The organism is Cohaesibacter marisflavi (assembly GCF_963665895.2).
Classification (GTDB): Bacteria; Pseudomonadota; Alphaproteobacteria; order Rhizobiales; family Cohaesibacteraceae; genus Cohaesibacter; species Cohaesibacter marisflavi.
On sequence record NZ_OY762534.1, the window covers coordinates 1,892,599 to 2,123,284 of the forward strand.

Sequence of the window (230,686 nt, forward strand, 5' to 3'; positions counted from 1 at the left end):
CTCGGTATAGACGAAAAGAATTTGATATCCCTGGCTATGGGCGAGATAGGTTACCTCGCTGACGAGCCGCAGGCTGATCGCGCTGCCCCGCAGAGTCTGGCAAATGGCAACATCCTTGATGATGCCCTTTTCGAAGCCTGCACAGGCTACGAGCCGCCCTTCCTGCCTCGCCGTTACGAAAAACTCGATTTGCTTCTCGTAATCAAGGCCGCAACTGGCCAGCAGGTCGACGATTTCCCTTCGGGCCACAGGGTCAGAGGCCGGTTCAACCGTCAAGAATTCCAATCCGTCGCTCACTAGCACATTCCTTTAGCCGTTTGAGCAATCAGAATTTACATTGTCACACCGTCTAAAAGCCTCTCAGCGGCACCATGGCACCCTGATATTAATCGGCTAGGAGAGAGATCGTCGCAGGATTGCGGACAGTGACAATGGATATTCTCATTCCTTGTTGATTGCGGTTTCATCCACCCTCATTGATTGCCGGTTTTTCACTTATGGCCACTTTCGCAGTCACAGTCGCAATCATATTAATCGCCCTTTTTATCCGATATTTCCGTCAAGTCTCTGACCGAGGTCATAATCGCAGCAATTTAGCCAAAAAAACTGTGATTTTGTCGAAGAAATCGGATTGCTTTCCTTTGAGGGCTTTTAAGAGAGTGCCACCCCATGGCTGGCACTCCCCTTGTTTCTGATGCAAATCCCGATCCGTTATCGTTGGGGGACTGGTTTATTATGTCGGACCGGGAGATGCGTCTTAATTGGATACTTCCTCTTCTGCTTCAGCAGAAACCGGTTTTGGTTTCTTGGGCATGAAGCGGCTGACGAAGATAGGGAGCACAAAGCCGATGATCGAGATCGACCACAGGGTGATCGCGAGCGGGCTTGCGAACAGAACCGTCCAGTCACCATCAGAAATGGTAATGGCGCGGCGCAGGTTGCTTTCCATATTGTTGCCCAGCAGCACCCCGAGAATGACCGGAACCAGCGGCACATCAAGCTTGCGGAACAGCCAACCGACGACACCGAAGGCCACCATGATCAGAAGATCGAAGCTGGACCCGGCAATACCGTAGATCCCGACAAAGCTGACCATTGCAACGATCGGCATCAGGATGCGCGGCGGCACAAGCAGCACGCGGATGAAGATACCCACGAACGGAATGTTGAGCAGCAGCAGGATGAAGTTGCCGATGAAGAGCGCAGCAATCAGGCCCCAGACCACATCAGGGTTGTTGGCAAATAGCAACGGCCCCGGCGTGATGTTGAGCGCCAGCAGAACGGCCAGAAGAACAGCGGTCGTGCCAGAGCCGGGAACACCAAGCGCCAGCATTGGAACCAGAGCACCACCGGCAGCAGCATTGTTGCCCGCTTCAGGCGCAGCCACACCACGCGGGTCACCTTTACCGAAGGTGCCATTCTTGTCGAGCAGACGCTTTTCCATGGAATAGGAAATGAAGGACCCCAAAGAGGCTCCGGCGCCAGGCAGAACACCGGCAATGAAGCCGACAATACTGGTGCGGATAATCGAAGGGAAACTGCCCCAAAATGTCTTCATGGTTGGTGTCAGACGACCAAGCTCGACCTTTTTGCCTTCTGCATCTGCATCGCCGTGGCGATTTTCGATGAAGATGAAGACTTCCGAGATCGCAAACAGGCCAACGATGGCAACGAGGAAGTCAATGCCATCATAGAAATGCACGAGACCAAAGGTGAAGCGTGGCACACCGGTCTGGGTATCCACCCCGACCATGGCAAGACCAAGTCCGACCATCGCTGCGAAAGCCGATTTCGCCTGATTGGTGGAAGAAACACCACCCAGCGTGGCGAAGGCCAACGCGAACAGAGCGAAATATTCAGCAGGCCCGAAGGCGAGCGCAATCTTGACCAACTGCGGCGCCAGCAGAACCAGCCCCCAGGTTGCCAGAAACGAACCGATAAAAGACGCAAAACCGGAAAGCGCGAGCGCCTCCCCGCCTCGGCCATTGCGCGCCATGGGGTAGCCATCAAGGCAGGTCATCAAGGCAGGCGCATCACCGGGGATGTTGAGCAGGATGGATGAAATACGACCGCCATACATGGCGCCGTAATAAACGGACGTCAGCAGAATGAGAGACGGTGTAGCACCAAGGCCCAGCGAGAAGGCCAGAGGAATGAGGATCGCGACCCCGTTTGACGGGCCAAGACCGGGCAACGCGCCCATGATGGTTCCCAGAAAACACCCCAGCAGCGCCAGAATGAGGTTCTGAAAGGTCATCGCAATCACAAAACCGTCTGCAAGAGACGAAAAAGTTTCCATAATCCGATCTCCTTAGAAACCAAGCGGGCCCTTGGCCAGCGACAGGCCAAAGAGAAGGTGAAAAATGACATAGATGCCGACGGAGATAGATATACCGACCACCACAGACTGGATAGCGGATGTCCCCAAACGCCAGGTGAGATAGGTGGACGCGACAGCCGTTGCGATCACAAAACCAACAATTGGCAGAAACTCGGCATACAGCACCATCACGACGATGGAGGCGACAAGCTCGACGAACCGCGGAAGCGTCGGCCATTTAGGCGCGGCGTCCGGTTTCAGAATGATTGTCAGGGACGAGATAGCCAAAATGGCAGCGATAATCAGCGGGAAGGCCTTGGGGCCGACAGCATCGGAGAGAAAGCTCTCCTCGATTATCATGGATGAATAGGCAAAGAGCGCGGCCAGCAGGAGCCCAACAGCTCCGAAGATACGATCACTCATGATCATTCCCTCGTTAGACGGAAATTGCGGCGGCCGGTCTCAGCCGCCGCAACCGGGATAGCTTATTATTATTTGATGATGCCGATATCGCGGGAAATCTGCTGGATCTTGGCAACAGATTCACCAACGAACTGCTCGAATTCTGCGCCCTGCAGATCAAGCGGAGCCAGACCGTTGTTCTTCATGACAGTCTTCCACTGCGGGGTATCATAAAGTTCGTCGATCTTGGAAACCCAGAAGTCATAAGCGTCATCGCTCATGCCCTTTGGAGCATAGAAACCGCGCCAGTTGGCACCAATGGCGTCAATGCCCTGCTCTTTCGCGGTTGGGAATGCGGCATAGTCGCCATCAAGGCGTTCCGGAGACAGAACGGCAATCACGCGGATATCACCTGAATCCACGAAGCCTTTTGCTTCGGAAATATCGCCGGAGAATGCCTGAACAGAACCAGCCAGCAGCTGGGTTACCGCTTCACCGCCACCATTGAAGGCAATATATTTGACTTTGCGCACATCGCTGATACCTGCGGCGTTGGCTGCGATCAGAACTTTGAGATGGTCCCAGCCACCAACAGCGGACCCACCAGCAACTGCAATAGAGCTTGGTTTGTCTTTAAGCTGCGTCATCAGTTGGGTTAGGTCTTTGATCGGGCTATCGGCTGCCACTGCAATCACGCCATAGTCTGCGCCAATGGCACCAACCCAGCGGACCTGATCCATGGTGTTGCCCGGATAGGCACCCTGTGCCAGACGGGTTGCTGTTGCCGAAGAGGCAGCCACGATGAGGTTGCTATCGTCACCACGCTTGTTGACCACGGCTGCATAGGCAACGCCACCGCCACCGCCAGCAAGGTTTACCACCTGCATGGTGGAATCGATCAGGCCGAGATCCTGCAAGGATTTGCCAACCTGACGGCAGGTGAAGTCCCAGCCACCACCAGGGTTGGCAGGAGCGATACATTCCGGATTTTCAGGTTCGAACGCTTGCGCTGCGGCAGGTACGAGAGACATTGCTGCGACAGCGAGTGCTGCGCGGACCACTTTGGAAATCATGATTTCTCCTCCACAATTAAGCCAGCCTTATTTTATTTGGCGGGCCATCGCGGGGATAGTAGTCTGCTTGTCTGACAGGAAGCTGTCACAGTGGAATGAATATTGTGATTTCAGTATTATCCTAATTGATAATATAAAAGATCTAAAAAGACAGTCTCGCTCGTTGCGATACCTTGCCTTCACCTTTTCTTTTTCTTTTATTTCAAAAAGGGTTAGATCAGTTTTCAAGAGCAGCTCGACAAATTCTGACCAAGGTAATAAATGGCTTTGAAATTTACCTGATAAGACAGATTTGCTTTATCTGTCAGGAATAGAAGACCGACATTTCTTGCCTGTTCCGGCTTTTTTACTAACCCGACCAACCTGCGAATCGTGCTTCGCTAAAAGCACAGCAGAGAGACAAGCAAGCAAGAGACAAAAAGAGCGGCATTCAATGCCGCTCCCTTATTCTTCGCACTATGATAGCACTTGGCCTGCGCTCTTGTACTATTGCTAGAGGTTGCCAAGCAGATCGTTGACGCGTTCTTCTATACGAGCCAGCGCGTCATCAACGGACTTGTTGCCATTGATGGCGGCTGCCAGTTCTTCACCGACAATATCCTGAAGCGCAAACTGGCGCATCACGCCTTCCGGCAGGGTCTGCCCGATCTTGGCGATCTCGACGATCTTGTCGCGGTGCGGCAGAGCCTTGAATTCAGGCATGTCGAACACGGCTTTCACAGCTGGTAGATGGCCGGTACGAGCCCATTCATAGTCATTGTCTTCAAGGAATTTGAAGAGTTTGCCGATGGCTGCCATCTTGTCTTCATCGCGATCGCCACGCGGAACTGCCCAGCCATGCCCGTCCACATAGGTGGCGTTCTTGGCCGGATAGAATTGCGGCACCGGATAAACGGTGTAGCCACCGGAGAGCGCATTGCCCTCTTCCTTGGACTGGGCATCCAGATCGCCGATCAACCAGGTACCGTTGACCTCAATACCACCTTCACCAGAGGAGAAACCGGAGACTGCTGCCGAATAGTCCATATCGAGCGTGGAAAGGCCTTCGTCGTGGATCTTCTTCATGAATTCCAGCGCCTTCTTGGCTTCAGGACCAGAAAGATCGATCTTGGAAGGATCTTTGAAGAAGTCATAATCCTGCTGCATCATCAGCGTGTAGAAAATGCGCATATAGGCAGCGGTTTCGTTGGCATAGATCTGGACTAGATATGGCTTGCCGGTTTTTTCCTTGAACTGTTTGCCCTGTTCGAAGAATTCATCAACCGAGGTTGGCAGAATCGGTGTGCCATCGGCATTGACGAGACCCGCTTCCTTCATCATGTTGAGGTTGACATGGAACAGCATGGTCCAGTTGTCAAACGGCAGGGCATACATCTTGCCGTCCTTGGTGGCGCCGCCACGGGCAGCGTCGGAAAAGTCTGCCGGATCAATGCCAGCCGATGCAAACAGATCATCAAGCGGCATGAAGAGGCCACGGGTGGAGTAATCGGAAATCGCTGAATAGTGAACCGAGACCACATCGGGCGCTGCGTTGGAAGCGAGCTGAGCGTTGAGCTGATTATAGCCGGGCCATTCCACAGTGGTGACATTGACCTTGATGTCCGGATTTTCCGCTTCGAACTTGTTGACCAGAGACGTGATAATGCCGCATTCGCCAACCGCCTTGGAGACGTCGGTAACAGTGCCATAGTCCGCTTCGCATGCGCCGAAGAAGCGTTGCAGTTCAATCGTCGTGTCGGCCTGTGCCATTGTGGCCATGCCGAGCAAGGCGGCAGAGGCCGTTGCCAATAGAATGGATTTCATTTTTCTCTCCCTATGTTGGGGCCTTCGCCCCTAAAATGACCGGCCTGCCCTCCTATTTCTTCCCTCTTCCAGAAGGCTGCCGATAATGTTAGCCGCCCATAGCTATTTGACGGCTCCTCCCGAAACAGCGGTCACGATATTCCGCTGGAAAAAGATATAGACAATGATGACCGGCAATGAGGCGAACACAGCCTGCGCGGCGAGAAAGCCAAGCCCCTCGGTCTGGGCGAAATTGCGCTGTGAGGATGCGATGCCGATGGTTAGCGTATACATGTCCTTTTTGGTGGCTGAAATCAGCGGCCACCAATAATCGTTCCACGCCAGCAGGAAGGTGAAAATACCAAGCGTTGCCTGTGCTGGCATGGTCAGCGGTAACAGCACCTTCCAGAAAATGCGGAAGCGCGGTGTGTTGTCGAGCAGGGCAGCTTCGTCGATCTCCTTGGGGATGGCGCGGAAAAACTGCGTCATCAGGAACACACCAAAGGCCGAGGACATGCCCGGCAACATCAGGCCAAGATAGCTATTATGCATGTTGAGCCAGCTGAACATCTGGTGGCGGGCGATGATGACCGCCTGCTCCGGCACAGCAAGACCAAACAGCACGATAACAAAGATCGTCTTGCGGAATGGGAATTCCAGCCGCGCAAAGGCATAGCCTGCCAGCGACGATAGGGTGAGCACGCCCACAGTCTGCCCTACCGCAACCACCATGGAATTGAGAAACCAGCGAAAGACCAGACTGGAATGGAACAGATCGGTATAGTTCTTCACGGTATATGGCGCAGAGAACACCGCTTCGGACCCACGCATCAAAAGCGTGTTATCCTTGAAAGACAGCCCCAGCACCCAAAGCGCTGGCGCGATCATGACAATCGCGAAGACGGCAGCGATCCAGAAAAGGGCTCGGTTGGATGTCAGTTTGTCAGGCGAAAAGCTTCTGTTTTTCTTGCTCAGAACAGCCATGGCTCAAGCTTCCCCTTTTCGAGATGTCACCCAATATTGCACCATTGCCGCCAGCAGAATGATGAGGAACAGCACTTCGGAAGCCGCCGTGCCCATGCCGACATCCCAGCGGATGAAGCTGGTATCGAAGATATAAAGAACGATCGGACGCGAAGAGCCTGCCGGTCCGCCGTTGGTCATCAACTGGGCCTGCCCGAACAGCTGGAACTGCATGACGATCTGCACGATGGCCACAAGCACGATGGTGGATTTGATCGAAGGCAGCGTAATCCGCGTCAACACCCGCCAGCGGCTCGCATTGTCGAGCGCTGCGGCTTCATAAAGATCAGATGGTATCTGCTGAAGCGCAGCAAGAAACAGCATCATAGGCAAGCCCAGACACCACCATACGGTTGCCACGCCAACCGAAAAGAGCGACCAGCCCTCGGTGGAAAGAAAGCCAATCTGCTCCCAGCCCATTTTGTCAAACAACAAGGCCAGCAGGCCATCGCCGGGAATGAAGACAAAGCGCCAGATCAGCGTAACGATGGTGACCGACAAGACAGTGGAAGAAAAGAACAACCCGCGCAGCAGCGACGAGGCGCGCGTGGTCTTGTTGAGTGCCAAAGACAGGAACAACCCCAGCGCCACGAGGGTGGGCACAGAAACAAGAACGAAAATGACCGTATTCCAGACTGCCTGTCCAAAAACAGGATCACTGAAGACGCGATAATAGTTTTTCAGGCCAATGAAGCGGGCACCACCGAAAAGGTCGCTCTTGTTGAGCGAAAGCCACATGCCCCAGAAGAGCGGAAAAACAAGCAGACTAAGAAAGACCGTCATATAGGGCAGAATGAACAGAGCGTTTGACCAGCGGGAGCGACGATAGGACTCAGCCATCTTACGCCTCCTCTGCCATATGATAGGCGCGCCCTGTGCCATCAAAGACATGCAGGGCGGAACGATCAAAGTCGAATTTCACCGTTTCCCCAGCCCTGACCGTCGAGCGGCCGCTGTCCTCGACAATCATTTCCAAGCCCGTATCGAGCTTGCCATAGAGCAATGTGCGTTCTCCAAGCCGCTCAACAACGGTAACCGTCAGGTTCAGCCCATCCGCACCGGGTTGGACTACATGTGTGTCTTCGGACCGAACGCCCATGGTTGCGCCATCCAGAGCAAAGCTTGCGGGCAGCGGCACTTGAGTTGCGACCATGCCAGCCCCTTCCACCTCCAGCGTTGCGCCTTTTTGATCAGAGCTTTGCGCGCTGACAATGCCTGTGATCGGCATCATCGACATAGCGGGCGAGCCGACAAATTCAGCAACAAAACGGGTAGCGGGTCGCTGATAGATTTCCATCGGCGTGCCGATCTGCTCGATCTTCTTGTCATGCATGACAACGATCCGGTGAGCCAGCGTCATGGCTTCCACCTGATCGTGTGTCACGAAGATCATGGTCGATCCAAGCCGCTGGTGCAGCTGAGCCAATTCGAGACGAGTGCGGCTTCTCAACGCTGCATCAAGGTTGGATAGCGGTTCATCAAACAGGAACGCTTTGGGCTCCTTGACGATAGCCCGCCCGATAGCCACGCGCTGACGTTGACCGCCAGAGAGTTTGGCAGGCCTGCGATCAAGCAGATGGGCCATCTCCAGCGTTTCGGCGGCGGACTGGACGCGGCTGTCGATCTCGGCCTTGTCAACCTTGAGATTTTCCAGACCAAAGGCCATATTCTGCGCCACGGTCATATGCGGATAGAGGGCATAGGTCTGAAACACCATGGCCACCCCGCGCTTGCCCGGAGGCAATGTATCGATCCGCTCGCCTCCGATATGGATCGTACCCTTGTCGACCGATTCCAGCCCCGCGATCATCCGCAGTAACGTTGACTTGCCACAGCCAGAAGGGCCGAGGAAAACAACAAACTCACCGGCCTCTATGCTCAGGGAAATATCATCGAGCACTGTCAGGGCTCCGTAAGCCTTGGTTACGCTATTGATGTCGATGGTCGCAGACATGGGTCTCTCTTTTCTAGAAACACTTCGATGGATCACAGGGTGGCTTGCAGGCAGCCGGAGCCAAACGCCTCCTCTATTTCAACCGGATCATGCGATAGCTGAGCGGGGCCAGCTTTACCGACAGCTTGCCATCAACAATGCTGGCATCGTCTCCATCGGCAGGGGCGACCGGCTCTTCATCCGGTCCGTTGGTCTTGTCCAGCGCGTAACCGACGATCACCTTGTCCATGGTCACGGACGAATGGGCGAAGCCTTCAAGAGATAGTTCCACATCGAGTGCTTCGCTTTCATGACGGTTGACAAGGAAGAAGCTGAGGCCGCCATCGGCCTCTGTCAGTACGCCAGCTACATCCAGATATGGCACATTGTTGGCAAAGTCCGTTTCATACCCTTCCACGTCGACCGCCAGATCCAGCGCAGTGCCGCGGCCATATTTGGAGGCATAGAGATAAGGATAGAAGGTTGTCTGGCGCCATGCCGGGCCATCTTCGACGGTCATGATCGGGGCGATTACATTGACCAACTGGGCAAGACAACCGACCTTGACCACATCCGAGCGCCGAATGAAGGTGTTGAGAATGCAGCCAACGACGAGAACGTCGGCAAAGTCATAGATGTCTTCCAACAGCGCCGGGGCATGCGGCCAGCCATGTTTGCCTTCTAGAACCGGCTTGTCCTGCTCTGCGGAATGATACCAGACATTCCACTCATCAAAGGAAATATAGACGTCCTTGTTGGAGCGTTTCTTGGCCTTGATGGTTTTGATAACGCTCGAGATCGTCTCGATATAGGTTTCCAGCTCCATGGAGCGGGCGAGGAAATTCTTGGTATTCTGCTCATGATTTTCGAAATACATATGCAGCGAGATATAGTCGACGCTGTCATAGGTGTAATCGAGCACGGTATATTCCCATTCGGGATAGGTGGGCATGTTGGGCGTCGAAGAGCCGCAAACGACCAGCTCGATATCCTTGTCGAAAGCGCGCATGGCCTTCGCGGTTTCAAACGCGGTGCGGCCATATTCGGCGGCAGTTTTCTGGCCTATCTGCCATGGGCCGTCCATTTCGTTGCCAAGGCACCAGAGCTTGACGCCCCAAGGTTCTTCGCGGCCATTCTGGCGCCGCAGGTCTGACCAGTAGGACCCGCCGGGATGGTTCACATATTCAAGGAAGGCCCGGGCTTCATCCAGACCACGCGAACCCAGATTGACCGCCAGCATCATCTCGGTTTCAGCCTTGGCAGCCCAATCGGCGAATTCATGAATGCCGACCTGATTGCTCTCGGCGGTGTGCCAGGCCAGATCGAGTCTTACGGGGCGCTCTTCCTTGGGGCCAATACCATCTTCCCAGTTATAAGCTGAAACGAAGTTGCCACCGGGATAGCGCACGACAGGCACATCCAGTTCTTTCACTAGATCCAGCACATCCTGTCGGAAGCCCTGTTCATCAGCACTGGCGTGGCCGGGCTCATAAATGCCGCTGTAAACAGCACGGCCGAGATGCTCGACAAACGAGCCATACAAGCGAGGATCAATTTTGGCGACGGTAAATTCTTTGTGCGCAGTGACTGATGCACGCATGTTGGCTCCTCCCAATTATATCACGATTTATGATATTATTCAGTAATTATGATACTAACAGAGGGGGCAACATACCGTCAACAGGTTGTTGGGAAGAGAATTAAAACCCAAATTTCTGATATATTACGCAATTTCGGGATTTCATAAACCACTTAATGGCTTATCATCTTGATCTTGCGCCTCGTTTATCCGCATTCTTGATTAACTTCCCATTCACAAACGGCAGCTAAGTCCTTAGTCTAAGCACGATATCCTGATCATAATTGCCAAAACCGCGACCAAAAATATTGAGCCCTCCAGGATTTTTGGCCTCATCCGGCACAGCAATCCGCACCCGGATCGAACGATGATCATCAAGCTCCAGATCAGCCAACGTGATGTCGGACACGCGCATGCCATCGACATAGGTGCCGTCAGCCGTGACGCGGAAACTTTTCAAATGACCATATTGAGAGCCCGCCAGTTTCCACCAGTCAGGCGTATATTTACCGCGCTGATCGCCATAATCCCCTGGTGCCGTCCAGACAGCTACCAGCTTGTCATTGATAGAAATATTGATATCCGATGGCCAGTCATCCGATGTCCCCGGCACTTCAGATGAGAGCTCAAGAACCAGTTCCAGCTCCTTGATCTCCTTGCCGGCAATGCGAGCATTGTTGGGGAACTGGTATCGGACATATCCCTTTGTAAACCATAGCAAACCAGCTTTCATCCGCTCTGGCGAATGAAAGGTATCGGGGCTGTCAAGGAAGCCAATGATGCCCTCACTGGAGCAAAGGCCACAGGGAGCCGTCGTATTGCAGCCGGAATAAAGCCCGACCGGCATAGCCACCTCGATCAGATCCTGATCGGTCTGTTTGGGCTCCTTGAAGGAGAGCACCACCTCATCATAGGCGGTGCGACAGATTTTCTGGCTCCCCTTTTTGGCCTTCTGACTCTCGGTCTCGATGAGCCCTGCTTTTTCAAGGGAGTTCACGTGAGTAGAAGTGGACGATTGGGGCAACCCAAGCACATCGGCTATGTCATTAACATTCATCGGGCCCTGCTTGTTGAGCAGGGTCAGAATGGACAGTCGCGCAGGAGCGGCCAGACTTTTGAGAATGTCTATTCCGTTTTCCGGCGTAATCAGCATATATCGTTTACTCATCCCACTCACCTCACTTTTTCGATATATATCTGATTTCTTGATTTTTTCCAAGCAAAACCGGATAGAATCCCCCATTTGCCGTCCACCCCACGGCCAACTGATGCCATTTCAATGGGTAAAATAGCCTTCCATCGGACTTGATGGAGGTAATTCACATCGATTTATTGAAAACTATTGCCGAGATCGGACCGCAGGCTCTTGAAGTCTTCCAGAGAGCGCATGGTCTTGTCTTCATCAATCGCAGCCAAATCCAGAATGACGGCATTGGCTATGGTCATCGGCACGACGAGGGATTGCGGCTGACCGGCCTCGCCGCGTGAGGCGGCTATATGCACATGGGGAGCGGGATCAATCCGCGCGCCCGAAAGATCCGTCAAAGCCAGCACCCGTGCGCCGCAGCTTTCCGCGATCCGCCGGATATCCAGCAACACGCTGGAGGGTTTGCGGAAACAATTGAGCCAGACCACGTCCCTCTCCGTCAGAGCTGCCAGTTTTTCCGGCAGCAAATGCAACTGACTTGAGAGGTCTTCTGCCGCATAGCCTGAGCGCACCAGGCGCCGGGCGATCAGATGCGACAGGGCTTCGGCGTGGCCCGTGCCGAAAATATAGATGCGTCTTGCTTTACTCAAACTCAGCGAAAAGGCACGGACTTCCGCATCAGTCACACTGTTGCGAACCTGCTCCAGCGCGGCAATTTCTCCATCCAGCATAGACGCCAGCAGGCCTGTTTCTTCGGCCTTGACCAGACGAGCCGCCATACGCGCTGAAGCATGCTGGAAATCATCGCCCCGCTCGATCAGATTTGTTTGCAAAAAGGCGCGGAACTCAGGATAGCCCTTGAAGCCCAACCGGCGGGCAAGACGCACCGCCGAGGTGGGGTGCACTCCGGCGCGCGAGGAAACTTCCTTGCCATTTTCCATGGCGGCGCGAACTGGATCCCCCATAAGCACGTCCAGAATACGTGTATCAGCTTCAGTCAGCTTGGCTGAATTCTGCTTTATGAGATCGCCCAGAAAGATTGGCATTGCCGTGTTATTGCTCATTGAAGATCCAAACCATCTCAGTCTGTATTATCGCGCCCTAGCCACCACCCCATGTCGCTGGCGCGATAACGCCTTCTTTCTTCATGCCCCATCGCCATTGGTAAGCGCAAGCCCGTTAAGCGGGATTGACCCGCCCTCCGTCAGCCTTGGAGAAATAATGGGCACGATCAAGATCCACATTGATCAGCACATCGCCGCCGCCCTTGGTCAGGCTCGTGCGTTCTTCAATCAAGGTCAGACGCCCTGCATCAGTATCGCAATGAAGGATCACATCCGAGCCGGTCATTTCAGAGATCGCTATCCTGCCCGGCAAGCAAAAGTCCCCTGCCCCGGCGGGGTTGATGGAAAGAGCCTCTGGCCGTAGCCCGATTTCAATATCGGCGTCACCCTTCCAAAATGGCACCTTGTCAGCAGGTAGGAAGTTCATTGGCGGCATACCCAGAAAGCTTGCAACAAACTGGTTTGCAGGCTGGTCATAGATGGCCTCAGGGGTGTCGAACTGCTGCAAATAACCATCCTTCATCACTGCGATCCGATCAGCTAGAGATAACGCTTCGGTCTGGTCATGGGTCACATAGATGATCGTCGCACCGAGCTGGCGGTGCAAAGCCTTGATCTCGGTGCGCATGGCCACGCGCAGGGCGTTATCCAGGTTGGAAAGCGGCTCATCCATGAGGAAGGTGGAGGTATTGCGTGCAATGGCACGCCCCATGGCGACACGCTGGCGCTGACCGCCGGACAAGGCGCCCGGCTTACGATCCAGATACCGCTCCAACTGAAGGGTGCGGGCCACTTCAAGAGCGCGGGCGTTACGCTCCTTTTTGGGCACTTTGCGCAGTTCCAGCCCGAAGGCGATATTCTCTCGCACGGTCAGATGCGGATAGAGCGCGTAGTTCTGGAAAATCATGGCGATGTCGCGATGCTGGGGCAATTGCTCGTTGGCCCGCTCCCCCGCTATCAGAATTTCCCCGTCCTGACACTGTTCCAGTCCGGCGATCAGCCGCAGTAATGTGGACTTGCCACAGCCGGACGGACCGACGATGACGATGAACTCCCCATCCTCGATGTCCATGGATACGTCATGGAGAACAGGGGTGGCGCCATCATAAGACTTGTTTATGGCCCTTAGAGAAATCGAGCTCATTGGCCTGTTCCTTCCCGCATCTGGTTGCGAATGGCGACCGCAAGACTCGGCCGGTCCGTGGTGAAAATTTTTACCCCCATTGAAATCGCCTTGCTGATTTGTGGTGTCGTATGCGCAGCCCAGCAGCCAAAGGCCAGACCAGCATCCTGCGTGGCCGCCATCAATGCGGGGCTCGCCTTGTCGATATGCACTCCGATTTCAGGAATGCCCCGCGCGCGGGCCATATCCAGCACGCCTTTCTCTCCCAGTTGTGTCAGAACAGCCGGGCTCACGAGCCAGAGACGAGGCCGGTCGGTGTGCTTGGCGATCTCGTCCAGATAGTCCAGCAGAAAGGATGAGAAATTGGCCGTGCGCAGCATGTCTTCCATAGCCAGCAGCTCCATTACGCGGGGCACAAAACCCTGATAGGGCTTCCCGTCAGCGCCGGGCTTGAATTCACAGCGGAAGACCACCGAACTGTCGTCGAAGATTTCACACAGCTCCTGCAGCAGGATCGGGCGACTGTTATGGCTGAAATTGATGACCGCCGAGAGAACCTCGCGCGTGGGCAACTCAGCTATGGCCCCTGCCGTATCGGTCGTGCGGTCCAGCGTAGCATCATGATGCACGATGATGTCGCCATCCTTTGTGGGGTGGACGTCAAACTCCACCTCTTCCACGGCCATGGCCGCAGTGGCCGTGAAGCCAGCCAGAGTGCTGTCGCCATATTCAAGCGTGCCGCCACGATGGGATGCAATACGCGTCATGTCTTTCGTTCCTTCAAATAATGTAGCGTGAGCCCAGCTCATCGGGTTCGTCATTTTACGGCCCCCATCGTGATCCCGCGGACCAGATGGCGTTCAACAAGGGCAAAGCAGAGCAGAACCGGCAGAATGGAAATGGTGGAAGCGGCCATAACGAGGGGCCAGTCGATCACCCCTTCGCCAGGATTGATGCGATAGAGCCGGGCCAACCCCACCTGCAGCGTGTAGAGATCATCCTTGCCGATAGCGACCAATGGCCAGATATAGCTGTTCCATTCGCCGATAAAGATATAGAGCGCCATGGACAGGATGGCTGGTCTGGACAAGGGAACAATCACACGCCAGAGCACCTGCAGGGATGTCGCGCCATCCATATAGGCAGCTTCATCGAGCGAACGGGGAATGCCGCGAATATATTGCCGCAGAAAGAAGGTCGCAAAGGCGCTCGCCATGGCTGGCAGAATAAGACCGGCATAGCTATCCAGCAGCCCCACCTTGGCCAATGTCAGGTAATTGGGGATGAGGCTGATATGACTAGGGATCATCAGGGTGGCCACCACAGCTCCGAACAGCAGATCGCCACCGCGAAACCGAAAGCGCGCAAAGGCATAGGCGGCCAGCGTGGCAATGGAAATGCCGCCCACAGTGACGATGCCCGACACGATGATGCTATTGAGCAGATAGCGGGCAAAATGATACTGCCCCACGGCGCGCCTATAGTTATCGACGGTGAATTCCAGTCCGCCGGTATAGTAGGCATCGGCCGTCTGGAAAGACAGCCAGATGGAATAGAGCGCTGGCGAAAGAAACAGCAATCCGAAGAGAAGCGCAAATAGGGACTGAACGGGATTTTCAAGCTTCATAATGCACCTTCCGGCCAATCACGCGAGATTTGATGAGAGACAGAGCGATCAGCAGAATAAACAGCAACACGGCCAGCGCAGAGCCCGTTCCGATATCAAACAGGGTAAAGCCGACGCGATAAAGCATATTGACCAGCATGTCCGTGGCGCTTGCAGGGCCGCCGTGGGTCATCACATTGACAATGGTAAAGACCTGAAACGCCTCGATAACGGAGATAACCAGCAGAAAGTAGGTGGTTGGCATCACCAGAGGCATGGTAACGCGGCGAAAGACATGAAAACGGCGCCCGCCATCCACGGCGGCGGCATCGTAAAGTTCCTGCGGGATCGCCTGTAGACCGGCGATATAGATGACGATGTCATAGCCAATCTGCTTCCAGGTATTGACCAAAATCAGCACCAACAGCGCCAACTGCGGGTCTTGCATCCACGGGATTTTGCCCACGCCGATATGCTTGAGCAGAGCGTTGGCGACCCCATAGTCGGTGGAGAAAACCCACGAAAAGACGACGGCGATGGAAACGGTGGACGTGACCGAAGGCAAAAAGAATGCGCCACGCAACATACGCGGAGCGAATTTCTCCGATGTCAGGAAACTGGCGGCCATCAATGCCAACGCCAGACGCAAAGGCACGGAGATGATGGCAAAAATCGCCGTTATCTTCACCGAGTTCCAGAACTCGGTCGAGGTGAGCAGCAGCTGATAATTCTCAAGCCCGACAAAGGGCTTGGTGGCAGACATGAAGTCCCATTCACGAAAGCTAAGATTGATGCTCGTGGCAATCGGGATATAGGTAAAGACCGCAATGAAGGCCAAAAGCGGCAGAATGTAGAAATAGGGCAAGAACTTGCGGGCCATGGAGGCAACCTGTTGCAGATGGGTCTTGCGGCGGGGACTGCATGCAGCCCCCGCCCTGTAAGACACTCAGAGACTATGAAACCTTACTTGGCCAGACGGGCCGCTTCTTCGCGGGTCTTGGTTGCGAATTCAGAGAGGACGTCCTTGACGTCGCGCTGACCAAGAGCCATGGCTTCCCAGAGGCCATATTCGCTGGCACGCATCCAGGTAACCACCGGCGGACGCGGGCGACCACGGGCGAAGTCGAGCTGGTTGATGGCCACGTCGATGCCCGGCTTGCCAGCCAGTGCGTCTTTGGCAAGATCCTGCTCTGCCGTGTGCTTGTTGATCGGCATATAGCCGGTGCCAGAGAACCAGATCGCGTTGGATTCAGCAGACGCAGCAAAGCTGATGAACTTGTAGGCCGCGTCCTTGACGTCCTGTTCTGCGGTGGAAAGAATGCCAATACCGGCACCGCCGATTGGTACAGAGCAGACCTTGTTGCATGGCATCGGAAGCACGCCCAGATCATCTCCAAGGGCCTTTTTGGACCGCACATAGTTGCCGGTGGAATTCATCATGATGCCGACCTTGCCGGACAGAAAAGCGTCGCGGCCGCCTTTTTTCTCGTCGGTCACACCATCTGGCGAGGCAACATGATGCTCATGCACCAGAGAGGCCATCCACTGATAGGCTTCAATGGTATTGTCAGAATCAAGCAGGATTTCGCCGGTTTTGGAATCGATGAGGTCGCTGTCATTGTCCATCACCAGACCCCAACGGGCAAACTGCCCCGGGGCAACAATGCCGGTGATGCCATCATCGCCGAGCTTCTCGGTGATCTGTTTGGAAACCTTGAGCAGATCATCATAGGTTTTCAGAGCAGGCTCTTCAGTAAAGCCTGCGCGCTCGAAAATGCCTTTGTTGTAATAAAGCACTGGCGTAGAGGAGTTGAAGGGCACGATATAATTCTTGCCTTCAAATACACCAACCTCGCGGGCAAAGCCGAACAGATCCTCTTTGAGCGGATCATTGTTCACATAATCAGTTAGGTCCGTCAGCACACCACGATCAGCGAAAAGACCATAGCGGGTGACTTCCATGATTACAGCATCAGGCTCGCGATGGGCAGGAATGGCAGCCTGTAGTTTGGCCACGATGTCGTTATAGTTGCCGATGAATTCGGGCTTGATTTCGACGCCGGGATTGGCGGCTTCGAAATTATCAATGATCTTTTCAAGGGCCTGACCGTTTGGTTTTTCCGGGTTGAAACTGTGCCAGAAAGTAACGGTGGTGGCGGCCATGGAAATATGGGCTGAACCGACGAGAGCGATCAGACTTGCTCCGGCCAGTTTAATGAAATTGCGGGTCAAAGGACTCTCCTTGCAACTAAAATTGCAGTAACTTACAAGGAGCAATTACAATAGCAATATAACAGCTTTTGTACGCCAGAATGAAAATTTGATGACAGGCAGCAATGCGCAAACCCGCTAAATTCCTCTATTTTTTCTAAAATTCAATAACTTGAAAGAGATATAAGACAAAACTCCTCAGCCGACAATTCTGCATAAGGAGCGTTACAGACAGGTCTAGCACGCTCGTCTGACACTTTTAGGACAAGGGCGAGCTTAGTCTTTATCGCCGATGAAGTCAGTGGAGACATGACAGCTGGTGCATCCCGCGCCGCTGCTTGGGCAGGCATGGCAACTCTTGCGCCCTTTCCAAAGCCGGATATAGAGATAGCCGATCGCTGCGGCAATCACGAGCCCGAGGCCCAGTGAGTCCCAAACACCTTGCAAGGCTGATGCAGCCTCTGTCGCCGATTGCATTGCTTGCGTTTCCATAGCGGTCTCCTTTCATCGTGAACCGCTCCAGGTCTGGTCCCTCGCCGGTTCGACAACCAGCGAACCAAGATCAACCTTCCGCTATATGCCAGTCTACAACCGCTGCGTTCCTCTGTCTGCCCGTAAAGAAACGGATGGTTTGATGGTTAGCTCCGCTCCCGATCACTTCAAAACGCGTCAATAGCGAAATCATCCATATTTGCGCAATTATTATCACTATTCTTTTGTCATAAAGAAAAACTGTTGAAAAGCACCTCTCACTGACCTGTGAATCAGTATTCATGCCGGTTTTCTGAAGAAAAACACACTAGCCTCACTCGGTGTAATGATAGATATCCCCGGTGGTGAGAAATTTGCGCCGATCTGCAGAAATGCGATAGTAGGACGGGCTCACACCCATATATTGCTTGAACATGCGCGAGAAGAAATAAACGTCATTATAGCCCACCGCGAGCGCCGTTGCGTTGACGCTTTTACCGGTCAACAGGATGTTCATTGCCTTCTCCATCCTCTTGAATTCCATGAACTTTCTCGGCGTATAGCCAATCTTGGCCTTAAATGCCCGACGGAAGTAATCGTCATTATAGGGCACTGAGGCAATCAGGCGTTCGGCTTCATCCTTATCCAGAGGGTCGCGCGAGATCTGGGCGGCAATCAGCATGACATGCAGCGACAAAGCATCCTGCCCTCCCAAGTTCTGCAAAGAGTCCTCGCTCCAGCGCACAAAGGCACAATCGAGATAGGCCAGCAGGATCACCATGAAGAGATGCACTTGCTGCAGAGTTGTAGACGAAGATGGCGCGATTGAGCGGTAATAGCGCACCAGCGATTCCAGCTGTTCCCAGTTGGGCAACTGCACCACCGGCTTGAGTTCCATCTGCTGGATCAGGTCCACATTATCAAACAGTGTCAGCGTGAAATGTTGAGCAACTCCAGTATATTGGTCGCCATGATCAAGACGGCCTTCAAAATGCGATCCGGCAGGAATCAGCATCGCTTCGCCACGCTGCTGACGCACTTCAACACCGTCGAGAAAATACTGCGCGCCCCCCGTCAGACAGACAACCAGGTCATGCACGTCGTTTGACTTATGCACACTCCAGGTTGAGGAATGGCGCATCTTAATCGTTGATCTTGAAAGATTCAGGTTCAACGAGGTGGCCGGAATTCCCTCCAAAATCGAATGTTCGGTTTTATCCATGATTTTGTTCATAATCCTTCATTCCATTCGCATCAGCACCGTGTTGATATGCGCGAAACAAGAATACTGGAGGAAATCAGAAGACGTCCCTTGCTTCTGTTGGTATTATCAAGAGGGTGACCTCGGAAATTCACTCTCATGATGTGCACTAAAATGAACATCTCGCATATCCATGTCAATATGTAGACGTTGTTTCGTGCATCAACCTTTAGGAATGCAACTCGATTTCCCGCGGATTCCTCGGCTGTTTGCCAAGGGTCCGGATTGTTTGACTGTCGGGTGGGGATTGGAGCCCTTGCCATAGGCAGCTCATTTCACGGTGATGAGCCGCGTTTGCAGCCATCATCCTTGTGTTAAACACCTAACGGGAGGATAGAGCCTTGGGCGGCGAAAATCGCTATCTCGGTCTTGCCTACCTGTCACCCTACATTGTGGGGTTACTGGTCTTTACGGCTTTTCCCTTTGCTTACTCATTCTATCTGAGCTTCACGGATTATTCCCTGATGAGCTCGCCGGAATGGGTTGGCCTGGACAACTATACCAAGCTGTTCACCCGGGACCGCACCTTTGACAAGTCACTCAAAGTGACCTTGATCTATGTGTTCTCAACGGTTCCGCTCAAACTGGTCTTTGCACTGTTTATTGCAGTCATCCTGAACTACAAGCTGAAGGCCATCAACTTTTTCCGCACAGCCTATTATGTCCCTTCCATTCTTGGCGGATCGATCGCGATCGCCGTGCTGTGGCGCTATGTTTTTGCTGACACAGGACTGGTCAACATGGTTCTGGGAGCTGTTGGTATTGAGGGTATCAACTGGTTTGGCGATCCGACCAACGCGCTGTTCACCATCACGCTGTTGCGCTGCTGGCAGTTTGGTTCGGCCATGGTGATCTTCCTTGCTGCCCTGCAGGGGGTCGACAAATCACTCTATGAGGCTGCCGCCGTGGATGACGCCAACCAATGGCAAGTCTTCCGCCACATCACGTTACCGCTGATCACACCGGTGATCTTCTTCAACCTGATCATGCAGAGCGTGCAGGCTTTCCAGGAATTCAACGGCCCTTACATCATCACCAATGGTGGCCCGCTGAAATCAACCTATCTGTTGCCGCTTTACATCTATGACAAGGCCTTCAGGAACTTCGAAATGGGCTACGCCTCGGCGATTGCCTGGATCCTGTTCACCATGATCATGGTTCTGACCGTTGTCGCTTTCTGGTCTTCCAAAAAGTGGGTCTATTACGCTGGCGACAAAAGGAGCTGATCCCATGACCGTAGAAGTAGCTAATTCCTCGATTGCCGAAGATATGGATCGGGTCAATCGACAGATTGCCCGCCGTCAGAAGATCAACTCAATGGTCCGCTATGTCCTGTTGATCGCAGTTGGATTTGTGATGCTCTATCCGTTGATCTGGCTGGTAGGCGCATCCTTCAAGACCAACTCCGAGATCTTCACCAACCCGGGCTTCTGGCCCAAAGAACCAACCATCAGCGGCTATGTGAAAGGCTGGCAGACATCCACGCCCTACACCTTCGGGCATTTCTTCTGGAACACCTTCCTGATCATTCTGCCCAAAACGATCGGAACATGCATCAGCGCGTCGCTGGTGGCCTATGGCTTTGCCCGCTTCGAATTTCCGTTCAAGCGCGTGTTCTTCTCGCTGCTTATCGCAACGTTGCTGCTGCCAAACGTGGTGACCCGTATTCCGCAGTATCTCCTGTTCCGCGACATGGGCTGGCTTGATACCTTCCTGCCGCTCTGGGTGCCTTCGGCACTCGCGGGGGATGCGTTCTTCACCTTCATGCTGGTGCAGTTCCTGCGCGGTATCCCGCGCGATATGGAAGAAGCGGCTCGTGTGGACGGCGCGAACAGTCTGCAGACCCTCTGGTACATCGTAACGCCGCTACTGGCGCCTGCGCTGATCTCGGTCGCCCTATTCCAGTTCATGTGGACCATGAACGACTTCCTTGGTCCTCTCATCTATCTGTCCTCGGTAGACAAATTCCCTGTCTCCCTGGCTCTCAAACTATCCATCGACACGACGGAAGCCTTCGACTGGAACCAGATCCTGGCAATGTCCGTGCTCGCAATCACGCCTGCGCTGATCGTCTTCTTCATGGCGCAGAAATACTTCATCGAAGGCATCTCAACAGGCGGAGTTAAAGGGTAAATCATGGCACACCTTCAACTTAAGAAACTCGTAAAACGCTATCCCAACGGCTTCGAGGCTGTCCACGGCATCGATCTGGATGTTCAGGATGGTGAGTTCATGGTGCTGGTCGGCCCGTCGGGCTGCGCAAAATCCACCACGCTGCGCATGGTTGCCGGTCTGGAAACCATCACCGGCGGTGAAGTCCGCATCGGAGAACGGGTGGTCAACACCCTCGCTCCGGGACGTCGCGGCATCGCCATGGTGTTCCAAAACTACGCGCTTTATCCGCATATGAAAGTGAAGAACAACCTTTCATTCGGCCTGCGTCTAGCTGGTCGCCCCAAGGATGAGATCACAGCGGCAACCGCCGAGGTTGCTGAAATTCTGGAGATTGAGTCCCTGCTGGAACGCTTGCCAAAAGAGCTGTCCGGCGGTCAGGCCCAGCGTGTGGCGCTTGGACGTGCCCTGATCAAGAAACCGGAAGTCTTCCTGTTTGACGAACCGCTTTCCAACCTTGATGCCAAGCTGCGCGCGTCCATGCGTGTCCGCATCACGGATTTGCATCGCCGTCTCAAGGAAGAAGGACGTCCGGCCACGGTCATTTATGTGACCCATGACCAGACGGAAGCCATGACCATGGGTGATCGCATCTGTGTCATGAAGGACGGCCACATCATGCAGGTTGCCGATCCGGTGACGCTCTATGACAAGCCGGACAATGCCTTTGTGGCAGGTTTTATCGGCACGCCCGAAATGAACCTGATCCCGGCAGACCTGTCGATTGCAGGGTCTCACAGCCTCAAGATCGGCACCCAGACCATTGGTTTGCAGGATACCCTCGCCTCTCGCATTCAGGCATCTGCCGACAATAGCGAAGTGACGCTGGGCATTCGTCCGCAGCATTTCCATCTGGTCGACGATGGCACGCCGGATTCACTGACGGGCGAAGTCTCTGCGCTCGAATTCATGGGCCATGAAGTCTATCTGCATGTGAATGTAGAAGGCCATTCGCTCATCGTGGTTGTTCCGGGGGAAGAATATGACCCCTCCAAGGTGCGTGGTTCCAAAGTGACCCTCAAGGTCAACGAAGCCCGCGCCCATATCTTCGATCAGGCAAGCGGCAAGAATATTTCGCTTACCTAAGTCCTCCAGCACCTGTTGGCGGTGGCTCGACCGCCAGCAGTTGTCACCTGTCTGCGCTCAGTTCCTCCTCCTTTTCTTCCGCTGAGCGCAGACGCCCCCTCGAGCCACATTCACTGACAGGAGTGAAACTCTTGAAATCTACTGCGACTTTCCTGACGATTCTGGCTGCCGCGACGGCTCTTAGCGCATCAGTCAACGCCGCCGAGCTGCGCATGTCCTGGTGGGGTGGCGGAAGCCGCCATGAAGCAACCCAGGCCGCGCTGAAAATCTGTGGCGAGAAATATGGCCACACGATCAATCCGGAATTCACCGGTTGGAAAGGGTACCTGGAAAAACTGACCACACAGCTGGCTGGTGGCACAGAAGCCGATATCATGCAGGTCAACTGGCCATGGCTGCCGCTCTTCTCCTTCAAGGGTGATGGCTTTGCAGATCTCAATAGCTTCAAGGACACCATCGACCTCAGCCAATGGACAGATGCCCAGCTTGATGCCGCCACCATGAACGGCAAGCTCAATGGCCTGCCGCTGGCGACCACCGGGCGGGTCTTCATGTTCAACAAGACCGTGTTTGACAAAGCTGGCCTGGATCTGCCCAAGGACTGGAGCGAGCTGATCGCCGATGCTGCTGTCATTCAGGAAAAGCTGGGTGAGAATTCTTACCCACTGGAAGTGACCGAAGACAATCCGGTGCTCATCATCATGCTGATTGCCACCCAGAGAACCGGCAAGGACATGATCGATCCGGCGACCAACCGCATGGCATGGTCACTGGAAGAGCTGACCGATGCGGTCAAATTCTACGGCAATCTGGTTGACCAGAACGTCACCCGCAGTTGGAAGTCCTGGGCCTCGGAAGGCAATATCAAGCTTTATGAAAGCCCGAAATGGTCCGATGGCAAGATCGCTGGCTCTTATGAATGGGATTCCACCTATTTCAAATATGCCGATCCTCTTGAAGGCAAGGGCGAGCTGGTACCCGTTTCCATGCTGAAGGTGGATGGCGCTGTCACTGAAGGTGTCTATCGCAAGCCATCTATGGTCTTTTCCATTTCCAAACGCAGTGAAAACCAGAAGGCCGCAGCGGAAATTCTCAACTGTCTGCTGACCGAGAAGGAAGGCATCGAGGCACTGGGCGCGACCCGTGGCCTCCCCGCTTCCAAGATTGCAGCCCAGACTTTGATGAATGCAGGCGTCGTACGCCCCGAGCTGGTTTCCGCCAACAAGATCGTTATGGCAGGCACAGGACCAACCGTTTCGCCATTCAACGAGCATCCGCGCATTCGCGAGAGCTTCAAGGATGCCATCGAGATGTATGCCTATGGCGAGTTCAGCGCGGAAGAAGCCGCTGACGAGATCATCTACAACGTCAATGACATTCTGGAAAAATACGACCAGTAGAGCAAGCAAGTTAGCGCCGGGCGCCCCCCCCTGCCCGGCGTCCCGACCCAAGATGAGCGAGAAACCATGATGACTATCACCGCGTCGGCAATCACCGCGCGAACAGTTGCCCTTTGTCTGAACCCGGATGGGAAAGCACGCTTTTTCCTGCCGCAAAAGAGCCACTGGACGCTTTACAAGACTGGAGAAATCGTGCGGTCGGGTGAAACGGATCGCGTGATCACCTTCATCGATTGCCTTGACCCTGCAACGCAGTATGTCTTTGAGGTAGACACTGGTGAGAGCTTCACCTTCACCACGGCAGAATGCGCTGGCCGGGTTGATATCAGGGAGTTCGGTGCCCGCACGGAAGCGACCAATAACGGCGCTGCGATTGCGGCTGCCCTCGCATCGGTTCCCGTGGGCGGAACGCTCGCCATCCCGGAAGGGCTCTGGCACACGGGGCCCCTGTTTCTTAAAAGCGACATGACGCTGCATCTGGAGCCGGGAGCAACACTCACTTTCATCACCGACCGTGATCAGATCCCCATTTTGCCCGCCCACACGGCTCAGGGCGACATGCTTGGCTCGTGGGAAGGGCTGCCCGATGCCTGTTATGCCTCCATCGTCACGGCCATCGGCTGCACCAATCTGGAAATCACCGGCTCGGGCACGCTGGATGGCGCTGGCGCCGAAGGAGACTGGTGGAGCTGGCCCAAGGAACGCCGCAATGGCGCGCGCCGCGCCCGCACCCTGTTCCTCAACAATTGCGAGGCGGTGACCGTTTCGGGCATCACCGTGCAGAATTCTCCTTCATGGACTGTGCACCCACTCTATTGCCACGACATCGAATTTGTTGCTCTGGCCATTAAAAACCCGGCCGACTCTCCCAATACGGACGGGCTCGACCCGGAATGCTGCAGCGATGTATTGCTTGAAGGCATTCATTTCACCGTGGGTGACGATTGCATTGCCATCAAAGCCTGCAAGCGCGGTGACGATGGCTCGGACGATCACATCCGGCCGTGCGAGCATATCACCGTGCGCCATTGCTATATGGAGCGCGGCCATGGCGCGGTGGTCATTGGCTCTGAGATGAGCGGCTCTGTGCGCCATGTGACGGTTGAGCATTGCGAATTTCTGGGCACGGATCGTGGCTTGCGTCTCAAGACGCGACGCGGCCGTGGCGGTGAAATCGCTCATGTCCGATGCCGCAACATCATTATGCAGGAAGTCCACTCGGCCATCGTGGCCAACTGCTTCTATTTCTGCGACCATGATGGCCGCTCTGAATGGGTCCAATCCCGTGCGCCCTACCCGGTCGACGCCTCGACCCCTTCCATCCACGACATAGAGATCAGCGATCTTGTAATCCGTGACGTCCGCGTTGTGATTGGCGCCTTTTATGGCCTTCCGGAAATGCCCATTCGCTCCGTCTCAATCAACAATATCCATGCAAGCTTCGATAACAGCACCGAGGGGGATGTGCCCGTGATGGCTCTCCATGTCCCGACCTGTCATCATGTTGGTTTCTCTACGGAATTTGCCGAATTGAATTTCCAGAACGAGCATGAGTATTTCCCTCTTTCCATTGAAAAAGAATAGGCAGACATATGTTGACTTCTTATTTCCGCCATTACGCAGAGACCTACAGCGCCTACAAGAGCGGTCCGATATGTTATGAAGATGGCTGCCTATATCGCGGGCTGATCACCCTTTATGAAGCGACAGGCGAGCAAAACTGGCTCGATACCCTCATTGCCTTTGCCCAGAAGCAGGTCGCCCCTGACGGAAGCATGACAGGCTATGAGCTGGAAGAGTATAATATCGACAATATTCTCTCTGGCCGCGCTTTCCTCTATCTCTACAAGAAGACGAAAGACGAGCGTTATCTGAAGGCTTGCCAGACTCTAGCTAAGCAGTTGGAAACCCACCCCAAAACAGACGGTGGCAACTATTGGCACAAGAAGCGCTACCCCTATCAGGTGTGGCTTGATGGCCTCTATATGGGCCTACCGTTCCAAATCGAATATGGCCAGATGACTGGCGATGAGGCGCTGATCGACAACGCCCTTGTACAACTTGCCCACGCGCTCGAGATCATGGGTGTGGGGCAGAATGGTCTCTATGCCCATGGCTATGATGAATCCCGCGCGCAATCCTGGGCAGACAAGGAAACGGGTCTTTCTCCCGCTCATTGGAGCCGCGCTATTGGTTGGCTGACCGTTGCGCTCGTCGATATCTGCGACCTTGTCGGCAGAGAGAAAATGGGGCCGGTCTTCGAACGTTCCGTTGATCTGCTTGGCGAGATAGTCAAGCTGCAAAGAGAACAGGGTGCCTGGCTTCAGGTGATCGATCAGCCAGACCTTGAAGGCAATTATCTGGAAAGTTCCGCAACGGCCATGTTCAGCTACGCGCTTTTGAAAGGCGCCCGTCTAGGGCTCGGTGCGGAGTTTGTTGCACCGGGCCTCAAAGGGCACGCCTATCTGGAGCAGTTGGTTGCCGATAGTGATCCGCAGCTATTGCCAAACATCGTCTGTGTTGCCGGTCTTGGCGGCTTTGATGGCAACTATCGCGATGGGACGGCCGAATATTATGTAACTGAGACCATCCGGGCAGACGACGTCAAAGGCGTCGGGCCTTTCATGATGGCGTCAGCGGAAAAGCTGTTGCTTGAGAAATGACAAAATAGCTGCGCATTTGCCTTCGCAGCAATAGACACTGACTTAGATGTCAGTCGCCTTGAAAGCCCGGACAGACGCCCGGGTTTCTTTTTTGCTTCTTGCCAAAGAGGCAAAAAAAAGCCCCGTCATGACCTACGGGGCTTTTAGTTTGCTTACAGTTTTTACTTGTGGCCCAACGCCTGCTCTTTTTGCTCTGACCATCTACCGACCATGACCTGTCGGTGAGCTACTTGGAGCAGGCTAATTGGAACCTGGCGGACCGGATGTCCCCCTCGCCCATGCGGGTGAAAGTGACAAGAAACGGGAGGGGCATACGGCCTACGCCTTTTTCTTATTCTTATTTCTATGCGGGTTTTTTCTTCTCCGTCTTGAGGGTTACAACGCTCGCACTTTGTTCTTTCGCTCTTTCTTGCAATGCCTTGGCTTCCTGCCGTTTGGCTTCTTCGCGCTCGTAGGCTTCAATGAAGGGGCGGCCGTAATAGCTGTCCATCATGATCTGCTTGAGCTCGGAGATGAGCGGGAAGCGCGGATTGGCACCGGTGCACTGGTCATCAAAAGCAGCCACGGCCACTTCATCAATCTTGGCAAGGAAGTCAGCTTCGGCAACCCCTGCATCCTTGATGGAAGCGGGGATTTCCAGATCTGATTTCAGCTCTTCAATCCATGCAATCAGATTTTCAACCTTATTCTGTGTACGTTCACCGCCCAGCCCCAGATGGTGGGCAACCTCAGCATAGCGCGCCCGTGCCTTGGGGCGATCATACTGCGAGAAGGCCGTCTGCTTGGTTGGGTTGTTGGTAGCGTTGTAGCGGATGACGTTGGAAATCAACAATGCGTTGGCCAGACCATGTGGCAGATGGAAGGCTGCCCCGAGCTTATGCGCCATGGAGTGACATACGCCAAGGAAGGCGTTGGCAAAGGCGATCCCGGCGATGGTGGCGCCGCTATGCACATGCTCGCGGGCAACTGGATCATTCGCCCCGTTCCGATAGGCTGACGGCAGATTTTCCTTGAGCAATTTCAGCGCCATCAGCGCCTGCCCATCGGAAAATTCGTTGGCCATGACCGACACATAGGCTTCCAGTGCATGGGTCACCGCATCGATGCCGCCAAAGGCCGTAAGGGACTTGGGCATATTCATGACGAGGTTGGCATCCACGATAGCCATATCCGGTGTCAGTTCATAATCTGCCAGCGGATATTTCTGACCGCTGACATCATCCGTCACCACGGCAAATGGGGTGGCTTCCGAGCCGGTACCCGAGGTGGTCGGGATGGCGATCATCATCGCCTTCTCGCCCATTTTCGGGAATTTGTAGATGCGTTTGCGAATATCCATGAAGCGCAAGGCCAGATCCTTGAAGCTGACATCTGGATGCTCATACATCACCCACATGATCTTGGCTGCGTCCATGGGCGAGCCACCACCGATGGCGATGATCAGATCAGGATTGAAGGCATGGCATTTCTCGGTGCCCTTACGGACGATGGAAAGCGTCGGATCGGCCTCCACATCGGCAAAGATGTCGACATCAATGCCCTGCGCCTTGAGCAGGCGAACAGCCTCATCGACATAGCCATTGGCAAAGAGGAACCGGTCGGTCACGATCAACGCGCGCTGTTTGCCCTTGAGATCCTTGAAGGCTTCAACCAGACAGCCGCGACGGAAATAAATGGATTTTGGAACCTTGTGCCAAAGCATGTTTTCCTCGCGTTTCGCCACGATCTTCTTGTTGATCAGATGCTTCGGCCCGACATTTTCAGAGATCGAGTTGCCACCCCATGAGCCACATCCGAGCGTAAGCGATGGGGCCACATTGAAGTTATAAAGATCACCGATGCCGCCTTGCGAGGAAGGCATATTGACCAGAATACGGGCGGTTTTCATCTTCTTGCCAAAGTCCTCGACACGGTCGGAGCATCGGTCCTGATCGGTGTAGAGAACGGAGGTGTGCCCAATGCCACCAAGGGCGACCAGCCGGGCTGCAGTATCGGCGGCGTCCTTGTAATCCTTGCGGCGATAAAGGGCGATGGTTGGCGAAAGCTTCTCATGCGCGAAGGCTTCATCTTCCACGCCATCCACCTCGGCCATGAGCACTTTGGTTTCCTGTGGCACGCTGAAACCGGCGAGTTCGGCAATCTTGTAAGCGGACTGGCCAACGATTTCACTGTTGAGACGGCCATCCGGGAACACAGTACGGCGCAGTGCGTCGGTCTGTTTTGGCGAAAGGATACAGCCGCCATATTTGGCAAAGCGATCCAGCACGGCCTCATAAACTGCATCGACGATAACCACCGCCTGCTCTGAAGCACAAATCATGCCGTTATCGAAGGTCTTGGACATCAGGATCGAGGAAACCGCACGCTTGATGTCGGCATGTTCATCAATCACGACGGGGGCATTCCCTGCGCCCACACCAATGGCCGGTTTGCCGGAAGAATAGGCTGCCTTCACCATGCCCGGGCCGCCGGTGGCCAGAATGAGATTGATATCGGAATGGCGCATCAGGGCGTTGGAGAGATCCAGTGTCGGTTCATCAATCCAGCCGATAATATCCTTTGGAGCACCAGCAGCAACAGCCGCTTCAAGCACCAGTCGCGCCGCTTCGCAGGTCGCCTTTTTGGCGCGTGGATGCGGGCTAAAGATAATGCCGTTGCGGGTTTTAAGCGAAATCAACGCCTTGAAAATGGCGGTAGAGGTTGGGTTGGTCGTCGGCACGATGCCACATATGACGCCAACGGGCTCGGCGATGGTCATCGTGCCACCAGCCTCATCCTCTTCAAGGATGCCGCAGGTGGGGGTATCCTTGTATTTGTTGTAGATATACTCGGAGGCAAAGTGGTTCTTGATCACCTTGTCTTCGACAACGCCCATGCCGGTTTCCTCAGCAGCCATCATCGCAAGCGGAATGCGTGCGTTAGCGGCGGCAAAAGCGGCCTGACGAAAAATGCGATCAACTTGTTCCTGGGAGAAGCTTGCAAATTTTGCCTGCGCGTCTTTCACACGGGCAATCTGAAGATCAAGCTCGGCGGCATTGGTAACAGACATTTGTTACTCCGTATTTCAGACGCACCAACCCGTTCCGAGGCTTTCTGCACCCGGTTGGATCTGCGTCACATGTTGATTATCGCGTGCCCTGACGGGTGCCACGCGCCCCGCTCCAGCGAAAAAGCTGCCTGCATGCCATACAGGCGGGCCCTCCTCTGCCAGTTTCTCTTCATTACCCTTTGCGTGTAACGATACTGGCCGCCTTAGCGATAAACACAGTTTATAGTATTGAGGACAAAGACGAATTACGGAGCTTTACGTAACCTGCCGTTTTGCGCGGAAATCAGCGCTTCCCGCTTCATACCGGCCCGCTGCAACCGGCAGCAATCCTAGAGAAAAACAAATTTTTCCTAATTCAAAAATTCTGTGACTAATTTTTCCAAACGGTGAATTGCCTGAATTTTCCTTCTTTTCCCTACCCTGAACTTTTCATTATACATGCCTGTTATGCATTTTTTGCATATCAGATAGACAATTTGGGTGTCAACAAGCCTATAATCCTTCCAAAAAGTCCACCTCAGCTTCAATCGGCGGCAAGCCGGACCGACGCTGCCGCAAAATGGTCAGGCGCTTGGGTCGACCTGGCAGCAAGGTAAAACAATTGTCCGAATAAAGACGATCCCCGCCATGATGGTAGGAGACGAAGAAAGCAGGCTTGTCCGTTTGCAACTCGATCTCGCTATCACCGGTCGGCATTGTCAGCTCTTTGGCTGTGATGGTTGGCCGCTCGATGTGATAGTCTTTGGGGCGCTTGGGCCAGTAGTCATTCTCGCCCTGAATGGCCCCGTCCTCGCTGCTCCAGATGATGTGCAGGATGGCATCCTCGCCGATCTCCTCGTACGACAGGGCCATCGCCTCGATGCTGCAATCAGTCGGCACATCGATAACGCAATCGCCCAAGGCACGCACAGCTCCCGTCATGGACACAACTTCCAGCCGAATGGAAAGGGTAACGGGCAGCGGGCTGTCATTCACCGCAAAGATGCTTACCTTTCCTCTCTGGGTGCCCGGTTGGGTGTCTTGTTGGGGGGCTGGTTGGGCAGTAACAAGCACCGGCGCATAGAAGCGCCTTGCCATATAGTGCAACAGCTTCCAGCCACCACCATATTCAAGGCTCGACCAGCTGGCCACCGGCCATGTGTCATTCAATTGCCAATAGAGCGTGCCCATGGTGCGTGGTTTGTTGCTGCGCCAGAATTCAATCGCCGTCTTCATGGCCAGTCCCTGCCCGATCTGACTGAGATAGGTCATATCCCGGAAGCCATCGGGAAAACGGAAATAGCGAGCGATTGTCTCAACGATTCGACTGTTCCCACCCTCATTGCGTTGATGCACGTCCATGATCGGAGATGAAACATTGCGATCCTGCGGCTCGGTAAAGCTCTCGATCACGCGCATGGAGGGGAAAGACTGGAAACCAAATTCGGAGCAGAATCGCGGGCGCACTGAGCGGTAATGCTCGAAATCCTTAGCCGAGTGCCATACATCCCAGAAATGCATGTCACCAGCTGTGTCATCATGCCAGCTATCACCGAAATTGAGCGGCCCGATGGAGGGCGAAGAGGGCCAGAAGGGAATCCCCGGATCTTCCTGAGCGAGGCATTCTTCAAGGGCGAAGTTCAGCCGCTCATACATAGCCAGATAACGGTCGCGATCCTTCTTGCTCTCGTCGAACCAACTGATCGCGCCAACCAGCTCATTGTCACCACACCAAAGGGTCATACACGGATGTCCAGAAAGCCGCCGCACCTGCTGTCGCGCCTCTTCGCGCACCAGACCGAGCCAATGATGATTGGCTGCGGGGTAGAGATTGCAGGCGAACATAAAGTCATGCCAGACCATGATGCCCAGTTCCGAGCAAAGCTCATAGAACCAGTCCTGCTCATATTGACCCCCGCCCCAGACACGGATCATATTCATGTTGGCCTCAACAGCCGAGGTCAGCAGATCGCGGGCCTGCTCGGGCGTTGCGCGCGCTGGCAATGCGTCGCCGGGTATCCAGTTTGCACCACGAGCAAAGATCTCTCGACCATTAATGCGGAAGGCAAAGCGCGATCCGATATCGTCCTTGTCGGTCACCAACTCCACAGTGCGCAGGCCGACCCGCCGGTTTATGCTCTGGCCGTCCAGCATGACGGTTAGGTCATATAGGGGCTGGCTTCCCTGCCCGACAGGCCACCAGAGCTGAGGCTCTTTGACCTCAATCTCAAGGGTTGCCTTGCCCTCGCCGGGCCAAATGGTGACAAGGTCACTTATGACTCGCCCGTCGAAATTGGCGGCGAGCGTCAATTCTGCAGGCTCGAATGCCTCGTAAAAGGCAGTCAGTTCCAAGCGTACCTTTCCTTGCTCGTGGTGCTGGCGCACCAGCACATCATCAAGGCGCAGTTTGTCGATGCGCTTGAGGGTCACGCCACCATAAATGCCAAGCGGCGATAGGGCGATGTTCCAGTCCCAGCCAGCATGACATTGCGTCTTGCGCAGGAAATTATAATGCGGCAGTCGGCAGTTCCAGAAGATGTAGGGAACAGGGAAAGGAAAGGCATCCTTGGCAGCCTGCGCCACTTTGCTGTTAGAGAGGAACCGTATGGATAGCAGATTTTCACCCTTTTTAAGCGCCGCCCCGAGCATGAAATCATAGCGCAGGAACTGGCTTTCGCAGCGCCCGATTTCGACATGATTGAGCGTGATGATCGCATGACAATCCACGTTGAAAAAGCTCAACGCATAGCGATCTGCCGGATCTCCCTCAAACAGGAATACCGTTTCGGCCTGCCAATCGCTTTCGTGAATCCAGTCAAGGCTCTCTTCGGTGTCGCGCCAGTAAGGATCGGGTATCAGCTCTTCGGCCAAAAGAGCCGAATGCAGATCACCGGGCACAGCAAAGGGCACAGGAGCTCCATCCGCGATTCCCTTGCTCAGGCATCGGATGGTCCATCCTTCATGAAGGGGCTGCTCGGTGGTAAGCGAAGAAAAATGCTGCGGCATCGGGGGCTGTCCTTCCGGCTCTGATATTCACCATATGCGCTAGGTTTGACATCAGAATAGGACGGAACGCCACGCTTGACCACAATGCTTGATGTATCAGCGACGAAAATTGAATGGAAACAACGGACTTCTAACGGCATGTTCGCCGGACGGGCAAGCTTCTGCGTGCAAAGACAGACCGGAAAACCAGCCTTTACGCCTCATAAGAGAGGCAGGTTTTTTTTCGTGGGAGTCTTGGAGTATGACCGAACTGAGCCAGACTTGGCGCAATTTCAGCACTGACTTTGTGTCAGGCTTTGCCCTGAGCGGGCTTTGTTATTGGTCATCCGGGTTAGAGAGGCTTTTGAGCCAGCCATGAGGCTGGAGAGTGCATCTCTGTATCGACTGTCCGATCCATATAACCGGGCAGGAAAGATTGGTATGCCTGTTTGCAGGCGGACAACTTAGTGGTCGAAATTGTCTCTGATGCCGAGAATGAACAGATCCTGTTCGTTTGGCTGACGGCCACTCTGAATATCGCTGGAAATACGGGATGCAGCGGGAACTGACATCAATACACTACCAACTGCTCCTGCAACACCTTTGATGCTATCAAACATTTTGTAATCCTCTTTCGTGTTTTTCTAAGCATTTCAACTGAGGACACAATAGCGCCAAATCCGATAAGCAAAAAGCGCTTATCTGCAAATCCTGCCTTGCACAAAATGCATAGCATTCGTTTTTTCTTTATTTCTCTTATAGTTACGCGATCAGTCATACCGCCAAGCAAGGCATTTCACCGCTATCTTGACTGGAATTCGGGCTGCCTAGACACAGACAGAAGCGGCAACGGCTTCTCCCATGGTTCAACGAAAACAATGGCAGTGTGGCCGATATTGCCCTGCGCCAATCGGGATGTACCCTTATCAATGGTGAGGGCATTGGGGTTGCCATGGATATCCATACGCGCCCCTTCCACCTCTGCCGCATCAAACCAGGCCCCCGTCTGCAAGGCGATGCAATCGCGCCGCAAATCCGGGTCAAAGTGAACACCAGCAAAGGTTGCCCCGCGTGCATTATGAAGCCTGACGATGCTCCCCGCCTTGATGCCTCTTTCTGCGGCCGTGTCCGGATGCAAGCGGCAGACCTCCCGCCCCTCTATCTTGCTTTGCAGAGATTCAGACCCCTGATCATTCTGGCTGTGCAGGCGCGTGTCTGACTGGGCTGAAATCATATGCAACCCACCTTGCGGCGCGTTTAGCGTGCTTTCTACCGGCATCAGCCAAGCTGGGTGACCGGGACAATCATCCAGTCCGAATGAGGCAATGGTCTCGTTGAACAGCGTGATCTTGCCACTTTCCGATCCAAGTGGGTGCTTTTTCGGGTCCGCAATATAATCGGCAAGCGCAATGCGGGTCTCTTCATCGCCTTCGAGTCGTACATGTCCTTGCTGTTTGAACTGGTCAAACTCGGGTAGCTCCATGCCCTGCTCCTGTGCGAGCTTACGGGAGCCCTCCCAAAGCCAGCGCAGCCACTCTTCCTGCAAACGCCCTTGAGTGAACGCCTCTTCCAGTCCCATTTTTCCCGCGATGAGGCGCAGGATTTCATGGTCGTCTCTAGCCTCGCCAACCGGCTCATGCACCGGCGACATGTAGATAAGAGATGGTTCGGTCTTGCTGAGCATGATGTCCGTGCGTTCCAGCGGCGTGGTGGCGGGAAGCACGATATCGGCGCGGCGAGCGGTGGCTGTCCAGCCCTGCTCGAACACCACGACGGTTTCAGGCTTCTGCCAGCCCTTCTCGAGACGCAGCAAATCCTGATGATGGTGGTAGGGGTTACCGCCAGACCAGAGCACCATGCGAATATCGGGATAGGTGCGCACTATACCATCATACTGATAGCTTTCACCCGGATGCAGCAACATGTCGGTGATGCGGGCAACGGGGATGAATTCATCAATCGGGTTTGTGCCCTGCGGAATGGACGGCCATGCCATATTCTTGGTGGAACGCCCGATGGAGGCCACGCAGCCATAGCCGAAACCATAACCGGTGCCCTTCTGTCCGATTTGTCCCAACATGCAAGCGAGCGCCAGGCCGGCCCAGATCGGCTGTTCACCATGATCCGTACGCTGAACACCCCACGCCACATTGATCATGGTGCGGCTAGCGGCCATATCGCGGGCCAATTGGCGGATCGCCTCAGGCGCCACATCACAGATGGGGGCGGCCCAGTCGGCGCTTTTGGCTTCCTCGCCCGTCTCTCCGAGCAGATAGGCGCGCAACTTTGGCCAACCAGAGGTGTATTTTTGTAGGAAGGCTTCGTCATGCAGGCCTTCCACCAGCAGCGTGTGGCAAAGCGCCAGCATGAGCGCAGCGTCCGTGCCTGGGCGGATGGAAAACCATTCTGCGTTGGGCATGTCGCTCTTTTGTGGCGAGACATTGACCATGCGGCCTTTCATCTGGCTAAGCCACTGCTCAGTCTGGTGCCGCGCGGTGCCAGAAGAAGCAACTTGCGCCGGACGCCCTGAAATTCCGCCAAAAGCAACAAGCATCGTGCAATGCTCGTTGATATGGGCCCAACTGGTCATCTGGTCCTGAAACTGTCCTTGAGGCATTCCAAGAATATGGGGAATGAGCACCTCGCCTGCCGCATGGGAATAGGTTTCCCGCGCCCGCACGAAACCGCCCGCCAGATTGAGAAAGCGCTTTAACTGGCTTTGCGCATGATGGAAGCGCCCGGCGCTCGCCCAACCATAAGAACCGCCATAGATTGCGCTGTTGCCATGGGTCTTACTGATGCGGGTCAGCTCTTCGGCCACGCGGGCAGCGGCCTCGTCCCAACTGACTTCAACAAAGGCATCATCATCGCAACGCTTGGCCCCGCCATCGCCTTCCAGCCAGCCCTTGCGGATCGCAGGCTTTAGAATGCGGCTATCAAGATTGCGCGAAGCACTGAGCCAGCCCTTGCCGATGCGCGAGGGTGCGGGATCATCCGCGACAGGTTTGAGTGCGTTGTCGTGGACTTCATAGGCACCCCAGTGCGCAGCGGTGTATTTCATTGTGATCATCTCTTGCGGCAGGATTGGTTTATACAGCGAAAGTATGTTGCTTTCATCGCTAGCATTTTGCGGGCCTGCTAGGCAAGCGATTGTAAAAGCCGGTCTGAACACCTTATATAAGAAAGATAACGGAAAACCCTTAGCCAACGCCACAGGAAGAGACCGGATAGTTTTATGGCCCAGCCAAACACACGCCCAGCCACAACATTTGCCTTTGACAACAGCTTTGCACGCTCGCTCGAAGGGTTCTATGTGCCATGGCAGGGCGAACAGGCGCCAAAGCCCCGGATTGCCCACCTCAACGAAGCCCTTGCAGAACAGCTTGGCTTGTCACTGGATGCTTCTGACGAGACATTGGCCGCGATCCTTGCTGGCAGTGAGACAGCCGAAGGCTCCGAACCGATTGCACAGGCCTATGCGGGGCATCAATTTGGCGGTTTCTCACCCCAGTTGGGAGATGGCCGTGCGCTGTTGCTTGGCGAATTGCTTGATACCGAAGGACAGCGTTTTGATCTTCAGCTGAAGGGCTCGGGCCGCACGCCCTTTTCCCGTGGCGGCGATGGCAAGGCGGTGCTCGGGCCGGTTTTGCGGGAATATATCATGGGGGAAGCCATGCATGCGCTCGGCATCCCGACCACGCGTGCCCTTGCTGCTGTAACAACGGGTGAACAGATCCGCCGGCAGGGCCTTAAGCCCGGAGCTGTTCTGGCGCGCGTGGCATCGAGCCATATTCGCGTCGGAACGTTCCAGTTTTTCGCAGCACGAGGAGCATGGGACGGCGTGAGCAAACTGGCCGATTACACCATCATGCGTCATTATCCAGAGCTGATGGACAAGGAGAACCGCTATCTGGCTCTGTTTGAAGCCGTAGCCCGACGGCAAGCAGAGCTGATTGCGCAATGGATGCAGGTCGGTTTCATTCACGGGGTGATGAATACCGACAATGTTGCCCTTTCCGGCGAAACCATCGACTACGGCCCCTGCGCCTTCATGGATCAGTATGATTCCGCCACGGTCTTCAGCTCGATTGACCGCAACGGGCGCTATGCCTATGGCAGTCAGCCCCAGATCGGGCAGTGGAATCTGGCCCGCTTTGCAGAAACGCTGGTGCCTCTGATCGCACCAGATGACGAGAATCGCGCCGCCGAACTGCTCACTGATGCGCTCACGGAGTATATGGCCAGCTACAAACAGGCGTGGCTCACAGGTATGGGCCGCAAAATCGGCCTTGCGTCAGCAGAAGGCAAGGACACGGCCCTTATCCAGATTCTGATGGGCACCCTGCAAGGTGAGCATGTTGACTTCACGCTCTTTTTCCGCCGCCTTGGCGACAGCCTTGTGAGCACCGAGGGCAAAGTGGCTCTTCTGGCATTGTTTGATGACCCGGAAGCCATCGCCGGATGGCTGAAGGACTGGCAGGCAAGGCTGGAAGAAGAAGGCTGCCAGGCAGACGCGATTGCCGAAGCGATGTCCAAGGTGAACCCGATCTATATTCCGCGCAACCACCTGGTCGAGGCGGCCTTGCAAAAGGCGGAGGACTTTGCCGACCTCAGCGAAGTGCGACAATTGCTTGATGTGCTTGCCAATCCCTATGAAGAGCGCAAGGGGCTGGAAGACTATGCCCGCCCTGCCCCGAGCGATTTCGGCCCCTTTGTCAGCTATTGCGGAACCTGACCGGCTAATGCCATCAGGAAAGCGGCCCTTCGAAGATGCGGCGACGGGCGTTGCGGATATGCTCCTGCATCCGCATACGGGCGGCATCCATGTCGCGCGCGCGAATGGCGTTGAAGATACGGTGATGCTCTTCCTGCACGATGACGCGGCGGGCCTGCTTGCTGCGGGATGAGAGATTACGCGAAATATCCATCGCTTGCAGGGATACCTCGGTCAGCGCCTGAAAGGAACTGACGAAGAAGTGGTTGTCCGCCGCCTCGCAGATTGCAAGATGAAAGCGGTAGTCTTCCCCGGTTCCCATGTCGCCGGTTTCAATGGCATCATCCATGCGCTTCAGCTCGATGGACATCTTGTCCAGATGCTCGACACCGGCCCGCTCGGCCGCAAAATAGGCAGCTTCGCCTTCCAGCATGATACGATATTCATAAGAGCGCTGAATGTCGGCAATCGATTCAATGGGCGCAAATTGCAAAAAGCTGTCGTCTGGCCTCTTCAGCACGAAGCTGCCTGAACCGCGGCGAGAAGCCACAAGGCCGCTTTCACGCAAGCGCGCAATGGCAGCGCGTACCGTGGGGCGGGACGCTCCGAGGTCTTCAGCCAACTCGGCTTCGGTCGGCAGCTTGCTGTTTTCAGGATAAACGCCGGTCACAATGCGGCTCAGAAGCGCCTCATAAACGGCGTCGGCAAGGCTGGGGGCTTTCTGGTTGGTCGGGCTAGATTGCGTCACGGGTCTTTTTACCAATTGAGCAGGCGTGCGGGCTGTCCAGCGACGCCGCTTGACTTGAATTACGGTCTTTTTGAATCGGATGATACTTCGATTTGCGGCAGACGGTATCACCGATTGCCAAGGCGATCAATCTTGGCAGCTTATGCTTAAGTATGCCCAAATTGCATACAAAAGACTTAATCAATGTTGCAACACTCATGGGTCACATGAATTCTTTGCGCTTCTCAAATGGCCTATGGACTATTACCTAAGAAGTCAAGCAAGGGCACCCCAACGAGACGAAGCGCACAGGCTTCCGGCGGGTGTCTAAACAGTCAACAGATTTCCGGGAGCGCTTTGCTGCCCGTGATGGAGAAAAGAAATGTCGATCAGACCAATTCTTTCCACCACCCAAGCTCAGGAAACCATGGAAGGGGCTGGCGTGCGCCTGCACCGTGCCTTCGGCTTTCATGATCCCAAGCAGTGCGACCCGTTCCTGCTGTTCGATGATTTCCGCGGCGACGACCCGGAAGATTTCATTCGTGGCTTCCCCTGGCATCCGCATCGCGGCATCGAAACCATTACCTATGTGCTGAATGGGTCGGTAGAGCATGGCGATAGCCTAGGCAACCATGGCAGCCTCGGCGCTGGCGACATCCAGTGGATGACGGCCGGCTCTGGCATCATGCATCAGGAAATGCCCAAGGGAAACGAGAAGGGCCAGATGCATGGCTTCCAGCTCTGGGCCAACCTGCCGGCAAGCCTCAAAATGACGGCGCCGCGCTATCAGGATGTTGAAGCCAAGGAAATTCCGCAGGTCATTGATGACGATGGCACCAGCGTCAAGGTCGTTGTCGGTGAGTTCTGGGGCAAACGTGGCCCAGTCGACGGCATTGCAGCTGATCCGCTTTATCTGGATATTTTCGTTCCGGCTGGCGTGCGCAAACGCTTCAAGATCGACACCTATCGCAACGCCTTTGCCTATGTCTTCGAAGGCGCAGGCAAGTTTGACAATTCCTCCAAGCCACGCGGCATCCTGCTTGAAAAGGAAGTCATGGGTGAAGAGGTCAATATTCGTGACATGTCCGGCAACCGCACGCTGATCAATTTCGGCACCGGAGACGAAGTGGAAGTTCTGGCCGGTCCGCAAGGGGTCCGCTTTTTGCTGGTCTCGGGCGCGCCTCTTCAGGAACCCGTCGCCTGGCATGGTCCGATCGTGATGAATACCAAGCAGGAAATCCATCAGGCCATTCACGAATTGCGTAATGGAACCTTTATCAAGCCGGCTCATTAAGTCAGTAGGCCGGGAAAACTTTTAAATACAAAAACAGGCAGAGACAAAACCAATGGCAAAAGTACTCGTTCTTTATTATTCCGCATATGGCCACATCGAAACCATGGCCAACGCTGTTGCTGAAGGCGCAAAGGCCGAAGGCGCTGACGTCACCATCAAACGGGTTCCGGAACTTGTTCCCGAAGACGTGGCAAAGGCCTCTTACTACAAGATGGATCAAGAAGCCCCTATCGCAGATCCTAATGAGCTTGATCAGTATGATGCCATCGTCGTTGGCGCAGGCACTCGCTTCGGTACAGTTGCTTCCCAGATGCGCAATTTCTGGGATCAGACCGGTGGCCTCTGGGCTGCTGGCAAGCTGACCGGCAAGGTCGGCTCGGTCTTCACCTCCTCTGCGACCCAGCATGGCGGTCAGGAAACCACACTCATGGGCTTCATTCCGACCTTGCTGCATCATGGCATGGTGGTTGCAGGTCTGCCTTATGCATTCCAGGGCCAGATGGGTATTGAGGAAATGAAGGGTGGCTCCCCTTATGGTGCAACCACCATCACCGATGGTGACGGCTCCCGTCAGCCTTCCCAGATCGAGCTGGAAGGCGCTCGCTATCAAGGCTCTTACGTCGCCAAGCTTGCTTCCAAGCTTGCTGACTAACCTCTGTTTGTTGCGAGAAGAACGCGTATAAGCGGTGAAAACCGCAACCAAGGCCAACAAGAACAATAAAAACAACATCTCTGGTCTGGAGAAAAAACCAGCCTCCAGACCAGACAAGACTTAAAACAAAAGCACCGACAAGAAGGAAGGAAACATTATGGGACTGCTCGTTGATGGCAAATGGCATGATCAGTGGTATGACACCAAATCCACCGGCGGGCGCTTCGTGCGCAAGGATTCCGCTTTTCGCAACTGGGTGACGGCCGATGGCTCCGCAGGCCCCACAGGTGAAGCCGGTTTCAAGGCAGAAGCCGGGCGCTATCATCTTTATGTTTCCTATGCATGCCCATGGGCACACCGCACCCTTATTTTCCGCGCCCTCAAAGGGCTTGAGGACATGATTTCGGTTTCCGTGGTCAACAGCTTCATGGGCGAAAATGGCTGGACCTTCGAGGACGCCGATGGCGTCATTCCCGATCCTCTCTTCGGCGCTCGCTATCTGCATGAAATCTACACCAAGGCCGATGCGACCTATAGTGGACGCGTGACAGTGCCGGTGTTGTGGGACAAGAAAACCGGCACGATCGTTTCCAACGAGTCATCCGAAATTATCCGCATGCTGAATTCCGCTTTTGACGGCATCGGCGCAACAGCGGGTGACTACTGGCCGGAAGCCCATCGCGCAGAAATCGAAGAGCTGAATGAGCGGATTTATAACACCGTCAACAACGGCGTCTACAAGGCCGGCTTTGCTACAACGCAAGCGGCCTATGAGGAAGCGCTTGTTCCTCTGTTCGAGACGCTGGACTGGCTGGAAGAGCGGCTTTCAAAATCGCGTTTTCTGCTGGATTACGGCCAGACGGAAGCTGATTGGCGCCTGTTCACGACCCTTATTCGCTTTGACTCGGTCTATTACGGCCATTTCAAATGCAATCTGCGTTCGATTGAATCCTATCCGAACCTGTCCAACTATGTGCGCGACCTTTATCAGCAGTCAGGCGTAGCCAAGACAGTACGGATGGATCACATCAAGAACCATTATTACGCCAGCCATGACATGATCAATCCGACACGGATCGTGCCCATGGGCCCTCAAATCGACTATGGCCGGCCACATAACAGGGTGCAATTGAAGGCGGCCTAAATGCTGAAAAGCATTTAGAAAATTCAGCAACGAATAGATGTGAAGCAAGAGTGATGTCATCACTCTTGCTTTTGCTTTTTTAAGTAATCAGTGCACTCATTCAGATAGGTGCACAGGATTGTCTTTCGATGAGCTCGCAAGAGATCAGATTGACAAAGTTCGAGTGTTCGCTCCCCTTGACGATTTCAGAGACTGCACGCTGCCCCATTTCAAAATAAGGCAGGCTCACGGTCGTCAACTGAGGCCGAACATGTTCCGAGATGGTTTTGAAATCATCAAAACCCATGACAGACAGCTCGGAAGGCACTTTGATCCCCAGATCCCCAGCAGCATTCATAACCATGAGCGCTATGCGGTCATTGCCACAAATGATGGCCGAAGGTCGATTGGGTGCAGCCAGCACTTCACGGGCCTTTTCATAGGCGATGTAAGTTTCGCCGACATCGAAATAACCCGAAACGCCCAGATGGCACATGTCCGAATTGAGCGAGAGCCCCTGCTTTGCCATCGCCTTGGAGATCCCTTTCAGGCGCAATGAGGTGGCCGGATCTTCATGGGGCAGCGAGATAATCGCGATATTTCGATGCCCCAGTTCCAATAGATGCGATGCCTGCAAATAACCACCCGTTTCGTCATCAGGCAATATGATCTTGCCATTGCTATTGACAGGCGTGCAATTCATGTAAACCACACTTTCGTCACCAAAGCAGTCGGCATGGTTGACATATTGTCGATGCTGGGAAGCATAAATAAAGCCAGCCGCCTTGTATGTGCGAAACATTCGGCAGATTCCTGCGAGATTCTGCATTTCGCTTTCAAGCGACCCCACAAGCAAAATCCGGCCATGCGAGAGCGCTTCGGCTTGTGCCCCGCGCAACAACTCGACCGAATAAGGCGAAGTGGCAACATTGTCTGCTATAAAACCAATAAAGGAGAACTGCTCCAGATTGTTGGTTCTTGTTGTGTATTTTTCAAGGTATCCGGTTCGTTCCGCTACCTCGTAAATGCGCTTGGCTGTCTCTTCACTTGAGCATCTCTTACCGCGCAACGTAAGAGAAACAGTCTTATTAGAGACGCCAACTTCTCTAGCAATATCTGCTAAAGTTGCCATTGCCCACCCCACGGAAATAATAAAACGCTCTCATGTACAGACCCCAAATACAAACAAGAGAGCGTGGTCGTAATTCCAGCATATCTGTTAAATCACACGCGCATTTTTAAGCAAAAGACAGGAGGATATAAGCAGATACGCTGACCCCAGAAAAGAATCAACGCGCAATGGTTGAACCCACCTTTTATTGTCAAAATTGCTCTTTGTTTGCAAATAGAAATTTCCATTAGCCCTTGTTTTAAATCGGATATATTGTCACGGACACAGTTGTACAAAATCTATTTTTCAATCTATTGGTTAGATTTCTCCAATTTGTCACAATAACCAATTCGTCTATTTGAATATTTCATGAAAGATAAAATTTTCATAAAGTTTGAAATTTACAGATTTTACAAATTCTCGCGTCCGGCCTGCAACGCGGGAAAACAAGCTTGTTATGCATAGACCAGTCGTCTATGCATATTGAAGCAGCAAAGATCTGTTACGGATCTGCGAGCTCTTCAAGATTTCACTTTGTTTGATCTATTTTCTTGCCTGAAAAGTCCCCAGCTCAAGTAAAGGCTCCCTTTCATGTCAGCGATCAGTTCTCCAAGAAATCTGGGCATCTTCTTTGCCATTCTAGCCACGATCATTTTCTCGATGCATGACGCAATTTCCAAATTGCTCGTGATGGATCATTCCGTCTGGTTCATCATGATGGTGCGCTACTGGTTTCATCTGATTGTCGCCATCATCTGGGCATTGATGAGCAAAGAGGGCCTCGCGGGAGCAGTGAGAACTCCGCGCCCGTTTTTGCAGATCTTGCGCGGTGTTTTGCTGGTCACAGAAATCGCTCTCATTATCTACTCCTACAGCATGCTCGGCCTTGCGGAAGTAACAACCATCATCATGGTGCATCCGCTTATCGTAACCGGTCTTGCCGCGGTCTTTCTGGGGGAAGTGGTTGGATGGCATCGCATCGGAGCTTTGGTTGTGGGACTGTTGGGTTTGGCGATCGCCATGCAGCCAAGCGGCAATATCTGGGGCTATGGCGGGTTCGTGGCTTTGGCGGCGACCTCTTCCTTTGCGCTCTACCAGCTGTTTACGCGCCTGGCGAGCCGCCATGACACTACTCTGACGTCTTTTTTCTATGCTGGTCTCATTGGTGTTATCGCGACCACATGGCCGGGGCTGCAAATGGCTCCTGCCCTGTCCGAGATGAACTTTCCCTTGCTGGCAGGCGCATGCATCTTCAGCACGGCGGCCCATTTCAGCGTCATGAAGGCCCTGTCTCTGACAGAGGCAAGCGCCATTCAGCCCTTCACCTATATGCAGATCGTCTGGTCCATTCCCATCGGTTTTCTGGTGTTTGGCGATCTACCGATCTGGTCCACTATTCTGGGCGCCATCATGATTGTTGGAGCCGGGCTCTATGCCATTCATCGCAGCAATCGCTGATGATGAATGCGCAGACCGGCAGCTTTAGAACCGCTTAGAACACCGCCCTGTTCCTAGATCTAAGGTCTATAGGCTTCTGCATAAGACGGACCGAACAAGCGACTGGGGCCCCTTGCTTCCGAATTATGACTATATTCCATATTGTTAGATATCCTTCCCTTTTCTAGAATATAGAGAAGGGTTCAATGGTGGATTGGCATTGCATGATGGTCATACCGTCGCGTTATTTCGATATCGAATATCGCAAACGACCCGTTCGCATCGGCGAAAAGGCCCGATATAGAATAATTGGCCGCGCAGAAGCGCTAAAGGGGCCTTGAAGTCGACACGGACGCTTCTTGCAGTGTTCCGGCAAAATGTGTGCGTCCCCCGCATGTTCCCTTTCCAGATTGCCATGTTCGGCAGATCTTTGCCGTCGACCACAGTGTGTCACAGGCTTTTATCTCTCCGAACGCGGCAGAGCGAGAAGGAGGAAGCATCATGACCATCAAGAGCATTCTCTATGCTTATAGCGGAGAACAGGATGAAGGGAGCGGTCTCGACTTCGCGATCAAGCTCGCTCATCATTATGACGCATGGCTCACTGGAATCGTGAGACATGGCTATTCCAAGATGGAACGGCGCATCGCCACGATTGTGTCTGACGAGGTGCATCTGGCCGTGCAGAACGCCGAGAAAAAGCGGATTGCCGATATAACGCAGCGGTTTCAGGACACAGTCAAGGCAGCCAGCCTTGAAGGCCGTACCAGCTTCATTGATGTCGAACCGCAAATGATGACCTCGGTCTCCGAGATCGCCCGCTGCTATGACATGGTGATTACTGGCAACCACCCCGAAGACGAGCAATATGAGTTTCTAGCCGCCTATCCCGATAGGATTGCCCTGCAAAGCGGTCGGCCGGTTGTCGTCGTTCCGGATGGTTTCAAAGCCAAAGGACCAGCACGCAAGGTACTCATAGCCTGGGATGGCAAACGCACCATCGCCCGCGCGGTTGGTGACGCCATGCCAATGCTGGAACAGGGCACTCAGGTCACCCTATTGACTGTGGGCGCCTCCCATACGGTGGACCAACATCCAGACCATGGGATTATGGGGCTGTTGGAGCGACATAATGTGGAAGCATCCCACATCCATGACCGCGGCACAGGGCGCTCGGTCGCCGAAACCATTACTCAAACAGCAGACGAGATGGGCTCCGATCTGATTATCATGGGGGCTTATGAACACTCGAAATTTTCGCAAGACATTTTCGGCGGCGTGACCACCGAAATGCTGCAGAGTGTAAAAGTACCGGTCTTCATGGCCCACTGAAGGCCAGAGACGGGACGTTTGATAATGGTAAGTGCGTCAGTCGGGATCAATAAGAAACTTGCACCTATTGACCCACGAAGCGTTCAGCTGGCGGCTTGAAGGATGGTTTCCAACGTTTCCCTGGGCAGGGGAAGCGGATTGCCCTTCATGGATGAAGACACAGCGGACGCTTCGGCTACAGAAGAGATCTGGGCCGCCTCCAGCCCCAGATCTCCCAGACCGGGCAAAGCGTTGGCGCGAGACCAGCTTGCCAATTGATCAAACGCCTGATCGGCGGAGCATCCCAAGGCTCCGCCGATACAGTTTTTGACAAAGGCAAAGCGCGCGTTCAAATCGGCACGCACTATCTCGCTCAAATCTTCGCTTGTCTGCACAGCTTCTTCATTCGCACTTAATACATATGGCAACAGAGCACCGCACAGTGCACCATGCGCGCTCCCTGTAACGCCTCCCAGCACACCAGCCAGACCATGTACAGCGCCGAGCCCGGCATTGGCCAACGCAAGGCCGCCACACAGGCTGGTCCAAGCCAGAGCATCTCTGGCTGCTTTGTCTTCGGCTTCCATCAGCCTGGTCAAGGCTTTCATGCCCTTGGGGATCGCATCGCAACAGATGAGGTCTGTTAGCATATTGGCCTTACAGGAAAGATAGGGTTCGATGACCTGAGTCACAGCATCCAACCCGCTTGCCAGCGTAATGGCGCGCGGTAGATTGTCCGTCAGCGCCGGATCAACAATGGCCATATTCGGCAGCATGCGCGGATCTCTGAGCGAAACCTTGCGCGCAGCCTCAGGCACAGTGAGCACAGCATTCTTCGTCACCTCGGCACCTGTGCCTGCCGTCGTTGGAAACGCGGCAAAGGGCAAAGGCTCTTGTTCCAGTGGCAATCCCTTGCCCACGACTTCCAGATGGTCCATCGCCGGACGCAATGCAGGCACCAAGGCAGCCAAAGCCTTGCCCGCATCGATCACCGCCCCCCCTCCGATCGCAACAACAGCGCGTACCCGCGTTGCGCGCGCATGAGCGACACCGTCTTCTATAAGAGCAATGTCTGGCTCCTTTGGAACGGAGAAACCAACCACCTCCACACCCTGCTCTACCAGAGTGTCTGATAGCCATTGCACGCGCCTGCCGTCACGCCCATGCACCAGAAGCAGGGGCGATCCCAGCTTTGCTATCTCTGATATGGCCTGTTCAGCTTTGCCGCGCCCGAAGTGAATGGCCGAGGCCGTCATGAACTGAAAGGAGGTAGAAGAGAGTGACATTGAATGCTCCGAGAAATGTAAATGGCCGAGCTATGAAAGAACGCTTCTAACATCAAAAGCCCCATAGCCTTGCACGTCAAGACAAGACCTGCATGCGCCGCGCATCGGAACACATTGCAGCGCACCATAAAACATACGTATAAACATCTAATTTTATTGAATTTTTTGTTCAGGTGCCCTTCAATTGGCGCCATCGACTCTCACCTGACCCATGCTTTGAGCGCATAGCAGAGCCGCTCGTTTGAAAAATTGCCTAAAACCAAAGGATTAGTTCTAAATATTAAACAGTCCCCCCTTAACAACATTTGCGTTGCAGTGCAAAAACCTCATCAGCATAAGTGTTTATACGGAATTATTTCCCCTGAATCGATGATTTTTGGGTACATCTTTTTTCGCCGACTGTACCGCGTGAGCTATGCATTTACTGCAAATCGCTCATTACAGCTATTATCATATTGATTTTAAACGTTTTTTTATCACAAATTTGGAACCATTCAGTTTGCGTCCCCCTAGGGCTTTGATATATACTGTGCTCGAAAGTCAAGGAGGGAGTTCTTACTAGAACAAGGCTGCAAATCTCAAAATACTTCTTTCTTGCTAAAAACCCAGGCTACTTCCCCGATTTAGGCGAGCGGCACGTTCTGCTTGCAACGGGTGAGCTATGCCCAAATGATGGTTGTTGAGCCATCACACGAGACCGAAGCGAATTTACTCGTTTAACAGTGAGGATACCAACTATGAATTATATGAGTGATAAACCCGTTGTCGCCGATCCTTGGCAGGGTTTCTCTGATGGTGAATGGCGCAACAAGATCGATACGCGCGGCTTCATCCAGGAGAACTACACTCCATATGATGGTGACGACAGCTTCCTCGCAGACGCTACCGACCGCACCAAACAGCTCTGGGAAGAACTGGGCGTGCTGCTGAAGAAAGAACGCGAAGCTGGTGTCCTCGACGTTTCCGCGATCCCGACATCTATCGCTGCTCATGATGCTGGTTACATCAACAAGGACCTGGAAGTCATTGTTGGTCTGCAGACCGATGCGCCTCTCAAACGCGCCATCATGCCAAACGGTGGCCTGCGTATGGTTGAAGGCGGCATGGAAGCATTCGGCTTCAAGCCTGACGAAACCGTTCATGAAATTTGGACCAAATACCGCAAAGACCATAACCAGGGCGTTTTCGACGTATACAGCCCTGACATTCTGGCTTGCCGTAAGTCCGGCGTAATCACTGGCCTGCCTGATGCTTATGGCCGTGGCCGCATCATCGGCGACTATCGCCGTATCGCTCTTTATGGCATCGACTTCCTGAAGACCCAGAAGAAAGCCGAGTTCGACGAACTGAACGATGCTGTATTCGACATGGACACCATCCGTCTTCGTGAAGAGCTTTCCGAACAGTTCCGCGCTCTTGAAGAACTGCGTGAAATGGGCCTGAAATACGGCGTGGACATGTCCAAGCCTGCGACCAACGCTCGCGAAGCCATCCAGTTCACCTATATGGGCTACCTCGCTGCTGTTAAAGAACAGAACGGCGCGGCAATGTCCTTCGGTCGTACCTCTACCTTCCTTGACATCTATATCAAACGCGATATGGAAGCTGGCCTGCTGACCGAAGAACAGGCACAGGAAATGATCGACGACATGGTCATCAAGCTCCGCATCGTTCGCTTCCTGCGTACGCCGGAATATGATGAGCTGTTCTCTGGCGATCCAACTTGGGTTACCGAATCCATCGGCGGTATCGGCCTTGACGGTCGTTCCCTGGTTACCAAGAACTCCTTCCGCGTTCTGAACACACTGTTCAACCTGGGCCCTGCTCCGGAACCAAACCTGACTGTTCTGTGGTCTTCCAAACTGCCGCGCGGCTTCAAGGATTTCTGCGCAAAAGTTTCCAAGGAAACCTCTGCCATCCAGTATGAAAACGATGACCTGATGCGTCCGAAATGGGGCGACGACTATGGCATCGCATGCTGCGTGTCCGCTATGGCCATCGGCAAACAGATGCAGTTCTTCGGTGCTCGCGCCAACCTCGCAAAATGCATGCTCTATGCAATCAACGGCGGCGTTGACGAAAAATCCGGCAAGAAGGTTGCTGAAGGTCTGGAACCAATCAAGGGCGACATTCTTGACTATGATGAAGTCATGGCAAAATACGATATCGCCATGGAATGGCTGGCCAAGACCTACGTGAAGGCTCTGAACGCTATCCATTACATGCACGATAAATATGCCTACGAACGCATCGAAATGGCTCTGCATGACCGTGACATCCTGCGCACCATGGCTTGCGGCATCGCTGGCCTGTCCATCGCAGCCGACTCCCTGTCTGCAATGAAATATGCCAAGGTTCATGTGATCCGTAACGACGAAGGTCTGGCTGTCGACTACAAGATTGAAGGCGACTATCCTGCATTCGGTAACAACGATGATCGTGTTGACGAAATTGCATGCTACCTGACCGAAACCTTCATGAAGAAAGTTGCTGGTCAGCCTTACTTCTATCGTGATGCAATGCCAACCCAGTCCATCCTGACCATCACCTCCAACGTGGTCTATGGCAAGAAAACCGGTAACACCCCTGACGGACGTCGCTCTGGCGAACCATTTGCACCGGGTGCCAACCCAATGAACGGCCGCGACAAAAAAGGCTTTGTTGCTGCTGGCGCATCGGTTGCCAAACTGCCATATGACTTCGCACAGGACGGCATCAGCTGGACCGCTTCGGCAACCCCAAGCTCCATGGGCCACAACGACAACGAACAGATCCGCAACCTGGCAAACTGCCTTGACGGTTTCTGCGATGCCGGTGGCTTCCATGTGAACGTCAACATGCTTCGCCGCGAAACTCTGGAAGACGCAATGGAACATCCTGAGAATTATCCTCAGCTGACCGTCCGTGTTTCCGGTTACGCTGTGAACTTCATCAAGCTGACCCGCGAACAGCAGCTTGACGTTCTGAGCCGCACCTTCCATGACCACATGTAAGGTTGAGCTCAAAGCTCATCTGACCTGAAATGAGACGAGCCGGAAAGCACTGCTTTTCGGCTCTCTTTTTGCCGCTAATCTGTTCGCACCCCTCTGTGCATCTGTGTTCCAATCACCATATATCTGGTATGGTTCTAGCAATGATGCTAATGAGAAGCGACAGCATCGACTGCGGACCCGCAGGCCGAAAATCCTGCAAAGCGCCTTGCTGCCCTTCCGCACGCTCCGGAAAGCAAGCGATAGGCACTGTCACCAGACCAAACGTTCCCCAAAGGAGGGCCGGCCTTGAGCACAGCCGAAAACCAATCCCACGCACATGAACGCAAAGATCCGTCCGAATATGGCTTCCTGCATTCCATGGAATCCGGCGCAGCCGTTGATGGGCCGGGCATGCGCTTTGTCTTTTTCATGTCTGGGTGTCAGTTCAAATGCCTCTATTGCCATAATCCGGATACTTGGAAGCTTCACAATGGCACCTATCTCGACATCGACAGCGTGCTCAAGGAAATCAAGGGGTATGCCCGCTTTCTCAAATTCGCTGGCGGGGTAACCTTCTCGGGCGGTGAGCCGATGATGCAGGCGCCTTTCGTAGGCGCTGCGGCACGCGCCATCAAAGAGAAATATGACCTTCATATTGCGCTCGATACGCAGGGCTTTCTGCATGGCAATGTGGAGGACGACTGGTTTGATGCCTTCGATCTGATCATGCTCGACATCAAGCATATCAATCCGGACACCTATCTGGAACTGACGTCTCAGCCGCTGCAGCCAACGCTTGATTTTGCCCAGCGCATGGTGCGCCTGAAGAAGGAAATGCGCATACGCTATGTGCTGGTTCCTGATTGGACGGACGCCAAGGAAGACGTTGAAAAGATGGCCGATTATGTCGCGAGCCTCGGTGATCTGGTTGAGCTGGTCGAGGTTCTGCCCTTCCATCAGCTGGGGACATCCAAATGGGAAAAACTGGGGCTGGAATATAAGCTCAAGGATCTTAGGACGCCGACACCGGAAGAAGCAGAAGCGGCTCGCGATATCTTCCGTGCACGCGGGTTGACCACGACCTGATTTGCGCTATCGATACAAAAACTCAAAAGGCCCCTTTCCATGGCTCATATGGAAAGGGGCCTTTATTTTGCGTTTGGCTTTTTTGGAGGAGGCAAACCTGTCGATCCCCCCCTCCGGACGAGATGGCTTAAAAGGCGTCGAGTTCAACCCGCAAGCCAGCTTCCGCGCTTGAGCGTTCCATGGCCTCAATCAAACGCTGAACCGCCAGCGCATCGCGCCCCGGCGCGACCAAGCTGTCCGCCTTGCCTTCTACGACGTCGGCGAAGTTCTCGATGATCTTCATATGCCAGTCGGAGGGGAAGGCCATTGGATCGGCTCCGGCTCCGGAATTACCCTTCTCTGCGAAATTCTCTTCGGTTCCGTCGCGCCAAATAAGCCGCAGACTTCCCCCTTGGAGAATGACTGACCCCTTGGTGCCATCGATGCGGATGGATTCCGATGAACCGGGGAAACTCGCGGTTGTCGCACAGATATTACCCACGGCTCCGGATTCAAACAACACGGCGGCGCTGGCAAAATCTTCCGCTTCCATTTCATGCAACTGAGTGGTGGCCAACATGGCCTGCGCAGACTTAACCGGCCCGAGCAGGTGCAACATCAAATCCAAGACGTGAATGGCCTGCGTGATCAGCACGCCCCCGCCATCCTGATCGTAGGTCCCTCTGCCGGGCTGGTCGTAATAGTCTTGCGAGCGCCACCAGGGCACATCCACGCGCACCATAGCGATCACGCCAAGCTGCTTTTCATCAAGCAGTTTTTTCAGGCGAAAAGACCCTGGACGAACGCGATGTTGGAGTACGGTTCCCAAGTGCACCCCAGCCTTTTCACACAGTTCGACAAGCTCAGTTGCTGCCGGAAGGGTGCGCTCAAGCGGCTTTTCCATCAGCACATGTTTGCCAGCCTCGGACAGCAGCTTTACGATATCCAGCCGGCTATCGGGCGGTGTCAGCAGCAAGACTGCGTCTGTTTCACTGTCCTCGGCAATGGCTTCCAGAGACGGAAACGCCTTGACCTGCATCGCCTCGGCGGCGGATGCCAACCGGTTCTTGTTTCGCATGTAAAGCCCGGTCAACTCGACACGCTCATGTAAGGACTCAAGCGCGGCAACATGGGCACGCGCGGCCATCCCCAACCCAATTACTGCAAGCTTCATGGTCCCTCCATCACCCGGCCTATTCTTTGTCTGGTTGATCCAGACTTTGGTCTGCCGGTGCATTCATCTTGCTTCCTGTAACGATGATCGAAACAGTCCTGTTTGGCAAGTCATGTTCTGGTATGGCGGCTAGTGTGCGGATGCAACAGCCGTTTTTAAACAACGGTCTTCGTGGCCGGTTGCTTACCGCACCTTTTGTTGTCGCAAAGGCTAAATTCAAGTATAGGAAATACTTCAAATATCGTTCATCATCTGTTTAGCGAGCGGCAGGACTGTCTTGATGCCGTCCCTCCCGTTTCTTCAGCCCTGTAGGTGTATCATGGCAAGCAGCTATTTCCGCCCAACTTCCCTACCCACTCCCTTGGCTGGCCTGGCGCTTGGCATTGGCAGTCTGGGCTGGTGTCTTGAGAATACCGGCCTGTTTACAGGCATGGCAGCAACCACTGGCGCCATTCTGAGCGGCATCCTTCTTGCCCTGTTGTTGGTCAAGTTCCTCAGGGCTCCGAACCTTCTCAAAGACGAGCTCAAGCATCCCGTGATCGGTAGCATCCTGCCGACCTACAGCATGGCCCTGATGCTGGTGTCTGCCGCCATTGGAGGACGGATTGGCACCGGCCTGTGGCTCGTGGCTGTCGGCCTTCACATTATCCTGCTGCTGTTTTTCTTTTGGGAGCGAGGAAAGAGCTTCCGATTGCCGCAACTGGTGCCCAGTTGGTATATTCCTCCTGTCGGCATTATCGTGGCTGATCTTACGATCCCGGGAGGCAGTTGGGCAGGATTGGCCATGGGACTTTTCTGGTTCGGGCTCATCAGCTATGCCATCATGCTACCTGTCATGATGTATCGGCTCATTTTCGGTCCGGAAGTGCCGGATGCAGCCAAGCCGACCATTGCCATTCTGGCGGCTCCTGCAAGCCTCTCGCTGGCGGGCTATCTGGCGGTTTCCCCTGCCCCGTCCGTGCTGCTGGTCATGATCTTGCTCGGCATCGCCATGCTGATGACGGCGATCACCTATCTGGGCTTTATCAGACTGCTTCGTTTGCCCTTTTCTCCGGGCTATGCCTCCTTCACCTTCCCCATGGTGATCGGAGCCACCGCACTTTTCAAATCAGTTCCCTTTCTGGCGCAGTGGGGCGCAAGCGATGGCACAGTGGCGACACTCCTCTGGCTGGCCAGACTGGAGCTGATCGGAGCAACGCTTGTGGTGGGTTATGTTTGCTGGTGTTATGCGCGATTCTTTCTGGCCAAACAGGCAAAGCCAGCAAACAATCACTGAGATTCGCGTCATTCCAATCGAAAAGGCGGTATTGCGCGCTATTTGCAACCCTATTGTCTATAAGATGACATAATTCGAATATAGAGAATTATAACATGAGCAGTAATCCGTATATCCCTTTAAAAAGGCAGTACACATGATGCTATAGAAGCGGACCAGGCTTCCACGCATCTTCGGCTCATGAGGACCTTTTCCGGCCCTGTTTATCAAGACTTACAGAGCACCGGCCGGCGACAATCAAGACGAGACTGTCTGGCTGGGCCTTTCTCGGAGATTGTTATGACCAGCAATGCACCTCAGAAATATTCTAGTGCTATTATCCTTCTACATTGGCTTGGCGCATTATTAATAATCGGCCTAATTATCGTTGGTTCTCTTATGGAGGACATGACGGGAGCCAGCAAAATGCAGCTTCTTTCTTTTCATTATTATGCAGGTCTGGCCACCGGCGCCCTATTTCTAATACGGCTGGTGTTCTTTTTCATCAATGCACGCCCTGCTGCAGATCCTTCCTGGCCGCAATGGCAGGCAAAAGCCTCAAAGGCTGTTGAAGGTCTTCTCTATCTTCTGCCACTTATCATGGTTGCAACCGGCATGATCGCCATGTCGATCTACGGCCTGAGCAGCTTTGTCGAGAGCGGTGACTATGAAGGGTATCAGGCCGCTCATCGTATCTGGCCGATGCTTGTGCATAGCCTCACGGCCAATTTGCTCATTGCAGCGCTGGTGTTGCATGTGCTCGCTGCGCTTTATCATCATTTCGTGCAGAAAGACCATGTGTTCGATCGCATCACTTTCCGAAAGACGAACTAACGGCAAACCCTCCGGGCCGTCAGGCCCTTGCATAGGGGCATGCATTGAAGCGTAAGCATCGTGCCAAAGCGTAAAAAAAGCCGCTGCAGGATTTCTCCCGCAGCGGCTTTTTTCTTAGTGAAAGGATGTCTGTTTCTTATGCCTCAAATTCAATGAGCAGATCCTTGGCATCGATTTTGCCACCCGGTGACACATGCACTTCCTTGATCACCGCATCGCGTTCGGCATGAATGCCGGTTTCCATTTTCATCGCTTCGATGGTGAGCAGCAGATCGCCCGTGCGGACTTGCTGACCGGCCTTGACGCCGATGGTGGCGACAACACCGGGCATAGGGGCGCCGATATGATTTGGATTGTTCGGCTCGGCCTTCGGACGCATGGCGGTGGTGGACTTGACCATGCGGTTCGGTACGGTGACGGAGCGTGGCTGGCCGTTCAGTTCGAAATAGACCTTCACGTCGCCTTCATCGTTGGTCTCCGAAATGGCCTGCATGCGGATTTCCAGCGTCTTGCCCGGAGAAATCTCTGCCGAGATCTCTTCGCCCTGCTCCATTCCATAGAAGAAGGTTTTGGTTGGCAGCGTGCGCACCGGACCATACATGCGATGACGGCCCATATAGTCGAGGAACACCTTCGGATACATCAGATAGCCGTTGAGATCCTCATCATCGATGGCAAAGCCTTCCAGCTCTTCGGAAAGCTTGGCACGCACCTCTTCCAGATCCACCGGAGGCAAATGCTTGCCCGGACGCTCGGTATTGGGTTTGTCCCCCTTGAGCACCTTCTCGATGATATTGGCCGGGAACCCTCCTTTCGGCTGGCCCAGATTGCCGCGCATCATGTCGATGACAGAGTCCGGGAAGGACAGGTCAACCGTTGGATCTTCCACCTGTTTGCGTGTCAGCCCCTGAGATACCATCATCAGAGCCATATCGCCGACCACCTTGGATGACGGGGTCACCTTCGGGATATCGCCGAACATCAGGTTTACGTCAGCATAGGTCTGGGCGACTTCGTGCCAGCGCTCTTCCAGCCCCATGCTGCGGGCCTGTGCCTTGAGGTTGGTAAACTGTCCGCCGGGCATCTCATGTAGATATACCTCGGAAGCCGGTGCGGCGGTGCCGCTTTCAAAGGCTGCATACTGACCGCGAACCGCTTCCCAATAACGGGACACATCGCGGATGGCCTCCACATCAAGGCCGGAATCCCGATCGGTATTGCGCAGAGCCTCGGCGATGGACCCAAGGCAAGGCTGCGAGGTAGAGCCGGAGAAGGCGTCCATGGCAGCGTCCACCGCATCCACACCCGCTTCGCTTGCGGCCAGAACGGTGGCGGCGGAAATACCGGAGGTGTCATGGGTGTGCAGATGGATGGGCAGGCCGACCTCTTCCTTCAGGGCCTTGACCAGCACGCGCGCTTGGGCAGGCTTCAAAAGACCGGCCATGTCCTTGAGGCCGAGGATATGCGCACCAGCGTCGCGCAGCTCCTTACCCATCTTCACATAATAGTTGAGATCATACTTGGCCCTGTTTGGATCATAAATATCGCCGGTGTAACAGATGGTGCCTTCGCACAGCTTGTTATTTTCCAGCACAGCATCCATGGCAACACGCATATTCTCGACCCAGTTGAGGGAGTCGAACACGCGGAACAGGTCAACACCCGAGATGGCGGCCTGTTTGACGAAGCTCTGGACCACATTGTCCGGATAATTGGTGTAGCCAACACCGTTTGATCCGCGCAGCAGCATCTGGATCATGATGTTGGGCATATGGCTGCGCAGATCGCGCAGACGCTGCCATGGGCATTCCTGCAGGAAGCGATAGGCCACATCGAAGGTTGCCCCACCCCACGCTTCAACGGAGAAGAGCTGCGGCAGGTTGACCGCGTAACTCGGTGCCACCTTGATCATGTCAATGGAGCGCATCCGGGTTGCCAGAAGGGACTGATGTCCATCACGCATGGTGGTGTCGGTCAACAGCAGTTGCTTCTGCTCCTTCATCCAGTCGGCAACCGCCTGCGGGCCTTTCTCATCAAGCAAGTTGCGGGTGCCTGCTGCTGGTTTCTCCGCCCGAGGCGCCGGGATGACAGGAGCGCGCAACCCCTCGGCCGGGCGCGGTCTATCCTTGGCTTCAGGATGCCCGTTCACTGTGATATCGGCGATATAGGTGAGCACCTTGGTGCCACGGTCGCGCCGCTTCTTGAAGTCAAAGAGCTCCGGCGTGGTATCGATGAATTTGGTCGTGTAGCTATTGTCGAGGAAGGTCGGATGCTTGAGCAAATTCTCGACAAAGCGGATGTTGGTTGAAACACCGCGCACACGGAATTCACGCAAGGCGCGATCCATGCGAGCAATGGCCTGTTCTGGCGTTGGTGCCCATGCGGTCACCTTGGTCAGCAGACTATCATAATAGCGGGTGATGACACCGCCGGTGTAGGCGGTGCCGCCATCAAGACGCACGCCCATGCCGGTGGCCGAACGATAGGCATTGAGACGCCCATAGTCGGGGATGAAGTTGTTTTGCGGGTCTTCAGTGGTCACACGGCACTGCAGGGCGTGGCCGTGCAGCTGGACCTCTTCCTGACTGGCAACGCCGGTGGCTTCCTCGATGGTCTTGCCTTCGGCGATCTTGATCTGAGATTGAACGATGTCGATGCCGGTCACTTCTTCCGTCACCGTATGTTCGACCTGTACGCGCGGGTTCACTTCGATGAAGTAGAAGTTACCGCTCTCCATGTCCATCAGGAACTCGACGGTACCGGCGCATTCATAATTTACGTGCTTGCAGATCTTGTAGCCTAGTTCGCAGATTTCCTTGCGCTGTTCTTCGCTTAGATAAGGCGCAGGCGCGCGCTCGACCACTTTCTGGTTCCGGCGCTGCACAGAGCAATCGCGCTCAAACAGGTGATACATGCCACCGTGGCTGTCGCCCAGAATCTGAACCTCGACATGGCGGGCCTTGATGATCATCTTTTCCAGATAACCTTCGCCGTTGCCGAAGGCGTTTTCGGCTTCGCGCCGACCTTCGCGGATCTTGCCTTCCAGTTCATTCGGCCCATTGATCGGGCGCATGCCGCGACCGCCGCCACCCCAGCTGGCTTTCAGCATGAGGGGATAGCCGATCTTTTCGGCTTCACGGGCGATCTCTTCCATGTCATCGCCCAACACTTCGGTTGCCGGGATAACCGGAACACCCGCCTCGATTGCCACCTTACGCGCCGACGCCTTGTCGCCAAGCTTGCGCATGGTTTCCGCTCTCGGGCCGATGAAGGTGATTCCGGCCTCGGTGCAGGCATCCACGAATTCGGGATTCTCGGACAGCAGCCCGTAGCCTGGATGAATGGCATCGGCGCCAGATTCCTTGGCAACGCGGATGATCTCGGAAATGGAGAGATATGCAGCAACAGGGCCCATGCCAGCCCCAACACGATAAGCTTCGTCCGCCTTGAACCGGTGCAGGGAGAGTTTGTCTTCCTCCGCATAGATGGCAACTGTTCGCTTGCCCAGCTCATTTGCTGCGCGCATGACTCGAATGGCGATTTCGCCACGGTTAGCAATCAGAATCTTCTTGAAGTCAGCCATAACTATTCCCGGTTTCTGTCCCTTGAGCGAGCCCCTAGATGCCTCTCGCCGAAGGGTAAGGATGATCGAAAAGGATGGGTTCCTGTCCCGCCCTCTATCTCAAGCCCGTCCCCGACGGCCTTATTGGATAGGGCACTGCATTATCACGTTATACGGGTAATTCTACCAAGCACTTTTGTGAGAAATATACCTATTGTCGCATCGTAATACAGGTTTTGTGGACATTGCCTCCTCCCTTGATTTATATCAAATCGAAAGCGAAGAACAATAGCCCTTCAATGACTTGTGGACCATCGTCCCCTTTTGTCATCGTCATAGCCGAAGTGGAGACAATCAGTCTGCGCTTTTCAAAATCGACGTGAAGAGCGCTCGCACGGTGTCGCTCATGGGTTCGGGCGCGCGGCTTTTCTCATTGACATAAACATGAACAAAGTGGCCGCGTGCTGCCGTTACCAGGTCATCATTGCGGAACAGCCCGATTTCATAGCGCACCGAGCTGGTGCCGATATGCGTGATCCTCAAGCCTACGGTGACCACATCGGGGAAAGAGATCTCCTCAAAATAGTTGCAGCCATTTTCCACGACGACGCAGATCTGCTCATCATTGGCCACATCAAGGGATGTATTTTCCATCAGCCAGCCAGCAATGGCACTGTCAAACAGGGAATAATGAACAGCGTTGTTGAGGTGACCAAAGCTGTCATTGTCGTTCCAACGAGTCGGAACCACCTGAAACGTCTTGTAGTCGGCTCGTGTATCAGGTCCAATACGCATAGTGTCGTCTCACTGAATGTATCAAGATAGCAATAATGGCGCGCTTAACGACGGGTATTCCGCTTATAAAGGATCAGCGCCCTACGGGTGCCCGAGCCAAAATCGGCGTCGATGGCGCTTTTGTAGAAGCCCTTGTCTTTAAGAATGATCTGTACGGCCTTGCGTGTTTCTTCAGAGAGCACGCCGGGGGCTTCAAAGAATATTTGCTGCGTGTCCTTGTCATCCTGCACATAGGCTTTTAGCAACAGGGTTGCGGCCTGCTGGGGGCTGCGCTCAACGCCTTGCCCGCGATCATAGAAGATGCCCAAATCGGCTGACGCTTCGGCAATGTCTTTGTCGCTGGCCATCTGGTAGAGCTCCGCAGCGCGCTTGTAGTTGCGCGCGGTGCCCACACCATCGCGATACATGGAGGCAGCGAACACCATGCCGCCCGGATTGCCGGCCTCTGCGGCCTTCTCAAACCATTGAAGGGCCTGCGCCTGATCCTCGGCGACCTGCTCACCATTCTTGTACATGACGCCCAGATAGGCCATGGATTGGCCGCTGCCAAGATCTGCCCCTTTTTGGGTCGCAGCATGGGCAAGCGCTGGCTTGCCTGCCTTATGCAGCCCGCGTGTCAGCTGGGTATAGAAGCGAGCTTCCTGCGGATAGGCGGCAATGGCGTCCTGACAGGCGGCGATCACTTTGTCTGCATCAAGATCGGCATAGAATACCCCTTTGGCAACGGCATCGGGATCGAAAGGATGGGCAGCCATGCGGTCACAGGCCATTTCTGGTGCGGGTGCGACAGGCGTTTGTTTCGCAACGGGGTCAGTTGCTTTTGGCTCGGCACTCTCGGGCTCAACGCTTGGTGCTTCAGGTTCCTTTGCTAAAGGAGCGTCAGCCTTTTCCTCGACAGATGCCTTCTCTGGAACTTTCTTTGTTGTCTCCAGCGTAGCGGTTGGCTTTGACGCTTCTTCAGGTTGGGCCATTTGAGAGGCAGCAGATGCCTCTGGTGCAGGCTCCTTAGCCATGGAAGGCTCTTCGGGCTTAACTGGCTCTGTTATATCATCTGTCTTGGGTTCAGAGGTTTCTTCAACTGGCGCCTTTGCATCGGCGGCCTCTGCTTCCGAGGGTTTTTCTACCGAGGGCTTTGCGGTTTCAGTCTTTTCTGCGATAGGAGCCCCTTGGTCATCCCCCATCTGATCGGTTGTAGCATCGGCTATTTCGGGTTCTGCCGAGTTGACCTCAGCGGCTTTGATTTTGGCTTCGCTCGAAGAGAGGATCATCGGCTGATTGGCCAAGGTCTTGATGGTTACGCGATAGCCCAGCTCGGGCATATTTTCCGGCTTTGCGCTGGGTTCAGCGATGATCACGCCATCCCCAAGGCCCTGCACGCTCCATTCAACGGTCGATTGACCATCTGCACCATCGGCATCTTTCCCGGAAAGTGGCGTGTTGAATTCGACCTTGTCACCAATGGCAACCATGCTGTCTTTGGGCAGGACCAGCTCGATGGCTCCCGAGTCATTGATAGACGACACAGTGGTTTTGACATCGACCGTCTGGGCATAGGACAAGACCGTGGAAAGCAGCAAAGACACGCCTCCAAGTCCTGCGCCTCTTAGTACCTTCCTGCCTGTTTCAATCCAACTGCCAACCATTCTCACATCCCTCGTTTCAGCCAATTCGACGCGAATCTTTGCTTAACACAATAGAAAAGCGTTACCATTTAATGAGCTTGTTTGCATGATTTTGGCACAGACAATCAAGCCCTTTCCGTTTTGAGCCTTGAATGAAGGCTCCCCGAAACAGGCTCGCATGCGCAGAATTAAGGGCCGCAATCCGGGTCTTTGTCCGGGCATGGCGACGTCCATGCACAGGGGTGCACATGCGCATCAATCAAAAACAATTTATTTCTTTCAAGACATATTTGCTCTCAATATGGTCGCAATAATGCTACATACTGTCAGAACTTGTTCGTTGCTCACAGTTCATAAATGCCGCCAGTCTCTCGCTCTTGCCATATTTTATTGAGTAGAAAGAGATCGCGGAGCGCCAATTGACGACCGGAGGGGGAGCCATGGCCCGGATTCTATCTGCGATATTCGCTTTATTTCTCATTTCATTTTCCGCATCGCAAAACGCATGGGCCCTTGATGGCACCTATCGTGATGAAGTGATCCTCTCGCGAGATACGGATTTTTATGGCTTCGACTTCAAGACGCTGAAAAAGGTGACGCTGGATCAATGTCAGTCGGCCTGTTTGAAGACCCAAAACTGCAAGGCCTTTACCTATAATGTCAAAGCCGAATTCTGCTTTTTGAAATCCGATTTTGCCAAGGCAACCCCGTTCAAGGGCGCGATTTCAGGGCGCATCGCCCCCCGCTTTGAAGAAGAAGATATCGGCAAAGCCGCTCCCCTTACCAATCTGCCACAGAGCATCCATAATGCCGCCGCCAAGATGTATAAAGAGGTGTCATCATCTAGCCCCGACGTTGGAGCTGGCACCATCGGCTTTGATGAGCTGATCAAGCGCGGCTATGGTGCAATGGACTTTAATGATCCAACCCGAGCCATGGATCTGTTCCGTAGCGCTTTGGCGATATATCCCGAAGCGAGCAACATCTGGCACGCCTACTCACAGGCTGCGGCGCAAGCTGCCCGCACCACTCAAGACTTGAGAGAAGCCCGCACGGCACGGGCCTCAGCCATCAATGCAGCTCTCAATGCCTATACGAGTTCTCGCACGCGCACCAATCGTGCGGCGGCCCTCTCCCAGCTTGCCCGCGCACTGGAGGCGACAGCACGCTTCCGCGAGGCTATAGACAGCTTTAAGCTGGCGCTTGAAATGCGCGAAAATCCGGCAGACCGCGCAGACTATCGCCGCCTTCTGGAAAGCCATGGTTTCCGCATGATCAATCACAGCATTGATGCGGATTTGCAAAATCCGCGCATTTGCATTCAGTTCTCCGAAGAACTGAAAAAGGGCTTTGGCGATTATGCCTCCTATATCCGCATCAACCAGCAAGAGCCCAAGGCGCTTGATGTGAGCAAGCGGCAGATCTGTGTGGAAGGGCTTGCGCACGGCAACAGCTATCAGTTGGATGTACGCGAAGGCCTGCCTGCGGACAATGGCGAGCAACTGCTTTCCAACCTGCAACTTGATCTATATGTGCGCGACCGCAAGCCGGGCATGCGCTTTAGCGGCAACAATTATGTGCTGCCAGCCAGCAACCGCCGTGGTCTTCCTCTGGTGTCGGTCAATGCCGATGAAGCCAAGCTAGCGCTCTATCGCATCAATGACCGCTCTCTGGCGCAACTGGTGCGGGGCTCCCGTTTTCTTAGCCAACTTGAAGAATGGCAACTTTCCGACCTGACAGAAAATATGGGCTCTCCGATCTGGGAAGGCTCCATGGCAATCACACCGGAAAAGAACCGTGAAGTGGTCACCGCCATTCCGATTGACGAGGCCCTACCCGAGCGCGAGCCGGGGGTCTATCTCATGACGGCAGCCGCCACGACCATTGATCTGAATGACTATCCCTCGGCTGCAAGCCAGTGGTTCGTGATTTCAGACATCGGACTGATGACCTTCTCGAGCACAAAATCCCTGCCCGCAGGCGGCAGCAGCCAGGCCGGTGGTGATCTGGGCGGCCTTCAGGTCTTTGCGCGCTCGCTGGAAAGCGCAGCACCGCTCTCCGGCATCAAGGTTAAGCTTATCGCCCGCAACAACGAAATTCTGGGCAGCGGCACCAGCGATGCCACCGGCATGGTCACCTTCGACGCCGGGCTCATGCGTGGCTCGGACGGATTGGCTCCGGCGGTTCTGACGGCCAGCAATTCAGACAAGAATGATTTTGTCTTTCTCGATCTGACCCGAGCCGGTTTTGACCTCTCTGATAGAGGTGTCACCGGTCGGCCGTCGCCGGAAGGGGTCGATGTCTATGCATGGACTGAGCGTGGGGTCTATCGCCCCGGCGAGGAGGTGCATGTCTCTGCTTTGGCGCGCGATGACACCGCCCGTGCTGTGAAGGATCTGCCGCTCACCTTCTCATTCTTGCGCCCCGATGGCGTGGAAGCCCAACGTCTGATCGGCTCTGGCAAGGCGCTTGGGGGGTATTCAGTGGATCTGCCCCTTCTCAGTAACGCCAAGCGCGGCGGCTGGCGGGTTCAGATCTTTGCCGATCCGAAGAAACCGGCCCTTGGCGAAGTGAGTTTCCTTGTCGAGGATTTCATCCCTGATCGTACCGATATGACCCTGACGCCCGACGGAGACGTTGTTGCCGTTGGCGATAGCGCAACCGGTGCCATCGAAGGGCGCTATCTTTATGGCGCTCCGGCTGCCGGTCTCGCCCTTTCCGGCGATATACTGGTGCGCGAAACCCGCAAGATGGATGGCTTTGAAGGCTATCTCTTTGGTCTGGCCGAAGAAGAAGATACCGGCATAGAGCGGATACCGCTGGGCCCACTGCCCGCACTGGATGCCGAAGGCAAGGGCCAATATGACTTCAGCCTCGGAGCGTTGCGTGCCTCCACCCGCCCCAAGATCGCTGATCTGGTTGTGCGGATGCAGGAAGGCTCCGGCCGCGCCATTGAGCGTCGGGCGCAATATCGCGTCGAACCCGACGATATCATGTTGGGCATCAAGCCCCAGTTTGACGGCAATCAGGTGAGCGAGAATAGTGACGCACAGTTCCAGCTCATAGCCGTATCTCCGGATGCCAGCCGGGCGAGCCAATCTAGCGTGGATTGGTCCCTCGTCAAAATCGAGCGCCAGTATCAATGGTATCGCAACGGATCTAGCTGGTACTCGGAATCGGTGAATTTGGAAAGCAAAGTGGCTGACGGTCAGGTCGATCTGGGCACGGGCGATCCTGCCAAACTGTCTCTCCCGGTTGAATGGGGCCGGTATCGGCTGACCCTTGGCGACAGCACCAGCGTTGAATTCCGCGCAGGTTGGGCCAGCGCAGGCTCACTCGATACGCCAGACGGGTTGGAGCTGGCGCTTGACAAGCCAAGCTACAAGGCTGGTGAGACTGCCAAGCTGAAAGTTTCGCCGCGCTTTGCAGGCAAGCTTCTCCTTGCCATCGGCACAGACCGGATCCGCAAGACGCTGTCTGTCGATGTTCCGGCTGAAGGCACCACGCTCGACATTCCGGTGGAAGAAGACTGGGGCGCTGGCGCCTATCTGCTGGCCAATCTCTATCGCCCGTCCGACAAAGGTGCGTCGCGCAATCCGATGCGAGCCATCGGTGTGGAATGGCTGGGCGTCTCGCCTGAAGAGCGCGCCCTTTCCATCAGCATGGAGGCACCAGAAACCATCCGCCCACGTGAACAGATGGAAGTTCCGGTCAAAGTTGATGGCCTCAAGGCCGGAGAGGAAGCCTATGTTACGGTGGCTCTGGTGGATGAGGGCATCCTCAATCTCACCGGATACAAGACGCCTGATCCTGTCGGGCGCTATTTCGGCCAGCGGCGTCTGGGCGTCGATATTCGCGACCTTTACGGCCGTCTGATCGATGGCTCGAATGGTGCTTTCGGTGCCCTGCGCACGGGCGGTGACGGCGGAGGACCACAGATGGATGCCAGCGGCGATGTGCCGACACAGGAACTGGTTGCTTTCGTCTCCGGCATCGTGCGCCTTGATGAAAATGGCGCAGCCAAGGTCTCTTTCGACATTCCGCAGTTCAACGGCACCGCGCGCCTGATGGCGACCGCCTGGACCGACGATGCGGTTGGCAGCAGCGATGAAGACGCCACTATCCGCGACCCAATCGTTGTGCATGTCAGCTTGCCCAAGGTTCTGGCACCGGGCGACACCTCCCGCGCCATTGTCGAACTGACCAATCTGGAAGCCCCCGAGGGGGACTATCATCTGGAATTGATCACCAGCGAGAGCCTTGCGCTGGATATCGCCAAGGCACCAGAAACCGTCACCCTCAACAAGGATGAGATGGTCTCCCTCTCTGTGCCCCTTACCGGGTTCAAGGAAGGCATGGGCGATGTCACCGTCAAGCTGACCTCCACTTCTGGCGACGGACTGGGCATTCTTTATGATGCGCAGATGCCGGTGCGCTCTGGCGTGCTTCCGCTGACCACCGTGACCCGCGTGCCGCTAGCCGCCGGGGGCGGTGAGCTGAAGCTGGATGCGGCATGGATGGCCGGATTGCAAAAGCACAATGCTACCGTCTCGGTATCGGTGAATGAACCGGGCACCTATGATGTTGCCTCTCTGCTCATGCAGCTGGATCGCTACCCCTATGGCTGCGCCGAGCAGATCACGAGTCGTGCCCTGCCTCTGCTCTATGCCAAGGAACTGGCCTTCAACCTGCCTGAAGAGCTGGCTAGCCTTTCAGGCACCGCTATGAAGGAACGCATCCAGAAAGCCATCGACAAGCTCTTGTCCTATCAGAGCGACATGGGGGGCTTTAGCCTTTGGGGCGGCGGCTATGTCGACGATCCATGGCTCACGGCCTATGCCACCGACTTCCTGACAAGAGCACAAGAGCAGGGCTTCAAGGTGCCAGAAGTAGCAATGAAGCGGGCCTTGCAAGACATCAAGAATCGCCTCGCCTATCAAAGCGATCTGCAGCGGGATTCTGCCAGCGTTGCCTATGGTCTGTATGATCTGGCACGCAATCGCATGGCCTCGGCCGGAGACCTGCGCTACTATGTGGAGACCAAGCTGGATAGCTTTGACAGCCCCTTCTCTCGGGCCCAACTGGGCGCAGCACTCGCGCTCTATGGGGATCGCACGCGCGCCGAACGGGCCTTTGATTCAGCCCTCTGGCTGGCGGAACGGCGCGAAGGCAACATGGCGATATCAGAAGGCAGCGTTTACAGCTTCTCAAGCCTTCAGCGCGATGTGGCTGGCATGTTGGCGCTGGCTTCCGAGGTCAGCCCTGCCCTAGGCAACCTTGAAGGGATCAAAGCTCTTGCCCGCCGCATTCATGATCCGGAAAAGCGTCTCAATACGCAGGAACAGGTCTGGATGGTTCTGGCAGCTCGCGCACAGGCAGAAGCCACCGCTGATCTGGGTATCGCGGTTAATGGCGTGGCCAGTTCGGGGCCTCTGGTGGCCGCCTATAATGGGCAAGCCATCGATGAAGAGCCTGTCACCATCGTCAATGGCGGCGAAGCCCCTCTGGAAGCGCTCGTAACCGTGGTTGCTTCACCATCAGAGCCTCTGCCTGCAGGTGGAAACGGCTTTGCCATTTCGCGCAGCTATCACGCACTGGATGGCAGCCCGGTCAATGTGGCTGAGATCAAGCAGAATGAACGCCTTGTCGTGGTGGTCAATGCGACCCAGTTTGACGATGTGCCTTCTCGCCTGATGATCAGCAACTTGCTGCCGGCTGGTCTTGAGGTAGAAAATCCGCATCTCGTGAAAAGCGCCGAGCAACAGAATTTCAGCTGGTTGCCGAAGACGGATGTCGCCCATGTGGAATTCCGCAAGGATCGGGTGCTCGCAGCCATCAACCGCGAACAGGGCGGGGACAAGGACTTCACCATCGCCTACACGGTGCGGGCCGTCTCTCCGGGTAGCTTCATGCATCCGGCTGCGGTGATTGAAGACATGTACCGGCCTGAAAAGGCGGCACGCACAGCAAGCGGCTGGATGAATGTCATCCGCTAGGAAGAAACGAGCACGTCCTTGTTGAAGCTGCGTAACAGACAGAATGCCATGCCGAAGATGCTCTTTGGCATGGTCGCTGGCTTGGGGTTTCTCATCCTTGTAGGTCTGGGAAGCGTCGGCGGCTTCATGCTCTTTGATCGGATCAATCCGCCACCGCTCGACAAACTCACCGATCTCTCCGTTGAAGTGGTCGACCGGGATGGAGCCTTGTTGCGCGCCTATACCAACAAGGCCGGTCAATGGCGCCTTGGCGCGGATCTTGATGGCGTCGATGCCGAATTCATCGACATTCTGCTGACTTATGAAGACAAGCGCTTCTGGGACCACGCAGGCGTAGACCTGCGCGCCATCCTGAGGGCCAGCTGGCAGTTGCTCTCAAATGGCCGGATCATTTCGGGCGCATCCACCATATCCATGCAGCTTGCCCGCCTTCTCGAACCGCGCGAAAAACGGAGTTTCAAAGCCAAATTCTGGCAGATGTTGCGCGCTCTGCAACTCGAAGAACGCATGAGCAAGCGGGAGATTCTGACCGCCTATCTCACGCTCGCCCCCTATGGCGGCAACCTTGAGGGCATCCGCGCGGCATCGCTCGCCTATTTCGCCAAGGAGCCCAAAGAGCTGAGCTTGGCGCAGGCTGCGCTGCTGGTGGCTCTGCCCCAGTCGCCAGAGGCCCGCAGGCCGGATATTTCACCCAAGCGTGCCCTTGCTGCACGCAACACCGTACTTGAGCGCATGGCCATCGCCGGTCTCATGCCCGAAAGCGAAGTGACCCGTGCTTCGGCGCAACCGCTGGAGGCTGTGCGTCATACCATGCCGCAATTGGCCGCCCATGTGGCAGATCGCCTTTACAGTCAGTCGTCATTGCAGCGGAAGCATCAAACAACGCTGGATCGCGATCTTCAGGAAAAGATGGAGCAAGTGCTTCTGGATGCCACCGGCAAGCTGGCGCCAGATCTCTCCGCCGCCCTCATATTGGCAGATGGCAAGAGCGGGGCCATTCTGGCCGAAGTGGGTTCAGCAGACTATCTCAGCGCTGCGCGCTCAGGCTGGATTGATATGACTCGCAAGCAGCGCTCGCCGGGCTCAGCTCTCAAGCCCTTTATCTACGGCCTTGCCTTCGAAGAAGGGCTGATCCGAGCCCAGACCCAGATCACAGACAGCCCCGTGGATTTTGGCGGCTACAGGCCCAAGAATTTCGATATGGGCTATCAGGGCGATGTGAGCATCCATGATGCGTTGCTGCTCTCGCTCAACGTGCCCGCCGTGGCGTTGCTCGATGCGGTTGGGCCAGCTCGCCTGATGGAACGATTGAAGCGTGGCGACGTATCGGTCAAACTGCTTGAAGGCAGCGATGTGGGGTTGGCGATCGGCCTTGGCGGGCTGGGTATTACCCTTAAGGATCTCACCCAGCTCTATACGAGCTTTGTCAATGATGGCCGGATCAAGCGGCTGCATGACCAGCCTCTGTCCCCTTCCGCAAGAGAGATCGTCCGCGCGCCAGTGCTGGACCGCAATGCCAGTTGGCATGTCGGCAATATTCTCAAGGATGCCACCCCGCCACGAGGCACTGGCACGCTTCCCATCGCCTACAAGACCGGCACGTCCTATGGCTATCGCGATGCCTGGTCAGTTGGCTTCGAAGGTCGCTATGTTATTGGCGTTTGGGTTGGTAAACCGGACAACAGTGCCGTGCCGGGCATCACGGGGCGCAGCACCGCCGCTCCCATCCTTTACGACGCCTTTGCCCGCTCTGGCTTAACGCTTACGCCCTTCCCCAAGGCGCCGTCCGGCACGCAAGAGCAAGCCTTTGTCGACCTGCCACCAACGCTCAAACATTTCAGGATTTCCAACCTCTGGTCCACCCCATCCTTGGTGCCTGAGGCTGCGCCTCAAATCAGCTACCCGCCGGATGGGGCAAGAATTGAACTCACCCCGACAGCACAGGGCAAACAAATGCCTCTGGTCGTCAAACTCCAAAATGGCAGACCACCCTTCCGCTGGCTGGGCAACGGGCGTGTCTTTGCGGCAAACGGTCGCAAGCGGCGCATCAACTGGATGCCCGACGGGCAGGGCCAATCAACCCTGACGGTCATTGATGCTGCCGGTCGGGCAGACAGTGTCAGCGTCTTTCTGCAAGTGCCAAGTGAAACCCCATAACGGGTCATTGCTATGAGAGGGTTTCATCATGGGATATTTGCAGCTGCGCCTGCTGACGCAGTTCATGAAACAGTTTTTCCTCTTCGATGAATTTCACCGCCGATCGCATCGGCATTGTATCACCCAGGACTCTTGACAGCAGCCAGCTGCCTTCCAGTATCAGCATCGCCTTGCGCAAAGGCAGATAGGATGCCTCGGCGGAGAGTCCGAATTTCCCTCCTTCATCAATGGCTTTCATTCTGATTCTTGCATAATGCTTGCGTGCTTCCTTGCTAAAAATTTCATTGCGTTCTCCCCCTTCCTGCAAGGTTGCAGACACCGTCATGAAACGCCAGTTTCCGTTTTTCTCAAAAGACGCATAAATCTTTTTGCAAAACTCGATCATCGCATCGTGATAATCGCCCCCTTCGGAATGCGCCTTGCGACAAGCCGCTTCGATCATATCGAGAAGCAATTCTGCGGAGTAACGGGCAGCGGCAATAGCAAGATCCCTTTTGCCGCCGGGGAAGTGATGATATAGCGACCCGCGCGTCACCCCCGCAGTTTTCAGGATGTCGGAAATACCAGTGGCTGCGTAGCCTTTTTGACGCAGCAAGTTGGCTGCTGCGACAACGAGTTTCTGATATGTGGAATGTTCCATTATTTTATCTTTACAGCACTAGACCATTCGGTCTACACAGGGGTCGGCCTTCGTATTTGGAAATGAGTTTCACCGGATTCAGATGACCCGGAGGAAGACCGAAATGCATAGCTCTATGCAGTAGCCATCTTATAGCAAGATTCGGCATGTAGTTTCTCGTTTGTGAATAAAGAGAAAAATCGAGCGTGCAGACTGGCCATGCAGAAGCCCTTCCTAGGTACCATCTGTCGTGAAATGGCATAAATTTCCTGATTTAGTCCCCACTAGACCCACGGAAATATGCCATAGACCATACCGCGCCTCCCCCAGATATGGCGCGGTATGGTCGCTTAACACCTGAAACGTTTCAGGCTACTAATTTCCGCCAAATCCGACACAAAAAAACCGGCCATCAGAGCGCATCTGAAAGCCGGCTTGTCTATATGTAAGGTGCCGAAGGACAGTCGGCTATTTGCTGAAGACCACCGTGCGATGTCCATCGATAAAGACACGGCCTTCTGCATGCAGGCGCAGTGCGCGCGAGAGCACACGCGCCTCGATATCGCGGCCACGGCTGACCAGCTCGTCCGGGTTATAGGCGTGATTCACCCGTTCGGTATCCTGCTCGATAATCGGACCTTCATCCAGATCCGGCGTTACATAGTGGGCCGTGGCACCAATCAGCTTCACGCCGCGTTCCCATGCGCGATGGTAGGGCTTGGCCCCCTTGAAGGCTGGCAGGAAGGAGTGGTGGATGTTGATGATCTTGCCGAAATGCTTGCTGGACAAGTCATCGGACAGGATCTGCATGTAGCGGGCAAGAACAACGAGCTCGGCATCAGTACGCTCGATCAGCTCGTCCATCTTGGCTTCCTGTTCTTTCTTGTTATCCTTGGTCACAGGCCAGAGATAGAAAGGAATGCCAAGGCGCTCCACCGTGTTGCGGGCATCGGCGTGGTTGGACACCACGGCTTTGATATCCAGCGGCAATGTGCCCTTCTGCACACGATAGAGAATATCCTGCAGGCAGTGATCGAATTTGGAGACCATCAGAATGGTCGAAACCTGCTTGTCGGCAGGTTGGAACGAGATATTCGCCTCGAATTTGGTCGCGAACTCGTCAATCGAGTCTTGCAAAGTGGCAAGATCCAACCCTTCCGGGGTCGCCAGAACAACGCGCATGAAGAAAGAACCAAGACCGTCTTCCCGATTGGAGTCCGCTGCGGGCTGGAAGAACTGGTTGCTCTCCAGAATGTTGCATCCGAAGGAGAGGAGACGCGCGCTCAGGTCAGCCACAACACCGGGCTGATCGGGGCATGTCATTTTCAAAATCATGCTCATGGGTCTGTTTCTTTTCAGTCAAACGAATAAGGCACTAGACCGCCTCTTTTGAGGAGGAAAAAGCCAATCAAAGATTGAGCGGGACATTAGCCAACTGTTGCGCGATAGGAAAGGGTTCGGGCCGCGAACAGGGCAGAGTTTGACAGGTTTTGCCGTGAAAATTTCGTAATTTTGCATTTCACTGCCTTTCCGGCGCTATGTGCAGGCAATTTTTGACCCTTGGATATGGGCTGCTCGGTGAAAATGCTGCAACAGTTTGATGCAATTTGATACAGAGATTGCGTTGACTTGACCCTGCCGGAGCGTTAGCCAGCTAAGAAACCGCAGGGCCGATAGACATAAATCAGGAAGACCAAGATGAGCAAAGCCAAACATGTTGTCGTTGTGGGGGCTGGACAGGCCGGAGCCACACTGGTGCAGAGACTGCGAGAGCTGGGCTATGACGGCGCCTTGACCCTGATTGGGGCAGAACCCTATCTGCCTTATCAGCGTCCACCGCTCTCTAAAGCCTATTTGCTGGGCGACATGGATCTGGATGGCCTGACCCTGCGCCCGCAAAGCTTTTATGACGAGCAGCAGGTCACTCTGAAACTCGGCACGGCAGTCACCGCCATAGATCCCGCCAGCCAAACCATAAATCTCGCAGAGGAGACCATTGCCTATGACCATCTGGTGCTGGCCACCGGTGGTGACGCAGCCTGCCTGCCTACAGCACAGGGCGGAGGACTGGCCGGGCTCTACCCCATCCGCGGGATTGATGACATCAACAAACTGGAACCGCAGATCCTGGCAGGCCGTAAGGTGTTGATTGTTGGCGGGGGCTATATCGGGCTTGAAGCCGCTGCGGTCTGTTCCAAGCGCGGCCTTGATGTCACCCTCGTGGTGGCTTCAGAACGCATCCTACGACGGGTGGCGGCACCAGAAACATCTGACTATTTCCGCAAGCTGCATCAGACCCACGGCGTCCGCATCATCGAAGGGGCACAGTCGGTTACGCTTATCGGGGATAAGGAAGCCGGTGCGGCCGGGCATGTCTGCGGAGCGCGGTTGGGCACAGGAGAAGAGCTGGAGGCCAACTTTGCGATTTGCGGCATCGGGCTTAAGCCGTCTGTCGAGCTGGCAGAAATAGCTGGGTTGGCACTGGAAAATGGCATCCGGACAGATGACTTCTCATGCACCTCCGATCCGCATATCTGGGCCGCAGGTGACTGCACAAGCTTTCCCTATCGAGGTGGGCGCATCCGGCTGGAAAGCGTAGGCAACGCCATTGATCAGGCCAAGGCCGTCGCTGTCAATATTGTCGAGAGTCTCAAGGGCGAGGCAATGAAGCCCTATATCGCCAAACCGTGGTTCTGGTCAGATCAGTATGATGTCAAATTCCAGATTGCGGGCCTTAACAGCGGCTATGATCATGTGGTCATTCGTGACGTTGGTGAAGGCGTCGCGTCTCACTGGTATTACAAGGGCGAGGAACTGCTGGCTGTTGACGCCATGAATGACGGCCGTGCCTATATGGTCGGCAAGCGGCTCATCGAAGCGGGCAAGACGGCTGACCCTGCTGTTGTGAGCAACACCGCCATTGACCTCAAAGTGCTGATGAAGCGAGGGTGATGGTGAATGCGGCTAACCCCGCCTCGGCTCAGTGCCTCTTCATTGGCACCCCTGCCACATAGGTTTCGGCCACAGAGCGATCGTCGGACATGATCTGTAGAATGAACAGTTCTTCTGACAGAGACTGACAGGTCTCCATGCGCAGAGCCATGGCGGAGGTGGCTGCGCTGTCGAGCACGACGATATCTGCCTCCGAGCCAACATCCAGGGTACCGATCCTGTCTTCCAGACCGAGCGCAAGGGCGTTGCCTAATGTCGCCCAATAGAAGGCGCGCAAGGGATGCATTTTGGTGTCGTCGCGCGTGGCGAGCGCCTTGTAACCTTCATGCAGGGTACGCAGCATGGAATAGGACGTACCGCCACCAATATCGGTCGCGATGGCACATGTGGCGCCACGAGCCCGCAAGCCTTCATAGTCAAACAGTCCCGAGCCAAGGAAAAGGTTGGAGGTCGGGCAAAAGACGGGACGTGCGTCTGTCTCGATCAAAATATCGATCTCGCGCGGCTGCATATGGATGCAATGGCCAAGCAGCGCGTTGGCGCGCAGCAGGCCATACTGCTCATAAATCCCCAGATAGTCCGGCGCATCGGGATAAAGCGCCATGGTCTGTTCGATTTCCGCGTGGTTCTCATCCAGATGAGTCTGGATGTAACAATCAGGGTGCTCTGCGGCCAGAGCTTGGGCGCTTTCCATTTGCGCTGGTGTCGAGGTGATGGCAAAACGCGGCGTGATGGCATAATGCGCCCTGCCCTTGCCATGCCATGTGGCGATCAGCGCCTTGGAATCGTCATATCCGGATTGCGGCGTATCCCGCACCCCTTCTGGTGCATTGCGGTCCATCAGCACCTTGCCCCCAATCACACGCATGTTGCGCCGTTCGGCTTCTGCGAAATAGGCATCTGCCGAGCTTTTGTGCGATGAGCAATAAGCCACTGTGGTGGTGGTGCCATTGGCGATGATTTCATCAAAAAAGCGCGCGGCCATCGTGGCACAATGCACCGGATCAGCATAGCGGGCTTCCGCCGGAAAAGTGTAGTTTTCCAGCCAGTCCAGAAGCTGTGCTCCCCAGCTGGCAATCACCTGCACCTGCGGAAAATGCAAATGAGTGTCGATCAAACCCGGCACGAGCAAATGAGGGCGATGATCCTTGATGATCGCCTCTGAGCTCGCCTCTGCCTGCACGTGTTCAAAGGTGCCTCTGGCTTTGATCAGGCCACCCTCGATCAACAGCGCACCATCTTCGATATAGAGATGTGCGCTGTCATCCTCGGGCATCTGAGGCTCTCGCAAAAAAGTTAGCAGTCTTCCGCGCAGGATCGTTTCAGCCATCATTTGTCCTATAGTCGTCTTTGCCAAAGGCAGGGTGGGTACTAGCATCGGGCAGCGCTGTGCACTATGCCTCAGGGGAATTCCTGATACCAGTCCAAAATGAAGCGGCCATATGACGAGGCTCGCATTCCTTTATGGGGAGAAGCCCGCAAGGTCATTCTCTGGACGGTTCCCCCAGTGCCCCATTGAATGAATTTGTCTTGTTCAAAAAGGCCGATACCACCTTCGTACCAATAAAGTCTGTCAAATAACTTTCATCCGCTAACGATTGTATTTGCTCCGTCATTCGGAAGACGAATTGAAATTGGCTTTGATTGGTCTTCTACTCTTGGTAGATGGGTTGGCTCACCTGAAGGCTCATCAGCCAGTCCATTGCAAATGGGGACGGGAGCGCATTAAGCGCCCAGTGAGGAGATTTGGCAATGGCAAGTTCAGAGCCCCTGTATATGGGGATAGACGGAGGCGGCTCCAATTGCCGCGGACGTCTGAGAAGTGGAGACGGATCCCTTCTTGGAGAAGCAATCAGTGGCCCGGCACAAACCAGTCAAGGCATCATGGCAGCGCAAGAGCAGGTCGCGCGTGTGGCGCGGGAAACCCTCAAGGATGCAGGCTTCGGTGCAGAAGTGTTGGAGACGACCCATGTGGGGATAGGCCTTGCAGAGCTGCATATCAGCGCGGACAAGGAAGCCTTTCGCAACTGGGAACATCCCTTCGCCTCCTTGCGGGTCTCCAGCGATGCTCACATCGCCTGTCTTGGAGGACATGCGGGCGCGCGCGACGGCGGCATTCTGATCCTTGGCACAGGCAGTTGCGGATATGGTCTGGTCAAGGGCCACTCGGTGAATGTCGGCGGCTGGGGCTTTGACCTTTCAGACATGGCAAGCGCGGCACAAGTGGGCGTGTTGGCCTTGCGCTATGCAATCGCGGCGCTGGATGGCATTTATGAAGTCAGCACGATGACAGACCATATCATGGCGATGTTCGGGGACAGTCAGGAAGAAATGGCCCTATGGGCGAGCAGAGCCACACCGCCGGACTTTGCCGGTTATGGTCATCTTGTGGTGCGGTTCGCCGAAAAGGAAGATCCGGTGGCCCTCAAACTCATGTCTGACTGTGGCACACAAGCCAGCGCCATGTTGCGTGCTCTGGCGTGGCGCGGCATCAATCAAATTGCCCTGATGGGCAGCTTCGCTGAAGCGGTTGAACCATGGCTGGAAGCGGAGACCACATCCCTGATTGTTCCTCGGCTCTATGATGCGCGTGATGGAGCCATTCTCATGGCTGGCGGTACCCTGCCTCCTCTTCAGCCAAACCATGAGCAGGATATGGGTTACAAAGAACGATACGGTCATGGTTGAGTTTGGCCGCCTTATCGAGCATGTCAGGCAGGTCGCAGATCTTGAAGCCCCCAGCGCTACGCCGCTTTATCTAAGACTTCAGCGCGGCATCGAAAAGGCAATCGAGGCCGGTCTTGTCGCGGTCAATGATGCCTTGCCCGCCGAACGAGAACTAGCCCATGCGCTGGGCATATCTCGCGTTACGGTGCGCAATGCGGTTCGGGTGCTCGTAGACAAAGGCATTCTGGTGCAGCGCCATGGGGCGGGCACCTTTGTCGCCTCAAGCCAAGCTCTGCGCCCAAGGCAAATCACAGGCTTTACCGAAGACATGCAAATAAAGGGGCACGCGACGGCCGCTCTATGGCTGGAGCGCTCAAGCGGGCCGCCCACCCCCGAGGAATGTGAGGCGTTGGAAATACTGCCCGAAAGCCCTGTCAGCAGGCTGTATCGATTGCGCATGGTGGATGAAAAGCCCGTATGTCTTGAGCATACGGTACTCCCTCACAGCGTCTTGCCAGACCCGACTGCGATCGAGACATCGCTCTACGCGTGGCTGGAAGATCACCATCAGCGCCCGACCCGTTGCGTGCAAACCCTGTCGGCGCGATTGCTGGATGTGAGCCACGCCCATCTATTGGGTGTACCAACCGGCTCAGCCTGTCTCTATGTGGAGCGGCGATCCTTCATCCGGCAGCGCCACGCGTACTCGGGATCGGGGGCCGGAGTAGGAGCAGGATCAACAGCTCCTTCGTCCCCCATTAACCCAGACAAGCCGACCCGAAGAATCAGTCTGATCAGGCAAGAGGATCATCCAATCGAATTTGTGAGGGCCTACTTCCGCGGAGACCTCTATGAATTCGTCTCCGAATCCACAATTTGACCCAAACCGTCGGAGAACTATGCACCAACAACTCGGCGGAGCTGTGTGTTTTGTCTTCATAAACCGTCAAAACCGCCTCCAGGCGTGGAGCCTCCCTTCTGTGATGCTATGATGGAGTATCCCTCTTGCCGCAGGATGCGCGTCATGTGCTTCCTTGCCAACCGGACCGATGCCATGACACAGATTCTGATGCATGCCCGCCTGTTTGATGGCGACCAGTTCCACGCAGGCAAGGCCGTGACACTGGAAGACGGTCGGATCAGGTCCATCATCGACAGCCCCAACAAACTGGGTGGCTATGAGCCGCATGACCTCACAGGGCTCGTTCTGGCTCCCGGTTTTGTTGATGCGCAAGTGAATGGCGGTGGTGGCGTTATGCTCAACGCAGACACAACCCTGCCACAGCTAGAGGCCATGGCAGATGCCCACAGGGCCTATGGCACCACATCAATGCTACCGACCCTAATCAGCGATGCATGGCCCGCCATGGAGCATGTTGCGCATCTGATCGAGCTGGCGCACCGCCATTGGGGAGAAGATCGCAGTCTGTCCGCAATCAAGGGCGTGCATTTCGAGGGGCCCTACCTCAATGCCGCCCGCAAGGGTGTCCATCCCGAAGAGCAATTGCGCCCGGTAGATGATCGGGCAGTGGATTTGATGACGCATCCCGATCTTGGTGTCCGCCTCATCACGGTAGCGCCGGAAAAAGTCGGCCCGGGCTTCATTCGGGAGTGCGTTCATCAGGGGGCTCTGGTTTCGGCAGGCCATACGGCTGGCAGCTATCAGGATATGACGGCAGCCATCCGGGCGGGTCTGCGCGGCTTCACCCATCTGTTCAACGCCATGACGCCCATGGGCAGTCGTGAGCCGGGGGTGGTTGGCGCTGCGCTCGATGATCCCGATACATGGTGTGGTCTCATCGCGGATGGCTTTCATGTGCATCCGGCTTCCATGCGCAACGCCATCAAGACCAAACCGCGCGGCAAGGTGATGCTCGTGACCGATGCCATGGCGAGCGTGGGGTCTGACGAGGCAGCCTTCACATTGCATGATCAAACGGTCACGGTTCAAGATGGACGCTGCCAGCTCAAAGATGGCACGCTAGCCGGCTCGGCCCTCACCATGATAGGCGCGGTGCGCAATGTGGTAGAACTGATCGGCCTACCTCTATCGGAAGCCCTGCGGATGGCGTCGCGCTACCCGGCCAGCTTCATGCGCATGGACACATCGCTGGGGTTGATTGCGCCTGGCTTCAGCGCCGATCTGGTGGCCTTCGATCCGGAGACATGGACCGTCAAGCATAGCTGGATCAATGGCTTTCACCGGGCGCATTGAAGGGCACACTCCTCATCAAGGGACAGCTATCGGTACTTGAGATTGTGATTCAAGTCAGCTGTCTCATTCTTAAGAAACCGATTCAAGTCGCGGTGCCAACACGTTCGAAAATCACTTCAAGTGAATGGAAATTCGCGAGTCTTATCAAGAAGATAGACATCACTGTTGAAAGTGTAATTCAAACAGTTCAAGCCGTTCACAGACTGATTCAAGTCGGTGATGACAAGAGCGCCCGCACACGCAGATCCACCGGCGCTAAAAGGTTCGCAAGGCTTGCCTGCGAGCAAAAAAACCGGGGTCGCCTCGGCGTACCCCGGTTCATGAACCTGCTTTTCTTCAAAGAATGAGAAAGCGGAGGAGAGAGCCTTATAGGGCTGACTTGATGCTTTCTGCAATGGTCGTTGTCGGGCGACCGATCAAGGCAGACAGGGTTTTGGAATTGTCTTCAAGCCAGCCGCCCGCAGCGTTGGCGCTGGAGTCAGCAAGCACCTGGGCAAAGCCTTCCGGCACGCCTGCACCCGTAAGCGCAGCGATATAGTCTTCCTTGGACATGTCCATATATGCAGCCTTCTTGCCAGACAGGGTCGCAACTTTGGCAGCCAAGGCACTCATCGTGAAGGCTTCGTCCCCTGCCAGCTCATAGATCTTGCCAGCCTGCTCTTCAACAGACGATGTCAGAACCACGGCAGCGGCTTCGGCATAGTCTGCGCGCGAGGCAGAGGCAACACGGCCCTCACCCGAACATCCGATCACGGCACCTGTTTCAAGCACCGGAGCGAGGTTTTCGCTGTAGTTCTCGTTGTACCAGCCATTGCGCAACAGGGCATGAGGAATGCTGGATGCATTCAGAATCGCTTCTGTCGCCGCATGCTCTTCAGCAAGCAGCATCGGAGACTGATCTGCCCTCAGGATGGAGGTATAGGCCATGAACTTGACACCATTGGCTTTGGCAGCCTCGATCACGGCTTTATGCTGAGGCACACGCTGGCCGACGGCGCTTCCGGAGATCAGCAGCAACTTCTCGACGCCCTTGAGGGCTTCGCCATAGCTCTCTGGCTGATCGTAATCGGCCTTGCGCACGTTAACACCCTGAGCTGCCAGATCGGATACGGTTTCGGGGTTGCGCACCAGAGCGACAATTTCGCTGGCTTCGGTTTTCGCCAACAGAGCTTTGATGACAAGTCGGCCGAGATGGCCAGAAGCACCTGTTACTGCAATCATTTTGTTTCCTTTCCCCGTTGCCCATGCTGGTGGGCGGTCGGTTTATCATTGATGTTGACCCTAATATGGGGTTGCTGCATTGTTATCACTAGAACTAGTTTTCAGAATGGATAGTTCCATAAATGAGTACAATCGGATATCAGCATTTGCGTCCGCTGGCAATTTTTGTGCGGGTTGTCGATGAAGGCAGCTTCGCTTCGGCTGCCCGTTCCCTCAAATCAAGCCGCTCTCGGGTTTCAGAACAGATCACTCAGTTGGAAGATGATCTGGGCGTGCGCCTTCTACATCGCTCCACACGCAAATTATCGCTGACGGAAGAAGGCCGCAGGGTCTATGACAAGGTGCGCGCCCTGCCCCGCCTGCTTGAGGAAACCATTGAAATCGCGACGCAGGAAAAGCCGTCCGGCCGCGTTTCCATTACGGCGACGCACGATGTCGGGGTTTCGCAATTGCTGCCCGCACTGGAAAGCTTCCGCGCCCGCTATCCCGATGTAGAGCTGGATATCATCCTCAGCGATGAGCGCCTTGACCTCGTCGCCGAAGGGATCGACATGGGCATTCGCATCGGCCTGCCCCGCGATGACAGCCTGATTGGGAGGGTGCTTTATGAAGACAGGTTCGGGCTTTATGCCAGTCGGACCTATCTGGCCGCCCATGGTACGCCAGCTGATGTGCAGGCGCTCAGTCGGCATCGCTGGGTCTGTCTGAGCAATGTCAGTCCCGGCGGCGTGCATCGGCTGTTTCGCGGCAAAGAGCTGATTACTATCACTTCGGCTCACTATGAGCTTTGCAATTCACCGCACATGGTGATCGCCATGGCGATGGCAGGCATGGGGCTGGCACAGATGTTTCCGTCCACCATCCGCAAAGAGGTGGCCGCAGGACAGCTGGTGCCTATTCTACCTGAATTGACCGGAGAGACGATGATCTTTTCACTCGTCTATCCATCTCGCAAGCATCTGCCTCTCAGAACACGCGCATTGATCGACCATCTGTTGGCCGCGCGCCTGTTTGACGCCCCACGCGTTTGAGAGGACGACAGGCAAACAAAAACGCCCGGAGGATAACCCCGGGCGCTTTCAATTCATGCTGGGCAGCTCTACAGCTTATGAGATCAGCTGAAGCAGCGTGTCCAGAGATGCCTTGGCATCGCCATAATACATGCGGGTGTTCTCTTTGAAGAACAGCGGGTTCTCGATACCAGAGTAACCTGTGCCCTGACCACGTTTGGAGACAAAGACCTGCTTGGCTTTCCAGACTTCCAGAACCGGCATGCCGGCGATCGGGGAGTTTGGATCTTCCTGAGCGGCAGGGTTCACGATGTCGTTGGAACCGATCACGATGACAACATCCGTTTCCGGGAAGTCTTCGTTGATTTCATCCATTTCCATCACGATGTCATAAGGCACCTTGGCTTCAGCCAGCAGCACGTTCATGTGACCGGGAAGACGACCAGCCACCGGATGGATGGCGAAGCGAACTTCCTTGCCCTTGGCGCGCAGGCGGCGGGTCAGTTCAGCAACATTCTGCTGAGCCTGAGCAACGGCCATGCCGTAACCGGGAACGATGATCACGCTATCTGCATCTTCAAGGCTGGCGGCAACGCCATCAGCGTCGATTGCGATCATCTCGCCTTCGATTTCCATGGCCGGGCCAGTGGAGTTACCAAAGCCGCCAAGGATCACCGAGATGAAGTGACGGTTCATTGCCTTACACATGATGTAGGACAGGATGGCACCAGAGGAGCCCACCAGAGCACCGGTCACGATCAACAGGTCGTTGCCGAGCAGGAAGCCGGTTGCCGCAGCAGCCCACCCCGAATAGGAGTTGAGCATGGAGACAACAACTGGCATGTCGGCACCGCCGATGGCCATAACCATGTGAACACCAATGACGAAGGCAATCAGCGTCATCAGATAGAGGGTCCATGCGCCCGCACCATTCATATACATGATGAGCAGGATGAAGGACACAACCACCATCACGATGTTCCAGAGGTGACGGCCCGGCAGAAGCATGGCTTTACCGTCAATGCGGCCAGCCAGCTTGCCATAGGCAATCAGAGAGCCGGTGAAGGTGATCGCACCAATGAAGACACCGAGGAAGATCTCGATCTCATGGATGACCTCTTCGGCAGGGGTCGGGAAAGCATGCGCAGTCATATCGGAGTTGAGACCGATGAAGACAGCAGCCAGACCCACAAAGCTGTGCAGCATGGCAACCAGCTGCGGCATGCCGGTCATTTCAACGCGCTTGGCGACAACAGCACCGATGACGGCGCCGATGACAACTGCGATGAGCAGAACGACAGGGCTGGCAGCAAGCACAGTGCCCAGAGTGATATCATGTGGATCGATCGGACCGAAAACGGTGGCCAGAACAGCGATCGCCATACCGACGATGCCGAACCAGACGCCGCGCTTGGCGCTTTCCTGATCCTTCAGTCCACCCAAAGACAGGATGAACAGCACAGTAGCCGCGATGTAGGCGGCGGTTTGCAATTCAGCGTTCATAATAACCTCCGCCTATCAGGATTTCTGGAACATCTGCAGCATACGACGGGTAACCATGAAGCCACCGACGATGTTGATTGAGGCGATCAGGATGGAAATGAATGCCAGAAGCAACACAATCCATGACCCTGAGCCAAGCTGCAGGAGCGAGCCGAGGATGATAATCCCCGAAATGGCGTTCGTCACAGCCATAAGAGGCGTGTGCAGGGAGTGGCTGACGCCCCAGATAACCTGGAAGCCGATGAACACGGCCAGTACGAACACGATGAAGTGGCCCATGAAGGCAGCAGGTGCATAAAGGCCGATAAGCCCCATAATAACTGCGCCAGCCACCAGAAGGCCGATCTGCTGACGACCAGCCTTGCGGGCGGCAGCTTCTTCTTCGGCCTTGATTTCTTCAGGAGTCTTTTCCTTGACTTCCTTCTTCGGCTGAGCCGCAATCGCCTGAATTTTCGGCGGTGGAGGCGGGAAGGTAATTTCGCCTTCAAAGGTCACAGTTGCGCCGCGGATCACATCGTCTTCCATGTTGTGGTTGATCTGACCATCCTTTTCAGGGGTCAGGTCAGTCATCATGTGACGGATGTTTGTTGCATAAAGCTCGGAAGCCTGTGCGCCCATGCGAGATGGGAAGTCGGTGTAGCCAACGATGGTTACGCCATTGTCGGTTACGACTTTCTCGTCCTTGACCGTGCCTTCAACGTTACCACCGCGTTCGGCGGCAAGGTCGACGATCACGGAGCCAGGCTTCATGGCCTTGACCATGTCTTCAAGCCAAAGCTTTGGAGCGGGACGGTTCGGAATCAACGCAGTGGTGATGACGATGTCCATGTCGCCGGCGATTTCGCGGAATTTGGCAAGCTGGGCGTTGCGGAACTCTTCGGACTGAACCGAAGCATACCCGCCAGTGGCCGAGCCATCCTGCTGTTCTTCTTCAAAATCCAAATAGACAAATTCGGCGCCCATCGATTCGACCTGTTCGGCCACTTCGGGACGCACGTCAAATGCATAGGTGACAGCACCGAGCGCAACAGACGTACCGATTGCGGCCAGACCGGCAACACCGGCACCAACAATTAGAACGCGTGCAGGGGGCACTTTACCGGCAGCGGTGATCTGACCGGTGAAGAAACGACCAAAATTGTTACCCGCTTCGATTACAGCGCGATAACCGGCAATGTTCGCCATGGAGGACAGAGCGTCCATTTTCTGGGCACGGGAAATACGTGGCACCATTTCCATTGCGATGACATTCGAGCCAGCAGCCTTGGCTGCTTCCATGCCTTCTTCGTTGCCTGCAGGGTTGAAGAACGAAATCAGTGTCTTGCCCTTGGCAAGATATTTCAGTTCGTCAGACTCTGGCTGTCGCACCTTGGCAACAATGTCAGCAGCCTCCCACAGCGCAGCCGCGTTCGGGACAATTTCAACGCCCGCTTCTGCATAAACCGCGTCGGAAAAACCGGCCAGAACACCGGCACCGCTTTCCAGGACACAGTCATATCCCAATTTCTGAAGCTGCTGTGCCGAAGACGGCGTCATGGCTACGCGCGCCTCTCCCTCGAACAGCTCCTTAGGTGTACCTATCTTCACGACAGACTCCCTTCTCACAAAATGTTAATGCTCCCCGCTGAGTCTCCCCAACAAAGAAGCAAATTACCCTCCGGCTCTTATAGTGCAGACCAAAGTCAAATTGCCAAGCCATCTTTGTGGATCAGTTGCGCGTTATCCGGTGCGATTTACCAAAATTTGTCCCGCATCGTGGTAATTTTTCCTCATTTACGCAAATTCACATAGATAAATCAGACGATTTGACATACTCCCTACAGTCATCAGAACCACTTTTTGAGTAGTTCGATTTCTGTCTCCATAATCAATAAGCGCGGCAATCATCCGGATGGATGCCAGGCGGGATATTTTCCATAAGAGCCAATATGGACCATATCTCTCTGTGCCACAGTGGGCTCAAGCCGTATGCAATTTCTAACCATACTGCACTGACTGCACATTAGATGATTGTAGCGCTTTGTGAAAGAGATGGAAGTGATCCGAGAGGACAGCTTTTCTGTATCGAATTGCCTAATTTTACAATTGTTTTGTTCAGAATCACGTTTTTTCCACGACAATTTGCATTGATTATCGATATGGGCTGGCCAGAAGAGGGCCCGTCCCGTTGTATCTAGCTAGTCTGCGTAATGAATGGTTGTGGCCCGAGCCCTATTGAGAATGACCCGCACTGGCGCGTCTTCCACGAGTCCGACTTTCTGGGCCTCACGCAGGGTAACTTTCTTTTCTTTGCCCACGATCAACACGTGGGCCTTGCGGGCACGTTCCAGAACCGGAGCCGTTAGCGTGAAACGCGGCTCTCCATCTTCATGATCGCGAACCACCATGACCGTCGGCGCCCAAAGCCCCAGCGCTTCTTCAAGCTGGTCTGAGTTGGGAAGGAGCGCTGCTACACGCGTATCCGTTCCCATGCCCAGGATGCACACATCAATCGGTAGAATCTCATGCAGATCGGTTGCGATCAGAGGCAGCGCATCTTCCGGCTCGGAAACCTCGTGATAAAAAGGATGGAACTGGGCTTCAGCAGCCAGATTCTGCAACAGGAGTGTGCGAACCTGACGCCCGTTCGAGTGTCCGGAAGCTTCGGGCACAAAATGCTCATCCGTCAGGATGACAGAGACGCAGTCCCATTCGACATTTTGCAGACTGAGTTCGCTCAGGAAAGCACGCGGGGTTTCTCCGCCCGGAACAGCAAGCGTGGCTCTTCCCCTCTTGCGGATGGCCTTGTTCAGTTCAGCTGCCACCTGTTCGGCAAGGCCCGCCGCCAGGCTGCCTCGGTCGGGATAAACTCGGGTTTCAGTCACGTTTTTCTCCTGCATTCAGAGCATGCTGCGGTTCTGCAGCGGAACAGGCCCTGTTTATTCTTTCTGGAATGAATATGTCCGCCCGTTGCAATGCGCGACCTTATGAGGAGCCCCCATTCCAGACCGCGTTGGCAAACAGCAGGAGGACCAGATTGGCCCTCTCGAATCGCTACCCATGCCACCACTGGCTTATTAGGGCTGGCACATTGCAGTTTTATGATTGTCGGAAAAGAGCGGGAGACCTGAAAAAGGCAGCGCCCGGATGGAGCGCTGCCTGAAATAGCCCGACGGAGGAGATGACTAGTGATCAGCTCTAGTGCAAATCCGGATCAAAGGTCATGGCGTTGATCGCCCCTTCAAGACCGAAATTGGAATTACGGTAGAGATAGATCGGCATATTGACGCGGAATTTGGTATGACGTCCGCCCTGATTGAAGCCGCGCAGGAAGTGTGGATTCTGGAAGATCCATTCATTCTTCTGCAGCACACCACCGGTCAGGAAGACACCGCCATAGGCAGAAATGTAAAGCGCCAGGTCGCCCGCCACAGCGCCCAGATGATGGGCAAACATGTTGATGGCGCGCACGGCCAGAGGATTGCCCTCTGTGCGGGCGACATCAAAGATATCGCGCGCCGACATCTCGGAGGGCTCTTGTCCGTCAAGCAGCTCCAGCGCTTTCATCAGATAAGGAATACCGGTACCCGACAGGATTGCCTCGGCTTCCAACGCAAGACAAGGGGTGCTGTCCATCTGGGTTTCGGGCCACAGTTCGGCCAGCTTGGTGAATATGGCGACCTCATCAAGGGAATGAGGCGCGACACGCACATGGCCGCCCTCGCCTTGCAGCACTTCGGGCTGATGGCCAGCCCAGACTTGGGTACCAACCCCCAGACCAGTACCCGGACCAATGATCAGGCGCGGCGGCGTCGGGACTGGCGGGGTTTGCAGAGCCGCAGGAAGCGCGCCCTGAATAAGCGTGAGGTCATCCGGATCGGCCGTGACGAGAGACCATGCAGCCGCCTCAAAATCGTTCAGAATGCGCGCGCCCTCGGCTCCGGCCGCGACGATGAGGTCGGCCTGCGAAAATTGCTGATTGCCAGCATTGGTCAATGTGACATAGCCATTCTGGATAACACCCGCTGCGGCCACCACGACATGGCGCGGGCTCGATCCAATCTTGCCAACGAAGCTTTTGACCGCATCGGTCAAGTGCATTGTGCCGGTCGTATCGAAAGTATGCTGTTCTTTGATGCGGCCATCCACCGCGGCAGCCAAACGCATATTGGTTCCACCAACATCGGCAACCAGTTCCCAAGCCATTGCGCTTCCCTCACAAATTAATAGTCTGACAAACAGGTTTCACTTCAACAGACAGCGCCTTAATCCATGGCAAGTCTTTGCCAAACTGCGCCGGGGCAATATCATCTCGCCCGAACCACGTTCTGCATACAGGGAATCAATGTTATTTTCATCCCCCAAATTAATTTTCCCTTTCTATAGGGCCGCCTTTGAGCCTTTGGAAGCTCCTTTTTCGAATAGCTGCAATCCCATGGAATTGCCCATTAGAGGGATCTCCGATAGATCGTCAGCAGACCGCGCTCTGAAGGTGAAGTCAAACCGGTGTTCTCCCAACAGGCCTTTTCGATCAACGAGCGCGCGCCATCGGTTGTGCAGTAAATTACCCCGAGCCCATGGTCTCTCGCGGCCTCCTCGACAGCACTAATCAACGCAAACCCAACGCCTCGGCGGCGATGGACGGACGGCACATAAAAGGCAGACAGGAACGGCCCGAATCCATATTCTTCTCCCAACCCCTCATTCTTCAACGCCACTATGCCCAGAGGCTCACCATCAGGGGAGAGAGCCAGACGAGCCAAAGGCAGGGCGTCTCCATCAGCCCATTCTTCCAGATCGGCAATGGCATCTCCAGGACCCTCTGGCCCATACCAGTCAGACCATTGGTAACAAAACCATTGGGCAATCACCGGAATTGCACTTTTGCATTTCGAAAGTGATACTGTATCAAACTTTTGCGTCATATGACCTTCTGCTCCCATTCAAGGAAGACCAAACCATGTGTGAAGACTTCCTCTTTGTCTATGGCAAGTTACGTCAGCATTTCGATAGCGAAATCTCTCGCCTCTTTTTCAATCATGCCCGCAATGTAGGCCCCGCCCTGTTTCAGGGACGCCTTTATCAGATAGCGCACTATCCCGGAGCAGTCCCGTCTGACGATCCGCAAGAGCAAATCGTGGGGCACCTGCTCGCCCTGCCAACTGAAGAGCCCCTCTGGCGCGCTATTGATGAATATGAAGGCATCGGACCCGACTTTTCCGAGCCGTTCGAATATGAACGCTGCAAAATGCCGGTAAGCCTTGAAGATGGAACGCAGGTTGAGGCCTGGCTCTATATCTACAGACACGATCTCTCAAACAGCGACCGCATTCCCCATGGGGACTACTTCCGATTTCTCCAGGTTGCTCCCCTTTAAACAAGCCCCACTTGTCCAGAAAAAAGGGGCGACCGGATTGGCGCCCCTTCTTTGATAGACCTAAAGCGGACGGTGCGCATTAAGCGCCCTGACATGCGTCCTGCACACGATCCGCTAACCGGGTCAGCCGCGCGAAAGCAAGGCACTCGGACGTGCCTTGGCAATGCCCTGAAGGACAAAACCGGCAACAAAGGCTTTGATCACGTCACCCGGAATGAAGACCAGAACCATGGACGCAGCTTCCATGAAGGATTTATCAAGGCGCACAGCCATGCCCAGAACACCCAGCAGGTAGAGTACGAAAATGCCGCCAACGATGGACGCGAAGGTACCGGCGATGAGCAGGTTGCCCTTGCCCCATTTCTCCACGATCAGACCGGTAGCATAGGCTGCAAATGGCCAGCCAAGGAAGAAACCGACGGTCGGACCGGCAAGCACGCCCAGCCCACCACGTCCACCAGCCAACAGCGGCAAACCGGCCAGAACCAGCACGACGAACAGGATCATGGAGAGAGCACCGCGGCGCGCGCCCAGCACGACGCCAGCCATCATGACACCAAGGCTCTGGGCGCTGACGGGTACTCCGAACGGTAGCATAAATTGTGGCATGAGGCCCAATGCGGCAACGAGTGCCGCAAACAGAGCGATAAAGGCAACTTGGCGTTCCATAAACTGTATTCTCCCTTACATTTTAGTGCACGCGCTATTGGGGCGCGCTATCCGACTGAATTTCTTTTGTCTTTGTATTCTGAAGTCCACCGCGCGCCTTCAACGCCTCGGCGACCCGATCCGCATCATCAATGGCGCTGAGCGCCAGAGGCACCAACAGGCGCGGGCTAGTCCGCCTTGGGCTGCGCGCACGCCAAGCCTGATTGAGCTGGGTTCCTCTTTGCAGGAACAGAGGCGTGAAGCGTATGACCAACCCCATGGCAAACCCCAGTGCGCGGGGCGGCAAGCCAAGCGCATGGAATGGCTTTGCCAGCGTTTCTATTACGGCCATCATATCATCAAGACGCGATGTCATGGTCACCAAATTTGCAAGGCTGACCGTCGCAATTATCTTGAGACAAATAGCGAGCCCTTCCTCGATGCGCCCTGTGACGACCTGATAGATGAAGATAATGGCGACAAGATAGACAACCGGCTTCAAGCGCTGGGCGCCCAGTTTCGCGAAATAGCGTCCGGCAGAGGCATAGAGCAAAACCACCGGAAGGCAGGACGCCAGCAGCAGGCGCCAGTCAGCCAGCGGCCAGAGCACCAGCGTAAAGAGGCACAGCAGAAGAAGCTTCAGCCACACAGGCAATCGATGCATCCAGCTTCTTTGCTCTACGGTCAAGGACAGCATCAGCCCTGCTCCCCATTCGTGGCGGGCAGGCCGGGGCCAAGAATTTCGTCATCGCTGAAGACCAGACGTTCCATCTTTTCGCGATAGGCTGGCAACACATCGGCCGGGGCACCATCCGCAATCAGCTGTCCTTTTTCAAGCCAGAGAATGCGATCATAGCTCTCCAGATGATCAATATCGTGGGTGACAAGCACCACTTGCTGCTCAAGCCCGTCCAGCCAATGATAGAGCCGCCGCGTGGTAGGCCAATCGAGACCGGCAAAGGGTTCGTCTAGCAACACCGCCTTGGGCTGCATGGCCAGCACAGCCATCAGACAGACCAGATGCCGTTGCCCTTGCGACAGCGTAAAAGTGCCCCGCTCGGCCCAATCAAGCCGTCCGAAGGATTGCAGGAAACCGCGCGCGGCCTCGCGGGCCTGCTTGCGGTTACCAGACAGGCTTTCCAAGCCAAAGGCAATTTCCTCTTCCACTGTCGGGAAGATGATCTGATGATCGGGATTCTGAAAAATGAGCCCGATGGTTTCGATGGCCTTTTTGCGATCCTTGGCGATGTCGACCCCATGCACACGGATTTCACCGGCCTCAGGTTCGATGAGACCGGAAATCATGCGCGCCAAGGTGGATTTGCCCGAGCCATTACGCCCGATCAGACCAATGCGCTTTTCACGCAGCTCTATGGACAGGTCCTTGAAGAAGGGCTTGTCATTCAATTGATGGTTTACCCCATCAAGGACGATGGCATTGTTCATCATGTCACTATCAGCCGCATCTGAGGCGGCACCGGAGCGAAGGTCCGAGAGGCCTTTTTCGAAATCACCTACAGGTCAACTCCAGATCACGCGAGCCAAAGGCTCAAAATCTGCACGCTCAGAGGGCGATAGCGCTCATATGCGCTGATGCCAACTGCGTGCGGGCTGGCAAAGGTCATAGCCAAGAATGGACACAAAGGCCAGCAATCAGACCCATCCCAATGGTTCCTTTTGTGGAGAAACTGATCACAATTGTCGCAGATTGGGCCCAAAGGCCCTGTTTGCGATCTATCCGAGGTAAACCAAAGGTAATTTGCGAGTAACAGCACCAAAGGGCAATGCCACGCAGCACCGCCTTTTGATATTGCAATCATGAAGCGCCCTTTGCGCAGCGTCCGCTACTCGGCCAAGCCAAGCGCCTCGAGATGTTTAACCGTTTGCGGCAACAGCTCCTTGCGGTCGCGCGCTTCGATGATCAGGCGCGGCGCGGCGTGGATGTCCGATAGCGCCTTGAAGACACCGCCCCAGGGAATAGAACCCTCACCCGGATGCCAGTGGCGATCGGCAAAGCCGTCGGCATCCTGCAAATGCACATGCCCCAGAAGCGGACCGGCGACAGTCACATAATCCGCCACCGGAGGGGCCTTATACTGGCCATGGGCCAGTTGGGCATGGCCGGTATCGAGGGAAACCTGCAACATCGGGCTATTGATGATTTCCACCAATTCGCAGCGCAACGCCGGATCGGCATCATCGATATTTTCCAGCATCAGGCAGCAACCAATCTGCTCGGCGCGCTGGACAACAGGTTCTAGTATCCGCTGCGCTGCTTCAAAGATATTCGGCTTGAGATAGGCATAGTTGGTGAAATTGAGGCTGTGCCAGAAAGTGAAAGGGCTATGCACGACCATGTGTGTCGCGCCCAGCTTTTCGCATTTGTTAAGTGCATCAAGCAGACGCACCGTCACAACCTGCTGGATCAGCGGATCGGTTGCAGCCAGATCGAGACTGAAAAACGGGCCGTGAATGCCATGCAGGCCCCTGAAGCCATCCAGAACATCCTTATAGGCCTCGATCAGGTCGTCCTGATCGTCATCCAGAACATCCACCATGCAGAAATCCTGCAATTCGATGGTGCGGTTCTTCTCAAAAATCCAGTCTTTCAGAGAAACAAGTTCATCATATTTGAGCGAAGCGCCAAGCACTGGCAATGGAGGCATGGGATGTAATTCCTTTTATCTGGCCTGTTTTTCAGGCCCGTATTTCAGATCCGTTTTTCTGGCTTTGACTATTTGGTCAAGGTCGGGCCGACTCGTTGGTTTGGCCTATTTAATACCAGCTCGCATGAAACTTTGAACAAACTGTCTCTGGAAAAGCAGAAAGCCCACAAGAAGAGGACCGGAGGTCATCAGCGTTGCGGCATTGATGACCGACCATTCCACTCCGGATTCTGTCATGGAAAAGACAGAGAGCCCCACGGTCAACGGACGGGTTTCCACCGAGTTGGTGACAATCAACGGCCACAGGAAGTCGTTCCAATGGGCAGAAACCGACACAAGGCCAAAGGCAAGATAGGTGGGTTTAGCCAGCGGAATATAGACCCGCCAGAGAGTTCCGATCAGCCCTTCCCCTTCGATCCGCGCTGCATCATCAAGCTCTTTGGGGATGGTCATGAAGGTCTGGCGCAGCAGAAAAATGCAGAAGCCAGAGGCAAAATAGGGCAGCCCGATTGCCAGAATGCTATCCACCAACCCCAAGGTGCCCATGGTCTCATAGTTCTTGACCAACAGAATATCGGGTGTGACCATGAGCTGCAGCAGCACCAGCGTGAAGAGGATGGTCTTGCCGGGGAATTTCAACCGCGCAAAGGCATAGGCGGCGAATGTGCTGAGCACCAACTGCGCGCTGAGCGTCATGGCCACCAGAATCATGGTGTTGAGGAAATAGCGCGCAAAGGGCGCCTGCACCCACGCCTTTGGAAAGTTTTCCAGCGTCAGCGGGGCGGTCAGTGTGAAATTGGTCTCGTAGGCCGAGGGGTGGAACGCTGTCCAGACGGCATAGGCCAGTGGCAAAATCCATAGAAGGGCAAGTAGCCAGGCCCCGAAGGTCATCAGCACCCGATCGAGACGGGCTGCAAGCGAGGTGTCTTGAGCAGTCATTTGTAATGCACCTTACGATCGAGCCAGAAGAATTGCCCAATGGCCAACAGCGAGAGAACGAACAGGATGACCACTGTCATCGCACTGGCCGAAGCGGTGTCCCAATATTCAAAGGCCGTTTCATAAATGTGATAGAGCAGCAATCTGGAGGCATTGTTTGGCCCGCCGAGGGTCATGATGAAAATATGATCGATGAGGCGCACCGAATTGATGATGGCGTTCACCAGAATGAACAGGGTCGTGGGCATGATCAGCGGCAGGGTGACGCGGCGGAAGAAGGTCCAGCGCCCTGCCCCTTCCAGCTTGGCCGCCTCGCGCAAGGGTTCCGGAATGGTCTGCAAGGCGGCGAGATAGAAAATCATGAAGAAACCGGCATTCTTCCAGACGGCAACCACCAGCACCGTATAAAGGACCGTATCAGGGTCGCCCATCCAGTTCTGCGCGGGCAAATCAAACAGGGCGCGGATCTGGTCGATGAGCCCGAAGCTTGGGGTAAAGAAGAAAAGCCAGATGTTGCCCACCGCGATCATCGGCAGCACGGTCGGTGTGAAGTAGGCCATGCGCAGAAAGGAAAGCCCAGCCATGCGGCTATGCACAAACAGCGCCATGACCAGAGCAATGATGATGGAAGCAGGGATCGTGATGGCGGCATAGATGAGGTTGTTCCAGCAAGAGCGGATAAACACATCGTCTTCGAGCAGATAGAGATAGTTATCGATACCGACGAAATGCGCCGGACGACGTCCGTGGGGCGTCGAGAAAAAGCTGCTAATGACGGTTTCAATAGCTGGAATATGGGTAAAGCCCATGAGCAGCACCATCGCCGGTAACAGCAGCAGCAGAGCATATATCCAGTCGCGTCTCATTCTTGCCCTCACATGCGATCCATCGCAAAGTCATAAAAGAAGCGAGGGGAAGACATCCCCCTCGCAAAAGCCGATCGCAAAGTGGATCAGCGATAGTTTTTCAGAACGCGTTCCGCTTTCTTCTGAGCTTCTTCAAGCGCTTCCTTGGGTGATTTCTCACCAGCCAGAGCGGCATGAATGGCGTCGTTGAGGAAGTTGGTCACTTTCTGGTTTTCATAGGTGGACAGCTCTGCAACCGCATATTCAAGCTGATCGCGGGCAACGGCAGCCTGCGGCACGTCCTTGGCGTAGGCTTTCATCGCTTCGGTTTCCCATGCGGCCGGGCTTGGAGCGACATAGCCGGTTGCGATGGACCATTTGGCAGCCTGTTCCGGAGCAGAAATCCATTTTACGAAATTGACAGCGGCCTTCTTCTGGTCTTCGGAGGCATCCTTGAACAGAACGAAGTTGCCGCCACCGGTTGGTGCGCCGTAGCGTTCATGCTTTGGCAGAAAGCCGACACCAAAATCAAACGGAGCATTGGTGCGGATGTTGGTCAGGTTGCCGGTGGTGGTCCAGATCATGGCGGACTGACGCTCGAAAAAGGCTTTCGGCGTGGCAGACCAAGAGGTTACACCATCTTCGATGACCTTCTCTTTTTTGGCCATATCGACGAGGAACTGGAGGGCCTCAACCACTTTCGGGTTGGCAAAGTCGGTCTTGTTGCCGTCTGCATTGGCCAGAATGGCACCTGCTGGCGTGGACAACCCCTGGAATAGCCAGTAAGGGAAACCATCAAGCGGAATGCGCAGGCCCCACTGGGTTACGTTGCCGCTGTCGTCCTTTTTGGTCAGCTTGTGCGCATAGTCGACCATCTCTTCCCAGGTTGCCGGGGCCTTGTCCGGGTCAAGACCAGCTTCCTTGAAAGCTTCCTTGTTCCAATACATGACGGGCGTGGAGCGTTGGAAAGGAATGCCCCAGGTTTTGCCGCCGGTCTGACTGTTCATCATGAAAGCAGGGTAGAAAGAGCCGAACCATTCCTTGCCTTCTTCATCGGTGACGAAGTCATCAAATGGCTCGATCAGGTCCTGATCAATCAGGGTGAACATGTCAGTGGAGAGCAGCACCGAAAGCTGAGGTGCGTTGCCACCGCGGGCAGCCGTCATGGCTTTGGTCAGGGCGTCGGTATAGGAGCCTGCATAGATCGCATCGATATTCACGTCTTCATGAGACGCGACATAGTCTTCGGTCAGCGACTGGATGGTATCAGCAGCCTTGCCGCCAACAGAAACCGGAAAATAGAATTGCAGGTCAACAGCAAATGCTGGCATGGCAACAGCGGAAAGCATGGCTGCTGCAAGAGTGGATTTGAGAAAACGGGAAGCCATGGGTATGGTCCTTTTCATCCTGTTTGACTGTTAAAAATAGATTTGGTTATCGATCAAGACCGCAGGGCCTCGACCAGTTTTTGGGACTTTATGAGACGTGCCCCTGATGCCTTGTCGAACAAGGCCAGTTCCTCAGGAGCGAAGGAAAGGGAGACCCGACTGCCTGCAGCAAAATGGCTTCTGCCAGAGGCCCGCACGGTGATCATTTCATCGCCAACCAGACAATCGAGCATGGTGTCTGCGCCCTGAAACTCGGCGGCAGCGATGGTGGCCTTCAAGTGGCCCTTCTCATTAGGGGTTACTGCTTCCGGGCGAAGCCCGAGCAACAGTTCGGTGCCGGCATCACGGCTCAGTTGCCGCCCCATATCGCCAAGCGCAGAGGCTTCGAACAGGCTCATGGGAGGCGTCCCGATAAAGCGGGCAGCAAAGGTGGAGCGTGGCGCATCATAAAGGGCGCGTGGTGCATCAACCTGTTCCACCTGACCTGCATTGAGCAGCACCACCTGATCCGCCATGGTGATTGCCTCGGCCTGATCGTGGGTGACATAGACCATGGTAAAACCGAGTTTTTGTTGCAGGGCCCGCAGCTCGACCCGCATCTCGTGACGCAATTTGGCATCAAGGTTTGAAAGCGGCTCATCCATCAGACAAATGGAACGCTCGGCAATGACGGCGCGGGCCAGCGCCACGCGCTGCTGCTGTCCGCCGGAAAGCGCGCCGGGCTTGCGATCCAACAGTTTTTCAAGGCCCATCAGCTCAGCAACTGCGAGCAGCTTTTCGGTGCGCTGTTTCTTCGGCTCCTTGCGGGTCTTGAGGCCAAATATGATATTCTCGGCCACATCCAGATGCGGAAACAGAGCGTAGGACTGGAACACCATGGACAGATCGCGCTTATCTGGAGGGCGGCGAGTAACATCTTCATCGCCAATCCGAACCGTGCCTTCCGTGGCGGTTTCCAGACCTGCAATGATGCGCAACAAGGTCGACTTGCCGCAGCCGGATGGTCCAAGCAAGGCTGTAAAAGAACCAGCGGGAATGGATATGTTCACGCTATCGAGCGCCTTGGTCTGATCCCAGCTTTTGGAGATCGACTGCAGCTCGATTGATCGCCCGTGATGGGCCGGATGTGCAGCGCTCATCGCGTGCCTCGCTCATAAGGGTCGTTGCTCGCGTCAGCCTTCTCATCACGGCTTGTTTCATTGGCAATAATCACGCTGGCCGAGCCAAGCCCGCTTTCAAATGGATGCGGAATGGGTTCATCGCAGACAATGCAGGACACATCAGAAAGATGCCCGCCCCGCACATGGGCCGCGCGCCCGAATTTGGTATGGTCCATGACCAGAAAAGACTTTCGACTGTTTTTCATGATGGCCCGGCGGCTCCCTACTTCAGCCTCGGAGAAATCCAGCAGGCCGCCATCGGGCGTCACACCCGCCACGCCGAAAATACCGAAGTCCACCTCAAAGCGATCAAAGAAGGCCTCCACGTCCGAGCCCAGAATGTCCTTGTCGCCCGGGCGCACGCTGCCGCCCGCAATGGTCACAGACCAGTCGTGGCGCTCGCTTGCCTGCATGGCAACGTTGAGGTTGTTGGTAAAGACCTTGAGATTGGCCTTTTCCTGCAAGGCCTCGATGACCATTTCCGGGGTGGTGCCTATGGAGAGCGCTAGAGTGCTGCCATCGGGAATATGTTTGGCAACTTCAAAGGCAATCTGCCGCTTGGCGGTTACATTCATGATCTTGCGCTTGGCATAAAGCAGGTTGCCGCTCACCGGTGGTGGCTCCACCCCGCCCCAGACGCGACGCAGCTCGCCAAGTTCACACAGGGCGTTGACATCACGGCGAATGGTTTGAGTGGAAACATTGAACTGTTCGGACAAGGCATCGATGGCTGAAAAGCCGCTTTCGGTAACCGTCCGAATGATTTCCAATTGCCGTTCGCTATAGTGTTTCATAATGCCCTGATCCGCTCTTTGCGAAGCTCACCAAAAGCTACCTTGCCCTTGTCCCCTCCAGTAAGGGGTGCCGACTTGTGGCTTTCGCCAAAGCTTGCACCCCCGTCGCCTGGAGAGGCTAAAGGCTCAATTGCTCTGTTTATGAGGGGACGTTAGGGCGGGAATATTTCAGCCATTTGAACGTTATGTGACATTCAAATGAAATTGAAAATGAACATGAGATTTTAACAACCATCTCTTTTCTGACTGAATTTTCTATTCTTTTCTGAATTTCCCGACCGTGCAAAGATGCTCAAATGACCATCGCTTTTACCCCGCGTCATGAAGGAAGGATGACAGGGCTAACGATAGGGGCGGGTCTGGTTAGGGCGTTCCTGCCAGATTCCATTGCTGCAAGGCCGCGCTCTGAGCTGATGCTGTCCGTCTCGTCTTTTGTCAGCAAAGAGTCGTCATTCCATTATCTGATTGTCATCTTTGCGGAGCATAGTCGCCCGACTTCGGGAACCTCATCGAGCGTTTCCGCCTTGAAACACAGGTGCCTGCCAGATGATCAAAAATCCCGATATGCTGAAATTCATCCATCTGACCGATTGCCATATTGTCAAGGATGGCGGTGCTGTATACGGCCAACAGCCAGCAGGCAGGTTGCGCGCGGCAATCGACAGCATCAACAGCGAGCATCATGATGCAGACTTCGTCGTCATAACAGGCGATCTGACCCATCACGGCGATGATGCTGCTTATGACATATTTGCCCGTGAACTCCGGCGGCTGTCCATTCCGTCCCATCTTCTCGTTGGCAATCATGATGACGTGCGTACCTTCCGCTTTCATTTCCCCGAAGCACAGCGCTGCGATTGCGGCTTCATTCAAGGCTCCAAGCGCACGCCATTCGGCCTGTGCCTGTTTCTGGATACCAGCCAGCGCGGCAGCGATGTGGGGCGTTATTGCGAAGAGAGGCAAGGATGGCTGAAAGGTGTCTTGAGCGAAACCTCGGGGCCGGTGATGCTGTTCATGCATCATCCCCCCTTCGCCATTGGTCTGCCCGACATGGATGAGAGCCGCCTTGAAGATGCGGAGGCTTTCTGGCAGATCCTGAGGCTCCATCGCCATCGCGTGCGGCATATTTTTGTCGGTCATGCCCATCGGATGGTCTATGGCAATTGGCGCGGCCTGCCCGTTTCCTGCATGCGCGGGCTCAACCATCAGGTGGCCCTTGAGATGACATCCTCTCCGAAGGGGCAATATGGCAATTTCGAAGCTCCAGCCTATGGCGTGGTGCTGGCCAACGAAGAGCAGATCATGGTGCATATGCACGATTTCATGGATCGCTCGGATCGCTTCATCTTTTAGCGGCTCTAGTCGGTGATCACCGCGCCTTGTGGGGTCATCAGAATGCGCGCCAGTGTTTCATCCATATGCCGCGCCCTTACATCAAGCAGCTTCTCGGCATAAATGAGCCGTGTGCGCTGATAGGCTTCATCCTCGGCGACATTGTTAAGGCACCGGGGGTCTTTTTGCAGGTCGAACAACAGGGCCGGAAAGCCGGGGATATGCACATAGTGGAAGGCTTCGTCCCGCAACACTGCGAGCGAACAGTCCTCCTGCCGCATACGGGCCTTGAGTTCGGCGCTGCCTGCACGCTGGGCACGGAAATCAAACTCGTAAAAGGCGGCATCGCGCCACCCGCCTACAGGATTGCCGCAGACATGCTCCATAAGCGAGGTGCCATCAAGCACGTTAATCGCCTCATCTCCGAGGATTTCAAGCAAGGTGGGGAAGATGTCGCCGCTGGACGTAAAGGCGCTAACCGTCTCGCCGCGGCCACCGTCCGGCGTCCGGATAATCAGCGGAATGTGATAGCTGGAAGCGTGAAACCCGCCCTTTCCGAGCATCCAGTGATCCCCCATCATTTCGGCATGATCGGAGGTGAAGATGAAGACCGTATTCTCCCAGAGCCCGCGCGCCTTGAGGCTGGCAATCAGGCGGCCAATGGCGGCGTCAACTTCCGAGATCATGCCATAATAGAGGGCGCGAATACGGCTGATATCGTGAGCTGACAGATCCTTGACACATCCTTTCGGGTTCGGGTTGCCGTCCTCATCATAGGTGAGGAAGCTCGATAGCCCGTTATGCTGCATCATCAAGTCGGCAAACGGGTGGCTTGCCGCCTCGGCTGTAGCGCAGGGATGCCGATCGAAGGCAGGTGCTGCGTCTTGAGCCGCCCCGGATGCATACATGCTGTTGTAAGGCGCTGGCACAACAAAGGGCGGATGCGGACGAATGAAGGAGAGATGGGCAAAGAAAGGCGCGTCCTCCCCCTGCTGCTCATCCAGCCAGTCTTCCATTTTTTCCAGCAGAAAGGCCGTCGGCGTTTCATCGGCTCCGTAGCAAGGCGGCAGCATGGAGACCCGTTCCCCCGGCTCCATCGGCGGCGTGTGGGCCTCAAAGCGGGACGCAACATCATGGCCGCGCGTCTTGAGCCATGTCAGCCATGGCTTGTCATCTTCGGGCAGCGCTTGCCCCACCTCCATGCCCGGCAGCACATTTTCATAGGTGGTCAGAGCCGGATCATCTGCTGCCAGAGTGCGCGGGTCGAGCGCCGTGTCGGTGTAGCCGAACAGCGTCGGCTTGTAACCAGCCCTGCGCCCGGCCTTGGCGAGCGTATCAAATTCGTCAGCCAATGGCGCTCCATTGCGCACCACCCTGTGGTTCATCTGGTAAAGGCCGGTGTAAAGGGTTGCCCGCGCCGGCGAGCAAGGAGCCGTTGCACAATAGTGATTGCGAAACAAAACCGCGTCGGCCGCCAATGCATCCAGATTGGGGGTCTTGAGTGTCGGATGCCCCACCGCCCCCAGACAATCACCGCGCCACTGATCGGCAGTTATAAGAATGATATTGGGTCTGGACATGGCACGGGCTCTCCTCAAATCCGATCAAAGGATCTTTTAACAATCAAAGTGTTTCGATCAGGGCTGACAGATCGGCCACCGTGTCGATGACATAATCCGCCCCACCCTCTTTGAGTAGCACAGTGGCAGCCTCTCGCAAGCTGGCAATTTCCCCTTCGGAAAGCGCAGCCAGTTCTTCCGGCGTCTTGCCGACGAAATTGCCGGAGAGCGCCAGCCCGACCGTGATACAGCCTGCGGCGACACCTTCCTTGAGGCCCGGCACAGTGTCATCCACCTTGATGACAGCAGAAGGCGGATAGACAGCCAGATCCACAAAGCTCTGATACATACCCAGTGGACCAGGGCGGCCCTCGGCCAGATCATCAGCACAGATGAGATTGTCCGGCTCGAACCCCTGTTTCTTCACAACAGGCAAGACATGCTCCATGATCGAGCGGGTATAGCCTGTCGTGGAGCCAATCTTGATGCCGCGCGCACGCAGCCAGTCGATGGTTTCCAGCGCACCGGGTACCAGATCGGCATAGTCGGCAGCGACCTTTTCATTCATTGGTACGAAGATCTCATAGATCTTGTCGACATCGGCATCGGTTGGTGCCTGACCATATTTGGCCTGCCATTGGGCTGCGATGGCGACATCGTCCATCATGGTGCGGATATGGTTCCATTTGGGCAACCCCATGGGGGCACGAGCCTGTTCAATGGACGCCTTGATGCCAAATTCCTCGAAGCATTTGACGAAGACGCCCATGGGCGCGAAGCTGCCGAAATCCACCAGCGTTCCGGCCCAATCAAATATAACCGCCTTTATCTGTGTCATGATTTTCTCTCTCCGAATGGCCCTCAAGCGTTCAGTTTCTTTCGTTCTTCAAAGGCTGCCTGAGGCGGGGCGGCGCTTGTTACGCCCAGTTCCTCAAGGCTCTGTTTTGCCGCAGCCACCACGCGACGCATGATGGCTTCATCCATCTGGCCGATGCAGCCAATGCGGAAGCTTTCCACCACCGTCAGCTTGCCCGGATAGATGATGAAGCCCTTGTCTTTCATCAGCTCATAGAAGCGATCAAACACGAAGCGCTCATCGGCCGGGCAGAAGAAAGTAACGATGATCGGCGAAAGCCAGCGCGCATCGAGCAGGGTTTCAAAGCCCAACTCCCGCATACCAGCGACCATCACGTCGCGATTGCTGGTGTAGCGGGCCCCACGCACCGCTACACCGCCCTCGGCCTCATGGGCTTTCAATGCCTCAAGAAATGCGGCAACCACATGGGTCGGCGGCGTGAAGCGCCACTGGCCGCTCTTTTCCAGATTTTCCCATTGGGCATGAAGATCAAGACTGAGAGAATGGCAGTTGCCTTTGGTGGCGATAAGCTCACTGCGGCGCACCAGCGCGAAGCCAAAGCCCGGCACCCCCTCGATGCATTTGTTCGCCGAGGAAACCAGCGCTTCATAACGGATCTGATCGGGCTCCATGGGCACGGCGCCAAAGGCAGACATGGAATCCACCAGCAGCTTGCGCCCGGCGGCATAGGTGACTTGGGAAATCTCGGCGATGGGGTTGAGAATGCCCGAACTGGTTTCGCAATGGATCGCCAGCACATGGGTGATGGCAGGATCATTGGCAAGGATATCAGCCACCTCTACACCACGCGGAGGCAGATAATCGCCCTTGTCGAGCAGATGATAAGCCCGTCCAATGGCTTCCATTGTCTTTGCTGCCCGCAGGCCATAGGCCCCATTGGCCAACACAAGCAATTTACCATCTTTAGGCACCATGGTGCCGAGCATCGCTTCGACAAGATAGGAGCCGGAACCCTGCATGGGGATGCATTCAAAGGCACCTTGATCGGCCCCCAAAAGAGCGAGCAGTCGGCGGCGCATATCGGCGGTCATGGCACGGAAGTCGCCATCCCAACTGCCCCAATCCCTCAGCATCGCCTGCTTGACGGCAAAGGAGGTGGTCAGCGGACCGGGTGTCAGCAGAAAGGGTTCGCCCATTTCGGGATCAGGCAGCAAACTGCTTTTCAGATTGTTGGCACGTTCATTGTCCAGCTTGGACATCGGACGATCCTCTTCTCGTTAGTCTTTCTTGGTTATTGGGGAAGCAGCAGAGCTGGTTGCTCCCTTTTGGGTCTGGTTTCTAATCGGTGGTATCTGCGCTTTGTTTGTCGCGCGAGAAATCGAACTCATCCACCCTGTGGCAAGCCACAAAATGCTCTGGCGCTATTTCCTGCCATGGCGGGATTTCACTGGCGCATTGCTCCGTGGCATAGGGGCAGCGGGTGTGAAAGCGACAGCCGGATGGCGCGGCGAGCGGGTTGGGGATTTCGCCTTGTAGCCTGATCGGATCGAAGCTCTCGTCCGGATCTATGGTCGGAATGGCCGACAAAAGCGCGTGGGTATAGGGATGGCGCGGCTTATAGAAAAGACTCTCGGTAGGCGCATATTCAACGAACTTGCCCACATACATCACGGCCACACGATGGGACATTTGGGCCACCACAGACAGATCATGGGCAATGAACAGAAAGGCGACGCCCATTTCTTCCTGCAAGTCCTTCAGCAGGTTGACGATCTCTGCCTGAATGGACACATCCAGCGCGGAAACGCTCTCGTCGCAGACCACAAAATCAGGTCGCGTTACCAAGGCCCGCGCGATGCAGATGCGCTGGCGTTGTCCGCCCGAGAATGCGTGGGGGAAACGACGCAGATGCTCCAGATTGAGCTTGCAGCGGCTTGCAATATCGCGCACCCGCTGATCGATCTTGTCGCGATTTTTCATCATGCCGGATGCGATCAGAGGCTCAGCGATGATGTCGCGCACGGTCATGCGCGGATTGAGCGAGGAATAAGGGTCCTGAAAGACGAGGCTCATGCGCGGGCGAAAGGAACGCAGAATGTCACTCGCCATATTGGCAATCGAATGCGGACCTTCAGAGAAGACCATGCCCATTTTCTTGCGAAAACGGCGCAGCTCTTCTCCTTCCAGCTCGTCGAGATAGATATCATGCTCGCGAGTGTGGAAGATCACATCGCCTGCAGTGGGGTCAATGGCGCGCAGGATGGCACGACCAACAGTGGTTTTGCCAGAGCCGGATTCTCCCACCAGACCGACCGTTTCACCTCGTCGAATCTCGAAGCTGACATCGTCGACCGCACACAGATAGGAGACTTCGGATGAAAAAAGCTTCTTCTTGCGGATCGGGAACCGGACTTCAAGATTCTTGACCTCGATGAGAAGTTCGTTCTCTTGTTTGCTGCTGTTGTCCATCCTTGTTGCGTCCATGGTCATGCGCTTGCCCTTTGCTGTTTTTCATGCAGGAAGCAGCGCACGGTGTGATCTTCTCCCACCTGTAAAATCTGTGGCTGATGTTGATCGCAGAGCCCGGCAATCACCTTGGTGCAGCGGGTATGAAACGGGCAGCCTGTGGGCCGGTCGTTGGGGCTGGGGATGTCTCCGGGAATGGGCGTCAACCGGTCATGCAGCCGGTCGACGCTGGGCAAGGCCTTGATCAGTCCTTGCGTATAGGGATGGGCCGGCTCGTGAATGACCTTGTCGGTCGGGCCGCGTTCGACAATCGTGCCCAGATACATCACCGCCACATCATCGGCGATATGGGAAATAACGCCCAGATCATGGGTAATGAAAATCATGCCCATAGAAAGATCTCGCTGCAGGTTTCGCATCAATTCAAGCACCTGTGCCTGAATGGTTACGTCCAGCGCGGTGGTCGGCTCGTCGGCGATCAGTAAAGCGGGCCCTGCCGACAGGGCCAGTGCAATCATCGCCCGCTGACGCATGCCGCCGGACATTTCGTGGGGATATTGATCCACCCGTGCTTCCGGGTTGGATATACCCACCTTGTCGAGCATTTCTATGGCGATGCGACGCGCATCCTTGCGTCCGACATTGCGATGCAGCCGAATGGCTTCCACCATCTGGTTGCCTATGGTGTAAACGGGAGAGAAGGACGCCATGGGCTCTTGAAAGATCATACCTATTTCGCCACCCCGAATATGGCGAATGGCCCTTCCCTTCTTGCCCAGCTTGTTGATATCGCGTGTCTTTCCGGATTTGTCGGTATAGAGAATTTTCGCTTCACTGGAAATGATGCCGTTGCCGGGCAATAGCTGCATCAGTGCCTTGGTGGAGATGGATTTACCCGAGCCGGATTCCCCAACGATGCCCAGCGTGCGCCCCGGCTGGACTTCAAAAGCAATATCCTGAACCGGCGTGATCAGCCCTTCATCGGTGCGGAAGGAAATGGAGAGATTTTCTACTTTCAGCATGATTGATATCCTTCCCGTTTCCTATCGTGCGTCAGAATATGGGTCGGCCGCATCGCGAAGACCATCGCCCACCACAGTGAAGGCCAGCACGGCCAACACCACGAAGATTGCGGGAATAAACAGCCAAGGCGTCTGCTCGATGACTCGCACCGACTGGGCCTGTTGCAACAAAACACCCCAAGACACCGTGGGGGGGCGCAAGCCGAGGCCGACGAAGGACAGCGCCGTCTCGCTGAGGATCATGTAGGGGAACGAAATCACCAGATCGACAATGATAAAGCTGGTGAAGCTGGGCAGCATATGCTGGGAAATAATGCGCAACGGGCGCGCTCCGGCCAGCCGTGCCGCCACCACATAATCCTCCGAACGGATGGAAAGTAACTGTGAGCGGATGCGTCGAGCCAGCGTGGGCCAACCAAAAAAGCCTAGGATGAGCGTCATCGCGAAATAGACTTCTGTGGTGGACCATTCCTTGGGCATGGCTGCGGCCAGCCCCATATAGAGCGGGATGATCGGCACCACACGGATAACCTCGGTCACGCGCTGGATGATATTGTCCACCCAGCCCCCAGCATAGCCAGCCACGCCACCGATGATGAGTGCGAGCACAAAGGAGATCAACACGCCAATCACGCCGATGGAAAGCGAGGTACGGGTTGCATAGATCGTGCGCGAAAAGACATCGCGGCCCAGATCATCCGTGCCCCAAAGATGCAGCTTGGCGCGCTTGTCATCCAACAAAAAGAGATGGGTCTTGGAGGGAATAAAGCCCAAAAGCTCTGTCTTTTCCCCTTGGGCAAAGAAGGTCAGATAGACACGCTTGTCGGGATCCGACACCGAAATAGCCCGCAACGTCACGGGATCTCGCTTTGTACTGACACCATGCACGAAGGGGCGCCATGAGCAACCATTCTGATCGCAGAAGAGCGGCACTTGAGGCGCGCCATCAAGATATTTGGTGTCGCGGCTAGTTGGGCCATAGGGCGCCACGAACTCGGCAAAGATGCCCAACAACGCCATGAAGATAAGCACCGCAGCAGCAACCATGGCCGCACGATGGCGGCGGAAGCGCCACCAGATCAGGGTCCATTGGCTGGCTGAATAATATTTGAGGCGCTTCTTGTGTTCCTTCGCGCTTTCTTTCTTTCCTTTGGTTGAGGTCACCATGGAAGCGCAGGTGTCTGTGATATCTGCCATGATCAATTGCTCCCCAGTTTGATGCGCGGATCTAGCCAGGCCAGCAGCAGGTCCGAAATGAAGTTCATCAACACAATCACAAAGGTAAGCATCAGCAGGATGGCTCCGGCGACATACATGTCGAGATCGAGATAGGCATTGAGCAGCAATTCGCCGAGCTCTGTCAGCCCCAGCACGACGGCAACGATGGGGAGCTCGGAGAAGATTCGGTTGACGTCAAAGCCGATGGTGGAGACCACCGGATTGATGGCAAGGCGGGCGGGATATTTGATCAGCAACTTGGTCTCCGGCACACCACGGGCACGCGCTGCCGTAACCGAAAGCTTGTTGAGTTCATCTGACATGGTGGCGCGAATGGTCTGGATCTGATAGGCAACCGCCGACCAAGCCAACACGAAGGCCGGAAGCCACAGATGCTTGATCAGATCCCATGCCTTGGCAAAGGACCATGGCGTGTCAGACATGCCCGTGGAAAATAACCCGCCTATGTCGGCTCCGAACCAGAGATTGGCGAAATAAAGCAGAATGAGAGCAAGCAGGAAGTTGGGCAGAGCCAACCCCAGATAGGAAAAGACCGTGAGGCCGTAATCGGCAAAAGAGGCACGCCTGACGGCGGCATAGATGCCTATGGGAATGGCAATCAGATAGGTCAGCAAGAGCGTTCCAAACAGGATCGCCATGGTCAGCCAGACCTTGTCGCCGATGACCTTGGTCACATCGGTTTCAAAGGCAAAGGCCTGCCCGAAATCGCCATGTAGAACGATGTTGCCAATCCAGTCGACATAGCGCAGTGCCATGGGTTTATCGAGGCCGAAATCATGCCGGATGGCCTCAATGTCCGCTTCCGTAATGGCGATACCGGTGCCTGAATATTTGCGGAAGGCATAGCGATCCGCATAGTCACCAGGTGGGATTTCCATGATCAGAAAAACCATCATGGAAACAAGCACCATCGTGACAATCATGCCAACCAGTCGCTCAAGCGTAAAACGAAGCATTCTCGGATCCCCACAGGAAAACCCTGCCGACATGGGCAGGCACCGGTGCGGAGAGCATTCCCCGCACCTGATTGGTTAGAGCAGCCTTGTCGATGGCTTTATTTGGACAGGAACCACTGTTGTGGGCGGTATGGGTATGTCCAGTAGAAGTCGTAAGACTTGGCCTTGATCGGTTTGACGTTTTTCAGATCATTACGATACATGAATGGCGCGACGATATCGCCGACGGTGCCTATTTTCAGCAGATTGTCGACATGGATCTTGACGATCTCGGCACCCAGTTTATTGGATTCTTCAGAGCCCATGGAAACCTGTAGGAACTGCTCGGACAGGTCATAGAGCTTCTTGACATAAGCAGGTGGCTCCACGCCTTCCTTGCCATCGGAATCCATCCACTGAGCCCAAGCAAAGCCGGTGCCCGGGTTGAAGACATCCCCGAATGGCGGGATGAACGCAGTCACATCCTGAGAAATGGCAGGACCGGCGGTGCCGTCATATTTCCAGGTCGTCAGATCAAGATCATTGTTGTTGGCGCCAGCGCGATATTCATCAGAAGTCACCTCTTTGAGATCGATGCGAACACCCACGGCGGACCAATAGTCGCGCACCAGTTCCATCATCTTCACTGGCACACCCTGAGAGGAATAAATCAGGCGGATCACCAGCGGCTTGCCATCCGGACGTTCCAGCGTGCCGTCGCCATCAGCATCCTTGAGGCCCATATCGGCGAGCAACTCTCTGGCATGATCAGGATCGAATTCGATATCCTGATTGAGGATGTCTTCGGAAACAAAAGACACGGTCTTTGGTTCGGCCGGTACACCCTGTGCCGGCGTCCCCTGCCCCAGATAGACAATCTCGTTGATTTCTTCACGATCCAGCGCAATGGACATGGCGCGTTCAAAGCGGATGTCATTGAACATTTTGGCCAGCACCGGATCTTTGTGGGTGCGGTTGAAGGAGAAGAAGATATTCTCCCCGAAGGTCGGCGCGTAGGAAACAGTATAGTTGCCCTTGGCTTCATTTTCCTTGAGCAGTGGGAAGTCCTCCAGGAAGACGGCCTGCTGTTTCCAGACAACTTCACCATTCATGATCTTCAGATTCTGGACTTCCTTGTCCTTGACGTAGCTTTCGTCAATTTCTGGAATATAGGGAAGCTGATTGCCAGCGGTGTCAACCATATGGAAATAAGGGTTGGCGACCAGCTTGCGGCCTTCGGCATTTTCTTCCACCACAATGTGGGATTCCAGCGTCGGCACCACGGCACGACCGAATTTCTCAGCGACTTCAGCATCCTTCAGCAGCGGGCTCGGCACGTCTTTCCAGTCGGAGCCGCCATAATACATCTTGATTGCCGCAACGCCATTCTCAAGCCCCATATCCTTGGCCAGCTTGTCGGCATCCTTGTTGTATTTCGGCATGAACTGGGCGAGAAAATGCTTGGGCTGGAAAGCTTGACCATAGTCAACGGCGAAGCGGTTGAGAATGCCTGGTGTCGGCACAGGGAAGGTGAAGGAGACGGTAACATCATCCAGCGCCTTGACAACAGCAGGCTCTCCGGCGAACAGCCAGCGGCCCGGCGTCTTCTCGTAAACATCCTTGTTCAGGATCAGATCGTTATACCAGAATTCGATATCGGCAGCGGTAAAAGGCTCGCCATCAGACCATTTATGACCCTTGCGCAGGGTGAAGGTCAGCTGCGTGTAGTCGTCATTCCATTCCCAACTCTTGGCAATGTTCGGAACCACAGTCTGAAGGTCATCGGCATAGCGCACTAGATTCACATGGCGCACGGAGAGAAGATCCGAGGTGCCGGATTCAGTCCCCTTGGAAAGACCGGTGATCACACCACCATAGGTGCCGACTGTATCATAAGGAGCCACGACCAGTGGCTCTTGCGGCAAACGATCCGCAAGCGCAGGCAGCTCTTTGTTGCCGAGGATCTGGCTATTGAATTTGGCAATATCCGGGTTCTGGGCAAAGGACAGCTCGCAGCTACCTGCTTTTTGAAATTCGGCCAACTCAAACTGCTCAGGATAGGCAGAGGTCAGGCCTTTCATATCTGCAACAGTTGCTACCGGGCATGCAGCAAAGGCTGAGGCGCTCAGCGCGACAAAGGCCGCTCCGGCGAGAAAAACGGATTTGGGGCTCATTGGAAGGTCTCCCTGTTTGGATCGAGCAGCCCCTTCCTAGAGACACTATTTAACAGTTTTATGAACATTCATTATCTATAGCTTAAAGCTATCAATTGGGTCATGACATAGAACAGTCACAATTCTGACGCGCACCCCGCCGGGGATTTCCACTTCTATTTTCACTCATTGTCTTGAAGGGCATTGAACATTGCCCTGATCGCGGAGACATGCTGCATCTCTGGCAGGCAAGCAAGATAGTGCGAAACGGAGAGGGTTTCATCTTCAATGGGAATGATGACCAAATTGTTGGAAGGCAGCACCTCGCCTTCCATCGCCACGCCGATGCCCATACCGCTGTTGATCGTGGTTACAATAGCGCCCCAGGACCCCAGTGCAAGCACCGTGTTCAGCTTAACTCCAGCTGAAGTTGCAGCCTTTTCAAACACCCGACGCGTGCCTGAGCTGTTTTCCCTCTGCACGAGAGGCGCATTGGCTACATCCTGCCAACTGGCCGAGCCCTTCCCGCAGAGTGGATGATCCGGCGGGACAACGAGAACGATCCGCTCAGTGCGGATCTTTTCGACATACAAACTGCTTGGCGCCTCATCCGAGGTAATGAAAACAACATCAAACTTGCCATCTTCCAGCAGGGGCAAAAGGTCATTCGAAGCCATGGCGCGCGCTTCAATCTCCACCTCCGGGAACTGGGTCATGAAGTCTGACAAAATGGGCATAGCAAACTGATAGGTGGAATAGCCAAGACGCAGTGAACCAGCCTGCATGCGCCGGCGCCCTTCAAGGGCATGTTCGATCTCGTCGGTCATCGCCAGAACGGAACGAATGCGTGACAGGATTTCGCGGCAGGTTTCCGTCGCCTCGGCCTGACGCCCGTTTCGATGGATCAATTGTGTGCGATAGTGCTTTTCCAACGCAGAGAGATGGTTGGAAACCGAGGGTTGGGAAATGCCCAACTCTTTGGCCGCAGCAGAGAAGCTGCCAGTGCGCACAACGGCTTCCACTGCGCGCATCTGATTGATTGATAATTTCATTTCCCGTCACCCATATGTCGCTATCCACATTTAGTGGATCACAGATGACCTCAGGATGACAAGATTGTCGCCTCTCAAATCGCAAAAGTTCGCCAAAAAGCAAAATTGCGAAAAATTTGGAATATCGAGATAAAACAATGTTCCGGACATAGTGCAGAAGCAACGATTACGCAACCATTCCGTTTAATTCGTCTTCTTTTCTTGAATTCTAAAGTAGTACTATTTTAGGAGAGTTGTTTTCATTCCAACTTTACGATCTCTCTCAAGTGATAATTAACCAACTTTTTTTCTGTTGGTTGCGCGCTGCTGCTTATGGCAAGTTTTTGTATGCTGATTGCCTTCCCGAATATCTTTGTCGAACTGTTCTATATTAGAAATTGAAGATAGAGCGATGAGATTGTCACGACATCCATTCGCAGAACTCGTCCACAGCCTCACTCGGGTAATAAATTACCTTTCAAATCAAGCAATAAAGCGAAATTTCGATTCTCTCTCTGTTTTGCGTGAATGGATGAGAATCACCGGTGACCCCATTTTCACCGTCCCCAGTGGCCAGCGACTGTCTTTGATGCATCATCCTCTGGAGAGAGACGCCTGCCGCCCCAATTTAGCAATCAACAACAGCCATGGAACGCCGTGGAACAGCATATCGAAAATATCAACGGGTCGGGTGAGCGTACCCGCGACCAGCATCTTGAGCTTTTGCCAGACGTGCGGTTCGGGCACAAAGGGAGCCAGCCCCAATGTCAGAGCGATCATCACGAGTGTGCCCAATGGCAATCTGTCCAGAGTCTTCATCATGGCAATGCAATTCCCGCTCTTGGCTGCCTTCACGTGCCTGTGCTTTTTTGTAACCAGTCTCTGCCCCTAATCGCTTCCAGCAGCATCGCAGAGTAAAGAAGGCCGATTTTTCGAATGGCTACTCTTATTTGGTAATAATCGCAACAATGCTTTCGATTGAGACCATTGACCAAGCAAATTGATGGGCGCGCCACCTTGCCTCCGCACGAACTGTCCTTATATCCTTAAGAGACTACGTAAAAAGGACAATTAGCAGAGGGGTAATCAATGTTTGATGCATCAAAACTGATCAATGAATTTCTGGGAGCAGCCGGTGCCCCCGGAACACGGTCTCAGGGCACCGGGGCTGGCAATGGCGATTTGATGCAAAGGGGCAAGGATTATCTTTCACAGAATGCGGGAGGCATTGGCGGCGGCGCTTTGGCCGGAGGTCTGGCAGGCTATATGATGGGTTCCAAGAAGGGACGCAAAATGGCCAAGAAAGCCGCAACCTATGGCGGGCTGGCACTGGTGGCAGGCCTGGCATACAAGGCCTATTCGGATTATCAGGGCAAGAAGGCAGGCGTTCCGGTGGTTGACGGACAGGTCGGGCGTGGCGATCAGACGATTCCCGCCCATCTTCATGCCCCTGAAGGCGCGGTAGCACGCAAGATCACCCATGTGCCCGTGGTTCCCATGGGCTCCGGGTTTGAAGTAAACGAAATGACCCAGCGCGCCACGGGCTTCGGTGCAACGCTTGTGAGCGCCATGATTGCGGCAGCCAAAGCTGATGGCACCATAGATGCGCTAGAGCAACAGGCCATCTTCGAGAAAATCGGTCAGGAAGATCTGAGCGCTGAAGAAAAGGCCTTTTTGCTCGATCAGATCAACAAGCCGCTCGATATTGATAGCATCGTCTCTCAGGCACGCAGCACAGAACAGGCCATGGAAATCTATCTGGCCTCTCTCATGGCCATTGAACCGGACACTCCTTCCGAGCAAGCCTATTTGTCTTTGCTGGCTGCACGTCTTGGCCTCGAACCAGAGTTGATTGATCAAATTCATCAGACCCTGCTGGAAGCAACGGACTGAGCCGGTCCACTCAATCGAACGCTACGATATCGGTTTTCAGACCGCGCCAATTCCCTCTTGGTGCGGTAGGATAAAGCGGCCTGATTGAGAAAATACAAGCCTCGGCGCATGAGTGCTGGCCCTCTGAACGAGCAGTCGTTAAACTACAGACATATGGGCTTGGAGAGTTTTGGACCTTTGTTAAGAAAATCTCGCCATAGGAGCCTTGAACATATTGATAGACTAGGGCGGTGGGCGCGCACCGCAAGAGCGTAGGCCTCAGCCCTGTCATTGTTGTTTCTTGTGAACGGCCCTCTTCCCTTTTCATATGCGGGGAGGTGGAGCCATGCTTGAGTGAGGGCCCATGTTCCAGTCATTATTCCGCCGTTTTCGTCTTTCCCATCTGATCCTGCCCTTACTCGCGCTAGGCACTGTGAGCATGCCGACAGACGCCAGCGCCAATGATGCGTCAGCGATGCTTGATGCTGGCGGCATACGTCTGGTGGAGACCAACGCCATTTCCCTTGATGTGGAAGATCTCTATATCAGTCCCGAGCAGATCCGCATTCACTATGAATTCTTCAACCATTCCGCTGAAGACCAGCGCATGCTGGTTGCCTTTCCGGTTCCCGAAATAGAAGCTGAACCGGAATGGAATTATGGCATCAACAATGCGGATCCGATCAACTTTCTGGGCTTCACTGTGCATTCCAATGGCCAGCCGATCAGGCCTGAGTTAGAAGTCAAGCTCACCATGAATGGCCGCGATTATACCGAAGATCTGGTCAGCAATGGTGTTCCTTTACACCGCTTTGCGCCGGACTATTATGATCGACTGGAGAATATTCCAGACTCCGCCAAGCAGGCACTGGCCGCGAAAGGCCTGATCAACTGGGTGCCGGGAGAGGCATGGTTCGACAAGAAATGGAAAGTAAAAGCCACCTATTATTGGTGGCAAACCTTCCCGGCCAATAGCCGCACCGTGCTGGACCACAGCTATGCGCCGGTCGTTGGTGGAGGCGTGATTGATGAGCAATATGGCATTCGTGACAATATCGAACGCTTCTGCATCGATGACAGCTTCATCCGGGGCTTTCGGCGTTTGCTCAAGAAGGGTGGGCATGAAACCACCGTCAGCTCTGAAGTTCGCTATATTCTGAAAACCGCCAACACCTGGCTTGGCCCCATCGGGGACTTCCGGCTGGTCATCGACAAGATGCAGCCAGACAACTTGATCACCCTCTGCATCAACGGCATTCGCAAGATCGCCCCGACGCAATTTGAATTCAGGGCCCAGAATTATGTGCCCGACCAGAATCTCGACATTATGGTCGTGAAGATGCCGGACTGGTAAATGCTGGGCGGATGCACCTTGGTGCCTTTTGCTATGATAGGAATGGTATCAAGGTTTACTCGCCAAGATTCAATTCCAGAAAAGTCAGGTCCAGCCAACGGCCGAATTTTGTGCCAACCTCATGCAGGGTTCCCGCCCGATTGAAGCCCAGCTTTTCGTGCAGCCTGATGGAGGCTTCATTGCCAGCCTCAATGCCTGCTACCATCACATGAATGTCAGTCTGTTTGGCCTTGCTGATAAGAGCTTGCATAAGCGCCTTGCCGATCCCCTGCCCCCGGTGGCCTTTTTCTACATAGACCGAATGCTCCACGGTGTGGCGATAGCCATCCCATGCACGCCAAGGGCCATAGGTTGCGTAGCCAGCCACAGCGCCCTGCTCGTCTTCCATCACAAACAGCGGCCAGCCATCTGTCTGTTTTGAGGCAATCCAGTCGGCCCTGTTCTGAACGGTCACGGTTTCATCATTCCAGATGGCCGTGGTGGTACGCACGGCATCATTATAAATCTCTGCGATGGCGGAAGCATCATCCAGATTTGCAAACCTGATCATTATCCTATGCTCCCCTTGCTTCTGGATTCTGGTCAGCGCTCGAGGCTCACCCAGAGCACCACGGCATCTTCCTTGCTGGTGGTGACACAGCAATGCCCCATGGAGCTGTCATAATAGACGCTATCCCCCGCTTGCATAGCCAGAGGCCGGTAATGCTCTGTGTGCAGTTCGAGCTCGCCAGAGAGCACATACATGAATTCCTCGCCACGATGGCGGATCCAGTCGCCGAAATCGGAAATATCTCGCGCCTTGATCGTACTGACATAAGGCAGCATCGCCTTGCTGGTCAGCTCGTTGCACAAAAGCTCATGGGAATAGGTCGCGGTAACCTTGCCTTCGCCCTCGCCCTTACGGGTCACATCCCGCCGCCCGGTCAGGTCGCTCTTGCCGCTTTGCAGAAACAGGTTCGGCGTTTCCAGCTCCAACGCCTGCGTCAGGCGACGCACGATGTCGAAGCCCGGGCTGGTCTGGCCATTCTCGATCTTGGACAGGGTCGAGCGACCAATGCCCGCATGACGCCCTGTTTCTTCCAGCGTCCAGCCTTTGCGCTTGCGTGCCTCGCGCACCATTTGGCCCAACTGATCCATGCCGGGAGCACCGGGTGCCGACGCACCGGCCGGAGCAAGCACACCGGGAATGGCTTCCGTGACAGACGTGTCCTCTTGGAGGCTTTCGATGGTGCCAAATTCCCCGCGTTCCAGATCACCCATGCTCCACTCCTGTCGTCGCTGCCCTGATTGGGCTGCAAATTCGCACAAATTTCTCTCAAGGTCAAAATCTGCGAGGAAACCCCTCTTGGGTAGATTTTGACAAGCACAAGCATCATTATTGCATATAGGGGAAATTTCCACTATAAGAAACTTAACAAGAATCCACGTGAAGAATCGGCAGCTTTCCGCGATCCTCTATGTTGCCTGAAAGTCCTAGCCGATCGTTTCCCTTGGAAAAACCACGGGAGACTGTCACGATCCGGGGTGTGACAGCCACAGGCAAAGACAAGGATTGAGGAGCAGGCAATGACCTTCAAACTGACCGATTATGAAGCTTATGATTTTGCCAACCGACGCCATATCGGGCCGTCGCCGAGCGAAATGGCTGAAATGCTCAAGGTGATTGGCTTCACCACACTGGATGAGCTGATCGATGCAACGGTTCCGGCGTCCATCCGCCAGAAAGAGCCGCTCAAATGGGGTGGCGCACTGGCCGAAGGCGACACGCTGCATCACATGCGCAAGGTTGCTTCCAAGAACAAGCTGCTCACCTCGCTCATCGGTCAGGGCTATTACGGCACCAGCACTCCGCCGGTCATTCTGCGCAACATCCTTGAAAATCCGGCCTGGTACACAGCCTACACCCCTTATCAGCCAGAGATCAGCCAAGGCCGCCTTGAAGCGCTGCTCAACTTCCAGACCATGGTATCCGACCTGACCGGTCTTGAGATCGCCAACGCCTCATTGCTCGATGAAGCCACAGCCGCAGCGGAGGCCATGACCATGGCCAAGCGCGCAGCCAAGTCCAAATCCAACATTTTCTTCGTGGATGAGAATTGTCACCCGCAGAATATCGCTGTCATCGAAACCCGTGCAGAACCGCTGGGCATCGAAGTGAAGGTTGCCGCTCCTGAAGAGCTGGAGCCAAGCGAAGTCTTCGGTGCGATCTTCCAGTATCCGGGTACCCATGGCCATGTGCGTGATTTCACCTCTGCCATAGACGCGCTGCACGAGAACAAGGCCCTTGGCATCGTGATTGCCGACCCGCTGGCACTGGCGCTGCTGAAATCTCCAGGAGAAATGGGCGCAGACATTGCCGTCGGTTCTACCCAGCGCTTTGGCGTTCCACTTGGCTATGGCGGACCGCACGCAGCTTACATGTCCTGTCGTGATGCCTTCAAACGTTCCATGCCGGGGCGCATCATCGGGGTGACCATCGACAGCCATGGCCGCAAAGCCTATCGCCTCGCCCTTCAGACCCGCGAGCAGCATATTCGCCGCGAGAAAGCCAACTCCAACGTGTGCACCGCACAGGCGCTGCTTGCTGTCATCGCCTCCATGTATGCGGTCTATCACGGTCCGGATGGCATAAAGGCAATTGCGCAATATGTCCATCGCAAGACCGTACGTCTGGTCGACGGCCTCGAAAAGCTGGGCTTCAAGCCGGAGCCGGATGTTTTCTTCGATACCATCACGGTGGAAGTCGGCGCGCTGCAGGGCGTGATCCTCAACGCAGCTGTCGCCAATGGCATCAACCTGCGCAAGGTGGGCAACACCAAGATCGGCATCAGCCTTGATGAGCAGACCCGGCCAGAAACCGTGGAAGCGGTCTGGAAGAGCTTTGGCGGCGAGTTGACCTATGGTGCCTTCGAGCATGAGCGCGAGCAGGATATCCCCTACCGTCTGCCGACCAACAATCTGCGCACGACCGAGTATCTCACGCACCCGATCTTCCATCTCAACCGTGCCGAAGCCGAGATCACCCGCTATATGCGTCGCCTCGCCGACCGCGATCTGGCGCTCGACCGGGCCATGATTCCGCTGGGCTCCTGCACCATGAAGCTCAATGCCACCATCGAGATGATCCCGATCACATGGCCCGAATTTGCCAACCTGCATCCGTTTGTGCCCGATGATCAGGCGCTGGGCTACAAGGAGATGATCGACGATCTCAACGAGAAGCTCTGCCTTGTAACCGGTTATGACGCCATTTCCCAGCAGCCGAACTCGGGCGCGCAGGGCGAATATGCAGGCCTCATCACCATTCGCAATTATCACATGGCGCGCGGCGAAGGCCATCGCGATGTCTGCCTCATCCCTACCTCGGCCCATGGTACCAACCCCGCCTCGGCCCATATGGCCGGTTTCAAGGTGGTGGTCGTCAAATCCGCAGAGAATGGCGATATCGACGTTGAAGATTTCCGCGCCAAGGCCGAAAAGCACAGCGCTAATCTAGCCGCTTGCATGATCACCTATCCGTCCACCCACGGTGTGTTCGAGGAAACGGTGCAGGATGTCTGCGCCATCACCCATGAGCATGGGGGACAGGTCTATATTGACGGGGCCAATATGAACGCCATGGTGGGGCTTTCCCGCCCGGGCGACATTGGCGGCGACGTCAGCCATCTCAACCTGCACAAGACCTTCTGCATTCCCCATGGCGGCGGCGGTCCAGGCATGGGACCGATTGGCGTCAAGGCACATCTTGCCCCTTACCTGCCGGGTCACCCTGAGCGCGATGCAGCCATCGGACCGGTGTCTGCCGCGCCATTCGGCTCGCCTTCCATTCTGCCGGTCAGCTGGGCCTATTGCCTGCTGATGGGCGGTGCTGGCCTAACCCAATCCACCAAGGTGGCTATCCTCAACGCCAACTATATCGCGGCCAGCCTCAAGGGCGCCTATGATACCCTTTATGCCTCCAAGGCCGGCCTTGTGGCCCACGAATGTATTCTAGAAACCCGTCCGCTCAAGGATAGCTGCGGCGTAACCGTGGACGATATCGCCAAGCGCCTGATGGACAATGGCTTCCATGCCCCCACCATGAGCTTCCCGGTTCCGGGCACGCTGATGGTCGAGCCAACGGAATCCGAGCCCAAGGCCGAGCTTGATCGCTTCATCAATGCCATGCTCGACATTCGCCGCGAGGCACAGGACATTGAAGACGGGAAAATCGACGCGGAGAATAATCCGCTGAAAAATGCGCCACATACCGTACGCGACCTTGTCGGCGAGTGGGATCGCCCCTACTCTCGCAAACAGGGATGCTTCCCGGCGGGGGCCTTCGAAGTGGATAAATACTGGCCACCGGTCAACCGCGTCGACAATGTCTATGGTGACCGCCACCTCATCTGCACCTGCCCACCGGTGGATGCCTATGAGGAAGACGAAGCTGCGGAGTGATCCGCAGCACCTCTCATTGATTGAGCGCCCATGTTCCTCTCCATCTTCGACATCTTCAAGATCGGCATTGGTCCTTCATCGTCCCACACCATGGGGCCGATGAATGCGGCCTTGCGGTTCATGGATGATTTGCGAGCGGGAGGCTTCATGGGTGTCGATGCTGGAGACGTCCGGCGCATAAGCTGCTCGCTGCATGGCTCGCTGGCCTTTACAGGCAAGGGCCACGCGACAGACCGCGCGGTGATCCTCGGGCTTCTGGGCTTTGCGCCAGACCGGCTTGATCCGGACGAAGCCGAAGCACAGGAGGCACGCATACGCGAGGAGAAATTCATCGAACCAGAAGGGTTCCCGCGGCTGCGCTTCAATCCGGATGAAGACCTCATCTTCGATTATGGCCCATCGCTTCCCGGTCACGCCAATGGCATGAAGCTGTTCGCCTATGGCGAAGGCAATCGACAGCTGGCCAGCGTTACCTATTATTCCATCGGCGGTGGTTTCATCGTGACAGCCAGCGAAATGGAAGAGAAAATCAGCCACAAGCCCGACGCCCTTCATCAGGCACAGGAAGCGGCAGGGTTCCCCTACCCCTTCGGCTCGGCTGCTGAGATGCTGGCCATGGGGCAGCGCTCCGGCCTTTCCATTGCCGCCATGAAGCGCGCCAATGAGGAAATCAGCCTGTCGCGGCAGGAGCTTGACGCAGGCATTACCGGCATTTGGCAGGCGATGCTCTCTTCCATCGATAGAGGACTGGCCAAAGATGGCATTCTGCCCGGTGGCCTCAAGGTCAAGCGGCGCGCCAAGCACATCCATCAGCAGCTCACCGGCGCCCATGGCGACAATATGCCGATGCCGCATCAGGTGAATGACTGGCTGAGTTGCTACGCGATGGCAGTTAACGAGGAGAATGCAGCAGGCGGGCGTGTGGTCACGGCCCCGACCAACGGCGCAGCGGGCGTGGTGCCTTCCGTTTTACGTTACTATCGCGACCACTGCCCCGGCTCCAATGATGCGGGCATCACAACCTTCCTTTTGACTGCCGCGGCGATTGGTGGCCTCATCAAGCATAATGCGTCCATATCGGGAGCTGAGGCGGGCTGTCAGGCCGAAGTCGGTTCCGCAGCGGCCATGGCGGCCAGCGGACTATGCGCAGCTCTAGGCGGCAGCAATGAGCAGATTGAGAATGCAGCAGAAATCGCTCTGGAGCATCATCTGGGCATGACATGTGATCCGGTCAAAGGACTGGTTCAAGTGCCCTGTATTGAGCGCAACGGACTTGGCGCCATCAAGGCCGTGTCAGCGGCTTCCCTCGCTCTATATGGTGATGGTTCCCACTTCATGCCGCTCGACAATTGCATCCGCACTCTGAGGGAAACCGGTCGCGACATGGATGAGAAATACAAGGAAACGTCGCTCGGCGGGCTTGCTGTCAATCTTCCCGAATGCTGAGGCTTGGAGCGCCCGCCTCGCTTCTTTTCTGGCGATAGGCTCACCCTGAACCGCATGGATCAGGGCCTATCTTGTGGCGGGCTTGCCGTCAATCTTCCCGAATGCTGAGGCTTGGAGCGCCCGCCTCGCTTCTTTTCTAGCGATAGGCTCATCCTGAACCGCATGGATCATGGGCCTATCTTGTGGCGGGCTGGCTGTCAATCTTCCCGAATGCTGAGATAGGGAGCGCCCGCCTCGCTTCTTTTCTGGCGATAGGCTCACCCTGAACCGCATGGATCATGGGCCTATCTTGTGGCGGGCTCGCTGTCAATCTTCCCGAATGCTGAGATACGGAGCGCCCGCCTCGCTTCTTTTCTAGCGATAGGCTCACCCTGAACCGCATGGATCATGGGCCTATCTTGTGGCGGGCTGGCTGTCAATCTTCCCGAATGCTGAGGCATGGTGCGCCCGCCTCGCTTCTTTTCTGGCGATAGGCTCATCCTGAGCCGCATGGATCATGGGCCTATCTTGTGGCAGGCTCGCCGTCAACCTTCCCGAATGCAGAGACATGGTGCGCCAATCAGGGAACAGGCAATTCCAATTCATTCACACATGGCTATTTTGCAGTGCAAAAATTAGGAAATACGATAATTTACGGATGCCCACCTCCGTAAAAATCAGTAAGTATCTTCTACAAAAGTAGGAGAATATGATGGTTGGCGTAGATCAAGACCCTGAGCTTATTGAAGTGGCGCGTGCCATAGCGCTGGATGCTGAAGCAATCTCACCAAGCCCATGCACAATGGACGAAGAACCAGCTTTTGCGGCATTGGACACGCAGCTTCTCGCCTATAGCATCGGCCGCGACAGGGTCCGTACAGGTGCTGTTTCTTATGATTTTCCAATCCTGATGCAAGCCATTGAACATGTGATTGCGCGCGAAAAGTCGGCTAGTCTCTAATCCTAAGCATGTTGCAGCGCACTAGAATATGCATGAAATGCTATAGTCAGGCTTGTATCTGATTTGCATGACAGCAACGGGCGTTCCTTCCAGCCCATCTGTCAGAATATATTCTTTATTGATCAGAGGCTCCCCTACCTTGATCCCCAGATGGCGCGCTTCTATGTGATTGGCTTTCGATGCGGAAACACACAAACTGCCGTGATAAAAAGGATTCTTTTCCAGTAACGTGATGCAGGGAGCTTTGACCTTGCCTCCTTCTTGGAACAGTTCGGGAAAGGCATTTCTGCGGAACCAGCTTCGCTCAAATTGAAAAGGGGCCTCACTGGCATAGTGAACCCCCTCTGTCCGCAAGCACTGATCTTCCAGCCCTGTCTCTCCAATATTTTGCAGGAGCATTGGGAGTGCACACATTTCCCTCTTAAGGGAAACATAGCGATGATCCTTTCCCATCGCCTCGATTTCGCGACACGGGAACTGGATTTTCAGATTGGCCATCCGCTCGCGACCATCGCGCACGCGGCTGCCCGCCTTGCGCCTTCGGTCAATAATCTGTTCTTCGGCCAATTCCCCCAATGCGCGGTTGACGGTTGCTCTGGCGCAATCGAATTGCGCAGCCAGCTCTGTTTCCGTTGGCAGCAAATGGCCCGGGGGCCATTCTTTGCTGCGGATCATAGTCGAAATATAACCCTTGATCGCAAGGTATCCACTTTTTGGCACGCTCCCTACACATCCTCCGCCTGAAACAATCGCAACCCTGGCACTCTCAACGCGCATGTGCGTTGTCTTGTGCGTTGTCTTGACCACCCTCTGCGCTCATATGAGCCACGCATAAAATATTTTAGTCCAAAAAATATATTAATTCTTGCATAATCAATCAAGACTATATTTATAGTTGCATTTTGTATTCGGACTTTCTCCAAAAGAGACGTAACTGTAAGGCGTTGATCCCTTTAGGCTGGCCTTTGAATGCCATCTGATGGAGCCAACCTTAGTCTGATCAATTATTCCCCATGGATGCGCTTCTTGCCAAGGGCTGCAATTGGCGGCACACTTGCTACCTCACGCCATGCATAAGGAGACTTGACTTGATAAAGCCAGGGCACTGCTACAATGCCGCCTGTCATTGCGGTTCCGTACAATTCCGGGTCACAATATCGAAAAATGACAAGCCCCCACGGCGCTGCACATGTTCCATCTGCCGGATGAGAGGTGCCGCGGCAGTTTCAACACCATTGGATGGTATCGAGTTTCTCAAAGGCGAGGAGATGCTGACCAAGTATCAATTCGGCACGATGACCGCCGAGCATTATTTCTGCTCCAAATGCGGTATCTATACCCATCACAAGCGCCGCTCTAGCCCGAATGAATATGGCATCAATGTCGCTTGCATTGAAGGCGTCAGCCCGTTTGATTTTGAAGAAATCGTTGTTTTTGATGGGGTCAATCACCCCAAGGATGGCGACGGTAAATCGCACATTGCTGGCTATTTGCGCTTTACCAAGGACTAGAAGGGCTGTCGCCCTCATTCTCCCCCTTCGCCCGATTTCTCGGCAAACATAACGAACAACAAAAAGGCCGGAGCGGGGGTGCTCCGGCCTTTTCTTTATTCTTGTTTCTGGTCACCCAGGTTTAACCACCAAAGTCATCGAGCATGATGTCTTCGCGATCAACGCCCAGATCAAGCAGCATGTTGATCACGGACTGGTTCATGATCGGAGGACCGCACATGTAATATTCGCAGTCTTCCGGAGCTTCATGGTCACGCAGATACTGTTCATACAGCACATTATGAATGAAGCCAGTGTAACCGTCCCAATCATCCTCGGGCAAGGCATCAGACAAGGCAACATGCCAAGTGAAGTTCGGATGTTCTTCGGCCAGCTTGTCGAAATCTTCTACATAGAACATTTCGCGCTTGGAACGAGCACCATACCAGAAGGTGATCTTCCGTTTGGTATCAAGGCGCTTGAGCTGATCGAAGATATGCGAGCGCATCGGCGCCATACCGGCACCACCACCAACAAAGATCATTTCCTTTTCGGTATCACGAGCAAAGAACTCGCCGAACGGACCGGAAATATTGACTTTATCACCTGGCTTGAGGTTGAAGATGAAGGACGACATCTGGCCCGGAGGTACGTTCGGCTGGCCCGGAGGTGGGCTGGCGACACGCACATTGAGCATGATGATGCCTTTTTCTTCAGGATAGTTGGCCATGGAATAGGCACGCTCGATCGGCTCTTCAACCTTGGAGACATATTGCCAGAGATTGAATTTGTCCCAATCTTCGCGATATTCCTCTGCAACGACGAAGTCCTTGTAAGCGACCTCATGAGCTGGTGCTTCAATCTGGATATAACCACCAGCGCGGAAATTCACATGCTCATCAGCTGGCAACTGCAGGACAAGTTCTTTGATGAACGTGGCCACGTTGTCGTTTGATTTGACTGTGCATTCCCACTTCTTGACGCCGAAGACCTCTTCAGGCACCTGAATGGACATATCCTGCTTCACAGCGACCTGACAGGAAAGACGATCGCCTTCCTTTGCCTCACGCTTGGTGATGTGGGCTTCTTCGGTTGGCAGGATGGACCCGCCGCCCTCGAAGACCTTGCAGCGACACTGCGCACAGGTACCACCGCCACCACAGGCAGATGCAACGAAGATCTTTTCGCCAGCCAGAGCGCCAAGCAACTTGCCGCCAGCGGGAACAGAAATAGTTCTTTCGCCGTTAATGGTGATGTTCACGTTGCCTGAGGAAACCAGTCGGCTCCGGGCAAACAGAATGAGGAACACCAACGCCAAAACGATCAGAACAAAGAACGTGATGCCAAGGGCAAACTCTTCCATCTTATAGCCTCCCTTACAGCTTCACGCCGGAGAAAGCCATGAAGCCCATGGCCATCAAACCTGCGGTGATGAATGTGACACCGAGGCCCTGCAAACCGGCAGGCACATCGGAATATTTGAGCTTCTCGCGTACACCAGCCATCGCAGTGATGGCCAACGCCCAGCCAAGGCCGGAGGAAACACCGTAAACGGAGCTTTCCACGAAGGTATAGTCGCGTTCCACCATGAACAAAGAACCACCAAGGATGGCGCAGTTCACCGTGATGAGCGGCAGGAAGATACCCAGTGCGTTGTAAAGAGCGGGGAAGAAGCGATCGAGGATCATTTCCAGAATCTGCACCATGGCGGCAATCACGCCAATGTAGGAAATCAAACCGATGAAGGTCAGATCCACATTACCAAGGCCAAGCCAGGAAAGAGCGCCATCCGCCAGGAAGAAATGCAGGATCAGGTTGTTGGCAGGCACGGTAATGGCCTGAACAACCGTCACGGAGATCCCGAGACCGATTGCGGTTTCAACCTTCTTGGACACAGCAAGGAATGTACACATGCCAAGAAAGAAGGAAAGCGCAAGGTTCTCAATAAAGATCGCCTTTACCGCAAGAGAAATTAGACCTTCCATAATTAGTGGCCTCCCTCTTGTTCAATGATTGAGAAGTCACGCGCCTCAACCTGACTCGGTTTCCATGTACGGAAAGCCCAGATGATCAGACCAATGATAAAGAAGGCACTTGGCGGCAGCAGCAACAGACCGTTTGGCACATACCAGCCACCGTTGTTCACGGTTTTGAGGATGGTAATACCGAACAGAGAGCCCGAGCCGAACAGCTCACGAACAACACCAACCAACATCAGGATGAACGAGTAGCCAAGGCCGTTACCGATACCGTCGAGAAAACTCGCCATTGGCGGGTTCTTCATGGCGTAGGCTTCAGCGCGGCCCATCACGATACAGTTAGTGATGATCAGTCCCACAAAGACCGAGAGGGTCTTGGAAATCTCAAAGGCATAAGCCTTGAGAACCTGATCCACCAAGATCACCAAAGAAGCGATGATCACCATCTGCGCGATGATGCGGATGTTGTTTGGAATATGGTTGCGGATGAGCGAGATGAACAGGTTGGAGAACGCCGTCACCAGCGTCACCGAAATGGCCATCACGAACGCCACTTTTAGGGATGAGGTCACAGCAAGAGCTGAACAGATGCCCAGAACCTGCAACGTGATCGGGTTGTTATCGACCAACGGGTCGACCAACATGCTATTTTTGTGCATAGACATTAGACCGTCCCTTCTTTGAGATTATCAAGGAAGCGCTTGAAGCCTTGTTCGCCCATCCAGAAATGAATGAGGTTGTCAACGCCTCGACTGGTCAGTGTGGCACCGGCCAGACTGTCGATATGGTAATCCTGAGTAGCAGGGGTCGCAGGGGTCTTGGTGACAGCAATTTCAACATTGCCGTCTTCACCATAGATCTTCTTACCCGGCCACTGGGCACGCCAGCGTGGATTATCAACCTCGGCGCCAAGGCCCGGGGTTTCGCCCTGTTCGTAGAACTGGAACCCGGCGACTTCGTTGCCATCGGCTTTGAGAGCAACAAAACCATACATCGTGGACCACAGGCCGTAGCCATGGACTGGAAGAATGATCTTGTCGATGTCACCTGCATCGTTGCGGATCAGGTAAACCGAAGCCAGTTTGGCCTGACGTCCAATACTGGCAGGGTCATTCTGAAGATCGATTGATTGCGCAGGATCCTTGGCTGCTTCACGCTGATCATAGGTTACCGGATCAGCGGCATCGGAAAAGGTGCCGGTCGCGATATCAACCAGACGCGGTTCAATCTTTTCGTTGAAGACCTTATTGACGTTGATGCCTGGTTCAAACAGACCAGCTACCTGCAAAATATTGCGGCGTTTGTCCAGAACCTTGTTCTGTTCCTGCACGGGTCTGAGAGCCACTGCAGCAGCTGACACGATCATGGAACAGAACAGACACAGGGCGACGGCCACGATAACCGTCTTGACGGGATTGTCCGCTGGCATCGCCAGAAAACGTCCCCAAGGACCAAGTTTCTTATCCGTTGCCTCAGGCATTGCGAGCAGCCCTCCGCTTGATGTTGGCGCGCACAACGAAATAGTCGATGAGCGGCGCAAAGATATTGCCGAACAGGATCGCGAGCATCATGCCTTCCGGGAAAGCCGGGTTGACGACGCGGATCATGATGACCATGAAGCCGATCAGAACACCGTACCAGAAGCGACCGGCGTTGGTTTGAGCAGCAGACACGGGCTCGGTGACCATGAAGACCAGACCGAATGCCCAACCGCCAAGAACCATGTGCCACCAGAATGGCATACCGAACATCGGGTTGGTGTCAGAACCAATCAGATTGAGCACCAGCGAGAAGCCGACGGTACCGGCAACACAGCCAGCGATCAGACGCCAGTTTGCGATGCGGGTGTAGACCAACACAATGCCGCCGATCAGGCAGGCCAGAGCGGAGGTTTCACCCATAGAACCCTGCATGATGCCGAAGAAGGCATCCCACCAGGATAGGCCCATATCGGCCAGCGCCTGAGTTCCGTGCAGTGCAGTTGCACCCAGAGCAGTAGCGCCGGTGAAGCCGTCGACCGGGGTCCAGATCGCATCACCGGACATTGCTGCCGGATAGGCGAAATAGAGGAAGGCACGACCGACCAGAGCCGGGTTGAGGAAGTTCTTGCCGGTGCCGCCGAACACTTCCTTACCCATCAACACACCGAAGATGATACCCAGAGAGACCATCCAGAGTGGGGTAGAGGCAGGAACGATCAGAGCGTAGAGCATGGAGGTCACGAAGAAGCCTTCGTTGATCTCATGACCACGCACGATGGCGAAGATCACTTCCACTATGCCACCTGCGGCAAGCGTGAAAATATAGATCGGCAGGAAGTAGAGCAGCCCATGCACCAGGTTGGCGAAGATGCTGTTCGGATCGAAGCCAATGCCCAGAAGGTTGATGATCCAGGCGCGCCAGCCGGCGACCTCGGTCAGCCCCATGCTGGCGATGGCTGAGTTGGTTTGATAGCCTGTATTATAAAGAGCCATCAGAACACAGGGGAATGTGGCGATAACCACATAAGACATAACACGCTTCAGGTCGATATCGTCGCGCGCATGTGGCGCGGCGCGTGTGACCATCTTTGGCGTGTAGATGAAGGATTCCACCATTTCGTAAAGGGCGAAATACCGTTCCAGCTTGCCGCCTTTATGGAAATGCGGCTCGATGCTGTCGAAGAAATTGCGCAGACCCAAGGCTTAGCCCTCTTTTTCGATTTTGAAGAGATTGGCTCGCAGAGCTTCGCCATACTCATATTTCGAGTGACAGATGAAGGTGCAAAGGGCCAGATCTTCTTCCTCCAGCTCCAAAGCCCCCAAATTCTGGGCGAGATCGGTATCCAGCGTCAGCAGCGCCTTGAGCAACTGGGTTGGCAGAATGTCCAGAGGTACAACCTGCTCATAGCTGCCGAATGGCACCATGGCACGCCGTCCACCGCGCTGGTTGGTTCCGAAGGCAAATTTCTTGCCCGCGCCAAGCAGCGAGGAAAGGTGAACGTTGGTGAAGGACCAATAGTTGTTGGAAGGATAGCCCCACCCCAGAATGCGCTGTTTGGTGTCTTCTTCCATCAATGTCAGCTGGGTTGCCGAGCGGGAGAGGAAGGCGAACTGGTCTTCAGCGTTCGTCCCCGAAAGAATGGAACCGGAAACGACGCGGCAATTGATGCCGATTTCGATTTCGCCAGCCGTCAGTTCGTCAGTGGAAGCTCCGACTCGTGTCTTGACCAGCCGCGGGTTGCTGGCCAGAGGACCACAAAGCGCGATGGTACGGTCGGTGTCGATCTTACCTGTCGTGAAAAGATTGCCGATGGCGATCACATCTGCGTAACCGATAGACCACACGGTCTTTTCTGCATTCACGGGATCGAGAAAGTGAATGTGCGTACCAGCCAGACCGGCCGGATGCGGACCTGCGAAGGATTCGAAGACGACCTTCTCAGAGGTTACGCCGGGCATTTTATCGTCCGGAGCATGGCAAACATAAACGTGACCGTCTGTCAGATTGGACAGAACATCGACACCAGCGCTGAAGGCTGCTGCATTCTCGCCGATGATTACGGCAGGATCGGCAGCAAGCGGGTTGGTGTCCATTGCTGTGACAAAGATGGAATGCGGGACTGTCCCTTGTTCAGGCACATAGGAGAATGGCCTTGTCTTGAGATAGGTCCACTGCCCACTTTCATAGAGACGCTTCTGGACATTTTCGCGCGGGAGGGCGCTCAACTGTTCTGCAGGAGTCGACTCGAAGGTGATCTCTTCTTCCACCTCATCCAGTGCAATCACAATGGTCTCAAGCACTCGCCGTGCACCACGATTGATTGCCGTAACGGTTCCGCCTCCTGGAGCCACATAGACCACGTCTTCGGAAGCTTTGTGCAAGAAGAGCGGTTGCCCCTTCTTGACCTTGTCTCCTTCCGCGACCAGCATCTTGGGCTTCAGGCCGATGAAGTCCCGACCATTCACAGCCACCTTCGTTATCTTTGGCCCCTCATGAATGGTCTGGACAGGAGCGCCTGTTATCGGCAGATCCAATCCTTTTTTTAGCTTCATAGCATACCTTGACTGAATGAGTTTTTCCGGCGCCCCTCGCGCCAACATACGGTGTTGTCCTAACAACACCACCCCTTTGCTAACGAGGGAAATCAAACAATTCAAGTTAATTTGCGCCCAGATGGTTGGCTTTTGCCATTGGTAGCAATTTGAATGGATAAAATGAAATAAATTTCCCCCGATCGTCACCATTCTAATCCTGCAAAGTGATTAAAAAGACCTTGACTTCAGTCAAAGAAGAGCCCAACTAACGCCACATGCCGCTTATTTAGGCGGAACCAGAAGTTCAGTCCCAGCGTCTGCAGCACGTTTTACCTGCATTGAGGCCCTCCATTGCGCTTGTTTTTCCGTCTCATCCCCGTTGTTATTGGTCTATTCGCTCTTGCCGGATGTGATCTTTTTTCCGAACAAACTGACGAATATCTGCTTCGTGGCAACACGATGGGCACCAGTTACACCATCAAGGCTCTGCATGCGCGCGGAAAAGTGGACGAAGAGGCCCTTTATTATGACATAAAGGCAACACTGGACGCCGCCAACGAGGCAATGTCGAACTGGAAAGACGAGTCGGAAATCTCCATCTTTAACACCAGTTCTTCGACTGACTGGCTAAGTACTTCTGACAGTTTTCATGAAGTTTTGCAGGAAGCTCAGACCATTCACGAATTGAGTGGGGGGCGATTCGATATTACGGTTTCGCCACTTGTCGATCTTTGGGGCTTCGGTCCGGAGGATAATGACAACCCGCCAACGGATGCACAAATCAGAGCTGCCATGGCTGACGTCGGCCAGAGCACCCTTCTGGATGTCAAATCCGATCCGCCGATGGTGCGCAAGAACAAACCGGGTGTAACCATCACGCTGGGCGCAATTGCCAAGGGATATAGCGCAGATTTGATCGGGCGCACTCTTGCGAAGCATGGCATTAAGAATTATCTCGTAGAGATAGGCGGTGACCTTATGGTTCATGGCCTTAACAGCATGGGCGAGCCTTGGCAGATCGGCATTGAAAAGCCTGACGAAGCCGGACGGTCCGTGCAACTTGTTCTTCCCGTTAGTGATATGGGTATCGCAACGTCGGGGGACTATCGCAATTTCTACTTCAATGATGAGGGGCAGCGCATGTCTCACATCATCGACCCGCTAACCGGGAGACCGGTTACGCACAATCTCGCTTCGGTCACTGTGCTGGCTCCAGATGGCATGCGCGCCGACGGAATGGCAACGGCGCTTTTGGTGCTAGGCGAGAAGGACGGTCGCGCTCTGGCTGACAAGTTGGACATTCCGGCCTATTTCATTCGCCGCGAAGAAAGCGGATTTGTGACATCGAGTAGCAAGGCCTTTGATGCTCTGATGGCGGCGAAAAAATGATCAACAACCTGCCCCGTGCTCAGGTGAGCCGGGTGGCACGGAGGGTATTTAGATGGCAACCTATCTTATCGTATTTGGAGCCTTTTTGGTAATTGTTGTTGGCATGTCCATTGGCGTCATGTTCAAGCGCAAACCGATTGCCGGCTCCTGTGGCGGCCTCAACGCAATTTCCGATGCGGATCATTGCCTGATCTGTGGCTCCGCCGTTGATAAGGACAGCCCGCTCAAGGAGCGCCTGCATGGGGAATGCCCTCGCAAGAAAGCGGCCCGCGAAAAAGCCGAACGCGAAGCGGCCATGAGCGCTGCGGAATAAATCAGCTCCGCACTTCAAGCATTATGTGAAAAAGGCACGCAATTTGCGTGCCTTTTTCACATCTGCCCTCCGGCAGACCTATACGATGTCCGCCTGTGCTCAGGCAGAGACAATTTCATAACCCGGTTCCTTGAGCAAAGCCCCGGCGCGGGGCTGTACGTCATAATAATAGACCCGATCGACCCAGTCTGATGGGGTGAATTCAAGGAAGTCGATAGAAAGCTGCTCTTCGGGAACATCGAAAAGCTCTTTCATGGTACGGGTCATCTGATCAACAAATGCTTTCTTTTTCTCATCAGAACAGGTCTGTGCGATTTTAAGTGTCATATGAGGCATGATAGGTCTCTTCTGGTTTGCTGGATTTTTATCCATGTTTATGCCGCAAACCTAATCCCCGCGAGAATGGATACAATCCTGCCTGCAGTCCTACCACTCATGAATTGGGGCCATAAACCAGCACCATAATGAGGGCAGGCATATTCTGGATGACATGCTCAGAGTGGCGCCTTCAAATGCAATGCGAGACGACAGGCCTCCGAGAGATAAAATGGCAGGAAACCGGCCTTCAGTGAGGCACAAAGGGAATGAAGGCCAGTGCCAGAAAGCAGAAAGTCGCCACGATTCCCGAGAGCCAGCAGTTGCGCTTCCAATGTGGCCCGGCTGCTTTCCAGTTATCGCGAAAAACTTTGCCTGACAGAACGAAAATGACAAGAACGGCGATCCCCAGATAGGGGCTGGAAATTACAAGATTGGACACGAGCAATCGCTTTCAGGATTTGGGGGCTTCTTCATTGGCATTGCGGGCAATTTAGCCTAATGTCCGCGCAACGCCAACCATTCGCAAATAGAAGATTTTATTATCCCAGTGTCAGCTACCCCTTCGCCCAAGTCTGCCTTGCTCGATCGCGAAACGCCGTCCATTCTCAAGTTGGCGGGTTTTCTGTCTCTGTCCGGGCTGTTTTCCACCTCGGCAATTCTGATTGACGCCAACATGGTGGGGCCGATTGGCGATGAAACGCTGGCAGGCCTTGGCCTGTGTGCGGGCCTGTATGGCGTCTTCATGGCGCTTTTGTTCGGACTGGGGTCGGGCGCGCAGATTCTGCTGACACGCGCTTTTGGTGCGGGGGATATGCACCTCTATTACAAGAGGCTCCTGCGCATGATGGCGCTGGGGCTTGGCCACAGCATCATTCTGGTTATGCTCTTTCGCTTCAACATCAATTTTCTTGTTGACTGGCTGGCAACGACGTCCGGCATCGGCTTTGCCGCCAAGCGCTATCTGGCGCTCATGGTTTATGCCCTTCCCCTCAGCTTTGCGGCCTATCTCTTGACCATCAGTTTCGATGTACGGCGACAGGCACCGCGCGAATTGCGTGGCTTTGCCATCGAGTTGCCGCTCAATGTCATTCTCAATGCACTTCTGATCTACGGCTGGTTCGGTGCTCCTGAGTTGGGAATCAAGGGAGCGGCCATCGCCACCCTTGTCAGTCAAAGCGCGCGTCTCATCTATCTGATAGTGCTGACAGTACGCGACATGCGCGTGGCACTGCGGGACAAGGGCCCAGCAGAAACCTCAGGGAGCACAGACTATGACCGTGAAGCACTGCTGCCACGTTCGGTTTTGATACCGGTCATGCTGAATGTGGCCGCGCTCATTGTGGGGGCCCAAGCCTATCAGTTGCTATTTGCCCAACAGCCCTATCTAACCTTTGCGGCTCTGGCGCTGATGACACCGTGGTTGTCCGTTGCCAATGTGCTCGGGCGTGCGGTTGCCATGTCGGCCACACTTACCTGCGCAGATCTGGAGCCCGGCAGCCCGGAATTGCGCAAGGCGATCCGTTCGATTCTGACAGCCCTGCGCTTGCTGGCACCACGCCTTGCTCTGTTGTTTGTTGGCGTCACGCTGCTCGCAGACGCTCTCTCCTGGCATATCTCCGATTGGGTTCGAATCAATTTCCTGTTGCTGATCCCTTATGGAGGCTTGCTGGTTCTGGTGCGCACGGCATCAGTTACCATCGGCGCCATATTGCGTGCGACAGACCGGCCCAAATGGGTATTCTGGGTACAGGTCGGGCTGCAATGGGGCTTCGGAGTGCCGCTCTTGCTCATCAGCACCCATGTCTTTGAGCTGTCGCTCTATATCGTCTACGGCATTCTCATTCTGGAAGAGGCGATGCGGCTCGGCATTATGGCGCTAAGGCTCAAAAGGCGTGCCTTTACCGAGGACCACAGCCCCAAAGGCGACAGCCCTCAGGTCAGAGCCGAATAAGGCGGAACCGGATCATATTGCATGGCCTTTTGCACGGCGCGCGCAAAGTCGGGGCCATACCACTCGCCTACGAGCCAGAGACTCATATCGATACCAGCGGACACGCCCGCGCTGGTCACCAAATTGCCATCGCGCACATAGCGATATTCCCCACGCACATCAGGCTTCTCAGGTCGCGCCTTGACCAGATCTAAAGCGCCGTGATGGGTTGTGATTTTCTTGCCTTTGGTCAGACCGGCGGCGGTGAGCAGCAGTGATCCGGTGCATACGCTGGTCACCCATTGTGCCTCTTCACCGATTTCTGCAATCCAGTTGATAATGGCCGGATTATTCACCTCGCGTCGAGTCCCCTGCCCGCCGGGCACAAGAATCACATCGAGCCCATCCGTCTCGGCCATTGTCTTGTCCGGCAGCACTCGCATGCCTTTGGCGCAAGTGACTGGCTCGGCATCTGGCGCGATGAGCGCCATTTCGAAGAGAGGCTCTTCACCTCTAGCAACGCGAACGGCGTTGGCCATGGTGAACACCTCCCACGGCCCGACAAAATCGAGCTCTTCAACATCCTCGAATATCAATATCCCGATTTTCATACCCATAAGCGCCGCCTTGTCACTTCAATCACGAGAAAAACAGGCCCACTATGGAGCGTCTTTTTCCTTCCACGCAAGATCAAAATATGCGAAGGAGAAATCCTTCCTTGCAGTCTCCCTTTTTTATAAAAAGCACAATTCATGAAAAACAGTAATATTGCCGCCTATGCTCCCTTGGCCCTTGCAACCCTGTGCTGGGGTGGGAATGTTGTGATTGGGCGCGCCGTTCGGGGCGATTTGCCTCCGCTTGGCTTGTCCTTCTGGCGCTGGTTCTTCTGCTGCCTCATTCTTTTGTTTTTCACCGCTCGCAAGTTACCCGCCAACTGGCCGGTCATACGCAAACACTGGAAGCTGTTGCTTGCCATGTCCGCCACGGGCATTGCCGCTTTCAACCCGCTGCAATATCAGGCCCTGCACAGCACCACGGCCATCAACTCGACGCTGATTCTGGCCACCTGCCCTGCCATCATGGCATTACTCTCGGTATTCATCCTCAAGGACAAACTCGGCTTTGCGCAAATTGCCGGAATTCTGATCTCCTTTTTCGGAGTCATCTTCGTCATCACCTCCGGTGAGCTGACAACCCTGTTCCATCTCACATTCACTGTCGGCGACATCTGGATGGTCGGGGCAGCTATTGTCTGGGCGCTTTATTCGATCACGGTCAAGTTACGCCCGGTAACGCTGGATCCGCTGGTCATGCTGATGGTGATTACCGGTCTCGGCGCGGCGATCCTCTTTCCGCTCTATATCTGGGAAACCCTCACCTATCAGCCAGTTACGCTCACGCCAACGAATTTGGCCGCTATCGTCTATGTGACATTCATTGCCTCGCTTCTGGCCTATTTCAGCTGGAACAAGGGCGTTGGCCTCATCGGCCCTTCAAAGGCGGGTGTATTCATTCACCTGATGCCGGTCTGGGTGGCGATTCTCGCCTTCTTCCTGCTGGGCGAGCGCCTGCAGGAATATCATCTGGTGGGCATTGCCTTTATTGCTGTTGGTATCGTGCTAAACAGCAGGCGCGCGCGTGTGTGAATTCTTCTCACATCTGCATGGACAGCGCTATACCGCATAATATATAGTCTTGACACGCAAAAACAATATTTCCGTTTGTTTTGCTTCAAGTCGAGCGCGCCGGGGGTCACTTGATCCTTGCAAACTCCCCTTCCCCTTATTCAGCCGCCAAAGGTGCTGCGTTGCGCTTTTGCGCGCACTTAGCGTGCTGGTTTCGGTTCCATTGCTTGAGGAGACCCAATCAAAAATCAGGCAACCTTTTTAATCGGGGGGCAGATGTGCTACCGTGCAAATATCATTGCTGATCAGGGGCAACATTGTGACTCTCGACTAAAGAAGTGTTCATTCTTTTGAAAACAACCCATTTTTCGGGCTTCGTGAAAAGGACGTTATATTAAATAGTTAAACAGATCACCTGAGTCCATTTTTACGACACAAAACTTGAAAATGCAGATTTGCTATCCGCATTTGATCCATGTCTATGTTTATTGGTCAGATACACCAGTAATGTTCTGGTAACTTTGACCTGGAGGCTTCAATATGAAAATATCGACCATTTCCTGCGAACCTATTTCAGGCCAGAAACCGGGAACATCTGGACTTAGAAAGAAAACACGGGTCTTCATGGAACCCGGTTATCTTGAGAATTTCATCCAATCTGTTTTCAATGCTATTGGTGGCGCTGAAGGCAAGACCTTTGTTGTTGGCGGTGACGGACGTTATTTCAATCGCAGGGCAATTCAGGTCATTCTTTGCATGGCTGCAGCCAATGGCGCAGCCAAGGTGATTGTTGGCCAGCATGGCCTGCTTTCCACGCCCGCCGCATCCAATCTCATTCGCAAATACAAGACAGATGGCGGCCTGATTCTCTCGGCCAGCCACAATCCGGGCGGTATCGATGCCGACTTTGGGGTCAAGTATAATGTGTCCAACGGCGGACCGGCGCCGGAGAATGTCACCGAAGCGATCTATGAGCAGACCTGTTCGCTGACGTCCTACAAAATACTGCAGAATGAAATGGTCGATCTGGGCTCGATCGGAAACAAGACACTGGGCGGAATGGAAGTCGATGTCATTGATCCGGTCAAGGACTATAAGGACTTGATGGCCTCTCTGTTCGATTTCGTTTCCATTCGCAACCTGATTGCGGGCGGCTTCACCATCGTGTTTGATGCAATGCATGCTGTGACCGGCCCTTACGCCAAGGCCATTTTCGAGGGTGCCCTCGGAGCGCCAGAAGGCACCGTGCTCAATGCCGAGCCGAGCGAAGATTTCGGCGGCGGACATCCAGACCCCAACCCGGTCTGGGCGAAAAGCCTGATGGATCTGATGATGTCGGAAAAGGCCCCATGTCTGGGCGCTGCGTCCGATGGCGATGGCGACCGCAACATGATTGTCGGGCGCGGCATCTATGTCACCCCATCTGACAGTCTTGCCGTTCTGGCAGCAAACGCCCATATGGCTCCGGCTTATCGGCATGGGCTTGCCGGTGTGGCACGCTCCATGCCGACCAGTGCTGCTTGCGACCGCGTGGCGGCCAAGCAGGGCATCAAATGTTTTGAAACGCCAACGGGCTGGAAATTCTTCGGCAACCTTTTGGATGCTGACATGGCTACGATTTGCGGCGAGGAAAGCGCAGGCACCGGCTCTAACCATGTGCGCGAGAAAGACGGGCTTTGGGCCGTTCTCCTCTGGCTCAATATTCTGGCCGAACGCCGTCAACCGGTAAAAACCATTCTCGAAGGGCATTGGGCCAAATATGGTCGCGACTATTACAGCCGCTACGACTATGAGGCCATCCCCATGGATGCAGCCAACCAGTTGATGGATGATCTGCGCGGTCAACTTGATAAACTCGCTGGTAAAACACTTGGCTCTCTCACGATTAAGAATGCCGACGAATTCTCTTATAATGACCCAGTGGATGGATCCGTCAGCAGTGGTCAAGGCATTCGCGTCTGGTTTGAGGGCAATGCGCGTGTTGTCTTCCGCCTATCCGGTACGGGCACAGACGGCGCCACCTTGCGCGTCTATCTGGAACAATATGTGGACACACACGGCAACCACAGCATGCCACCGGAACAGGCTCTTAAGCCGCTGGTCGAATCCATGTTGGAACTGACCGATCTGAAGGGCCGCATCGGTCGCACAGAACCCAATGTGATCACCTGATCTCAAGAGAAACGGCGCGCGGCCCTTTTGGCGCTCAAGCCGAACAAGAATCGAAATATAAAGGCGGCTCCCGATATGGGGCCGCCTTCTTTCTATCCATGCAGATTGTCACAGGGTCGTTCACCCCACCTTGCGCACTTCCCCCATGAAGCGAACCAATTCTTCGCGTAAATTGGCCAGACTGCCTTCCTGCTGAACCAGATTTTCGGAAACTGCCAGCACTTCCTTGGCAGTTTCTTCCGTAATCGTCGTTGCTTCCTTGACTTCGGAAACACCACGGCTGACATCCTGCGTGCCGACCGCGGCTTCTTCGATGTTTGATGAAATTTCCCGTGTTGATGCACTTTGCTGCTCGACGGCGGCCGCAATGGCGGTGGAAATTTCGCTCACCCGTTCAATCGTCTTGGAGATATCATCATTCGCACGCACCGCGCGTTCTGTCGCCTGTTGCAGCCCGCTGATCTGGCCCGAAATCTGCTCCGTTGCCTCGGCGGTCTGGGCTGACAAATTCTTGACTTCCTGCGCCACAATGGCAAAGCCCTTGCCAGCTTCTCCGGCACGCGCAGCCTCAATGGTGGCGTTCAGAGCCAGCAGGTTGGTTTGCGCGGCGATATCGGAAATAAGGGAGACGACTTCGCTGATCTGCTGGGAAGCTGTTGCCAGACTGGAGATCTCGCCACTCATATCATGCGATTTCTCAACAGACTGACGTGCGATGCTACTGCTATTGACCACCTGCGAGTTGATTTCCGCGATGGCATCGGTGAGCTGCTCGACAGCTTCTGAAACAGACTGCATGTTGGCTGAGGCCTGCTCGGCCCCGGACGCCACGATCAGAGATTGTTCCTGTGCGCCATGAGAGGCGGTAGACACTTTCTTTGATGCCCCCTGCAGATTGGAAATCATGCCGGTCATGCTTTCGACGATGTGGTCCAGCTCATGTTCGAATCTGGTACCCATTTCATCAAACTGGTCGTGGCGTTGCTTGATCTTCCATGTTGCACGGTTGATACTTTCAGCCGCACGCTTGAAATCACCCACCATGCCTTTTTCAGCGATCAGGCGAAAATGCTGGTTGCGCGACACATAGTCCAAACAGGCTTTTGATTCCCGGATGTAAGCGTCGGAGCGATCGATCATCTGATTGATCGCATGCATCAACTGGCCCATTTCTCCCTTGTCATCGATATTCGTGATGCGCACGGAAAAATCGCCATCTGCGACCGCCTTACAAACCTCCATCGCCTTTCTGATGGAAGCGGACTTCTTAACAAAAACCATCTGGTTTCTCCTCCGGAACATTAAACCGCTTGATAATGATATTCTCACCTATCAGCGGTAGCCCCGCCTCTTTTTCTGCCCCAAAGTTGCGATAAACTCATCATACTGAAGGCCCTTTTCAGCCAAAAGCGAATCGATGACCTGCATGCCGGCTTTCAGTCCATCCTTTCGGTTGGTAACCGATTTCTCAGCGGTGCGTATCTTCTCATAGAGCGGGATCACATGATTCTGAAGTATTTCCTGATCTGGCACTCGCCGATTGGAATGGAACCCGCTGACCTTGCCCTCATTGTTCCAACTGGGGGTCACATGTGCATAAACCCAGTAGTGATCGCCGTTTTTACAGCGATTATTGACATATGCAAAGATCTCGTGGCCGCTCTCGATGGAATCCCAGAGAAGTTTGAAGATGGTCCTTGGCATATAGGGATGGCGGATCAGATTATGCGGTTTGCCCAGGACTTCTTTTTCTTTGTATCCGGAAATATCGAGGAATATCTTGTTTGCATAAGTCAGGCGCCCCGATAAATCGGTCTTGCTGACGATGATGTCGTCATCACCAAAGAATCTTTCTACACCAGTTACTGACTGCTCAACAGACATGGGTCAGAAGCCTTTTTACTATAGTAATACTGTACAAATCCGACAATATTGCCCAATTTATTCAATAGGCAATATTAGCATGGTTAGTTTCACTTAAAGCCGGTTAATATTGACTAAACGGTAGAAATTAATTGATTTACCTATATTTTTAGCCATTTCTCGACATTAATGCGTGGAAAACTATGTAATTCAACGTAGCAAACAAAGGGTTACGCAAGCCTTTCTTGCAACGAAAGTTACTTCACAATTCCCTAATTTCCACAGGATTAGAGTATAAGAGTCCATTTACACTTCATAATAATCATATTTGCTCAAAAACATTTCTTCTATACTATTCTTTTTTCCTATTCTTGCATGCGATCCTCTGGCTGTCATATAAGTGTTAAAACACGTCGGGATGGCCGAAAACCTTTGGTATTCTTGATATTTTGTCTTTGCGCCGAAGTAGGCTCATACCAGCCAAGCCGCTTGCAGCACATCCAGCAGGATCTCATAAATGGCAGACCTTAAATTCGACAGGGATTTCTCTCCTGCTTACGGTACAGCCGTAACGCTTGCCCCCGATGTCAGGCGTGTGACCTGCAACAACCCTGGCCCTTTCACCTTCATGGGCACCAACAGCTATATTGTTGGACATGGAAAGGTTGCGATCATCGACCCAGGCCCGGCCGATCGGCAGCATATCGATGCCCTGATGCAAGCCACAGCCGGAGAAACGATCACACATATTCTCATTACGCATAGCCATGCGGACCATTCACCCGGAGCCCGTCTTCTCAAGGAACGGTGTGGTGCCCCTGTCTATGCGGAAGGTATCCATCGCCCCACACGCCCTCTTCACAGGGATGAAGCCAATCCGCTCGATGCGGAAGGCGATGCCAATCTGGACATCGATCGGTTTTTGGGCGATGGAGATCTTGTGCAGGGCGATGACTGGGCGCTGGAAGTGGTGCACACACCAGGGCACACGGTCAATCATCTCGCCTTTGGCTTTACGGATGACAGCGGCTTATTTTGCGGCGACCATGCCATGGCTTGGTCGACTTCAATCGTCGCGCCGCCAGATGGCTCCATGGCGTCTTACATGCATAGCATCAGCAAGCTGATGCTGCGACAGGATCGGCACTACTGGCCTGGACATGGTGGCGTTATTACCAACCCGCATGCCTTCCTTGCCGGTCTCAAATCTCACCGGGAAAAGCGCGAGCAAGCCCTTATTGCACGCCTTCAAGCCGGCGAGAACACCATCCCGGACATGGTCACCACAGTTTACAAAGATGTTGATCCGTCATTGCATGGGGCCGCAGCGCTCTCCATGTTTGCACAAATGGAATATCTCGTAGCGCGGGGAATCGTGCGGTGTATGGATGCAGAAGCGACCCTTTCAGCCCGCTATCAGTTGGTGTAATCCTGTCAGAGGTCTTGAGATTTGGGCCCACTAGCCCGTGGCGCTCTGACCCAAATTCTCCGGTTTGGGGCGAGGAATGGGCCCCCTTTGCAGGCGACGCAATCGTTCAATTTCTTCCAACTTGAGTTCATAGCGCTGCGCATTGGTGTCCAAGCGGCTTTCAATGCCTGCGATGAAGCCCAGAATTCTGCGTGCATTCATGCCAAAGTCGCGAGGGCCCCACAGTGAGGCGGAACGCATATCAAGTCTGGTTTCATCTTCTCCGGCGGGACTGAGGCGGATGCTCACCACATAGCGCAATCCGGTAAAGACGGACCGTGTGTAGGCTTCGTAATATGCGCTACCGTCTTCTTCCTTCTGTTCTTCCGCACGCAATATCTGCCATTCATTCTTTGCCAATTCATCAGCTACCGCCAATTGCATGAGTGCGACTGACTGTGCGTAGCTTTGGCTTTTAAGAGCAGGATAAGCCAGCGCCTGCCGCTCTCGCATATCCAGCGAAGCCACGGACAAGGCATTGTCGGAATCGCCCCGCATTTGCCAGGCAGCAACAAATTCGGGTGGATCGAGTGGATTGGTGGAAAGATCGGAAAAAGGCGGCAGCGTGAAATAGAAATAGCCAAAAACCAGCGAGGGCAAAAGCACCACCAGACTGCGCAAAAATGCCCCCCACAGTGCCCGGCCTCCCTTTTGACCATCAAACCAGATGGCGTGGAAAGCAACCCAGCTTGTCAGAATGGACAACAGCGCCAGACAGACCGACGCTGCAAAACAATAAAGAGCGATCGAAGGATGCAAACCGCCAAACCGCATGAGCAGAAAGGACAGAATGGCCACGGGAATGGAGAGTCTGGCAAACCAGAGCGCCCGATGAGCAAGCCGGGAGGTTTTGAATTTATAAATTCCTGCCATAGCTTACCGCTTCAGCCCTATTCGTAATTGTGCCAAGCCACACCAATCTGCCGCAGCTTAGAACCGATTTGAGGCAATCTCAATTGCCCCAATCGTCAATCACAAGAAAAAAGCAGGGAGCCAGAGGCGTCCCTGCTTGATTGCTTTTCATTTTTCGCCTTTTGACTGGTCAAGCTTCGTCTTAGCCAGCAAGGCCATTCCAGCGCTTTGCAGCCTCTGCAATGCGAGCACCATAAAGCTCGGCGGTGCGATGGTCTGCTGCCGGAGGCGCAACATCAGCTCCCTGGTCTGCATTGGCCTGCGCCATCAGTCCCAGAGTGGAGCCAAGACGGTTCACATCTTCAACGGATCCCTGAGAGCTATTATTGCCAGGCAGGGTGCCGGTAGAAATCCACTGCATGCCATGCTGGGCGGAAAACACAGCAAGCTGGATCAGCGTGTTCAGCTTGTCGCCAGACTGCGACGCAGAACAGGTAAAGCCACCGGCCAGTTTATCCTTCCAGCCCATGGAAGCCCAGACTTTCGAGCTTGCATCCATGAAGGTTTTGAATTGTGCGGAAACAGAACCCATGTAGGTCGGGCTACCGAAAATGATGGCGTCCGCATCTGCCAGTGCTTCCCAATTCAGGTTTTCATCATCGGCCTTGATCTGCTGAACCGACACGCCGTCAACGGCCTCGGCACCTTTGGCAACAGATTTGGCTACAGCTTCAGTATGTCCGTATCCGCTGTGATACAAGACGGCGACGGACGCTTCGCGGACATCGGTCATTTTCATAATTTTCCTTTTTTCTTGCCCATTATCATGGGAATCTTGAAATTGGCTCACCACGTCAAAAAAACAGACGATTAGTTTGATCTCGCCGAAAATAAGAATTGTTAAAATGTTTTCAAATGCATTATATTAATAGCTATGATGAAGAATATCGATTACTTATCGCTCGACGGACGCTCGCTCTACATGATCAAACTGATCCATGAGCACCGCTCCGTAACCGAGGCGGCCAGACTTCTGGGGGTGACCCAGTCTTCGGTGAGCCACTCTCTTGACCGGCTGCGCAGCATGCTGGGTGACCCGCTGTTTCTGAAGGTAGGGCGCGCCATGGTGCCAACGGAACGGGTCGAGACGATGATGGGCGATATCGATTCCGTTCTTAAGGGCATCGAGTCTCTTTATAGTCAGGCCGTTTTCGACCCCCAGAACTCCAGCGACCGCTTTTCCATTGTCTGTAATGACTATGAGCATGACTTGCTGGTGCCGGCAATTTTCGAACGGCTCAAGCAGGAAGCCCCCCATTGTTCGCTCAAGACTTATCAACTGAACATGGCCATCCGGAATCCGCTCGAAACGGGCTTCACCGATCTGGAGCTTTGCCCCTATGCGCCGGAGGACTCGACTGATCTGGTTGTCAGCAAGTTGTGCGGAGACCGCATGCTGACCTATTACGACCCCACCGTGCGGGAAGCACCACAGGGGTTGGATGATTTTTGCAGCGCCGACCATGCGATCCTCTCATGGGATAGCAACGAAAGCACGTCCGTCGACAAGGCCCTTGCCGAAGTTGGGCGCTCTCGCAACGTATCCTATCTGGGACCGAACTTTTCTTCCGCCGCCATGGTTGTGCGCGGAACCAACATGCTGGCCACAGCGCCTTCGCGCCTCGCAGACTCGATCTTCCGTGGCCTCGCATGGGTTGACCCTCCCCTTGAGCTGGCGCCGAGCGAGTTTTTCATGGTCTGGCACATTCGCAATCGCCATTCTCCACGACACAAGTGGTTCCGCGAGTTGATCAAGACAGTTGCTCGCGACCTGCCTCAAACGAGCGAAGCCTGCCAAAAAGCACTCCAGCGTATCAAGCTAGAGAATGAAGCCAGATTGGTAGCGGATACAAAAGCGAAAGCCCAATCGCCCCGCGCATCATCCGACGCGTTGGCATAAAGGCAAGCTTTGCTGTTTGCCAGTTTGATACGGCCCGTTCAATGCAGCCACAAATATCGCTTCGCCCAGCAGTCCGTTCAGACTTTCCAGCCATCGCCGCGCTGCAGGCGGAGAGCTGGGCGGTGGCCTATCGGTCTTTTCTGCCTCCACATTATATACGCGACCGTCTGACGGCAGATATCTCCGACAGTTGGAAGAAATGCAGACCCAGCGCCCGGGATCTTGTGCTGTTGGCGATCAACACCGAAACTGCGGCGCTTGTCGGCTTCATTTCCGTATGGTGCCGCTCCTCCCCCTTTATTGATCACCTTCATTGTCGCCCATCATGCACCGGCCTTGGCATCGGCTCGCAGCTTTTGGAGGCCGCATTGACGCAGTTGGCCGGGCGAGGCGAGCAGACTGCCAGTCTCTCCGTCCTGATTGGCAATGACGGTGCGCGTCGCTTTTATCTGCGCCATGGCGCCCTGCCTGGCGCCAGAAAGCGGGAGACCCTGTTTGGATATCCCGTAAATGTGGAATATTTGGCGTGGGACGGGCTTCAAACGATTAAACTGGCATTTTGAATGTGTATTTCCCATTTATAGTTTCTGCTCTCTTAAGAAAAGAGGGATCAGGCGGCCTTTCAAGCAAGCCTGCATAAAATAATCAATTTGATAACCATGACCATAGAAGCGATCAATTTGATTTATTGATAGTTTTTACAGGTTGAGCCAAGAGGAAAAGCAGAGAAAGCCTCTCGTTTTTCGATATATGTTATTTGTCAATTGCAACTTAAATTATTATTTACTGATGATATCGTTTAATTGCATCAACCAATAGAGGGTAGAGGCGCGCCCAAACTATGCTGTGTTTGATCTCTTCGATTTCAAATATAGGGCGCAGATAATAACGCAATCACTGAAACACGGTGATGCAGGCAGACAATAAAGAACCGTTGGAAAATACTCATGACTCGAGTCCCCCAGAAATTTACCGAGAAAGCAGTATTCAGTGCGTCAGATGCAATGCAACTGTCTATCCCTTTGTGGGTTCTTGATATTGAAACCTTGCGTCTTCTTTGGGCAAATGACTCTGCTTGCAAACTTTGGCAGGCCGAGAGCGCCCAAGAGCTTATGAACCGCGACCTAAGCCCGGATATCAGCGCGACCGTTGTCGAACGTTTGCAGCAATATCTGGATGCATCCCGCAAGTCCGGCCAGTCCTTTCGCGAACTTTGGACGCTCTATCCGGAAGGCAAGCCCTGCCCGTACCACATTCACATTTGCGCCCATGAACTGCCGGACGGCCGGTTTGGCCTGAGGTTCGAGGCCACAGCTGACGTCAATCGCGTGCCAGAACAGATTAGAAGTGCAGAAGCGCTCAATCATATTCCGGTTTGCATCTCGCTTTTCAATATGGGCGGTCAGTCCCTTTACAAGAATCCGGCTGCGCTTGAAACCTATGGCGACGCGTCGCTGAATTTGCGAGGGCGCTTTGTCAAAAAGTCCGATTATGATCGTTTTATCCGCAATATCAAAAAGGGTCGGTCGATCTCCAAGATATGCGAAGTCAAGACAAAGGACGGCAAACGCTGGCACGAAATCACGGGCATGACCTGTTTTGATGGCCCGACCGGACAGCCTGCTTTCATTCTCACCGAATCCGACGTGACGGAACTCAAGGAAAAGGAAAGCCGCGTTCGCTATCTTGCCCATTATGACATGTTGACCGGCTTACATAACCGCAACTATGTCAACTCCCACTATCCGGATATGATCGAAGGCGCATTTCGCGACAATGAACGGCTTGTCTTCATGGTTATCGGCCTTGATCATTTCAAATCGATCAATGAAACGCTGGGGCACCCGTCCGGGGATGCTCTGCTGAAGCATGTTTCTTCCCTGCTGCAACTTTCTCTGAGCGAAACCGAACAGATCGCTCGCCTTGGCGGCGACGAGTTTGTCATCGTCAAACCCTACGCGTCGACATCAGACCTTGATAACCGCTGCCAGATGATACTGGCCTCCATCAATGCTGAGTGCCGCGTGGGTGATCATATTCTGAGCGCCAATGCCAGTATCGGCCTCGCCCTGTTTCCCGAACATGGCAAGGATCTGCCGACACTTTTGCGTCATTGTGATCTTGCCTTGCATGAAGCCAAGGATAGTGGCCGCAACACCTACCGTTTCTACCGCCCGGCGCTGCAGCACGCAGCCCTTGCCAAGCGTGCGCTTGAGAAGGATCTTGCGCGCGCCGTGGAGAACAAGGAATTTTGCCTTTACTATCAGCCTCGGGTCGATTGCCAGACTCAGAAGGTTGTCAGTGCAGAGGCCCTCATGCGCTGGCAACATCCAGAGAAGGGGCTGGTATTTCCCGGAGAATTTATCGGAGCGCTGGAAGATACAGGCCTGATCCATCGGGCTGGCGACTGGATTGCCGATCGCGCCGGACGGGACCAGAGAAAGCTTGCGGACATGGGTTATGACATTCCCATATCCATCAACATTTCGCCAAAACAGTTTGAACGGCCAGATTTTGTCAATCGGCTAACCGCAGGATTGGCCAAGACAGGCTGTCCGAATGACAGACTGGAAATCGAAATCACCGAAAGCATGCTCATGGGTGTCGGGTTTGACGCCAAGGCCATTCTGATGGATCTGTGCCGCGCAGGTTTCTCCATCGCGGTTGATGATTTCGGTACCGGCTATTCCAACCTCGCCTATATTCAGGACTATCCCATCTCCAGCCTGAAGGTGGATCGCTCCTTCGTCAATATGATCGAAGATCAGAGTTCGGTGATCAATCTGATCCTCTCGCTCTGCCGTCTGATCGGTATTTCCGCCGTTGCGGAAGGCGTGGAAACGATCGATCAATTGGCCTGGTTGCGCATGAACCACTGCGATCAGTATCAGGGCTTTCTCTATTCGCGACCCGTTCCTCTGGAATCGCTTATCGAGCTATTGACATCGCGCCATCAGCGCAAGATGAGGTCCCGTTTGCCGGAAACTCTGGATGCAGAAGTCATCTGGGCCTGAGTTTTTCTGCGGCCCATGCTCTTCTCTTGAGTTTGTTCACAGGTAAAACGCGCCATCGATCAAGCGATCAACTCTACCTTTCAGCGGTAATGCGCTTGCAAAAGGCTTCAGATTTCAACCTCTGGGGCCTTTTGCACATCGGGGCATAGGAACATTCCTAGCGCAGCAGTCTCTTAAGCTTTCACTACGCTCAAGCGCTTTCCTTCCCATTAACGGTCTGAATGGCCTCATTTGAATGAAATAATGGCTAATTTCAGCGCATTGTAGGCTGTTTTCTATCAGTTAAGAGAGCATTAACTCAAAAATTTCACACAAATTCCAATGCTACCTATAGATGCATTCAAAAAATACAGAGAATAGCTAAAGTATATCGTGCATTGAAAATAATTTACTCTCAATGATTGCTATTTGTATAGTTACCTCGCACATATGTACGAGAGGACTTGCGCGGATAAATCGATTTTGCGATTACTTAGGAAAGCAATTGAGAGCGGACCATGAGCGAAACTTCCGACAGATTTCTTCTGCTGCGCGAAACCATCTTCAGAGAAATCAAAGAGGCCGAGAATGTCGAGAAGGCAGTTTTCGAACTGCGTGACGGCTATCGCCTTGGTCATGTGACCTACCATATGGCACAAACCGTGACTGCGGACATGCAGATCGACGCGCCCTTTGTACGCACGACCTACCCACCGGACTGGATCGCTATCTACCTGACCAGAAGCTATGTCACCATAGACCCTGTGGTCAAAGAAGGCCTCAGACGCAGCTTGCCGTTCGACTGGTCAGAGATTGAACCGACTGAAGAAGCCATGGAAATGATGACCGAATTTCAGGTCCACGGCATGGGAGAGTACGGTTATTCTATCCCGATCACCGATAAGGTGGGACGGCGGGCTTTGTTGTCGGTGAACTCCAGAGCGGGAGAGACCAACTGGTCCGGCTTCGTCAAATCATTCCGACAGGACTGGATGGAGCTTGCCCACGTTCTGCACAAAAAGGCCATCATCGAGTTGTTTGGCGATGAAGATCCTGTGCCGGTCCTGAGTCCTCGGGAGCTGGAAATCCTGCATTGGTCAGCAAAGGGCAAGGATTACAAGGAAATAGCTCTCATTGTGGGCATTTCTGAACATACCGTACGCACCTATATGCGTTCAGCCCGCTACAAGCTCAATTGTTCCAACATGTCTCAGGCCGTTGCCAAGGCCATCACCTTACATTTGATCGGCGCCTAGCCCCCTCGCACACGACGGGCCACCAGGCATGAAATCAACACATATGTGCGAAGCTATATGTGTTCATCCATTTATGCGAATTCCATCTTCATTGGTTTTGAAACATTGTAGAGCCATCAGTTTTGCCGATGGAGCTAATAGATGTTTGTGACAATTGAAGCGCATGAATATCATAAATATCCGATTTTAATGGACCGTATGTTCAAGCTGCGCAAAGAGGTTTTCTCTGACCAGCTCGACTGGGATGTTTCAGTCGATGGTGACTATGAGCGCGATATTTATGATGAGAAAATGCCAGCATATCTGGTTTGGTGCAACGATGACCGCACAGAGCTATATGGCTCTATGCGTTTGATGCCGACGACTGGCCCTACTCTTCTTTATGATGTTTTCAGAAGAACATTCCCCAATCAGGTCTCCCTTTCTGCCCCGGGCATTTGGGAAGGCACCCGTATGTGTATCGACCAGGAAGCCATCAACGCGGTCTATCCCTCGATGGAAGCCAGCCGTGCATTCAGCCTGCTGTTCCTTGCGCTTTGCGAATGTGCACTTGATCATGGCATTCACACCATGGTGTCCAACTACGAACCCCAGATGAAGCTGGTCTATCGCCGCGCTGGCGTTAAGGTTCAGGAGTTGGGACGCGCAGACGGATATGGCAAACGCCCTGTTTGCTGTGGTGTGTTTGAAGTTTCCGAGCCGGTTCTTGCTGCTATGCGGACAAAATTGGCGGTCTCATCTACGCTTTACCACAAAAACGGGGTTCATAACGACCCTCTTGAAGTTGCGGCTTAGAGCTGAAGAGCTTGGCTAAAAAGGAGATTTTAGCATGGATGGGCAATTTCACTACTCATCGGCTCAAATCAAGAATGAGATTGAAACCGATCTGAGACGAGCCATGCTTGGTTCAAATGCGATAGGCAATCCCATGTTGTCCTATTTTTTAAGGATGGCAATTGAGGAATTACTTAAAAGCGACAATGGTTTTGTCAACAACATGGAGCAGAAGACAGCATAAGTTCAGAATTCAGATAAGTAGCAAACAATAACCCCAATGAATAAACACATTTGGATACCAATGTCCCCAGGTATTCACTTGTTTCATGTAGCTCGGTGCTACTGACAACTTGAGGCGCCACTTTTCCCAAGTGGCGCTTTTTTTCTAAGATCTGACAAGACCTTCACTTGCGAAAAGTACGGACTGTGGCGATCAGTCCCACTGGATCCCCTCCATCCGAGGACATTCGCATAGAGTAGATGACGGCCAGTCTGTCAGAGTAAACGCACCTCCCTTCCCTCATAGAGAACGCATTCGCGCTGGCAGGTCTCTTCCGGACCAACTCGCATGGAGAGAATCGTAGATTTTCAGGCCCATGAAATTACCGGTTCGTCCATGTTAATGCCCCCGATCTTTTGTATAATTTTATCAAGAATTTGAATAAGGGTTGGAGCCCGTCTCACAGCCCTGTCCGAGGAAGCATATGGCAAGGCACACCACTCCTGTTGATCGAATTCAGATCATGAAACAGGCGGGGTATCAAGGAGAGGACGGTTGAGATCATCCGACGGGTGAAACGAGGATCAACCGGATATGTCGCGCCATCAAGGACAGTTCATTCGCGTTACGACAATGCCGGTTGCGAGGACCCCAGTTCGGGTCAGCCGGCTTTTGGAAATACATCTTACTTGTATATCTTAGGGAGGTTCCTGTGAAACTGAAGATGACGATTTTGGCTACACTCATGGCCGCTACCAGTCTTTCCGTTGCCAATGCTGCCGATTTGCGCATGTCATGGTGGGGAGGCAACAGCCGCCACGAAGCCACGCAAGAAGCGCTGAAATATTGCGGCGAGAAGCTGGGTCATACCATTGCTCCGGAATTCACCAGCTGGAATGGCCATCTGGCCAAAGTCACCGTACAGCTTGCCGGTGGCACCGAAGCCGACATCATGCAGATCAACTGGCCTTGGCTGCCCCTGTTCACCAAAGATGGCACCGGCTTTGCTGATCTGAATGATTATAAAGACATCATCGATCTTTCCCAGTGGTCCGAGAGCGAACTCGCTGCCACCTCCGTAAAGGGACACTTGCAGGGCCTGCCGCTGTCCATTACCGGTCGTGTACCCTGGTTCAACAAAACCACCTTTGACAAGGCTGGCCTGCCTCTACCGAAAAGCTGGGATGACCTGCTTGCTGCTGCCAAGGTCTTCCAGGAAAAGCTGGGCGATGGCTACTATCCTTATGAAGCGACCGGCCTCACGTCCCATGGTCTTGACGCCCGTGGCCTGATCCGCGCCTATATCGTTCAGAAGAAGGGTGTCACCATGATTGACCCTGACACTCTGGCGTTGAACTTCACCAAAGAAGATTTCGTCGATGGCCTGAATTTGTACAAGACATTCTCCGATGAAAAAGTCATCGTGCCTTGGAAAACCGTGGCAGCGGCCGGTGCCAACGTGCCTCTGCACGAAGATCCGAAATGGGCCGACGGCCGCATTGCCGGGACCTATCAGTGGGACACCACCTATCACAAGATCGCAGACCCGATGAAGGAAGGTCAGGAGCTGGTGCCAGCCCCGATTCTCAAGAATGCAGATGCCACCAACGACGGTGTCTTCCGCAAACCTTCCATGCTGTTCTCAATTTCCAAAAACTCGGAAAACCCGAAAGCTGCAGCTGAAGTCGTCAACTGCCTGCTGACAGATACGGGTGCAACTGACATACTGGGCACCACTCGTGGTATCCCTGCTTCCAAGGTAGCCTTCAAGCATCTGATGGACAAAGGCGCAATCGAGCCGATCCTTCTGAAGGCCCACAATCTGGTTCTGGACGCGTCGGGTCCGGCCATTTCCGCCTATTTTGACCATCCGAAAGTGGAAGAAGCCTTTGGCGACGCCATCGAAATGTTCGCCTATGGCGAGCTGACGGCCGAGGAAGCCGCTGACGAGATCGTCATGGGCATAAATGAAGCTCTTGAAAAAGAGAGAAAATAAGCACGGTCAGAAGTTCATGGGGGCGCTTAAGAGCGCCCCGTCTGCCTGATAGCAGAGGGGAGAGGCTCGGTGTTTCGGCATCGGGTCTTTTCTTTTATGGGAAGCTGTAGGCGGGCATGATCGCTCTGGCCCAGCCGGTGGCTTAGCCAAGAATGCGGCTGCGAGCCCGCTTGGCAAGCGAAGGGCGCGTACCGTCGCCATTGTTGGTGAGCTTGTAATCCTGCTTTTGCATATATTCGATGCTGGAAGTCAACAGGCTGCGCGAAATCTTGCCCACGGCACGGAATTCGGCAATCGTCCGCAAGATCGGCTTGAGATCCTGCCGCATGGTCAGAGCCTGAAAGACACTCTCGTCATACCCTTTGACAAGAGAGCTGAAAAGATTGATGTCCCGAGGACGATGCGCATCAGAGCCATAACTGCGCCCCACGCCAAGCGGCATGAGTTCCTCAGGGAATTGCGTGGTCTTTTCCACCTGATCCTTGAATTTGGTGCGCGGCAACGCGTCCAGCGGCACTTCCAGAAACGACCCGTTGGATATTTCAATATAGTCAAAATGCGAAAGCAACTGGCAGGCCCTGTCAAACCCGATACCGCTCACGATACCAGTGCCGCTCGGCGAGAACGGATGCGGTAGAATGGTCACGCAGTCAGGAGATTGCAGGCTTACGGCATCATGAATGGGCCATGAGAAGGCCGGGAACGCCTTGAGAGCACTCACCAGAGCGGCGCGGCTTTCAAACAGCTGAATGACCTCGACCCCTTCGCGCGAGATATTCTCAACGCCCGGCACAATGGTCAAGTCAAGCTCGTAATGCCCGACCATCTCGCATAAGAAATCATAGGCTTCCAGCGGCTGCTTATAGGCATGCTCGGTCGAGCATAGCCCATCCAGATGCGCGGAATAGCGAGAAAGCTGAGTGGCAATGCGGCGACGCTTCGCATGAGGACGCCGAAATACGTTCGCATGAAAATGCGTATCAATCGCAAAGCTCTTGTCTGGCTCATACAACCCCATATGGGAGTGCCTCTCCTCTCCGCGCAGGCCAAATGCTGGCCGACCTCCTTGATAAGTGTATCAAGAGGCAAGCTTACAAGCCAGCCTTTTGACTAACACATTAGCGTTAATCGGCAGGGTTTTTATCAAGGGGCCACCTGAGCACGGGCCGTGTTGTTCAGGGCTTGCGCTTGAGCACCTGTCTGAAAAGAATGACGAAATAGACCAGATAGTAGGCCAGAAAAATGATGGCAAATATGTTGATTGGCAAATTGCTCTGGGCATAAAGCGAGCAGATATAGACGATGAAATAGAGATATTTCACCCTCAGCACATAGGGCATGGGCACTAAGAGCAAATTGCAGATCACCATCAGATAGATTGTGTGGCTATAGAAGAAGGCAAACATGACGTTGGCCAGTATGCTGGCATCCAGCCACCATATGGCGCCCAACGCCACCAGAACCACACCAAACTGATCTGCAAAGATATCAACCAGTGAGCCACCATGACTGTCAGCCCGGGTCTGCCGCGCCAATGGTCCGTCCACCGCATCCATCAGGACATAGAGCAGAAATCCACCAGCAGCCACCTCCCAAAGCGCAGCAGGCATAGCCACAGCAAAGGACGCGAACAAGACGCCAACCAAGCTGATTGCAGTGGGCGTCACTCCCTTGCGCGCCAGAAATCGAACGAGCGGGCGGAATATCAGATCCCTTTTGGCGGCAAAAGCGGCCTGTTTTTCCGCTTCCCCCTTGTTGAAATAGTCCAAAATCTTACACCCGGTTTTGATCTTTCTCGTGTTCTTTATAGCAAATGCCGAAAAGATCCACTCTGATTATCCGCTAAGCTGCCCTTTAGGCTAGAAATAATCTCAGTGATACAAATTTATTCACCATTTGCCTTTCTCCTATTTAAAATGGATTGCAACAATTCCAAGAGAGGCCTAAACCCTTATCTGGAAAAATCACTGGAAACCGGCCACGAAATGGCCCTTTTCAGGCGCGATAAGACATCTTATATCTTCGGATAAAGGATGCCCCTTCTTTGAGGTGAGAAACACTTGGAAATTAGTGTTTGTCTTTAAAAGAAAATAGTGACTTTATGTGCTATGTTGCGGGCGAGCTGGCTTAAGGTGGACCAGCGCAAGGTGCTCGATGGCACATCGGTCTTACAAAAAGAAGAAAGAGACTGGAAACCGTGATTTTTGGTCGAAAGAACAAGCCCAAGTTTGCCGAGCGCATGCGCGTATTGCTGTGGCCGCGTCGTAGCTGGAAACGGTCTGGCGTCTATTATATCAAGCGGGTCTTGCGCTTGACAGGGTCTCCCTATGCCATCGCGGCCGGGGTTGCGGCTGGTGTCTTCACCTCTTTCACACCTTTTCTGGGATTTCATTTTCTCATCGCGTGGGCCATCGCCTTCTTGATCGGCGGAAACCTGCTCGCTGCTGCAGTTGGCACTGCGGTCGGCAACCCGCTGACATTTCCGTTCATCTGGAGCGCGACCTATTCCACGGGTTGTATGATACTGGGACAGCCGATCATGCATCACAAGATTCATGCACTGCAGCATGGGCTCTTGTCGCAGTCGCTCTCGGCTATTCTGCCAACAATAAAGATCATGGCCGTGGGTGCCTTGCCAGTTGGCATCGCGGTGGCGCTGATCTTTTATTATCTAACCAGACACGCCGCCCGGTCCTATCAGCATCGCCGCAAGGCGCATCTGGCGCGCAAAGCCTTTGAGGCTGGACGTTGGCGCAAGGAACTGGCCGAGCATACAACGGATATCACCTCCAAGGCCACAAGCAGCTAAATCAGATCATTGCTGCCGCTAATCAGGCAATTTGCGTCTGCGTTCAGCCGATTGAAGGGCTCAGCCAGCAGCTGCCCGCAGGCGATCACGGACGGCGCGCCGTCCGCAATGCTTTTTTCTATTAAAAAATCGGTCGGATTATTTCGCTTTGTCCGGCCCCGTTTTGGCATCCACCATTGTGGCCTGAATGAAAGCGATTGTTTCCTGCAGCTTTTGCTTTTCCCATTCATTCAGATCAACAGGCAATTGCTTGATGATCCCTTCCCGACCGATGACACACGGCATGCTGAGGGCCACGTCGCCATCATGACCATATTGGCCGCGCAACGTGGTTGATGCGGGATAGATGCTGCGCTCATCCAGCAAAACAGCCTTTGCCATAGTGATGGCAGATTGGGCAACTCCAGCATTGGTCCAGCCCTTGCCGTTGAGCACTTCATAGGCGGCTGAGACAATGCTTGTCTTCACGACATCCGGATCTTGAATATTGCTGGAGGGCGCCAGATAGTCATCAATGGCATCAAACGGAATGCCGCCCACAGTCACATGGCTCAGCACCGGAAAAGCAGTGCTGCCATGTTCACCCATCATGTAGCCGGAAATCGACTTGGGATCGACCTGATAGGTGTCGGCGATCAGCTTCCGCAAGCGGGCTGAATCCAGCATTGTGCCGGTTCCGAAAACGCGGCCCTTGGGATATCCGAATTCGTTTTCCGCAATATACACCATGGTGTCGAGCGGATTGGTGATCAGGATGACGATGGCGTCCTTGGTATATTTGGTGATGCCCGTCATCACCTCGCGAATGACCTCGCAGTTGGTCTTGGTCAGAAGCGTGCGATCAGGTTCGGCCTTGGGGTTATCCGGATCTGGAATAACGCTCGGACCAGCAGCCACAACAATCACGTCAGCATCAGCGCATTGTTCATAGCCGCCAGCCTTGACATCCACATTGTTCATATAGGTCAGGGCCGTTGCCTGTGCCTGATCCAGCGCTTCGCCATAGGCAACATTTTCCAGAATGTCGATCACGCCGATTTCGGCGAACAGGCCTGTCTTCATGGCGTCTGCCAGCACGTAAGAGCCAACATGGCCTACGCCGACAACAACCAGTTTATTCTTGTTCATCACAGTACTCTCTTTTGGGCACATATTGAGCGGCGAGGCCGCCACGTCCCTTGCTTTTTATCTTCCAAGCAGAGTGCTGTCCTGCCTCCTTCGGGCATCGCGGCGAAGCTTTGTTCGTCATGGCGAAAAGTGTGCGGTTTGCCTTTGCGCAGGCCAACCTGACTGGGCTCAAGACACATGGTCTCAGGGCTCGCCCCGATGAGGCAGGAGAACACTCCGATCAGGAAGATAAGACTGAATCCGGGAGGATCTGTCCAACGATAACCGAAAAGACCGTGCTTCTCCAGCCATGGCCCGGTTCCTTCCCCTGATTAACAGCCCGAAAGGAGCTGTGCCCCACCCTCGCAACATGTAGCGAAAGCCGGGGCACACAATCTGCACATTAGGGATGGCTCATTCAGACATGCTGGCCGCCATTGACGTGAATTTCGGTGCCGGAAACATAGGAGCTGGCATCCGAGCACAGATAGAAGACGGTTTCAGCCACCTCGGAAGGCTCGCCCAGACGCCGCAGCGGAATGGTCTCGACAATCTTCTCGGTGCCCGGTGACAGGATCGAGGTGTCGATTTCTCCCGGTGCGATGGCGTTCACCCGAATACCGTGCGGACCAAAATCGGCGGCCATTTCGCGGGTCAATGTAGACAGCGCCGCCTTTGACGTTGCGTAGGCCGTGCCAGCAAAGGGATGCACGCGCATGCCCGCAATGGACGTAACATTGACGATGGAGCCCTTCGCGGCACGCAGCTCTTCGATCAAGCCGTTTGCGAGCATGATGGGCGCAACAAAATTGACCGTGAAAACGGTGTGCCACAAGTGCGGCGGAGTCCGGAGACTATCGAGCCGCTGGCCATTTTCGTCCTTAGGGCTGATGGCCGCATTGTTGATCAGCGCATGCAGCCTACCGCCTTCCGATTCCAGGCGTTCCTTGACGACGCCGATTGCCCTGCCGATGCTTGCCAGGTCACTGAGGTCCACCTGAATGTGGTTCTCCTTGCCCATCGGCCAGGGGCATTTTTCATCAAAGGGCTGTCGGGAACAACTGAGCACCCGCCACCCTGCATCAGAGAAGCGCTTTACAGTGGCGTGACCGATGCCACGGCTGGCGCCGGTAATCAAAAGGGTTTTTCTCTCGTTCGAACTCATATCTGGTTCTTTCCAATGGAAGCTGCGTACTTGTGCACTATCGTTTTTATTGAAATGGGAACGGGCAAACCGCCCCTCAGGCTAGATATCCTTGATGGCCTCTCGCAATCCGCTCATGAAGAAGTCAAGCGCATCGGCACCAAATGCCAGCGGCGGGCGGATTTTGAGCACATCACCGCCCGGGCCGGACGCACTGATGAGGATACGCTTTTTCTTCAGCGCATTGACGAGGCGGGCAGTCCGCCCCCTTGGATCATCTCCGGCAATCTGCACACCGATAAACAAGCCACTGCCGCGGATGTCGCAAATGTCATCCCCTTCTCTGGCAAGACTTTTCAGATCGGCACGGAAGGCACGACCGGTTTCTAATGTCTTTTTCAGCAGACCTTCATCACGAATGATATCCCAAACGGCCTGCGCCGTGGCGATGGCCGTGGTGTTGCCGCCGAACGTGTTAAAATAGCGGGTGCGTTCACCAAACTCGGCCACGACATGAGGCCGCACAACCAATGCCGCAACAGGATAGCCGTTGCCCATTGGCTTGCCCATGGAGACCATATCCGGCACTACACCATGCCGAATGAAGCCCCACATTTCCTCGCCCGTGCGGGCAAAACCGGGCTGCACTTCATCAGCTACGAAAAGGCCTCCGGCTGCCCGAAAGGCGTCAACCGCGGGTTTGAGGAAACCCTTGGGGTGGCTGAAAATGCCGTCAGAAGAAAAGATGGTGTCGACATAGAGAGCTGCGGGTTTGATGCCTCGTTCTGCCATGGTGGCAAGCGCCTTTTCCACGTTGGCACGCATGATTTCGCCTTCCTGCTCGCCATGCTGACCGGTCGGGGCGGGAATGGTGAAGACATTTTCATCTTTGGGGGCGCCTGCGCCCAGAGAAGGAGACATGGCTGCCAATGCGATGGTGACGCCGTGGTAGGCATTCTCCGTCACGATGACGCCGGTACCGCCGGTTTTTACCCGGGCAATGCGCAGTGCCAGGTCGTTGGCTTCCGAGCCTGTGCAAGTGAACATGATGTGAGACAGGGGATCGGGAAAACTCGCCAGAAAATCTTCTGCAAAATCGACAATGTTATTCTGCAAATAACGTGTGTGGGTGGTTAGCATAGAGGCCTGCCTGGCCATGGCTTCCACCACGCGCGGATGGCAATGGCCCACACAGGCAACATTGTTGTAGGCGTCAAGATAGGCTGTGCCCTCTTCATCATAGAGCCACACCCCTTCCCCACGCACCGGATGGAAGGGCTCTTCATAAAACAGGCGATAGGCTGGCCCAAGCGTGTCGGTGCGGCGTTGCAAAAGAGCTTCATCGCCCGCAGACAGGATTGCCTGCCCCGGCACGAAGGCATTCGCCATGGACTGGTCTTGCGGCATCAGGACATCTCCTTGTGTGGTTTGGCCTCGGCTCTATCAGCCAGAGCCTCATAGAGCCCATTTGTATCCAGATTGGTCAGATGCCTGATCCCATTGGAAGCCAACGCCAGATTGCGCGTGATATAGGCCCTGTTTTCCGGATAACGTTGGGCACGCCAATTGGCGACCGTGATGATAGTGGCAAAGCGGGCTGCGACAAAATCAGCAGACAACTCAACCTCGGCAGGGGTCAGAGGACAAATGCTGTGCCAGCGGGCAAGGAACCGTATGAGGGATGCTCCGACATCGGAAAAGTCGAGCTGATAGCCCGCAGCGATCGCCAGTTCGCAAATGCGGGGCGAACGCACCATGTCGCCAAAATCCAGCACGCCGATTTCCAGATCAGTCTCATCTTCGGCCACCAGATTTTGCGGATTGAGATCTCCGTGAATGACCTGCCATGGCAAGTTATCAAGACGTGGCGCTATTCTTTCATCAAATGCATCAATCGCCGTTTCGACCAGTCCCCGCTGTTCTGCCTCTTCGATAAGGGGCAACATGGAGCGCAGGGTTCCGGCATTCTTGATGTCCCAGATCAGATAGTGATCAGCTCCGGGATGCGCGAACTCTTTAAGGGCATTGACCAGTTTCGCACCCGCAGTGGCAACCGCAATTGCCAGATTGGGCGATTTGGGAAGCGTTGAGCTGAGGCTTCCTTCAACATAGCTTAGAAGCCGCGCACGGGAGCCGTTTTCCAGCTCCTGCCACAGCTCTCCCGAAAGCGTCGGCACGGCCCGTGGCACGCGCAGGGATGGCGCCGTTTTTTCCAGATGCAGCAGAGCCTTGGTCTGGAAATCGGTTTGCTCTTCCGGTTCCATCTCATTGGTGAATTTGAGCACATAACCTTCGCCGTCATCCGCGCGGAGCAGGAAATTGACATCGCGCTCAGAGGTCAACTGCTTGAGGCTACCGGTGAGACCGAAGGTCGTTTTGGCAATCGCGCAAGCCTCCTGCTGTGAAATCGCGGGTGGAGGCGTCGTAAGAAGCGATCCGATATCTGGGTCTACAGTGGTCATTGGCCGGTCTTCTCCAATTATTGTGTCTTTATAAAGAGCGCTGTGATGATGGCCATCAGGTATAAGGTTGTCAGTAAGGGTAAGTTGTTTGGAAAGAAACGGGTTCGAGTGGCAGAAATTTCACCCCCGATACGCGCCTCTTGATCATGTGCCATCCGACACCTTGTCGAGCATACGTACCAGCGGAGCGCCTCCCAGAGTCAGGTCGCGCTCAACAGCAATGGCGACGGCCTCGACATCCTTGTTGCGCACCGCTTCGAGAACCTCGTAATGGTGATCGATCATTGCCCGTCCGGCTTCGAGATAGCCATGAGCAATCAGAGGACTGGTTTGCAGCCAAAGGCGGCGCAGCACTCCATAAAGCACCGGCATGGCTGACATTTCGACCAGCTTGAAATGGAATTGCTGATTGAGAGCCGCGCCGCGAACGCCATCGCCTTCGGCCATGGCTTCTTCATTCTCGGCGATCAGGCTTTCAAGCGCGGTGACATCGGACAGGGTGGCATATTGCGCGGCGGCCTTGGCGCTCATGACTTCCAGTGGCAAACGAATTTTGCGGATTTCCTCATAGCGCGCGCGGCTGAGAGTCGTGACATGGATAGAGCGCGGCGAGCTGTAGATAACGGCCTCGTCATAGTGCAAACGCAAAATGGCATCACGCACTGGCGTGACGCTGGTCTGCATCTCTTCAGCCAGCTCCCGGATTTTCAAGCGCTTGCCCGGAAGATAGTGCCCTTTGAGCAGAGCCTCGCACAGCCTGTCATAGACCATATCAGAGAGCTTTTTGCCTTCTTGTTGCGATTGCATGTTCAAACTCTATCCAGTTACAGTGTTTCACGTAGTATGGAGGCCGCACTTTTGGCGATCTGCGTCGCGAACTATGGCGAGCTCCATTTATGATGCATCGTAATTATATCTTGATGCATCATCTTAATCAAACACAATTGTCTCCTCGCCCTCGCCGATCTGCGACTCGCCAAGGCGCCCTTTTCTCAGGCAAGAACCGGATGCTTCATACGCACCAGTTGGGCCCCTGCCCTTGTTGATTTTCAACACGAAAAAGAATGGGCGTGGCGCGTCGGAGGCATGCCCCCGAGGCGCCACAGCCCTTATGAAATGCCAGGCCCGACGCTCTTTTGCATCGCGCCACCGGTGCGCATACGCACCAGCATGATCAGACAGGCAACAAGAATGGTGCCAACAATGAAGACAAAGGCCGCGGCTGCAATGGCCGGAGACACATTCTCGCGAATGGTGGAGAACATCTGTCTGGCCAGCGTGCGCTGGTGAGGCCCTGCGATGAAGAGAGTCAGGATCACCTCATCAAGCGATGTCGCAAAGGCCATCACAGCCCCAGACAGAATGCCGGACAGGCTGAGCGGCAGGGTCGTCGTGCGCAAAACCGTGGAGGGCGACGCCCCAAGGCTGGCGGCGGCCAACTCGACGCGAGGGTCGATACCCGCCAATGAGCCTGACACGCTGACATACACGAACGGCATAGCGATCACCGTATGCGCCACGATCACACCCAGATAGGAGTTGGCGATGCCCACATGGACGAAGAAGACCTGCATACCCACACCAAGCACCACAGCGGGTACCACCATTGGCAGCAAGAAAAAGGTCTTGAGCACTCCTGCAAACAGCGAAGAATAACGCCGCAGCCCTAGCGCAGCCAACGTGCCAAGGGTGGTTGCAAGCACAGTCGTGCCGCCACCGATGATCAGACTGTTGGCGATGGAGCGGCGCCAGACTGGTTCGGTCACCAGCTCAGTCAACCAGCGCATGGACCATTCCGGCACCGGATAAGTGAGCAGCGCACTAGAGGTGAAGGCCAGCGGCAGAATGGCTGCCAGTGGCGCAATCAGAAACAGCATCACAAGAATGCCAAAGGCTTTTTTGACTGTTGGGAACATTACGCGACTCCCTTCTTTTCAGCCGAAAGACGTCCATAGACGACATAGAGCAACAAGGTGATCGAGAGCAGAACCAGACCGAGCGCCCCAGCCATTCCCCAGTTTGCCGATTCCGTTGCATAGAAGGCAATCACGGAGGAAATCATCTGGTCGGACGGGCCGCCGATGAGAGCCGGTGTGATGTAGTAGCCAATCGAAGACATGAAAACCAACAGCGAGCCAGAGGCAATGCCCCTTGCCGAGAGAGGCAACATGACTTTGAGGAAGGCGACGATCGGGTGTGCTCCTAGCGAAGACGCCGCCTGCATGAGATTCCCCGGCATGGACAAAAGCACGCTATAGATCGGTAGCACCATGAAGGGCAGCAATACATGCGTCATGGCGATGATGACACCTGTGCGTTCGAAAATTAGCGGGATGGGCTGATCGGTAATCCCCAGAGCCTGAAGGGCTGAGTTGATAAGGCCGTTATTCTGCAAAATGATGAACCACGCCGTGGTGCGTACCAGAAGCGAAGTCCAGAGCGGCAGCAACACTGCGGCCAGCAACACGTTGCGCAACCAGCCAGAGGTGGAAGCGATCACCATGGCGAACGGCAACCCAATTGCCAGACAGGACAGCATCACCGACAGGCTGATGACGAATGTCCGCGCCAGAATGGTTCTGTTGGCCGAGACATCTTCGGGCAAAGCCACAATCTGATTATGTTTATCTCGGCCATAATCAAGCGCTGCAAGCAGATAACGGTCAGTATAGGGCGAAGATGCCTGAGCAATGGTGTGCCACCATGCCACCTCGTTCCAGCGCTTGTCGACTTCGCCCAGATTGATCGGGCCATCGGTTTTTCGAATGGCGCGGCGCGTCTTGCGCATGAGCGTTCTGAAGCCGGATTTGGCGCTGTTGAGACGCCGCACGACCGCGCCCATTTCCTGCCGATCCGTCGTAGCACGAATGTCGGCGACAAGTGCGTCCTGCAGGGCGGCGGGAACCGGTGTCTTGCCGTTCCATTGGGCGGCGATGGCGCTAGTCTGGCTCAGGGTGTTGTGAACGACGGGGTCTGATACGGACTGTTTGAGCATGGCGATGATCGGCCAGACAAAAAACAGGGCCAGAAACAGCACCAGCGGAAGCACAAGCGCCGAGGCTTTGAGATGTGGGCCTAGTCTTGCAGTCATGGCAGGATCACCCGTGCATTCTGAGGCCGAAAGCCGATGAAGACCTCATCGCCGGGATCATGCGGCGGCAAATGACGGCCAAGGCGTGCCACCAGCTTTGTGCCATCCACCTCGATATCGGCTCGCAGGTGATCCCCCTGATAGACCACATCGCTGATGCGCGCGGGCATGGCATTCTCCAGCCCTTCGGCACTATCGCCCAGCTCGATATGTTCCGGCCGCAAGGAGAGCAACACTTCTGTTCCGCGGAACAGGGTCACAGGGCTGGTCACTTCCAGATCCTTGCCCGTTTTAGTGGTCACCGAACAGCGGGAATGGTCTCCCTCGCGATATTTGACGGGAATAAGATTGGTTTCGCCAATAAACTCGGCGACAAAATGCGTGTTTGGTCGGTCATAGATATCCTGTGGCGTACCGATCTGTTCGATTTTGCCATGGTTGAACACAGCAATGCGGTCGCTCATCGTCAAGGCTTCGGACTGATCGTGGGTGACGAAGACGATCGTCAGGCCCAGATCCCTGTGCAAACGGCGGATGTCATATTGCATTTGCTCGCGCAGATTTTTGTCGAGTGCGCCAAGGGGCTCATCCATCAAGACCACATTGGGCTCAAAGACCAGTGTACGGGCCAGCGCCACACGCTGCTGCTGACCACCGGACAGCTGGCTGGGGAGTTTTTCGGATTGGTCGGGCAACTGCACCATCTCCAGCACGCGATTGACCCGCTCTGCGATCTCCGCCTTGGCGATGCCTCTTCTCTTGAGCGGAAAGGCAATATTCTCAGCCACAGACAGATGGGGGAACAGGGCGTAATTCTGGAACACAACCCCCATATTGCGCTTGTAAGGCGGAGTCCGGTTCAACACGGAGCCTCCGAGCAGAATATCCCCTGCGGTGGGATCTTCAAAGCCAGCCAGCATCATGAGCAAGGTTGTCTTGCCCGATCCGGATGGACCAAGGAGCGAGACAAACTCGCCCTTGTTGATGGTCAGATCGAGATGGTCAACAACGGTCAGGGACCCGAAGACTTTGCTGACTTTTCGGAATTCAATATATGGCTGCTCGGTCATTTTTCTTCCTGCAACGTATGACAAGACAGTCTCGGGACAAGCCGGTCTATCCTACGCCTGAGATCACAAGGCAAACGCACCCGTTCGGGAAAGCTCTCGCCTCTCGTGAACAAACGGATGAGAATGCGTGGAGGAAGCGCATGAAGCGGGGCTGTGCTCCATGCGCTTGCCTTTTGCCTTACTGGGCGAGCCAGGCGTTAAAGCGCTGGTTCAGGGCTTCGGAATTATCGATCCAGAAATCGATATTCAGCGAGAGCGCCTCTTCCAGGTTTTCCGGCGTGGTCGGCACATCGGCCTTATACTCATCCGGCACCATGCTGGAGGCTTCCTTGTTGGTCAGCCCGTAAGCGATATATTCAGGCAGTTTTGCCATGTTTTCCGGCTGGCTGGCAAAGGCGATAAAATCCTGAGCAAGCTCCTTGTTTTCAGCATCCTTGAGGATCACCCAGCTGTCGACAGCATAGATGGAGCCAGGCCATACGATCTTGAAATTCTTGCCTTCGGTCTTGTTGATGCTGGTGATACGGCCATTGTAGGACGCGGCCATGGCCACTTCGCCAGACGCGAGGAATTGCAATGGCTGAGCGCCGGATTCCCACCAGACCAGATCCGGTTTCAACTCATCCAGCTTGGCAAAGGCCCGGTCGATGCCTTCCGGGGTGGAGAGAACATCATAGAGCTCATCAGCCGGAACACCATCTGCCAAGAGAGCAAACTCGAGGGTGTATTTGGCGCCTTTGCGCAGAGCACGTTTGCCCGGGAATTTCTTCACATCCCAGAAGTCAGCCCAGTTTTTGGGGCCATCACTGAGCTTGCTGCCATCATATGCCAGAGCCAGAGACCAGACGATGGTGCCCACGCCGCAATCACTGACAGCGGCGGGCATGAAGGCATCTTCGCCCCCCATCTTGTCCCAGTCGATCATTTCGAAGATACCGTCATCGCAGCCAAGGGCCAGCTCTTCGGCTTCTACCTGCACGGCATCCCAGTTGGGAGCACCGGCCTTTACCTTGGCCTGAAGCACGCCATAGCCACCATCCCAGCTTTCATCCAGAACCGGCTTGCCGACCTTTTCAGAGAATGGCTTGAAATAGATATCCTGTTGCGCAGTCTGGTAGCTACCGCCCCAGCTTGTGATGGTCAGGTCGCGGGCCTGAGACGCGCTTGACATGGCGCCAAGAGCAAGAACAGACGCCAATAGTGCCCATTTTTTCATGATTTTGTTTCTCCGGTAGGTTGATTGCTTTAAAAAACGCCGGGTTGTCCCGATCTATCTTTAAGGGTGAAATCCTGGGCTGCCGAAGAGGCGCTTAACGCGTCTCGGCAACCTTGTTCAGCGCACGCAGAACGATTGCGAACATTTCTTCAATTTGCTCTGCGGTGATGATCAGTGGTGGGCAGAAGCAGATGGCTTCGCCAATGTTGCGGATGATGCAGCCTTCTTCCTGAATGGCTTCTGCCACAGCCAGTGCCGCCGCTCCGGCCCCTTCCTGCTCCCAAGGGGTCAGCTCAAGTGCCCCGATGAGGCCGATGCCGCGAGAGGAATCCACGAGCGGATGCTCGGCCAGTTTTGCAAGGCCATCAAGGAAGGTCTTTTCAAGGCGAGCGGCATTGCCGACGAGATCACGCTCGATGATGATTTTTACATTCTCAAGGCCAACGGCGGTCGCCACCGGATGCCCCGAAGCCGTGAAGCCATGGGCAAAGACACCGATCTTGTCGGATTCATCGGCAATCGGCTGGTAGAAATTGTCATTCATCATGATGGCCGACAGAGGCATGTAGGATGATGACAGCTGTTTGGAAATGACCAGCACATCGGGTTTGATGTCATAGGTTTCGCAGGCGAACATCTTGCCGGTACGGCCAAAGCCACAGATCACCTCATCGGCTACCAGCAGAATATCATATTTTTTCAGGATGACCTGAACGCCTTCCCAATAGCCCTTTGGCGGGGTGAGCACGCCACCTGCGCCCATGACCGGCTCGCCCCAGAAGGCAGCGATGGTTTCCGGCCCTTCCTTGACGATCAGGTCTTCCAGATCCTTCAGCATGCGAGCGGTGAAGGCCTCCTCGCTCTCACCTTCTTCACCGAAATGCGGGAAGGACGGGCAGGATGTATGGACCATACGATCAAGCGGCAAGTCGAAGCTTGTGTGGTTTGCCGGAATGCCGGTGATGGAGCCCGCAGCAATCGTCACGCCGTGATAGCCCTTGATGCGTCCGATGATCTTTTTCTTCTCCGGCTTGCCCAATGCGTTGGAGCGATACCAGACCATCTTGGCCACGAGATCGTTGGCCTCTGACCCCGACGAGGTGAAATGCACCTTGGACATAGGAACCGGCGCGATGCTGATGAGCAGCTCTGCCAGATCAACCGACGGACCGTTGGTTTTGTAGTTGAAGGAGTGATAGTAAGGCAGCTTTTGCAGCTGAGCGGCGGCCGCTTCAACCAGCCGCTTTTCACCAAAGCCAACAGCGACAGACCAAAGACCGGCCAGCCCTTCGATATAGCGTTTGCCGGTGTTGTCGTAGACATAAACGCCATCGCCGCTTTCAATGACGAGGCCGCCCTTTTCTTCGAACTTGCGCAAATTAACGGCTGGGTGCATGTGGTAGGCGATATCGCGTGCTTCAACTGAATTGGGCGTAATGCTCATGATGCAGATTCCTGATATTCTTTAGTCGACTGATCGTACGAGGGGACCGATAGGCTTCTGAGGGGAGATCCCGCTCGGTACATCATCCAATGTGGATGTCCGCGAATGCGTTAATTGCATGCCCGAATGGACGTGTCTGGAGGGTTTGGTCGGGGCGATGGTCTTTTTGCTGCGATATATTCAATTGGAATTATGATGCATCATGACTATGATTTGATGCATTCGTCTTTTCAAGATCAAATATCCATCGGTTTTCTCGCGCTCCGCGCCGGACGCAAAAATGAATATTAATTCAACATTATCAATTGCTTACAAACAAATTGAAAGATCCATAGACTTTCGCATGATAAAATTCGGTCGAAGCGATGGCTAATTTTTGATCAAAGCCGGATAGTATATTCAAGCCTGTTCAGACTCAGCCTGACGCAGTGAAGCCCCCAAAATAAAAACCCGCGGCCCCAGGCAAAGGATGCCAAGGCAGCGGGCTCATATGATCTTGGCCCGCATCGCAAATGAACGACGCGGAGGCTCATGGTCGATAGTCAACCGATCGCAACGACCAGCTGGATCTCGACCGGCGCATTGCCGGGCAAGGTGGCGACACCTACGGCTGCGCGGCTGCCGATTCCCTGAGGGCCGAGCGTTTCGGCCAGATAGGCAGACGCGAAATCGGCCAGTTTGGAATGGGCGGCAAAGCCCTCCTCTGCGGCGATGAACACGGTCATGCTCAGAATGGCGGCGACCGCTTCGCCCTCAGCAAGCTGGTTGCGGGCTGCGACCAGTGCGTTGGAGCACGCCAGAATCACGGCATCCTTATAGCTCTCGATCGGCTCTTGCGCCTTGACCGGCCCTTCAAGCTGCAGCACGCCAGCCTTGCGCGGCGTCATACCTGAGGTGAAGACAAGATCTCCATGGCGTTTGGCGGCGAGATAGTTGCCCTGCGGGATCGGCGCATCTGTTGTTGGACGGGTCATGTGCGATACCTTTCTACGAGCGTTGCCAGACGTTCAACCGCGGCAACTGAAGCAGCGTGATCCTGAGAAAAATTGAGGCGGATGCTGTTGGCCGTATGGGGGCTGAATTCGGTGCCGGGTGTGACGACGACGCCTGCCTGAACCCGGAGGATTTTCACGAAATCCGCAGGAGAGACAGAGAGATCTGGCAACGCAGGGAACAGGTAGCTGCCAGCCTGTGGCGTGCGGGCGCTGACACCTTCGATGGCGCGGAACAGCTTGAGCAAATCGTCACGAATAGCCTCATGTTCGGCGATACGGTCATCCATCCAGCCGGCGGGTTCATGGAACCAGCCACGCAAGATGGCCTGACTGTAGCCAGCAGCCCGCAGGCTGACGATCGCCTGAAGCTTCTCCATACGCGTGATGATTTTGCTTGAGCCATAAGCAACCCCAAGGCGGAAACCGGAAAGGGATTCGGTCTTGGATGGCCCCATGATGGTGATGACATTTTCCGGATCAATCGGCTCGGCGCGCAAATGGGTGTAGGCGACATTGCTGTAGCGCAAGCGTGAATAGAGCTGGTCGACAATCACCGTTGCACCATAGCGCTCAGCCAATGCGGCAATGCTTGCAATCTCTTCCTTTGAATAGACGACACCAGCCGGGTTGTTCGGGTTAGAAAAGAGGAACAGCTTGGCCCCTGCCTTGAACGCCTCTTCCAGTTCACCGAGATCCAGCCCTGCAGTGCCCTCTTCTGCCTTGGCATAATGCAGCTGCACCGGCATCATTTCTCCATCGAAGAACTGAACCAGCTTGCGGTTGGCAAAATAGTCCGGCTGCACGATGGCAACCTTGTCGCCGCGGCCAACCGTAGCAGCCATGGCCAGAAACAGCGCTCCTTGCGTGCCCGGCGTAATGATAAGGCCGTCAGCAGCATCAACCGGCGCACCGGTGAAGGCGGCCAAATCGGTCGCGACCTGCTCTCGGATACCAATATCACCGCGATATTCGGTGTAGGCCTGCGCCGCGCCCTTGCCAAATCCCTCTGCGAACAGCTCAAAAGAGCCCGGTGTGGGCTCGTGGGCATCCACATCCCCGTGAGAAAAATCGACGGGTCGCCCTTCCAGTGCGTCTCCCCGCATCAGGTCTCCAAGACCATCCACCCCCTGCCGGACTTCCTGTCCCGGAGCATTGTCTGTGCCGAGCATCCTGAATTTTGTTTCCAACGACATGCAAAGCTTCCTTTTGTTTTGCCTCTCCCCAAAAGGGAATTTGTTTCAATGGCTTCCTGTGCATTGCACGCAAGCATGCGGCCCTTTGAATGCACGGCGCGCCTGACCGGACGAAGCCAGAGAGCCAACTGCAGGCCATTTTAGTTTGACCCCACAAAATGGCCTTCTTCTTGCTAGGCAATATACAGAGCAAATTCAAACGCCTCAGTTTAGCGCCAAAAGCGCAGAAACATGCTGGTTTCATTCTTAGACTAATGGACCTTTTTTCACGGTCGGCCCAAAAAATCAGCTCAAATATTGTGCACCCTCTTGCGCTGCCTAATTTTCCATCGTATGGTCGTCCTTGTTTTGACATACAGGTGGCATACCGAAATTGCAAGTCGATTTCTGCCATATAAAAATAACGCAATCGCTACACCGAACGATGAGGGTTACATACCGATGAAATCAGCATTCCGCGCAATTCTCGCAGCTGGCACCATTGCATTTGCTGCTCAAGCTTACGCAGAAACCAACTGGGATATGTCTGTGGTCTGGCCGCAGGGCAACTTCCATACCCAGGACGCCATCACATTTGCAGACACGGTCAAGGAAGTGACCGACGGTGAAGTCGTTATCACCGTGCATGCGGGCGGTTCTCTTGGCATCAAGGGCCCAGAAGGCATGGCCGCTGTTCGTGATGGTCTGGTTCCGATCGCCGACATCCTGATGAGCCAGCAGGTTGGCGAAGCACCGGTTCTGGGTATCGAAAGTCTGCCTTACCTCGCTCCGACCATGTCCGACCTTGCGCTGCTGCACAAATATTTCCGCCCGAAAATTGAAGAAGTAGCCGAATCCATGAACCAGAAGCTGCTCTACATGGTTCCATGGCCCGGTCAGGCTGTTTACACCAAGAACCCGATCAAGACGATCGAGGATCTGGACGGTGTCAAACTGCGCGTTGTTGACGCAAACGGCCAAAACTTCTTTACCGCACTGGGCGCAGCTCCCCTTCAGATGCCTTGGGGTGAAGTGGTTCCTTCCCTCGCAGCAGGCACCATTGAAGGTGTGACCACCTCTTCCTCCTCAGGCGTTGACGGGTCCTTCTGGGAATTCATGGGCAACATGAGCACCTTTAACTGGCAGGCATCCAGCAACCTGGTCACCGTTAACCTTGATGCATGGAACGATCTTTCCGAAGAGCATCAGGAAGCTATTGAAAAGGCTGCCATCAAGCTCGAAGGCGATTTCTGGAAAGCAAGCCGTGCAGAAGATCAGAAGAAGATCGCTGTTCTGGAAGAAAACGGCATGTCCGTTACCGCTCCTTCTGCCGAGCTAAAAGCCGAGCTGATCAAACGCGCCCAGCCGCTGTGGGAAGAGTTCAAGGAACGTGTTCCTGAAGCTGCTGACTATATCGACGCCTATCTGGCCGTTCGTAACTGATCAAACGGGCCGCCCCTTCCCTCGTTCGGGGCGGCCTTTCCACTTTTTTGCCAGACACGAGACCTGTGTTCACACTACAGACTATTCTGGCTAACGCCGTTTGCAGGTACATACCATGCCAGTGTCCGAGGATCGGAAATTTTCGGCAATCACAAACCCGATCGATCAAATTAGCAGTTACTCCTGCATAATTGGTGGCGTTTGTCTGGTTGCCATTTTTGCACTCATCGCCGCAGAAATCACCGCTCGCAACTTTCTTGGCACCAGCCTCCCCTTTAGCTGGGATTTTGCGGCCTATATGATGGGGGCCTGTATCTTTCTCTCAGCAGGCGCAACCCTGAAAGCTGGTGGCCACGTCCGCGTTACCGCCCTTCATGATTATCTTCCCCCCAAAGGCCAACAAGTTCTCGATGCCGTTGCCTGCCTGATCGGGCTGGCCATCGCGTTGGTTATTCTCTATGCGGTCAGCGATATGGCCATGCTCTCGCTCAAGAGAGGCTCGACCTCCTCTTCTGTCGTTCGAACTCCTTTGTGGATTCCTCAAGGCTTCATGGTTGTTGGCGCCCTGGTTTTCACACTTCAGATGTTCGCGCAGGTGCTCCGCACAGTGGGCGGCGAAACCCTACATAATGATGCAGATATCGAGGACCAGCTGTAATGGGTAAACTAACTCTCACTCTTGTCGGCCTGCTTGCCCTGCTTCTGGGCGCCGGTGTCTGGGTTGGCCTCGGCCTAATCGGCACGGGCATCCTGACGATGTCGATTTTCAAATCAAGCTTCCCAATTACAAAACTGTTGGCCCAGCAGATCTGGAACTCCGCCGTCAGCATGGAAATGCTGGCTCTGCCGCTGTTCATTCTCATGGCTGAAATCCTGTTCCGCACCCGCCTTTCTGAATCCCTGTTCAGCGGGCTTGCGCCATGGACCCGTCGTCTGCCAGGCAGAATGAGCCATATCACGGTTCTGGCCTGCACCCTGTTTGCCGCCGTTTCCGGCTCTTCTGCCGCGACCACCGCAACGGTAGGCCGCATCACGGCAACCGAGCTGCTCGGACGTGGCTATGATCGCCAAATGGTAATCGGCAGCCTTGCCGGAGCCGGGACGCTCGGCTTCCTCATTCCCCCATCGGTGATCATGATCATCTATGGCGTGTTAGCCGAGGAATCGATCCTCAAGCTGTTCATGGCTGGCATCATTCCGGGCGGCTGTCTCGCAGCAACCTATATGGGTTATCTGGCCATTCGCTCAACGCTCAACCCTTCGATGGTTGGTGAGGCTACGCCTTCCACGAGCTGGAAAGAAAAGTTCGAAGCCCTGATCGGCCTTGGGCCCGTGTTGCTGCTCATCCTTTCCGTCATCGGCTCCATGTATGGCGGCATCGCGTCCCCCACCGAAGCTGCTGGCGTCGGCGTGGCTGGCTCCATTCTGATCGGCCTTTTCCAACGCTCGATCAACGCGAAGAATCTGGCTGAGGCCGTCTATCATGCCGCACAGACCGTCTCGATGATCGGCTTTATCATTGTCGGGGCGATGTTCCTATCGGTATCGCTGGGCTATCTGGGGCTGCCGTCCTTTATCGCAGGCTACATCCAGTCTCTGCAACTCTCGCCGCTTGTGTTGATTTTGGTGCTGCTGCTGTTCTATGCGATTCTTGGCTGCATCATGGAAGGCATGTCCGCGATCGTGATGACCTTGCCGATAACCCTGCCGCTGGTACTGGCGGCGGGATATGACAAGGTCTGGTACGGGGTGTTCCTTGTTTTAGTTGTGGAAATGGCTCAGATCACACCTCCGGTTGGCTTCAATCTTATTGTGATCCAACGCCTGACAGGCGACAAGATCGGCACCATCGCACGCGCGGCGATGCCATTCTTCTTGATTATGGCAGCGTTTGTGCTCACGATTGCTGTATTCCCCGGAATCGTAACCTGGTTGCCGAACAGCCTTTCGGGCAGCAACTAAGGCCCTGCAATTCATGGCGGTTAGCGTGGGAGCTGTCTCTCTTCGCTAACCGTTTTTCGTTTAACACACGTTCGAGACATCCTCGGAAGTCATCGGATCGACTTGAACCACCAAAAGAAGGCACCGTCAAACCTCCATGACCGAACCGCTGGCAAAGCGTGCATACACGCAAATTATCGAGATGATATTCTCAGGCGAGCTGGAGGTCGGCGATGCACTGCAGGAAGCCAAGCTGGGTGAACAGCTGGATATGTCACGCACCCCCGTGCGAGAAGCCATCAACCGCATTCAAGCCGAAGGGCTGGCCAAAAAGAGCGGTCGCTTTTTGCGCGTGCGGCTGCTCTCGCCTGCCGAGGTGGAAGAGATTTTTTTCCTGCGCGGCGAGCTGGAAGTCTATTCCGCACGCATGGCGCTCAATCTGCCCAAGTCAACGCTGGAAGACATGCAATCACGCATTGAGGCCCTTTTGCAGGCCGGGCCCGGCGAAGGCGAAGAGCATTGGCAGGTGGATGAAGATTTCCACGGCATGCTCACCAGAGCCACACACAACCAGACCCTGATCAGCACGGTGAATGACCTGCGTCTGCGGACCTGCATGTTCGATCATACGCGAGTGCGGGGCCGGTTTCTGAAAGGCAATCAGGAACATCTGACCATCCTGCAGGCGCTTGAAGACGGCGACGAGGAGCAGGTCAAGGCGCGCATGGCACAGCATATAGACAATGCCAAACAGGCTATTCTTGAACGACTGGCAGGCTTTAGCGCAGCCGCGCCGGAAGCCTGAACACAGCATGGAGCGACGTCGGATCACCTCACCTCAAAGCGAGGACATCAAAACCATCGGACACGGGTATGAGTGAAAAAGAAACGCTGGCACAACAGGCCTATAACGCGATCAAGCAGAAGATATTGTCCCAGCAATATCAGCCCGAAGAGGTCTTGACCGAACGCGGGCTCGCGGCCGAGCTTGGCATTTCCAGGACCCCTCTCCGCTCGGCTATTTCCCGCATCGAGAAAGAAGGCGTTGTCTATAGGCTGGACAATGGCGCCCTGCTTGTGCGCCGTGTTTCGGTGGAGCAGTTGCTTGAGATCGTACAGGTGCGCCGCATTCTGGAAGGAGCCGCCGCCGCCCGTGCCGCTGAAAACGGCATGACCGGTGCTCTCAAAGCGTCTCGTGACGTCATGGCGCATTGCCTTGACCCTGACACCAACATGGCTTTCGATGACTTCTGGGAGCTGGATGATGACTTCCACAATGCGGTCATTGATGCAGCAAATCTGCCCATGCTCAGCGGTATGATCCAGAAACTACGCGTTACGGCCCGGCGCTGCACCATCACGCGGGTGCATGATCAGTTTGCCGCGCAGGCGCAGGATCATCTGGCTGTCATTGCTGGCATCGAGGCGGGCGCTCCGGATGAGGCTCGGGCTGCCATGGAGCATCATTTCGACAATGTGCGCGTTCGTTTTCTGGACTGGCTGTCTCGGGTCTGAGACACGCTCTCACCATTGCCTCTGACACGCGGGTCACGCCCGCGCATCCTCACTTTCGTCACTTCATCATTTTATCACTTGATGCAGATCTGTCGCGGCAAGTCCGACAGGATATCGATGCCGCTTTGCGTCACAATCACGGTTTCAGAGGCCCCTACTGTCCACTCGCCATAGGAGCGCAGGGTGGCAGGCAGATGGAAAACCATGCCGGGCTGGATTTCCTGCTTGATGCCCGTAAAGAGGCTCAAAATCCCCCCCTCGCCCCAGTCCGGTGCGAAGGCAACGCCCATGGAATAGCCGATGCGTTTGCGGAAGGCTGCCGTGTATCCATGATCATCAATGACCTTTTGCGCGGCCAAATGCGGTTCGGCGCAAGACACGCCGGGTTTGATGGCCTCTAGAGCACGCTCAAGCGCCAGAAGAGCGCAATCCATCATGCGCTGACCTTCTTGGCTTGGCTGCCCGATCCAGACCGTGCGCATAAGCGCGGAATGATAGCGCAGATGGCTGGCCGCCAGCTCAAGGAAAAGTGGGTCGCCCGCTTCCAAAGTCCGTCTGCGCCATGTCATATGGGGCAAACCACTGCGCGGGCCGGAGGAGACCAAAGGCTCCATGGCCATAGTCTCCGAGCCTTGCCGCACAGCTTCGGCCAACATGGCAGCAGCAACAGCATTCTCGTCCGCGCCCGCAGCGCATGCGTCGATACCGGCCGCAAGACCCGCCTCTGCATATCGTGCTGCATGACGGATTGCGTCCAATTCAGCAGGTGACTTGATCATGCGCAGAGGCGCAATAAGGCCGGAGCCGTCGGACAATTTCCCCGTTGGCAAAGAAGCCTCGATCTGGCTTGCCATTTTGGGGGAGACAAACCAGCCATCCATCTCCATGGCCACCTTTGCAAAGTGCCGTTTGGAAAGGATGCTTCCGAGCAAGGCAATCGGGTCTTCGCCATCCTGATAGGCTACGATGTCTTCCAGCCAGCAATTGGCAATGGACCCACTCAATTCCAACTGGCGCACCAGCAACGTGGGGGCACCACTGGCTGGAAGGAGTAGCGTTTGAAAGGCAAAGTAGCCTGCCGTCTGGCGTCCCGTCAGCCAGTAGATATTTTCAGGACTGGTGACCAGAAGCACGTCATGACCGGCGGCCTCAACCGCCGCCTGCGCGCGCGCCTGTCTTTGCGCAAATTCTGCTTCGGAAAAGGCGGCTTCACGTCCGCGTACCATTTTGAATTGGTCTGTCAAAATCTTGCTTTCTAGTCTCTTGTGAGCGCCCGTCTGGCGTAACGGAGTCTTATATCGGCCTCGACACATCGAGGATTGCTGTTCCGCAATGATCCAAATCGACCGGGAGCCGATGCCTGTCAGCTCCCGATCTTCATCACTCGCTCCATGCCTTATGGAGCACGCTCACCGCAGTAATCAGATCTTCGGGGTCCATGGCTTCGTCTGGATTGTGGCTGCCGTTCCAGTTGCGGATGAACACCATCAGCGATTCCCAACCGGCCAGTGCGAAGGCAGCGGCATCATGGCCACCACCGGACAGCATACGGCGTGGCGCAATGCCAAGCGCCTTGGCAGCCACTTCCACCTCATCGCCCAACTGAGTGGACAAAGGGGTCGGCGTGCTGCGCGACTGTGTGCCCAGCTTAAAGGTTACGCCGCGCTTGGCTTCGATCTTGGCAATTTCTTCCTTGAGCAAGGCATCCATGCGATCAAGTGCACCGTCATCGACACTGCGCAGATCGATGCAGAATTCGAGACGCCCGGGCACTTTGGCAAAGGCATGTTCCGGTGTTGCGGCATCAATCTGGCCAACGGTCACCGCGATGTCCTTGCCCTCGTCCAGCATTTCGCCCCACAAAACGTCGAGCCGCATAACAAGTTCGGACAGCGCAAAGACCACATCGGCACGCGTTTCGCGAGGAGCGCCGCCCGAATGGGCCCATGTGCCCTTGATCACGGCGTTGCGATAGCGCAAACCGCCGCGAATGGCAGAGACAATGCCAAAAGGTTCCTTTGCATCATCGAGAACCGGGCCTTGTTCGATATGAAATTCCACAAAGCGTGCTGGCTGAAGACCCGCCCCGTCGAGCACCTTGTCCGGATCACCGCCAAGCTCTCGCATATGATCGGCAAGGCTTTTGCCGGTGTCGGCCCGTTTGGCCTCAAGATCCTCGGGGTCAAGCCGCCCCAAAAGGCCACGCGAGCCAATGAAGGACACCGGGAACCACACGCTTTCCTCAGCGCGGGTAACAGTCACCACAATGTCGGTCTTGGGCTTCTGGCCAGACTTTACAAAGGCGGCGACCAGCGCCATGGCACCGGCAACGCCTGCCTGTCCATCATAGGCGCCGCCCATGGGAACAGTATCCAGATGAGAGCCGATATGCAGCGGCGTGGCCGTGCGATCAATGCCCGGCAACCGGGCGAACATATTGAGCCCTGCATCGCGCGTCACCGTCATTCCAAGAGCTTCGGCTTCTTCAGCCACGATATCGTGAGCCTTGCTTTCCAATTCACTATAGGAAGGGCGCGTAAAGCCCGGACCGGGATCGGAAAGGGCGTTGATCCTGTCCAGCAAGCGGTTCACGGTTTCTCGAATGACGTCGTTCATGGGGTTCTCTTCTGGGCCTCTCTTACGGGAGGCTTTTCTTCTGGAAGGCTTTTCTTCTGGAAGGCTTGTTTGATTGGAAGTTTCAAAGTTTGGGCTCGTTCACCGCCGTTTCGGGGCGTTCACCTGACAGAGCCTTGAGCAGATGACCGACCGACCCAATGGCCATGCGCTTCATGGCTTCGGTGGTTGTTCCCCCCAAATGCGGAGTGAAGATCACGTGACCGGTTTCAGCCAATGGCCCTGTCGGCGCATCATGGGAATAGACATCCAGCGCGGCAGCGGAAATCTGACCGGACAGGATCGCTTCGGCGAGATCGGATTCATTGACCAGTCCGGCGCGGGCGGTGTTGATCAGCACAGCTCCGGGCTTGGTTTTGGCCAGAGAGGCCTTGCAGATCATGTTGGCAGTCTCGGGCCGCATGGGCGTATGCAGCGAGATGACATCGGCTTTGGCCAGCCCTTCCTCCAAACTGGTGGCGCGCTCGAAGCCATCCACTTGTGGAGCGCGCGGAGAATAGACCAGAATGGTCATGTCAAAGGCAGCCTTGAGCATATGGCCAAGACCACGTCCGATGGTGCCCCACCCGACGATCAGAGCCGTCTTGCCCGTCAGTTCGGTGTAGGTTTCACGTTCACGAATGCCTTTTTCTCCGGCCCGTTCAGCCCGGTTGGCTTCAGGAATATGGCGCAGGCATGAGAGGATCAGGCCAACGGCCAGTTCAGAAACAGAGCGGGAATTCTGCCCCGGTGTATTGCAAACAAGGATGCCCTTTTCGCTAGCGGCTTCCTTATTGACCGCATCATGACCGGCCCCGTGAACGATGATGACCTTGAGCTTGTCGCTGGCCACCGCAGCTTCTGCGGAGAAGCCCGCATCGCGGGTGATCACGGCATCACAACCGGGGATCATCTTGATCACCGTCTCCATATCTGGAGATGGGCACATCACGGGTTCAATGCCGGCGTCGCGCAGCATGGCATGGCCGATCTCATGGATCGGCTGAATGATCAGGCACTTCATTTCTTTATTTTCTTTCCATAAGGCGCATTTGATCTTGTTTGCTGGTTTCTTCAAATGCGGATGACGGAATGGACGAAGTCTCCGGCCCCTGCCGCTCCCCACGAGCAGCAGAGGCCGGAGATGACTTCATCCTGCGGGGTCAGGTTTTTTGGCAAGCGCGGCCAGACTGGCCTTGATCGCTTGCCGATCGGCGATCAGCAGATCTTCGGCTTCTTCTGCTGAAATGGAAACAAAACGGACAGACGCACCAGTGGGCGTCTGGGCAAATTTGGGTAGATCAACAGTGGCGACCGTGGCGATTTTGGGATAGCCACCTGTCGTCTGGCGCTCAGCCATCAGCACCAGAGGCTGGCCCGAGCCGGGCACCTGCATGGAGCCAAAGACCGTGCCATCGGAAACGATGTCATGGCCTCGTGCGGCCTTCAGTTGCGGCCCTTCGAGCGATTGCGCCATGCGGTCACGCTTGGCCGAGATTGTGAAGGGTTGGCCGAGAAAGATCTGCCAGGCTTCATCATCGAAATAGTCGGCCTGCGGGCCGGGCACGACGCGAATGACATCGCCATTGAAAATGCGTGGATGGCTTTGCACCATCAAGGGTGCCGCAATTGCTTCACCAAGCTCGATGATGTCGTCTTTCTGCAGGCAGCGGCCATCCAGCCCGCCAAGGCCGGTGCGAATGTGAGTGGAGCGCGACCCGAGAGTTTCAGGCACATTCAATCCACCGGAAATGGCGAGATAGCCCCAGACAGCCCCCTTCATGGCGCCGATTGTCAACTGCGATTGTGGCTGCAGCCAGTGGCTTTCCCATGGGGAAACCGTCACGCCATCGATTTTCACATCCACCATGCCACCGGTCACGGCAATCCGCACCGGACTGGATGCCACAAAGGTGCCACCGAACATGGCAAATTCAATGGCGCTGCACTCTTCTGCGTTGCCCACCAGCGCGTTGGCCAGACGGAAAGATGGTGTGTCCATCGGGCCGCAGCGGGAGACGCCGGCATGCAGCATGCCCGGACGGCCAAGATCTTGCACGGTCATCATAGGGCCGGGATTTTTGATCTGAATGACATTCATTTGATGCTGGCCTCCACTCCGGTTTCACCACGCGCAACGGCGGCGTCCAACTCCAGAGCCTCTTCGCGCTCGATGGGACGGAAAGTCACTGTATCTCCAGCCTGAAGAAGAAAGGGCTCTTCGCGCGTCGGGTCAAACAATTTAAGAGGCGTGCGCCCCAGAAAGCGCCAGCCGCTCGGGCAGGCAACAGAGTTGATGTTGCCCTGCTTGCCCCCGATGCCGATGGAGCCAGCCTGAATATGCTGGCGCGGCTCTTTAAGGCGCGGCGTATGAAGGATTTCCGGCAAACCGCCCAGATAGGCAAAGCCCGGAGCAAAGCCGATCATATACACGCGATATTCAGCTAAGGAATGCAGCGAGATGATCTCTTCAGGGGTTACCCCTTTCATCTCGGCCATGGCTTCCAGATCGAGCCCAGCCTCATGGCCATAGAGCACGGGAATGGAAAAATGGCGCGTCTGGGCATCGGACACGACGAGCTTGTCGAGCCGCCCTTGCAGAGCCTCAATCAGTTTCTGACCGCGAATGACAGCCGGATCATAAAGGACCAACAGCGAACGATAGGTCGGAATCACTTCCTCGATCCCCTCGATGGGGCGTTTGGAAAGATCCTCGGCCAGAACGATCACCTGCTGATTGGCCTTTTCATCGATCTCGCTGGCGAGTTCAACGGCTATGGCGCTGTCACCACATGGAAGGAATCGCGCTGTCATTTGCCCGCGCTGCCCCGAAGCAGCGGAGCCTTTGCGCAATTTATCAAACAGTTTCAATTTCATTTTCCGTGTCATTATGTTCTTGCCATTTCAGTATACCAATTGTATGTCAGGAGTAAATGATAAAAAACAGACCTCCGGGAATGAAGTGTCTGCGTGTTGATTATGCTCGCCCGAGCATGCGGTTTCTGAGGGGACTCGCTGCCCTTTGGATCGAAGTTTATGCGCTTTGCCCTTCGCCCAACAGTCTGAATTTTCCAGATGGTGCCAGTTGGTGAAAGGACAGTGACATGACAACGATCGATCTCAATTGCGACATGGGCGAAAGCTTCGGCGCCTACACCATAGGCGATGATGCAGCCATGTTCGAGCTGATCAATACCGCAAATATCGCATGTGGATTTCATGCGGGCGACCCGGTTGTCATTCGCGATACCATTCTGGCCGCCAAGGCGAAGGGTGTGGCGATTGGGGCCCATCCCTCCTTCATGGATCTGTATGGTTTTGGCCGCCGCCGGATCTATGGCGAAAAGCCCAAGGATCTGGAAGCGCAACTGATCTATCAGATTGCCGCCGTCAAGGGCATGTCCGAAGCACTGAGCTGGCCGATTACCCATGTCAAAACCCACGGCTCTCTGGGCAACATCGCCGCTGAAGACCCAGAACTTGCCGCCATCTGCGCTTCCGCCATCAAGGCGGTAGACCCGCTGCTCACCTTTGTCACCCTGCCCTATTCGGAAACCATGAAGGCCGCCGAAGCGGCGGGCCTTGATGTGGCCTGCGAAGTGTTTGCCGACAGAAGCTATGATGACAATGGCATGCTGACCTCTCGCCAGAAAGAAGGCTCGGTCATTCATGACCTCAAACAGAGCACCGATCAGGTTCTCAGCATGGTCAAGGAGGGCTTCATCCCCACAGTTGGCGGTAAAAAGCTACCTGTGGAGGCGGCAACGGTCTGCATTCATGGCGACACACCCGGAGCGGTAGCCGTCGCACGCGCCTTGCGTGATGCTCTGGCGCAAGAAGGCATTTCCTTCGCTCCCTTTAAAATCCCGCAAGTATAATAAATCCAGCAATCCAAAGGAGAGACCCGTGTCTCGCACTGTTTATCTCAATGGCGAATGGCTCGATGAAGCCGATGCCAAAATTTCCATTTTTGATCGTGGCTACACCTTTGCCGATGCCATTTATGAAGTGACCGCAATCGTGGGCGGTAAGCTCATCGACTATCCTGGCCATTCGGCGCGCATGCAGCGCTCTCTTGGCGAGCTGGGCATGGTTTGCCCGCTTGATGAAGACGAACTGCTCGCCGTGCATCGCGAAATTGTGGCGCGGAACAATGTCGAAGAAGGCATGATCTATCTGCAGATTTCTCGTGGCGTCGATGATCGGGACTTCGTTTATCCCGAAGAAATGAAGCCGACCTTCTCCATGTTTACACAGACCAAGAAAGTGCTGGAAAATCCATATGCTAAGTCCGGTATTTCCGTGATTTCCCTGCCAGACTGGCGCTGGGAGCGTCGAGACATCAAGACCGTACAGCTGCTCTACCCGACCATGGCGAAAACGCAGGCCTCCCGTCAGGGCGCCGATGATGCATGGTTGCTGGAAGACGGGTTTGTTACCGAAGCCAGTTCGGCAACCGCTCACATCGTCAAAAAGGATGGCACGTTGGTCACACGTGACCTGTCTCATGTAATCCTGCCAGGCATTACGCGCGCCAGCACGCTGGATCTCGCTCGGGAAGCTGGCATCAAGGTTGAAGAACGCCCCTTCACCCTTGAAGAAGCCAAGGAAGCGGCAGAGGCCTTCAACACCTCGGCAACGAATTTCGTGTTGCCTGTGGTCAGCATCGATGGCCAGAAAATCGGTGACGGCACGCCCGGCCCGATCACCAAGAAACTGCGCGACATCTATGTCGAAAGCCGTCTGGCAACAGCCATCTAAAGACAGCGACACAGAAAACAAAAGAGCAGGGCTTTGCACAAAACCCTGCTCTTTTTTGTCATTTTGCGCTTCGGGCTTACAAAGCCTTGAGCACGCCTTCTGCAACCAACGCATCGATGATCGGCTTCACGTCCGCAGGCTGCATGCCCGCCAGATTCATGCGACCAGAGTCTGCAAAATAGATCGCGTAGTGTTCGCGCAGCTTCTTGGCCGTTTCAACCGACATATTGAGCGTGGAGAAAAGGCCGCCCTGCTCTTTAATGAAGGCCAGATCCGGGTGCGCATCGGCCAAAGCGGCTCGGTTGCCATTCACCCGTTCGCCCATTTCCTTGAGTTCGGCACGCCAGATGGCGGTCAGTTCTTTGCTCTCAAGAATGGTGCGCACCACGGCCCCCCCATGATCTGGGGGCATCCCCCAGCCCGGAGCGGCACAAGCACTTGCGTTGCTGGCAGCAATCTTCAGTTCGCGGGGATTGCGGCTCATCATGTAGAGCGCGCCGACACGATCACGATAAAGACCGAAATTCTTGTCACAGGAATAGGAAATGAAGGCTTCATCTACAGCTGAAAGCACGAGCTGAAGGGCCTTGGCATCTTCTTCAAGACCACTTCCAAGGCCCTGATAGGCCAAGTCAAGAAATGGCACCAGCTTGCGTTCAGCCAAAAGCTGAGCAATTTCCAGCCACTGCTCCGTGGTGAAATTTGCGCCGGTTGGATTGTGACAACACCCATGGAGCAGGAAGACATCGCCTTCGCGGGTAGAGGTCAGCGCTTCGCGCACCTTGTCGAACAGGATGGTCTGGGTTGCCAGATCAAAGAAGGGATATTCGACCACTTCTTGCCCGGAATGGGAGAAGAACAGATTATGGTTCGGCCACCCCGGGGTTCCCGTCCAGACCCGCACATCAGGACTGGCGGTCGCGATAACATCAGCGGCCAGCCTGATGGCGCCACAGCCACCGGGTGTTTGCAAACCTGCCGTTTGGTCAATCAGGTCACTGCCAGCACCAAAAATGATCGGCTTGAGTGCTTCTACAAACCCCATGTCCCCTTCACGACCAAGATAGCGCTTGCTATCCTGCGTTTCCCAAAGGCGCTTTTCGGCCGCCTTTACAGCGCGCATGACGGGCGTGTGCCCCGTTGCATCACGATAAACGCCAACGCCAAGGTCAATCTTGTGCGGGCGCGGATCTGCCTGATAGGCAATCAGCAGCCCCAACAGGCTTACAGGTGGCTGTTCCTGCATTTTTTCAAACATGTCTTACCTCGTGGTGATCTTTTCTTTTTGTCGTCTCTAGTTGCGCCGATTATGGCCCAAAGGCAAAAGCTTTTTACCGATTTGTGCCAACCGGTTTGAAATTTGTCTCAAGGCTTGGAAAACTCGCTCCCTTGGCTGAGACAGATCGAAAGCGTTTGGCCCTATATCAGGCAATTTCATACCACTTGCTGAAAGCTGATTAATAAAGGGGAACAATCAGGCGACCGCACAGTTAACAGTAAGGAGCTAGAATAAGGACTTCCGCAATGCCCTCTGAACCGTCAGCCCTCTTTGTGATCTCGCACAGCGACACCTCTGCCAGTACGATCAACATGTTGCTTCGTTTGCCTCTGTTTGGCCGGGCGGTTGCGGTATGATGGCAGAGCTCTCTTTTCCCTTCATTCTGGCCATTATGGTGGCGGCGACTGTGATTATTCTTTTCTGCGGCCTACGCATGACGACGCTTGCCGACCAGATCGCAGACAAGACGGGCCTTGGCGAAGCCCTGATAGGCGGTGTTCTGCTCGGAGCGGCAACGTCTCTTTCGGGCACAATCGTTTCCCTCACCTCGGCGCTGGATGGGCGTGCCTCTTTGGCTTTTGCCAACAGCATTGGCGGCATCGCAGCCCAGACAGCCTTTCTGGCGGTAGGGGATCTTATCTATCGCAAGGCCAATTTGGAGCATGCCTCCGCTGAAATAACCAACATGTTTCAGGCCGGCCTGTTGATGCTCCTGCTCGCCATTCCCTTTCTGGCTTCCACCACACCGGAACTCACTCTTATCGGTATGCATCCGCTATCGCTCGCCATTCCCGTTATTTATGGTTTTGGGCTGCTGGCCACGCGCTGGGTGAAGGATAATCCCATGTGGGAGCCGGTGCATACGGAGGTGACGCGCTTTGACGAGCCCGACGACGAAGGCTCCGAGGCGAAAAGCGCAACGCGTCTCATTCTGGCATTCGTCGTGATGGCGATCCTTCTCTCCATTGCGGGCTGGGCCATTGCCCGCTCCGGCGCGGTTCTCTCTGATAGGATCGGCCTTTCGGAAACGCTCGTTGGCGCTCTGATGACCGCAGTCATAACATCACTGCCCGAACTGGTTACAACGCTGGCCGCCGTGCGACGCGGCGCGCTCCAACTCGCAGTGGGAGGCATCATCGGAGGCAACACCTTCGACACCCTGTTCTTGACCATCGCAGATGCCGGATATCGTGACGGCTCGCTCTATCACGCCATAAGTGATGCGGATTTATTCTGGAATGCTGTGGCTTTGGTGATGACGGCTATCCTCATGCTTGGCCTTTTGTTGCGCCAGAAGGAAGGCACGGCGAAAATCGGTTTTGAAAGCGTCGCGCTGTTTCTGGTTTTTGGCGCAGCCGTAGCATTGCAATCCATCTTGGGGTAGCAGACGCTGGCTGGTTGTATGCCTACCTTACTTCTGCACGGTCTCCCCTTCTCCCGATCATCTTTCGGTAACCGGCATACGGTTTCTTTTCTCAAGAAAAAGCAAATGGAACAAGACAATGAATACCGACATTTTATATTGGGCCAATGAGAGTTGGCTGGGCATGGACGTAATAGCAATCCGCTTGACAATTGCCCTGTTGCTGGGCGCCGTTGTCGGTTTCGAGAGAGAATGGCGTCACAATGCAGCCGGTCTGCGCACCCATATCCTGGTCAGTCTCGCCTCCGCTCTCATGGCCATTCTGTCCATTGACATTGCCCATATGCCAGCCTTTCAGGGCGATGCGATCCGGATAGATCCGTTCCGCCTGATCGAGGCCGTCACCTCCGGCGTGGCCTTTCTGGCTGCGGGACTGATTGTGTTTAGTCGCGGGCGCGTGCGCAACCTCACCACAGGCGCAGGCATGTGGATGGCCGGAGCCATAGGGTTGGCAACCGGATTCGGCTTCTGGCAGGTCGCCATTCTAACGACAGTACTGGCCTTTGTCGTACTGGGTCTGTTGGGACTGGTGAAAGGTAAACTGCACGATGATATCGAGACAGAAAGCGAGAGCAGTTAGCTCCCCAAAAGGGATGGAGAGAAAGGGGACGGAATGTCTGCCAAGGATGGCAGACATTCCTCTATGGCTCAATTAGGCGAGATTTTTGTCAAAGAAGGACTGAAGCTTGTCGAATGGAATGATGTCCACCTGATCATAGAGATCGCAATGGTCAGCTCCGTCGATGATCATCAGCTCTTTCGGATCTGCCGCAGACGCATAGGCATCATCGCTGAAATATTTTGAATGCGCTTCCGAGCCAGCAATCAGTAGCATCGGGCGCGGAGAGATTTCGTCAACATAGGTCAACAGCGGCATGTTCATGAAGGACAGCGGGTTGGTGACCGTCCAGCCAGCATTGGAGTTAACAGAACGCGGATGGTAGCCACGGTCGGTTTTATAGTAACCATAATACATGGTGATCACCGGATCATCGATGCCTTCGAGCGTGTCGGGCAGGCCTCCGGCCAGTGCAGCTTCTCCTGATTTGGCGTCTTCCCAGCGCTGGTAGCTCATGCTTTTCATGGCTTCGGCGCGCTGTTCTGGTGTCATCGCATCATAATAGCCTTTGGCCATGACGCGCGACATATCATACATGCTGGCCGTTGCCACGGCCTTGACGCGTTTGTCCGCTGCCACTGCATTCAGAGCCATGCCACCAAAGCCACAGATACCGATGATGCCGATACGCTCCTGATCAACAGCTTCATGCAAACCAAGGAAATCAACTGCAGCCATGAAGTCTTCGGTGTTGATGTCCGGGGAAGCAACGCTCAAGTCTGCGCCCTGACTTTCGCCCACGAAGGAAGGGTCAAACGCAACCGTAACAAAACCGCGCTCGGCCATGGTCTGAGCATATAGACCTGCGGCTTGCTCCTTCACTGCGCCAAACGGACCAGCGACAGCGAGCGCAGGCAGTTTGTCGCCCGAACGCTCTTTCGGGATATAGAGATCGCCAGCCAGAGTGATGCCATAGCGGTTCGTAAAGGTCACCTTCTTGTGATCAACGGCGTCGCTCTTTTCAAAGGTCTTGTCCCACTCATCCGTGAGATTGAGACTTTTTGCCTTGGCCATGGCGGGAGCGGCTACGAGAGATGCTGCTGCGATGGTCGCAGAGCTGACGCCAGCCAGTTTAAGCAGATTGCGGCGGCCCGCATCCGGTGTTTCAATGGCAACTTCCTGTCCGGTCTTGTTCGTCATGTCATGTTCTCCTAAGGGCATGTTGGTGAATGTCCACGTCCTATGTGTGGATCGCGGGAGAAATTGATTAGACGGACCTTTTCAATAGCGGCAATGAGGCAGATTCATGAATTGCCTTGCCCCTGAATAGCAGGCTGTATGCCGAGAAAAACAGGGAAAGAAAAGGCCCCGTCGGGGCCTTCTCATCGCAGATCTGAGAGCGATATCTCTATCCCAGTTCTTCAAGCAACTGGGCTGTCGTGATCTGTCTGCAGTAGCCCTTGATCGCCTTGAGAGAATTGTCGTGGCGCTCTTGAGTGAGCGTCAGGCAAGCATCAGTCACTTCGGTCACCAAATAGCCAAGATCGCAGGCATCACGAATGGCACTCTCCACGCACTGGTCTGTCAGCATGCCGCAGATGACCAGCTGTTTGACGCCTAGATTGCGCAGGATATAGTCGATATGGGTAGACACGAAGACCGATGACGAGCTTTTGGGCAGCACGATTTCATCACCCTGCGGCGCAATCTCGTCGATCACCTTGCCATCCCAAGAGCCCTTGGGCACATTGAAACCGGTAATTTTGTAATCAAGCGAGCGATCCCGTCCGTCAAAGGTCAGGCTTTCGATGGTGGTATACATCACCTCGATGCCCTTCTCCCGGCATTTGGCCTGAAGAGCCTGCATGTTGGGCACGATTTCGGTTTCGGCCTTTTCAAAGAACCAGCCGCATTTTTCCTCCAGTTCCTGCTCGCTGAGATGCGCAAACTCTCCGCCCTTGCGGCTGCAACTGAAATTCTGCACGTCTACAAACAACAGCGCAGAGACGGAAGGATCAAGGGGTATGTCACGGGTCAAAGTCATGCAGGAACCTCTTCAAGAAAATGCCTAAAGGATGCAGCAAGAATATCGGCCCATTTTTCCTGACCGTCCTTGTCTGAAATATGATCGTTGCGCACCTCGATAAGAGCATGCGGCAGGCCTCTTGCTTCCCCATGGCGGGGGACGAACCAATCAGACAGGCCGCTCACCTGATAGGGCTCGTTGAAACCGATGGTCATCCAAGGGTAGGCCTTCTCAAGGAAGGCGGCAAGCCTGCGAGATGTGTCGTCATGGGAGCCAAACAGAAACCCGATATCCCATGGGCGCGGCACGCCCTGCATGACGGGTGTGAAGCTGTGAATGGAAAGCGCAGCCTTGTAGCGGCCACTATCGAGCAGGCGCGACACTTGCCCCTGATAGGGCGTAAAAATCTCGTCCACGCGGGCCTGCTTGTTATCCGCATCCACATTGGCCGGAATGGTCACCTTATCGCTGACTTCGGGCACGGAATCCGGGGCTTCGGGCGGGCGATTGCAGTCGATGACCAGACGGCTGTAATACTGCAGAATGGCGGTGGCATTGAGGCGCTCGGAGAGCAGACGCGTGAGCGCCGCGGCACCGATGTCCCAGCCAATATGCATGTCCAGCTGCTCACGGCTGAGGCCAAGATCGCCCAGAGCTTTGGGAATCCCCTGCCCGGCATGCTCGCAGGCTAACAGGATGGGGCATGTCCCTTCGGGATTGAGAATGAGGGACGGCGAAGGATCGCCAGCTTGCAACAATTGCGTCATGAAAGGGAACCTTGATTACACTTTCTCAGCCTTCAGGCTGGCGGCAGGGATTAGTCCATTCGGACGGAATAGCATGATGAAGACGACGATGCCCAGCCCAATCGGCTCTCGGAACTCCTGCATGTCAGACGGCAGGAAGGCCGCCAGATAGATCTCTATGAAACCGAGCACGAAGCCACCGGCTACAGCGCCCCGCAGAGAGCCCAATCCGCCGAGAATGGCAGCGATGAAAGCTTTCAGCACCGGTGCAAAGCCCATCAGCGGGTCAACCGACGCGCGCTGGGAAACCCAGAGCACAGCGGCCACTCCGGCCAGCAGGCCAGAGAGCGCAAAGGCGGCGGAAATCACCGTGTTGGCGCGAATGCCCATCAGCCGGGCGACGGCAAAATCTTCTGCCGCAGCACGCATGGCGATACCGTGTTTCTGTTTGCGCATGAACCAGTCGAGAAAGGCCAGCATGACGATGGTCGCCACAATCGCGGCGATCTTGTTCACCCCGATGACCAGTCCGAAAAGGCTGATGCTATCGGAGAGAAGCTGCGGCAGCAGCACTGGCTGAGACCGCGCGGCGATAAAGTTCTGGAACAGCACTTGCAGTACCATGGACACCGCAAAAGAGGTGACCAGCATGGTCTCCCCCGAGGCGTTGCGCACGGGCCTGAAGGCAATCATTTCCATCAACACGGCGGCCAGCATGGCCGCGCCAATGGCCAGTGCTGCGGCAATAGCAAAGGGCACGCCTGCCAGGCCGCAATACATCAACACATACCCCGCAATGGTCATCAATTCGCCATGGGCAAAGTTGATCAGCCCCATGATGGAGAAGACAACGGCCAGCCCCAGAGCAAGCAGGGCATAGGTGCCCCCCAACGCGATGGCATTGACAGTTTGTTGCAGCAAAAGTTCCATTGTCATGCTCCAAGGAATGTATCTTCAAGGCCGCCCTCGGACATCAGATCCGAAGCAGCCCCCGCGCCGACGACCTGACCGCCAGCCAGAATATAGCCACGGTCGGCGATCTCGAGGCTCTTGGCGACATTCTGCTCGACGAGCGCAATGGTCACCTTCTGGTCTCTGAGGATGGTGATCAGCTCGAACACCTGCTCGACGATCAACGGCGCAAGGCCGAGGGATGGCTCATCAAGCAGCAACAGGCGCGGACCGCTCATCAGGGCGCGCCCGACCGCGAGCATTTGCTGCTGACCGCCCGAAAGGGTTCCGGCCAACTGGTCCTTGCGGTCATGCAGGATGGGAAAGAGCGAATAGACCCGCTCCCATGCATCTTTGACCTTTGTCTTGTCCTTGACGCTATAGGCGCCCATCAACAGATTTTCAGCGACAGACAGCGCAGGAAATACGCGGCGACCTTCGGGCGAAAGCGCCAACCCCAACGGGGTCAGTGTTTCCGGTGCCAGATCGGTAATGTCCCGTCCGGCAAACTCGATGGTGCCCGCATGGGCCTCCACCAACCCGGCAATGGCATTGAGCGTGGAAGACTTGCCCGCACCATTGGCGCCCAGAAAGGCGACAATCTCGCCTTCCCGGATTTCAAAGTCGACCCCGCGAACCGCTTGTACAGCGCCATACCGCACATGCAGCGAGGATACTTTCAACAGCGGTTCCATTGGATCAACGCTCCTTGACTTACTGCATACGAGGTGCAGGAACCAGATCAGCAGTCGGGCTCGGCTGGCCGATCAATTCGCGGTCGCCACCGGTGACGCGCACCAGAGACACCTGACGCACAGGCATGCCGTTGGTGCCCTTGTAGGTGATCAGGCTGGTTGCACCTTGAACATTTTCAAGATTGGCAATCGCATCGCGCAAGGCCTTCGGATCGGTGGAACCTGCTTCCTTGACGGCGGCTTCGATAACCTTGATCAGGTCATAGCCAACCGCGTTAAAGACTGTCTGGGTTTCCTTGCCGGTGACTTCCTTGTATTTCTTGTTGAATGCTTCCATCGGGCTGCCTTCGGTGGCAAAGCCTGCCGTGGTGAAGACAGTGCCTTCAACAACATCCCCAAGGGAGAAGGTGGTCGGGCTATCGATACCATCCGAGCCGATCATCTGGCTTTTCACGCCAGCCGCACGCAGGGCCTTCAGAAGAGACGGGAAGTCGGGCTCGAAGGCGGCGGTCATGATGACATCCGGCTGAGGGTCAAGCGCGGCGATGCGGGTTGCAATCGCAGAGAAATCCTGCTGGCCAATGGAATAGGTGTCTTCGCCCAAAATGTCACCCCCCAGCTTGCCAAACACTTCCTTGAAGTAGAGAGGCAGAGTGGTGTATTGCGCATCCGGGCTATAGATGATGTAGGCCGACTTGTAGCCTTCGCCCCATGCCCATTCAGCCGAAACGGTTGCCTGCACGTTGTCGCCGGGGAAGTTGGCAAACATATAGTCGCCACCGACCAGCGGCAGAGTTGGCGAAGAGGCGCAGGTGGAGATAGCCGGAATTTCAGCAGCAGCGACAATGGAAATGGCAGCCAGCGCCGGATCGGCATCGCATGGCAACACCAGAACGGATACCTGCTGGTCGACCAGTTCCTGAGTTGCGATAGAGGTCTGCGCGGCATCAGAACGCACATCCTTGTCGATCAGGTCGATCTTGTATTTGCCATCAATGCCGCCTGCAGCGTTGATTTCATCGACGGCGATGTGAACGCCTTCAATAACCGGCGCGTCATAAGGAGCCAGACCACCGGTCTGGGCCGTTGCGAGGCCGATTTTCAGACCTTCAGCCAGAACCGGCTGGCTGAGAGCGGACAGAGCGAGAAGGCTCGTAAGAAAGAGTGCCTTTTTCATTTTTATCCTCTGGAATTGGTGTGGTGATGGTTTGTCTTGGAAGGTCTTCATCTGCCCTGATTGCCTTCAGGGTCATCATTCTGATCCGTGCTGGCGCCGAGATAAGCCTCGACAACAGCGGGATTTTTGCGAATTTCAGCAGGCGTGCCGGCCGCAATCAGGGTGCCTTCATTGAGCACGGCGATGCGGTCACACAATTGGTTGATAAGCTTCAGATCGTGGTCGACAAGCAGAATGCCGATACCCAGATCGTTGGTGAGACCGCGCAGCATTTCCATCAGCGCGTCGGTCTCTTCGCGGTTCATGCCTGCGGCTGGCTCATCGAGAAACAAGAGGCTTGGCTGACAGGCAAGCGCGCGGGCAATCTCCACCCGACGCTGATCACCGTAAGACAGGGTTCCAGCATCCATTTCGGCAAATTTGCTCATGCCCATGCGTTCCAGCGCTGTCTGGGCACGGCTTTCCGCATCCTTGCCCCCGCGGGTGGAAAGCGCTGCGACCAGGACATTCTGGAAAACGCTCAAATGGTTGAACAGACGAATATTCTGGAAGGTCCGCGCGATGCCATGTTCGGCGACTTTGTGCGAAGGCACACCGTCGAGCAGCGCATCCGCGATCTTGAAGGTGCCTTCGCTTGGTTTCAGAACACCGGAGAGCATATTGAGCAGTGTCGTCTTGCCAGAACCGTTTGGCCCGATCAGGCCCACGATCTCGCCGGGCATCAATTTGAAATCGACATTATTGACCGCAACGAGCCCGCCAAAGCGCATGGTCATGCCCTTCGCTGTCAGGATGCCATCGGGCTCTGCTGCTCGCAGAGAGGCGCCCGAGAGAATTTTGCGTTTGGGCTTGATGAAGCGCTCTTCCCATTCCTTGAGGCCAGTCAGGCCATCGGCCTTGCGGAACATGGCAAACAGAATGAGCAGCGCGATGCCGATTTGTGTCGTGCCAAAAACCTGAGGCACCTCAATGAAGCCGAGCGAGAAGCCGCTTTCCAGATGGCGCAGGATTTCTGTGACAATGGTGATCACCACCGCGCCGGAAATGGCGCCGGTTACGGTGGTCATGCCGCCAACGATCAGCATGGCAAGATACTGGAAGGTATCAACGAAATAGAAATTCTTGGGACTGAAGGCACCGAGGAAATGCGCCATCAAGGCACCGGACAGGCCCATCAGCACAGCGCTGATAACCCAGGAGACCAGCCGCTCACGTTTGATATTGACACCAACCGCTGCCGCCGCAATGGCATTTTCACGACTGGCGCGCAGCTTGAGACCCGATATGGAGTCCCTGTAGAGCCGCGCGATGATGAGTGCGATGACACATCCGATCATGGCAACCCACATCGTCGTCTCGCGGGGCACGCCGAAGAAGGAACCGGAGCCGCGCGTCACATCGCGCCAGCCGATCAGGATGCCATGCACGATGATCAACAATCCAAGCGTTGCGATGGTTGCCGCCTCCCCCTGAAGCTTGCCGACCACCACGCCGGTGATGATTGCGACCAGCGCCACCACGACGAGCGCGGCCAGAATGGCGGGCAATAGGCTCGTCTCCGTGGAGGCCAGCCAATGAGGCAGCTTGGGCAGGGTGGCCGCTTTCATCATGGCGGGCACCGTCAGAAGCGAAGAGGCATAGGCCCCGATCGCCATGAAGGAAAGATGCCCGAAGGACATGATACCGCTGTTACCGCAATAGACGCCCTGAGCGACCACCGCGATGAGCGAAACGAAGAAAACAACGAGAATACGCTGGCTTGCCGGGCCCATATACCAAGCAATTGCCGATGCGATCAAAGCGAGGGCGAGTATGGCAAAAACTGAATAAAACAGCTGACGACCAGAGGTGACAAGCATCATAAATCTCCAACTAATTGCTAGTGACCATAATGAAAACAGAATTTCAATGTCAATAAAAAAAATGTATTTGACAAATTAATTTCATTTCGCATTATGGTTCTGAAGGGAGAACGACATGACAGTTCGCGACCAGATCGAGGCCCATTCCGCCGACTTTACCGCTACGGAAAGACGCCTGAGCACAACGCTTTTGCTGGACTATCCCTTTGCTGGCCTGGAACCGATTCAGGCGCTGGCAGAGCGGGCGCAGACATCGGCACCAAGCATTTCGCGCTTTGTTGCCAAAATCGGTTTTCAGAGTTTTCAGGACTTTCAACGTCATTTGATCGACGAACTCAAGCAGATCCAGACCTCTCCGGTTGAGCGCAAATCCATGAGCAAGCCCATGCATGGCGCCTATATGGCCAGCTTCCTTGATCGTGTGTCAGGCATTCTCGAAGAATCCACGCAGTCTATTTCCGAGGCTCAGTTTGATCGGATCTGCCAGATGTTGTCCGATCCGAAACGCTCCCTCTATTTTATCGGCGGCCGGATGAGTGATACGCTCATGCAATATATGTCCCGCCATTTGCGCCAGATCCGCCAGAAGGTTTATCACCTGCCCTCAGATCCGGAAATGTGGCCGGAATATTTGCTGCGTATGCGGGCCAAGGACATTCTCGTGATCGCGGATTTCAGGCGCTACCAGTCCAATCTGACGCATTTGGCGCGTAAAGCGGCAGAGGAGCGCAAGGCGCATGTGGTTCTCATCACCGACCGCTGGATGTCGCCTGTCTCGCGCAATGCGTCCGAGATTTTGGCCATTCCCATCAATACCGATACTCTATGGGATAGCTATTCGGGGGCCTTTGCCGTCATTGAGGCGACTCTGACCAACATCGCCGACTCCCATTGGGAAACAACCAAGCAACGCATCGAACATTGGGATTCGATGCGATTAGACTTTGGAGAATAAAAGTGATCACCAATCCTCTCGTCTTCGCCCTGACCTCAGACATTGCGGGTAAGTCCCGCGGCAAGGCCTTTCCCTTGAAGGAAATGCAAAAGCGTCTCAAGCGTGGTGTCGGCTGGACGCCGACCAACGTGCAGATTACCTGTTTTGACGCGATTGCCGACAGTCCATTCGGCTCGCTTGGCGACCTGCTGCTCATTCCCGATGCGGATGCCAATGTTGAGCTCGATTTTGAAGATGGCGGCCCCATTGAGCGCTTCATGCTGGGAGATATTACCGATCTCGATGGCCAGCCTTGGACCTGCTGTACCCGCTCCATTCTCAAATCCGCACTGGCTGGCCTGAAAGAGGCTGGCGGCGTTGAACTGATCGCTGCATTCGAGCATGAATTCCAGTTTCTTGCCGGAGTAGCCCCACAGGGCGAACCCTATGGCCTGAATGGCTTCACCCGCCGCCGCCAGTTTGGCGAAACCCTGATGGCTGCGCTTGAACAGGCCGGTTTGCATCCCGATACCTTCATGAAGGAATATGGGCCAGACCAGTATGAAGTAACCATCGGCCCGAGCCAGAACCATCGCGCCGCCGATGAATCCCTCATCCTGCGCGAAGTAACCCGCATGACGGCAGCGCGCTGTGGCGAGGCGGTGACTTTCACGCCGATTCAGGACCCGGCCTCCGTTGGCAACGGCGTGCATATTCATATGAGCTTTGTGACTGAGGCTGGCGAACCGGCCACCTATGATGCCAATGGTGTTGCGGGCATGTCGCCGATAACCGGTTCCTTCATTGCGGGTGTGCTCAAATATCTCGATAGCATCGTGGCTTTCACGGCCCCTTCGGATATCTCCTATTTGCGCTTGACGCCTCATCGCTGGAGCGCGGCCTACAACAATCTTGGCTTCCGGGATCGCGAAGCCTCCGTTCGCATCTGCCCGGTCACATCGACCGATCCGGAAAGCATCGCTCGGCAATATAATTTCGAGTTCCGCGCTGCCGATTGTTCAGCCTCGCCTCACCTTGCCCTTGCGGCCATTCTTTTCGCTGGCACACAGGGCATCAAGGACCAGCTGCCTATGCCGAAGGTGACGGAGGAAGATCTTTCCCTTCTCAGCGAAAGTGCGCTTAGCGAACGTGGCTATGTGCGCCTGCCTGAAACATTGGAGTCAGCTCTCGCACGTCTCAATGCCAACGAGACCGTTCGCAGCTGGTTCCCCGACCAGTTTGTCGATGTCTATCTGGCTCACAAGAAAGGCGAGCTAGCCTATCTGGATGGCAAGGACATAGCAGAGCGCTGCGCAGCCTATGCTGCAGTCTACTGATACGGCGCACCTTGTTAAACCAATTCAAGCTGCCAGACCTTCCGGTCTGGCGGCTTTTATTTTGCTAGCCTGGGCGCGAGGAAGAACCGACTCACTTTTTAATCTTCCTCCGATCCGGACCTGACCAGCGATTGAGCATGACAATTTTTACAATACGGCTAAGCACGTAAGGCAAAGCAGTCTTGCATTCACACCATAGCTGCACAAAACCGGACGTCCAAATCAGCCCTATTATCAATATAAGACATTGTTTTAATAGAACAAATCATCACAAAGAGGCAAAATTTAACGCCTCCTGGCCAGCGGTGCACTCTTTTTAGAAAAATTACAGCAACTGTTGAGCTGTCATGTGATCGGCTTATAGTCGGGGCCCTGACCTACTGAAATATATCAATGTAATTTCTTCTCCCAATTTGGACCTAAGGAGTTTTTCGTGACCGATATTCCAGGGCGTGTTTCGCGTCGAGGGTTTCTCATGGGCTCTGCGGCGAGTGCCGCTTACGCAACCCTGATGAACCCGTCTCTTTCCTATGCGCAGGGCGAACTACCGCCTTTGGAAGAGTATGAGCCTGTTTATTTCACCGCCGACGAATGGCGTTTCGTCATGGCTGCCTGTGACCGGTTGATCCCGGCTGAAGGCGATGGTCCGGGAGCGCTGGAAACCCGCGTTCCGGTCTTCATCGACCTGCAGATGGCAGGCAGCTTTGGCGACGCCTCCGACTGGTATATGGCAGGACCGCATCAGCCCGATGCCGACCCACTTCTGGGCTTTCAGTCTCCGCTGACACCAGCCCAGATCTACCGGCAAGCCATTCCAGCCTTTCAGGAATGGTGCCAGACCACGCATGGCGATGCCTTTGAAAATCTGGATTCCGCCACAAAGGACAAAGCTCTGACATCGCTGCAAAAGGGTGACGTCGCCCTTGCTCCCGAGCTGCGCGATTTCTTCTCGTTCCTGCTTCAAAACACCAAGGAAGGCTATTTTGCCGATCCGAAATATGGTGGGAATTACCAATTGAAGGCTTGGGCCTATATCGGATTCCCGGGTGCCCGCGCAGCCTACACAGAATGGGTTACCAGACATAATCAGACCTATCCGCTGCCTGCACTATCCATTTCCGGCGAAAGGGCGTGATCCATGGCTACAAGAACAGATCCTAAAAAAGATGTCGTGATCCTCGGTTTGGGCTGGACCGGCTCCATTCTCGGTATGGAACTGGCGCAGGAAGGGCTTGAAATCCTCGCCCTTGAACGCGGCGAAGATCGCAACACCGTGCCTGATTTTCAATATCCGGGCGTGATTGACGAATTGAAATATGGCATCCGCTACGGCTTCATGCAGAAGCCAACCAAAATGACGCTGACCGTACGCCATAATACAGAGCAGACTGCCCTGCCCTATAGGCATTTGGGCTCTTTCCTGCCCGGCGATGGCGTCGGTGGGGCTGGCATCCACTGGAATGGCCACACATGGCGCACGCAGGATGTCGAATTGCGGCTGAAATCCTATGTCGAGGAAACCTTCGGCGCCGACATCATTCCCGAAGGCATGCAGATACAAGACTGGGGCGTCACACAGGAAGAGTTGGAACCCTATTATGATCGCCTTGAATATATGATGGGCATCTCGGGCAAGGCCGGCAACATCAATGGTGAAATACAGGAAGGCGGCAACCCGTTTGAAGCGCCTCGAGCAAGAGATTATCCCAATCCGCCGCTCGACAATACCTATGATGCGGAACTCTTCGCCGATGCGGCGCGCAAGTTCGGTTATCATCCCTTCCCGCGTCCGGCAGCCAACGCCAGCCGCGCCTACACCAACGAATATGGCATGCAGCTTGGCCCTTGCAATTATTGCGGCTTCTGCGAACGTTTCGGCTGCCTCAACTATTCCAAGGCATCGCCACAGACCTGTATTCTGGATGCGCTGAAGCAAAAGCCGAATTTCAGCTACAAGACCCATGCCGAGGTGCTCAAGATCGAAAAGGCAGCCGATGGCAAAACCGCCACGGGCGTCACCTATTTCGACGAGAAGACCGGTGACGAGGTGTTCCAGCCTGCAGATCTGGTGCTTGTCTGCACCTATTCCCTAAATAATGTCCATCTGTTGCTGCTCTCCGGCATTGGTCAGCCTTATGATCCGGCAACCGGCGAAGGTGTCGTGGGGCGGAACTATTCCTATCAGATGACCGGTGGTACAGCCCTGTTCTTCAAGGACAAAAATTTCAATCCGTTCATCGGCACCGGCTCGGTCGGAATGTCGATTGACGACTTCTCGATCAGCCAGATCGATTTCGCCGAAGAAGGCTTCATCGGCGGCAGCTACATCACCGGCGGTCATACGGGTGGACGCCCAATCCAACAACTTTCCACTCCTCCGGGCACACCCTCATGGGGACAAGGCTGGAAGGAAGCGGCTGGCCAGTGGTACGCCAGCAAGATGTCCATCGGCTCTCATGGCTCTAACATGTCCTACCGGGATTGCTATCTAGATCTCGACCCGACCTATACCGATCGCCACGGTCGCCCCTTGATGCGCATGACCTTCAACTGGAAGGACAATGACATCAAGATGACCCAGTTCATGAAGGGCAAGATCGAGGAAGTCGCAAAGTCCATGAATCCGGACAAGATGGCCTCGGGCTTCAAGCACGACGGTTCGCAATATGACGTGCGGCCTTATCAGTCGACCCATAATGTGGGCGGCGCAATCATGGGTACAGATCCGAAAACCTCTGTCATCAACCGCTATCTGCAGAGCTGGGATTGCCACAATGTGTTCGTCATGGGTGCATCCGCCTATCCGCAGAACACGCAATATAATCCGACCGGTCCGCTCGGCGCGCTGGCCTATTGGGCTGCGGATGCCATCCGCAAGGATTATCTCAAAAATCCACGCCCGTTGATGTGAGGGACTGAAAGATGAAAACTTACCTTCGTATTCTGGCGGGGCTGGTTTGCCTTGGCGTGATCGTGCTTCTGGCCATTATCTTCGTGCCGCCGCAACTGACCAAACCCAGCGAACCGCTTTCTGCGGACTGGCAGCCTGCGCCCGGACAGGGCGAATATGCCATGCGCATGGCCGACTGTGCCGCCTGCCATACGGCCGAGGGTGGCCAGCCCTTTGCCGGTGGCCGCGCCATCGAAAGCCCGATGGGCACCATCTGGGCAACCAACATAACGCCTGATAAAGAGACAGGCATCGGCAATTGGTCACTGGACGACTTCCGCGCCGCCTTGGTGGACGGCATTGCTCCGGGTGGCGAGCATCTCTATCCGGCCATGCCGTACGAGAATTATCGCAACCTCAGCGAAACCGACATTCGCGCCATGTATGATTACTTCATGAATGAGGTGCCTGCGGTGAACAACAAGGTGGAAGAGACGGCGCTTGCCTTCCCGTTCAACCAGCGTTGGGGCATTCGCCTGTGGAACTGGGTTGCCCTCGGCTCTTCCGGCTTCAAGCCTGAAACAGACGCCGTCGCCTCTGACGAGCAGTTGGCTCGCGGGGCCTATCTGGTGCAGGGTCCGGGTCATTGTGCCTCCTGCCACAGCCCGCGCAACCTGATCATGGCCGAGGGTGGCAAGACTGCTCAGGATGACGGCTTCCTTTCCGGCGGCGTAATTGGCGGCTGGGAAGCGCCAGACCTGCGTAGCGCCAGCTCTGCTGCACAGAGATGGTCTGCCGCAGACCTCAAAGCCTACCTGACCACCGGACGCAATGCTCACACGGCGGTTGCCGGTGAAATGGCGCTGGCGGTCAAGGATTCCCTGCAATATATGACCGACGAGGACGCCGACGCGATGGTTGCCTATCTGCATCACATCGTCAAAGGCGAGCGGCAGCCGGCTCCGTCTGTTCCTGACCAGAGCCTCAGCGCTCCGCGTCAGATCGACAATGCCGCGGATGCCACTTCGCTCAAGCTGGCCAAGGGCATCGGCCTTGATGAAGGCGAAATGCTCTACATGGACAATTGCGCGGCCTGTCACATGACCAACGGCAAAGGGGCGGCAGAAGTCTTCCCGGCGATGAGTGATAACTCGCTCGTCACCTCTGATCAGACCACGGGCCTTATCGAGACCATCCTCTATGGTGCGGAAATGCCTTCAACGGCAAAACGCCCTGAAAAGCTGAAGATGCCCGGTTTTGCCGAGCGCCTGAGCGATGAGGATGTTGCAGCCCTCGCCACATTCTTGCGCAAGGGTTGGGGCAATGATGCCGGTGCGGTAACTGCGGATGCGGTCAAGGCCGTGCGCCACTGATCCGGCCTTTACCAACTGACAAACAATAAAAAGGCGCCTGACCGTTTCAGGCGCCTTTCTTTTCAGCCGACCTTCAGGCCGAATCGTCAGAGGGGCGCTTGAGAGAGCGCGCCAGTATGGCCCCCTGTTCCCCCGTTGGAGCTGCCCTCTTCGTGCCATATAGTCCCCTTGCAAACTGCTATGAAAAAGCAGTCAAAAGCATTATCGTTTCTCCAAAGACGCTTGGGGCGTGGATTCCAAAAACAGGATTGAGGGCGGCTAACCACTATCATGCAAAGCTATTTTTCCCGTCCCTTCCGGCTGTTTGTGCTGCTGATCGGCCTTGTATGCTGGGTCCACCCCGCCTTGGCCGAAACAGTCAAGCGGATCGGCGTGCTGGACTATCTGGGGGCCAAGCACTCACTCACTCACTGGGCGCAGACGGCGGACAGCCTGAGCGCTGCCTTTCCCGATGTGCGCTTCGAGCTGGTGGCTCTGGACATTGATGGTCTTGATGCGGCGCTTAATGCTGGAGAGCTGGATTTCGTGCTCACCAACCCGGGCAATTATGCTGAGCTGGAATTTCGCCATCATATCAGTCGCATCGCCACTGCTGAGGAAGACCAGCCGGTCGCCTCCACGCTGGTCACAGCCGATGGCTTTGAAAGCATGGAAGATCTGGTGGGCAAGAAGCTGGCGGTGATGACCACCGAAGCCTTTGGCGGTTTTCAGGTCATCTGGGCAGAAATGCACAAGCAGGACCCGACACTCCCTCGCCGTGTCGAGCTGGTTCAGACGGGCTATCCTATGCAGAATGTGGCCGAGGCAGTGCTGGATGGCAAGGCCGACGCGGCGGTTATGCGCACTTGCACGTTGGAGCTGTTGCAGAAGCAAAACCCCGCCCGCTATGGCGCGCTGCGTGGCTTTGCGCTGCGCCACGACATGCCGACCGACTGCGCCATTTCCAGTCCGATCTACCCCAACTGGCCCTTTGCCAAAACACCCAAGACCGATGCCGCCTTTGCCAAGCAAGTGGCCGTAACGCTCCTCAGCATTCAGGAGGGCAATCTCTGGACGGTGCCGCTGGATTATCAATCGGTGCATGACGTTTTGCGGCAATTGCAGATCGGCCCCTATGCCCGCACCGGTCCGATTTCTCTTTCCGACTTCATCGAGGATTATCGCGACTGGCTGATCATTCTGGCGGGTGCCCTGATCTTCTGGGCCATCTATTCGGTGCGCATCGAGAGCCTTGTGCGCAAGCGCACCCGCGACCTCAAAAAAACCAACGAAAAGCTGAAGCAGGAAATGGCCGAGCGTAAACGCGCCGAAGAGGCCGACCGGCAACATCAGCGAGAGTTGGAACATGTGGCCCGCCTCTCCATTCTGGGGGAGATGGCCTCCTCCATTGCTCATGAGCTGAACCAGCCGCTGGCGGCGATTTCCAACTATGCGCAAGGGTGCCTGCTGCGCATCAAGGCTGATCGGTTCAGCAGCGCCGACATGGAGCTGGCATCCACCGAAATCGCCCAACAAGCGCAACGCGCAGCGGAAGTCGTCAAGCGCATCCGGGCTTTCGTGCGCAAGAAGGAATCCAAGCCAGTTACCATAACCGTGCCCGAACTTGTCGCCGATTGCGCCGCCGTTTACGCAGCTTCTGCCAACCGCGCCGGGGTGCGCGTGATCCTCGATCTGGCTCCCGGCCTGCCTGCGCTGCGTGTCGACCCCATCCAGATCCAGCAAGTGGTGCTCAATCTGGTGCAAAATGCCATCGACGCAATGAACGAGGAGGCAGCGGAGCGTCGCGAGGCTATCCTCACGGTGCGCGAGAAGGAAGAAGGCGGGCGGGGCATATTGCTCAGCGTGCGCGATTTTGGCCACGGCATGGATGAAGAAGATCTTGGCCATTTCGCCGAAGCCTTCTATACAACCAAGACCGAGGGGATCGGGCTGGGGCTGGCGTTGAGCCGATCGATTGTCGAAGCCCATGGCGGCTCCATGCGCGCCTTTTCCCCATCGGACGGACCGGGACTTGAAGTGGCCATCTGGCTGCCTGCAGGAGAGACTGAATGAATGCGATCAATGAGGATGGAATCATTCATATCGTTGATGATGATCGGGCCGTGCGCGACGGGCTCGGCTTCATGCTCTCTTCCCTTGGTCTTACCATCGAAACCCACAGTTCGGCGACAGACTTGCTCGACCGGCTTGATGGGGCGCTCATTGGCTGCATTCTGGCTGATGTGCGCATGCCCGGCATGAGCGGTCTGGAACTGCTGGATGAATTGAAACGCCGAGCCTGTGCCCTGCCCGTCATCATCATCACCGCCCACGCGGATGTCCCCATGGCCGTGCGGGCCATCCAGTCGGGCGCTCTGGATTTTTTCGAGAAACCCGTCAACGGCATGGCGCTGGTGGAACGCATCAATGATGCCCTCAAGGAGGCTCGCGCCCGGGCTGAGGATGAAGCCCTGAAGGCCGCCATTGCCAGCCGCATTGAGAGCCTGACGGGCCGCGAGGTTGATGTCGCCCGCGCCATCATGGACGGCAAGCAGAACAAACAGATTGCCGCAGACTTTGGAATCAGCCTCAAGACGGTGGAAATTCACCGCCATAACCTGATGACCAAGATGGAGGCCACGACGCCCGCCGATCTGGTGCGGCAGCTTGTCACAGCCAATTGGGACAAGATTTAGGGGTTACCCCCTAAGGGCCTTGGGTTTGGCCTGATTCACTCCTTTTGCTCCTCTCTCTAGGCTGGTTAACAGACCGGCCGCCCTTCTTGCATCGTCCTTCTGACGGACAAGAGGACGGTCCTTGAGAGACCCAACGCCTCCATCGTTAGCCGAACCAATCGGTAAGCAGAAAGTGGGGCGGAGTGAAAGGACCAGCCATGGACAGTTCTCGTCGCCAATTTCTTGGAGCGATCGGACAGGTGAGCATTGGCGCGGCGGCAACGGTCGCTGGCGCAAACAGTGCTTCAGCTGCAACCGGTTCAGCCTCCGATGGCCCCCAGCCGACCGGCCCCAAATGGGGCATGGTCGTTGACTTGCGCAAATGCATCGGCTGTCAGGCCTGCACAGTGGCCTGCATCATGGAGAATGCGGTACCGGAAGATTCTTTCCGCACCCATGTCTCCGTTTATGAAGTCGTCAAGGAAGGGTGCGATCCGGCCATGGTGATGCTGCCACGGCTGTGCAACCATTGCGACGAGCCCCCCTGCGTCGAGGTCTGCCCGGTCGAGGCGACCTACAAGAAGGAAGGCACCGGCGAGGTGCTGGTGGATGCATCACGCTGCGTGGGCTGCGCCTATTGCGTTCAGGCCTGCCCCTATGATGCCCGTTTCATCAACCACGAAACCCAGACCGCGGACAAATGCACCTTCTGCATTCATCGCACCGAAGCAGGGCTGCTTCCGGCCTGCGTGGAAACCTGTGTTGGTGGCGCCCGCATTTTCGGTGATCTCAATGATCCCGAAAGCACGGTGTCGAAGTTGCTCAAAGAGCATGAAGTCTCCGTTCTGCGGCCGGAAATGCATACCGCACCCAATGTCTATTATATCGGACTGGACGAAGCGCTCGACGGGCGCGTGGCTGGCGAAGCCGCCTATCGTCCTCCGCTCACGACCAATATTGACCATCACGAGGAGGGCCGGTGATGCAAATTCATGAGCTTGTTGGTGCCGTCCATGAAGCCGCCTGGCTGCCTTGGGCCGTGCAATATTTCTTCCTCATCGGCATGTCGACGACTGCCCTGTTTCTCACCTTCCCTGCCTTTGTCTTCGGGCGCGGTTCCTCCCTGCCCCATGCCCGGCTGGCGCTGATCACAGCCGTGACGACCGGCATTTCCGGCCCAGTTGCTCTGCTGGCCGATTTGCATCAGCCGGGTCGCTTTTGGGAGTTCTTCGTCTATACCCACGCCACCTCATGGATGGCTTGGGGCGCCTGGATCGTCTCGTCCTATGTCACTTTGCTGCTGCTTTATGCATGGGCGGTGAACCGGCCAGCCTTCTATCGCTGGGGTCAGGATGACTGGCGCTTTGCATGGCTCTTCCGCTTTCTCGCCTTCGGTAGTCCGGCCAATGGCTTTGCACGCCTCATAGGCATTGGTGCAGGCGTCGCCGCGCTCGGCATCCTCACCTATACCGGCATGGAAGTGGCCGTGGTCTATTCCCGTCCGCTTTGGCACACGCCACTTCTCCCCTTCCAGTTTGCAGCAACCGGTGCTGTTGGTGCGCTTGGCGTGATGCTCATTCTTGGTCGCCTGTTTGCCACCGGTCCTATTGTGGAAGCGAAGATGAACCGCATGCTGGCGCTGGCTCTTGGCGTGGTCGCCATCATCGGCGCGCTATGGTTCGCGGTCGCCTTTTCAGGCATCAGCCAGAGCCACACCGAAGCACTCGCCTCTGTTGCAGGCTTCACCGTGTGGCAGCGCATCGCTCTTTGGGCTGCCGCTGCCATCGTTATTCCCTTTGTCATCGCGCTGACGCTACCGGCTCGCTCGGGCTGGGTCACGGGCCTGATCGCCATTCACGCCGCCTGGATGTTCCGCTGGACAGTCTTCATGGGCGGACAGGCGGTGCCGAAGGTCGGCTCCGGCCTCTATGACGCCCTGATGCCCACCGGTATCGAAGGCCTCATGGGAGTGATCGGCACCTTCGGGCTCTGGATCTTCCTGCTCATTCTTTACACCACCTTTGTGCCATGGGCCGAAGCAGACCTGCCTGACGATACGTCAGCCACCACTTCTGCCCAAACCGCTCGCACTGTCTGAGGAGAAAGCCCATGTCAACACGTCGCAACATATTGAAGGGCGCCGTCGCTATCGGAGCGCTGGGCGCGTTCGCCGCAGGCTATGCCGAGCCGGTGAAAAAGATCACCCGAGGCAAATGGTCCGGCAAGGTGCCGCGCAAGCATTTGACCGGCAACGCCCCTGAGCCGGAATATAAAGTGGCCGCCAATGGCGACATCGAGCTCAATCCCGATCAGGCGGTAAGCTACGCCATGTGCATCGGGTGCACCACCATGTGTGGTGTGCGGGTGCGTGTCGACAAGGCGAACAACAAGGTCCTGCGCGTTACAGGCAACCCCTATAACCCGCTCAGCACCACCGAGTTTTTGCCTTATGAAACACCAGTCCGTGAAAGCCTTGTTGCGCTTGGGCAACCGGGCGCTGGCGACGGCATGCTGCATCGCTCCACGGCCTGCGGGCGCGGCAATGCCGTGCTTGATCAGATCGACAATCCGCGTCGGGTGCTCAAGCCCCTAAAGCGCGTCGGTGCGCGTGGCTCCGGCCAATGGGAAACCATCAGCTTTGAGCAGCTTGTCGAGGAAGTGGTTGAAGGCGGCGATCTGTTCGGCGAGGGCAAGGTGGCTGGCCTGCGGGAAATCCGCGATCTGGAGACACCCATCAAGGCCGATGCGCCTGAGCTGGGCCCCCGCGCCAATGGTGTTGTCATGCTCAGTTCGGTCAATGATGGCAGAGACAACATGAATCTGCGCTGGCTGAAACAGGCCTATGGTTCTACCAACTATGCTCGCCATGGCTCCTATTGCGGTGGCTCCTATCGTTCGGGTTCGGGCGCAATGTTTGGCGATGTGAAAAAGATGCCACACGCCAAGCCGGATTTTGAGGAAGCCGAATTTATCATTTTCATCGGCACTGCACCGGGCAATGCAGGCAACCCCTTCAAGCGCATTGGCGCATTGGTGGCTGAAGCCCGCAGCGATGGCAAACTTGATTATGTTGTGGTCGATCCGGTGCTTAACCATGCCCAGAGCGGCCCATCCGGGGATCGGTCTCGCTGGTTGCCGATTGTTCCGGGCACGGATGGCGCCCTTGCCATGGGCATGATCCGCTGGATGTTCGAGAATGACCGCATCAACAAGGACTATCTGGCCCAACCTTCCAAGAAAGCCGCAATGGCAGCAGGCGAAGCCAACTGGAGCAATGCCACCCATCTGGTCATCGCAGATGAAACCCATCCGCGCATGGGCAAACTGCTGCGCGGCTCCGACATGGGGCTGGAGCTGGCCGAAGGCGCCAAGGCCTATGACGATAGCGATCCTTACATGGTTGCGTCTGAGAATGGCCCCGTGCCAGTGGGCGATCAGCCTGCGCCGCTGTTCTTTGATGGCACGGTAGAGGGCAAGGATGGCCCTGTTGCGGTGAAGACCGGCCTCACTCTGCTGCGCGAGGAAGCCGGGCGGTTAAGCTATGAAGACTATTCTGCCGCCTGCGGTATTCCGGTCGAAACCATCACCGGCCTTGCCAATGAATTCACCAGCCATGGCCGCAAGGCAGCGGTGAACACCCATGGCGGCATGATGAGCGGCTCGGGCTTCTACAATGCCTTTGCGCTGATGATGCTCAACACGCTCATAGGCAATCTCAACTGGAAGGGTGGCACCCTCATGTTGGGCGGCTGGTACCCCGATACCAACGGTCCGGCCTATGATCTGGCCAAGGTGAAGGGCGGCGTCAAGCCCAAGGGCCTGCCACTGGGACGCAATGTGCCCTACGAGAAGACCTCCGAATTCAAGGCCAAAAAAGCTGCGGGCAAGGCCTTCCCTGCCGATGGGCCATGGTATCCCAATGCACCGGGTCTGGCGACCGAATGGTTTTCCTCTATGGTCAATGGCTACCCCTACAATATCGAGGCACTCATCCTGCGCAACGCCAACCCGATCTATGGCATCGCGGGCATCGAGCATCTGGTGCCCAAGCTGAAAGACCCGAAGGTGGTGCCGCTGATCATCTCCATCGATCCTTTCATCAACGAGAGCACGGCGCTGGCCGACTATATCGTGCCGGATACGGTGATGTATGAAAGCTGGGGCTTCGTGAAGCCATGGAATGGCGTTCCCACCAAGATCACCACGGCCCGCTGGCCGGTGGTCGACCCGAAGGTCGCCAGAACAGCCGATGGCGTGCCGATCGATGTCGACATGTTCCTCATAGCAACAGCAAAGCGCATGGGCCTGCCAGGCTTTGGTGACGAGGCAATTCCAGATAAGGACGGCACCATGCATCCGCTCAACCGGCCTGAAGACTTCTATCTGCGGGGTGCGGTGAATGTGGCGACGGTCGGCGGCTCCTCCGTGCCGGACGCCAGCGACGATGACCTGATGGTATCAGGCGTCGATCGCATCCGTGATCAGCTGGAATCAACCCTCAAGCCCGATGAATGGCGCAAAGCGGCGGCGATCTATGCCAAGGGCGGACGCTACGAGAATAAAGACAAGAGCTACAAGGGCGAACAAAGCGCGCATCCGTTCGGCAAGCCGATGCTTGTCTATAACGAAGGGGTCGGCAGTGCGCGCAATGCCATGACAGGCAAGCGCTCGCCCGGCGTACCCACATGGCGCGAAGCGGAATTCTCCGATGGCAGCAAGGTGGCTGAGGTCTATCCGCAAAGCGACTGGCCGATCAAGGTAATCAGCTTCAAATCGCCATTGCAGAATTCCTACTCCGTCGGGGCCAAGACACTTCTGAGGATCGTTGCGACCAACACACTCAATATCGGCCGCGATGTGGCGGAAAGCCATGGCATCACGACCGGTGACAGGGTGCGCCTCACCACACCGGGTGGCAGCATCGAGAGCGTGGCCGTCGTGCGGGACGGGGTGGTGCAGGGCACGGTTGCCATCGAGCATGGCTTTGGCCATCGCCGCTTCGGGGCCGCGGACATTACCGTCGACGGGGTCACCATGGCCGCAGATCCGAAGCAGGCAAGCGGCGTGCTGCAAAATGATCTGGGCCTGATCGACCCGACGCGCGCCAAGCCCGGCGTCTGGGTTGATCCGATCTCGGGGGCTGCCGTGCGTCAGGGGCTGCCTGCGAAAATCGAGAAACTTGCTTGATGCATCTCCTCCCTTAACCTTGGCTGTCGGGGTCCTCTCCGGCAGCCTTTTTACCCTTTTGCCAAGCAGAAAAAGGAAAAGGAAAAGCGCCATGTCCTTTATCGATCCCTATGGACGCAAGATCGACTATGTCCGCCTGTCCCTGACGGACCGGTGCAACCTGCGCTGTTTCTATTGCCTACCTGCTGGCAGTTCAGATTTTGCGCCCTCGAGCAGTCGCCTTGGGCTTGATGAAATCGAGCGGATCATGGCAGCGTTTGCCAAGCTGGGCGTGCATCGGGTGCGCCTTACAGGGGGCGAACCGCTGGTGCGCAAGGGCGTTGCGGATTTGGCTGCGCAGCTTCATGCCCTGCCCGGCATTGATGATCTTTCCATGACAACAAATGCGCTGTTGCTTGAGCGCCATGCAGACGCCCTGTTCGAGGCGGGTGTCAGTCGGCTGAATGTGTCGCTCGATAGCCTTGATGCGGAGCGTTTTTCGCGCATCACCCATGGGGGCGATCTGGCCAAGGTGTTGCGCGGGCTTGAAAAAGCGCGGGCGGTTGGCTTTTACCCCATCAAGATCAACATGCTGGTGATGAAGGGCATCAATGACGACGAAGTGGTCGACATGGCCCGCTGGTGCGCGGCGCAAGGCTTCACCCTGCGCTATATCGAAACCATGCCCATGGGGGCTGGTGGCAGTGACGCCGTGTCGCGCTATGTGCCGCTCGAAGTGGTGCAGCAACAACTGGAGCAGCATTTCACACTGGTGGATGACATTGCCTCTGGCGGCGGTCCTGCCCGCTACTTGCGCATCGTCGGCACGCAGACACAAATCGGCCTTATCACGCCCCTGTCCCGCCATTTCTGCGCCTCCTGCAACAGGGTGCGGCTCGGAGCGAACGGCACCCTTTACATGTGCCTTGGCAACAGCCATTCGGCAGACCTCAAGGCCCCCTTGCGCGAGGGCATTTCGGATGACGGATTGATGGAGCTGATCCGCCAATCCATTGCTCTCAAGCCATGGCAGCATAATTTCAATGAAGTGTCTGCACCCGTTGACAGGGCCATGGCGGCAACGGGCGGCTAGTCGAACGACGCAACCCTGCCCAAGAGCAGAGAAACCGGAGCAAGCTTTTTACCAAGCCCGTGAAATTTGCTGCCCCAATAAAAAATGGCCAGCCCGATGAGCTGGCCATTTCGTTTTCCGCAAGACAGGTGGTCTTTATGCCGCTTGATTGCGCCGTTTGTTGACATAGCTGGCGATTGGCGCCTTGGCGAGACCGAACAGAACGACCCCGAGCACCAGAATGGTAAAGGTCATCGTGAGCGGCTTTTGCACGAAGATACCCCAAGCCCCCTGCCCCAGCATGATGGACTGACGCAGATAGTTCTCGGCCAGAGGCGCCAACACCAGAGCCAGAATGAACGGGCCGGTTGGATAGTTGGCGCGCTTCATCAGATAGCCGATGACCCCGAATACAACGGTTACCCAGACATCGAAGGTGCCATAGTTGATGGAGAAGGCCCCCACCAGACAGAAGGCAACAACGATGGCATTCAGATGGTTCTGAATAAGGCGCAGAGCGTTCACGAAGACCGGGATCAACAGGATGTTCGAGCCCAGCAGGAACAGGTTGGCAATGGTCAGACCCGCGATGGTGCCCCAGACAATGTCGGCTGACTGGATCATTAGCATCGGGCCGGGGTTAAGGCCGAACATGATCAACGCCCCCAGCATGATGGCCGTGCCGCCCGAGCCCGGAATACCGAGCGTTAGAAGCGGGATCAGCGAGCCGGGAACCGCCGCATTGTTGGCCGCTTCTGGGCTGGCCAGACCTTCGGATGCCCCTTTGCCAAAATTCTCTGGCTGTTTGGAGAACTTTTTCTCGGTGATATAGGCAATGAAGGTTGCGATGGTCGCGCCAGCGCCCGGCAACACGCCGATGCCGGTGCCGATCACCGAGCCACGCAGGGTGGGCAAACTGATATGGCGCAGTTCAGCCAGTCCGGGAATGAATTCGCTGAATTTGAATTTGGGCTTGCCCATATTCAGGCGAATGCGTTCTTCGACATTGACCAATACTTCGCCGATACCGAACAGGCCAATGATGACAGCAACGAAGTCCACCCCTTCGATCAGTTCAGGCACAACGGCAAAGCGCACATTGCCCGAGACATAATCACTGCCGATGGTACTGAGCAGAACCCCGACCAGCGTGGCAATCAGCGCCTTGAGCGGATCAGAGCCGGCCAGCACGATGATCATGCTCAGGCCGAGCAGCATCAGCATGAAATATTCCGGAGGCCCGAGAAAGATGGCATATTCGGCGATGATCGGCGCAAAGAAGATCAGCATCAGCAGACCAAAAATACCGCCGACAAAGGAGGCAATGGCCGAGATGCCGAGGGCTTGCCCGCCCCTTCCCCGTTGCATCATGGGATAGCCTTCCATGGCCGTCACAATGGCGGGGGCGTCGCCGGGGGTGTTGATGAGAATGGCGGTCAGACGCCCGCCATACATGGTGCCCATATAAACGCCTGTCAGCAGGGAGAGACCCGAGATCGGGCTCATGCCGAAGGTCAGGGGCATCATGAGAGCAATACCCGCCGATGGCCCGAGGCCGGGCAAGGCACCAACGAGCGTGCCGATCAAGCCAGCCACAAAGATGAGCAGCAGGTTTTCCGGCGTGGCGACCTGATTGAACGCCACCATCAGGTGAGATAACGAATCCAGCATGCATTTCGTCCCGTGAATTGTTTGCTGCGGCTCAAAGCACCGGCAGATTCAGCCAAATGGCAAAGATGACATAGATGGCGGCGGTCGTGGTGGCGCCGACAAATAGTGACGATGTGATCGGATGGTGCGCGACGCGCCAGGACAGCAGGAAGATCATGGCAAAGATGGGTGCGAGCACAGAGCCAAGCGCCATGGCAGCAACACCAAGAACAATGATGGCCGTGGTGATCAGAAGACCGGCGATATTGGGGGACGTGTCCGCGTGCTCTTGTCTGTCTCCGGCTTCAGCCGCTTCCTTCCGACTTTTGGCAAGGCTCCGCAAGGCCTGCAAAGCGCAGCAGATGACGATCAGCACACCAACATTCAACGGCACAAAACCGGGGCCGAAGGAGAATTCGTCAGCATATTTGAGATCGAGCGAACCGATCGCAAGACTGGCGGCAAAAGCCGCCAGAATTGCCAGAAATGTAATTTCTGCAGTTTTCATGGTGCCCATCAGTTCTTTTTCAGGAGACCAAGATTGGACAGGTTGGTTTCATAGACGCTGTTGGTCTTTTCCAGATAGGCAGCAAAAGCATCAGCATCGAGATAACCAGGAATGATCCCGTTTGGTTTGAGATACTGTTCGGTCCATTCCGGGGTTTCCTGCAGACGCTCAACCATTTCGGACAGATAAGCCTTGGCTTCTGCCGGAATATCCTTGGCAGCAACGACACCACGGAAAACCGAGGCGACCACATCATAGCCCTTTCCTTGAAGGTCGGGACATCCGGGAACATTTCAGCGCGCTGCTCCGTGGAGATGGCAATGGCGTTCATACGACCGCTTTTGATGAACTCGGATACAGCACCCGGGTTGATCATGGCGAAATCGACCTGACGACCAAGCAGCGCACTGGCGACTTCACCATCGCCTTGGAACGGCACGAAGTTCAGTTTCACGTCGAGGGCGTCGGACACCATGATCGTTGCAATATGTTCGATCTGTCCACGGCCACCACCAGCAACGTTGAGCACGCGGCCAGCGTTTTTAATGTCATCAAGGGTCTTGATGTCGGAGGACGCAGGAACAACCAGCAGGGTCGGGTCGATACCCAGACGAGCAATCGGGGTGAAGTCCTTGTAGTTCAAGCCAACATCTGCCGTCAAAGGTGTTGTGATGAAGGATGAAGTGGCAGCCATCAGATAGTGGCCATCCCCTTCATGACTATTGAGATAGCCAAGCGATGTTGCACCAGCGCCGCCAGGTTTGTTCACGACATTGACGGATGCGTCAATGAGATTGGTTTCGCGAATAACCTTGGCCATGGACCGCAGCATGGTGTCGTGCCCGCCACCAGGACCATAACCGGCAACGAATTCGAGACCACGGGTCGGGAAGTCCTCAGCCTGGACAGGCAGAACTGCTGCAGCAACAAGAGCCGAGAAAACAACGGCCGTCTTTAAGGGTTTGAAAAACATCGATCAGGTTCCTCCCTAGTATTTATCGATGAGAATATTTGCGGGGTTATAGAGACCTCGGGGCGTTACGCGATGAATTCGCACCCAAGCTCCTTGAGGTTCTTGTCAATCCAGTCACCATTATATTTGCCTTCAATGGTCGTCTGATATTGACGTTCTTCGCCTGCGTGCTTTTTGTCAGCACGGTCGAGAATTTCTGCGGCGCTATCCTTTGGCAGGCAGACAAGGCCGTCCCAGTCGCCAACGATCAGATCGCCAGGATTGACGGTCATATTGCCAAGAGCGATGGGGAAGCCGATTTCACCCGGTCCATCCTTGTAAGGGCCACGATGGCTGATGCCGCTCGAGAAGACTGGTACATCCTGTTTGCTGATGCTGTCGAGGTCGCGAATTGCACCCCAGATAGCCACACCGGCAATCTTGGAAAACACACCACGTGCAAGCATCAGCTCACCCATGATGGCATTGTCCAGAGCGCCACCGGCGTCTACGACGATCACATCACCTGGCTGCGCCATAACAAGGGCCTTATGCAGCATCAGATTGTCTCCTGGACGAACACTGACCGTGAGGGCCGGGCCAGCGAGGACGCCCTGACGATGCCGGGGGCGCATGCTAGCAGGAGCCCCTGTGTGGCGGTTCATGACGTCACTAATGTTGGATACAGGCAGTTTGGCAGCGCGGGCGATCAGATCCGGATTTACCCGGTCCCAACTTTCCTTGATTCTGAAACCTTCAGCCATGTCTTCTCCTATTCTTGCAGACCGCCAAGCGCGGCGGAAGTTGCCAGAAAGGCGGGATTTATTTCCCGACCTTCAAAATGGTCAATGATGAAACGGGCAGCCATCGTTGCCATGTTGCGTTCGGCTCCAGGGGTGAGACCGGCAGCATGGGGGGTGACGATGAGATTGGGGGCCTTGAAAAGCTTGGAGTCAGCGGCAGGAGGCTCCTGCTCGAAGCTGTCCACGCCAGCGCCTGCAATGACGCCTTTCTCCAGCGCTTCGGCCAGAGCATCTTCGTCGATCATACCGCCACGAGCGGTGTTCACGATGGCACCATGGGATGGCATCTTTTCCAGAAACGCGCGATTGACCAGATGTTTGGTGGCAGGAACCAGTGGACAATGCAGAGAGATGACGTCGCATTTGGTTGCAATGGCATCCATATCGGCAACCGCTTCCACACCTTCAGGGCATGCCGCACCGCCATTGGCCAGCAAAGCCGGATCAAACGCGGAGACTTTCATACCTAGCGCCATGGCCATACCAGCCACTTCGCGACCAATAGCACCAAAACCGATGAGGCCGAGTTTGGTATCGGCAAAGTCCTTGCCGATAAAAGAGCCCTTGAGCCAATTGCCGCCCTTGGTTGCTTCATCGAGATAAGGCAATGACTTGCGCAGCGCGATAATGAGCGCAATGGCATGCTCGGCCACTGCTCGCGCGTTGGCTCCGGCAGCTCTGTATACAGGGATGCCGATTTTTTCAGCGGCAGCCAGATTGATATTGTTCACGCCACTGCCATGTTTGGCGATGACCTGGACGGAACCAGAGGCCTTGATCACGGCATCCGTAATCTTGCCCTGAGACACCATAATCGCGCATACATTGTTGTTTTTCGCCGTTTCAACCACTTCTTCTGGCTTGGCATAGGGAGGAGAAAACACGCATTCAAAGCCGTTTTCCTTGAGCAGGTCCACAGCAGAGCTGTCAATGCGGCTGCGCGTGACCAATATTTTTTGCATTTCAGAGCTCATTGCTACTGTATCCATTTAACAACCTAATTGCTTTTTTCGTATACAAATATGATGATAAAGTCAAATGCAAAATACATTTACAATCACAGAGCGTCAGGCTATATCTAATATCCGACTGAAATTGTAGGAGTTTTCTCGTCATGCCAATTCAGCAGGACATTGCGGACCTTCCATTAAGCGATCAAGTGTATGCAAAAATGCGAGAATTGCTGCGGGATGGCGCTTTCACTTCAGGCCAACGCGTCAGTGAGGCTGATATCTGCGATCGGTTTCAGGTCAGCAGAACCCCCGCCCGGGAGGCCATTCGTCGCCTGCTGAATGAGGGGTTTCTGACCACGGTCGAAAGTGGCCGAATCGTTGTGGCTGAGATTGATATCGAGCGCGCAGAGGAAATCTATGACATGCGCGAGGCCGTGGAATGCCTTGCGGCCAAGCTGGCGGCGAAAAAGGCCAACACCAAGGATCTCATCGAATTGCGCAGCATTCTGGATGAACAGCGCCGGGGAGCCACCGATGAAACAGACTTTCTGGATATCAACGACCGCTTTCACCGTTGTGTATACAAAATTGCCAGCAACCGCTATTTGCTGCGCAGCGCAGAAATTCTTCTGGTTTCGGCAGGCATGATCCGAGGCACGACACAAGGGCGCTATGATTACAATACATGGTCACTACAAGACCATGAAGAAATCTATCAAGCTATCGAGGATGGCAATACGACGGCGGCTGAAGAGGCTGCCCGCCGTCATGTCAGGCGAGGCCGCATGCAGCGCATCAGCCTTTTGAAAACCCTGTCGAGCAGCTAGCCGCTTCTCAAGCGAGAAGAGAGGTAAAGCAAAACACCGCTCCCAAATGTGATCAACTCCTTCAATGAGTGGAATCGGACCAGAATAGTCTTCAGGCCCGAGAAAGCGCGCAAGCTACATCCTGCGAAAGAGCCGCCACCACCATGTTTGCAAGTCGGAATGGCTCTGCGCGTTGTCGTTGAGACATCGCACTTTCCTGAACTCCACACGCCGAACTACGTTTCCCATTCAATGTAGCCTCGCCGATATCAACTCTTTGGTAGCATAGCGTGACAAAACACTGACATTTTCTGAGAAAGAGGCGGCGGAAATGTGGCAATTTTATTTCCCTAGTGCACCAAATATTGCTAAATGATTTCAAATTGAGTCTGTGTTTTTTTGTTAGAGCCTTTTCTATTATGTCATCCATTGCGTATAGGGCCGAAGTCGATGGTCTGCGAGCCATCGCTGTTCTTTCTGTCATTTTCTATCACGCGGACTTCATGCTCTTTGGCCGCGCTTTTCTGCCGGGAGGATTTCTCGGCGTCGACATATTCTTCGTCCTCTCCGGCTATTTGATTTCTTCCATTCTTTTTCGCGAAGTCTCGGAAGGCAGCTTCAGCATCATTTCATTTTACGAACGTAGGGCACGCCGCATTTTGCCAGCGCTCTATTTCATGATGCTGGCCACTTTGCCGGTTGCCTATTTCTTCCTGTTGCCAAAGGGGATGATGGAATATGCACGGTCCGGGTTAGCCGCTCTTGGTTTTTCCTCCAACATCTGGTTCTGGCTGGAAGACAGCTATATCGCTGAAGCTAGCAAGCTCAAACCCTTACTCCATACTTGGAGCTTGGCGGTGGAAGAGCAATTCTACATTGTCTTTCCTCTGTTCGCCTACCTTCTCATTCGCCATGCTTCAAACCGAATGTGGCAGTGGTTGATAGCTGTGTTTGTCGCATCACTTTTGCTCGCCCAGGTCGGTACTGTTCATTTTGCCAAGTTCAATTTTTACCATTTACCGACGCGCGCCTGGGAGCTTATGGGCGGCTCTATTGTTGCTCTGGCCAGCTTTCAAGGAAAACTGACAAGGTTGCGACAGCACTATCCCGCTCTTGCAGAAGTCGGCTTCGTGGTGCTCATCCTTTGCATAATCTTGATGGATGATCACATGCCTCATCCGTCCCTACTAACACTACTGCCCGTGGCCGGGACCATGGCCATCCTCACGTTTGGTAAAGATGATCGGCCCTGCTATCGATTTCTTGCGTTGCAGCCATTGGTATTCATTGGTCTGATCTCCTATTCACTTTATCTCTGGCATTTCCCGCTTTTCGCCTTTGCACGCAATCTGGACATTTTTGATCTTCCTTTGCTCAAAGGACTTTATATTCTTGTTGCCAGCCTGTTGGCCTACCTAGCCTATCGATTTATAGAGCAACCTTTGAGAAATCGGCAGCGCATCGGCTTTACAAAGCTCATAGTTGCGATTTTCGCCATGCTTCTGGTCCTCATAGCAGCCTATATTAGCATTCTTCGATTTAAGGGTTTTCCAAAGTCACTCGGCCCGCTCGAAGCTGTGTTTGAGGAGCTGTCATGGCAACGACTCGATTGCACTATCGATCACCCCTGCAACAAAAAAGCGCAAACGCATCAGCATATTATTAGTCTAGGTGACAGCCACTCATGGAATTTCGACTATCCCCTGAGGGATATGGCAGAACGTTACGAACGCTCCTACGTCGCCATTACGCGGGGATCTTGTCCTTACATTTTAGATACCTATGTGGTGCGCGGCGGCAAACCCATTGATTGTACGCAGGCCCACGTGAAGGAGGCTCATCAGAGCATTGATCGCCTGTCTCCTGCCATCATAATCTACAAGGCACGTTTACCAGTGTATCTCGACAAAGGGCACTTCTATAATAATGGAGAAGGTGGGGAAGAAATCGAAAACCGTCAAAAGCTGTTCAACGTGCTCTTCACATCCAGTGGAAGCAACGAACAAGGTGCACTTGCGGACAAAATTCGAGCCACCTTCCAGCACCTGATTGATAGTGGCAATATTGTGGTGCTGATCTATCCTATCCCTGCTGTCGGATGGAACGTACCAGACGTCCTGCGTCGTAAACTGGAAAGCATACCTGATACGGCAGCACGCAAAGAGGCGCTTACAGTGAACCCAATAACCACCAGCTACACACGCTACAAAGAGCGTACTGCGCTAACCAACCAAGTGCTAGACAGCCTAGGTGATGCCCCCAATCTTATTCGTATTCATCCAGATCAGTTGCTTTGTTCGACGCAAACTGATCGCTGCGCCACTCAGGATGAAAATGGCGTTTTCTATATGGATGCCAATCACCCTTCTCGCTATATGGCCACTCGTATTAGCGCTCTAATTGAGCAACAGTTGATAGCCAAGGGTTTCTTGGCCAAATAGAACCGAACCGGCTGGCCAGGTTTCGTGCAACCAATGCGCTAATTGGCCATCGCCTCCTCCTGCTTTTATGATCCTGGCTCATGACTGTCAGCGGCTTCGCTGATCTAGTTACGGCTGGCGCAGAGAATATCTCTATATAAGAGGAATTGAAGCCAGAGATTGTGGCCTCGTTGGTCTATCTACCGGCTGGTTCCCATGTGACACTTTGCTAGCCAGCCCTGAGAAAGGAGCGCCCATGCCACGTAAAAGTGATACGCCGACGACCCCTTCCGACCAAGCAAGCCCCAACAGCCTTGATCGCCGCTCTTTGGTGAAAGCCGGAGCCGGTCTTGCGCTTGGCTCTGCCTTCACCTCCATGGCGACCAGCGAGAAAGCTCAGGCGCAAACGCAGGCCAAAGGGCCCGTGATCCGTGGCGATGAACATACATTAATTTTGGCCTCACACCCCTATCCTGAACGGTCTGTGGTCAATAAGGCCCTTTGGGAAGTTGCTGAACAGGCAGAGGGCTCCATCTTCAAGAATCTCGAAAGCATCCATGGCGATGACATGTGGGGCTTCGACCGGGCCGCTGAACGCAAGCTGTATCAGCAGGTTGACCGGATCGTAATGATGTTTCCCATTCACTGGTTCAATCTCACCCCAATGCTCAAGGCCTATATGAATGAAATCTGGTGGATTGGGGCTCCTTCCGAGCTTCGCGGCGTGGAACTGCTGGTGGTGACCACAACGGCAGGTGGACCGGATGCCTATCAGCCGGATGGTCGCCTTGGCTTTACGATAGAGCAAGTGCTCACGCCTCTTCAGGCCAGCGCCCGCTATACCGGCATGACCTTCTCCGAGCCACTCGCCTTTCTTGGTGCGGCAGGAGCCGGGCCGGATGAACTAACGCGCTATCAGGGAATGCTGGCTGATCGCCTCAGCGAGCCACCGAGAAGCGCCTGAACAGGCCCGAACATTCCGAACGCGCTCATCCATAGGAGGCAAGCAACCGTCTCGCGCATGGCAACATCATGCCGGTTGACGGTTGCCACCCTTACTATAGGCTATGCACAAACAGTCATTTGAGGCTTTAGTCATTGCAAACGTACAGACACAAGATCAAGGGAAGGAGAAGACCATGAACAATCCCAAAACGCTTTGCGTGGCAGGAGCGAGCGGCCTTGTCGGCTCAAACATCGTCAAGGCAGCTCTGGCCAAGGGCTATCGCGTCAATGGCACCATGCGCGACGCTGAAGACGAGAGCAAACGCCCTTATCTCATGGCGCTGCCGGGAGCCGCGGAGAGATTGACCCTTTTTTCTGCCGATACGGCGCAAAGCGACAGCTTTGACGCCGCCCTTGAAGGCGCGGATGCTGTTTTCATTGCCTGCTTCCCGCCAATCTACAAGGGTAAAGACGGCACGCCAGCCAAAGATCTGGACAGGCAAAGAGGCTATGATGAGATCGTAAAACCCGTCAAGGAAGGCTGCATGAATGTGCTTGAGGCAGCAGCGAGAAAAAATGTGAAGACGGTCATTCTCTGCTCTTCCACGTCGAGCACCAATCCGCCAGAGCCGGTTGCTGTCAAAACAGAGGAGAATGCCGTTTCCGACGCGGAGGTCCAGATGAACGCGGGCAAATTTACGGCGGCCGAGAAAATCGTCATGGAAACCGCCGCGAAGGACTTTTGCGATGCCCACGGGATGCGACTCAGCATCATCATTCCAACCATGATGCTTGGCCCCGTCATCCTGCCTCAACATCTGGAGGGGGATAGTCACCACCTCATTGTCGGCCTTAACAAAGGCGAGCAAGTCTTGCACAAGGAAACCCCGGCGGGCTCCATGTCCCTTAGCCATATCGAGGATGTTGCGGCGCTGTTTTTGGCCGCCTATGAGAAGCCGGATGCTTCTGGGCGCTATTTCGCGGTTTATGACAGTTGGCCATGGCGAGATCTCTATGCCGAATTTGCCAAACATGCACCAGCATCGGCCATGCCGCAGCCTTTGGAGGGGGAGCCCGAAGAGCCGACCCGCTTTGACTTTACGCGAAGGGATAGTCTGGGTGTGACAATGCGCGATATACCGACCACCATCGCCCAGATGTTCGACTGGCTGAAAACAGAACCATTCAGCACCCGCCATTAAGAAAAATACGGGGGTTTTGGCCAATGCCAAAGCCCCTTTTTGACCCTTATGATTGCGTCTGTCTCTTTATCGCTCCTAATACAGCGATCATATCATCTTCTTCCAGTTCCATGTGGTTCGTTTCTTGATATAGCTTCAAACAGATATCCATGAGGGGTGATGGGGCCTCGAATTCCTTGGCATTTTCAACGACGAGGCGGCAGTTCTTAAAGACATCGGCGATGCCTGCCTGGCGGGAGAAATCTCCGGTCAGCAGCTTGGCAAGCTTCACCTTGGAAACCTCGCTTGCCATGGGCCCCGCATTCAGAATGTCGGTGAATAGCGCCATATCAAGCTTGTTCTGTTCTGCCAGATTCCAAGCCTCGACCAGACCGGTGACCAGCGTTATCAAATAGCTGTTCACTGCGATCTTCATGTTGAGAGCCCGTGGCACCTCGCCACATTCAAAAATATCTTTGCAACATGGGGTCAGGAGCGCGCGAGCTGTTTTCAGGTCTTGGCTCATACCGGCCAGAAGGCCGACAAGTTGTCCCTGCTCGGCCGGTTTTCTGGAACCGGACACAGGAGCCTCGACATAGCGCCCGCCCGCATCGCAGACGTCTCTGGATAGCAATGCAGAATAATCGGCGGGCACTGTTCCCAAGGAAACAACGGTCTTGCCAGCAACCAAAGAGGCGAAATGGGCTGTGTTTCGCGACAAAACAGCATCGATTGCAGCTTCATCGGCGAGCATCAACAGCACAGTCTGACATTGGGCAAACATCTCTTGAACGTCATGGGCAACGCTGGCACCGGCATCGCTTAATGGACGGCTGCGCGCTAACGTCCGATTCCAAACCATGAGGGGCGTTCCGGCTTCAAGCAGCTTGAGCGCCATTGGCGTCCCCATGGTTCCGAGCCCGATAAATCCGATTTTCTCCATTTGCGGCATTGCCGGTCCCTCCCATGACCTATACGCGGGATAGTTTAGCAGCTGAAAAATGCAAGGCACCAGCAATCCGGTTCCAGGCATTGATATTTGCAATGGCAACCGTGAGCTGAACAAGTTCATCGTCGCGAAAGACCGCCCTGATTGCCGTCATCTCGGCCTCTGGCACCGGGGCAACTGGAGACTGTGTGACATGCTCGGCCCAGAATAGACCTGCGCGTTCGCGCTCATCATACACAGTAGAATCACGCCAGACCGCGAGAAGATCAAGCTTGTCCTCGCTTACCCCTATCTGCCGAGCCGCTCTCAAGTGAAGCTCTGTGCAGAAGCCACACCCATTCATCTGCGAAATGCGGATCTTGACAAGCTCCGTGAGGGATTTTTCCAGCCCTGATGCATCCACTGACTTGCTCATGGCAATCAGGGCATCGTGAGCCGCAGGCGCCTGTTTTTGAAAATCGGCATAGGAAAAGGCGAAATCTGTTGGGGCAGAAAGTGCATTCATCTTGTCACCTTTGATGTGGTTGGGTATTAATGTCAGAACTCTAACATTAATATCAGAGTTCTTATAATGATCAAGAGTCCAAATCAATCTCCCCTGCCCGAGGCAGGAGAAGGCAAGCGTGGCGATAATGGATATCTGGGCTATCTGCTCAGGCAGGCAGCAAACGCTTATCGATATCGCGTGGAAAGCGTCCTTGCTGATCTGCCGCTAACCCAACCGCAATTCTCTGCACTGGTGATGCTAGAAGCCTATCCGGAGCATTCCAGCGCAGATCTGGCGCGTCTGGCCTTCCTCACGCCGCAAACCATGAGCGTGATTGTAAGCAATCTATCGAAATCGGGGTTGATCACGCGCAGCCCCCATGCGGTTCATGGCAGAAAGCAGCATATTGAGCTCACTGCGCTTGGTCATGAAGTGCTTCGTGCTGCAAAGGATCGCATATATGCGCTCGAGAAGGATCTGCTTTCAGGCGTTTCTAATGAAGAAGAAGCAATCGTCAGACGTTGGCTGGTTGGCCTTCTATAAGAGCAAATCTGCAGGCCTTTCGTTTGGCGCTCGCAGAACCAAAGACAGCTCTGATGCCTGAGGTCGGGGTGAGGAGCCTGTAGAGGGGGCAATGCTTCCGCTTTCAGAATTCGTCTCTGCCCATACGTTCCCCCCACACATAAACAAGGCGCGACGTGCAAGCTGTCGCGCCTCTTGACTTGTATGCATGACCGCTCAAGCGTCGCGTTGTGCGATCCAGTCATGATCGGGATGATTCTGGAAACGCCATTTGCGCAGAGGCCCAGCCATTACATTGAGATAATAAAGGTCATACCCATAGGGAGCACCGCAGGGATGGTAGCCTTCCGGCACCAGCACCACTTCGCCATCATGCACAGTGAAGGTCTCATCAATGGATCCACTATCATTGTAAACGCGCTGATGCGCATAGCCTTTGGCCGGGTTCAGGCGATGATAATAGCTTTCTTCCAGATGCGTGATGGTTGGGAAATTGTCGCTATCATGGCGGTGCGGCGGATAGGAAGACCAGTGGCCAGAAGGCGTAACGCATTCGGTCACGAGCAGACTGTCGGCAACATCATAGTCTTCCATGGCAATCGGGAAGATATGACGGGTGTTCGCACCCTTGCCTTTTGTTACACGCTCGGGAGCTTTGAGAAGCTGTGCCTTGTGACCGCCCATACCCGGAGCCGAACAAACGGCGATCTTGCAATCGGTCACGGCAACCAGAGACCAGTCGCTGTCATTCGGGATATAGACGGATTGCGGTGAGATCGGGTCAAAAACACTATCCCGACTGCCGACTTTACCAAAGTCTTGCCCGGCTCCCGAAATTTCGGCATAACCTTCCAGCATGACAAGGATCACTTCGCGATCTCCCGTTGCTTCGGCCGCAGTTTCTCCCGGCTTCAAGTCATAGAGACCAAAGCCAACATAGGTCCAACCTGCTTTTTCAGGTGTAATATCATGAACCTTGCCGCTCTCTCCCTGCGGCTTGCGGTGCAAATTGTAAGACATTCCATTCCTCCTAACTAGCTATTTCCTTGCCCCCGAGGGCAGAAGAGCGAGCCTCATCCCAAAGGGTGCATAGGCATTGATAATTGTTCGTCAATTGGCTTACCGCCGTTGCGTCATCCACTTCACCGCCAAACCATTGAAGCGCCGTTGCGTTCATGATGGTGCGCCCGACGGCAAATCCCTTGACCAGCGGATGGGCTGCGGCAATTCTGAGTGCAGGCCCCAACGCTTCCATATCGGCGGCCAATCCCAAGACAACGATACCGCGGCAATGGGGATCATGGTCCTCGACCGCCCGACAGGCATTGCGCCAGACAGCGTCAGTCTTCATGGGTTCAAGCTTCCACCAATCCGGATAGATACCGATTTCATAAAGACGATTGATCAGCTTGGCTGCAGACTGATCGTCGACAGGCCCGACCGGTGAGGTAATCAGCTCGACCAGCAGATCCAGACGGTTGTTGCGCGCAGCGGCGGCCAGTTTCAGCAATGTGGCTTCCTGCTGATCGCGCAAGGCGACCTCATCATCTGGGTGACAGTAGCAGAGCACCTTGACGACATGGTTCTGGGGCCATTCCTTGAGACCTCCACAATCAGGCCCGAGCTCCTCTTCAAAGGCAAGGGGACAGGATGCCGGAAACTCGACCGGACGTCCGATCCAAAGGCCCTTGTCAGCTGCGGCATGTAGCGCATCCTGCCCGACCCGGTTGTCACACAGGATGCCATAGCCATCTCGCCCTTGGGAAACCTGCATGGTCGCCTCAAGGCAAAGCTTTTTGAAAGCGCCTATACGCTCCCGTGGCACATCAAGCTCATCGCACATGCGCTCAAGCTGGATACGATGATCAAAGGCAAAGATACGCACATCCGGCCATGCCTTGTGGCGATTGGTTGACCAGTGAACCTGCTCCAGCTCAGTATCCTTGCGCAAGGCGGGAGTCTTGACGCCACGCTGCAAGAAGAATTGCAGCTCTTCCCAGCTGGGATACGCTGGCGTGCAGCCATGGCGGCTGACAGCAAAAGCGCCACAAGCATTGGCATAGGTCAGGGCCGTAACCCAATCCTTGTCCTCAAGCCAGCCCTTCAACAGGCCGGACATGAAGCCATCTCCCGCGCCGAGCACATTAAACACCTCGATCGGGAAGCCCGGGCCGGACTCGCCATCATCGAGCGATTTGGGTATGGCTCCGGTGAAGGCCGTTGCGCCCATCGGACCGCGTTTGCACACGAGAGTGGCGCCGCTTACTTTGCGCACTGCCTTGAGGGCATCGAGCGTGACTGTCGTTCCGCCCGCAATATGGAATTCCTCTTCGGTGCCAACAATCAGGTCGAACAGAGACAGGGTTTCTTGCAATTGCTGCGTAACAGCTTCTGAAGCAATGAAGCGGTTTTCTCCGTCGCCATGGCCTGAAAGCCCCCACAGATTAGGGCGATAGTCGATATCAAGCGCTGTTTTGGCACCACTGTCTCTTGCCAGTCTCAGCGCCTTGAGCACTGCCGCCTTGGTGCGCGGATGGCTCAAATGGGTGCCGGTCACTGTGACACAGCGCGCCTCGGCGATGAAATCCGGGTCGATATCTTCTTCACACAAAGCCATGTCGGCACAATTCTCGCGATAAAAGATAAGGGGAAACTGCTCCTTATCCCTGATGCCGAGAATAGCCAGCGCCGTCAAACGCTCCGGATCGGTTTTCACGCCGCGCGTATCGACGCCCAGAGACTGCAACTCCTCCCGAATGAAGCGCCCCATATGCTCGTCACCCACCCGAGTAATGACCGCAGACCGAACGCCTAGCTTGGCCGTACCTGCAGCCATATTGGTAGGGCTCCCCCCGATATATTTCTCGAAGGACCGCATGTCTTCCAGTCTGCCGCCGACCTGACTTCCGTACAGATCCACCGAGCTGCGTCCAATTGTTATTAGATCAAGTGTCTTTTGCATCGCTCACCTATTGTGTCCTCCCGTTGTGGACGAGTTGACCTGAGCCTAGCAATGAAATATAAATTCTAAAAGAGAATTTTTAGAAATTTTTGTTCTATAAACAGAATGTATCAAACTTTGAACAAGGTGTGTCAAATAGAATGAAATTTCTATTCCAAAAATGAAACATCTTCTATAGTGTCGAACGATTCCAAGAAAGCAAGTCTATTCACTCAAGATGAAAGCAAGATGCGATGACCGACTCCTCCAGCCCAACTTCCGTCGCAGAGTTTGAGAAAAAGATCGCGGCAATCAAGGGTGGTTTGCCCAAACGCTTGCAGGATTGTGCGAGCTTTGTCTTGCGCAAAGGCGATGCCATGGCTTTTCTGACCGTAGCCCAAGCCTCTCAGGAATCCGGCATCGCTCCTTCGGCCTTCATTCGCTTTGCTCAGGCTCTGGGCATGCAGGGATATTCTGATTTGCAGCAATTGTTCCGGCGTCAGGCAACCCAGCAGCGCCCGCCCTATCGCTACAGGATCAACACTTTACGCCAGCGCGGGGAGACGGAAACAGACCTTCTCTTTGTCGATTTCTGCGATTCATCCATCGCATCCATTGAGCGTCTCATGAGCAAAATGGACCCACAATCCATTGAAATAGCTACAGAAATAATTTGTTCAATGCCAGAAATGCATGTCATCGGGCAAAAGCGAGCATTCCCCGTGGCCAGTTATTTGGCTTATGTTCTAGGGCAGTTTGACCACCGTGTCATTCTTCACAGTGATGTTGGCGGCATAAAGATCCCAGGTCGGTTTCGCCCTAACGAAGTCCTGCTGCTTATCTCATTCGAGCCTTACACGCCTGAAGTCGTGCAAGTGGCTGAAAAGGCCAAAGGCGATGGAGCAAAGATTGTCGCAATCACGGACACGCCGCTCAGTCCCTTGTCCGGGCTTGCCGATGTCAGCCTTGAAGTGGTTGAAGAAGATGTCGGTGGTTTCCGCACATATTCGGCAACATTCTGTCTGGCTGCGGCGCTTTCGGTCTCCGTGGGAACACGGCTGAATCCGGCATCCGTTGTGAAAGAGAACATATGACTTTAGTTTAAGATCAAAGATTTCATATTGCCCCCTGATAGAATATATGTTCCATTTTCTATCGTATTGGAATGCATCCCCTTGATGCAATCGTGCCCGACGGGAGGGTTGGGCACAGGGAGGTTTACATGAAATTCAAGGCTCTTGTTACATGCACTGCCATGGCACTCGCCATGAGTGCCAATGCTGCTTTCGCAGCTGACTATGTCATGAAGATTGCCAGCGGCACACCGGCCGATCCTATGGCTCTGCCGGCATCTGCATCGCTGGCGATTTTCGAACAGAAGGTCGAACTCTATACAGACGGAAAAGTGGATGTTCAGGTCTTCCCCGACGGGCAGCTGGGCGATCAGCTCTCCGGCCTGCAGCAGGTGAAATCCGGTGAATTGCAGGGCAGCGAGTTGGCTATGGGCGTGATGTCCAACCTGTTCCCGAAGATCACCTTTACCGACCTGCCCTATGTCATGCCTGACATGGCCGTCGCGCAAAAGCTCTATACCCGCGATAACCCTGTAATGAAAAAGATACTGAAAGAGCTGGAAGAGAAAACCGGTGTTGGCATCTTGTTCTTCAGCCCGCAGGCCTATCGCCAGATTTCGACGGCTAACAAGCCAATTCACACTGTAGCAGATCTCAAGGGCGTCAAACTGCGCACCATGCAGGTTCGCCCTCACATCGAAATGTTCAACGCAGCTGGCGCACAGGCAACACCCGTGCCTTGGCTTGAAGTCTACACGTCCCTGCAGACCGGTGTTGTTGATGGGCAGGAAAACCCGCTGGCAACCATCCGTGCCATGAACTTCCACGAAGTGCAGAAATATATCACTCTGGACAAGCATGTTCATCTGGTTGGCGCCGTTACCTTCAATGTCGAATGGTTTAACAGCCTGCCCAAGGATATTCAGGTTGCCATCATGAAAGCTGGCAATGAAGCTCAGGCGGGCGCCGAAGCCCTTGCTCCGCTCAAGGACATCATCGATGGCAAATGGCTTCAGGATCATGGCGTTGAAATCTACCAGCCGACAGCTGCCGAAATCGAAGAATTCAAAAAAGCATTCCAGCCAGCGGCTTTTGCCTGGTTTGAAAAGAATGTCGATGGCGGCGCAGAAGTTCTGAAGATGGTTCAGGACGAAATCACACGCATTCAGGATAGCTATCAGGATCTGGTTTACTGATCCGCTAACCCGTGGCGGGGAGCAACAAGGCGCTTCCCGCCTGCTTTTTCCTATGGTCCGAGGACTGGAAATGCAAAACCCCACAACGCCCACAAACAAGATCGAGAAGACGTTAGATGCCGTCAATATGGTTCTGAATGCTTTTCTCGCCCTATTGGTTTTTGGTATTTTCTTCGTACTGCTGCTGCAGGTGTGCATGCGCTATTTTCTCGCCATGCCACTCTATTGGGCCGAAGAAGCTGCCAAATATCTGATGATTTATGTGACCAGCGTCGGAGCGGCGACGGCCTACAGGCACTATGCCCACCCTCGTCTGATGATTGTCATCGCCATGATCCCGCGCAAAACGGCCATATGGTACGATTTTTTTCTGCGCCTGCCCGTGGCGATCTTCTTTGTCTATCTGATCTATATCGGCTGGGGCTACGCCCTTGCCAATGAATGGATGATGACCCCGGGTCTTCAGATATCCTTCTTCTGGCCGTTTCTGGCCATTCCCTTCGGTGCCTGCTTCGTTCTTCTCTACCTGATCCTGGATTCGATCAATATCCTCTTCTTTCACAGGAGCTGGATTCTCGAACCGGAGTTTCTCGTCAGTGATGATGATCCCATTTCGGAGACACAAAAATGACCTTCGCCTTTTCCCTCATGTTGGTGGTTTTTGGCCTGCTCGCCATTCTGGGCGTGCCTCTGAGTTTTACAACCGGAATCGCCTCGCTGGTCTATTTCATGGTTTCCGAGCAGTCCATGCGGACGGTCATTCATCAGTTTTTCACCTCGATTGACAGTTTCGTACTGCTGGCAGTGCCGCTGTTTGTCATGGCAGGGCATGTCATGTCGGCCTGCCGCATCACCGATAACATCGTGTCTTTGGCGAACCTGCTTGTCGGGCGCATGCGCGGTGGGCTGGCGCAGGTGAATGTGGTCGCCTCCATGCTGTTTGGCGGCTGCTCGGGCTCGGCTTTGGCAGACGTGGCCGGTCTGGGCTCGGTGCTCATTCCCGCCATGAAGAAAAATGGCTACTCAGAGGGCTTCTCTGCTGCGGTTACCGTGGCCTCCTCCGTACAGGGCCCCATCATTCCTCCTTCCATCCCCATGGTGATTTTTGCCTCAGTGGCACAGGTTTCCACCGGGGCTTTACTGGTTGGTGGGGCCCTACCCGGCGTCTTGCTGGGTCTGGCACAGATGCTGGTTGTCTGGCTCATCGCCAGCCGCCGGGGCTATCGCTCTTCGCATGGCAAGTATATGCTCGAGGAAGTCATCAAGATCTGCAAATCCTCGATCCCGGCCCTCCTGATGCCTGTCATTCTGATGGGGGGCATTCTGTCCGGCATCTTTACGCCTACAGAAGCAGCCTCTGTTGCTGTGGGCTATGCGTTGCTTCTTGGTTTCTTCCTTTACCGCAATGTCGGCCCGAAAGAACTGCTGGTCATTGGCGCCAAGGTGGCCCGGGATTCAGCGGCGATCTTCTTCCTCATCGGCACTGCGGGCATTTTCGGCTGGATTCTGGCCGTTGCCCATCTGCCGCAGATCGCCGCCGACTGGATTCGCATGAATGCAGTTGACCCGCTGATGGTTCTGCTGGTCATCAACGTCTTCCTGCTCATGTGGGGCATGTTCATGGACGCCGCTCCAGCCATTCTCATTCTCGGCCCGATCCTGACGCCCATAGCAACCGCAGTCGGCATCAATCCGATCCACTTCGGTGTCATCATGGTCTTCAATCTGATGATCGGTCTGATGACCCCCCCCTATGGCTTATGTCTGTTCGCAGGCGCGGCCATTACATCCAACGAGACCCGAATAGGGGCAATATCCCGCGAGATCCTGCCCTTCCTGTTCATCTCCATCGGCGTTCTGGCCCTGATCAGTCTCTTCCCTGATCTGGTGCTGTATCTGCCGCGTCTCGCTGGCCTTATGTAGGTCAATTCCCCAAGCACGCCGTCTCTGATCCTCGCAGTCCAGAGGCGGCCCCAACCTGAGTTTCTCCAGCATGTCTGCAACTCCCTCAAGTGCAGACAGGCTCCAACTCGGCCTTCTTTATCATGGAGTAAGACATGACTACCCTCATCACCCCCATTGAGCCGACCGACAAGCGTCTGCATGACATGGCCAGCGCCCTGCGCTTTCTGACCGTCGACGCCGTGGAAGTTGCCCAGTCAGGCCACCCCGGCATGCCAATGGGAATGGCAGATGTAGCCGCCGTTCTGTTCGACCGCATCCTGAAATATGATGCAGCCGACCCGGAATGGCCCGATCGTGACCGCTTTGTACTTTCAGCTGGGCATGGGTCCATGCTCATGTATGCCCTTTTGTGGCTCACCGGTTCGCCAGACATTACCCTTGATGACATCAAGGATTTCCGCAAACTCGGCGCCAAAACCGCAGGGCATCCCGAATATGAGCAGCTGCGCGGCATCGAGGTCACCACAGGTCCACTTGGACAAGGCGTAGCCAACGCGGTTGGCATGGCTCTTGCCGAACGCACGCTTAACGCCGACTATGGCGATACGATCGTTGATCACTATACCTACGTCATGGCTGGCGATGGCTGCCTGATGGAGGGTATCGCACAGGAGGCTATCACCTTTGCCGCCCATATGGGTCTAGGCAAGCTGGTCATGCTGTTTGACGACAACAAGGTGACCATCGATGGCCAGACCACGCACGCAACATCGGAAGACCAGATCGCCCGCTTCACGGCAGCTGGCTGGCATGTGCAGTCAATCGATGGCCATGACACGGACGCCATCGAGCAGGCCATTCTGGACGCCAAGTCAGACCCGCGCCCATCCATGATCGCCTGTCGCACGGTCATCGGTCGCGGCTCTATTGCCAAACAGGGTAAACCTGCCGCCCACTTCGGTGCCATCGGAGCAGAAGACCGCAAGGCCATGCAAAAACTGCTGACATGGCCCTATGCCGCATTCGAAATCCCGCAGACCGTGCTTGATGACTGGCGGACTGCTGGCGCGCGTGGCAAGCAAGATCATCAGTCTTGGCAGGGTCGCCTTGATGCTGCACCAAAGAGCGCTCGCTCCGAATTCAAGCGGCGCATGTCCGGAGACCTGCCTGCGGAGGCCCTCGCCAAACTGGCAGACCTGCGCAAGAATGCTCTTGAAGAAAAGCCCATTGCAACCCGTATGGCTTCTGGCAAAGTGCTCAACGCCCTGTTCGACATGATGCCTGAACTGGTTGGCGGTTCGGCCGATCTGGCAGGGTCCACTCTTACCTGGGCTGAGAAGGCCCGCCCGATCGCTGCTGGCGACTGGGGCGGTCGGTATGTTCCCTTTGGCATCCGCGAACACGCCATGGCGGCGATGATGAATGGTATGGCGGTGCATGGCGGCCTCATTCCCTTTGGCGGCACCTTCCTTTGCTTCATCGATTATGCCCGTCCCGCCGTGCGCCTTTCTGCCATGATGGAACAGCGGGTCATCTATGTCATGACCCATGATTGCATCACGGTTGGTGAAGATGGCCCGACCCATCAGCCAGTAGAACATCTGCCCGGATTGCGCGCGATGCCCAATCTTAATGTGTTCCGCCCCGGTGACATGGTCGAGGCCATGGAATGCTGGGAACTGGCTCTTAAGGCACAACACACCCCTTCGGTTATGTGCCTGTCGCGCAACCCGCTGCCTATCGTTCGCACCAGTGCCGACGAAAATCTTTCCGCTCGCGGCGGCTATGTGCTCAAGGAGGCTTCGGCAGAGCGCAAGGCAACCCTATATGCCACAGGCTCAGAACTCCACATGGCAGTCGAAGCCCAAAAGCAGCTCGAAGCAAAAGGCATCCCTACAGCTGTGGTTTCCCTGCCCAACTGGGCGCAGTTTGAAAAGCAGGATCAGGCCTATAAGCAATCTGTCCTTGGTTCTGAAGAGAGCGTGCAATTGGCTATCGAAGCGGCCTCAACCATCGGCTGGGAACGCTTCGTTGGGCGCAATGGCATCATCATGGGCATGACCAGCTTCGGCGCCTCCGGCCCAGCCGATGACGTCATCGCTCATTTCGGCTTTACAGCCGATGCCGTCGTCAAGGCGGTTGAGGGCGCCCTGTAAGGCATGAGTTAGCCCCCTTGTAGGCGGGTTGGCTCCACAAAGTTGAGACCGGCAAGGCATGTATTAGAAAATGCTTTGCCGGTCTTTTCTATTTGCTCAAGGACAGGCCATTTTAGCGACTGGGCTCGCCTATTGCATCAACTCCAGACGGCGAGACAGACAGCAGAGCCAACGCCAATCGTTGTCAGCGTTACAGGCCATCCGACGAGAAAAAATTCCCTGAAACGATAAGGGCCAAGCGCATAGGCCAGCAGATTGTTGTGATGTCCGAAGGGCGTCAAGAAATCACAAGAGGCCCCAATTGCGACCGCCATCAGCAAAAGCGCCGGCGGCAGGTCTGCTGAATGGGCAAGCTCAATGGCTATGGGCACAAGCACCACCGCCGTGGTCGCATTGTTGACAAAGGGCGTGATACAGACCGCCAGCGCCAGCATGATGACTGTGATCAGCGCAGCATTGGCCACCGGCAGACACGCGATAATGGTCTTGGCAATGGTTTCTGCCGCGCCAGTCGTCGCGACGGCCTCGCCCAAGGGCAGCATGGCCATCAGAAGCAAAATGATAGGCCAATTCAACCGCTTGAGCGCTTCCCGCATATCGAGCATACCGCCGATCAGATAGCAGACCAGCACCATACCATATGCGATTTCAGGCGGCACATCGGCGAAGGCGGCAGCCAACAGCCCACAAAGGAAGATGACCGATGTCCAAAGGGTGTGTTTTCTTGCGGAAAAGAGCCCCCCGCTGGAGACAACCGAGACGAGACCAGTATTGGTGATCGCGTCTTGCACAGCCTCTGCCTGCCCTTCAAGATGCAGAATATCACCCACCGACAGTCTGAATTCATCTAACGAGCCCTCGACCCGTGGAGACTGGGTCGCAACCCCGATGACGCGGATCGCCTGCTCCGAAAATTCACCAATATTGGCAATAGCCGACCCTTGCAGAATGCTGAAAGGCATGATTGCCGCCTGCGCTTGCACCTGATCGGCCCCTCCTGTTGTGGAGCGAGACAACGATGAACGCGCTGGTGTCAAGCTTCCTGTAGCAAAGGCCTCTTTCAGCAAACCCTCGTCCGCTTCAACGAACAGACGGTCATCTGGTTTGAGCCCCGTTTCGGCCCGAAGGGGAAAGAGCCTGCGCTCTTGTCGCAAGACGCTGTCTATCTGCCCCCCGATCATGGCGTCGACGGTTTCTACCGTCCAGCTCTCTTTACCGGCGATAGGGCAAAAGACTTCCGTTACCATGCGGTGTCCAATTGGCTCCTCGCCCTCGTCTTCTTGCCTATCGCTTTTAAGAATGCGCGGGGCCCACCAGACAAGCAGACCCAGCCCCACTATGGTGATAGCCACCCCAGTTGGCAGAAAGTCAAGAAAGCGAAATGTCCCGGTCTGATCGGTCTGGCTATTTAACAGAGCCTCGCTGACAACCAGATTGGGCGGCGTGCCGACAACCGAGCACATGCCCCCCATCAGGGTGGCAAAAGACAAGGGCATCATCAGGAGCCGTTGGGGAATATGATGGCGTTGGCTCAGCACAAAGACCATGGGCAACATCAGCGAAAAAGCGCCAATATTGTTCATGACCGTTGAAAGCAGGGCGCCCACCCCGCACAGCACCAGCATGATGGTATGCGGTCGCTTCAACCTCTCGCTCAGGAATGCCGCCACACCGTCCAGCAAGTGGCTGGTCTTTAGCACTTCCACGATGAGCAGGATTTCCAGCACCGTTATAACGGCAGGATTGGCCAGACCGGAAAAAGCCCGATCAAAGGGCACCAGATGCAGCACTATTCCAATCGCCAAACCGACCAAAGCGACAATTTCAACCCTGAACCAGTCACGCGCGAAAACCACGAGCATCGAGACAAGGAGCCCAAGGATAAGGATCTGATCTATCGTCACCAGCTTGCTACTTTCACAAGTGATTTGCCCGATGGGCAATGCCCATCAAGCATAGTGGATCAGACACGATCTTGCGAGCACTAGGAACAGGATGGTTCATACTGTCGCAGTGGTCCTGCGGACCGGTTGCGTGGATAGACTACACGAGCCTCGCGAGCCTCCTTTCTCCTCGCCTCGGCCTCACCTTCATTCTCGGGGAAGAGCGTCCAGACTTTGGGACGGAATGTAAGCATGTCCTGTTGTCCGGCGGGATGGTCTATTGGGACATCCACCTCCACATGATGGCCACCTGATCCGACGAGCAGATCCAGCCTGCGTGTACCTGCCATGCGGCGGCTCGCAATGATTTTGCCAACAAGGCATGGGCTCCCATCATCGACGAGTTCAATCTGATGCGGACGGAAAAAGAGAAGCGCAAGCCCGATCTGATCACTGGCAAGACCTGTGGGCTGCCCTCCGAGCCAGATCTGGCCCTGCCCCAGATGCACGGGCAGTTCGGATGCCTCCCCGATAAAGCGATGCACAAATGGTGCAGCGGGATGATCATATACCTCGTCAGGGGAGCCGACCTGCTCGATCTGCCCCTCATTCATGACGACGACCCTATCGGCCAATTCCAGAGCCTCTTCCTGATCGTGGGTGACGAACACGGTGGTGTGCCCTGTGCGATCATGGATTTCGCGCAGCCAGTGGCGCAGATCCTTGCGCACCTGGGCATCGAGCGCACCAAATGGCTCATCCAGAAGCAAAACCTTGGGTTCAATCGCCATGGCTCGTGCCAAAGCCACACGCTGGCGTTGCCCGCCGGAAAGCTGGGCAGGATAGCGCCGCTCAAGGCCGGTAAGCTGAACCATATTGATGAGATCCATGGCGCGCATCTCGATCTCCCGTTTGGGTGGTCTGCTTTCGCGTGGCCTGACCGATAGTCCGAAGCTCACATTCTCCAACACCGTCATATGCCTGAAAAGGGCATAATGCTGGAAGACAAAGCCGACCTGCCGCTGCTGGATTGGTTTTCCGGAAGCCTCTTCATCACCGAAGAAAACCTGACCGGCGGTGGGCGATTCCAGCCCGGCAATCAGGCGCAGGAGCGTTGTCTTTCCTGATCCTGAAGGACCGAGTAGTGCGATCAGTTCCCCGGCATGGATTGCAAGGGAAATGTCCCTGAGAGCAGCGGTGGCGCCAAACGCCTTACTTACATTTTGAATGCCAAGATCCATGACAGACCTCCCATTGAAATTGCCTAGAGGCACTTGGTGATCAATCGGCATAGCGACGCTCGATTGCGGTTTTGAGAACAAGGGTGACAAGAGCCAGCCCCACCAGCAGCGAGGCAACGGCAAAGGCGGCGGCAAAATTATATTCGTTGTAGAGAATCTCGATATGCAGCGGCATGGTGTCCGTGAGACCTCGAATGTGGCCAGATACGACGGAAACTGCTCCGAATTCTCCCATGGCGCGGGCGTTACAGAGCAGCACGCCATAAAGAAGCCCCCAACGGATGTTGGGCAGAGTGACATGCAGGAAGGTCTGCCAACCACTTGCTCCAAGACTGAGCGCGGCTTCCTCGTCGGCCGATCCCTGATCCTGCATCAGTGGAATCAACTCTCGTGCGACAAAGGGAAAGGTCACAAAAATCGTGGCCAGAGTGATGCCCGGCACCGCAAAGAGTATTTCGATCCCCCAGCCCTTCAACCATGGCCCGAGCACGCTGCCCGAGCCGAACAGAAGCACATAAACCAGCCCGGAGATGACCGGAGAAACGGAGAAGGGCAAGTCGATGAGCGTGATGAGAAAGGCCTTGCCGCGAAACTCGAACTTGGCGATGGCCCATGCAGCTGCGACACCAAACACCATGTTTAGCGGAACAGAAATCGCAGCGACCAGCAACGTCAACCGAATGGCAGCCAATGCATCAGAGTCGAGAATGGCCTGAAACCAAGCCCCTACGCCATTGCGAAACGCTTCTGAGACCACAACAACCAGCGGCAGGAACAGAAACAGTGCCAGAAAGAGGAAGGCAATGGCCATGAGCACCAGTCTGACCAATGGCGTTTCGGCTGTCGCTGACTGGATGGAAATGGTTTGATCAGCCATGGCCGAACCTCCCCCTGCTCCATGCCTGGATCAAATTGATGATCAAAAGCATGAGGAATGAAATGGATAGCATCACCACGCCGACAGCGGTTGCCGCTGCATAGTTGAACTCCTCCAGTCGAATGACGATCAGAAGAGGCGCGATTTCAGAGACATAGGGTATGTTGCCTGCAATGAAGATGACCGAGCCATATTCGCCAATGCCGCGTGCCATGGCCATGGCAAAACCGGTCAGGATCGCCGGGAGCAATCCGGGCAGGAGCACGCGCCTCACAATATCGAGGCGCGATGCGCCCAAGGTCGCAGCCGCTTCTTCTATCTCCCGGTCGACCTCTTCCAGCACAGGCTGGACGGTGCGGACGATGAAAGGCAGACCAATGAAGACGAGCGCGACCACGATCCCTGCGGGGGTGAAGGCAACCTTGAAGCCGAAATCTGCCAGCCATGCGCCAATCATGCCGTTGGGTGCATAGAGCGTTGCAAGGGCAATCCCGGCGACAGCTGTGGGCAGCGCAAAGGGCAGATCAACCACAGAATCGACAATGCGTCGACCCGGAAAGCGGTAGCGCACGAGGACCCAAGCCACGACAAGGCCGAAGACCGTATTGATCAGGGCAGCCAGCACGGCACTGCCAAAGCTGATTTTAAGAGCAGCGATCGTGCGCGGATCGCTCGCCAAAGCCCAGAAGGCGTCCCAACCAAGGTTGGACGAGTGCCAGACCAGTCCCGACAGCGGGATCAGAATGACCAGTGAGAGATAGCAGACCGCGAAGCCAAATGTCAGCCCGAAGCCCGGGATCACACCCGGCTCGCGGAAGTGCCATCTACTGCTTTGCACAGTAGCAGTCATGTTAGCGCTCCGGCTTGTAGATCTGATCGAAAATGCCACCATCGGCAAAGAAGGTCGGCTGCGCTTTCTTCCAGCCACCGAAATCATCAACGGTGACCAGGGTGAGATCAGGGAAGCGCGTCATGTCCTGCGGGTCAGCCAATTCTGGCTGATAAGGGCGATAATAGTGGCGGGCAGCTAGACGCTGACCATCCTCGCTGTAAAGGCCCTCAAGATAGGCGGTGGCGATCTCGGTCGTGCCCTTGTGTTCGACATTGCCATCGACCAGAGCAACCGGAGGCTCGGCCTTGATGGAAACGGACGGAACAACAATTTCAAACGCCCCCTCGCCTAGCTCATCAAGAGCCAGAAACGCTTCATTCTCCCAAGCCAGCAGCACATCGCCAATAGCACGGCGAACAAAGGTGGTCGTAGCGCCGCGTGCGCCGGTATCCAGTATCGGCACATGCCGGAACAGATCGCTTACATACTGCCGCACGCTGGGCTCATCGCCTCCGTAAGCCTTTTGCGCCCAGGCCCATGCGGCGAGGAAGTTCCAGCGGGCGCCGCCGGATGTTTTCGGATTGGGCGTAATCACCTCAACCCCATCACGCACCAGATCGGCCCAATCGGAAATGTCCTTGGGATTACCCTTGCGCACGAGAAAGACGATGGTTGAGGTGTAGGGCGCGCTGTTGTTGGGAAGCCGTTCACGCCACGCCGCGGAAATTTTGCCGGTCTTCTCGGCAATCGCATTGATGTCGGCTTCCAGAGCCAGAGTGACGACATCAGCTTCTAGTCCGTCGATAACGGAGCGAGCCTGCTTTCCGGAGCCTCCATGGGACATGCGAATGGTCACCTTGTCTCCGGTTTTTGCATTCCAGCTGTCGATGAACAGCTGATTATACTCCTTGTACAATTCCCTCGTCGGATCATAGCTCACATTGAGGAGCGTGAAATCCGCTGCGGCTACCGGTGCAGCAAACCCTATGGCTATCGCCATGACGGCAGCCGCGGTGATACTTCGATATCGAGTCATGACAACCTCCCTGAACACAACCAATACCCTTAATCTCTATCGATTTAGTAGTGTTAGTCAAGGAATTTATGCATCACTCGAATTTACCTTATGCGATCAATGGGATATCAGCCTTTTCAGGGTCAGCTATTGCGTCTGCGATTGTCGTATTGTCAAGAATTTTGCGCGTAGCATCAGTCACTTTGGCAAAAACTTTACGGATCTCGCAGGCCTCTTCGTCGTCGCAGCCATCGCATTTGCGATAGGCCATCTTGCTCAGGCATGGCAGCGGTGCGATCGGTCCATCTATGATACGCAGGACCTCGCCAAAGGTGATCTCATTCGCGCCTTTAAGAAGCAGATAGCCCCCCATTTTCCCGCGGCGGCTCTGAACGATGCCGTGCCGTTTAAGATCCAGCAGGATCTGCTCGAGAAACTTTTTCGGGATATTCTGAGAGGAGGCAATATCGGAGATCATGGAGACTTCATCATCATCCAGCCGCGCCAGCGCGAGCAGCGCCCTGAAGGCATATTGTGCTTTCTGCGATATCATTTCGTTCCAGTCTTCCCTGATCAACTGGCTCTATTCTAGCAAACCCCATCGGTTTAGTCGTCATTAAATCTCATAAATTAAAGAGATTGAGGTCTAACTTGCAAGGCAGGGGTGCTAGCGTGCATTCCGACGATGATTTTCCCTCCCGGATTCATAACAACTCCACCCATCGAAATGAGCTATCATTAGGGCGCGCTCTATGGTGCCTTGGAATTGCTCTGAAGGTGTTGAGGCGAAACAGTCAGGTCCTTCTCGAAATAAAATCGCCGAAGTCCGCCTCCTACCGTCTTTAGGGATTCTGTTTGTGCCGTTTTCTCGGCTGATAAAATGTAGCCAGACGAGCGATACAGAGCCAGCGCAGCCTCTTGGATTGCCGACGTACTGAGCACAAGGCGTGCTCGGCCAACCTCAACAGTCAGTGCCTCGGCTCTGGCTAAAAGCGTGCGACCAAGCCCCTTACCTCGCATTTGCGGCGCAACATACATGCGGCGAAGCTCCATGGCGTCGGTGCCAGATTGCTCAAGTCCAAACATTCCGCACAGGCAGCCTTCTGATTCAGCGACATGGAATAGTCCCTTATGCTCAGAATAATAGTCTTCAATGCGTTCAATTTCTTCAGCGAGGGATCGTTGGATATATGCTTCGAAAGCAGCTTCCATTCCGGGTGGGGCCAGCAATCTGTTGACCTTTATAAAAAGGTCGGCAACCTCTTCGGTGTCAGATTGCCGGAATGCTCGAATGGTCCATTTGGTGTCGTTACCTATCACAGTTGGTCCTTTCCAATTTCATTGCAGCGCATGATGCTAGCCATCGAAACCCATCGTCAGTAGGTGGCAAATAGCTTTTGACACGATTACTAACTCTGCCAATTTACAGCATTGTCACTCGGCCATCACTTGGCCATCGCGGAAGCGGAGAAGGCGGGCATCAGCTTCGGGCTTCAACCTGCCTTGCAAGATCCATCAGATCACCCGCGACATAATCCTTGATGATCGTATAGCCTCCGGTGAACCCACGCTCATCACGAAGCCGCTCGAATATCCGCTTGGCCGTGTGACGCTGTTTGCGGTGCACGACCTTGTCTGATTCAAGCCATCCATCGATGATCGCCGTAAAGCCATCAAGCTTGGGCCGCCTGACCTCTTTCTCACGCCGGTATCCTAGGGGTATCGAAAATGCAACCAACTTGCGAACACTGTCGCGCGAAATACCGAAATGACGAGCCGCCTCCCGCTGGCTCATGTGTCAACTGTTGAGGCGCGCAATGACAGCTCATCAAGAGCACGCTGACGCTGGACTTTTTCACACAAACAGCAAAAGTCTTACCTGCTAGAGGAGCTGTTCGGAATGAAGGAGTTCGAGCCTTTGGGCCGCGCCCGTGAAAACTTTCAGCAAACCGATCTTCCTCATGTGTTTACTGAAGGCAGTGGCATTGTTGAGGTTTAGGGTCTTATCCCTTTCAGAATTTCCTGCTGCTGTTCCATCCACTCCCATTCTTCGGCTCCTGATCCCAGTCGCATTTGGACAAGGTGTTGGCTCGCAACTTAATCACTTGATTAATTCACTTGACTTATTCACTTGGTTAAGTTTACATAACCAACCATGGAACAGAGACAAGATACCAGCCAACGCGGCCAGCTCACCCGACAAGCCCTCATCGAAGCAGGATGTCTGCTGTTCGGACAAAAGGGGTTTCACCTCACCAGCACTCGAGAGTTAGCGAGCGCTGCCGGTGTCAATCAGGCACTGATCGGCTTCCACTTTGGCGGCAAGGAAGGGCTTTACTCAGCCGTTCTGGATTATGTTGAAGCTCAGCTTTCTGCGCGACTGATGCCATCCAAGGATACGGTGCATGGCCTACAGGCGTCAGAAGGCACCCCGGAAGAGCGGACCATCTGCTCTCTTGCCATCGGCGAGATGATTGACAACCTTGTCGACGTGCTGATCGAGCCAGAGCTTGAGACATGGGTTTGCGTCATCTTGCAGGAACAGCAGGAGGACAGTGCTGCCCATGAGCGGGTTTTCGAGAATTTTGTCGCGCCGCATTTCGCATGTCTTCTAGATCTTGTCTCCCGACTGCGCCCCGACAGCAGCGAAACGGACAACAGGCTGACGACGACCATCCTGATCGGTCAGGTTCTCGCCTTCCGCCCTGCACGATCCCTGATCCTGAAACATATGAAATGGGAAACCATAGGCCCGGAACAGGCGCGCGCCATCAAGGATGCCGTGCGCAGAAACGTGACGCTGCCCCTTGTTTCCCGGAAGGAATGACAACCGAGAGAAACGGCCATAGTGACCGGTTGAAAAGTCAAGTCGGTTGTACAAATCAAAGGAGATGACACATGCCTTCAGCAGAAATGACCCCGCAGTCCCCTTCTCTTCCTTTGGATGGTCCCGGCCCTCTTCTCGATGCCGCTACAGACCTTGTCTGGAAGCCCGATTATGAAAATGACTCGTGGTTTTACTTCGGACAATATGAGGTCAACGGGGAGACCATAAACTATCTGTTCCATGCGATGATCATCCCGCTGCCGGAAATAGGCGATGCGGTTCAGCTGATCGTGGCCATCTCCAACGAGACGACCGGCTGGTACAAGGCAGATGATCGCATCATGCCGCTGAGGAAGGCCGAGGTCAAAGAAGGTTTCGACATCAAGATGCCAAACGGTTTCATTCGGGGCACATTGGGCAACATCGATCTGGAAGCCACCCTTGGAGACGGCAGCGGCAAGATTGCCCTGCATATCGCGGCGCCCGGGCCGGTCATCTACAATGCCGGTGTGGGCGAATTTACCGGCATGGATATGCATATCCATCAATATTCGATCCCTCGCCTCGCCACCTCAGGAACCATCGAGATCGAAGGCAAAAGCTATGAAGTGGAAGGCACAAGCTGGTTTGATCGCCAGTGGCAGCTTCTATCCAAGGTTCCTGTCAGCAAACTGAAATGGAGCTGGATCGGAATGACACTCGATACCGGCGAGGCGCTAAGCGTCTGGTCCTGCCCGATGCAGCCAGGCGGCAGCCCCCGCGCGTGGGCCACTCTGCTCAAGGCCGACGGCACCCAGATGGTCATCCCCGTTGATCCCACACTGGGCGCAACAGGGGAATGGAAAAGCGACGTCACCAACTATCGCTATCCAACCCACTGGACTGTTCGCATTCCGGAAATGGATGCTGTTCTGGACGTAGCCCCTCGCCCGCTGAAACAGGAAGTGGTTTCCAAAGAGGCACCGGTGTTGAGTAAATATGAAGGTGCCAGCAGGGTTACTGGCACCTGGCAGGG

Annotated in this window: 194 protein-coding genes and 1 pseudogene (2 of these 195 running past the window's edge); 77 read left to right on the plus strand and 118 right to left on the minus strand. The window is 55.0% G+C overall.

Features of this window, described 5'->3' with window-relative positions:
• From citC to ACKPCT_RS09830, 18 genes are all read right to left on the minus strand, one after another.
• Window positions 1-297 carry the beginning of a [citrate (pro-3S)-lyase] ligase gene (gene citC / locus ACKPCT_RS09745; RefSeq protein WP_319569084.1) on the minus strand. It extends 732 nt beyond the left edge of the window, so the window shows 297 of its 1,029 coding nt (coding positions 1-297); it begins with the start codon at window positions 295-297; its stop codon lies beyond the left edge, outside the window.
• A 460-nt stretch (window positions 298-757) separates the two neighbouring features.
• Window positions 758-2,299, minus strand: coding sequence for a tripartite tricarboxylate transporter permease (locus tag ACKPCT_RS09750; protein WP_090067957.1), 1,542 nt, complete (start codon window positions 2,297-2,299; stop codon window positions 758-760).
• Between the two features lie 12 nt (window positions 2,300-2,311).
• The gene (locus tag ACKPCT_RS09755; protein WP_090068905.1) at window positions 2,312-2,743 is read right to left on the minus strand and encodes a tripartite tricarboxylate transporter TctB family protein; all 432 of its coding nucleotides are present in this window, start codon (window positions 2,741-2,743) and stop codon (window positions 2,312-2,314) included.
• A gap of 68 nt (window positions 2,744-2,811) precedes the next feature.
• Window positions 2,812-3,795 carry a Bug family tripartite tricarboxylate transporter substrate binding protein gene (locus ACKPCT_RS09760; RefSeq protein ID WP_090067955.1) on the minus strand — a complete coding sequence of 328 codons (984 nt, stop codon included), beginning with the start codon at window positions 3,793-3,795 and terminating at the stop codon, window positions 2,812-2,814.
• 492 nt (window positions 3,796-4,287) lie between these two features.
• Window positions 4,288-5,598 carry an extracellular solute-binding protein gene (locus tag ACKPCT_RS09765; RefSeq protein ID WP_319569085.1) on the minus strand — a complete coding sequence of 437 codons (1,311 nt, stop codon included), beginning with the start codon at window positions 5,596-5,598 and terminating at the stop codon, window positions 4,288-4,290.
• A gap of 102 nt (window positions 5,599-5,700) precedes the next feature.
• Window positions 5,701-6,561 carry a carbohydrate ABC transporter permease gene (locus tag ACKPCT_RS09770; protein ID WP_319569086.1) on the minus strand — a complete coding sequence of 287 codons (861 nt, stop codon included), beginning with the start codon at window positions 6,559-6,561 and terminating at the stop codon, window positions 5,701-5,703.
• A 3-nt stretch (window positions 6,562-6,564) separates the two neighbouring features.
• Window positions 6,565-7,440 (minus strand): carbohydrate ABC transporter permease, encoded by an 876-nt coding sequence (locus tag ACKPCT_RS09775; protein ID WP_175527859.1) that lies wholly within the window; start codon window positions 7,438-7,440, stop codon window positions 6,565-6,567.
• 1 nt (window position 7,441) lies between these two features.
• Entirely contained in the window at window positions 7,442-8,554 is a 1,113-nt protein-coding gene (locus tag ACKPCT_RS09780; RefSeq protein ID WP_319569087.1) for an ABC transporter ATP-binding protein, read from the minus strand.
• Window positions 8,555-8,627: 73 nt separating this feature from the next.
• Complete coding sequence (arfA, locus tag ACKPCT_RS09785) at window positions 8,628-10,133, minus strand: arabinosylfuranosidase ArfA (RefSeq protein WP_319569088.1); 1,506 nt, start codon at window positions 10,131-10,133, stop codon at window positions 8,628-8,630.
• A 226-nt stretch (window positions 10,134-10,359) separates the two neighbouring features.
• On the minus strand, window positions 10,360-11,280 hold the full coding sequence (locus tag ACKPCT_RS09790) for an ArsR/SmtB family transcription factor (RefSeq protein ID WP_319569089.1): 921 nt from the start codon (window positions 11,278-11,280) through the stop codon (window positions 10,360-10,362).
• Window positions 11,281-11,441: 161 nt separating this feature from the next.
• On the minus strand, window positions 11,442-12,323 hold the full coding sequence (locus tag ACKPCT_RS09795) for a MurR/RpiR family transcriptional regulator (protein ID WP_319569090.1): 882 nt from the start codon (window positions 12,321-12,323) through the stop codon (window positions 11,442-11,444).
• Window positions 12,324-12,438: 115 nt separating this feature from the next.
• A complete protein-coding gene (locus ACKPCT_RS09800) occupies window positions 12,439-13,467 on the minus strand; it encodes an ABC transporter ATP-binding protein (RefSeq protein ID WP_319569091.1) in 1,029 nt (342 codons plus the stop codon).
• On the minus strand, window positions 13,464-14,213 hold the full coding sequence (locus ACKPCT_RS09805) for a glycerophosphodiester phosphodiesterase family protein (protein ID WP_319569092.1): 750 nt from the start codon (window positions 14,211-14,213) through the stop codon (window positions 13,464-13,466). The genes ACKPCT_RS09800 and ACKPCT_RS09805 overlap by 4 nt, the downstream gene beginning before the upstream one ends.
• Before the next feature lie 50 nt (window positions 14,214-14,263).
• Window positions 14,264-15,073, minus strand: coding sequence for a carbohydrate ABC transporter permease (locus ACKPCT_RS09810; RefSeq protein ID WP_319569093.1), 810 nt, complete (start codon window positions 15,071-15,073; stop codon window positions 14,264-14,266).
• Window positions 15,063-15,932, minus strand: coding sequence for a carbohydrate ABC transporter permease (locus ACKPCT_RS09815; protein ID WP_090067932.1), 870 nt, complete (start codon window positions 15,930-15,932; stop codon window positions 15,063-15,065). Before ACKPCT_RS09815 ends, ACKPCT_RS09810 begins: the two co-directional genes overlap by 11 nt.
• An 83-nt stretch (window positions 15,933-16,015) precedes the next feature.
• Window positions 16,016-17,284 carry an ABC transporter substrate-binding protein gene (locus tag ACKPCT_RS09820; protein ID WP_244544549.1) on the minus strand — a complete coding sequence of 423 codons (1,269 nt, stop codon included), beginning with the start codon at window positions 17,282-17,284 and terminating at the stop codon, window positions 16,016-16,018.
• Between the two features lie 255 nt (window positions 17,285-17,539).
• On the minus strand, window positions 17,540-17,755 hold the full coding sequence (locus ACKPCT_RS09825) for a hypothetical protein (RefSeq protein ID WP_090067930.1): 216 nt from the start codon (window positions 17,753-17,755) through the stop codon (window positions 17,540-17,542).
• Window positions 17,756-18,068: 313 nt separating this feature from the next.
• Window positions 18,069-18,875: a helix-turn-helix domain-containing protein gene (locus tag ACKPCT_RS09830; RefSeq protein WP_175527858.1), complete on the minus strand. Its 807-nt coding sequence runs from the start codon at window positions 18,873-18,875 to the stop codon at window positions 18,069-18,071.
• A 461-nt stretch (window positions 18,876-19,336) separates the two neighbouring features.
• Between ACKPCT_RS09830 and ACKPCT_RS09835 the strand changes: the two genes are divergently transcribed.
• From ACKPCT_RS09835 to ACKPCT_RS09860, 6 genes are all read left to right on the plus strand, one after another.
• Entirely contained in the window at window positions 19,337-20,221 is an 885-nt protein-coding gene (locus ACKPCT_RS09835; protein WP_090067924.1) for a carbohydrate ABC transporter permease, read from the plus strand.
• Between the two features lie 43 nt (window positions 20,222-20,264).
• A complete protein-coding gene (locus ACKPCT_RS09840; protein ID WP_244544577.1) occupies window positions 20,265-21,128 on the plus strand; it encodes a carbohydrate ABC transporter permease in 864 nt (287 codons plus the stop codon).
• A gap of 3 nt (window positions 21,129-21,131) precedes the next feature.
• Window positions 21,132-22,253 carry an ABC transporter ATP-binding protein gene (locus tag ACKPCT_RS09845; RefSeq protein WP_319516375.1) on the plus strand — a complete coding sequence of 374 codons (1,122 nt, stop codon included), beginning with the start codon at window positions 21,132-21,134 and terminating at the stop codon, window positions 22,251-22,253.
• A 131-nt stretch (window positions 22,254-22,384) separates the two neighbouring features.
• Entirely contained in the window at window positions 22,385-23,653 is a 1,269-nt protein-coding gene (locus tag ACKPCT_RS09850; protein WP_407652463.1) for an ABC transporter substrate-binding protein, read from the plus strand.
• A 66-nt stretch (window positions 23,654-23,719) separates the two neighbouring features.
• Entirely contained in the window at window positions 23,720-25,237 is a 1,518-nt protein-coding gene (pglA, locus tag ACKPCT_RS09855) for a polygalacturonase PglA (protein WP_319569094.1), read from the plus strand.
• An 8-nt stretch (window positions 25,238-25,245) separates the two neighbouring features.
• Window positions 25,246-26,316: a glycoside hydrolase family 88/105 protein gene (locus tag ACKPCT_RS09860; protein ID WP_319569095.1), complete on the plus strand. Its 1,071-nt coding sequence runs from the start codon at window positions 25,246-25,248 to the stop codon at window positions 26,314-26,316.
• Window positions 26,317-26,659: 343 nt separating this feature from the next.
• Here ACKPCT_RS09860 and adhE read toward each other — a convergent pair whose 3' ends face one another.
• The 4 genes from adhE to ACKPCT_RS09880 form a co-directional block, all read right to left on the minus strand.
• A complete protein-coding gene (adhE, locus tag ACKPCT_RS09865; protein WP_319569096.1) occupies window positions 26,660-29,365 on the minus strand; it encodes a bifunctional acetaldehyde-CoA/alcohol dehydrogenase in 2,706 nt (901 codons plus the stop codon).
• Between the two features lie 492 nt (window positions 29,366-29,857).
• Window positions 29,858-32,350, minus strand: a complete 2,493-nt coding sequence (locus tag ACKPCT_RS09870; RefSeq protein ID WP_319569097.1) for a beta-mannosidase — start codon at window positions 32,348-32,350, stop codon at window positions 29,858-29,860.
• 443 nt (window positions 32,351-32,793) lie between these two features.
• A complete protein-coding gene (locus tag ACKPCT_RS09875) occupies window positions 32,794-32,949 on the minus strand; it encodes a hypothetical protein (RefSeq protein ID WP_175527857.1) in 156 nt (51 codons plus the stop codon).
• 182 nt (window positions 32,950-33,131) lie between these two features.
• Window positions 33,132-35,390: a molybdopterin-dependent oxidoreductase gene (locus ACKPCT_RS09880; RefSeq protein ID WP_319569098.1), complete on the minus strand. Its 2,259-nt coding sequence runs from the start codon at window positions 35,388-35,390 to the stop codon at window positions 33,132-33,134.
• Between the two features lie 174 nt (window positions 35,391-35,564).
• On the opposite strand from ACKPCT_RS09880, the gene ACKPCT_RS09885 reads away from it, so the two are divergent.
• On the plus strand, window positions 35,565-37,064 hold the full coding sequence (locus ACKPCT_RS09885; protein WP_319569099.1) for a protein adenylyltransferase SelO: 1,500 nt from the start codon (window positions 35,565-35,567) through the stop codon (window positions 37,062-37,064).
• 13 nt (window positions 37,065-37,077) lie between these two features.
• Here the strand turns inward: ACKPCT_RS09885 and ACKPCT_RS09890 are convergent, their stop codons facing one another.
• Window positions 37,078-37,791, minus strand: a complete 714-nt coding sequence (locus ACKPCT_RS09890) for a FadR/GntR family transcriptional regulator (RefSeq protein WP_090067899.1) — start codon at window positions 37,789-37,791, stop codon at window positions 37,078-37,080.
• A complete protein-coding gene (locus tag ACKPCT_RS09895) occupies window positions 37,778-37,990 on the minus strand; it encodes a hypothetical protein (protein ID WP_139229175.1) in 213 nt (70 codons plus the stop codon). Before ACKPCT_RS09895 ends, ACKPCT_RS09890 begins: the two co-directional genes overlap by 14 nt.
• A 162-nt stretch (window positions 37,991-38,152) precedes the next feature.
• Between ACKPCT_RS09895 and ACKPCT_RS09900 the strand changes: the two genes are divergently transcribed.
• The 3 genes from ACKPCT_RS09900 (at window position 38,153) to ACKPCT_RS09910 (ending at window position 40,860) form a co-directional block, all read left to right on the plus strand.
• Window positions 38,153-39,064: a pirin family protein gene (locus ACKPCT_RS09900; RefSeq protein ID WP_090067896.1), complete on the plus strand. Its 912-nt coding sequence runs from the start codon at window positions 38,153-38,155 to the stop codon at window positions 39,062-39,064.
• A gap of 52 nt (window positions 39,065-39,116) precedes the next feature.
• Complete coding sequence (gene wrbA / locus ACKPCT_RS09905) at window positions 39,117-39,716, plus strand: NAD(P)H:quinone oxidoreductase (protein ID WP_090067894.1); 600 nt, start codon at window positions 39,117-39,119, stop codon at window positions 39,714-39,716.
• Between the two features lie 157 nt (window positions 39,717-39,873).
• Window positions 39,874-40,860 carry a glutathione S-transferase family protein gene (locus ACKPCT_RS09910; protein ID WP_090067891.1) on the plus strand — a complete coding sequence of 329 codons (987 nt, stop codon included), beginning with the start codon at window positions 39,874-39,876 and terminating at the stop codon, window positions 40,858-40,860.
• A 100-nt stretch (window positions 40,861-40,960) separates the two neighbouring features.
• On the opposite strand, the gene ACKPCT_RS09915 is transcribed toward ACKPCT_RS09910, so the two are convergent.
• A complete protein-coding gene (locus ACKPCT_RS09915; RefSeq protein WP_090067889.1) occupies window positions 40,961-41,971 on the minus strand; it encodes a LacI family DNA-binding transcriptional regulator in 1,011 nt (336 codons plus the stop codon).
• Window positions 41,972-42,541: 570 nt separating this feature from the next.
• Between ACKPCT_RS09915 and ACKPCT_RS09920 the strand changes: the two genes are divergently transcribed.
• Together ACKPCT_RS09920 and ACKPCT_RS09925 are read left to right on the plus strand one after the other, a co-directional pair.
• Complete coding sequence (locus tag ACKPCT_RS09920; protein WP_090067887.1) at window positions 42,542-43,408, plus strand: DMT family transporter; 867 nt, start codon at window positions 42,542-42,544, stop codon at window positions 43,406-43,408.
• Window positions 43,409-43,888: 480 nt separating this feature from the next.
• Complete coding sequence (locus tag ACKPCT_RS09925) at window positions 43,889-44,719, plus strand: universal stress protein (protein WP_090067885.1); 831 nt, start codon at window positions 43,889-43,891, stop codon at window positions 44,717-44,719.
• An 83-nt stretch (window positions 44,720-44,802) separates the two neighbouring features.
• Here the strand turns inward: ACKPCT_RS09925 and ACKPCT_RS09930 are convergent, their stop codons facing one another.
• Window positions 44,803-45,984 carry an iron-containing alcohol dehydrogenase gene (locus tag ACKPCT_RS09930; RefSeq protein ID WP_319569100.1) on the minus strand — a complete coding sequence of 394 codons (1,182 nt, stop codon included), beginning with the start codon at window positions 45,982-45,984 and terminating at the stop codon, window positions 44,803-44,805.
• Between the two features lie 737 nt (window positions 45,985-46,721).
• On the opposite strand from ACKPCT_RS09930, the gene pflB reads away from it, so the two are divergent.
• A complete protein-coding gene (pflB, locus tag ACKPCT_RS09935) occupies window positions 46,722-48,977 on the plus strand; it encodes a formate C-acetyltransferase (protein ID WP_090067883.1) in 2,256 nt (751 codons plus the stop codon).
• Between the two features lie 285 nt (window positions 48,978-49,262).
• Window positions 49,263-50,042, plus strand: coding sequence for a pyruvate formate-lyase-activating protein (pflA, locus tag ACKPCT_RS09940; RefSeq protein WP_319569101.1), 780 nt, complete (start codon window positions 49,263-49,265; stop codon window positions 50,040-50,042).
• 127 nt (window positions 50,043-50,169) lie between these two features.
• On the opposite strand, the gene ACKPCT_RS09945 is transcribed toward pflA, so the two are convergent.
• Window positions 50,170-51,195, minus strand: coding sequence for a Gfo/Idh/MocA family protein (locus ACKPCT_RS09945; protein WP_319569102.1), 1,026 nt, complete (start codon window positions 51,193-51,195; stop codon window positions 50,170-50,172).
• A 319-nt stretch (window positions 51,196-51,514) separates the two neighbouring features.
• Between ACKPCT_RS09945 and ACKPCT_RS09950 the strand changes: the two genes are divergently transcribed.
• Both ACKPCT_RS09950 and ACKPCT_RS09955 read left to right on the plus strand, forming a co-directional pair.
• Window positions 51,515-52,471, plus strand: a complete 957-nt coding sequence (locus ACKPCT_RS09950; RefSeq protein ID WP_319569103.1) for a TDT family transporter — start codon at window positions 51,515-51,517, stop codon at window positions 52,469-52,471.
• Window positions 52,472-52,750: 279 nt separating this feature from the next.
• Window positions 52,751-53,284, plus strand: a complete 534-nt coding sequence (locus tag ACKPCT_RS09955) for a cytochrome b (RefSeq protein ID WP_175527855.1) — start codon at window positions 52,751-52,753, stop codon at window positions 53,282-53,284.
• 136 nt (window positions 53,285-53,420) lie between these two features.
• On the opposite strand, the gene ACKPCT_RS09960 is transcribed toward ACKPCT_RS09955, so the two are convergent.
• From ACKPCT_RS09960 to ACKPCT_RS09970, 3 genes are all read right to left on the minus strand, one after another.
• Entirely contained in the window at window positions 53,421-56,867 is a 3,447-nt protein-coding gene (locus tag ACKPCT_RS09960; protein WP_319569104.1) for a pyruvate carboxylase, read from the minus strand.
• Between the two features lie 333 nt (window positions 56,868-57,200).
• On the minus strand, window positions 57,201-57,641 hold the full coding sequence (locus ACKPCT_RS09965) for an acyl-CoA thioesterase (protein ID WP_319569105.1): 441 nt from the start codon (window positions 57,639-57,641) through the stop codon (window positions 57,201-57,203).
• Between the two features lie 44 nt (window positions 57,642-57,685).
• A complete protein-coding gene (locus ACKPCT_RS09970; RefSeq protein ID WP_319569106.1) occupies window positions 57,686-59,284 on the minus strand; it encodes a hypothetical protein in 1,599 nt (532 codons plus the stop codon).
• A gap of 419 nt (window positions 59,285-59,703) precedes the next feature.
• Between ACKPCT_RS09970 and ACKPCT_RS09975 the strand changes: the two genes are divergently transcribed.
• Window positions 59,704-65,259, plus strand: coding sequence for an alpha-2-macroglobulin family protein (locus ACKPCT_RS09975; protein WP_319569107.1), 5,556 nt, complete (start codon window positions 59,704-59,706; stop codon window positions 65,257-65,259).
• Between the two features lie 18 nt (window positions 65,260-65,277).
• Entirely contained in the window at window positions 65,278-67,416 is a 2,139-nt protein-coding gene (pbpC, locus tag ACKPCT_RS09980) for a penicillin-binding protein 1C (protein WP_319569108.1), read from the plus strand.
• 10 nt (window positions 67,417-67,426) lie between these two features.
• On the opposite strand, the gene ACKPCT_RS09985 is transcribed toward pbpC, so the two are convergent.
• Together ACKPCT_RS09985 and purU are read right to left on the minus strand one after the other, a co-directional pair.
• The gene (locus tag ACKPCT_RS09985) at window positions 67,427-68,056 is read right to left on the minus strand and encodes a TetR/AcrR family transcriptional regulator (protein WP_090067870.1); all 630 of its coding nucleotides are present in this window, start codon (window positions 68,054-68,056) and stop codon (window positions 67,427-67,429) included.
• A 447-nt stretch (window positions 68,057-68,503) separates the two neighbouring features.
• Window positions 68,504-69,376, minus strand: coding sequence for a formyltetrahydrofolate deformylase (purU, locus tag ACKPCT_RS09990; RefSeq protein ID WP_319569109.1), 873 nt, complete (start codon window positions 69,374-69,376; stop codon window positions 68,504-68,506).
• A gap of 357 nt (window positions 69,377-69,733) precedes the next feature.
• Between purU and ACKPCT_RS09995 the strand changes: the two genes are divergently transcribed.
• Entirely contained in the window at window positions 69,734-70,987 is a 1,254-nt protein-coding gene (locus ACKPCT_RS09995) for an NAD(P)/FAD-dependent oxidoreductase (RefSeq protein WP_090067866.1), read from the plus strand.
• Window positions 70,988-71,015: 28 nt separating this feature from the next.
• Here ACKPCT_RS09995 and guaD read toward each other — a convergent pair whose 3' ends face one another.
• Complete coding sequence (gene guaD, locus ACKPCT_RS10000; protein WP_319569410.1) at window positions 71,016-72,317, minus strand: guanine deaminase; 1,302 nt, start codon at window positions 72,315-72,317, stop codon at window positions 71,016-71,018.
• Window positions 72,318-72,739: 422 nt separating this feature from the next.
• Between guaD and ACKPCT_RS10005 the strand changes: the two genes are divergently transcribed.
• From ACKPCT_RS10005 to nagA, 3 genes are all read left to right on the plus strand, one after another.
• Window positions 72,740-73,675: a BadF/BadG/BcrA/BcrD ATPase family protein gene (locus ACKPCT_RS10005; protein WP_319569110.1), complete on the plus strand. Its 936-nt coding sequence runs from the start codon at window positions 72,740-72,742 to the stop codon at window positions 73,673-73,675.
• Window positions 73,668-74,534: a GntR family transcriptional regulator gene (locus tag ACKPCT_RS10010; RefSeq protein WP_319569111.1), complete on the plus strand. Its 867-nt coding sequence runs from the start codon at window positions 73,668-73,670 to the stop codon at window positions 74,532-74,534. Before ACKPCT_RS10005 ends, ACKPCT_RS10010 begins: the two co-directional genes overlap by 8 nt.
• A gap of 144 nt (window positions 74,535-74,678) precedes the next feature.
• Entirely contained in the window at window positions 74,679-75,869 is a 1,191-nt protein-coding gene (gene nagA, locus ACKPCT_RS10015) for an N-acetylglucosamine-6-phosphate deacetylase (protein WP_319569112.1), read from the plus strand.
• 366 nt (window positions 75,870-76,235) lie between these two features.
• Here nagA and ACKPCT_RS10020 read toward each other — a convergent pair whose 3' ends face one another.
• A complete protein-coding gene (locus ACKPCT_RS10020; RefSeq protein WP_090067856.1) occupies window positions 76,236-77,090 on the minus strand; it encodes an SDR family oxidoreductase in 855 nt (284 codons plus the stop codon).
• Between the two features lie 122 nt (window positions 77,091-77,212).
• On the opposite strand from ACKPCT_RS10020, the gene ACKPCT_RS10025 reads away from it, so the two are divergent.
• A complete protein-coding gene (locus tag ACKPCT_RS10025; RefSeq protein ID WP_090067854.1) occupies window positions 77,213-78,121 on the plus strand; it encodes a LysR family transcriptional regulator in 909 nt (302 codons plus the stop codon).
• 75 nt (window positions 78,122-78,196) lie between these two features.
• On the opposite strand, the gene pntB is transcribed toward ACKPCT_RS10025, so the two are convergent.
• The 5 genes from pntB to ACKPCT_RS10050 form a co-directional block, all read right to left on the minus strand.
• Window positions 78,197-79,603, minus strand: a complete 1,407-nt coding sequence (gene pntB, locus ACKPCT_RS10030; RefSeq protein ID WP_090067853.1) for a Re/Si-specific NAD(P)(+) transhydrogenase subunit beta — start codon at window positions 79,601-79,603, stop codon at window positions 78,197-78,199.
• Window positions 79,604-79,618: 15 nt separating this feature from the next.
• Window positions 79,619-81,190 (minus strand): Re/Si-specific NAD(P)(+) transhydrogenase subunit alpha, encoded by a 1,572-nt coding sequence (locus tag ACKPCT_RS10035; RefSeq protein WP_090067851.1) that lies wholly within the window; start codon window positions 81,188-81,190, stop codon window positions 79,619-79,621.
• Between the two features lie 590 nt (window positions 81,191-81,780).
• Window positions 81,781-82,467 (minus strand): 6-phosphogluconolactonase, encoded by a 687-nt coding sequence (gene pgl, locus ACKPCT_RS10040; RefSeq protein ID WP_319569113.1) that lies wholly within the window; start codon window positions 82,465-82,467, stop codon window positions 81,781-81,783.
• Between the two features lie 313 nt (window positions 82,468-82,780).
• Window positions 82,781-83,788 (minus strand): glucokinase, encoded by a 1,008-nt coding sequence (locus ACKPCT_RS10045; protein WP_090067846.1) that lies wholly within the window; start codon window positions 83,786-83,788, stop codon window positions 82,781-82,783.
• Window positions 83,789-84,030: 242 nt separating this feature from the next.
• On the minus strand, window positions 84,031-84,507 hold the full coding sequence (locus ACKPCT_RS10050; protein WP_175527851.1) for a GNAT family N-acetyltransferase: 477 nt from the start codon (window positions 84,505-84,507) through the stop codon (window positions 84,031-84,033).
• Between the two features lie 35 nt (window positions 84,508-84,542).
• On the opposite strand from ACKPCT_RS10050, the gene ACKPCT_RS10055 reads away from it, so the two are divergent.
• Window positions 84,543-84,959 (plus strand): gamma-glutamylcyclotransferase family protein, encoded by a 417-nt coding sequence (locus ACKPCT_RS10055; RefSeq protein WP_319569114.1) that lies wholly within the window; start codon window positions 84,543-84,545, stop codon window positions 84,957-84,959.
• Between the two features lie 123 nt (window positions 84,960-85,082).
• Here ACKPCT_RS10055 and ACKPCT_RS10060 read toward each other — a convergent pair whose 3' ends face one another.
• From ACKPCT_RS10060 to ACKPCT_RS10100, 9 genes are all read right to left on the minus strand, one after another.
• On the minus strand, window positions 85,083-85,628 hold the full coding sequence (locus ACKPCT_RS10060) for a biotin transporter BioY (RefSeq protein WP_090067840.1): 546 nt from the start codon (window positions 85,626-85,628) through the stop codon (window positions 85,083-85,085).
• Between the two features lie 34 nt (window positions 85,629-85,662).
• The gene (locus ACKPCT_RS10065) at window positions 85,663-86,304 is read right to left on the minus strand and encodes an energy-coupling factor transporter transmembrane component T family protein (protein ID WP_319569115.1); all 642 of its coding nucleotides are present in this window, start codon (window positions 86,302-86,304) and stop codon (window positions 85,663-85,665) included.
• Complete coding sequence (locus ACKPCT_RS10070) at window positions 86,304-87,056, minus strand: energy-coupling factor ABC transporter ATP-binding protein (RefSeq protein ID WP_319569116.1); 753 nt, start codon at window positions 87,054-87,056, stop codon at window positions 86,304-86,306. The genes ACKPCT_RS10065 and ACKPCT_RS10070 overlap by 1 nt, the downstream gene beginning before the upstream one ends.
• 395 nt (window positions 87,057-87,451) lie before the next feature.
• Window positions 87,452-88,273 (minus strand): sugar phosphate isomerase/epimerase family protein, encoded by an 822-nt coding sequence (locus ACKPCT_RS10075; protein ID WP_090067837.1) that lies wholly within the window; start codon window positions 88,271-88,273, stop codon window positions 87,452-87,454.
• Between the two features lie 105 nt (window positions 88,274-88,378).
• Window positions 88,379-89,212, minus strand: a complete 834-nt coding sequence (locus ACKPCT_RS10080) for a carbohydrate ABC transporter permease (protein WP_090067835.1) — start codon at window positions 89,210-89,212, stop codon at window positions 88,379-88,381.
• Complete coding sequence (locus ACKPCT_RS10085) at window positions 89,209-90,078, minus strand: carbohydrate ABC transporter permease (RefSeq protein ID WP_090067833.1); 870 nt, start codon at window positions 90,076-90,078, stop codon at window positions 89,209-89,211. Before ACKPCT_RS10085 ends, ACKPCT_RS10080 begins: the two co-directional genes overlap by 4 nt.
• Before the next feature lie 86 nt (window positions 90,079-90,164).
• The gene (locus ACKPCT_RS10090) at window positions 90,165-91,445 is read right to left on the minus strand and encodes an ABC transporter substrate-binding protein (RefSeq protein WP_244544547.1); all 1,281 of its coding nucleotides are present in this window, start codon (window positions 91,443-91,445) and stop codon (window positions 90,165-90,167) included.
• Between the two features lie 53 nt (window positions 91,446-91,498).
• Window positions 91,499-92,584, minus strand: a complete 1,086-nt coding sequence (locus tag ACKPCT_RS10095) for an ABC transporter ATP-binding protein (RefSeq protein WP_319569117.1) — start codon at window positions 92,582-92,584, stop codon at window positions 91,499-91,501.
• Window positions 92,581-93,399, minus strand: a complete 819-nt coding sequence (locus ACKPCT_RS10100) for a DeoR/GlpR family DNA-binding transcription regulator (protein ID WP_319569118.1) — start codon at window positions 93,397-93,399, stop codon at window positions 92,581-92,583. The genes ACKPCT_RS10095 and ACKPCT_RS10100 overlap by 4 nt, the downstream gene beginning before the upstream one ends.
• Window positions 93,400-93,945: 546 nt before the next feature.
• On the opposite strand from ACKPCT_RS10100, the gene ACKPCT_RS10105 reads away from it, so the two are divergent.
• Entirely contained in the window at window positions 93,946-94,752 is an 807-nt protein-coding gene (locus ACKPCT_RS10105) for a phosphodiesterase (protein WP_319569119.1), read from the plus strand.
• Between the two features lie 5 nt (window positions 94,753-94,757).
• Here ACKPCT_RS10105 and ACKPCT_RS10110 read toward each other — a convergent pair whose 3' ends face one another.
• From ACKPCT_RS10110 to ACKPCT_RS10155, 10 genes are all read right to left on the minus strand, one after another.
• A complete protein-coding gene (locus tag ACKPCT_RS10110) occupies window positions 94,758-96,311 on the minus strand; it encodes a sulfatase-like hydrolase/transferase (protein WP_319569120.1) in 1,554 nt (517 codons plus the stop codon).
• 43 nt (window positions 96,312-96,354) lie between these two features.
• Window positions 96,355-97,128 (minus strand): phosphonoacetaldehyde hydrolase, encoded by a 774-nt coding sequence (gene phnX / locus ACKPCT_RS10115; protein WP_090067823.1) that lies wholly within the window; start codon window positions 97,126-97,128, stop codon window positions 96,355-96,357.
• Between the two features lie 23 nt (window positions 97,129-97,151).
• A complete protein-coding gene (locus ACKPCT_RS10120) occupies window positions 97,152-98,303 on the minus strand; it encodes a 2-aminoethylphosphonate--pyruvate transaminase (RefSeq protein WP_319569411.1) in 1,152 nt (383 codons plus the stop codon).
• A 142-nt stretch (window positions 98,304-98,445) separates the two neighbouring features.
• Window positions 98,446-99,597 carry an ABC transporter ATP-binding protein gene (locus tag ACKPCT_RS10125; protein WP_319569121.1) on the minus strand — a complete coding sequence of 384 codons (1,152 nt, stop codon included), beginning with the start codon at window positions 99,595-99,597 and terminating at the stop codon, window positions 98,446-98,448.
• On the minus strand, window positions 99,594-100,595 hold the full coding sequence (locus ACKPCT_RS10130) for an ABC transporter ATP-binding protein (protein ID WP_319569122.1): 1,002 nt from the start codon (window positions 100,593-100,595) through the stop codon (window positions 99,594-99,596). The genes ACKPCT_RS10125 and ACKPCT_RS10130 overlap by 4 nt, the downstream gene beginning before the upstream one ends.
• A gap of 21 nt (window positions 100,596-100,616) precedes the next feature.
• Window positions 100,617-101,792 carry an ABC transporter permease gene (locus tag ACKPCT_RS10135; protein WP_319569123.1) on the minus strand — a complete coding sequence of 392 codons (1,176 nt, stop codon included), beginning with the start codon at window positions 101,790-101,792 and terminating at the stop codon, window positions 100,617-100,619.
• Between the two features lie 2 nt (window positions 101,793-101,794).
• Complete coding sequence (locus ACKPCT_RS10140) at window positions 101,795-102,790, minus strand: ABC transporter permease (protein WP_319569124.1); 996 nt, start codon at window positions 102,788-102,790, stop codon at window positions 101,795-101,797.
• A gap of 98 nt (window positions 102,791-102,888) precedes the next feature.
• Complete coding sequence (locus ACKPCT_RS10145) at window positions 102,889-104,943, minus strand: ABC transporter substrate-binding protein (RefSeq protein WP_319569125.1); 2,055 nt, start codon at window positions 104,941-104,943, stop codon at window positions 102,889-102,891.
• A 161-nt stretch (window positions 104,944-105,104) separates the two neighbouring features.
• Window positions 105,105-105,974: a LysR substrate-binding domain-containing protein gene (locus tag ACKPCT_RS10150; protein WP_319569126.1), complete on the minus strand. Its 870-nt coding sequence runs from the start codon at window positions 105,972-105,974 to the stop codon at window positions 105,105-105,107.
• A 573-nt stretch (window positions 105,975-106,547) separates the two neighbouring features.
• The gene (locus ACKPCT_RS10155) at window positions 106,548-106,775 is read right to left on the minus strand and encodes a hypothetical protein (RefSeq protein WP_210186609.1); all 228 of its coding nucleotides are present in this window, start codon (window positions 106,773-106,775) and stop codon (window positions 106,548-106,550) included.
• 267 nt (window positions 106,776-107,042) lie between these two features.
• Between ACKPCT_RS10155 and ACKPCT_RS10160 the strand changes: the two genes are divergently transcribed.
• Entirely contained in the window at window positions 107,043-107,846 is an 804-nt protein-coding gene (locus ACKPCT_RS10160; RefSeq protein WP_090067815.1) for a tellurite resistance TerB family protein, read from the plus strand.
• A 343-nt stretch (window positions 107,847-108,189) separates the two neighbouring features.
• Window positions 108,190-109,179 (plus strand): DUF4424 family protein, encoded by a 990-nt coding sequence (locus ACKPCT_RS10165; RefSeq protein WP_090067813.1) that lies wholly within the window; start codon window positions 108,190-108,192, stop codon window positions 109,177-109,179.
• Between the two features lie 55 nt (window positions 109,180-109,234).
• On the opposite strand, the gene ACKPCT_RS10170 is transcribed toward ACKPCT_RS10165, so the two are convergent.
• The gene (locus ACKPCT_RS10170; protein ID WP_319569127.1) at window positions 109,235-109,729 is read right to left on the minus strand and encodes a GNAT family N-acetyltransferase; all 495 of its coding nucleotides are present in this window, start codon (window positions 109,727-109,729) and stop codon (window positions 109,235-109,237) included.
• Window positions 109,730-109,761: 32 nt separating this feature from the next.
• Window positions 109,762-110,439 (minus strand): helix-turn-helix domain-containing protein, encoded by a 678-nt coding sequence (locus tag ACKPCT_RS10175; protein WP_210186608.1) that lies wholly within the window; start codon window positions 110,437-110,439, stop codon window positions 109,762-109,764.
• A gap of 306 nt (window positions 110,440-110,745) precedes the next feature.
• Between ACKPCT_RS10175 and gcvP the strand changes: the two genes are divergently transcribed.
• The 3 genes from gcvP (at window position 110,746) to ACKPCT_RS10190 (ending at window position 116,005) form a co-directional block, all read left to right on the plus strand.
• Window positions 110,746-113,619, plus strand: a complete 2,874-nt coding sequence (gene gcvP, locus ACKPCT_RS10180; RefSeq protein WP_319569128.1) for an aminomethyl-transferring glycine dehydrogenase — start codon at window positions 110,746-110,748, stop codon at window positions 113,617-113,619.
• A gap of 30 nt (window positions 113,620-113,649) precedes the next feature.
• Window positions 113,650-115,065 (plus strand): L-serine ammonia-lyase, encoded by a 1,416-nt coding sequence (locus ACKPCT_RS10185; RefSeq protein WP_319569129.1) that lies wholly within the window; start codon window positions 113,650-113,652, stop codon window positions 115,063-115,065.
• A 688-nt stretch (window positions 115,066-115,753) separates the two neighbouring features.
• Window positions 115,754-116,005, plus strand: a complete 252-nt coding sequence (locus ACKPCT_RS10190) for a hypothetical protein (protein WP_090067806.1) — start codon at window positions 115,754-115,756, stop codon at window positions 116,003-116,005.
• A gap of 21 nt (window positions 116,006-116,026) precedes the next feature.
• Here ACKPCT_RS10190 and ACKPCT_RS10195 read toward each other — a convergent pair whose 3' ends face one another.
• Entirely contained in the window at window positions 116,027-116,680 is a 654-nt protein-coding gene (locus tag ACKPCT_RS10195) for a GntR family transcriptional regulator (RefSeq protein WP_407652464.1), read from the minus strand.
• Window positions 116,681-117,093: 413 nt separating this feature from the next.
• Between ACKPCT_RS10195 and ACKPCT_RS10200 the strand changes: the two genes are divergently transcribed.
• On the plus strand, window positions 117,094-117,516 hold the full coding sequence (locus ACKPCT_RS10200) for a GFA family protein (protein WP_319569131.1): 423 nt from the start codon (window positions 117,094-117,096) through the stop codon (window positions 117,514-117,516).
• A gap of 121 nt (window positions 117,517-117,637) precedes the next feature.
• Here ACKPCT_RS10200 and nqrF read toward each other — a convergent pair whose 3' ends face one another.
• Genes nqrF through ACKPCT_RS10230 form a run of 6 tightly spaced genes read right to left on the minus strand, consistent with a single transcriptional unit; the run spans window position 117,638 to window position 123,508 of the window.
• Complete coding sequence (nqrF, locus tag ACKPCT_RS10205; protein WP_319569132.1) at window positions 117,638-118,858, minus strand: NADH:ubiquinone reductase (Na(+)-transporting) subunit F; 1,221 nt, start codon at window positions 118,856-118,858, stop codon at window positions 117,638-117,640.
• 13 nt (window positions 118,859-118,871) lie between these two features.
• Window positions 118,872-119,480, minus strand: coding sequence for an NADH:ubiquinone reductase (Na(+)-transporting) subunit E (gene nqrE, locus ACKPCT_RS10210; RefSeq protein ID WP_319569133.1), 609 nt, complete (start codon window positions 119,478-119,480; stop codon window positions 118,872-118,874).
• Window positions 119,481-119,482: 2 nt separating this feature from the next.
• The gene (locus ACKPCT_RS10215) at window positions 119,483-120,139 is read right to left on the minus strand and encodes an NADH:ubiquinone reductase (Na(+)-transporting) subunit D (protein WP_319569134.1); all 657 of its coding nucleotides are present in this window, start codon (window positions 120,137-120,139) and stop codon (window positions 119,483-119,485) included.
• The gene (locus tag ACKPCT_RS10220; protein WP_319569135.1) at window positions 120,139-120,954 is read right to left on the minus strand and encodes a Na(+)-translocating NADH-quinone reductase subunit C; all 816 of its coding nucleotides are present in this window, start codon (window positions 120,952-120,954) and stop codon (window positions 120,139-120,141) included. Before ACKPCT_RS10220 ends, ACKPCT_RS10215 begins: the two co-directional genes overlap by 1 nt.
• Window positions 120,947-122,155, minus strand: coding sequence for an NADH:ubiquinone reductase (Na(+)-transporting) subunit B (locus ACKPCT_RS10225; protein ID WP_319569136.1), 1,209 nt, complete (start codon window positions 122,153-122,155; stop codon window positions 120,947-120,949). Before ACKPCT_RS10225 ends, ACKPCT_RS10220 begins: the two co-directional genes overlap by 8 nt.
• Window positions 122,156-122,158: 3 nt before the next feature.
• Window positions 122,159-123,508, minus strand: a complete 1,350-nt coding sequence (locus ACKPCT_RS10230; RefSeq protein ID WP_090067789.1) for a Na(+)-translocating NADH-quinone reductase subunit A — start codon at window positions 123,506-123,508, stop codon at window positions 122,159-122,161.
• A gap of 333 nt (window positions 123,509-123,841) precedes the next feature.
• Here ACKPCT_RS10230 and ACKPCT_RS10235 point away from each other — a divergent pair, with 333 nt between their 5' ends.
• Both ACKPCT_RS10235 and nqrM read left to right on the plus strand, forming a co-directional pair.
• Complete coding sequence (locus ACKPCT_RS10235) at window positions 123,842-124,879, plus strand: FAD:protein FMN transferase (protein WP_319569137.1); 1,038 nt, start codon at window positions 123,842-123,844, stop codon at window positions 124,877-124,879.
• 52 nt (window positions 124,880-124,931) lie between these two features.
• Complete coding sequence (gene nqrM / locus ACKPCT_RS10240; RefSeq protein ID WP_090067788.1) at window positions 124,932-125,192, plus strand: (Na+)-NQR maturation NqrM; 261 nt, start codon at window positions 124,932-124,934, stop codon at window positions 125,190-125,192.
• 99 nt (window positions 125,193-125,291) lie between these two features.
• Here the strand turns inward: nqrM and ACKPCT_RS10245 are convergent, their stop codons facing one another.
• Complete coding sequence (locus ACKPCT_RS10245) at window positions 125,292-125,528, minus strand: tautomerase family protein (RefSeq protein ID WP_090067786.1); 237 nt, start codon at window positions 125,526-125,528, stop codon at window positions 125,292-125,294.
• A 229-nt stretch (window positions 125,529-125,757) separates the two neighbouring features.
• Window positions 125,758-125,949 carry a hypothetical protein gene (locus ACKPCT_RS10250; RefSeq protein ID WP_090067784.1) on the minus strand — a complete coding sequence of 64 codons (192 nt, stop codon included), beginning with the start codon at window positions 125,947-125,949 and terminating at the stop codon, window positions 125,758-125,760.
• A gap of 108 nt (window positions 125,950-126,057) precedes the next feature.
• Between ACKPCT_RS10250 and ACKPCT_RS10255 the strand changes: the two genes are divergently transcribed.
• Window positions 126,058-127,461: an MATE family efflux transporter gene (locus tag ACKPCT_RS10255; protein WP_319569138.1), complete on the plus strand. Its 1,404-nt coding sequence runs from the start codon at window positions 126,058-126,060 to the stop codon at window positions 127,459-127,461.
• Here ACKPCT_RS10255 and ACKPCT_RS10260 read toward each other — a convergent pair.
• Entirely contained in the window at window positions 127,443-128,057 is a 615-nt protein-coding gene (locus ACKPCT_RS10260) for a DJ-1/PfpI family protein (RefSeq protein ID WP_319569139.1), read from the minus strand. The genes ACKPCT_RS10255 and ACKPCT_RS10260 overlap by 19 nt on opposite strands.
• A gap of 135 nt (window positions 128,058-128,192) precedes the next feature.
• Here ACKPCT_RS10260 and ACKPCT_RS10265 point away from each other — a divergent pair, with 135 nt between their 5' ends.
• Together ACKPCT_RS10265 and ACKPCT_RS10270 are read left to right on the plus strand one after the other, a co-directional pair.
• Window positions 128,193-129,086 carry a DMT family transporter gene (locus ACKPCT_RS10265; RefSeq protein WP_319569140.1) on the plus strand — a complete coding sequence of 298 codons (894 nt, stop codon included), beginning with the start codon at window positions 128,193-128,195 and terminating at the stop codon, window positions 129,084-129,086.
• A gap of 519 nt (window positions 129,087-129,605) precedes the next feature.
• Entirely contained in the window at window positions 129,606-131,237 is a 1,632-nt protein-coding gene (locus tag ACKPCT_RS10270) for an alpha-D-glucose phosphate-specific phosphoglucomutase (RefSeq protein WP_319569141.1), read from the plus strand.
• 120 nt (window positions 131,238-131,357) lie between these two features.
• Here the strand turns inward: ACKPCT_RS10270 and ACKPCT_RS10275 are convergent, their stop codons facing one another.
• Both ACKPCT_RS10275 and ACKPCT_RS10280 read right to left on the minus strand, forming a co-directional pair.
• Complete coding sequence (locus ACKPCT_RS10275) at window positions 131,358-132,518, minus strand: methyl-accepting chemotaxis protein (protein WP_280141739.1); 1,161 nt, start codon at window positions 132,516-132,518, stop codon at window positions 131,358-131,360.
• Between the two features lie 51 nt (window positions 132,519-132,569).
• The gene (locus ACKPCT_RS10280; RefSeq protein WP_090067774.1) at window positions 132,570-133,121 is read right to left on the minus strand and encodes a PAS domain-containing protein; all 552 of its coding nucleotides are present in this window, start codon (window positions 133,119-133,121) and stop codon (window positions 132,570-132,572) included.
• Window positions 133,122-133,617: 496 nt separating this feature from the next.
• Between ACKPCT_RS10280 and ACKPCT_RS10285 the strand changes: the two genes are divergently transcribed.
• On the plus strand, window positions 133,618-134,529 hold the full coding sequence (locus ACKPCT_RS10285; protein ID WP_090067772.1) for an MBL fold metallo-hydrolase: 912 nt from the start codon (window positions 133,618-133,620) through the stop codon (window positions 134,527-134,529).
• Window positions 134,530-134,559: 30 nt separating this feature from the next.
• Here ACKPCT_RS10285 and ACKPCT_RS10290 read toward each other — a convergent pair whose 3' ends face one another.
• Window positions 134,560-135,441 (minus strand): DUF1499 domain-containing protein, encoded by an 882-nt coding sequence (locus ACKPCT_RS10290; RefSeq protein WP_090067770.1) that lies wholly within the window; start codon window positions 135,439-135,441, stop codon window positions 134,560-134,562.
• 181 nt (window positions 135,442-135,622) lie between these two features.
• On the minus strand, window positions 135,623-136,213 hold the full coding sequence (locus tag ACKPCT_RS10295; RefSeq protein ID WP_319569142.1) for a flavodoxin family protein: 591 nt from the start codon (window positions 136,211-136,213) through the stop codon (window positions 135,623-135,625).
• A 189-nt stretch (window positions 136,214-136,402) separates the two neighbouring features.
• Here ACKPCT_RS10295 and ACKPCT_RS10300 point away from each other — a divergent pair, with 189 nt between their 5' ends.
• The 7 genes from ACKPCT_RS10300 to ACKPCT_RS10330 all read left to right on the plus strand — a co-directional run bounded on the left by ACKPCT_RS10300 (window position 136,403) and on the right by ACKPCT_RS10330 (window position 144,622).
• A complete protein-coding gene (locus ACKPCT_RS10300) occupies window positions 136,403-137,380 on the plus strand; it encodes a LysR family transcriptional regulator (RefSeq protein ID WP_175527849.1) in 978 nt (325 codons plus the stop codon).
• 41 nt (window positions 137,381-137,421) lie between these two features.
• Entirely contained in the window at window positions 137,422-137,943 is a 522-nt protein-coding gene (locus ACKPCT_RS10305; protein WP_319569143.1) for a GNAT family N-acetyltransferase, read from the plus strand.
• Window positions 137,944-138,492: 549 nt separating this feature from the next.
• Window positions 138,493-140,394 (plus strand): sensor domain-containing protein, encoded by a 1,902-nt coding sequence (locus ACKPCT_RS10310; RefSeq protein WP_319569144.1) that lies wholly within the window; start codon window positions 138,493-138,495, stop codon window positions 140,392-140,394.
• 497 nt (window positions 140,395-140,891) lie between these two features.
• Entirely contained in the window at window positions 140,892-141,629 is a 738-nt protein-coding gene (locus ACKPCT_RS10315) for a helix-turn-helix transcriptional regulator (protein WP_090067760.1), read from the plus strand.
• Between the two features lie 141 nt (window positions 141,630-141,770).
• Window positions 141,771-142,424: an acyl-homoserine-lactone synthase gene (locus ACKPCT_RS10320; protein WP_090067758.1), complete on the plus strand. Its 654-nt coding sequence runs from the start codon at window positions 141,771-141,773 to the stop codon at window positions 142,422-142,424.
• A gap of 34 nt (window positions 142,425-142,458) precedes the next feature.
• Window positions 142,459-142,647, plus strand: coding sequence for a hypothetical protein (locus ACKPCT_RS10325; RefSeq protein WP_319569145.1), 189 nt, complete (start codon window positions 142,459-142,461; stop codon window positions 142,645-142,647).
• Between the two features lie 703 nt (window positions 142,648-143,350).
• A complete protein-coding gene (locus tag ACKPCT_RS10330; RefSeq protein WP_090067754.1) occupies window positions 143,351-144,622 on the plus strand; it encodes an ABC transporter substrate-binding protein in 1,272 nt (423 codons plus the stop codon).
• Between the two features lie 142 nt (window positions 144,623-144,764).
• Here ACKPCT_RS10330 and ACKPCT_RS10335 read toward each other — a convergent pair whose 3' ends face one another.
• Together ACKPCT_RS10335 and ACKPCT_RS10340 are read right to left on the minus strand one after the other, a co-directional pair.
• Entirely contained in the window at window positions 144,765-145,640 is an 876-nt protein-coding gene (locus ACKPCT_RS10335; RefSeq protein ID WP_319569146.1) for a hypothetical protein, read from the minus strand.
• Between the two features lie 157 nt (window positions 145,641-145,797).
• Entirely contained in the window at window positions 145,798-146,391 is a 594-nt protein-coding gene (locus ACKPCT_RS10340; RefSeq protein ID WP_175527847.1) for a CDP-alcohol phosphatidyltransferase family protein, read from the minus strand.
• A 428-nt stretch (window positions 146,392-146,819) separates the two neighbouring features.
• Here ACKPCT_RS10340 and ACKPCT_RS10345 point away from each other — a divergent pair, with 428 nt between their 5' ends.
• A complete protein-coding gene (locus tag ACKPCT_RS10345) occupies window positions 146,820-147,431 on the plus strand; it encodes a DUF2062 domain-containing protein (RefSeq protein WP_244544542.1) in 612 nt (203 codons plus the stop codon).
• Between the two features lie 138 nt (window positions 147,432-147,569).
• On the opposite strand, the gene ACKPCT_RS10350 is transcribed toward ACKPCT_RS10345, so the two are convergent.
• The 12 genes from ACKPCT_RS10350 to ACKPCT_RS10405 form a co-directional block, all read right to left on the minus strand.
• Window positions 147,570-148,559 carry a lactate/malate family dehydrogenase gene (locus ACKPCT_RS10350; RefSeq protein ID WP_090067748.1) on the minus strand — a complete coding sequence of 330 codons (990 nt, stop codon included), beginning with the start codon at window positions 148,557-148,559 and terminating at the stop codon, window positions 147,570-147,572.
• Window positions 148,560-148,956: 397 nt separating this feature from the next.
• On the minus strand, window positions 148,957-149,703 hold the full coding sequence (locus tag ACKPCT_RS10355) for an SDR family NAD(P)-dependent oxidoreductase (RefSeq protein WP_319569147.1): 747 nt from the start codon (window positions 149,701-149,703) through the stop codon (window positions 148,957-148,959).
• Between the two features lie 81 nt (window positions 149,704-149,784).
• On the minus strand, window positions 149,785-151,089 hold the full coding sequence (locus tag ACKPCT_RS10360) for an aspartate aminotransferase family protein (RefSeq protein ID WP_407652465.1): 1,305 nt from the start codon (window positions 151,087-151,089) through the stop codon (window positions 149,785-149,787).
• A complete protein-coding gene (locus ACKPCT_RS10365) occupies window positions 151,089-152,144 on the minus strand; it encodes a phosphotransferase (protein WP_319569148.1) in 1,056 nt (351 codons plus the stop codon). The genes ACKPCT_RS10360 and ACKPCT_RS10365 overlap by 1 nt, the downstream gene beginning before the upstream one ends.
• A gap of 144 nt (window positions 152,145-152,288) precedes the next feature.
• On the minus strand, window positions 152,289-152,951 hold the full coding sequence (locus ACKPCT_RS10370; protein ID WP_090067738.1) for a GntR family transcriptional regulator: 663 nt from the start codon (window positions 152,949-152,951) through the stop codon (window positions 152,289-152,291).
• A 302-nt stretch (window positions 152,952-153,253) separates the two neighbouring features.
• The gene (locus tag ACKPCT_RS10375; RefSeq protein WP_090067736.1) at window positions 153,254-154,060 is read right to left on the minus strand and encodes an ABC transporter permease; all 807 of its coding nucleotides are present in this window, start codon (window positions 154,058-154,060) and stop codon (window positions 153,254-153,256) included.
• Window positions 154,060-155,235 (minus strand): ABC transporter permease, encoded by a 1,176-nt coding sequence (locus ACKPCT_RS10380; RefSeq protein ID WP_319569149.1) that lies wholly within the window; start codon window positions 155,233-155,235, stop codon window positions 154,060-154,062. Before ACKPCT_RS10380 ends, ACKPCT_RS10375 begins: the two co-directional genes overlap by 1 nt.
• A complete protein-coding gene (locus tag ACKPCT_RS10385) occupies window positions 155,232-156,305 on the minus strand; it encodes an ABC transporter ATP-binding protein (protein WP_319569150.1) in 1,074 nt (357 codons plus the stop codon). Before ACKPCT_RS10385 ends, ACKPCT_RS10380 begins: the two co-directional genes overlap by 4 nt.
• 178 nt (window positions 156,306-156,483) lie before the next feature.
• Complete coding sequence (locus ACKPCT_RS10390; RefSeq protein WP_090067730.1) at window positions 156,484-157,521, minus strand: ABC transporter substrate-binding protein; 1,038 nt, start codon at window positions 157,519-157,521, stop codon at window positions 156,484-156,486.
• Window positions 157,522-157,615: 94 nt separating this feature from the next.
• A complete protein-coding gene (locus ACKPCT_RS10395) occupies window positions 157,616-158,965 on the minus strand; it encodes an aspartate aminotransferase family protein (RefSeq protein WP_319569151.1) in 1,350 nt (449 codons plus the stop codon).
• Window positions 158,966-159,507: 542 nt separating this feature from the next.
• The gene (locus ACKPCT_RS10400; protein WP_319569152.1) at window positions 159,508-159,939 is read right to left on the minus strand and encodes a RidA family protein; all 432 of its coding nucleotides are present in this window, start codon (window positions 159,937-159,939) and stop codon (window positions 159,508-159,510) included.
• Window positions 159,936-161,153 (minus strand): pyridoxal phosphate-dependent aminotransferase, encoded by a 1,218-nt coding sequence (locus ACKPCT_RS10405; protein WP_319569153.1) that lies wholly within the window; start codon window positions 161,151-161,153, stop codon window positions 159,936-159,938. Before ACKPCT_RS10405 ends, ACKPCT_RS10400 begins: the two co-directional genes overlap by 4 nt.
• A gap of 441 nt (window positions 161,154-161,594) precedes the next feature.
• On the opposite strand from ACKPCT_RS10405, the gene ACKPCT_RS10410 reads away from it, so the two are divergent.
• The 5 genes from ACKPCT_RS10410 to ACKPCT_RS10430 all read left to right on the plus strand — a co-directional run bounded on the left by ACKPCT_RS10410 (window position 161,595) and on the right by ACKPCT_RS10430 (window position 166,031).
• Window positions 161,595-162,575 (plus strand): TRAP transporter substrate-binding protein, encoded by a 981-nt coding sequence (locus ACKPCT_RS10410; protein WP_090067722.1) that lies wholly within the window; start codon window positions 161,595-161,597, stop codon window positions 162,573-162,575.
• Between the two features lie 115 nt (window positions 162,576-162,690).
• Window positions 162,691-163,233: a TRAP transporter small permease subunit gene (locus ACKPCT_RS10415; protein ID WP_090067721.1), complete on the plus strand. Its 543-nt coding sequence runs from the start codon at window positions 162,691-162,693 to the stop codon at window positions 163,231-163,233.
• Entirely contained in the window at window positions 163,233-164,537 is a 1,305-nt protein-coding gene (locus ACKPCT_RS10420; protein WP_090067720.1) for a TRAP transporter large permease, read from the plus strand. The genes ACKPCT_RS10415 and ACKPCT_RS10420 overlap by 1 nt, the downstream gene beginning before the upstream one ends.
• Before the next feature lie 136 nt (window positions 164,538-164,673).
• Window positions 164,674-165,321: a GntR family transcriptional regulator gene (locus tag ACKPCT_RS10425; RefSeq protein ID WP_090067718.1), complete on the plus strand. Its 648-nt coding sequence runs from the start codon at window positions 164,674-164,676 to the stop codon at window positions 165,319-165,321.
• 68 nt (window positions 165,322-165,389) lie between these two features.
• The gene (locus ACKPCT_RS10430) at window positions 165,390-166,031 is read left to right on the plus strand and encodes a GntR family transcriptional regulator (protein WP_090067715.1); all 642 of its coding nucleotides are present in this window, start codon (window positions 165,390-165,392) and stop codon (window positions 166,029-166,031) included.
• A 74-nt stretch (window positions 166,032-166,105) separates the two neighbouring features.
• Here ACKPCT_RS10430 and ACKPCT_RS10435 read toward each other — a convergent pair whose 3' ends face one another.
• From ACKPCT_RS10435 to pxpB, 5 genes are all read right to left on the minus strand, one after another.
• Window positions 166,106-167,257, minus strand: coding sequence for a M24 family metallopeptidase (locus ACKPCT_RS10435; RefSeq protein ID WP_319569413.1), 1,152 nt, complete (start codon window positions 167,255-167,257; stop codon window positions 166,106-166,108).
• Window positions 167,258-167,411: 154 nt separating this feature from the next.
• On the minus strand, window positions 167,412-168,647 hold the full coding sequence (locus tag ACKPCT_RS10440; RefSeq protein ID WP_319569154.1) for a Zn-dependent hydrolase: 1,236 nt from the start codon (window positions 168,645-168,647) through the stop codon (window positions 167,412-167,414).
• Window positions 168,648-168,729: 82 nt separating this feature from the next.
• Entirely contained in the window at window positions 168,730-169,668 is a 939-nt protein-coding gene (locus ACKPCT_RS10445) for a hydroxyacid dehydrogenase (RefSeq protein ID WP_319569155.1), read from the minus strand.
• A 126-nt stretch (window positions 169,669-169,794) separates the two neighbouring features.
• The gene (locus tag ACKPCT_RS10450) at window positions 169,795-170,745 is read right to left on the minus strand and encodes a 5-oxoprolinase subunit C family protein (RefSeq protein ID WP_319569156.1); all 951 of its coding nucleotides are present in this window, start codon (window positions 170,743-170,745) and stop codon (window positions 169,795-169,797) included.
• Window positions 170,742-171,521, minus strand: a complete 780-nt coding sequence (gene pxpB, locus ACKPCT_RS10455; RefSeq protein WP_319569157.1) for a 5-oxoprolinase subunit PxpB — start codon at window positions 171,519-171,521, stop codon at window positions 170,742-170,744. Before pxpB ends, ACKPCT_RS10450 begins: the two co-directional genes overlap by 4 nt.
• A gap of 227 nt (window positions 171,522-171,748) precedes the next feature.
• Here pxpB and ACKPCT_RS10460 point away from each other — a divergent pair, with 227 nt between their 5' ends.
• Window positions 171,749-172,522: a LamB/YcsF family protein gene (locus tag ACKPCT_RS10460; protein WP_319569158.1), complete on the plus strand. Its 774-nt coding sequence runs from the start codon at window positions 171,749-171,751 to the stop codon at window positions 172,520-172,522.
• 28 nt (window positions 172,523-172,550) lie between these two features.
• A complete protein-coding gene (locus tag ACKPCT_RS10465) occupies window positions 172,551-173,405 on the plus strand; it encodes a D-amino-acid transaminase (RefSeq protein WP_319569159.1) in 855 nt (284 codons plus the stop codon).
• A gap of 76 nt (window positions 173,406-173,481) precedes the next feature.
• On the opposite strand, the gene ACKPCT_RS10470 is transcribed toward ACKPCT_RS10465, so the two are convergent.
• Complete coding sequence (locus ACKPCT_RS10470; RefSeq protein WP_319569160.1) at window positions 173,482-174,663, minus strand: amino acid aminotransferase; 1,182 nt, start codon at window positions 174,661-174,663, stop codon at window positions 173,482-173,484.
• Between the two features lie 373 nt (window positions 174,664-175,036).
• Here ACKPCT_RS10470 and ACKPCT_RS10475 point away from each other — a divergent pair, with 373 nt between their 5' ends.
• Both ACKPCT_RS10475 and ACKPCT_RS10480 read left to right on the plus strand, forming a co-directional pair.
• Window positions 175,037-176,068, plus strand: coding sequence for a sodium:calcium antiporter (locus tag ACKPCT_RS10475; protein WP_319569161.1), 1,032 nt, complete (start codon window positions 175,037-175,039; stop codon window positions 176,066-176,068).
• 118 nt (window positions 176,069-176,186) lie between these two features.
• Window positions 176,187-176,687, plus strand: a complete 501-nt coding sequence (locus ACKPCT_RS10480) for an MgtC/SapB family protein (protein ID WP_090067695.1) — start codon at window positions 176,187-176,189, stop codon at window positions 176,685-176,687.
• A 72-nt stretch (window positions 176,688-176,759) separates the two neighbouring features.
• Here ACKPCT_RS10480 and ACKPCT_RS10485 read toward each other — a convergent pair whose 3' ends face one another.
• The 7 genes from ACKPCT_RS10485 to ACKPCT_RS10515 form a co-directional block, all read right to left on the minus strand.
• Window positions 176,760-177,866, minus strand: coding sequence for an alpha/beta hydrolase (locus ACKPCT_RS10485; protein ID WP_090067693.1), 1,107 nt, complete (start codon window positions 177,864-177,866; stop codon window positions 176,760-176,762).
• Window positions 177,867-178,074: 208 nt separating this feature from the next.
• Window positions 178,075-178,710 carry an isochorismatase family cysteine hydrolase gene (locus ACKPCT_RS10490; protein WP_090067691.1) on the minus strand — a complete coding sequence of 212 codons (636 nt, stop codon included), beginning with the start codon at window positions 178,708-178,710 and terminating at the stop codon, window positions 178,075-178,077.
• A complete protein-coding gene (locus ACKPCT_RS10495; protein WP_090067689.1) occupies window positions 178,707-179,459 on the minus strand; it encodes an N-formylglutamate amidohydrolase in 753 nt (250 codons plus the stop codon). Before ACKPCT_RS10495 ends, ACKPCT_RS10490 begins: the two co-directional genes overlap by 4 nt.
• Window positions 179,460-179,474: 15 nt before the next feature.
• Entirely contained in the window at window positions 179,475-180,368 is an 894-nt protein-coding gene (locus tag ACKPCT_RS10500) for a branched-chain amino acid ABC transporter permease (protein WP_090067687.1), read from the minus strand.
• A gap of 2 nt (window positions 180,369-180,370) precedes the next feature.
• A complete protein-coding gene (locus ACKPCT_RS10505; protein ID WP_319517115.1) occupies window positions 180,371-181,075 on the minus strand; it encodes an ABC transporter ATP-binding protein in 705 nt (234 codons plus the stop codon).
• A 28-nt stretch (window positions 181,076-181,103) separates the two neighbouring features.
• On the minus strand, window positions 181,104-182,261 hold the full coding sequence (locus tag ACKPCT_RS10510) for an ABC transporter substrate-binding protein (RefSeq protein WP_319569162.1): 1,158 nt from the start codon (window positions 182,259-182,261) through the stop codon (window positions 181,104-181,106).
• A gap of 47 nt (window positions 182,262-182,308) precedes the next feature.
• On the minus strand, window positions 182,309-184,123 hold the full coding sequence (locus tag ACKPCT_RS10515) for a branched-chain amino acid ABC transporter ATP-binding protein/permease (protein ID WP_319569163.1): 1,815 nt from the start codon (window positions 184,121-184,123) through the stop codon (window positions 182,309-182,311).
• 115 nt (window positions 184,124-184,238) lie between these two features.
• On the opposite strand from ACKPCT_RS10515, the gene ACKPCT_RS10520 reads away from it, so the two are divergent.
• The 11 genes from ACKPCT_RS10520 to moaA all read left to right on the plus strand — a co-directional run bounded on the left by ACKPCT_RS10520 (window position 184,239) and on the right by moaA (window position 199,570).
• A complete protein-coding gene (locus ACKPCT_RS10520; protein WP_090067679.1) occupies window positions 184,239-185,078 on the plus strand; it encodes a MurR/RpiR family transcriptional regulator in 840 nt (279 codons plus the stop codon).
• Between the two features lie 2 nt (window positions 185,079-185,080).
• A complete protein-coding gene (locus ACKPCT_RS10525; protein WP_319569164.1) occupies window positions 185,081-186,394 on the plus strand; it encodes a glutamine synthetase family protein in 1,314 nt (437 codons plus the stop codon).
• Window positions 186,395-186,827: 433 nt separating this feature from the next.
• Entirely contained in the window at window positions 186,828-187,529 is a 702-nt protein-coding gene (locus ACKPCT_RS10530; protein WP_175527846.1) for a gluconate 2-dehydrogenase subunit 3 family protein, read from the plus strand.
• A gap of 3 nt (window positions 187,530-187,532) precedes the next feature.
• Entirely contained in the window at window positions 187,533-189,305 is a 1,773-nt protein-coding gene (locus ACKPCT_RS10535) for a GMC family oxidoreductase (protein ID WP_319569165.1), read from the plus strand.
• Window positions 189,306-189,316: 11 nt separating this feature from the next.
• Window positions 189,317-190,657, plus strand: a complete 1,341-nt coding sequence (locus ACKPCT_RS10540) for a cytochrome c (protein WP_319569166.1) — start codon at window positions 189,317-189,319, stop codon at window positions 190,655-190,657.
• A 270-nt stretch (window positions 190,658-190,927) separates the two neighbouring features.
• Complete coding sequence (locus ACKPCT_RS10545; RefSeq protein ID WP_319569167.1) at window positions 190,928-192,709, plus strand: sensor histidine kinase; 1,782 nt, start codon at window positions 190,928-190,930, stop codon at window positions 192,707-192,709.
• Window positions 192,706-193,332, plus strand: a complete 627-nt coding sequence (locus ACKPCT_RS10550) for a response regulator transcription factor (RefSeq protein WP_319569168.1) — start codon at window positions 192,706-192,708, stop codon at window positions 193,330-193,332. The genes ACKPCT_RS10545 and ACKPCT_RS10550 overlap by 4 nt, the downstream gene beginning before the upstream one ends.
• Window positions 193,333-193,529: 197 nt before the next feature.
• The gene (gene dsrO, locus ACKPCT_RS10555; RefSeq protein WP_319569169.1) at window positions 193,530-194,294 is read left to right on the plus strand and encodes a sulfate reduction electron transfer complex DsrMKJOP subunit DsrO; all 765 of its coding nucleotides are present in this window, start codon (window positions 193,530-193,532) and stop codon (window positions 194,292-194,294) included.
• Window positions 194,294-195,409, plus strand: coding sequence for an NrfD/PsrC family molybdoenzyme membrane anchor subunit (nrfD, locus tag ACKPCT_RS10560; protein ID WP_319569170.1), 1,116 nt, complete (start codon window positions 194,294-194,296; stop codon window positions 195,407-195,409). The genes dsrO and nrfD overlap by 1 nt, the downstream gene beginning before the upstream one ends.
• A gap of 11 nt (window positions 195,410-195,420) precedes the next feature.
• Window positions 195,421-198,498, plus strand: a complete 3,078-nt coding sequence (locus tag ACKPCT_RS10565) for a molybdopterin-dependent oxidoreductase (RefSeq protein ID WP_319569171.1) — start codon at window positions 195,421-195,423, stop codon at window positions 198,496-198,498.
• A 91-nt stretch (window positions 198,499-198,589) separates the two neighbouring features.
• Window positions 198,590-199,570, plus strand: coding sequence for a GTP 3',8-cyclase MoaA (gene moaA / locus ACKPCT_RS10570; RefSeq protein WP_090067658.1), 981 nt, complete (start codon window positions 198,590-198,592; stop codon window positions 199,568-199,570).
• 135 nt (window positions 199,571-199,705) lie between these two features.
• On the opposite strand, the gene ACKPCT_RS10575 is transcribed toward moaA, so the two are convergent.
• From ACKPCT_RS10575 to ACKPCT_RS10595, 5 genes are all read right to left on the minus strand, one after another.
• Window positions 199,706-201,220 (minus strand): tripartite tricarboxylate transporter permease, encoded by a 1,515-nt coding sequence (locus ACKPCT_RS10575; protein ID WP_319569172.1) that lies wholly within the window; start codon window positions 201,218-201,220, stop codon window positions 199,706-199,708.
• Window positions 201,221-201,251: 31 nt separating this feature from the next.
• Window positions 201,252-201,707 (minus strand): tripartite tricarboxylate transporter TctB family protein, encoded by a 456-nt coding sequence (locus tag ACKPCT_RS10580; RefSeq protein WP_175527844.1) that lies wholly within the window; start codon window positions 201,705-201,707, stop codon window positions 201,252-201,254.
• A gap of 19 nt (window positions 201,708-201,726) precedes the next feature.
• Window positions 201,727-202,680 carry a Bug family tripartite tricarboxylate transporter substrate binding protein gene (locus tag ACKPCT_RS10585; RefSeq protein ID WP_319569173.1) on the minus strand — a complete coding sequence of 318 codons (954 nt, stop codon included), beginning with the start codon at window positions 202,678-202,680 and terminating at the stop codon, window positions 201,727-201,729.
• A 65-nt stretch (window positions 202,681-202,745) separates the two neighbouring features.
• Entirely contained in the window at window positions 202,746-203,423 is a 678-nt protein-coding gene (locus ACKPCT_RS10590; protein WP_090067651.1) for an RraA family protein, read from the minus strand.
• A gap of 8 nt (window positions 203,424-203,431) precedes the next feature.
• Window positions 203,432-204,424 carry an NAD(P)-dependent oxidoreductase gene (locus ACKPCT_RS10595; protein WP_175527843.1) on the minus strand — a complete coding sequence of 331 codons (993 nt, stop codon included), beginning with the start codon at window positions 204,422-204,424 and terminating at the stop codon, window positions 203,432-203,434.
• Between the two features lie 152 nt (window positions 204,425-204,576).
• On the opposite strand from ACKPCT_RS10595, the gene ACKPCT_RS10600 reads away from it, so the two are divergent.
• The 4 genes from ACKPCT_RS10600 to ACKPCT_RS10615 all read left to right on the plus strand — a co-directional run bounded on the left by ACKPCT_RS10600 (window position 204,577) and on the right by ACKPCT_RS10615 (window position 209,788).
• A complete protein-coding gene (locus ACKPCT_RS10600; protein WP_090067647.1) occupies window positions 204,577-205,242 on the plus strand; it encodes a GntR family transcriptional regulator in 666 nt (221 codons plus the stop codon).
• Window positions 205,243-205,640: 398 nt separating this feature from the next.
• Window positions 205,641-207,662, plus strand: coding sequence for an acyltransferase family protein (locus tag ACKPCT_RS10605; protein WP_319569174.1), 2,022 nt, complete (start codon window positions 205,641-205,643; stop codon window positions 207,660-207,662).
• A 235-nt stretch (window positions 207,663-207,897) separates the two neighbouring features.
• Window positions 207,898-208,605, plus strand: a complete 708-nt coding sequence (locus ACKPCT_RS10610) for an NAD(P)H-dependent oxidoreductase (protein WP_090067643.1) — start codon at window positions 207,898-207,900, stop codon at window positions 208,603-208,605.
• A gap of 175 nt (window positions 208,606-208,780) precedes the next feature.
• Window positions 208,781-209,788: an NAD-dependent epimerase/dehydratase family protein gene (locus tag ACKPCT_RS10615; protein ID WP_319569175.1), complete on the plus strand. Its 1,008-nt coding sequence runs from the start codon at window positions 208,781-208,783 to the stop codon at window positions 209,786-209,788.
• A 46-nt stretch (window positions 209,789-209,834) separates the two neighbouring features.
• On the opposite strand, the gene ACKPCT_RS10620 is transcribed toward ACKPCT_RS10615, so the two are convergent.
• Entirely contained in the window at window positions 209,835-210,719 is an 885-nt protein-coding gene (locus tag ACKPCT_RS10620; RefSeq protein WP_090067641.1) for an NAD(P)-dependent oxidoreductase, read from the minus strand.
• A 19-nt stretch (window positions 210,720-210,738) separates the two neighbouring features.
• Complete coding sequence (locus ACKPCT_RS10625; protein WP_319569176.1) at window positions 210,739-211,221, minus strand: carboxymuconolactone decarboxylase family protein; 483 nt, start codon at window positions 211,219-211,221, stop codon at window positions 210,739-210,741.
• Window positions 211,222-211,287: 66 nt separating this feature from the next.
• On the opposite strand from ACKPCT_RS10625, the gene ACKPCT_RS10630 reads away from it, so the two are divergent.
• Window positions 211,288-211,746 carry a MarR family winged helix-turn-helix transcriptional regulator gene (locus ACKPCT_RS10630; protein ID WP_090067637.1) on the plus strand — a complete coding sequence of 153 codons (459 nt, stop codon included), beginning with the start codon at window positions 211,288-211,290 and terminating at the stop codon, window positions 211,744-211,746.
• A gap of 195 nt (window positions 211,747-211,941) precedes the next feature.
• Here ACKPCT_RS10630 and iolB read toward each other — a convergent pair whose 3' ends face one another.
• Both iolB and ACKPCT_RS10640 read right to left on the minus strand, forming a co-directional pair.
• Complete coding sequence (gene iolB, locus ACKPCT_RS10635) at window positions 211,942-212,745, minus strand: 5-deoxy-glucuronate isomerase (protein WP_090067634.1); 804 nt, start codon at window positions 212,743-212,745, stop codon at window positions 211,942-211,944.
• 10 nt (window positions 212,746-212,755) lie between these two features.
• On the minus strand, window positions 212,756-214,687 hold the full coding sequence (locus tag ACKPCT_RS10640; RefSeq protein ID WP_319569177.1) for a bifunctional 5-dehydro-2-deoxygluconokinase/5-dehydro-2-deoxyphosphogluconate aldolase: 1,932 nt from the start codon (window positions 214,685-214,687) through the stop codon (window positions 212,756-212,758).
• Between the two features lie 233 nt (window positions 214,688-214,920).
• Here ACKPCT_RS10640 and ACKPCT_RS10645 point away from each other — a divergent pair, with 233 nt between their 5' ends.
• The 5 genes from ACKPCT_RS10645 to tkt all read left to right on the plus strand — a co-directional run bounded on the left by ACKPCT_RS10645 (window position 214,921) and on the right by tkt (window position 220,996).
• A complete protein-coding gene (locus ACKPCT_RS10645) occupies window positions 214,921-215,760 on the plus strand; it encodes a MurR/RpiR family transcriptional regulator (RefSeq protein ID WP_319569178.1) in 840 nt (279 codons plus the stop codon).
• Between the two features lie 128 nt (window positions 215,761-215,888).
• On the plus strand, window positions 215,889-216,935 hold the full coding sequence (locus ACKPCT_RS10650) for a TRAP transporter substrate-binding protein (RefSeq protein ID WP_175527842.1): 1,047 nt from the start codon (window positions 215,889-215,891) through the stop codon (window positions 216,933-216,935).
• A gap of 70 nt (window positions 216,936-217,005) precedes the next feature.
• Window positions 217,006-217,566 carry a TRAP transporter small permease gene (locus ACKPCT_RS10655; RefSeq protein WP_319569179.1) on the plus strand — a complete coding sequence of 187 codons (561 nt, stop codon included), beginning with the start codon at window positions 217,006-217,008 and terminating at the stop codon, window positions 217,564-217,566.
• Window positions 217,563-218,858, plus strand: coding sequence for a TRAP transporter large permease (locus tag ACKPCT_RS10660; RefSeq protein WP_090067623.1), 1,296 nt, complete (start codon window positions 217,563-217,565; stop codon window positions 218,856-218,858). Before ACKPCT_RS10655 ends, ACKPCT_RS10660 begins: the two co-directional genes overlap by 4 nt.
• A gap of 134 nt (window positions 218,859-218,992) precedes the next feature.
• Entirely contained in the window at window positions 218,993-220,996 is a 2,004-nt protein-coding gene (tkt, locus tag ACKPCT_RS10665) for a transketolase (protein ID WP_319569180.1), read from the plus strand.
• Between the two features lie 137 nt (window positions 220,997-221,133).
• On the opposite strand, the gene ACKPCT_RS10670 is transcribed toward tkt, so the two are convergent.
• The 8 genes and pseudogenes from ACKPCT_RS10670 to ACKPCT_RS10705 form a co-directional block, all read right to left on the minus strand.
• Window positions 221,134-222,900 (minus strand): SLC13 family permease, encoded by a 1,767-nt coding sequence (locus tag ACKPCT_RS10670; RefSeq protein WP_319569181.1) that lies wholly within the window; start codon window positions 222,898-222,900, stop codon window positions 221,134-221,136.
• Window positions 222,901-222,980: 80 nt separating this feature from the next.
• Window positions 222,981-224,120, minus strand: a complete 1,140-nt coding sequence (locus tag ACKPCT_RS10675; protein WP_319569182.1) for a sulfate/molybdate ABC transporter ATP-binding protein — start codon at window positions 224,118-224,120, stop codon at window positions 222,981-222,983.
• Between the two features lie 40 nt (window positions 224,121-224,160).
• Window positions 224,161-224,997 carry a sulfate ABC transporter permease subunit CysW gene (cysW, locus tag ACKPCT_RS10680; protein WP_319569183.1) on the minus strand — a complete coding sequence of 279 codons (837 nt, stop codon included), beginning with the start codon at window positions 224,995-224,997 and terminating at the stop codon, window positions 224,161-224,163.
• The gene (gene cysT / locus ACKPCT_RS10685; protein ID WP_319569184.1) at window positions 224,990-225,847 is read right to left on the minus strand and encodes a sulfate ABC transporter permease subunit CysT; all 858 of its coding nucleotides are present in this window, start codon (window positions 225,845-225,847) and stop codon (window positions 224,990-224,992) included. The genes cysW and cysT overlap by 8 nt, the downstream gene beginning before the upstream one ends.
• Before the next feature lies 1 nt (window position 225,848).
• Window positions 225,849-226,865 carry a sulfate ABC transporter substrate-binding protein gene (locus tag ACKPCT_RS10690; RefSeq protein ID WP_407652466.1) on the minus strand — a complete coding sequence of 339 codons (1,017 nt, stop codon included), beginning with the start codon at window positions 226,863-226,865 and terminating at the stop codon, window positions 225,849-225,851.
• A gap of 88 nt (window positions 226,866-226,953) precedes the next feature.
• Complete coding sequence (locus ACKPCT_RS10695) at window positions 226,954-227,397, minus strand: RrF2 family transcriptional regulator (RefSeq protein ID WP_090067611.1); 444 nt, start codon at window positions 227,395-227,397, stop codon at window positions 226,954-226,956.
• Between the two features lie 197 nt (window positions 227,398-227,594).
• Window positions 227,595-228,164 (minus strand): GNAT family N-acetyltransferase, encoded by a 570-nt coding sequence (locus ACKPCT_RS10700; protein ID WP_319569185.1) that lies wholly within the window; start codon window positions 228,162-228,164, stop codon window positions 227,595-227,597.
• 208 nt (window positions 228,165-228,372) lie between these two features.
• Window positions 228,373-228,639 (minus strand): annotated as a pseudogene (locus ACKPCT_RS10705) (IS21 family transposase); the annotation flags it as partial.
• Between the two features lie 360 nt (window positions 228,640-228,999).
• On the opposite strand from ACKPCT_RS10705, the gene ACKPCT_RS10710 reads away from it, so the two are divergent.
• A complete protein-coding gene (locus ACKPCT_RS10710) occupies window positions 229,000-229,671 on the plus strand; it encodes a CerR family C-terminal domain-containing protein (RefSeq protein ID WP_090067609.1) in 672 nt (223 codons plus the stop codon).
• A 71-nt stretch (window positions 229,672-229,742) separates the two neighbouring features.
• Window positions 229,743-230,686, plus strand: partial view of a lipocalin family protein gene (locus ACKPCT_RS10715; protein ID WP_319569186.1) — the 5' portion only. 52 nt of this gene lie beyond the right edge of the window; only the first 944 of its 996 coding nucleotides appear in the window; its start codon is at window positions 229,743-229,745; its stop codon lies off the right edge, out of view.

Excerpts from the sequence above, each read along its gene's own strand:
- ACKPCT_RS09750 (WP_090067957.1), bottom strand. The coding sequence starts at position 2,299 with ATGGAAACTTTTTCGTCTCTTGCAGACGGTTTTGTGATTGCGATGACC.
- ACKPCT_RS09755 (WP_090068905.1), bottom strand. The coding sequence starts at position 2,743 with ATGAGTGATCGTATCTTCGGAGCTGTTGGGCTCCTGCTGGCCGCGCTC.
- ACKPCT_RS09760 (WP_090067955.1), bottom strand. The coding sequence starts at position 3,795 with ATGATTTCCAAAGTGGTCCGCGCAGCACTCGCTGTCGCAGCAATGTCT.
- ACKPCT_RS09765 (WP_319569085.1), bottom strand. The coding sequence starts at position 5,598 with ATGAAATCCATTCTATTGGCAACGGCCTCTGCCGCCTTGCTCGGCATG.
- ACKPCT_RS09770 (WP_319569086.1), bottom strand. The coding sequence starts at position 6,561 with ATGGCTGTTCTGAGCAAGAAAAACAGAAGCTTTTCGCCTGACAAACTG.
- ACKPCT_RS09775 (WP_175527859.1), bottom strand. The coding sequence starts at position 7,440 with ATGGCTGAGTCCTATCGTCGCTCCCGCTGGTCAAACGCTCTGTTCATT.
- ACKPCT_RS09780 (WP_319569087.1), bottom strand. The coding sequence starts at position 8,554 with ATGTCTGCGACCATCGACATCAATAGCGTAACCAAGGCTTACGGAGCC.
- arfA (WP_319569088.1), bottom strand. The coding sequence starts at position 10,133 with ATGCGTGCATCAGTCACTGCGCACAAAGAATTTACCGTCGCCAAAATT.
- ACKPCT_RS09790 (WP_319569089.1), bottom strand. The coding sequence starts at position 11,280 with ATGAGTAAACGATATATGCTGATTACGCCGGAAAACGGAATAGACATT.
- ACKPCT_RS09795 (WP_319569090.1), bottom strand. The coding sequence starts at position 12,323 with ATGAGCAATAACACGGCAATGCCAATCTTTCTGGGCGATCTCATAAAG.
- ACKPCT_RS09800 (WP_319569091.1), bottom strand. The coding sequence starts at position 13,467 with ATGAGCTCGATTTCTCTAAGGGCCATAAACAAGTCTTATGATGGCGCC.
- ACKPCT_RS09805 (WP_319569092.1), bottom strand. The coding sequence starts at position 14,213 with ATGACGCGTATTGCATCCCATCGTGGCGGCACGCTTGAATATGGCGAC.
- ACKPCT_RS09810 (WP_319569093.1), bottom strand. The coding sequence starts at position 15,073 with ATGAAGCTTGAAAATCCCGTTCAGTCCCTATTTGCGCTTCTCTTCGGA.
- ACKPCT_RS09815 (WP_090067932.1), bottom strand. The coding sequence starts at position 15,932 with ATGGCCCGCAAGTTCTTGCCCTATTTCTACATTCTGCCGCTTTTGGCC.
- ACKPCT_RS09825 (WP_090067930.1), bottom strand. The coding sequence starts at position 17,755 with ATGGAAACGCAAGCAATGCAATCGGCGACAGAGGCTGCATCAGCCTTG.
- ACKPCT_RS09830 (WP_175527858.1), bottom strand. The coding sequence starts at position 18,875 with ATGCGCCATTCCTCAACCTGGAGTGTGCATAAGTCAAACGACGTGCAT.
- ACKPCT_RS09840 (WP_244544577.1), top strand. The coding sequence starts at position 20,265 with ATGGATCGGGTCAATCGACAGATTGCCCGCCGTCAGAAGATCAACTCA.
- ACKPCT_RS09845 (WP_319516375.1), top strand. The coding sequence starts at position 21,132 with ATGGCACACCTTCAACTTAAGAAACTCGTAAAACGCTATCCCAACGGC.
- pglA (WP_319569094.1), top strand. The coding sequence starts at position 23,720 with ATGATGACTATCACCGCGTCGGCAATCACCGCGCGAACAGTTGCCCTT.
- ACKPCT_RS09860 (WP_319569095.1), top strand. The coding sequence starts at position 25,246 with ATGTTGACTTCTTATTTCCGCCATTACGCAGAGACCTACAGCGCCTAC.
- adhE (WP_319569096.1), bottom strand. The coding sequence starts at position 29,365 with ATGTCTGTTACCAATGCCGCCGAGCTTGATCTTCAGATTGCCCGTGTG.
- ACKPCT_RS09870 (WP_319569097.1), bottom strand. The coding sequence starts at position 32,350 with ATGCCGCAGCATTTTTCTTCGCTTACCACCGAGCAGCCCCTTCATGAA.
- ACKPCT_RS09875 (WP_175527857.1), bottom strand. The coding sequence starts at position 32,949 with ATGTTTGATAGCATCAAAGGTGTTGCAGGAGCAGTTGGTAGTGTATTG.
- ACKPCT_RS09880 (WP_319569098.1), bottom strand. The coding sequence starts at position 35,390 with ATGAAATACACCGCTGCGCACTGGGGTGCCTATGAAGTCCACGACAAC.
- ACKPCT_RS09885 (WP_319569099.1), top strand. The coding sequence starts at position 35,565 with ATGGCCCAGCCAAACACACGCCCAGCCACAACATTTGCCTTTGACAAC.
- ACKPCT_RS09895 (WP_139229175.1), bottom strand. The coding sequence starts at position 37,990 with ATGAGTGTTGCAACATTGATTAAGTCTTTTGTATGCAATTTGGGCATA.
- ACKPCT_RS09900 (WP_090067896.1), top strand. The coding sequence starts at position 38,153 with ATGTCGATCAGACCAATTCTTTCCACCACCCAAGCTCAGGAAACCATG.
- wrbA (WP_090067894.1), top strand. The coding sequence starts at position 39,117 with ATGGCAAAAGTACTCGTTCTTTATTATTCCGCATATGGCCACATCGAA.
- ACKPCT_RS09910 (WP_090067891.1), top strand. The coding sequence starts at position 39,874 with ATGGGACTGCTCGTTGATGGCAAATGGCATGATCAGTGGTATGACACC.
- ACKPCT_RS09915 (WP_090067889.1), bottom strand. The coding sequence starts at position 41,971 with ATGGCAACTTTAGCAGATATTGCTAGAGAAGTTGGCGTCTCTAATAAG.
- ACKPCT_RS09920 (WP_090067887.1), top strand. The coding sequence starts at position 42,542 with ATGTCAGCGATCAGTTCTCCAAGAAATCTGGGCATCTTCTTTGCCATT.
- ACKPCT_RS09925 (WP_090067885.1), top strand. The coding sequence starts at position 43,889 with ATGACCATCAAGAGCATTCTCTATGCTTATAGCGGAGAACAGGATGAA.
- ACKPCT_RS09930 (WP_319569100.1), bottom strand. The coding sequence starts at position 45,984 with ATGTCACTCTCTTCTACCTCCTTTCAGTTCATGACGGCCTCGGCCATT.
- pflB (WP_090067883.1), top strand. The coding sequence starts at position 46,722 with ATGAATTATATGAGTGATAAACCCGTTGTCGCCGATCCTTGGCAGGGT.
- ACKPCT_RS09945 (WP_319569102.1), bottom strand. The coding sequence starts at position 51,195 with ATGAAGCTTGCAGTAATTGGGTTGGGGATGGCCGCGCGTGCCCATGTT.
- ACKPCT_RS09950 (WP_319569103.1), top strand. The coding sequence starts at position 51,515 with ATGGCAAGCAGCTATTTCCGCCCAACTTCCCTACCCACTCCCTTGGCT.
- ACKPCT_RS09955 (WP_175527855.1), top strand. The coding sequence starts at position 52,751 with ATGACCAGCAATGCACCTCAGAAATATTCTAGTGCTATTATCCTTCTA.
- ACKPCT_RS09960 (WP_319569104.1), bottom strand. The coding sequence starts at position 56,867 with ATGGCTGACTTCAAGAAGATTCTGATTGCTAACCGTGGCGAAATCGCC.
- ACKPCT_RS09965 (WP_319569105.1), bottom strand. The coding sequence starts at position 57,641 with ATGCGTATTGGACCTGATACACGAGCCGACTACAAGACGTTTCAGGTG.
- ACKPCT_RS09970 (WP_319569106.1), bottom strand. The coding sequence starts at position 59,284 with ATGGTTGGCAGTTGGATTGAAACAGGCAGGAAGGTACTAAGAGGCGCA.
- ACKPCT_RS09975 (WP_319569107.1), top strand. The coding sequence starts at position 59,704 with ATGGCCCGGATTCTATCTGCGATATTCGCTTTATTTCTCATTTCATTT.
- ACKPCT_RS09985 (WP_090067870.1), bottom strand. The coding sequence starts at position 68,056 with ATGGAACATTCCACATATCAGAAACTCGTTGTCGCAGCAGCCAACTTG.
- purU (WP_319569109.1), bottom strand. The coding sequence starts at position 69,376 with ATGAGCATGATTTTGAAAATGACATGCCCCGATCAGCCCGGTGTTGTG.
- ACKPCT_RS09995 (WP_090067866.1), top strand. The coding sequence starts at position 69,734 with ATGAGCAAAGCCAAACATGTTGTCGTTGTGGGGGCTGGACAGGCCGGA.
- guaD (WP_319569410.1), bottom strand. The coding sequence starts at position 72,317 with ATGGCTGAAACGATCCTGCGCGGAAGACTGCTAACTTTTTTGCGAGAG.
- ACKPCT_RS10005 (WP_319569110.1), top strand. The coding sequence starts at position 72,740 with ATGGCAAGTTCAGAGCCCCTGTATATGGGGATAGACGGAGGCGGCTCC.
- ACKPCT_RS10010 (WP_319569111.1), top strand. The coding sequence starts at position 73,668 with ATGGTTGAGTTTGGCCGCCTTATCGAGCATGTCAGGCAGGTCGCAGAT.
- nagA (WP_319569112.1), top strand. The coding sequence starts at position 74,679 with ATGTGCTTCCTTGCCAACCGGACCGATGCCATGACACAGATTCTGATG.
- ACKPCT_RS10020 (WP_090067856.1), bottom strand. The coding sequence starts at position 77,090 with ATGATTGCAGTAACAGGTGCTTCTGGCCATCTCGGCCGACTTGTCATC.
- ACKPCT_RS10025 (WP_090067854.1), top strand. The coding sequence starts at position 77,213 with ATGAGTACAATCGGATATCAGCATTTGCGTCCGCTGGCAATTTTTGTG.
- pntB (WP_090067853.1), bottom strand. The coding sequence starts at position 79,603 with ATGAACGCTGAATTGCAAACCGCCGCCTACATCGCGGCTACTGTGCTG.
- ACKPCT_RS10045 (WP_090067846.1), bottom strand. The coding sequence starts at position 83,788 with ATGGCTTGGGAACTGGTTGCCGATGTTGGTGGAACCAATATGCGTTTG.
- ACKPCT_RS10050 (WP_175527851.1), bottom strand. The coding sequence starts at position 84,507 with ATGACGCAAAAGTTTGATACAGTATCACTTTCGAAATGCAAAAGTGCA.
- ACKPCT_RS10055 (WP_319569114.1), top strand. The coding sequence starts at position 84,543 with ATGTGTGAAGACTTCCTCTTTGTCTATGGCAAGTTACGTCAGCATTTC.
- ACKPCT_RS10060 (WP_090067840.1), bottom strand. The coding sequence starts at position 85,628 with ATGGAACGCCAAGTTGCCTTTATCGCTCTGTTTGCGGCACTCGTTGCC.
- ACKPCT_RS10065 (WP_319569115.1), bottom strand. The coding sequence starts at position 86,304 with ATGCTGTCCTTGACCGTAGAGCAAAGAAGCTGGATGCATCGATTGCCT.
- ACKPCT_RS10070 (WP_319569116.1), bottom strand. The coding sequence starts at position 87,056 with ATGATGAACAATGCCATCGTCCTTGATGGGGTAAACCATCAATTGAAT.
- ACKPCT_RS10075 (WP_090067837.1), bottom strand. The coding sequence starts at position 88,273 with ATGCCTCCATTGCCAGTGCTTGGCGCTTCGCTCAAATATGATGAACTT.
- ACKPCT_RS10080 (WP_090067835.1), bottom strand. The coding sequence starts at position 89,212 with ATGACTGCTCAAGACACCTCGCTTGCAGCCCGTCTCGATCGGGTGCTG.
- ACKPCT_RS10085 (WP_090067833.1), bottom strand. The coding sequence starts at position 90,078 with ATGAGACGCGACTGGATATATGCTCTGCTGCTGCTGTTACCGGCGATG.
- ACKPCT_RS10090 (WP_244544547.1), bottom strand. The coding sequence starts at position 91,445 with ATGGCTTCCCGTTTTCTCAAATCCACTCTTGCAGCAGCCATGCTTTCC.
- ACKPCT_RS10095 (WP_319569117.1), bottom strand. The coding sequence starts at position 92,584 with ATGAGCGCTGCACATCCGGCCCATCACGGGCGATCAATCGAGCTGCAG.
- ACKPCT_RS10100 (WP_319569118.1), bottom strand. The coding sequence starts at position 93,399 with ATGAAACACTATAGCGAACGGCAATTGGAAATCATTCGGACGGTTACC.
- ACKPCT_RS10105 (WP_319569119.1), top strand. The coding sequence starts at position 93,946 with ATGATCAAAAATCCCGATATGCTGAAATTCATCCATCTGACCGATTGC.
- ACKPCT_RS10110 (WP_319569120.1), bottom strand. The coding sequence starts at position 96,311 with ATGTCCAGACCCAATATCATTCTTATAACTGCCGATCAGTGGCGCGGT.
- phnX (WP_090067823.1), bottom strand. The coding sequence starts at position 97,128 with ATGACACAGATAAAGGCGGTTATATTTGATTGGGCCGGAACGCTGGTG.
- ACKPCT_RS10120 (WP_319569411.1), bottom strand. The coding sequence starts at position 98,303 with ATGGGCGAACCCTTTCTGCTGACACCCGGTCCGCTGACCACCTCCTTT.
- ACKPCT_RS10125 (WP_319569121.1), bottom strand. The coding sequence starts at position 99,597 with ATGACCATGGACGCAACAAGGATGGACAACAGCAGCAAACAAGAGAAC.
- ACKPCT_RS10130 (WP_319569122.1), bottom strand. The coding sequence starts at position 100,595 with ATGCTGAAAGTAGAAAATCTCTCCATTTCCTTCCGCACCGATGAAGGG.
- ACKPCT_RS10135 (WP_319569123.1), bottom strand. The coding sequence starts at position 101,792 with ATGGCAGATATCACAGACACCTGCGCTTCCATGGTGACCTCAACCAAA.
- ACKPCT_RS10140 (WP_319569124.1), bottom strand. The coding sequence starts at position 102,790 with ATGCTTCGTTTTACGCTTGAGCGACTGGTTGGCATGATTGTCACGATG.
- ACKPCT_RS10145 (WP_319569125.1), bottom strand. The coding sequence starts at position 104,943 with ATGAGCCCCAAATCCGTTTTTCTCGCCGGAGCGGCCTTTGTCGCGCTG.
- ACKPCT_RS10150 (WP_319569126.1), bottom strand. The coding sequence starts at position 105,974 with ATGAAATTATCAATCAATCAGATGCGCGCAGTGGAAGCCGTTGTGCGC.
- ACKPCT_RS10155 (WP_210186609.1), bottom strand. The coding sequence starts at position 106,775 with ATGATGAAGACTCTGGACAGATTGCCATTGGGCACACTCGTGATGATC.
- ACKPCT_RS10160 (WP_090067815.1), top strand. The coding sequence starts at position 107,043 with ATGTTTGATGCATCAAAACTGATCAATGAATTTCTGGGAGCAGCCGGT.
- ACKPCT_RS10165 (WP_090067813.1), top strand. The coding sequence starts at position 108,190 with ATGTTCCAGTCATTATTCCGCCGTTTTCGTCTTTCCCATCTGATCCTG.
- ACKPCT_RS10170 (WP_319569127.1), bottom strand. The coding sequence starts at position 109,729 with ATGATCAGGTTTGCAAATCTGGATGATGCTTCCGCCATCGCAGAGATT.
- ACKPCT_RS10175 (WP_210186608.1), bottom strand. The coding sequence starts at position 110,439 with ATGGGTGATCTGGAACGCGGGGAATTTGGCACCATCGAAAGCCTCCAA.
- gcvP (WP_319569128.1), top strand. The coding sequence starts at position 110,746 with ATGACCTTCAAACTGACCGATTATGAAGCTTATGATTTTGCCAACCGA.
- ACKPCT_RS10185 (WP_319569129.1), top strand. The coding sequence starts at position 113,650 with ATGTTCCTCTCCATCTTCGACATCTTCAAGATCGGCATTGGTCCTTCA.
- ACKPCT_RS10190 (WP_090067806.1), top strand. The coding sequence starts at position 115,754 with ATGATGGTTGGCGTAGATCAAGACCCTGAGCTTATTGAAGTGGCGCGT.
- ACKPCT_RS10195 (WP_407652464.1), bottom strand. The coding sequence starts at position 116,680 with ATGATCCGCAGCAAAGAATGGCCCCCGGGCCATTTGCTGCCAACGGAA.
- nqrF (WP_319569132.1), bottom strand. The coding sequence starts at position 118,858 with ATGGAAGAGTTTGCCCTTGGCATCACGTTCTTTGTTCTGATCGTTTTG.
- nqrE (WP_319569133.1), bottom strand. The coding sequence starts at position 119,480 with ATGGAAGGTCTAATTTCTCTTGCGGTAAAGGCGATCTTTATTGAGAAC.
- ACKPCT_RS10215 (WP_319569134.1), bottom strand. The coding sequence starts at position 120,139 with ATGTCTATGCACAAAAATAGCATGTTGGTCGACCCGTTGGTCGATAAC.
- ACKPCT_RS10220 (WP_319569135.1), bottom strand. The coding sequence starts at position 120,954 with ATGCCTGAGGCAACGGATAAGAAACTTGGTCCTTGGGGACGTTTTCTG.
- ACKPCT_RS10230 (WP_090067789.1), bottom strand. The coding sequence starts at position 123,508 with ATGAAGCTAAAAAAAGGATTGGATCTGCCGATAACAGGCGCTCCTGTC.
- nqrM (WP_090067788.1), top strand. The coding sequence starts at position 124,932 with ATGGCAACCTATCTTATCGTATTTGGAGCCTTTTTGGTAATTGTTGTT.
- ACKPCT_RS10245 (WP_090067786.1), bottom strand. The coding sequence starts at position 125,528 with ATGCCTCATATGACACTTAAAATCGCACAGACCTGTTCTGATGAGAAA.
- ACKPCT_RS10260 (WP_319569139.1), bottom strand. The coding sequence starts at position 128,057 with ATGGGTATGAAAATCGGGATATTGATATTCGAGGATGTTGAAGAGCTC.
- ACKPCT_RS10265 (WP_319569140.1), top strand. The coding sequence starts at position 128,193 with ATGAAAAACAGTAATATTGCCGCCTATGCTCCCTTGGCCCTTGCAACC.
- ACKPCT_RS10270 (WP_319569141.1), top strand. The coding sequence starts at position 129,606 with ATGAAAATATCGACCATTTCCTGCGAACCTATTTCAGGCCAGAAACCG.
- ACKPCT_RS10275 (WP_280141739.1), bottom strand. The coding sequence starts at position 132,518 with ATGGTTTTTGTTAAGAAGTCCGCTTCCATCAGAAAGGCGATGGAGGTT.
- ACKPCT_RS10280 (WP_090067774.1), bottom strand. The coding sequence starts at position 133,121 with ATGTCTGTTGAGCAGTCAGTAACTGGTGTAGAAAGATTCTTTGGTGAT.
- ACKPCT_RS10285 (WP_090067772.1), top strand. The coding sequence starts at position 133,618 with ATGGCAGACCTTAAATTCGACAGGGATTTCTCTCCTGCTTACGGTACA.
- ACKPCT_RS10290 (WP_090067770.1), bottom strand. The coding sequence starts at position 135,441 with ATGGCAGGAATTTATAAATTCAAAACCTCCCGGCTTGCTCATCGGGCG.
- ACKPCT_RS10295 (WP_319569142.1), bottom strand. The coding sequence starts at position 136,213 with ATGACCGATGTCCGCGAAGCGTCCGTCGCCGTCTTGTATCACAGCGGA.
- ACKPCT_RS10300 (WP_175527849.1), top strand. The coding sequence starts at position 136,403 with ATGATCAAACTGATCCATGAGCACCGCTCCGTAACCGAGGCGGCCAGA.
- ACKPCT_RS10305 (WP_319569143.1), top strand. The coding sequence starts at position 137,422 with ATGCAGCCACAAATATCGCTTCGCCCAGCAGTCCGTTCAGACTTTCCA.
- ACKPCT_RS10310 (WP_319569144.1), top strand. The coding sequence starts at position 138,493 with ATGAACCGCGACCTAAGCCCGGATATCAGCGCGACCGTTGTCGAACGT.
- ACKPCT_RS10315 (WP_090067760.1), top strand. The coding sequence starts at position 140,892 with ATGAGCGAAACTTCCGACAGATTTCTTCTGCTGCGCGAAACCATCTTC.
- ACKPCT_RS10320 (WP_090067758.1), top strand. The coding sequence starts at position 141,771 with ATGTTTGTGACAATTGAAGCGCATGAATATCATAAATATCCGATTTTA.
- ACKPCT_RS10325 (WP_319569145.1), top strand. The coding sequence starts at position 142,459 with ATGGATGGGCAATTTCACTACTCATCGGCTCAAATCAAGAATGAGATT.
- ACKPCT_RS10330 (WP_090067754.1), top strand. The coding sequence starts at position 143,351 with ATGACGATTTTGGCTACACTCATGGCCGCTACCAGTCTTTCCGTTGCC.
- ACKPCT_RS10335 (WP_319569146.1), bottom strand. The coding sequence starts at position 145,640 with ATGGGGTTGTATGAGCCAGACAAGAGCTTTGCGATTGATACGCATTTT.
- ACKPCT_RS10350 (WP_090067748.1), bottom strand. The coding sequence starts at position 148,559 with ATGAACAAGAATAAACTGGTTGTTGTCGGCGTAGGCCATGTTGGCTCT.
- ACKPCT_RS10355 (WP_319569147.1), bottom strand. The coding sequence starts at position 149,703 with ATGAGTTCGAACGAGAGAAAAACCCTTTTGATTACCGGCGCCAGCCGT.
- ACKPCT_RS10360 (WP_407652465.1), bottom strand. The coding sequence starts at position 151,089 with ATGCCGCAAGACCAGTCCATGGCGAATGCCTTCGTGCCGGGGCAGGCA.
- ACKPCT_RS10365 (WP_319569148.1), bottom strand. The coding sequence starts at position 152,144 with ATGACCACTGTAGACCCAGATATCGGATCGCTTCTTACGACGCCTCCA.
- ACKPCT_RS10370 (WP_090067738.1), bottom strand. The coding sequence starts at position 152,951 with ATGCAATCGCAACAAGAAGGCAAAAAGCTCTCTGATATGGTCTATGAC.
- ACKPCT_RS10375 (WP_090067736.1), bottom strand. The coding sequence starts at position 154,060 with ATGTTCCCAACAGTCAAAAAAGCCTTTGGCATTCTTGTGATGCTGTTT.
- ACKPCT_RS10380 (WP_319569149.1), bottom strand. The coding sequence starts at position 155,235 with ATGACTGCAAGACTAGGCCCACATCTCAAAGCCTCGGCGCTTGTGCTT.
- ACKPCT_RS10385 (WP_319569150.1), bottom strand. The coding sequence starts at position 156,305 with ATGACCGAGCAGCCATATATTGAATTCCGAAAAGTCAGCAAAGTCTTC.
- ACKPCT_RS10390 (WP_090067730.1), bottom strand. The coding sequence starts at position 157,521 with ATGAAAAAATGGGCACTATTGGCGTCTGTTCTTGCTCTTGGCGCCATG.
- ACKPCT_RS10395 (WP_319569151.1), bottom strand. The coding sequence starts at position 158,965 with ATGAGCATTACGCCCAATTCAGTTGAAGCACGCGATATCGCCTACCAC.
- ACKPCT_RS10400 (WP_319569152.1), bottom strand. The coding sequence starts at position 159,939 with ATGACCCGTCCAACAACAGATGCGCCGATCCCGCAGGGCAACTATCTC.
- ACKPCT_RS10405 (WP_319569153.1), bottom strand. The coding sequence starts at position 161,153 with ATGTCGTTGGAAACAAAATTCAGGATGCTCGGCACAGACAATGCTCCG.
- ACKPCT_RS10410 (WP_090067722.1), top strand. The coding sequence starts at position 161,595 with ATGAAATCAGCATTCCGCGCAATTCTCGCAGCTGGCACCATTGCATTT.
- ACKPCT_RS10415 (WP_090067721.1), top strand. The coding sequence starts at position 162,691 with ATGCCAGTGTCCGAGGATCGGAAATTTTCGGCAATCACAAACCCGATC.
- ACKPCT_RS10420 (WP_090067720.1), top strand. The coding sequence starts at position 163,233 with ATGGGTAAACTAACTCTCACTCTTGTCGGCCTGCTTGCCCTGCTTCTG.
- ACKPCT_RS10425 (WP_090067718.1), top strand. The coding sequence starts at position 164,674 with ATGACCGAACCGCTGGCAAAGCGTGCATACACGCAAATTATCGAGATG.
- ACKPCT_RS10430 (WP_090067715.1), top strand. The coding sequence starts at position 165,390 with ATGAGTGAAAAAGAAACGCTGGCACAACAGGCCTATAACGCGATCAAG.
- ACKPCT_RS10435 (WP_319569413.1), bottom strand. The coding sequence starts at position 167,257 with ATGGTACGCGGACGTGAAGCCGCCTTTTCCGAAGCAGAATTTGCGCAA.
- ACKPCT_RS10440 (WP_319569154.1), bottom strand. The coding sequence starts at position 168,647 with ATGAACGACGTCATTCGAGAAACCGTGAACCGCTTGCTGGACAGGATC.
- ACKPCT_RS10445 (WP_319569155.1), bottom strand. The coding sequence starts at position 169,668 with ATGAAGTGCCTGATCATTCAGCCGATCCATGAGATCGGCCATGCCATG.
- ACKPCT_RS10450 (WP_319569156.1), bottom strand. The coding sequence starts at position 170,745 with ATGAATGTCATTCAGATCAAAAATCCCGGCCCTATGATGACCGTGCAA.
- pxpB (WP_319569157.1), bottom strand. The coding sequence starts at position 171,521 with ATGAAATTGAAACTGTTTGATAAATTGCGCAAAGGCTCCGCTGCTTCG.
- ACKPCT_RS10460 (WP_319569158.1), top strand. The coding sequence starts at position 171,749 with ATGACAACGATCGATCTCAATTGCGACATGGGCGAAAGCTTCGGCGCC.
- ACKPCT_RS10470 (WP_319569160.1), bottom strand. The coding sequence starts at position 174,663 with ATGTTTGAAAAAATGCAGGAACAGCCACCTGTAAGCCTGTTGGGGCTG.
- ACKPCT_RS10475 (WP_319569161.1), top strand. The coding sequence starts at position 175,037 with ATGATGGCAGAGCTCTCTTTTCCCTTCATTCTGGCCATTATGGTGGCG.
- ACKPCT_RS10480 (WP_090067695.1), top strand. The coding sequence starts at position 176,187 with ATGAATACCGACATTTTATATTGGGCCAATGAGAGTTGGCTGGGCATG.
- ACKPCT_RS10485 (WP_090067693.1), bottom strand. The coding sequence starts at position 177,866 with ATGACGAACAAGACCGGACAGGAAGTTGCCATTGAAACACCGGATGCG.
- ACKPCT_RS10490 (WP_090067691.1), bottom strand. The coding sequence starts at position 178,710 with ATGACTTTGACCCGTGACATACCCCTTGATCCTTCCGTCTCTGCGCTG.
- ACKPCT_RS10495 (WP_090067689.1), bottom strand. The coding sequence starts at position 179,459 with ATGACGCAATTGTTGCAAGCTGGCGATCCTTCGCCGTCCCTCATTCTC.
- ACKPCT_RS10500 (WP_090067687.1), bottom strand. The coding sequence starts at position 180,368 with ATGGAACTTTTGCTGCAACAAACTGTCAATGCCATCGCGTTGGGGGGC.
- ACKPCT_RS10510 (WP_319569162.1), bottom strand. The coding sequence starts at position 182,261 with ATGAAAAAGGCACTCTTTCTTACGAGCCTTCTCGCTCTGTCCGCTCTC.
- ACKPCT_RS10515 (WP_319569163.1), bottom strand. The coding sequence starts at position 184,123 with ATGATGCTTGTCACCTCTGGTCGTCAGCTGTTTTATTCAGTTTTTGCC.
- ACKPCT_RS10520 (WP_090067679.1), top strand. The coding sequence starts at position 184,239 with ATGACAGTTCGCGACCAGATCGAGGCCCATTCCGCCGACTTTACCGCT.
- ACKPCT_RS10535 (WP_319569165.1), top strand. The coding sequence starts at position 187,533 with ATGGCTACAAGAACAGATCCTAAAAAAGATGTCGTGATCCTCGGTTTG.
- ACKPCT_RS10540 (WP_319569166.1), top strand. The coding sequence starts at position 189,317 with ATGAAAACTTACCTTCGTATTCTGGCGGGGCTGGTTTGCCTTGGCGTG.
- ACKPCT_RS10545 (WP_319569167.1), top strand. The coding sequence starts at position 190,928 with ATGCAAAGCTATTTTTCCCGTCCCTTCCGGCTGTTTGTGCTGCTGATC.
- ACKPCT_RS10550 (WP_319569168.1), top strand. The coding sequence starts at position 192,706 with ATGAATGCGATCAATGAGGATGGAATCATTCATATCGTTGATGATGAT.
- dsrO (WP_319569169.1), top strand. The coding sequence starts at position 193,530 with ATGGACAGTTCTCGTCGCCAATTTCTTGGAGCGATCGGACAGGTGAGC.
- nrfD (WP_319569170.1), top strand. The coding sequence starts at position 194,294 with ATGCAAATTCATGAGCTTGTTGGTGCCGTCCATGAAGCCGCCTGGCTG.
- ACKPCT_RS10565 (WP_319569171.1), top strand. The coding sequence starts at position 195,421 with ATGTCAACACGTCGCAACATATTGAAGGGCGCCGTCGCTATCGGAGCG.
- moaA (WP_090067658.1), top strand. The coding sequence starts at position 198,590 with ATGTCCTTTATCGATCCCTATGGACGCAAGATCGACTATGTCCGCCTG.
- ACKPCT_RS10575 (WP_319569172.1), bottom strand. The coding sequence starts at position 201,220 with ATGCTGGATTCGTTATCTCACCTGATGGTGGCGTTCAATCAGGTCGCC.
- ACKPCT_RS10580 (WP_175527844.1), bottom strand. The coding sequence starts at position 201,707 with ATGAAAACTGCAGAAATTACATTTCTGGCAATTCTGGCGGCTTTTGCC.
- ACKPCT_RS10585 (WP_319569173.1), bottom strand. The coding sequence starts at position 202,680 with ATGTTTTTCAAACCCTTAAAGACGGCCGTTGTTTTCTCGGCTCTTGTT.
- ACKPCT_RS10590 (WP_090067651.1), bottom strand. The coding sequence starts at position 203,423 with ATGGCTGAAGGTTTCAGAATCAAGGAAAGTTGGGACCGGGTAAATCCG.
- ACKPCT_RS10595 (WP_175527843.1), bottom strand. The coding sequence starts at position 204,424 with ATGCAAAAAATATTGGTCACGCGCAGCCGCATTGACAGCTCTGCTGTG.
- ACKPCT_RS10600 (WP_090067647.1), top strand. The coding sequence starts at position 204,577 with ATGCCAATTCAGCAGGACATTGCGGACCTTCCATTAAGCGATCAAGTG.
- ACKPCT_RS10605 (WP_319569174.1), top strand. The coding sequence starts at position 205,641 with ATGTCATCCATTGCGTATAGGGCCGAAGTCGATGGTCTGCGAGCCATC.
- ACKPCT_RS10610 (WP_090067643.1), top strand. The coding sequence starts at position 207,898 with ATGCCACGTAAAAGTGATACGCCGACGACCCCTTCCGACCAAGCAAGC.
- ACKPCT_RS10615 (WP_319569175.1), top strand. The coding sequence starts at position 208,781 with ATGAACAATCCCAAAACGCTTTGCGTGGCAGGAGCGAGCGGCCTTGTC.
- ACKPCT_RS10620 (WP_090067641.1), bottom strand. The coding sequence starts at position 210,719 with ATGCCGCAAATGGAGAAAATCGGATTTATCGGGCTCGGAACCATGGGG.
- ACKPCT_RS10625 (WP_319569176.1), bottom strand. The coding sequence starts at position 211,221 with ATGAATGCACTTTCTGCCCCAACAGATTTCGCCTTTTCCTATGCCGAT.
- ACKPCT_RS10630 (WP_090067637.1), top strand. The coding sequence starts at position 211,288 with ATGATCAAGAGTCCAAATCAATCTCCCCTGCCCGAGGCAGGAGAAGGC.
- iolB (WP_090067634.1), bottom strand. The coding sequence starts at position 212,745 with ATGTCTTACAATTTGCACCGCAAGCCGCAGGGAGAGAGCGGCAAGGTT.
- ACKPCT_RS10640 (WP_319569177.1), bottom strand. The coding sequence starts at position 214,687 with ATGCAAAAGACACTTGATCTAATAACAATTGGACGCAGCTCGGTGGAT.
- ACKPCT_RS10645 (WP_319569178.1), top strand. The coding sequence starts at position 214,921 with ATGACCGACTCCTCCAGCCCAACTTCCGTCGCAGAGTTTGAGAAAAAG.
- ACKPCT_RS10650 (WP_175527842.1), top strand. The coding sequence starts at position 215,889 with ATGAAATTCAAGGCTCTTGTTACATGCACTGCCATGGCACTCGCCATG.
- ACKPCT_RS10655 (WP_319569179.1), top strand. The coding sequence starts at position 217,006 with ATGCAAAACCCCACAACGCCCACAAACAAGATCGAGAAGACGTTAGAT.
- ACKPCT_RS10660 (WP_090067623.1), top strand. The coding sequence starts at position 217,563 with ATGACCTTCGCCTTTTCCCTCATGTTGGTGGTTTTTGGCCTGCTCGCC.
- tkt (WP_319569180.1), top strand. The coding sequence starts at position 218,993 with ATGACTACCCTCATCACCCCCATTGAGCCGACCGACAAGCGTCTGCAT.
- ACKPCT_RS10675 (WP_319569182.1), bottom strand. The coding sequence starts at position 224,120 with ATGGATCTTGGCATTCAAAATGTAAGTAAGGCGTTTGGCGCCACCGCT.
- cysW (WP_319569183.1), bottom strand. The coding sequence starts at position 224,997 with ATGGCTGATCAAACCATTTCCATCCAGTCAGCGACAGCCGAAACGCCA.
- cysT (WP_319569184.1), bottom strand. The coding sequence starts at position 225,847 with ATGACTGCTACTGTGCAAAGCAGTAGATGGCACTTCCGCGAGCCGGGT.
- ACKPCT_RS10690 (WP_407652466.1), bottom strand. The coding sequence starts at position 226,865 with ATGACTCGATATCGAAGTATCACCGCGGCTGCCGTCATGGCGATAGCC.
- ACKPCT_RS10695 (WP_090067611.1), bottom strand. The coding sequence starts at position 227,397 with ATGATATCGCAGAAAGCACAATATGCCTTCAGGGCGCTGCTCGCGCTG.
- ACKPCT_RS10710 (WP_090067609.1), top strand. The coding sequence starts at position 229,000 with ATGGAACAGAGACAAGATACCAGCCAACGCGGCCAGCTCACCCGACAA.